230 protein-coding genes, 2 tRNA genes and 1 pseudogene (2 of these 233 only partly in view) are annotated in these 221,644 nt (G+C 71.5%); 111 read left to right on the top strand and 122 right to left on the bottom strand.

The genetic code is table 11. The annotated features are described in order from the left end of the window. The 15 genes from B5D60_RS12815 to B5D60_RS12755 form a co-directional block, all read right to left on the bottom strand. Positions 1 to 231 carry the 5' end (the start) of a cob(I)yrinic acid a,c-diamide adenosyltransferase gene (locus B5D60_RS12815; protein WP_078700527.1) on the bottom strand. Its footprint begins 351 nt before the window's first position, so only the first 231 of its 582 coding nucleotides appear in the window; the start codon lies at positions 229 to 231; its stop codon lies off the left edge, out of view. A 31-nt stretch (positions 232 to 262) separates the two neighbouring features. Continuing rightward, a complete protein-coding gene (locus B5D60_RS17300) occupies positions 263 to 388 on the bottom strand; it encodes a hypothetical protein (RefSeq protein WP_269456861.1) in 126 nt (41 codons plus the stop codon). Positions 389 to 456: 68 nt separating this feature from the next. Next, complete coding sequence (locus B5D60_RS12810) at positions 457 to 903, bottom strand: DUF2550 domain-containing protein (RefSeq protein WP_078700526.1); 447 nt, start codon at positions 901 to 903, stop codon at positions 457 to 459. Positions 904 to 926: 23 nt separating this feature from the next. Next, the gene (locus tag B5D60_RS12805) at positions 927 to 1,298 is read right to left on the bottom strand and encodes a F0F1 ATP synthase subunit epsilon (RefSeq protein ID WP_078700525.1); all 372 of its coding nucleotides are present in this window, start codon (positions 1,296 to 1,298) and stop codon (positions 927 to 929) included. Between the two features lie 10 nt (positions 1,299 to 1,308). Next, the gene (gene atpD / locus B5D60_RS12800) at positions 1,309 to 2,763 is read right to left on the bottom strand and encodes a F0F1 ATP synthase subunit beta (RefSeq protein ID WP_078700524.1); all 1,455 of its coding nucleotides are present in this window, start codon (positions 2,761 to 2,763) and stop codon (positions 1,309 to 1,311) included. A gap of 10 nt (positions 2,764 to 2,773) precedes the next feature. Then, positions 2,774 to 3,703, bottom strand: coding sequence for a F0F1 ATP synthase subunit gamma (locus tag B5D60_RS12795; RefSeq protein WP_078700523.1), 930 nt, complete (start codon positions 3,701 to 3,703; stop codon positions 2,774 to 2,776). A gap of 2 nt (positions 3,704 to 3,705) precedes the next feature. Continuing rightward, the gene (gene atpA / locus B5D60_RS12790; protein WP_078700522.1) at positions 3,706 to 5,349 is read right to left on the bottom strand and encodes a F0F1 ATP synthase subunit alpha; all 1,644 of its coding nucleotides are present in this window, start codon (positions 5,347 to 5,349) and stop codon (positions 3,706 to 3,708) included. Positions 5,350 to 5,388: 39 nt separating this feature from the next. After that, positions 5,389 to 6,192, bottom strand: a complete 804-nt coding sequence (locus B5D60_RS12785; protein WP_078700521.1) for a F0F1 ATP synthase subunit delta — start codon at positions 6,190 to 6,192, stop codon at positions 5,389 to 5,391. After that, on the bottom strand, positions 6,192 to 6,734 hold the full coding sequence (locus tag B5D60_RS12780) for a F0F1 ATP synthase subunit B (protein WP_078700520.1): 543 nt from the start codon (positions 6,732 to 6,734) through the stop codon (positions 6,192 to 6,194). Before B5D60_RS12780 ends, B5D60_RS12785 begins: the two co-directional genes overlap by 1 nt. Before the next feature lie 19 nt (positions 6,735 to 6,753). Further along, a complete protein-coding gene (atpE, locus tag B5D60_RS12775; protein ID WP_049798293.1) occupies positions 6,754 to 6,939 on the bottom strand; it encodes an ATP synthase F0 subunit C in 186 nt (61 codons plus the stop codon). A 108-nt stretch (positions 6,940 to 7,047) separates the two neighbouring features. Further along, a complete protein-coding gene (atpB, locus tag B5D60_RS12770; protein WP_078700519.1) occupies positions 7,048 to 7,854 on the bottom strand; it encodes a F0F1 ATP synthase subunit A in 807 nt (268 codons plus the stop codon). 72 nt (positions 7,855 to 7,926) lie between these two features. Beyond that, a complete protein-coding gene (locus B5D60_RS16805) occupies positions 7,927 to 8,118 on the bottom strand; it encodes a hypothetical protein (protein ID WP_153303013.1) in 192 nt (63 codons plus the stop codon). Positions 8,119 to 8,228: 110 nt separating this feature from the next. Then, positions 8,229 to 8,660 carry a hypothetical protein gene (locus tag B5D60_RS12765; RefSeq protein WP_153303012.1) on the bottom strand — a complete coding sequence of 144 codons (432 nt, stop codon included), beginning with the start codon at positions 8,658 to 8,660 and terminating at the stop codon, positions 8,229 to 8,231. Further along, entirely contained in the window at positions 8,657 to 9,781 is a 1,125-nt protein-coding gene (locus B5D60_RS12760; RefSeq protein WP_078701427.1) for an MraY family glycosyltransferase, read from the bottom strand. The genes B5D60_RS12765 and B5D60_RS12760 overlap by 4 nt, the downstream gene beginning before the upstream one ends. Beyond that, positions 9,774 to 10,427: an L-threonylcarbamoyladenylate synthase gene (locus B5D60_RS12755; RefSeq protein ID WP_078700517.1), complete on the bottom strand. Its 654-nt coding sequence runs from the start codon at positions 10,425 to 10,427 to the stop codon at positions 9,774 to 9,776. Before B5D60_RS12755 ends, B5D60_RS12760 begins: the two co-directional genes overlap by 8 nt. Before the next feature lie 112 nt (positions 10,428 to 10,539). Here B5D60_RS12755 and B5D60_RS12750 point away from each other — a divergent pair, with 112 nt between their 5' ends. Further along, positions 10,540 to 11,409 carry a DMT family transporter gene (locus B5D60_RS12750; RefSeq protein ID WP_078700516.1) on the top strand — a complete coding sequence of 290 codons (870 nt, stop codon included), beginning with the start codon at positions 10,540 to 10,542 and terminating at the stop codon, positions 11,407 to 11,409. Between the two features lie 36 nt (positions 11,410 to 11,445). Here the strand turns inward: B5D60_RS12750 and prmC are convergent, their stop codons facing one another. The 3 genes from prmC to rpmE form a co-directional block, all read right to left on the bottom strand. Then, the gene (gene prmC, locus B5D60_RS12745) at positions 11,446 to 12,288 is read right to left on the bottom strand and encodes a peptide chain release factor N(5)-glutamine methyltransferase (RefSeq protein WP_078700515.1); all 843 of its coding nucleotides are present in this window, start codon (positions 12,286 to 12,288) and stop codon (positions 11,446 to 11,448) included. Further along, on the bottom strand, positions 12,285 to 13,349 hold the full coding sequence (prfA, locus tag B5D60_RS12740; protein WP_078700514.1) for a peptide chain release factor 1: 1,065 nt from the start codon (positions 13,347 to 13,349) through the stop codon (positions 12,285 to 12,287). Before prfA ends, prmC begins: the two co-directional genes overlap by 4 nt. Positions 13,350 to 13,430: 81 nt before the next feature. Beyond that, on the bottom strand, positions 13,431 to 13,637 hold the full coding sequence (gene rpmE / locus B5D60_RS12735) for a 50S ribosomal protein L31 (protein ID WP_078700513.1): 207 nt from the start codon (positions 13,635 to 13,637) through the stop codon (positions 13,431 to 13,433). A 155-nt stretch (positions 13,638 to 13,792) separates the two neighbouring features. Between rpmE and B5D60_RS12730 the strand changes: the two genes are divergently transcribed. Continuing rightward, positions 13,793 to 14,110: a hypothetical protein gene (locus tag B5D60_RS12730; RefSeq protein ID WP_153303011.1), complete on the top strand. Its 318-nt coding sequence runs from the start codon at positions 13,793 to 13,795 to the stop codon at positions 14,108 to 14,110. Positions 14,111 to 14,120: 10 nt separating this feature from the next. Here the strand turns inward: B5D60_RS12730 and B5D60_RS12725 are convergent, their stop codons facing one another. From B5D60_RS12725 to B5D60_RS12690, 8 genes are all read right to left on the bottom strand, one after another. Next, complete coding sequence (locus tag B5D60_RS12725; protein WP_078700511.1) at positions 14,121 to 14,603, bottom strand: glutathione peroxidase; 483 nt, start codon at positions 14,601 to 14,603, stop codon at positions 14,121 to 14,123. Between the two features lie 87 nt (positions 14,604 to 14,690). Continuing rightward, a complete protein-coding gene (gene rho / locus B5D60_RS12720; protein WP_078700510.1) occupies positions 14,691 to 16,688 on the bottom strand; it encodes a transcription termination factor Rho in 1,998 nt (665 codons plus the stop codon). 158 nt (positions 16,689 to 16,846) lie between these two features. Further along, a complete protein-coding gene (gene thrB, locus B5D60_RS12715; RefSeq protein ID WP_078700509.1) occupies positions 16,847 to 17,725 on the bottom strand; it encodes a homoserine kinase in 879 nt (292 codons plus the stop codon). Further along, the gene (thrC, locus tag B5D60_RS12710) at positions 17,722 to 18,786 is read right to left on the bottom strand and encodes a threonine synthase (protein WP_078700508.1); all 1,065 of its coding nucleotides are present in this window, start codon (positions 18,784 to 18,786) and stop codon (positions 17,722 to 17,724) included. The genes thrB and thrC overlap by 4 nt, the downstream gene beginning before the upstream one ends. Beyond that, entirely contained in the window at positions 18,786 to 20,093 is a 1,308-nt protein-coding gene (locus B5D60_RS12705; protein WP_078700507.1) for a homoserine dehydrogenase, read from the bottom strand. Before B5D60_RS12705 ends, thrC begins: the two co-directional genes overlap by 1 nt. A 79-nt stretch (positions 20,094 to 20,172) precedes the next feature. Continuing rightward, complete coding sequence (lysA, locus tag B5D60_RS12700) at positions 20,173 to 21,567, bottom strand: diaminopimelate decarboxylase (protein ID WP_078700506.1); 1,395 nt, start codon at positions 21,565 to 21,567, stop codon at positions 20,173 to 20,175. Positions 21,568 to 21,569: 2 nt separating this feature from the next. Beyond that, on the bottom strand, positions 21,570 to 23,231 hold the full coding sequence (gene argS, locus B5D60_RS12695) for an arginine--tRNA ligase (protein WP_078701426.1): 1,662 nt from the start codon (positions 23,229 to 23,231) through the stop codon (positions 21,570 to 21,572). 22 nt (positions 23,232 to 23,253) lie between these two features. Then, a complete protein-coding gene (locus tag B5D60_RS12690; RefSeq protein WP_078700505.1) occupies positions 23,254 to 23,634 on the bottom strand; it encodes a response regulator in 381 nt (126 codons plus the stop codon). Positions 23,635 to 23,690: 56 nt separating this feature from the next. On the opposite strand from B5D60_RS12690, the gene B5D60_RS12685 reads away from it, so the two are divergent. The 6 genes from B5D60_RS12685 (at position 23,691) to B5D60_RS12660 (ending at position 27,878) form a co-directional block, all read left to right on the top strand. Then, positions 23,691 to 23,762: transfer RNA gene (locus tag B5D60_RS12685), tRNA-Arg, on the top strand. 108 nt (positions 23,763 to 23,870) lie between these two features. Beyond that, positions 23,871 to 24,314 (top strand): MarR family winged helix-turn-helix transcriptional regulator, encoded by a 444-nt coding sequence (locus B5D60_RS12680; protein WP_197684318.1) that lies wholly within the window; start codon positions 23,871 to 23,873, stop codon positions 24,312 to 24,314. Further along, the gene (locus tag B5D60_RS12675; RefSeq protein ID WP_078700504.1) at positions 24,311 to 24,940 is read left to right on the top strand and encodes a hypothetical protein; all 630 of its coding nucleotides are present in this window, start codon (positions 24,311 to 24,313) and stop codon (positions 24,938 to 24,940) included. Before B5D60_RS12680 ends, B5D60_RS12675 begins: the two co-directional genes overlap by 4 nt. A 111-nt stretch (positions 24,941 to 25,051) precedes the next feature. Then, on the top strand, positions 25,052 to 25,933 hold the full coding sequence (locus tag B5D60_RS12670) for an ABC transporter ATP-binding protein (protein WP_231948744.1): 882 nt from the start codon (positions 25,052 to 25,054) through the stop codon (positions 25,931 to 25,933). After that, the gene (locus B5D60_RS12665; protein ID WP_078700502.1) at positions 25,930 to 26,778 is read left to right on the top strand and encodes an ABC transporter permease; all 849 of its coding nucleotides are present in this window, start codon (positions 25,930 to 25,932) and stop codon (positions 26,776 to 26,778) included. The genes B5D60_RS12670 and B5D60_RS12665 overlap by 4 nt, the downstream gene beginning before the upstream one ends. Before the next feature lie 62 nt (positions 26,779 to 26,840). Next, positions 26,841 to 27,878 carry a GNAT family N-acetyltransferase gene (locus B5D60_RS12660; RefSeq protein WP_231948743.1) on the top strand — a complete coding sequence of 346 codons (1,038 nt, stop codon included), beginning with the start codon at positions 26,841 to 26,843 and terminating at the stop codon, positions 27,876 to 27,878. A gap of 54 nt (positions 27,879 to 27,932) precedes the next feature. On the opposite strand, the gene B5D60_RS12655 is transcribed toward B5D60_RS12660, so the two are convergent. From B5D60_RS12655 to B5D60_RS12645, 3 genes are all read right to left on the bottom strand, one after another. Beyond that, positions 27,933 to 28,196 carry a hypothetical protein gene (locus tag B5D60_RS12655; protein ID WP_078700500.1) on the bottom strand — a complete coding sequence of 88 codons (264 nt, stop codon included), beginning with the start codon at positions 28,194 to 28,196 and terminating at the stop codon, positions 27,933 to 27,935. Between the two features lie 176 nt (positions 28,197 to 28,372). Next, positions 28,373 to 30,487 carry a thiamine pyrophosphate-dependent enzyme gene (locus B5D60_RS12650; RefSeq protein ID WP_078700499.1) on the bottom strand — a complete coding sequence of 705 codons (2,115 nt, stop codon included), beginning with the start codon at positions 30,485 to 30,487 and terminating at the stop codon, positions 28,373 to 28,375. Beyond that, positions 30,487 to 31,218, bottom strand: coding sequence for an MBL fold metallo-hydrolase (locus B5D60_RS12645; protein WP_078700498.1), 732 nt, complete (start codon positions 31,216 to 31,218; stop codon positions 30,487 to 30,489). Before B5D60_RS12645 ends, B5D60_RS12650 begins: the two co-directional genes overlap by 1 nt. A 126-nt stretch (positions 31,219 to 31,344) precedes the next feature. Here B5D60_RS12645 and B5D60_RS12640 point away from each other — a divergent pair, with 126 nt between their 5' ends. The 4 genes from B5D60_RS12640 to B5D60_RS12630 all read left to right on the top strand — a co-directional run bounded on the left by B5D60_RS12640 (position 31,345) and on the right by B5D60_RS12630 (position 36,706). Further along, positions 31,345 to 31,791 (top strand): OsmC family peroxiredoxin, encoded by a 447-nt coding sequence (locus tag B5D60_RS12640; protein WP_078700497.1) that lies wholly within the window; start codon positions 31,345 to 31,347, stop codon positions 31,789 to 31,791. A 146-nt stretch (positions 31,792 to 31,937) separates the two neighbouring features. Beyond that, complete coding sequence (locus B5D60_RS12635; protein WP_078700496.1) at positions 31,938 to 35,747, top strand: multifunctional oxoglutarate decarboxylase/oxoglutarate dehydrogenase thiamine pyrophosphate-binding subunit/dihydrolipoyllysine-residue succinyltransferase subunit; 3,810 nt, start codon at positions 31,938 to 31,940, stop codon at positions 35,745 to 35,747. A gap of 7 nt (positions 35,748 to 35,754) precedes the next feature. Continuing rightward, positions 35,755 to 35,931: a DUF6104 family protein gene (locus B5D60_RS16800; protein WP_153303010.1), complete on the top strand. Its 177-nt coding sequence runs from the start codon at positions 35,755 to 35,757 to the stop codon at positions 35,929 to 35,931. A 61-nt stretch (positions 35,932 to 35,992) separates the two neighbouring features. Next, positions 35,993 to 36,706 (top strand): AAA family ATPase, encoded by a 714-nt coding sequence (locus B5D60_RS12630; protein WP_078700495.1) that lies wholly within the window; start codon positions 35,993 to 35,995, stop codon positions 36,704 to 36,706. 17 nt (positions 36,707 to 36,723) lie between these two features. On the opposite strand, the gene B5D60_RS12625 is transcribed toward B5D60_RS12630, so the two are convergent. The 3 genes from B5D60_RS12625 to B5D60_RS12615 all read right to left on the bottom strand — a co-directional run bounded on the left by B5D60_RS12625 (position 36,724) and on the right by B5D60_RS12615 (position 39,502). Next, a complete protein-coding gene (locus B5D60_RS12625) occupies positions 36,724 to 37,692 on the bottom strand; it encodes a zinc-binding dehydrogenase (protein ID WP_078700494.1) in 969 nt (322 codons plus the stop codon). An 83-nt stretch (positions 37,693 to 37,775) separates the two neighbouring features. Further along, positions 37,776 to 38,990 (bottom strand): NAD(P)-dependent malic enzyme, encoded by a 1,215-nt coding sequence (locus tag B5D60_RS12620; protein WP_153303009.1) that lies wholly within the window; start codon positions 38,988 to 38,990, stop codon positions 37,776 to 37,778. Between the two features lie 116 nt (positions 38,991 to 39,106). Beyond that, positions 39,107 to 39,502: a hypothetical protein gene (locus B5D60_RS12615; RefSeq protein ID WP_078700493.1), complete on the bottom strand. Its 396-nt coding sequence runs from the start codon at positions 39,500 to 39,502 to the stop codon at positions 39,107 to 39,109. Between the two features lie 178 nt (positions 39,503 to 39,680). On the opposite strand from B5D60_RS12615, the gene B5D60_RS12610 reads away from it, so the two are divergent. After that, entirely contained in the window at positions 39,681 to 39,932 is a 252-nt protein-coding gene (locus B5D60_RS12610) for a WhiB family transcriptional regulator (RefSeq protein WP_078700492.1), read from the top strand. Positions 39,933 to 39,938: 6 nt separating this feature from the next. Here the strand turns inward: B5D60_RS12610 and B5D60_RS12605 are convergent, their stop codons facing one another. After that, the gene (locus B5D60_RS12605) at positions 39,939 to 41,333 is read right to left on the bottom strand and encodes a sensor histidine kinase (protein ID WP_078700491.1); all 1,395 of its coding nucleotides are present in this window, start codon (positions 41,331 to 41,333) and stop codon (positions 39,939 to 39,941) included. A 51-nt stretch (positions 41,334 to 41,384) separates the two neighbouring features. On the opposite strand from B5D60_RS12605, the gene B5D60_RS12600 reads away from it, so the two are divergent. Genes B5D60_RS12600 through B5D60_RS17350 form a run of 3 tightly spaced genes read left to right on the top strand, consistent with a single transcriptional unit; the run spans position 41,385 to position 43,570 of the window. Further along, positions 41,385 to 43,073: an acetolactate synthase gene (locus B5D60_RS12600; RefSeq protein ID WP_078700490.1), complete on the top strand. Its 1,689-nt coding sequence runs from the start codon at positions 41,385 to 41,387 to the stop codon at positions 43,071 to 43,073. Next, on the top strand, positions 43,070 to 43,456 hold the full coding sequence (locus B5D60_RS12595) for a thioesterase family protein (RefSeq protein ID WP_231948742.1): 387 nt from the start codon (positions 43,070 to 43,072) through the stop codon (positions 43,454 to 43,456). The genes B5D60_RS12600 and B5D60_RS12595 overlap by 4 nt, the downstream gene beginning before the upstream one ends. Positions 43,457 to 43,495: 39 nt before the next feature. Continuing rightward, positions 43,496 to 43,570, top strand: coding sequence for a 50S ribosomal protein bL37 (locus tag B5D60_RS17350; RefSeq protein WP_369797015.1), 75 nt, complete (start codon positions 43,496 to 43,498; stop codon positions 43,568 to 43,570). Between the two features lie 59 nt (positions 43,571 to 43,629). On the opposite strand, the gene rsrA is transcribed toward B5D60_RS17350, so the two are convergent. The 4 genes from rsrA to B5D60_RS12575 form a co-directional block, all read right to left on the bottom strand. Then, a complete protein-coding gene (gene rsrA / locus B5D60_RS12590) occupies positions 43,630 to 43,893 on the bottom strand; it encodes a mycothiol system anti-sigma-R factor (protein WP_078700489.1) in 264 nt (87 codons plus the stop codon). Beyond that, entirely contained in the window at positions 43,890 to 44,504 is a 615-nt protein-coding gene (locus B5D60_RS12585; protein WP_078700488.1) for a sigma-70 family RNA polymerase sigma factor, read from the bottom strand. The genes rsrA and B5D60_RS12585 overlap by 4 nt, the downstream gene beginning before the upstream one ends. Before the next feature lie 84 nt (positions 44,505 to 44,588). Then, entirely contained in the window at positions 44,589 to 45,296 is a 708-nt protein-coding gene (locus B5D60_RS12580) for an SOS response-associated peptidase (protein WP_078700487.1), read from the bottom strand. Between the two features lie 83 nt (positions 45,297 to 45,379). Continuing rightward, on the bottom strand, positions 45,380 to 46,027 hold the full coding sequence (locus B5D60_RS12575; protein ID WP_078700486.1) for a hypothetical protein: 648 nt from the start codon (positions 46,025 to 46,027) through the stop codon (positions 45,380 to 45,382). Between the two features lie 268 nt (positions 46,028 to 46,295). On the opposite strand from B5D60_RS12575, the gene B5D60_RS12570 reads away from it, so the two are divergent. From B5D60_RS12570 to cls, 9 genes are all read left to right on the top strand, one after another. Then, positions 46,296 to 48,470 carry a sigma-70 family RNA polymerase sigma factor gene (locus tag B5D60_RS12570; protein ID WP_078700485.1) on the top strand — a complete coding sequence of 725 codons (2,175 nt, stop codon included), beginning with the start codon at positions 46,296 to 46,298 and terminating at the stop codon, positions 48,468 to 48,470. A 42-nt stretch (positions 48,471 to 48,512) separates the two neighbouring features. Next, positions 48,513 to 48,998, top strand: coding sequence for a DoxX family protein (locus B5D60_RS12565; RefSeq protein ID WP_078700484.1), 486 nt, complete (start codon positions 48,513 to 48,515; stop codon positions 48,996 to 48,998). Between the two features lie 2 nt (positions 48,999 to 49,000). Further along, positions 49,001 to 50,257 (top strand): 3-phosphoshikimate 1-carboxyvinyltransferase, encoded by a 1,257-nt coding sequence (gene aroA / locus B5D60_RS17230; protein ID WP_231948741.1) that lies wholly within the window; start codon positions 49,001 to 49,003, stop codon positions 50,255 to 50,257. After that, a complete protein-coding gene (gene rsgA, locus B5D60_RS17225; protein WP_153303006.1) occupies positions 50,254 to 51,231 on the top strand; it encodes a ribosome small subunit-dependent GTPase A in 978 nt (325 codons plus the stop codon). Before aroA ends, rsgA begins: the two co-directional genes overlap by 4 nt. A 34-nt stretch (positions 51,232 to 51,265) precedes the next feature. After that, entirely contained in the window at positions 51,266 to 52,162 is an 897-nt protein-coding gene (locus B5D60_RS12555) for an inositol monophosphatase family protein (protein WP_078700483.1), read from the top strand. A 70-nt stretch (positions 52,163 to 52,232) separates the two neighbouring features. Beyond that, positions 52,233 to 52,661 (top strand): CBS domain-containing protein, encoded by a 429-nt coding sequence (locus tag B5D60_RS12550; RefSeq protein WP_078700482.1) that lies wholly within the window; start codon positions 52,233 to 52,235, stop codon positions 52,659 to 52,661. 126 nt (positions 52,662 to 52,787) lie between these two features. Then, entirely contained in the window at positions 52,788 to 53,381 is a 594-nt protein-coding gene (locus B5D60_RS12545) for a PadR family transcriptional regulator (RefSeq protein WP_078700481.1), read from the top strand. Further along, a complete protein-coding gene (gene arfB / locus B5D60_RS12540; RefSeq protein WP_078700480.1) occupies positions 53,371 to 53,775 on the top strand; it encodes an alternative ribosome rescue aminoacyl-tRNA hydrolase ArfB in 405 nt (134 codons plus the stop codon). The genes B5D60_RS12545 and arfB overlap by 11 nt, the downstream gene beginning before the upstream one ends. Before the next feature lie 51 nt (positions 53,776 to 53,826). Beyond that, positions 53,827 to 55,290, top strand: a complete 1,464-nt coding sequence (gene cls, locus B5D60_RS12535) for a cardiolipin synthase (RefSeq protein WP_078700479.1) — start codon at positions 53,827 to 53,829, stop codon at positions 55,288 to 55,290. Positions 55,291 to 55,294: 4 nt separating this feature from the next. Here cls and B5D60_RS12530 read toward each other — a convergent pair whose 3' ends face one another. Continuing rightward, positions 55,295 to 55,741: a CAP domain-containing protein gene (locus B5D60_RS12530; RefSeq protein WP_078700478.1), complete on the bottom strand. Its 447-nt coding sequence runs from the start codon at positions 55,739 to 55,741 to the stop codon at positions 55,295 to 55,297. Between the two features lie 58 nt (positions 55,742 to 55,799). Continuing rightward, positions 55,800 to 56,117 carry a hypothetical protein gene (locus B5D60_RS12525; RefSeq protein WP_078700477.1) on the bottom strand — a complete coding sequence of 106 codons (318 nt, stop codon included), beginning with the start codon at positions 56,115 to 56,117 and terminating at the stop codon, positions 55,800 to 55,802. Between the two features lie 101 nt (positions 56,118 to 56,218). Between B5D60_RS12525 and B5D60_RS12520 the strand changes: the two genes are divergently transcribed. Continuing rightward, positions 56,219 to 56,419, top strand: coding sequence for a hypothetical protein (locus tag B5D60_RS12520; RefSeq protein ID WP_078700476.1), 201 nt, complete (start codon positions 56,219 to 56,221; stop codon positions 56,417 to 56,419). Positions 56,420 to 56,423: 4 nt separating this feature from the next. Here B5D60_RS12520 and B5D60_RS12515 read toward each other — a convergent pair whose 3' ends face one another. From B5D60_RS12515 to B5D60_RS12505, 3 genes are read right to left on the bottom strand one after another with little or no spacing between them, the layout of a single operon-like run. Next, entirely contained in the window at positions 56,424 to 57,128 is a 705-nt protein-coding gene (locus B5D60_RS12515; RefSeq protein WP_078700475.1) for a VIT1/CCC1 transporter family protein, read from the bottom strand. Between the two features lie 17 nt (positions 57,129 to 57,145). Next, positions 57,146 to 57,637, bottom strand: coding sequence for a DUF456 domain-containing protein (locus B5D60_RS12510; RefSeq protein ID WP_197684317.1), 492 nt, complete (start codon positions 57,635 to 57,637; stop codon positions 57,146 to 57,148). After that, positions 57,634 to 58,785, bottom strand: a complete 1,152-nt coding sequence (locus B5D60_RS12505; RefSeq protein ID WP_078700474.1) for an acyl-CoA dehydrogenase family protein — start codon at positions 58,783 to 58,785, stop codon at positions 57,634 to 57,636. The genes B5D60_RS12510 and B5D60_RS12505 overlap by 4 nt, the downstream gene beginning before the upstream one ends. A 34-nt stretch (positions 58,786 to 58,819) precedes the next feature. Here B5D60_RS12505 and B5D60_RS12500 point away from each other — a divergent pair, with 34 nt between their 5' ends. Both B5D60_RS12500 and B5D60_RS12495 read left to right on the top strand, forming a co-directional pair. Then, positions 58,820 to 59,848 carry a Gfo/Idh/MocA family protein gene (locus B5D60_RS12500; RefSeq protein WP_078701420.1) on the top strand — a complete coding sequence of 343 codons (1,029 nt, stop codon included), beginning with the start codon at positions 58,820 to 58,822 and terminating at the stop codon, positions 59,846 to 59,848. A gap of 40 nt (positions 59,849 to 59,888) precedes the next feature. Next, positions 59,889 to 61,535 carry a lipase family protein gene (locus B5D60_RS12495; RefSeq protein WP_078700473.1) on the top strand — a complete coding sequence of 549 codons (1,647 nt, stop codon included), beginning with the start codon at positions 59,889 to 59,891 and terminating at the stop codon, positions 61,533 to 61,535. Positions 61,536 to 61,544: 9 nt separating this feature from the next. Here the strand turns inward: B5D60_RS12495 and B5D60_RS12490 are convergent, their stop codons facing one another. Continuing rightward, complete coding sequence (locus B5D60_RS12490; RefSeq protein WP_269456860.1) at positions 61,545 to 63,323, bottom strand: ABC transporter ATP-binding protein; 1,779 nt, start codon at positions 63,321 to 63,323, stop codon at positions 61,545 to 61,547. Positions 63,324 to 63,357: 34 nt separating this feature from the next. Beyond that, complete coding sequence (locus B5D60_RS16785) at positions 63,358 to 63,990, bottom strand: trimeric intracellular cation channel family protein (RefSeq protein WP_172806361.1); 633 nt, start codon at positions 63,988 to 63,990, stop codon at positions 63,358 to 63,360. Positions 63,991 to 64,032: 42 nt separating this feature from the next. Here B5D60_RS16785 and B5D60_RS12475 point away from each other — a divergent pair, with 42 nt between their 5' ends. Beyond that, complete coding sequence (locus B5D60_RS12475) at positions 64,033 to 65,244, top strand: MFS transporter (protein WP_078700470.1); 1,212 nt, start codon at positions 64,033 to 64,035, stop codon at positions 65,242 to 65,244. A 110-nt stretch (positions 65,245 to 65,354) separates the two neighbouring features. On the opposite strand, the gene B5D60_RS12470 is transcribed toward B5D60_RS12475, so the two are convergent. The 3 genes from B5D60_RS12470 to B5D60_RS12460 all read right to left on the bottom strand — a co-directional run bounded on the left by B5D60_RS12470 (position 65,355) and on the right by B5D60_RS12460 (position 69,444). Then, complete coding sequence (locus B5D60_RS12470; RefSeq protein WP_078700469.1) at positions 65,355 to 67,655, bottom strand: FdhF/YdeP family oxidoreductase; 2,301 nt, start codon at positions 67,653 to 67,655, stop codon at positions 65,355 to 65,357. Then, positions 67,655 to 68,482 (bottom strand): formate dehydrogenase accessory sulfurtransferase FdhD, encoded by an 828-nt coding sequence (gene fdhD, locus B5D60_RS12465; RefSeq protein ID WP_078700468.1) that lies wholly within the window; start codon positions 68,480 to 68,482, stop codon positions 67,655 to 67,657. The genes B5D60_RS12470 and fdhD overlap by 1 nt, the downstream gene beginning before the upstream one ends. Positions 68,483 to 68,775: 293 nt before the next feature. Further along, the gene (locus B5D60_RS12460) at positions 68,776 to 69,444 is read right to left on the bottom strand and encodes a TetR/AcrR family transcriptional regulator (protein ID WP_078700467.1); all 669 of its coding nucleotides are present in this window, start codon (positions 69,442 to 69,444) and stop codon (positions 68,776 to 68,778) included. Positions 69,445 to 69,635: 191 nt separating this feature from the next. On the opposite strand from B5D60_RS12460, the gene B5D60_RS12455 reads away from it, so the two are divergent. From B5D60_RS12455 to B5D60_RS12445, 3 genes are all read left to right on the top strand, one after another. Beyond that, positions 69,636 to 70,679, top strand: a complete 1,044-nt coding sequence (locus B5D60_RS12455; protein WP_078700466.1) for an ornithine cyclodeaminase — start codon at positions 69,636 to 69,638, stop codon at positions 70,677 to 70,679. Between the two features lie 81 nt (positions 70,680 to 70,760). Next, complete coding sequence (locus B5D60_RS12450; RefSeq protein ID WP_078700465.1) at positions 70,761 to 71,114, top strand: ArsR/SmtB family transcription factor; 354 nt, start codon at positions 70,761 to 70,763, stop codon at positions 71,112 to 71,114. Between the two features lie 11 nt (positions 71,115 to 71,125). After that, positions 71,126 to 72,103, top strand: a complete 978-nt coding sequence (locus B5D60_RS12445; RefSeq protein WP_078700464.1) for an SRPBCC family protein — start codon at positions 71,126 to 71,128, stop codon at positions 72,101 to 72,103. A 10-nt stretch (positions 72,104 to 72,113) separates the two neighbouring features. Here B5D60_RS12445 and B5D60_RS12440 read toward each other — a convergent pair whose 3' ends face one another. Both B5D60_RS12440 and B5D60_RS16780 read right to left on the bottom strand, forming a co-directional pair. Further along, positions 72,114 to 73,454 (bottom strand): MFS transporter, encoded by a 1,341-nt coding sequence (locus B5D60_RS12440; protein WP_078700463.1) that lies wholly within the window; start codon positions 73,452 to 73,454, stop codon positions 72,114 to 72,116. Beyond that, complete coding sequence (locus B5D60_RS16780) at positions 73,451 to 73,591, bottom strand: hypothetical protein (protein WP_153303004.1); 141 nt, start codon at positions 73,589 to 73,591, stop codon at positions 73,451 to 73,453. Before B5D60_RS16780 ends, B5D60_RS12440 begins: the two co-directional genes overlap by 4 nt. A gap of 36 nt (positions 73,592 to 73,627) precedes the next feature. On the opposite strand from B5D60_RS16780, the gene soxR reads away from it, so the two are divergent. Beyond that, positions 73,628 to 74,065 (top strand): redox-sensitive transcriptional activator SoxR, encoded by a 438-nt coding sequence (gene soxR, locus B5D60_RS12435; protein ID WP_269456859.1) that lies wholly within the window; start codon positions 73,628 to 73,630, stop codon positions 74,063 to 74,065. Positions 74,066 to 74,233: 168 nt separating this feature from the next. On the opposite strand, the gene B5D60_RS12430 is transcribed toward soxR, so the two are convergent. Genes B5D60_RS12430 through B5D60_RS12420 form a run of 3 tightly spaced genes read right to left on the bottom strand, consistent with a single transcriptional unit; the run spans position 74,234 to position 79,004 of the window. Further along, entirely contained in the window at positions 74,234 to 74,905 is a 672-nt protein-coding gene (locus B5D60_RS12430) for a TetR/AcrR family transcriptional regulator (protein ID WP_078700461.1), read from the bottom strand. A gap of 56 nt (positions 74,906 to 74,961) precedes the next feature. Further along, positions 74,962 to 77,850, bottom strand: coding sequence for an AAA family ATPase (locus B5D60_RS12425; protein WP_078700460.1), 2,889 nt, complete (start codon positions 77,848 to 77,850; stop codon positions 74,962 to 74,964). Further along, on the bottom strand, positions 77,847 to 79,004 hold the full coding sequence (locus B5D60_RS12420) for an exonuclease SbcCD subunit D (protein ID WP_078700459.1): 1,158 nt from the start codon (positions 79,002 to 79,004) through the stop codon (positions 77,847 to 77,849). The genes B5D60_RS12425 and B5D60_RS12420 overlap by 4 nt, the downstream gene beginning before the upstream one ends. Before the next feature lie 117 nt (positions 79,005 to 79,121). On the opposite strand from B5D60_RS12420, the gene B5D60_RS12415 reads away from it, so the two are divergent. The 3 genes from B5D60_RS12415 to B5D60_RS12405 are packed head-to-tail and all read left to right on the top strand — an operon-like array spanning position 79,122 to position 81,153. Beyond that, positions 79,122 to 79,799, top strand: a complete 678-nt coding sequence (locus B5D60_RS12415) for a histidine phosphatase family protein (protein ID WP_078700458.1) — start codon at positions 79,122 to 79,124, stop codon at positions 79,797 to 79,799. A gap of 47 nt (positions 79,800 to 79,846) precedes the next feature. Next, positions 79,847 to 80,404, top strand: a complete 558-nt coding sequence (locus B5D60_RS12410) for a DUF3090 domain-containing protein (RefSeq protein WP_078700457.1) — start codon at positions 79,847 to 79,849, stop codon at positions 80,402 to 80,404. Then, entirely contained in the window at positions 80,404 to 81,153 is a 750-nt protein-coding gene (locus B5D60_RS12405) for an SCO1664 family protein (RefSeq protein ID WP_078701418.1), read from the top strand. The genes B5D60_RS12410 and B5D60_RS12405 overlap by 1 nt, the downstream gene beginning before the upstream one ends. A 69-nt stretch (positions 81,154 to 81,222) precedes the next feature. Here the strand turns inward: B5D60_RS12405 and B5D60_RS12400 are convergent, their stop codons facing one another. Beyond that, positions 81,223 to 81,795 carry a hypothetical protein gene (locus B5D60_RS12400; RefSeq protein ID WP_078700456.1) on the bottom strand — a complete coding sequence of 191 codons (573 nt, stop codon included), beginning with the start codon at positions 81,793 to 81,795 and terminating at the stop codon, positions 81,223 to 81,225. A gap of 189 nt (positions 81,796 to 81,984) precedes the next feature. Continuing rightward, the gene (locus tag B5D60_RS12395) at positions 81,985 to 83,586 is read right to left on the bottom strand and encodes an AMP-binding protein (protein WP_172806360.1); all 1,602 of its coding nucleotides are present in this window, start codon (positions 83,584 to 83,586) and stop codon (positions 81,985 to 81,987) included. Positions 83,587 to 83,837: 251 nt separating this feature from the next. On the opposite strand from B5D60_RS12395, the gene B5D60_RS12390 reads away from it, so the two are divergent. Then, the gene (locus tag B5D60_RS12390) at positions 83,838 to 84,551 is read left to right on the top strand and encodes an SDR family NAD(P)-dependent oxidoreductase (protein WP_172806359.1); all 714 of its coding nucleotides are present in this window, start codon (positions 83,838 to 83,840) and stop codon (positions 84,549 to 84,551) included. A gap of 14 nt (positions 84,552 to 84,565) precedes the next feature. Here B5D60_RS12390 and B5D60_RS12385 read toward each other — a convergent pair whose 3' ends face one another. After that, a complete protein-coding gene (locus tag B5D60_RS12385; protein WP_078700453.1) occupies positions 84,566 to 85,651 on the bottom strand; it encodes a class I SAM-dependent methyltransferase in 1,086 nt (361 codons plus the stop codon). A 96-nt stretch (positions 85,652 to 85,747) separates the two neighbouring features. Here B5D60_RS12385 and B5D60_RS12380 point away from each other — a divergent pair, with 96 nt between their 5' ends. After that, positions 85,748 to 86,671 carry a LysR family transcriptional regulator gene (locus B5D60_RS12380; protein WP_078700452.1) on the top strand — a complete coding sequence of 308 codons (924 nt, stop codon included), beginning with the start codon at positions 85,748 to 85,750 and terminating at the stop codon, positions 86,669 to 86,671. Here the strand turns inward: B5D60_RS12380 and B5D60_RS12375 are convergent. Beyond that, positions 86,660 to 87,535: an LLM class flavin-dependent oxidoreductase gene (locus B5D60_RS12375; RefSeq protein ID WP_172806358.1), complete on the bottom strand. Its 876-nt coding sequence runs from the start codon at positions 87,533 to 87,535 to the stop codon at positions 86,660 to 86,662. The genes B5D60_RS12380 and B5D60_RS12375 overlap by 12 nt on opposite strands. A 183-nt stretch (positions 87,536 to 87,718) precedes the next feature. Continuing rightward, positions 87,719 to 88,855, bottom strand: a complete 1,137-nt coding sequence (locus B5D60_RS12370; RefSeq protein ID WP_153303002.1) for an acyl-CoA dehydrogenase family protein — start codon at positions 88,853 to 88,855, stop codon at positions 87,719 to 87,721. A gap of 87 nt (positions 88,856 to 88,942) precedes the next feature. Between B5D60_RS12370 and B5D60_RS12365 the strand changes: the two genes are divergently transcribed. Then, a complete protein-coding gene (locus tag B5D60_RS12365) occupies positions 88,943 to 89,719 on the top strand; it encodes an SDR family NAD(P)-dependent oxidoreductase (RefSeq protein WP_078700450.1) in 777 nt (258 codons plus the stop codon). Positions 89,720 to 89,766: 47 nt separating this feature from the next. Then, the gene (locus B5D60_RS12360) at positions 89,767 to 90,306 is read left to right on the top strand and encodes a cysteine hydrolase family protein (RefSeq protein ID WP_078700449.1); all 540 of its coding nucleotides are present in this window, start codon (positions 89,767 to 89,769) and stop codon (positions 90,304 to 90,306) included. 27 nt (positions 90,307 to 90,333) lie between these two features. On the opposite strand, the gene B5D60_RS12355 is transcribed toward B5D60_RS12360, so the two are convergent. Genes B5D60_RS12355 through B5D60_RS12335 form a run of 5 tightly spaced genes read right to left on the bottom strand, consistent with a single transcriptional unit; the run spans position 90,334 to position 93,243 of the window. Next, the gene (locus B5D60_RS12355) at positions 90,334 to 90,555 is read right to left on the bottom strand and encodes a hypothetical protein (protein WP_078700448.1); all 222 of its coding nucleotides are present in this window, start codon (positions 90,553 to 90,555) and stop codon (positions 90,334 to 90,336) included. A 4-nt stretch (positions 90,556 to 90,559) separates the two neighbouring features. Further along, positions 90,560 to 91,195, bottom strand: coding sequence for a methyltransferase (locus tag B5D60_RS12350; RefSeq protein ID WP_078700447.1), 636 nt, complete (start codon positions 91,193 to 91,195; stop codon positions 90,560 to 90,562). Beyond that, positions 91,195 to 92,058, bottom strand: coding sequence for an SDR family oxidoreductase (locus B5D60_RS12345; protein WP_078700446.1), 864 nt, complete (start codon positions 92,056 to 92,058; stop codon positions 91,195 to 91,197). Before B5D60_RS12345 ends, B5D60_RS12350 begins: the two co-directional genes overlap by 1 nt. Next, positions 92,051 to 92,266, bottom strand: a complete 216-nt coding sequence (locus tag B5D60_RS12340; protein WP_078700445.1) for a CDGSH iron-sulfur domain-containing protein — start codon at positions 92,264 to 92,266, stop codon at positions 92,051 to 92,053. Before B5D60_RS12340 ends, B5D60_RS12345 begins: the two co-directional genes overlap by 8 nt. Continuing rightward, positions 92,266 to 93,243 carry an iron-containing redox enzyme family protein gene (locus tag B5D60_RS12335; RefSeq protein ID WP_078700444.1) on the bottom strand — a complete coding sequence of 326 codons (978 nt, stop codon included), beginning with the start codon at positions 93,241 to 93,243 and terminating at the stop codon, positions 92,266 to 92,268. The genes B5D60_RS12340 and B5D60_RS12335 overlap by 1 nt, the downstream gene beginning before the upstream one ends. Before the next feature lie 150 nt (positions 93,244 to 93,393). On the opposite strand from B5D60_RS12335, the gene B5D60_RS12330 reads away from it, so the two are divergent. The 6 genes from B5D60_RS12330 (at position 93,394) to gdhA (ending at position 99,161) form a co-directional block, all read left to right on the top strand. After that, complete coding sequence (locus B5D60_RS12330; protein ID WP_078700443.1) at positions 93,394 to 93,573, top strand: hypothetical protein; 180 nt, start codon at positions 93,394 to 93,396, stop codon at positions 93,571 to 93,573. 7 nt (positions 93,574 to 93,580) lie between these two features. Beyond that, positions 93,581 to 95,107, top strand: coding sequence for an FAD-dependent oxidoreductase (locus B5D60_RS12325; RefSeq protein WP_078700442.1), 1,527 nt, complete (start codon positions 93,581 to 93,583; stop codon positions 95,105 to 95,107). 116 nt (positions 95,108 to 95,223) lie between these two features. Next, positions 95,224 to 95,904, top strand: a complete 681-nt coding sequence (locus B5D60_RS12320) for a sigma-70 family RNA polymerase sigma factor (RefSeq protein ID WP_078700441.1) — start codon at positions 95,224 to 95,226, stop codon at positions 95,902 to 95,904. A gap of 45 nt (positions 95,905 to 95,949) precedes the next feature. Further along, the gene (locus B5D60_RS12315; RefSeq protein ID WP_078700440.1) at positions 95,950 to 96,660 is read left to right on the top strand and encodes a GAF and ANTAR domain-containing protein; all 711 of its coding nucleotides are present in this window, start codon (positions 95,950 to 95,952) and stop codon (positions 96,658 to 96,660) included. Between the two features lie 81 nt (positions 96,661 to 96,741). Beyond that, positions 96,742 to 97,695 (top strand): NAD(P)H-dependent flavin oxidoreductase, encoded by a 954-nt coding sequence (locus B5D60_RS12310; RefSeq protein WP_078700439.1) that lies wholly within the window; start codon positions 96,742 to 96,744, stop codon positions 97,693 to 97,695. Positions 97,696 to 97,826: 131 nt separating this feature from the next. Next, positions 97,827 to 99,161: an NADP-specific glutamate dehydrogenase gene (gene gdhA, locus B5D60_RS12305; protein ID WP_197684480.1), complete on the top strand. Its 1,335-nt coding sequence runs from the start codon at positions 97,827 to 97,829 to the stop codon at positions 99,159 to 99,161. A 113-nt stretch (positions 99,162 to 99,274) separates the two neighbouring features. On the opposite strand, the gene B5D60_RS16965 is transcribed toward gdhA, so the two are convergent. Genes B5D60_RS16965 through B5D60_RS12265 form a run of 9 tightly spaced genes read right to left on the bottom strand, consistent with a single transcriptional unit; the run spans position 99,275 to position 110,105 of the window. After that, a complete protein-coding gene (locus tag B5D60_RS16965) occupies positions 99,275 to 99,439 on the bottom strand; it encodes a DUF5302 domain-containing protein (RefSeq protein ID WP_197684315.1) in 165 nt (54 codons plus the stop codon). Positions 99,440 to 99,493: 54 nt separating this feature from the next. Next, positions 99,494 to 101,989 carry a DUF6351 family protein gene (locus B5D60_RS12300; RefSeq protein ID WP_078700437.1) on the bottom strand — a complete coding sequence of 832 codons (2,496 nt, stop codon included), beginning with the start codon at positions 101,987 to 101,989 and terminating at the stop codon, positions 99,494 to 99,496. Positions 101,990 to 102,041: 52 nt separating this feature from the next. Then, positions 102,042 to 102,731, bottom strand: a complete 690-nt coding sequence (locus B5D60_RS12295) for a hypothetical protein (protein WP_078700436.1) — start codon at positions 102,729 to 102,731, stop codon at positions 102,042 to 102,044. Between the two features lie 13 nt (positions 102,732 to 102,744). Next, positions 102,745 to 103,743, bottom strand: a complete 999-nt coding sequence (locus B5D60_RS12290) for an NAD-dependent epimerase/dehydratase family protein (protein ID WP_078700435.1) — start codon at positions 103,741 to 103,743, stop codon at positions 102,745 to 102,747. Positions 103,744 to 103,771: 28 nt separating this feature from the next. Continuing rightward, positions 103,772 to 104,620 carry a glycosyltransferase family 2 protein gene (locus B5D60_RS12285; RefSeq protein ID WP_078700434.1) on the bottom strand — a complete coding sequence of 283 codons (849 nt, stop codon included), beginning with the start codon at positions 104,618 to 104,620 and terminating at the stop codon, positions 103,772 to 103,774. Next, the gene (locus tag B5D60_RS12280; protein ID WP_078700433.1) at positions 104,617 to 105,606 is read right to left on the bottom strand and encodes a glycosyltransferase; all 990 of its coding nucleotides are present in this window, start codon (positions 105,604 to 105,606) and stop codon (positions 104,617 to 104,619) included. Before B5D60_RS12280 ends, B5D60_RS12285 begins: the two co-directional genes overlap by 4 nt. Further along, on the bottom strand, positions 105,603 to 106,673 hold the full coding sequence (locus tag B5D60_RS12275; RefSeq protein WP_078700432.1) for a glycosyltransferase family 4 protein: 1,071 nt from the start codon (positions 106,671 to 106,673) through the stop codon (positions 105,603 to 105,605). Before B5D60_RS12275 ends, B5D60_RS12280 begins: the two co-directional genes overlap by 4 nt. After that, complete coding sequence (locus tag B5D60_RS12270; RefSeq protein WP_231948739.1) at positions 106,670 to 107,815, bottom strand: glycosyltransferase family protein; 1,146 nt, start codon at positions 107,813 to 107,815, stop codon at positions 106,670 to 106,672. The genes B5D60_RS12275 and B5D60_RS12270 overlap by 4 nt, the downstream gene beginning before the upstream one ends. Before the next feature lie 13 nt (positions 107,816 to 107,828). Then, positions 107,829 to 110,105 (bottom strand): catalase, encoded by a 2,277-nt coding sequence (locus tag B5D60_RS12265; RefSeq protein WP_078700431.1) that lies wholly within the window; start codon positions 110,103 to 110,105, stop codon positions 107,829 to 107,831. 103 nt (positions 110,106 to 110,208) lie between these two features. Between B5D60_RS12265 and B5D60_RS16775 the strand changes: the two genes are divergently transcribed. After that, complete coding sequence (locus B5D60_RS16775; protein WP_153303001.1) at positions 110,209 to 110,397, top strand: hypothetical protein; 189 nt, start codon at positions 110,209 to 110,211, stop codon at positions 110,395 to 110,397. A 6-nt stretch (positions 110,398 to 110,403) separates the two neighbouring features. Here the strand turns inward: B5D60_RS16775 and B5D60_RS12255 are convergent, their stop codons facing one another. Continuing rightward, positions 110,404 to 111,042: an SAM-dependent methyltransferase gene (locus B5D60_RS12255; RefSeq protein WP_078700429.1), complete on the bottom strand. Its 639-nt coding sequence runs from the start codon at positions 111,040 to 111,042 to the stop codon at positions 110,404 to 110,406. A 97-nt stretch (positions 111,043 to 111,139) separates the two neighbouring features. On the opposite strand from B5D60_RS12255, the gene B5D60_RS12250 reads away from it, so the two are divergent. From B5D60_RS12250 to B5D60_RS12235, 4 genes are all read left to right on the top strand, one after another. After that, a complete protein-coding gene (locus B5D60_RS12250; protein ID WP_078700428.1) occupies positions 111,140 to 111,715 on the top strand; it encodes a helix-turn-helix domain-containing protein in 576 nt (191 codons plus the stop codon). Between the two features lie 41 nt (positions 111,716 to 111,756). Beyond that, positions 111,757 to 112,839: a carboxylate-amine ligase gene (locus B5D60_RS12245; RefSeq protein WP_172806357.1), complete on the top strand. Its 1,083-nt coding sequence runs from the start codon at positions 111,757 to 111,759 to the stop codon at positions 112,837 to 112,839. Positions 112,840 to 112,941: 102 nt separating this feature from the next. Beyond that, positions 112,942 to 113,358: a carboxymuconolactone decarboxylase family protein gene (locus B5D60_RS12240; protein WP_231948738.1), complete on the top strand. Its 417-nt coding sequence runs from the start codon at positions 112,942 to 112,944 to the stop codon at positions 113,356 to 113,358. Positions 113,359 to 113,401: 43 nt separating this feature from the next. Further along, the gene (locus B5D60_RS12235; protein WP_172806356.1) at positions 113,402 to 114,496 is read left to right on the top strand and encodes a carboxylate-amine ligase; all 1,095 of its coding nucleotides are present in this window, start codon (positions 113,402 to 113,404) and stop codon (positions 114,494 to 114,496) included. Between the two features lie 7 nt (positions 114,497 to 114,503). Here the strand turns inward: B5D60_RS12235 and B5D60_RS12230 are convergent, their stop codons facing one another. From B5D60_RS12230 to B5D60_RS12210, 5 genes are all read right to left on the bottom strand, one after another. Further along, on the bottom strand, positions 114,504 to 115,682 hold the full coding sequence (locus B5D60_RS12230; RefSeq protein ID WP_078700424.1) for an alcohol dehydrogenase catalytic domain-containing protein: 1,179 nt from the start codon (positions 115,680 to 115,682) through the stop codon (positions 114,504 to 114,506). A gap of 77 nt (positions 115,683 to 115,759) precedes the next feature. After that, entirely contained in the window at positions 115,760 to 116,209 is a 450-nt protein-coding gene (locus tag B5D60_RS12225) for a DUF421 domain-containing protein (RefSeq protein ID WP_078700423.1), read from the bottom strand. After that, positions 116,206 to 116,685: a hypothetical protein gene (locus B5D60_RS12220; RefSeq protein WP_153303000.1), complete on the bottom strand. Its 480-nt coding sequence runs from the start codon at positions 116,683 to 116,685 to the stop codon at positions 116,206 to 116,208. The genes B5D60_RS12225 and B5D60_RS12220 overlap by 4 nt, the downstream gene beginning before the upstream one ends. 185 nt (positions 116,686 to 116,870) lie before the next feature. Continuing rightward, positions 116,871 to 117,287, bottom strand: coding sequence for a VOC family protein (locus B5D60_RS12215; protein WP_078700421.1), 417 nt, complete (start codon positions 117,285 to 117,287; stop codon positions 116,871 to 116,873). 28 nt (positions 117,288 to 117,315) lie between these two features. Further along, positions 117,316 to 117,915: a hypothetical protein gene (locus tag B5D60_RS12210; RefSeq protein ID WP_078700420.1), complete on the bottom strand. Its 600-nt coding sequence runs from the start codon at positions 117,913 to 117,915 to the stop codon at positions 117,316 to 117,318. 77 nt (positions 117,916 to 117,992) lie between these two features. Here B5D60_RS12210 and B5D60_RS12205 point away from each other — a divergent pair, with 77 nt between their 5' ends. Genes B5D60_RS12205 through B5D60_RS12190 form a run of 4 tightly spaced genes read left to right on the top strand, consistent with a single transcriptional unit; the run spans position 117,993 to position 120,795 of the window. Further along, positions 117,993 to 118,517, top strand: coding sequence for a 2'-5' RNA ligase family protein (locus B5D60_RS12205; protein ID WP_172806355.1), 525 nt, complete (start codon positions 117,993 to 117,995; stop codon positions 118,515 to 118,517). Between the two features lie 38 nt (positions 118,518 to 118,555). Beyond that, positions 118,556 to 119,059 carry a VOC family protein gene (locus tag B5D60_RS12200; protein ID WP_078701415.1) on the top strand — a complete coding sequence of 168 codons (504 nt, stop codon included), beginning with the start codon at positions 118,556 to 118,558 and terminating at the stop codon, positions 119,057 to 119,059. 34 nt (positions 119,060 to 119,093) lie between these two features. After that, the gene (locus B5D60_RS12195; protein ID WP_078700418.1) at positions 119,094 to 119,609 is read left to right on the top strand and encodes a SigE family RNA polymerase sigma factor; all 516 of its coding nucleotides are present in this window, start codon (positions 119,094 to 119,096) and stop codon (positions 119,607 to 119,609) included. Next, the gene (locus B5D60_RS12190; RefSeq protein WP_153302999.1) at positions 119,602 to 120,795 is read left to right on the top strand and encodes a hypothetical protein; all 1,194 of its coding nucleotides are present in this window, start codon (positions 119,602 to 119,604) and stop codon (positions 120,793 to 120,795) included. The genes B5D60_RS12195 and B5D60_RS12190 overlap by 8 nt, the downstream gene beginning before the upstream one ends. Here the strand turns inward: B5D60_RS12190 and B5D60_RS12185 are convergent. Together B5D60_RS12185 and B5D60_RS12180 are read right to left on the bottom strand one after the other, a co-directional pair. Then, on the bottom strand, positions 120,780 to 121,526 hold the full coding sequence (locus B5D60_RS12185; RefSeq protein ID WP_078700416.1) for a dienelactone hydrolase family protein: 747 nt from the start codon (positions 121,524 to 121,526) through the stop codon (positions 120,780 to 120,782). The genes B5D60_RS12190 and B5D60_RS12185 overlap by 16 nt on opposite strands. Positions 121,527 to 121,697: 171 nt before the next feature. Further along, positions 121,698 to 122,120, bottom strand: a complete 423-nt coding sequence (locus B5D60_RS12180) for a GNAT family N-acetyltransferase (protein WP_078700415.1) — start codon at positions 122,118 to 122,120, stop codon at positions 121,698 to 121,700. Positions 122,121 to 122,189: 69 nt separating this feature from the next. Here B5D60_RS12180 and B5D60_RS12175 point away from each other — a divergent pair, with 69 nt between their 5' ends. Then, on the top strand, positions 122,190 to 122,633 hold the full coding sequence (locus B5D60_RS12175; protein ID WP_078700414.1) for a VOC family protein: 444 nt from the start codon (positions 122,190 to 122,192) through the stop codon (positions 122,631 to 122,633). A 15-nt stretch (positions 122,634 to 122,648) separates the two neighbouring features. Here the strand turns inward: B5D60_RS12175 and B5D60_RS12170 are convergent, their stop codons facing one another. The 4 genes from B5D60_RS12170 to B5D60_RS12155 all read right to left on the bottom strand — a co-directional run bounded on the left by B5D60_RS12170 (position 122,649) and on the right by B5D60_RS12155 (position 125,570). Then, the gene (locus B5D60_RS12170; protein WP_078700413.1) at positions 122,649 to 122,942 is read right to left on the bottom strand and encodes a TFIIB-type zinc ribbon-containing protein; all 294 of its coding nucleotides are present in this window, start codon (positions 122,940 to 122,942) and stop codon (positions 122,649 to 122,651) included. 65 nt (positions 122,943 to 123,007) lie between these two features. Next, complete coding sequence (locus tag B5D60_RS12165) at positions 123,008 to 123,559, bottom strand: dihydrofolate reductase family protein (protein ID WP_078700412.1); 552 nt, start codon at positions 123,557 to 123,559, stop codon at positions 123,008 to 123,010. Between the two features lie 54 nt (positions 123,560 to 123,613). Next, positions 123,614 to 124,357 carry a MerR family transcriptional regulator gene (locus tag B5D60_RS12160; RefSeq protein ID WP_078700411.1) on the bottom strand — a complete coding sequence of 248 codons (744 nt, stop codon included), beginning with the start codon at positions 124,355 to 124,357 and terminating at the stop codon, positions 123,614 to 123,616. Beyond that, positions 124,350 to 125,570 (bottom strand): MFS transporter, encoded by a 1,221-nt coding sequence (locus B5D60_RS12155; protein WP_078700410.1) that lies wholly within the window; start codon positions 125,568 to 125,570, stop codon positions 124,350 to 124,352. The genes B5D60_RS12160 and B5D60_RS12155 overlap by 8 nt, the downstream gene beginning before the upstream one ends. A gap of 105 nt (positions 125,571 to 125,675) precedes the next feature. Here B5D60_RS12155 and B5D60_RS12150 point away from each other — a divergent pair, with 105 nt between their 5' ends. The 11 genes from B5D60_RS12150 (at position 125,676) to B5D60_RS12105 (ending at position 136,731) form a co-directional block, all read left to right on the top strand. Further along, on the top strand, positions 125,676 to 126,833 hold the full coding sequence (locus B5D60_RS12150; RefSeq protein WP_078700409.1) for an HNH endonuclease signature motif containing protein: 1,158 nt from the start codon (positions 125,676 to 125,678) through the stop codon (positions 126,831 to 126,833). A gap of 85 nt (positions 126,834 to 126,918) precedes the next feature. Continuing rightward, positions 126,919 to 127,011, top strand: a complete 93-nt coding sequence (locus tag B5D60_RS16960; protein WP_172806354.1) for a potassium-transporting ATPase subunit F — start codon at positions 126,919 to 126,921, stop codon at positions 127,009 to 127,011. Then, a complete protein-coding gene (gene kdpA / locus B5D60_RS12145; RefSeq protein WP_078700408.1) occupies positions 127,008 to 128,639 on the top strand; it encodes a potassium-transporting ATPase subunit KdpA in 1,632 nt (543 codons plus the stop codon). The genes B5D60_RS16960 and kdpA overlap by 4 nt, the downstream gene beginning before the upstream one ends. Further along, entirely contained in the window at positions 128,636 to 130,657 is a 2,022-nt protein-coding gene (gene kdpB, locus B5D60_RS12140) for a potassium-transporting ATPase subunit KdpB (protein WP_078700407.1), read from the top strand. The genes kdpA and kdpB overlap by 4 nt, the downstream gene beginning before the upstream one ends. Before the next feature lie 5 nt (positions 130,658 to 130,662). After that, positions 130,663 to 131,250, top strand: a complete 588-nt coding sequence (gene kdpC / locus B5D60_RS12135) for a potassium-transporting ATPase subunit KdpC (protein ID WP_078700406.1) — start codon at positions 130,663 to 130,665, stop codon at positions 131,248 to 131,250. A 29-nt stretch (positions 131,251 to 131,279) separates the two neighbouring features. Further along, positions 131,280 to 133,793, top strand: a complete 2,514-nt coding sequence (locus B5D60_RS12130) for an ATP-binding protein (protein ID WP_231948736.1) — start codon at positions 131,280 to 131,282, stop codon at positions 133,791 to 133,793. After that, positions 133,790 to 134,464: a response regulator gene (locus B5D60_RS12125; RefSeq protein WP_078700405.1), complete on the top strand. Its 675-nt coding sequence runs from the start codon at positions 133,790 to 133,792 to the stop codon at positions 134,462 to 134,464. Before B5D60_RS12130 ends, B5D60_RS12125 begins: the two co-directional genes overlap by 4 nt. 78 nt (positions 134,465 to 134,542) lie before the next feature. After that, positions 134,543 to 134,872 carry a PadR family transcriptional regulator gene (locus tag B5D60_RS12120; RefSeq protein ID WP_078700404.1) on the top strand — a complete coding sequence of 110 codons (330 nt, stop codon included), beginning with the start codon at positions 134,543 to 134,545 and terminating at the stop codon, positions 134,870 to 134,872. Position 134,873: 1 nt separating this feature from the next. Continuing rightward, on the top strand, positions 134,874 to 135,224 hold the full coding sequence (locus B5D60_RS12115) for a DUF1048 domain-containing protein (RefSeq protein ID WP_078700403.1): 351 nt from the start codon (positions 134,874 to 134,876) through the stop codon (positions 135,222 to 135,224). After that, complete coding sequence (locus B5D60_RS12110) at positions 135,221 to 135,973, top strand: ABC transporter ATP-binding protein (protein ID WP_078700402.1); 753 nt, start codon at positions 135,221 to 135,223, stop codon at positions 135,971 to 135,973. Before B5D60_RS12115 ends, B5D60_RS12110 begins: the two co-directional genes overlap by 4 nt. Further along, positions 135,970 to 136,731, top strand: coding sequence for an ABC transporter permease (locus B5D60_RS12105; RefSeq protein ID WP_078700401.1), 762 nt, complete (start codon positions 135,970 to 135,972; stop codon positions 136,729 to 136,731). The genes B5D60_RS12110 and B5D60_RS12105 overlap by 4 nt, the downstream gene beginning before the upstream one ends. A gap of 2 nt (positions 136,732 to 136,733) precedes the next feature. Here the strand turns inward: B5D60_RS12105 and B5D60_RS12100 are convergent, their stop codons facing one another. Continuing rightward, entirely contained in the window at positions 136,734 to 137,600 is an 867-nt protein-coding gene (locus B5D60_RS12100) for an RNA polymerase sigma-70 factor (protein ID WP_197684314.1), read from the bottom strand. Beyond that, positions 137,597 to 138,181 carry a carboxymuconolactone decarboxylase family protein gene (locus B5D60_RS12095; protein ID WP_078700399.1) on the bottom strand — a complete coding sequence of 195 codons (585 nt, stop codon included), beginning with the start codon at positions 138,179 to 138,181 and terminating at the stop codon, positions 137,597 to 137,599. The genes B5D60_RS12100 and B5D60_RS12095 overlap by 4 nt, the downstream gene beginning before the upstream one ends. A gap of 92 nt (positions 138,182 to 138,273) precedes the next feature. Here B5D60_RS12095 and B5D60_RS12090 point away from each other — a divergent pair, with 92 nt between their 5' ends. After that, positions 138,274 to 138,912: a class I SAM-dependent methyltransferase gene (locus B5D60_RS12090; RefSeq protein WP_078700398.1), complete on the top strand. Its 639-nt coding sequence runs from the start codon at positions 138,274 to 138,276 to the stop codon at positions 138,910 to 138,912. 28 nt (positions 138,913 to 138,940) lie between these two features. Next, positions 138,941 to 139,369, top strand: a complete 429-nt coding sequence (locus B5D60_RS12085) for a hypothetical protein (protein ID WP_078700397.1) — start codon at positions 138,941 to 138,943, stop codon at positions 139,367 to 139,369. Here the strand turns inward: B5D60_RS12085 and B5D60_RS12080 are convergent, their stop codons facing one another. The 6 genes from B5D60_RS12080 to B5D60_RS12055 form a co-directional block, all read right to left on the bottom strand. Continuing rightward, positions 139,370 to 139,846 (bottom strand): MarR family winged helix-turn-helix transcriptional regulator, encoded by a 477-nt coding sequence (locus B5D60_RS12080; RefSeq protein ID WP_078700396.1) that lies wholly within the window; start codon positions 139,844 to 139,846, stop codon positions 139,370 to 139,372. It lies immediately after the preceding gene. Next, positions 139,839 to 140,714: an LLM class flavin-dependent oxidoreductase gene (locus B5D60_RS12075; RefSeq protein ID WP_078700395.1), complete on the bottom strand. Its 876-nt coding sequence runs from the start codon at positions 140,712 to 140,714 to the stop codon at positions 139,839 to 139,841. Before B5D60_RS12075 ends, B5D60_RS12080 begins: the two co-directional genes overlap by 8 nt. Beyond that, complete coding sequence (locus B5D60_RS12070; protein ID WP_078700394.1) at positions 140,711 to 142,732, bottom strand: LLM class flavin-dependent oxidoreductase; 2,022 nt, start codon at positions 142,730 to 142,732, stop codon at positions 140,711 to 140,713. The genes B5D60_RS12075 and B5D60_RS12070 overlap by 4 nt, the downstream gene beginning before the upstream one ends. A 51-nt stretch (positions 142,733 to 142,783) precedes the next feature. Next, positions 142,784 to 143,200 (bottom strand): hypothetical protein, encoded by a 417-nt coding sequence (locus B5D60_RS12065; protein WP_078700393.1) that lies wholly within the window; start codon positions 143,198 to 143,200, stop codon positions 142,784 to 142,786. Between the two features lie 112 nt (positions 143,201 to 143,312). After that, positions 143,313 to 143,873 (bottom strand): hypothetical protein, encoded by a 561-nt coding sequence (locus tag B5D60_RS12060; protein ID WP_078700392.1) that lies wholly within the window; start codon positions 143,871 to 143,873, stop codon positions 143,313 to 143,315. A gap of 106 nt (positions 143,874 to 143,979) precedes the next feature. Further along, positions 143,980 to 144,309 carry a hypothetical protein gene (locus B5D60_RS12055; protein WP_078700391.1) on the bottom strand — a complete coding sequence of 110 codons (330 nt, stop codon included), beginning with the start codon at positions 144,307 to 144,309 and terminating at the stop codon, positions 143,980 to 143,982. Between the two features lie 119 nt (positions 144,310 to 144,428). On the opposite strand from B5D60_RS12055, the gene B5D60_RS12050 reads away from it, so the two are divergent. Genes B5D60_RS12050 through B5D60_RS12035 form a run of 4 tightly spaced genes read left to right on the top strand, consistent with a single transcriptional unit; the run spans position 144,429 to position 149,324 of the window. Next, positions 144,429 to 146,408 (top strand): MFS transporter, encoded by a 1,980-nt coding sequence (locus B5D60_RS12050; RefSeq protein ID WP_078700390.1) that lies wholly within the window; start codon positions 144,429 to 144,431, stop codon positions 146,406 to 146,408. Then, positions 146,405 to 146,947, top strand: a complete 543-nt coding sequence (locus B5D60_RS12045; RefSeq protein ID WP_078700389.1) for a TetR/AcrR family transcriptional regulator — start codon at positions 146,405 to 146,407, stop codon at positions 146,945 to 146,947. The genes B5D60_RS12050 and B5D60_RS12045 overlap by 4 nt, the downstream gene beginning before the upstream one ends. 43 nt (positions 146,948 to 146,990) lie before the next feature. Next, positions 146,991 to 148,658 carry an ABC1 kinase family protein gene (locus B5D60_RS12040; protein ID WP_078700388.1) on the top strand — a complete coding sequence of 556 codons (1,668 nt, stop codon included), beginning with the start codon at positions 146,991 to 146,993 and terminating at the stop codon, positions 148,656 to 148,658. A 27-nt stretch (positions 148,659 to 148,685) separates the two neighbouring features. Beyond that, on the top strand, positions 148,686 to 149,324 hold the full coding sequence (locus tag B5D60_RS12035) for a DUF998 domain-containing protein (protein ID WP_078700387.1): 639 nt from the start codon (positions 148,686 to 148,688) through the stop codon (positions 149,322 to 149,324). Here the strand turns inward: B5D60_RS12035 and bluB are convergent. Both bluB and B5D60_RS12025 read right to left on the bottom strand, forming a co-directional pair. Then, positions 149,314 to 149,946 carry a 5,6-dimethylbenzimidazole synthase gene (gene bluB / locus B5D60_RS12030; RefSeq protein WP_231948734.1) on the bottom strand — a complete coding sequence of 211 codons (633 nt, stop codon included), beginning with the start codon at positions 149,944 to 149,946 and terminating at the stop codon, positions 149,314 to 149,316. The two genes, B5D60_RS12035 and bluB, sit on opposite strands and share 11 nt — an antisense overlap. 103 nt (positions 149,947 to 150,049) lie before the next feature. Further along, entirely contained in the window at positions 150,050 to 151,027 is a 978-nt protein-coding gene (locus tag B5D60_RS12025; RefSeq protein WP_172806353.1) for a YeiH family protein, read from the bottom strand. A 70-nt stretch (positions 151,028 to 151,097) separates the two neighbouring features. On the opposite strand from B5D60_RS12025, the gene B5D60_RS12020 reads away from it, so the two are divergent. Further along, positions 151,098 to 152,000: a LysR substrate-binding domain-containing protein gene (locus B5D60_RS12020; RefSeq protein WP_078700385.1), complete on the top strand. Its 903-nt coding sequence runs from the start codon at positions 151,098 to 151,100 to the stop codon at positions 151,998 to 152,000. Between the two features lie 3 nt (positions 152,001 to 152,003). On the opposite strand, the gene B5D60_RS12015 is transcribed toward B5D60_RS12020, so the two are convergent. Genes B5D60_RS12015 through B5D60_RS12000 form a run of 4 tightly spaced genes read right to left on the bottom strand, consistent with a single transcriptional unit; the run spans position 152,004 to position 155,420 of the window. After that, positions 152,004 to 153,014 carry a quinone oxidoreductase family protein gene (locus B5D60_RS12015; protein WP_153302997.1) on the bottom strand — a complete coding sequence of 337 codons (1,011 nt, stop codon included), beginning with the start codon at positions 153,012 to 153,014 and terminating at the stop codon, positions 152,004 to 152,006. 11 nt (positions 153,015 to 153,025) lie between these two features. After that, on the bottom strand, positions 153,026 to 153,730 hold the full coding sequence (locus B5D60_RS12010; protein WP_078700383.1) for an SDR family NAD(P)-dependent oxidoreductase: 705 nt from the start codon (positions 153,728 to 153,730) through the stop codon (positions 153,026 to 153,028). Continuing rightward, positions 153,727 to 154,584, bottom strand: a complete 858-nt coding sequence (locus B5D60_RS12005; protein ID WP_153302996.1) for an ABC transporter permease — start codon at positions 154,582 to 154,584, stop codon at positions 153,727 to 153,729. Before B5D60_RS12005 ends, B5D60_RS12010 begins: the two co-directional genes overlap by 4 nt. A gap of 5 nt (positions 154,585 to 154,589) precedes the next feature. After that, on the bottom strand, positions 154,590 to 155,420 hold the full coding sequence (locus B5D60_RS12000) for an SDR family NAD(P)-dependent oxidoreductase (RefSeq protein ID WP_078700381.1): 831 nt from the start codon (positions 155,418 to 155,420) through the stop codon (positions 154,590 to 154,592). Between the two features lie 230 nt (positions 155,421 to 155,650). On the opposite strand from B5D60_RS12000, the gene B5D60_RS11995 reads away from it, so the two are divergent. The 11 genes from B5D60_RS11995 (at position 155,651) to B5D60_RS11945 (ending at position 167,794) form a co-directional block, all read left to right on the top strand. Continuing rightward, entirely contained in the window at positions 155,651 to 156,478 is an 828-nt protein-coding gene (locus B5D60_RS11995) for an ABC transporter ATP-binding protein (RefSeq protein WP_078700380.1), read from the top strand. Then, positions 156,475 to 157,263, top strand: coding sequence for an alpha/beta fold hydrolase (locus tag B5D60_RS11990; protein ID WP_078700379.1), 789 nt, complete (start codon positions 156,475 to 156,477; stop codon positions 157,261 to 157,263). Before B5D60_RS11995 ends, B5D60_RS11990 begins: the two co-directional genes overlap by 4 nt. A gap of 30 nt (positions 157,264 to 157,293) precedes the next feature. Continuing rightward, complete coding sequence (locus tag B5D60_RS11985; RefSeq protein ID WP_078700378.1) at positions 157,294 to 159,216, top strand: flavin-containing monooxygenase; 1,923 nt, start codon at positions 157,294 to 157,296, stop codon at positions 159,214 to 159,216. Then, positions 159,213 to 160,061: an alpha/beta fold hydrolase gene (locus tag B5D60_RS11980; protein ID WP_078700377.1), complete on the top strand. Its 849-nt coding sequence runs from the start codon at positions 159,213 to 159,215 to the stop codon at positions 160,059 to 160,061. The genes B5D60_RS11985 and B5D60_RS11980 overlap by 4 nt, the downstream gene beginning before the upstream one ends. Next, positions 160,051 to 160,872, top strand: a complete 822-nt coding sequence (locus tag B5D60_RS11975) for an SDR family NAD(P)-dependent oxidoreductase (protein ID WP_172806352.1) — start codon at positions 160,051 to 160,053, stop codon at positions 160,870 to 160,872. Before B5D60_RS11980 ends, B5D60_RS11975 begins: the two co-directional genes overlap by 11 nt. 70 nt (positions 160,873 to 160,942) lie before the next feature. Continuing rightward, positions 160,943 to 161,869 (top strand): LysR family transcriptional regulator, encoded by a 927-nt coding sequence (locus B5D60_RS11970; protein WP_078700375.1) that lies wholly within the window; start codon positions 160,943 to 160,945, stop codon positions 161,867 to 161,869. Between the two features lie 135 nt (positions 161,870 to 162,004). Continuing rightward, positions 162,005 to 164,215 carry an acetate--CoA ligase family protein gene (locus B5D60_RS11965; protein WP_153302995.1) on the top strand — a complete coding sequence of 737 codons (2,211 nt, stop codon included), beginning with the start codon at positions 162,005 to 162,007 and terminating at the stop codon, positions 164,213 to 164,215. Continuing rightward, positions 164,215 to 165,747 (top strand): acyl-CoA carboxylase subunit beta, encoded by a 1,533-nt coding sequence (locus tag B5D60_RS11960; RefSeq protein ID WP_078700373.1) that lies wholly within the window; start codon positions 164,215 to 164,217, stop codon positions 165,745 to 165,747. Before B5D60_RS11965 ends, B5D60_RS11960 begins: the two co-directional genes overlap by 1 nt. Next, positions 165,729 to 167,114, top strand: coding sequence for an acetyl-CoA carboxylase biotin carboxylase subunit (locus tag B5D60_RS11955; protein WP_197684313.1), 1,386 nt, complete (start codon positions 165,729 to 165,731; stop codon positions 167,112 to 167,114). The genes B5D60_RS11960 and B5D60_RS11955 overlap by 19 nt, the downstream gene beginning before the upstream one ends. Positions 167,115 to 167,128: 14 nt before the next feature. After that, a complete protein-coding gene (locus B5D60_RS11950; RefSeq protein ID WP_078700372.1) occupies positions 167,129 to 167,350 on the top strand; it encodes a biotin/lipoyl-binding carrier protein in 222 nt (73 codons plus the stop codon). 6 nt (positions 167,351 to 167,356) lie between these two features. After that, on the top strand, positions 167,357 to 167,794 hold the full coding sequence (locus B5D60_RS11945; protein ID WP_078700371.1) for a GlcG/HbpS family heme-binding protein: 438 nt from the start codon (positions 167,357 to 167,359) through the stop codon (positions 167,792 to 167,794). 13 nt (positions 167,795 to 167,807) lie between these two features. Here the strand turns inward: B5D60_RS11945 and B5D60_RS11940 are convergent, their stop codons facing one another. The 3 genes from B5D60_RS11940 to B5D60_RS11930 are packed head-to-tail and all read right to left on the bottom strand — an operon-like array spanning position 167,808 to position 169,449. Continuing rightward, the gene (locus B5D60_RS11940; RefSeq protein ID WP_078700370.1) at positions 167,808 to 168,275 is read right to left on the bottom strand and encodes a nuclear transport factor 2 family protein; all 468 of its coding nucleotides are present in this window, start codon (positions 168,273 to 168,275) and stop codon (positions 167,808 to 167,810) included. Further along, a complete protein-coding gene (locus B5D60_RS11935; protein WP_078700369.1) occupies positions 168,272 to 168,919 on the bottom strand; it encodes a cysteine hydrolase family protein in 648 nt (215 codons plus the stop codon). The genes B5D60_RS11940 and B5D60_RS11935 overlap by 4 nt, the downstream gene beginning before the upstream one ends. After that, positions 168,916 to 169,449, bottom strand: coding sequence for a hypothetical protein (locus B5D60_RS11930; RefSeq protein ID WP_078700368.1), 534 nt, complete (start codon positions 169,447 to 169,449; stop codon positions 168,916 to 168,918). Before B5D60_RS11930 ends, B5D60_RS11935 begins: the two co-directional genes overlap by 4 nt. A 144-nt stretch (positions 169,450 to 169,593) precedes the next feature. Here B5D60_RS11930 and B5D60_RS11925 point away from each other — a divergent pair, with 144 nt between their 5' ends. The 5 genes from B5D60_RS11925 to B5D60_RS11905 all read left to right on the top strand — a co-directional run bounded on the left by B5D60_RS11925 (position 169,594) and on the right by B5D60_RS11905 (position 174,624). Then, positions 169,594 to 170,601 (top strand): PDR/VanB family oxidoreductase, encoded by a 1,008-nt coding sequence (locus tag B5D60_RS11925; RefSeq protein WP_078700367.1) that lies wholly within the window; start codon positions 169,594 to 169,596, stop codon positions 170,599 to 170,601. A gap of 9 nt (positions 170,602 to 170,610) precedes the next feature. Further along, positions 170,611 to 171,813, top strand: coding sequence for a cytochrome P450 (locus B5D60_RS11920; protein ID WP_078700366.1), 1,203 nt, complete (start codon positions 170,611 to 170,613; stop codon positions 171,811 to 171,813). 160 nt (positions 171,814 to 171,973) lie between these two features. Then, positions 171,974 to 173,080, top strand: coding sequence for an ABC transporter substrate-binding protein (locus B5D60_RS11915; RefSeq protein ID WP_078700365.1), 1,107 nt, complete (start codon positions 171,974 to 171,976; stop codon positions 173,078 to 173,080). 63 nt (positions 173,081 to 173,143) lie between these two features. Then, positions 173,144 to 173,383, top strand: coding sequence for a hypothetical protein (locus B5D60_RS11910; protein WP_153302994.1), 240 nt, complete (start codon positions 173,144 to 173,146; stop codon positions 173,381 to 173,383). Between the two features lie 23 nt (positions 173,384 to 173,406). Then, positions 173,407 to 174,624, top strand: a complete 1,218-nt coding sequence (locus B5D60_RS11905; RefSeq protein ID WP_078700363.1) for an acyl-CoA dehydrogenase family protein — start codon at positions 173,407 to 173,409, stop codon at positions 174,622 to 174,624. Positions 174,625 to 174,645: 21 nt separating this feature from the next. Here the strand turns inward: B5D60_RS11905 and B5D60_RS11900 are convergent, their stop codons facing one another. Continuing rightward, positions 174,646 to 175,026 carry a VOC family protein gene (locus tag B5D60_RS11900; protein WP_078700362.1) on the bottom strand — a complete coding sequence of 127 codons (381 nt, stop codon included), beginning with the start codon at positions 175,024 to 175,026 and terminating at the stop codon, positions 174,646 to 174,648. A gap of 66 nt (positions 175,027 to 175,092) precedes the next feature. Here B5D60_RS11900 and B5D60_RS11895 point away from each other — a divergent pair, with 66 nt between their 5' ends. Further along, the gene (locus B5D60_RS11895; protein ID WP_078700361.1) at positions 175,093 to 175,818 is read left to right on the top strand and encodes a TetR/AcrR family transcriptional regulator; all 726 of its coding nucleotides are present in this window, start codon (positions 175,093 to 175,095) and stop codon (positions 175,816 to 175,818) included. Between the two features lie 51 nt (positions 175,819 to 175,869). After that, positions 175,870 to 177,576 (top strand): CapA family protein, encoded by a 1,707-nt coding sequence (locus B5D60_RS11890; RefSeq protein WP_172806351.1) that lies wholly within the window; start codon positions 175,870 to 175,872, stop codon positions 177,574 to 177,576. A gap of 7 nt (positions 177,577 to 177,583) precedes the next feature. On the opposite strand, the gene B5D60_RS11885 is transcribed toward B5D60_RS11890, so the two are convergent. After that, on the bottom strand, positions 177,584 to 178,336 hold the full coding sequence (locus tag B5D60_RS11885) for a helix-turn-helix domain-containing protein (protein ID WP_231948731.1): 753 nt from the start codon (positions 178,334 to 178,336) through the stop codon (positions 177,584 to 177,586). A gap of 110 nt (positions 178,337 to 178,446) precedes the next feature. On the opposite strand from B5D60_RS11885, the gene B5D60_RS11880 reads away from it, so the two are divergent. The 3 genes from B5D60_RS11880 to B5D60_RS11870 all read left to right on the top strand — a co-directional run bounded on the left by B5D60_RS11880 (position 178,447) and on the right by B5D60_RS11870 (position 181,646). Then, a complete protein-coding gene (locus B5D60_RS11880) occupies positions 178,447 to 178,788 on the top strand; it encodes a DUF1330 domain-containing protein (protein ID WP_078700358.1) in 342 nt (113 codons plus the stop codon). Positions 178,789 to 178,888: 100 nt separating this feature from the next. After that, on the top strand, positions 178,889 to 180,016 hold the full coding sequence (ald, locus tag B5D60_RS11875) for an alanine dehydrogenase (RefSeq protein WP_078700357.1): 1,128 nt from the start codon (positions 178,889 to 178,891) through the stop codon (positions 180,014 to 180,016). Between the two features lie 31 nt (positions 180,017 to 180,047). Further along, a complete protein-coding gene (locus B5D60_RS11870) occupies positions 180,048 to 181,646 on the top strand; it encodes an MFS transporter (protein ID WP_078700356.1) in 1,599 nt (532 codons plus the stop codon). 30 nt (positions 181,647 to 181,676) lie between these two features. Here B5D60_RS11870 and B5D60_RS11865 read toward each other — a convergent pair whose 3' ends face one another. Then, complete coding sequence (locus tag B5D60_RS11865; protein ID WP_078700355.1) at positions 181,677 to 182,153, bottom strand: MarR family winged helix-turn-helix transcriptional regulator; 477 nt, start codon at positions 182,151 to 182,153, stop codon at positions 181,677 to 181,679. 134 nt (positions 182,154 to 182,287) lie between these two features. On the opposite strand from B5D60_RS11865, the gene B5D60_RS11860 reads away from it, so the two are divergent. Further along, positions 182,288 to 182,998, top strand: coding sequence for an alpha/beta fold hydrolase (locus tag B5D60_RS11860; protein WP_078700354.1), 711 nt, complete (start codon positions 182,288 to 182,290; stop codon positions 182,996 to 182,998). A 53-nt stretch (positions 182,999 to 183,051) separates the two neighbouring features. Here B5D60_RS11860 and B5D60_RS11855 read toward each other — a convergent pair whose 3' ends face one another. Then, on the bottom strand, positions 183,052 to 183,627 hold the full coding sequence (locus tag B5D60_RS11855; protein ID WP_172806350.1) for a TetR/AcrR family transcriptional regulator: 576 nt from the start codon (positions 183,625 to 183,627) through the stop codon (positions 183,052 to 183,054). Between the two features lie 40 nt (positions 183,628 to 183,667). On the opposite strand from B5D60_RS11855, the gene B5D60_RS11850 reads away from it, so the two are divergent. Beyond that, positions 183,668 to 184,096 (top strand): PaaI family thioesterase, encoded by a 429-nt coding sequence (locus tag B5D60_RS11850; protein WP_078700352.1) that lies wholly within the window; start codon positions 183,668 to 183,670, stop codon positions 184,094 to 184,096. On the opposite strand, the gene B5D60_RS11845 is transcribed toward B5D60_RS11850, so the two are convergent. After that, positions 184,074 to 184,970, bottom strand: coding sequence for an FUSC family protein (locus tag B5D60_RS11845; protein ID WP_172806349.1), 897 nt, complete (start codon positions 184,968 to 184,970; stop codon positions 184,074 to 184,076). The two genes, B5D60_RS11850 and B5D60_RS11845, sit on opposite strands and share 23 nt — an antisense overlap. A gap of 209 nt (positions 184,971 to 185,179) precedes the next feature. Here B5D60_RS11845 and icmF point away from each other — a divergent pair, with 209 nt between their 5' ends. Continuing rightward, positions 185,180 to 188,368: a fused isobutyryl-CoA mutase/GTPase IcmF gene (gene icmF / locus B5D60_RS11840; RefSeq protein WP_172806348.1), complete on the top strand. Its 3,189-nt coding sequence runs from the start codon at positions 185,180 to 185,182 to the stop codon at positions 188,366 to 188,368. 12 nt (positions 188,369 to 188,380) lie between these two features. Here icmF and B5D60_RS11835 read toward each other — a convergent pair whose 3' ends face one another. From B5D60_RS11835 to B5D60_RS11820, 4 genes and pseudogenes are all read right to left on the bottom strand, one after another. Beyond that, a complete protein-coding gene (locus B5D60_RS11835) occupies positions 188,381 to 189,040 on the bottom strand; it encodes a flavodoxin (protein WP_078701412.1) in 660 nt (219 codons plus the stop codon). Between the two features lie 18 nt (positions 189,041 to 189,058). Further along, positions 189,059 to 189,921: pseudogene (locus tag B5D60_RS11830) on the bottom strand (aldo/keto reductase). A gap of 6 nt (positions 189,922 to 189,927) precedes the next feature. Further along, positions 189,928 to 190,305, bottom strand: coding sequence for a DUF2255 family protein (locus B5D60_RS11825; protein ID WP_078700349.1), 378 nt, complete (start codon positions 190,303 to 190,305; stop codon positions 189,928 to 189,930). Beyond that, a complete protein-coding gene (locus tag B5D60_RS11820; RefSeq protein WP_078700348.1) occupies positions 190,302 to 190,667 on the bottom strand; it encodes an MFS transporter in 366 nt (121 codons plus the stop codon). Before B5D60_RS11820 ends, B5D60_RS11825 begins: the two co-directional genes overlap by 4 nt. Positions 190,668 to 190,766: 99 nt before the next feature. On the opposite strand from B5D60_RS11820, the gene B5D60_RS11815 reads away from it, so the two are divergent. Both B5D60_RS11815 and B5D60_RS11810 read left to right on the top strand, forming a co-directional pair. Beyond that, positions 190,767 to 191,642, top strand: coding sequence for a helix-turn-helix transcriptional regulator (locus tag B5D60_RS11815; protein WP_078700347.1), 876 nt, complete (start codon positions 190,767 to 190,769; stop codon positions 191,640 to 191,642). Further along, a complete protein-coding gene (locus B5D60_RS11810) occupies positions 191,639 to 192,631 on the top strand; it encodes an aldo/keto reductase (protein WP_078700346.1) in 993 nt (330 codons plus the stop codon). The genes B5D60_RS11815 and B5D60_RS11810 overlap by 4 nt, the downstream gene beginning before the upstream one ends. 14 nt (positions 192,632 to 192,645) lie before the next feature. Here the strand turns inward: B5D60_RS11810 and B5D60_RS11805 are convergent, their stop codons facing one another. The 3 genes from B5D60_RS11805 to B5D60_RS11795 all read right to left on the bottom strand — a co-directional run bounded on the left by B5D60_RS11805 (position 192,646) and on the right by B5D60_RS11795 (position 197,620). Next, positions 192,646 to 193,407 (bottom strand): SDR family NAD(P)-dependent oxidoreductase, encoded by a 762-nt coding sequence (locus B5D60_RS11805; protein ID WP_172806347.1) that lies wholly within the window; start codon positions 193,405 to 193,407, stop codon positions 192,646 to 192,648. A gap of 620 nt (positions 193,408 to 194,027) precedes the next feature. Beyond that, a tRNA-Met gene (locus B5D60_RS11800) sits at positions 194,028 to 194,104 on the bottom strand. A 72-nt stretch (positions 194,105 to 194,176) separates the two neighbouring features. After that, complete coding sequence (locus B5D60_RS11795) at positions 194,177 to 197,620, bottom strand: bifunctional proline dehydrogenase/L-glutamate gamma-semialdehyde dehydrogenase (protein WP_078700344.1); 3,444 nt, start codon at positions 197,618 to 197,620, stop codon at positions 194,177 to 194,179. 115 nt (positions 197,621 to 197,735) lie between these two features. Between B5D60_RS11795 and B5D60_RS11790 the strand changes: the two genes are divergently transcribed. Genes B5D60_RS11790 through B5D60_RS11780 form a run of 3 tightly spaced genes read left to right on the top strand, consistent with a single transcriptional unit; the run spans position 197,736 to position 200,874 of the window. Beyond that, complete coding sequence (locus tag B5D60_RS11790; protein ID WP_078700343.1) at positions 197,736 to 198,644, top strand: LysR substrate-binding domain-containing protein; 909 nt, start codon at positions 197,736 to 197,738, stop codon at positions 198,642 to 198,644. Between the two features lie 10 nt (positions 198,645 to 198,654). Continuing rightward, positions 198,655 to 200,373, top strand: a complete 1,719-nt coding sequence (gene poxB, locus B5D60_RS11785; RefSeq protein ID WP_078700342.1) for a ubiquinone-dependent pyruvate dehydrogenase — start codon at positions 198,655 to 198,657, stop codon at positions 200,371 to 200,373. A gap of 33 nt (positions 200,374 to 200,406) precedes the next feature. Then, positions 200,407 to 200,874 (top strand): aminoacyl-tRNA deacylase, encoded by a 468-nt coding sequence (locus B5D60_RS11780; RefSeq protein ID WP_078700341.1) that lies wholly within the window; start codon positions 200,407 to 200,409, stop codon positions 200,872 to 200,874. 21 nt (positions 200,875 to 200,895) lie between these two features. Here the strand turns inward: B5D60_RS11780 and B5D60_RS11775 are convergent, their stop codons facing one another. The 3 genes from B5D60_RS11775 to B5D60_RS11765 form a co-directional block, all read right to left on the bottom strand. Beyond that, positions 200,896 to 203,730, bottom strand: coding sequence for a UPF0182 family membrane protein (locus tag B5D60_RS11775; protein ID WP_231948729.1), 2,835 nt, complete (start codon positions 203,728 to 203,730; stop codon positions 200,896 to 200,898). A gap of 137 nt (positions 203,731 to 203,867) precedes the next feature. After that, the gene (locus B5D60_RS11770; RefSeq protein ID WP_197684312.1) at positions 203,868 to 204,413 is read right to left on the bottom strand and encodes a PPA1309 family protein; all 546 of its coding nucleotides are present in this window, start codon (positions 204,411 to 204,413) and stop codon (positions 203,868 to 203,870) included. Then, positions 204,406 to 205,476 carry a YlbL family protein gene (locus B5D60_RS11765; RefSeq protein ID WP_078700339.1) on the bottom strand — a complete coding sequence of 357 codons (1,071 nt, stop codon included), beginning with the start codon at positions 205,474 to 205,476 and terminating at the stop codon, positions 204,406 to 204,408. The genes B5D60_RS11770 and B5D60_RS11765 overlap by 8 nt, the downstream gene beginning before the upstream one ends. A 62-nt stretch (positions 205,477 to 205,538) precedes the next feature. Here B5D60_RS11765 and B5D60_RS11760 point away from each other — a divergent pair, with 62 nt between their 5' ends. After that, on the top strand, positions 205,539 to 206,843 hold the full coding sequence (locus tag B5D60_RS11760; protein ID WP_078700338.1) for a zinc-dependent metalloprotease: 1,305 nt from the start codon (positions 205,539 to 205,541) through the stop codon (positions 206,841 to 206,843). After that, positions 206,840 to 207,412 carry an NUDIX hydrolase gene (locus B5D60_RS11755; protein WP_078700337.1) on the top strand — a complete coding sequence of 191 codons (573 nt, stop codon included), beginning with the start codon at positions 206,840 to 206,842 and terminating at the stop codon, positions 207,410 to 207,412. Before B5D60_RS11760 ends, B5D60_RS11755 begins: the two co-directional genes overlap by 4 nt. Here B5D60_RS11755 and B5D60_RS11750 read toward each other — a convergent pair. Beyond that, the gene (locus B5D60_RS11750; protein WP_078700336.1) at positions 207,336 to 207,842 is read right to left on the bottom strand and encodes a M48 metallopeptidase family protein; all 507 of its coding nucleotides are present in this window, start codon (positions 207,840 to 207,842) and stop codon (positions 207,336 to 207,338) included. The genes B5D60_RS11755 and B5D60_RS11750 overlap by 77 nt on opposite strands. A 409-nt stretch (positions 207,843 to 208,251) precedes the next feature. Here B5D60_RS11750 and B5D60_RS16955 point away from each other — a divergent pair, with 409 nt between their 5' ends. The 3 genes from B5D60_RS16955 (at position 208,252) to B5D60_RS11740 (ending at position 210,708) form a co-directional block, all read left to right on the top strand. After that, positions 208,252 to 208,410, top strand: a complete 159-nt coding sequence (locus B5D60_RS16955; RefSeq protein ID WP_172806346.1) for a DUF5679 domain-containing protein — start codon at positions 208,252 to 208,254, stop codon at positions 208,408 to 208,410. Positions 208,411 to 208,515: 105 nt separating this feature from the next. Beyond that, positions 208,516 to 209,310, top strand: a complete 795-nt coding sequence (locus B5D60_RS11745) for a hypothetical protein (RefSeq protein WP_078700335.1) — start codon at positions 208,516 to 208,518, stop codon at positions 209,308 to 209,310. Positions 209,311 to 209,346: 36 nt separating this feature from the next. Next, positions 209,347 to 210,708, top strand: coding sequence for an ABC1 kinase family protein (locus tag B5D60_RS11740; RefSeq protein ID WP_231948725.1), 1,362 nt, complete (start codon positions 209,347 to 209,349; stop codon positions 210,706 to 210,708). A 19-nt stretch (positions 210,709 to 210,727) separates the two neighbouring features. Here B5D60_RS11740 and B5D60_RS11735 read toward each other — a convergent pair whose 3' ends face one another. Continuing rightward, positions 210,728 to 212,719 carry an ATP-dependent helicase gene (locus B5D60_RS11735; protein ID WP_078700334.1) on the bottom strand — a complete coding sequence of 664 codons (1,992 nt, stop codon included), beginning with the start codon at positions 212,717 to 212,719 and terminating at the stop codon, positions 210,728 to 210,730. 162 nt (positions 212,720 to 212,881) lie between these two features. Between B5D60_RS11735 and B5D60_RS11730 the strand changes: the two genes are divergently transcribed. Genes B5D60_RS11730 through B5D60_RS11720 form a run of 3 tightly spaced genes read left to right on the top strand, consistent with a single transcriptional unit; the run spans position 212,882 to position 213,811 of the window. After that, positions 212,882 to 213,127: a mycoredoxin gene (locus B5D60_RS11730; RefSeq protein WP_078700333.1), complete on the top strand. Its 246-nt coding sequence runs from the start codon at positions 212,882 to 212,884 to the stop codon at positions 213,125 to 213,127. A 49-nt stretch (positions 213,128 to 213,176) separates the two neighbouring features. Next, positions 213,177 to 213,413, top strand: a complete 237-nt coding sequence (locus tag B5D60_RS11725; RefSeq protein WP_078700332.1) for a type II toxin-antitoxin system VapB family antitoxin — start codon at positions 213,177 to 213,179, stop codon at positions 213,411 to 213,413. Then, on the top strand, positions 213,410 to 213,811 hold the full coding sequence (locus B5D60_RS11720; protein ID WP_078700331.1) for a type II toxin-antitoxin system VapC family toxin: 402 nt from the start codon (positions 213,410 to 213,412) through the stop codon (positions 213,809 to 213,811). The genes B5D60_RS11725 and B5D60_RS11720 overlap by 4 nt, the downstream gene beginning before the upstream one ends. 13 nt (positions 213,812 to 213,824) lie before the next feature. Here the strand turns inward: B5D60_RS11720 and nudC are convergent, their stop codons facing one another. The 5 genes from nudC to moeZ all read right to left on the bottom strand — a co-directional run. Further along, positions 213,825 to 214,691 carry an NAD(+) diphosphatase gene (nudC, locus tag B5D60_RS11715; RefSeq protein WP_078700330.1) on the bottom strand — a complete coding sequence of 289 codons (867 nt, stop codon included), beginning with the start codon at positions 214,689 to 214,691 and terminating at the stop codon, positions 213,825 to 213,827. A 3-nt stretch (positions 214,692 to 214,694) separates the two neighbouring features. Beyond that, the gene (locus tag B5D60_RS11710; RefSeq protein WP_078700329.1) at positions 214,695 to 217,823 is read right to left on the bottom strand and encodes an ATP-dependent DNA helicase; all 3,129 of its coding nucleotides are present in this window, start codon (positions 217,821 to 217,823) and stop codon (positions 214,695 to 214,697) included. Between the two features lie 31 nt (positions 217,824 to 217,854). Then, positions 217,855 to 221,034, bottom strand: coding sequence for an ATP-dependent helicase (locus B5D60_RS11705; RefSeq protein ID WP_078700328.1), 3,180 nt, complete (start codon positions 221,032 to 221,034; stop codon positions 217,855 to 217,857). A gap of 107 nt (positions 221,035 to 221,141) precedes the next feature. Then, entirely contained in the window at positions 221,142 to 221,432 is a 291-nt protein-coding gene (locus B5D60_RS11700; protein WP_078700327.1) for an MGMT family protein, read from the bottom strand. 39 nt (positions 221,433 to 221,471) lie between these two features. Continuing rightward, on the bottom strand, positions 221,472 to 221,644 hold the end of the coding sequence (gene moeZ, locus B5D60_RS11695) for an adenylyltransferase/sulfurtransferase MoeZ (RefSeq protein WP_078700326.1). It continues 1,000 nt past the right edge of the window; only the last 173 of its 1,173 coding nucleotides appear in the window; its start codon lies beyond the right edge, outside the window; its stop codon occupies positions 221,472 to 221,474.

Genomic DNA, 221,644 nt, shown 5'->3' with positions numbered 1-221,644 from the left:
GCCGACGTCGGAGCCCAGGTCGAACAGGTCGTTCTGGATGTGGGTCAGCACCGCCGTGACGTCGGCATCGAGCCCACCCGTGGCCAGCGCGACACCGATCTGGCTGTTCGCCTCGTCGACCTCGGCATAGACGATCAGCCGCACGTCGTTCTTCGACGTGCGGCTGAAGTCGACGAGGTTGGTGGTGCCGTCGTCACCTGTTCGGGTGTAGATCTTCGTGAGGTGAACCATGGGTTCACCCTAGAGGTGTGGCCTCAGAGGCTCACATCCAGTCGATCGCCTGAACCCGGATCTTGATGCTGGAGGTGTCGTCCGCCTGGGCGGGCGACGCGACCGTACCGGCGGCGACAGCGAGGGCGAGGAGGACTGCAGCAATGAGCTTCTTCATGTGATCAGTGTGAAGGGTGAACGGGCTCACGGCAACCGAAACGGAAAGGTCCGCCGCTGCAATTCAGGTCACAGGACGTTGTTCACGCCGTGACCGGGTGGTGACGACTCGAGCCACGAGAGCAGTCCGGTGAGCGAGTTGGGGCTCAGCGCGAACTGCTCGATCCCCTCGGCGTTCTCGGTGCGCACCACGATGTGCCCGTCATGGAGCGCGTAGGCCTCGGCGCCCTCGGGCTGCCGTCGGCCCTCGATGAGCACTCCCCCACGGACGAACCGGTGACGCGGGCGCGCCGAGAACGAGAAGGTGCGGTACCAGTCGATCGCGTCGTCGCGATAGACCGCGACGCCGAGCACCCAGCCGGAGGCTGTGTGCTCGGCGCCACGATTCACGCTCAGTTCGAAGGTCACGCCCTTGCGGGCGATCCACCGCCGTCGTGCGACGAGCCCGCCGAGGAACAGCAGGCCCAGCACGACGATGATCGCGAGGGAGTCGACCAGCCACAACCAGAGCGGCATCGATCACTGCCTCGCGATCACCATCAGGACGCCTTGCCGATGAGGCGGAGCTTCGCCTCGGCACGGCGGACGGCCAGGTCGTCCTCGGACGACCGGGCCTTCTCCAGCTCGGCAGTGGTGGCCGACTCGTCGACCTCGTCGGCGAGGAACGTGTCCTCGGACAGGATCGACACGCGGTCGGCGGCCACCGAGATGAACCCCTCGGCGACGGCGGCACGCACGGTGTCGCCCTCGACGGGGAAGATCTCGACGACGCCGGGCACCAGCAGCGAGAGCAGCGGCGCATGGCCGGTGAGCACGCCGATGTCGCCCTCGGCGGTGCGGGCGATGACCTCACGGGCCTCACCCGACCACACGACGCGGTCGGCGGCGACGAGCTCGATCTGCAGTGTCATGTCAGCGACCTCAGAGGTTCTTCTGGATGTCGGCCCACTTCTTGTCGACGTCGTCCAGACCGCCGCACATGAAGAACGCCTGCTCCGCCACGTGGTCGTAGTCACCGTCACAGATCTTCGTGAAGGCGTCGATCGTCTCGTCGAGCGGGACGGTCGAGCCCTCGATGCCGGTGAACTGCTTGGCCACGTAGGTGTTCTGCGAGAGGAAGCGCTGGATACGACGCGCGCGGGACACGATCGTCTTGTCCTCCTCGCTGAGCTCGTCGACACCGAGGATCGCGATGATGTCCTGGAGCTCCTGGTTGCGCTGCAGGATGCCCTTGACCCGGTTCGCCGTCGCGTAGTGATCGGCGGCGATGTAGCGGGGGTCCAGGATGCGCGACGTCGAGGTCAGCGGGTCCACGGCCGGGTAGATGCCCAGCGACGCGATCTCGCGGCTCAGCTCGGTCGTGGCGTCCAGGTGGGCGAACGTCGTGGCCGGAGCCGGGTCGGTGTAGTCGTCGGCGGGGACGTAGATCGCCTGCATCGAGGTGATCGAGTGACCACGCGTCGAGGTGATCCGCTCCTGCAGCACGCCCATCTCGTCGGCCAGCGTGGGCTGGTAGCCCACGGCCGAGGGGACGCGACCCAGCAGGGTCGAGACCTCCGAGCCGGCCTGGGTGAACCGGAAGATGTTGTCGATGAACAGCAGCACGTCCTGCTTCTGGACGTCGCGGAAGTACTCGGCCATGGTCAGGGCCGACAGGGCGACGCGCAGACGCGCTCCCGGCGGCTCGTCCATCTGGCCGAAGACCAGCGCCACCTTGTCGAGGACGCCCGACTCCTCCATCTCGACGATGAGGTCGTTGCCCTCACGGGTGCGCTCGCCGACACCGGCGAACACCGACACACCGTCGTGGTCCTTGGCGACGCGGGCGATCATCTCCTGGATCAGCACGGTCTTGCCGACCCCGGCACCGCCGAACAGGCCGATCTTGCCGCCGAGGACGTACGGCGTCAGCAGGTCGATGACCTTGATGCCGGTCTGGAACATCTCGGTCTTCGGCTCGAGCTGGTCGAACGCGGGCGCCTTGCGGTGGATGCCCCAACGCTCCTGGACGTCCCAGGTCTCGCCCTCGGCCAGGTTCATGACCTGACCGGTGGTGTTGAAGACCTTGCCGAGCGTCTGGTCGCCGACAGGCACCGAGATGGGCTCGCCGGTGTTGGTGACCGGGGTGCCGCGGACGACGCCGTCGGTGGGTCGCAGGCTGATCGCGCGGACCATGCCGTCGCCGATGTGCTGTGCGACCTCGAGGGTCAGCGTCTCCTTGGTGCCGGCGACCTCGGTGTCGACCAGCAGGGCGTTGTAGATCTCGGGCATCTGGTCGGCCGGGAACTCGATGTCGAGCACCGGGCCGATGACCCGAGCGACGCGGCCGGTCACAGCGGCCGAGCCGGTGGTGGTCTCTTCGACGGTTGCAGTCATGGTGTCTTCCTCAATCGGACTGGGAGGCCTCGGCGAGCGCGTTCGCGCCACCCACGATCTCGCTGATTTCTTGGGTGATGCCGGCCTGGCGAGCCTGGTTCGCCAGTCGGGTGTACTTCTCGATCAGGTCCTGCGCGTTGTCGGTCGCGGACTTCATGGCCTTCTGCCGGGCGGCGAGCTCGGAGGCCGCCGCCTGCAGCAGGCAGGAGTAGATGCGGCTGTAGAGGTACTTCGGCAGGACCGCCTCGAGCACCTCGGCCGCACTGGGCTCGAACTCGTAGAGCGGGAGCACCTCGGACTCCTCCGGGGACTCCTCACCCTCGACGATCTCGAGCGGGAACAGGCGGATCGCCGTCGGCTCCTGCACCAGCATCGACTTGAACCGCGTGTAGACCACGAAGAGCTCGTCGATCTCGGGCGCGTCGCTCGCCTCGTCCTCGTCGGACTCGTGCTGGGCACCGCGCGAGATCAGCGCATCGCCCATCGTGCGGGCGTCGTCGTAGGTCGGCTTGTCGGAGAAGCCGGTCCACGAGGTCTCGAACGGACGCTGGCGGAAGTTGAAGTACGACTCCGCCTTGCGGCCGGCCAGGAAGTACGTGACCTCCTTGCCCTCGGCACGCAGACGCTCGGCGAGCTGCTCGGTCTCCTTCAGCACGCTGGACGCGTACGCGCCCGCCAGACCACGGTCGCTGGCGATGACGAGAATCGCGGCGCGCTTGGCGTCGGGGTTCTCGGTCGTCAGCACGTGGTTGACGTTGGAGTACGTGGCCAGGGCCGACACCGCACGCGTGAGTTCACGCGCGTACGGTGCGGCCGCGGCCGCGGCCTGCTGGGCCTTGATGATCCGCGACGCGGCGATCAACTCCATCGCACGCGTGATCTTCTTGGTCGACTGGGTCGACCTGATCTTCGCGCGGTACTCGCGGAGTGAGACTGCCATCGTCAGCCTCGCTTCTGTCGGACGATCTGCTCCTGCTCGACGTCCTCGTCGGCGAGGGCGTCGAACTCTTCGTGCCCGGCCTTGATCGACTCACCGTCACCGGTCTCGAACTGGTCGAGGAACGAGTCGTAGGCCTCGTCGAGAGCCTGGGCGCTGGAGTCCTCGAACTTGCCGCTCTCGCGGATCGCGTCGAGCACACCGGGGTGCGAGCGCTTGACGAAGTCCTGGAACTCGGTCTCGAAGCGGTGGACGTCCGCGACCGGCACGGCGTCAAGCTTGCCCGTGGTGGCGGCCCAGAGGGAGACGACCTGCTTCTCCATCGAGAACGGGTCGTACTGCGCCTGCTTGAACAGCTCCATGAGGCGCTGGCCGCGGGCGAGCTGGGCCTTGGACGCGGCATCGAGGTCGGACGCGAACATCGCGAACGCCTCCATGGCGCGGTACTGGGCGAGCTCGACCTTGAGCGAGCCGGTGACGGCCTTCATCGCCTTGGTCATCGCCGAGCCACCGACGCGCGACACCGAGATGCCGACGTCGACCGCGGGACGCTGGTTGGCGTTGAACAGGTCCGACTGCAGGAAGATCTGGCCGTCGGTGATCGAGATGACGTTGGTCGGGATGTACGCCGACACGTCGTTGGCCTTGGTCTCGATGATCGGCAGGCCGGTCATCGAGCCCGCGCCCAGGTCGTCACTGAGCTTGGCGCAACGCTCGAGCAGCCGCGAGTGCAGGTAGAACACGTCGCCGGGGTAGGCCTCGCGGCCCGGCGGGCGACGCAGCAGCAGCGACACGGCGCGGTAGGCCTCGGCCTGCTTCGACAGGTCGTCGAAGATGATCAGGACGTGCTTGCTCTGGTACATCCAGTGCTGGCCGATGGCCGAGCCGGTGTACGGGGCGAGGTACTTGAAGCCCGCCGAGTCCGACGCGGGGGACGCGACGATCGTCGTGTACTCCAGCGCGCCGGCCGCCTCGAGGGCGCCGCGCACGCTGGCGATGGTCGAGCCCTTCTGGCCGATGCCGACGTAGATGCAGCGGACCTGCTTGCTCGGATCGCCCGACTCCCAGAATTCCTTCTGGTTGATGATCGTGTCGATCGCGATGGCGGTCTTGCCGGTCTGGCGGTCACCGATGATCAGCTGGCGCTGGCCACGGCCGACCGGGGTCAGCGAGTCGATCGCCTTCAGACCGGTCATCAGGGGCTCGTGCACGCTCTTGCGCTGCATCACGTTCGGCGCCTGCAGCTCCAGGGCGCGACGCTCCTCGATGCCGGTGATCTCGCCGAGGCCGTCGATCGGGTTGCCGAGCGGGTCGACGACGCGCCCGAGGTAGCCCTCGCCCACGGGGACCGAGAGAACCTCGCCCGTGCGCTTGACCTTCTGGCCCTCTTCGATGCCGGCGAAGTCACCGAGGATGACCACGCCGATCTGGCGGACGTCGAGGTTCAGCGCCAGACCGAGGGTGCCGTCCTCGAACTCGAGCAGTTCGTTGGCCATCGCTGAGGGAAGACCCTCGACCTGCGCGATGCCGTCGGCCGCCGACGCGACGATGCCGACCTCTTCGGCCTCGCCCTGCGTCGGGGTGTAGTCCGACACGAACTTCTGCAACGCGTCGCGGATCTCCTCCGGACGAATCGAGAGTTCAGTCATGCTGTGTGCCTGCCTTCTTGTGCGAACGGTGCGTTCTGGTCAGCCTGCGATGCGCCGGCGGGCGGCCTCGAGGCGGGTGGACATGGTGGCGTCGACGACCTCGTCGCCCACGGAGACGGAAATGCCGCCGATGACGGACGGGTCGACCACGGTGTTGAGCTGGATCGCCCGCCCGTAGCGCCGCGAGAGCGCGTCGGTGAGGCGCTCGCGCTCGGTGTCGTCCAGCTCGTACGCGACGCGAGCCACGGCGACGAGCCGGTCCTCACGTGCGGCGACCTGGCGGCTGAACGCCTCCAGGACACGCTCGAACGAGCCGGTGCGAGCCACCGCTGCCTGCGAGAGCAGCGCCAGGGTCGAGTCGGAGACCTTCCCGCGGAACACGTCCTGGAGCAACGTGGTGCGGGCCGAGGCCGGGACGGACCGGTCGGAGACGACCCGTCGGAGGTCGTCGGAGTCGTGGATGACCCGTCCGGCCTCGAACAGCTCGTTCTCCAGGATGTCGCCCTGGCCTGCCTCGTCGGCGGCGCGGGTGTAGGCCGCGACGCCGGCGATCTCGAGACCGTCGGTCAGGTCACGCCCCGCGGCCCAGCGACCGCTGACGGCGCTGCGGAGCACCGTGAGCGTGTCCGCGGCGACCTTGCCCTCGAAGATGCCGGCAGCGAGCTGACGCTTGCCCTCGGCCTCGGTCGAAGGGTCGGTCAGGACGCGTCGGGCGGCCACGGCGGTGTCGAGCGCCGAGACGATGCCGAAGAGCTCGGCGCCGACCTGGGCCGCCGCCGCACCCGGCACCGCGGTGACCGCGGTCAGGGTGTCGTCGAGCGACTTGGCAGACGATCCACGCATCAGTTGGCCGACCCCTCGAGTTCGTCGATGAAGCGCTGGACGGAACGACGCTGCGCATCGGTGTCGGCGAGGGACTCGCCGACGATCCGGCCCGCGAGCTCGGTGGCCATGCCGCCGACCTCGGACTTGAGCTGCGCGATCGCCTGCTGGCGCTCGGCAGCGATCTGCGCCTGTGCCGCCGAGACGATGCGCGCGGACTCGGCCTGAGCCTGCTCGCGCATCTCTACGACGATCTGGGCACCCTGCTCGCGCGCCTCCTCACGGATGGCGGCGGCCTCGTGCCGGGCGTCGGCCAGCTGCGCCGTGTACTGCTCGAGCGCGGCCTGGGCTTCCTTCTGCGCCGACTGCGCCTCCTCGATCCCGCCCTCGATCGCGGCCGTGCGCTCGGCATAGGCCTTCTCGAAGTTGGGAACGACGTACTTCCTCACGAGGAAGTACAGAATCGCGAAGACGACCAGCGACAGCACGACCTCGGAGAGGAGCGGGATGAGCGGGTTGTGCTCCTCGCCTTCGGCAGCCGTGGCGAGAATCGTGGAGTACATCAGTCAGTTCCTGACGTTGTCAGAGGACGAAGGCGAGCGCGATGCCGATGATGGCCAGGGCCTCAGCCAGGGCGAAGCCGAGGATCGCGATCGACTGGAGGCGGCTCTGGGCCTCGGGCTGGCGGGCCACGCCGTTGATGTACGCGGCGAAGATCAGACCGATGCCGATGCCGGGGCCCACGGCCGCCAGGCCGTAGCCGATCATGTTCAGGGAGCCGAGGGTTTCGAGATCCACGGGTTTTTCCTTTCGTTGACGACGCACGAGCGCCGTCGGTTAGCGAAAACTGAGGGTTATGGAGTTGTGGCCGACGAGTCAGTGCTCTTCGGCAAGCGCCCCGCCGATGTACATCGCGGTCAGCAGGGTGAAGACGTAGGCCTGCAGGAACAGGACCAGCAGCTCGAGGAAGCTCACGGCGATGCCCATCGCGAACGACAGCACGCCGACCGGCGCGTACCAGGGGTTGCCGGAGTCGAGGATGAGGTAGGCCGCGCCCGTGGCGAACAGGATCAGCAGCAGGTGGCCGGCGAACATGTTGGCGAAGAGACGAAGCGCCAGCGTGGCCGGGCGGACCAGGATCGTGGAGAGGAACTCCAGCGGGATGATCAGGACCAGGATCGGACCGGTGATGCCGCTGGGGATGCACACGTTGCGCAGGTAGCCGCCGACGCCGAACTTGGCGATGCCGACGCCGTTGTAGACGACCCACACCAGCAGGGCGATCGGGACGACGAAACCGAACCGGGAGAACGACGGGAACTGCAGGAACGGGATGAGGGCGAAGTAGTTGTTCACCAGGACGAACGTGAACAGGGTGAAGAGCAGGGGCACGAACTTGAGGAAGTCGTGCGAGCCGATCGAGTCGCGAGCGACGCCGTTGCGTACGAACCCGTAGACGTACTCGCCGACGAACTGCAGCTTGCCCGGCACGACGGCCGAGCGCTTCGACGCGGCCCAGAAGAACCCGACGATCAGCGGCACCGAGAGGATCAGCAGGAGCATCGGCTTCGTCACGCCGAACTCGCCGATCGAGAAGACCGGCGGAAGCTCGAAGCTGCCCGGTCCGGGAGCGTGGAAGCTGCCCTCGGAGTCGGAGGCGGCGTTCAACACGGTGGTCGTCACGGCGGACAATCGATCACCCTTCTGTGGCGTCGAGCCCTGTCGGCCCCGACGTCGGTCGGCAGTTCACGCGGATCAGCTCTCGCGTTGCGCCATCGCGACGGTGTAGATGCCCAGTGCGGCACCCACCACCACGCCGATGGCGACCATGAACGACGTGTCCCACCATCGGTCGAGCAGGAAGCCTGCTCCACCGTAGAAGATCACTCCCCCGGCCACTCGACCGAAGGCGACCCACGGATCCTGCGGTGGGGGTGCGTCGTTCATTGCACCCCGAATCTATCAGGGCCGTTTGCAGCCGCTGCAGGCAGGTCGTGAAACTTTTCACTTCTTCGCCGGGACCCCGTGCGGACGCAGCGGGAGAGCGGCCAGAACGCTCAGTCCCGCGGCGTTTCGCCCGGTTCGGCGGGCTTCTGCTCGGGCAGGTCGTAGATCGGCGTGCGCTCGCGCGTGGCGTCCAGGACCCGCGCGCCGAGCCACACCATCGTGGTGGCGATCACCGTGACCGAGACCGACTCGGCGTCGATCGAGCCGGAGTCGCCGGAGGACCGACGCAGGACCACGAAGAGCGCGAACAGGGCCACGACCTTGGTGAAGAAGAAGATCAGCGCGAACATCAGCGACAGCGCCGGGGTGGCCTTCGCGACCGGGCCCAGGACGGTCGGGGTGGCGCCGAAGAACGCCAGCACGATGACACCGCCGATGAGGGCGCCGACGACTCCCTCGGTGCCGACCACGACGCCCGCCACGACCGCGCACACCGCGATGGTGGCCAATCCGGCGCGCGGGGCCCACCGTCGCGGGCTCACGACCACACCTTCGACTCGAGTCGGGGCAGCAGGAAGATCGCTGCCGTCACCAGGGCCGTGAGCAGCGCGATGGCCACGAAGAGCTGCCAGCCGCTGAACAGGCCGATCGCCACGACGCCGAACGCGACCAGGGCGGCGGCGGCGTACATCAGCAGCACGGCACGGCGGTGGGAGTGCCCGATCTCGAGCAGCCGGTGGTGGATGTGCATCTTGTCGGGACTGAACGGCGAGCGGCCCGCGCGCGTACGGCGCAGCACGGCCAGGCCCATGTCCAGGAACGGCACGGTGAGCACCGCGAACGGCAGCACGAGCGGGAGGATCGCCGCGGGCAGCAGGCTCGAGTCGGCGCCTCCGATGCCCTCGGACAGGCTCGTGGCGGGGAACTGGCCGGTGAGGCTGATCGAGGAGCAGGCCAGGACGAAGCCCAGCAGCATCGAGCCCGAGTCGCCGATGAACATCCGGGCCGGGAAGAAGTTGTGCGGCAGGATTCCCAGGCACGCGCCGGCGAGGGCGATCGTCAGGATGGCGGCCGCGACCGCGCGGGTCTCGCCGTTCTCCACCGCCAGGACGAAGGCGTAGACGAAGAAGGCGATCGACCCGATGGCCGCCATGCCGGCAGCCAGGCCGTCGAGCCCGTCGACGAAGTTCATGGCGTTGGCCGTGGCCACGATCAGGAAGACCGTGAGGATCATCGCCTGGGCCTGGTCGAGCCCGAGGTAGGTGTTCGGCAGCGGCAGGTAGACGAAGTGCAGGCCCATCGCGACCGTGATGACGCCCGCCAGGACCTGCCCGGCGAACTTGCTGAGCGCGTCGAGCTCGAACAGGTCGTCGATGACGCCCACGAGGCAGATGACGCAGGCTCCCACCAGCACGGCGCGGACGTCGGCGAACAGCGACGGGTCGCCCCCGGACAGGAAGGGCAGGTGGGTGGCGGTCAGGTAGGCCGCGATGAGCCCGCCGAGCATCGCCGGTCCGCCGAAGTACGGCGTGGGGATCGCGTGCACGTCGCGGTCGCGCACCTGGGCGACGGCGCCGAGCTGCTGGGCGCTCTGCCGCGCGATCGACGACAGCAGGTACGCCACGCCGATCGCGACGCCGAAGATGACGAGGTACTCACGCACCGGCTCCACCGCCGGCGGGCTCGATCGTGTTGTTGAAGCCGTGGAGCGTGGCCAGGTCGATCGCGCCCTGGCGCAGCACGCGGGGCACGGGCCCCGTGACATCGAGGATCGTGGACGGCGTGGCGCCGGCCGACGGGCCGCCGTCGAGGTACACCCGCACGGAGTCCCCGAGCATCGCCTCGGCCTCGTCGGCCGTGGTGGCCGCCGGCTGCCCGCTCAGGTTGGCGCTGCTGACGGCACTCGGTCCGGACTGGCGCAGCACGGCGCGCGTGCGCTCGTCGTCGGGGACCCGCACCGCGACGGTTCCGTGGGTCTCCCCCAGGTCCCAGGTCAGCGACGGCTGCGCCCGGAAGACGACCGTGAGCGGGCCGGGCCACAGGTGCGCGAGCATCGACTCCAGCCAGGCGGCGGGGCGCTCGGCCACCAGCGCGTCGAGGGTGACCGGGTCGGCGATGAGGACCGGCGGCGGCATGTCGCGCCCTCGGCCCTTCGCCTCCAGCAGGCGGGCGACCGCCGACGCGTCGAACGCGTCGGCCGCGACCCCGTAGACGGTGTCGGTCGGCAGGACCACCAACGCGCCGTCGCGCAGTGCCGAGACGGCCGCCTCGACGCCGCGGTCGAGTTCGGTCGCGCAGTCGAACCTCATGCCCCCAAGGTTAGGGGTCGACACCGGCACCCACGGCGTCGGCCGCCACGAGACGGATCGTTAGAATCGTCAGGATGCGTTTCTCCAGGCCGGTCCCGACCGTCGTGACCCCATGACCCCGTCCCCGACGCTGGCCGCGCTGCTCGCCCTGGGCTCCGCGCTCGGATTCGCGTTCTCGACCTCCTTCCAGCACCTGGCCGCCGGACGTGTCCATCTCACCGTCACGCACCCGCTGCTCGTGCTGCTGCAGCTGCTGCGCAGCCCGCGCTGGCTCGCGGGGAGCACCATCGGCCTGATGGCGTGGCTGCTGCACGCCGTCGCGCTCAACCTCGGCACGCTCTCGCTGGTCCAGCCGATCATCCTGCTGGGCGTGGTCCTGGCGGTCGTCGTGCGATCGTCGCTGGACCGCCGGTGGCCGAGTAGGAACGAGCTCGTGGGCGTCACCGTCACGATCGTGTCGCTCATCGCGGTGGTCTCGGTCGCGGACACCAGCCACGAGGGCGCGACCGCCCCGACCTCCTGGATGCTCGCGGTCGCCGGCACCGGCGTGGTGATCGCGCTCGTGGTGACGCGGCTGGCCAACGAGCTGCCCCGGCGCGGCATGGCGGCGTTCGTGCTCGGAATGACGGCCGGCATGCTCTTCGGCATCACCGCCTGCCTCATGAAGGTCGTGGGCGAGTCGATCAGCGTGCACGGCGTGCCGGGGTTCCTCGGGACCTGGTCGCCGTGGGTCCTGCTGTCGTGCGCCTTCCTGGCGATGTCGCTCAACCAGCGGGCGTACCAGCTGTCGCGCCTCTCGCACTCGATGCCCGTGCTGAACGTGACGTCCGTGCTGCTGTCGATCGTGCTCGGGTCGGTGCTCTTCCAGGAGTCGCTGCCCACGTCGCCGGGGACGCTCGCGCTCCAGGCCGTCGGCCTCGTCGGCATCGCGTGGGGCCTCTACCGCATCGCCGACGCCGGCCACCGCGCTCCCGTCGCCTGACTCCCCGCTTCCCCGCATCGCGAGCGGGGTGGAGCGTCAGGGGCGACGGGCGGTGACGAAGCGGGGTCGGTCGGCGAGGTCGGCGTGGTCGCGGACCTCGGCCCAGCGTGAGGTGAAGACGGCCGGGGCGGTCTCCCCCTGCGCGTCGGCGTGCTCGGCCCCGACGACGCCGCCGGAGCGCAGCAGCCGCCAGGCCACCTGCTCCACGACGCGCATCGCGTCGAGGCCGTCGTCGCCCGACCACAGCGCGAGCTGCGGGTCGTGGTCGCGGGCCTCCGGCGCCACCGACTCCCACGCGTCGAGCGGGATGTACGGCGGGTTCACGACCACGACGTCGACCGTGCCGTCGAGGTCGGGGAACGCGTCGGCCATGTCGCCGCGGCGCAGGTCGACCCCCGTGCCGTCGAGGTTCCGCAGCGCCCAGCCGTGAGCCGACTCGTCGAGCTCCACGGCGTGCACCCGCGCGTCGGGCAGCTCGTGGACCACCGACAGCGAGATCGCGCCGGAGCCGGCGCACAGCTCGACGACGACGGGCGGACGGCCCTGCTGCAGGATCTCGCGCGCGGCGTCGATCGCCCACCCGGCGAGCAGCTCGGTCTCGGGGCGCGGGACGAACACGCCGGGGCCCACCTCGACGTCGACGTAGCGGAAGGCGGCCGTGCCGGTGATGTGCTGCAGCGGGACCCGGCGGGCCCGCGCCGCGATCATCTCGAGGTAGGTGCGGCGCTGGACGTCGTCGACCCGCGCGGTGAGGGTGAGCAGCGCCCGCGGCGTGCCGGTGACGTGGCTCAGCAGCACCTCGGCGTCGTGGCGCGGGGACGCGACCCCACCCTGCTCGAGCGTGGACGCGGCCTCCTCCAGCAGACGGCGGGTGCTCACGGGCGGTCCTCCAGGGCTGCGAGGCGATCGGCCAGGTCGGCCTCGACGAGCGAGCCGATCACGTCGTCGAGCGCGCCGTCGATGACCTGGTCGAGGTTGTAGGACTTGAACCCCGTGCGGTGGTCCGAGATCCGGTTCTCCGGGAAGTTGTAGGTCCGCACCCGCTCGGAGCGGTCGACGGTGCGCACCTGCGAGCGGCGCGCATCGGAGGCCGCGGCGTCGGCCTGGGCCTGCGCCGCGTCGAGCAGGCGCGAGCGCAGGATGCGCATCGCCTGCTCCTTGTTCTGCAGCTGCGACTTCTCGTTCTGGCAGCTCACGACGATGCCGGTGGGCAGGTGGGTGATCCGCACGGCCGAGTCGGTGGTGTTGACGCTCTGCCCGCCGGGTCCGGACGAGCGGAAGACGTCGATCCGCAGGTCGTTGTCGTTGACCTGGACGTCGACGTCCTCGGCCTCGGGCAGCACCAGGACGCCGGCCGCGGAGGTGTGGATCCGCCCCTGGGACTCGGTGACGGGCACGCGTTGGACGCGGTGCACGCCGCCCTCGAACTTGAGCTTCGCGTAGGGCGCCTCGCCCGGCTCGGGGGTGCCCTTGGCCTTCACCGCGGCCGTGACCGACTTGTACCCGCCGAGCGCGGTCTCGGTGGAGTCGAGCACCTCGACCTTCCACCCGTGCCGCTCGGCGAACCGCGAGTACATCCGCATCAGGTCGGCGGCGAACAGCGCCGACTCGTCGCCGCCCTCGCCACCCTTGATCTCGAGGATCGCGTCCTTGCCGTCGGCGGGATCGCGCGGGACGAGCATGTGCTCGAGGCGCTCGGCGAGCTCGGGGACGCGGCGCTCGAGGTCGGCGGCCTCCTCGGCCATGTGCAGCTCCTGGGCCGCGACGAGGTCCTCGGCCGCCTCCTGCCACTCGCGGTAGACGCGGATGATCGCGGTCAGCTCGGCGTAGCGGCGCCCGAGGTCGCGGGCGCGGCGCGCGTCGGAGTGCACGGCCGGGTCTGCCAGCTGCTGCTCGACCTCGGCGTGCTCGCCGATCAACGACTCGACTGCTTCGAACACGTCGTCACCTCCTGCCCTCGGGTGCCCGGACACGACAACGGCGCCGGTCGCTCCATCAGAGCGACCGGCGCCGGAGAAGTCCTACTTCTTGCCGTAGCGCTTCTCGAACCGGGCGACGCGGCCGCCGGTGTCGAGGATCTTCTGCTTGCCCGTGTAGAACGGGTGGCAGGCCGAGCAGACATCGGCGCGGAGGGAGCCCTCGGTGGCCGTGCTGCGGGTGGTGAACGAGTTGCCGCAGGTGCAGGTGACCTGGGTCTCCACGTACGCGGGGTGGATGTCCTTCTTCATGATGTCCTCTCGTGGGGTCGCCGGGTCGGGACGCGGGTGCGGACCGTGAACCGGAACCAAGGATTGATTCTGCCAGTGGCACCTTGCATAACCCAAATCGGCCCCGAGGTGTTCCCCTGTCCTCAAATCCCGAGGCACCGCCTACTATGACCCTCATGCGGACCGGGAGACTCAAGACCATTGCCATCACGCTGGCGATGCTCATCGTGATCGGCGGCGCCGGGGTCTACATCGCCACGGAGTACGGCCGCAGCCGTGCCATCACCGTGATCGCGGCCGTGGGACTCGTCGCCGCACTGGCCTGGGTCATCCTCACGGTCGTCTCGATCATCACGGCCACCAGCGCCCGTCGCGTCCACACCGAGGAGGACACGACGCTGCGCAACGAGCAGCGCCCCGTCGCCCGTCGCACGATCCTGCCGGGCGAGGACAAGCAGGTCGGGCGACGCCGCAAGGACACCAGCGGCTCCTGACCGGCAGCGATCAGGCCGCCAGCAGCGCCTCGATGTCCTTCGCGATGTCCTGGGGGCTCGTCGTCGAGCCGTAGCGCTTGACCACCGTGCCCTCGGTGTCGACCAGGAACTTGGTGAAGTTCCACTTGATCGCACCGCCGAGGACGCCCTTCTTCTCCGACTTCAGCCACTGGAAGAGCGGGTGCGCGTCCGAGCCGTTCACCTTCACCTTCGAGAACATCGGGAACTGCACCCCGAACTGCGACTCGCAGAACGTGGCGATCTCGTCCTCGGCGCCGGGCTCCTGACCGCCGAACTGGTCGCACGGGAAGCCCAGCACCACGAAGCCGCGATCGGCGTAGGTGTCGTAGAGGTCCTGCAGGGGTCCGTACTGCGGCGTGAAGCCGCACTGCGAGGCGGTGTTGACGACGAGCGCGACCTTGCCGCGGTAGTCGGCGAGCTGCTGCTCCACGCCGTCGATCGTGGTGGCGCTGAAGTCCCATGCGGTGGTCATGTGGCGAGCCTAGCGACGAAGGCCCGGCCCCCTCGCGGGAACCGGGCCTTCGAGGCTCAGCGGTGGCGGCACGACGGCCGCCGGCGATCAGTTCTCGCCGTTGCTCGCGCCGCCGGGCATCGTCTTGTTGATCTCCATGAGGAACTCGACGTTGTTCTGCGTCTTCTTGAGCTTGCCCAGGATGAGCTCGAGGCCCTGCTGGCCGTCGAGACCCGAGAGCAGGCGGCGCAGCTTCCACACGATGGCCAGCTCGTCGCGGGCCATGAGCAGCTCCTCGCGACGGGTGCTGGAGGCGTCGACGTCGATCGCCGGGAAGATCCGCTTGTCCGCGAACTCGCGGCGCAGGCGCAGCTCCCAGTTGCCGGTGCCCTTGAACTCCTCGAAGATGACCTCGTCCATGCGCGAGCCCGTCTCGATGAGCGCGGTGGCCAGGATCGTCAGCGAGCCGCCGTCCTCGATGTTGCGCGCCGCACCGAAGAACTTCTTCGGCGGGTACAGCGCCGAGGAGTCGACACCGCCGGACATGATGCGTCCGGAGGCGGGCGCGGCCAGGTTGTAGGCCCGGCCCAGGCGGGTGATGCCGTCCAGCAGCACGACCACGTCGTGGCCCAGCTCGACGAGGCGCTTGGCGCGCTCGATCGCCAGCTCGGCCACGGTGGTGTGGTCGGAGGCCGGACGGTCGAACGTGGAGGCGATGACCTCGCCCTTGACGGTGCGCTGGAAGTCGGTGACCTCCTCCGGACGCTCGTCCACCAGGACGATCATCAGGTGGCACTCGGGGTTGTTCTCGGTGATCGCGTTGGCGACCTGCTGCATCACCATCGTCTTGCCCGCCTTGGGCGGCGAGACGATGAGGCCGCGCTGGCCCTTGCCGATCGGCGAGACGAGGTCGATGACACGACCCGTCAGGCCGCCGGCCTGGCCCTCGAGGCGCAGGCGCTCCGACGGGTACAGCGGCGTCAGCTTGGAGAAGTCGACGCGGCGCTTGGCCTCGTCGGCGTCCGACCCGTTGACCGAGTCGACCTTGACCATCGGGTTGAACTTCTCCTTGCGCTCGCCCTCACGGGGCTGGCGCACCTGGCCGGTGATCGCGTCACCGCGACGCAGGCCCAGCTTGCGCACGAGCTGCATCGAGACGTAGACGTCGTTCTCGCTGGGCAGGTAGCCCGTGGTGCGCACGAACGCGTAGTTGTCGTGGATGTCGAGGATGCCCGCGGCGGGCACCAGGACGTCATCCTCGGTGAAGGTGGGGTTGTCCTCGAGGCCGCGGCCGGTGCTGCCGCCACGGTTGCGGCCGCGACGGTTGCGACGGCGTCCGCCGTCGTCGTCCTGGTCGCGGTTCTGATCGCGGTTCTGGTCGCGGTTCTGATCGCGACCCTGGCCGCCACCCTGGGTGCGCTGGCCGCCACCTTGGCGGTCCTGGCGGTCCTGGCGGTCCTGGCGGTTCTGGTTGCCGCCCTGGCGATCCTGGCGGTTCTGGCCGCGGTTGCCCTCGCGCTCGCCGGACTCGCGGTCACGACGATCGTCCTGGCCCTTGTCGGCCTGCTTCTCGCCGCGCGAGCGGTCGCTCTGGTCCTTCTCGGCCTGCTTGTCGCCCTGCGAGCGGTCACGCTGGCCCTGGTCGGACTGCTTCTCGCCCTGATTGCGCTCACGGCGGCTCTCGCCCTGGTCGGACGTGTCGGCCGGGGCGGCGGTCTCGGGGGCGTCGACCTCACGCGACTCGGCCTTCTCGACCGGGGTGGAGGACTTGGGGGCACCCGCGGCGCGGCTGGCGCGCGCCGGGCGCTTGGTCGTCTTGGTCTTGGTCTTGGTCTCGGCCGGCACGTCGATGAGCGTGTCCTGGCTGTCCTGGCTGGCACGGGGCGCCTCGACCGGCTTCGCGTCACCGCGGGCGGTCTTGATGGCGTCGATCAGCTGACCCTTGCGCATCTTGGCGGCACCCTCGATGCCGAGGCCGGCGGCGATCTCCTGGAGTTCGGCGATCACCTTGCCGCCGAGCGCTCCCCCAGCCTTGCGGGGGGCCTTCGCGGGGGCCTTGTCGGCACCGTCCGCGGGCGTGGGATCGACCGTGGTTGATTCCGTCACACGTTGTCCTTTTTCGGGAGGCCACGCTTCCTGGGTGGGCGCCTATCGGGTTGACCGACGTCGCGTCTCGTTCAGGTTCGCCCGTATCCGACGGGCTGAGAGGTGGCATGGTGTCGGGGAGAGAGACTCGACTCCGACGCCTTCACTGTAACACGCACTCAGGGCCGCAAGTGCGCACCTTCGGCCGACACGCGCAGCTCGCGTCGCAGCCATCCTCGAGGGCTCCAGTCGCCCAGACTGTGCGCGAATGCCAGCACCGTGGGCCCGGCACCGGAGATGACCGCCGGCACGCCCTCGACACGCAGCTGGCGGACCAGCTTGTAGGAGTCGGGCATCGCCTCGGCACGGTAGGGCTGGTGCAGCCGGTCCTCGGTGGCCGAGATCAGCCGCTCGGGCGCGGAGGTGAGCGCGGCCACCAGCAGCGCCGTGCGACCGGCGTTGAAGGAGGCGTCGCCATGAGGGACCTGCTCGGGCAGCAGGCCACGGGCCACGGACGTGGCGACCGGCTCGGGCGGGACGAAGACGGTGACGTCGGCCTCGACGTCGAGCCGCAGAGTCTCGGCCGCGGCACCCTCGATCCACGAAATGGCGAAGCCGCCGAACAGTGCCGGTGCGACGTTGTCGGGATGACCCTCGAGGTCGGTGGCGAGGCCGAACAGCGTCGTGTCGTCGACGCGCTCGTCGCCGCCGACGACCAGGGCGCGCGCGAGCACGACACCGGCCGCGATCGCCGCGGCCGAGGAACCCAGGCCGCGGCCGTGGGGAATCGTGTTGCGGCACGTCAGGTGCAAGCCCGCGGGCTTCTCGCCGAGGAGGTCGAACGCGGTGTCCATCGCGCGGTACAGCAGGTGGGTCTCGTCGCGCGGGACCTCGTCGGCGCCCTCGCCCTCGATGTCGAACGTCAGGCCCGAGGTGGTGACCTCGGCCGTGACGTCGTCATACCAGGACAGGGCCATCCCGAGGGAGTCGAAGCCCGGTCCGAGGTTGGCGGTGGTGGCCGGGACCCGGACGGTCACCGGCCCGTCGACGAAGGTCATGCGAGTCCGGCCGCCTCGGCGGCCGCGTGCACGTCGGCGTCGACGACCGTGTCGACGATGGAACCGATCTGGGACAGCGGCGTGTCGATGTCCTTGAGGCCGTGCCCGGTGACGGTGACGGTGATCGTGAGGCCCGTGGGCACCTCGCCGGCCTCGACGGCGGCCAGGAGGCCGGCCACGCCGGCGGCGGACGCGGGCTCGACGAAGATGCCCTCATGGCGCCCGAGCTCGCGCTGGGCGTGCAGGATCTGCTCGTCGCTGACGGCGTCGATCCGGCCACCCGACTCGTCGCGGGCGTTCTCGGCCAGGGTCCACGAGGCAGGGTTGCCGATCCGGATCGCGGTGGCCACGGTCTCGGGGTTCTTCACGACCTCGCCCCGCACGAGCGGCGCGGCGCCGGCCGCCTGGAAGCCCCACATGCGCGGACGCGAGGAGGCGTCGCCGGACTCGTGGTACTCGACGAAGCCCTTCCAGTACGCGCTGATGTTGCCGGCGTTGCCGACCGGGAGGACGTGGATGTCGGGGGCCCGGCCGAGCACGTCGACGATCTCGAACGAGGCGGTCTTCTGGCCCTCGAGACGCATCGGGTTGACCGAGTTGACCAGCGCGACCGGGTACTCCTTGGCGAGCCCACGCGACATGTCGAGGCAGTCGTCGAAGTTGCCGCGGACCTGGATGATGTCACCACCGTGCATGACGGCCTGGGCCATCTTGCCGGCCGCGATCTTGCCCTGGGGCACGAGCACGATCGGGGTGAGCCCGGCGCGGGCGGCATAGGCCGTCATCGACGCCGACGTGTTGCCGGTGGAGGCGCACACGACCGCCTTGGCGCCCTCGGCCACCGCGGCGGAGATCGCCGTGGTCATGCCGCGATCCTTGAAGGAGCCGGTGGGATTGTTCCCCTCCACCTTCACCCAGACGTCGCCGCGGACGAGGCCGGACAGCCACGCCGAGTGGATGAGCGGCGTGCCGCCCTCCCCCAGCGACACGACGGTCGCGCCCGGCTCGAGCGGGATCCGGTCCCGGTACTCCTCGATGACTCCGCGCCACGGGCTGGCCATCACGACACTCCTTCGACTCGCATGACCGACGAGACCCCGCGCACCATCTCCAGGTCGCGGAGCTGTCCCACTGTCGCCGCCAGTGCGGCGTCGTCGGCCTCATGGGTGACGACGACGAGTTGGGCGTCGCCGCCGCGGCCCTCCTGGCGGACCGTCTTGATCGAGACGTCGTGGACGGCGAACGCCTCCGCGACGGCGGCCAGCACACCCGGACGGTCCTCCACGTCGATCTGGACGTGGTACCGCGTGCGGGCCCGGCCGATGTCGAGCACCTCCACCTGGGCGTGCACGGTCTCGCCGGGGCCGAAGACGCCGTCGACACGATGGCGGGCCACGGTGACGACGTCGCCGAGGACCGCGCTCGCGGTGGGCGCGCCACCGGCGCCGGGGCCGTAGAACATGAGCTGGCCGGCGGCCTCGCTCTCGACGAAGACCGCGTTGTAGGCGCCGCGCACGCTGGCCAGCGGGTGCGTGGCCGGGATCATCGCGGGATGGACGCGCACCGACACCTGGCTGCCCTCGGGGTCGATCTCGCAGATCGCCAGCAGCTTGACGACCGAGCCGATCTCGGACGCCGACGCCACGTCGGCGGCGGTGACCTCGGTGATGCCCTCGCGGTGGACGTCGGCGATGGTGACGCGCGTGTGGAACGCGAGCCCGGCCAGGATCGCGGCCTTGGCGGCGGCGTCGAAGCCCTCCACGTCGGCGGTGGGATCGGCCTCGGCGAACCCGAGGCGCTGGGCCTCGTCGAGCGCGTCGTCGAAGCCCGCGCCGGTGGTGGTCATGGCGTCGAGGATGAAGTTGGTGGTGCCGTTGACGATGCCCAGGACCCGCTCGACCCGGTCGCCGGCGAGCGACTCGCGCAGCGGGCGGACGATCGGGATGGCCCCGGCGACGGCGGCCTCGTAGTAGAGGTCGCGCTCGGCCTTGACCGCCGCCTCGTAGAGGGTGTCGCCGTCCTCGGCCAGCAGGGCCTTGTTCGCGGTGACGACCGACGCACCGCTCTCGAGGGCGGCCAGGATGAGCTCGCGCGCCGGCTCGATGCCGCCGATGACCTCGATGACGACGTCGAGGTCGCCCCGCGTGACGAGCGCCTTGGCGTCGGTGGTGAACAGCTCGGAGGGGATGTCGAGGCTGCGCGTGCGCTCGAGGCGGCGGACGGCGATCCCGACCAGCTCGACCGGAGCGCCGACGCGGCGGCCGAGCTCCTCGGCGTCGCGCAGGAGGAACCGGGCGACCTCGGTGCCGACGACACCACAGCCGAGCATCGCGATGCGGATCGGGCGGGCGGGAGCGGACGTGGTCACCGGGCAAGACTAGCGGCGACGTGCTGCCGCTCGTGCCCCTGTCCGGGACCGCGCCGGTCGGCGCGGGGACGGCGTCAGATCACTCGACGTCGAGGGCGAGCAGGTCGTCCTCGGTCTCGCGGCGCAGGATGAGACGCGCCTCACCGTCGCGCACGGCCACGACCGCCGCGCGCGGCACGTGGTTGTAGTTGCTGGCCAGCGAGCGGCAGTACGCCCCGGTGCCGGGCACGGCCAGCAGGTCGCCCGCGGCGATGTCCGACGGCAGGAACTCGGACTTCACCACGATGTCACCGGACTCGCAGTGCTTGCCCACGACGCGGGCGAGCGCCGGGCGGGCCTCGGACTCGCGCGACGCGAGGGTGCACGAGTAGTCGGCGCCGTAGAGCGCGGGCCGGATGTTGTCGCTCATCCCGCCGTCGACCGAGACGTACATCCGCGAGCCGCCGCCGTCGAGGCCCACGGCCTTCGTGGTGCCGACCTCGTACAGCGTGAAGGTGGAGGGGCCGGCGATCGCGCGGCCGGGCTCGATCGAGAGCTGGGGGACGTCGATCCTCAGGGCGGCGCACTCGTCGGTGACGATCTTGACGATCTCGCGACCCAGGTCCTCGGCGGGCCGGGGGTCGTCCTGCGTCGTGTAGGCGATGCCGAAGCCACCGCCGAGGTCGAGCTCGGGCGCGGTGACGCCCAGCTCGCGGGCGATCTGGTCGTGCAGCCGCAGCACCCGGCGCGCGGCGACCTCGAAGCCGTCGGTGACGAAGATCTGCGAGCCGATGTGCGAGTGCAGCCCGAGGAAGTCGAGACCGTCGGCGGCCAGCACGCGGCGGACGGCCTCCAGCGCGGCGCCGTCGGAGATCGAGAAGCCGAACTTCTGGTCCTCGTGCGAGGTGGAGATGTACTCGTGGGTGTGCGCCTCGACGCCGGCGGTGACCCGCACCATCACGGGGGCGCGCACGCCGAGCTCGGCACTGAGGGCGGCGAGCCGGTCGATCTCCTCGAACGAGTCGATCACGATGCGGCCGACGCCGACCTTGAGGGCCCGGCGCAGCTCGGCGACCGACTTGTTGTTGCCGTGGTGCCCGATGCGGGCGGGCGGGAACCCGGCGCGCAGCGCGACCGCCAGCTCTCCCCCGGTGCACACGTCGAGGTTCAGGCCCTCCTCGGCGATCCAGCGGGCCGTGGCGACGCACAGGAACGCCTTGCCCGCGTAGTAGACGTCGGCGTCCGGGAACGCCTCGCGGAAGCCGCGGGCCCGCGCCCGGAAGTCGTCCTCGTCGACGACGTAGAGCGGGGTGCCGAACTCCTGCGCCAGGTCGGTGGCCGGCTCGCCCGCCACGGTGAGGACGCCGTCGATCTTGCTGACGTTGGCCGACCACAGGTGCGGCACGAGCTCGTTGGAGTCGTCGGGCTCGCGCAGCCACTCCGGTCCGCGGGTGCCGGCCTGGCCGTGCAGGGCGCCTGCCTCGTGCGATCGCATCGTCACATCCGTTCCGGCGCCGAGACGCCCAGCAGGTCGAGCCCGGTGGCGACCACCTGGCGCGTGGCCGCGACCAGCACGAGCCGGGCGCGGTGGGTGTCCGTGGGCTCCTCGTCGCCCTGCGGGAGGACCCGGCAGACGTCGTAGAACTTGTGGAACGTGGAGGCCGTGTCCTCGAGGTACCGGGCGACCCGGTGCGGCTCGCGCAGCTCGGCGGCACGCGCCACGACGCGCGGGAACTCGGCGAGGGCCCGCAACAGGTCACCGGCGCGGTCCTCGACGAGCAGCGACGGGTCGAACCGGTCGAGGTCGGCGGTCAGGCCGAGGTCGGCGCCGTTGCGGATGATCGACGAGAGCCGCGCGTGGGCGTACTGGACGTAGTACACCGGGTTGTCGTTGCTCTTGCGCGTCATCTCCGCGACGTCGAGCGTGAGCGGCGAGTCGGCCGGGTAGCGGATCAGCGTGTATCGCAGCGGGTCCACGCCGATCAGGTCGATCAGCTCACGCAGAGAGACGATCGTGCCCGCGCGCTTGCTGAGCTTGAGCTCCTTGCCCTCCTGCATGATCTTCACGAGCTGGCCGATGAGGACCTCGATCTGCTCGCCCGGGGTGTCACCGACGCAGGCGGCCATCGCGTTGAGGCGTCCGACGTAGCCGTGGTGGTCGGCGCCCAGCAGGTAGATGCAGGTGTCGAAGCCGCGATCGCGCTTGTCGACGTAGTAGGCCGTGTCGGACGCGAAGTACGTGAGCTCGCCGTTGCCGCGCAGCAGCACCCGGTCCTTGTCGTCGCCGAAGTCGGTGGTGCGCATCCAGGTGGCGCCCTCGGACTCGAACAGCCGGCCCTGCTCCCGCAGCTTGGCCATGCCGCGCTCGACGGCGTCGGACTCGTGCAGCGAGCGCTCGGAGAACCAGACGTCGAAGTGGGTGTTGAACTCGGCCAGCTCGGACTGGTGCTCGCCCAGCTGCAACGCGTAGCCGGCCTCGCGGAACGCGACCAGCTGCTCGTCCTCGGGCAGGCTCGTGATGCCCGGGTCGGCCGCGACGATCCGCGCGGCGAGGTCGGCGACGTAGGCACCGAGGTACCCGTCCTCGGGCGGCTCCTGGCCGTGGGCCCGCGCCATCAGCGAGGCGCCGAACTTGTCCATCTGGTTGCCGCGGTCGTTGATGTAGAACTCGCGCGTGACCTCGTCGCCGGCCGCGGCCATGACGCGACCGATCGCGTCGCCGACGGCCGCCCAGCGCGTGTGGCCGAGGTGCAACGGACCTGTGGGGTTGGCGCTGATGAACTCCATGTCGACCTTGCGGCCGGTGGCCGGGGCGTAGCCGTAGGACTCCCCCGCCTCGAGGACGTGGCGGGCGATCTCGCCCTGCGCGCCAGCGGCGACGCGGATGTTCAGGAAGCCCGGGCCGGCCACCTCGGCGCCGGCGATGCCGTCGGACGCGGTGAGCTCGGCGGCGAGCAGCTCGGCGAACGCGCGCGGGTTCATTCCGGCCTTCTTGCCCAGCTGCATCGCGATGTTCGTGGCGTAGTCGCCGTGCTCCTTGACCTTCGGTCGCTCGACGCGGACCTGGGCGGGAACCGGGTCGGGAAGGGTCACGCGGCCCGCGTCCACGAGGGACGTCAGGGCGGCGACGATGGCGTCGGAAAGCTGGTCGGGGGTCACCGGCACAGCCTATCGGCGTGCGCTACTGCCGGGATTCGAGGACCCGGTGCACGGTCGCGACGAGCGTGTCGGGATCGAACGGCTTCGTGACGTACTCGTCGACGCCCGCGGCGGCGGCCCGGTTGAGGTCGATCTGCTGGCTCTGGGTGGAGACCATCACCAGCCCGACGCCGGCGTACCGGGAGTCGGAGCGGATCCGCGTGATGGCGGTGACGCCGTCCATGCGCGGCATCATCATGTCCATCGTGATGAGGCCCGGCAGCTCGTCGAGGGCCGCGAGGACGTCGAGACAGTCCTGTCCGTCCTCGGCCTCGATCACGTCGAAGCCTGCCAGCTCGAGATTGGTGCGGATGAGGAAACGAATGGACGCCGTGTCGTCGACGACCAGCACGGTGGGGGGCACGGCTACAACCTACTCGTGCGCTACCGTTGGTCCTCGCGGCATCCACACCGCGAGCGGCCCCCGTAGCTCAGGGGATAGAGCACCGCCCTCCGGAGGCGGGAGCGCAGGTTCGAATCCTGCCGGGGGCACGCTGCAACACCTTGGTCCGTCCGTGGAGGGCGGACCTTCTGCGTTTCCCCCTCCTGGCCCCGCGACTAGATTCGTGTACGAAGCACATAGTGAAGTAGGCTCACCATGTGACCCGCGAACCGACCGCCGTGCTCGACAAGCTGCTCCACCTCTCGTCGCTGATGGCGTCCGACCTGGGCCGCTTCGAGCAGGAGTCCGGGCTCACCACGGCCCGCACCCACGTGCTCTGGACGCTGGGCCACGCCGGTCCCGTCACGCAGCAGGCGCTCGCGAGCGCACTGGAGGTGACGCCACGGAACGTCACCGGGCTCGTGGACGGCCTCGTCGCCTCAGGACACGTCACCCGCGAGCCGCATCCCACCGACCGGCGCGCCACCCTCGTGACCCCGACCGAGCTCGGCGAGCGCACGATCCGCGACCTCCGCGAGAGCCACACCGATCTCGCACGACAGCTCTTCGGGGACGTGCCCGACCGCAGGCTGGCCGCGTTCGAGTCCACGCTGGACGAGACCATCGCGACCTTCCTGCGCCTGATGGAGGAGACCACGTGAGTGGGCGAAGGCTGCTCGACCTGGCCCGGGAGGCGCTGCTGCTGGAGCTGGCGCTCTACCGCTCCCTCGCGCGCTGGATCGCACGCCGCCCCGACGTCCCGGCCGGCGCGACGCCGATCGGCTACGCGCAGCTCGTCGGCCCGATGCTGTGGCTGTGGATCTTCGGCTCGGCCACCGAGACGGTCGCGGTCGAGCTGGTGCTGCGCCACGTCGACGCCGCCTGGGCCGACGCCATACGGCTTCCGTTGCTCGTGCTCGGCATCTGGGGCGTCCTGTGGATGCTCGGGCTGCTGGCGTCCTACCGGGTCCGCCCGCACCTGCTGCACGACGACCGGCTTCGGCTGCGCTGCGGCGCCCGGACCTGGGTCGACGTCCCCCTCGCCGCGGTGGCGGCGTGCCGGCTCGTCGAGCACGACCTGCCGGGGACGATCCGCTCCGTGCACCACGAGGACGGCCTGCTGCTCCTCGGTGTGAGCGGCCGGACGAACCTCGAGCTCGAGCTCACCGGCGTCACCACGTTGCGGTCGTCCAAGGGAGAGCTCGTCGCGTCCCGGGTGGGGCTCTGGGTGGACGCACCGCGCGACGTCGCGCGCGAGATCGCCCCGTTGATCGCCGCCCGTCCGTGAGCGGCGCGGCCTTGTTGCCGGCGCCGCGACCGTATTAGGTTCGGACGAACCGCCCCCGTCGAGAGCGAGCCCGTGGACCCAGCCCCAGCACACCATCCCCCAGTCGTCGCCGTGTCCGGACTCCGCATGTCGTACGGCCCGCGAGAAGTCCTCAAGGGCCTGGACTTCGAGGTGCGCCGCGGCGAGGTGGTGGCCCTGCTGGGCCCCAACGGCGCCGGCAAGACCACCACGATCGAGATCCTCGAGGGCTTCCGCAAGCCGTCCGACGGCGAGGTGCGCGTCCTCGGCGAGTCGCCCCTCACGGCCGACGAGACCTGGCGCTCACGGGTCGGGGTCGTGCTCCAGTCGTGGCGCGACCACGGCCGGTGGCAGGTGCGCGAGCTGCTGGAGCAGTTCGGCTCGTACTACGCGCCGTACGCCACGTCCGACCACGCCCGCCCCTACGACACCGACGAGCTGCTCGAGCGGGTCGGCCTGACGCCCCAGGCCGGCTCGAAGGTCAAGTCGCTCTCGGGCGGCCAGCGCCGCCGGCTCGACGTCGCGATCGGCATCGTCGGCCGTCCGGAGATGCTGTTCCTCGACGAGCCGACGGTGGGCTTCGACCCCGTGGCCCGGCGAGACTTCCACGCGCTCGTGCACCGGCTCAGCGACCTGGAGGACACCACCATCCTGCTGACGACCCACGACCTGAACGAGGCGGAGAAGCTCGCCGACCGGATCCTGATCCTCAACCACGGCCGCATCGTGGCCGACGGCAGCGCAGCCTCCCTCGCCGAGCAGATCTCGGGCACCACCGAGGTGCGGTGGACCCACCACGGCGAGGCCCACGTGCACACCACCGCCGACGGCACCGCCTTCGTGCGCGACCTCCTGGCCCGGCACCCCGACGGGATCGCCGACCTCGAGGTCCGCCGGTCGACCCTCGAGGACACCTACCTGGCGATGGTGGCCCGGCACGAGGAGTCCGAGGAGCCGCGGGAGGTCGTCGCATGAGCGCGGTCGACGTCGCCGTCCGCTCCGGCATGCGCCGCGGCTGGATCGAGTTCCGCAACAGCCTCCGCGCGCCCGAGGACCTCATGTACTACGTGCTGCTCAACGGGATCCTCGCGGTCGTGCTGTACCTGAACCGCGACAACATGATCGAGGACGCCGACATCAGCGTGGCCCACTTCATCGTGCCCAACGCCCTGGCGATGATGGTGGTCTTCGGCGCGGCCTACGGGCTGGCCACGGTCGTGGTGACCGAGCGCGAGGACGGCACGCTGCTGCGAGCGAAGAGCGTTCCGCGCGGCATGCGCGGCTATGTCGTCGGCCAGTCCGCCCGGGTCACGTACGAGACGGTCTTCGGCTCCGCGATCATCCTGGTGGCGGCCACGGCACTCGTGGACGGGCTCTGGCACCGCGGCGTGCCGGGGCTCGTCGGCGTCGTGGGGCTGATCGTGCTGGGCCTGCTGGCCTGCGCTCCGATCGGGTTCGTCCTGGGCTCGATCTTCAAGAACCCTCGCTCCGTGGGTGGCTGGGGCATGGTCGTCATCGGCGCCCTGGTCTACGCCTCGGGGATCTTCAGCACCGGCGGCCTGCCCCGTTGGGTGGAGATCATCGGACAGCTCTTCCCGCTTCACTGGCTGGCAGCCGGCATGCGCGCGGCCCTGCTCCCCGACTGGGCCGCGAGCCTCGAACCCGGTGGCGAATGGCGGGTCTGGCAGGCGGTCGCGGTGCTGACGGTGTGGGCCGTGATCGGGCTGGTCCTGGCTCCGCGACTGCTGCAGCGCATGGCCCGGCGCGAGTCCGGATCGGCCGTGGCGGCGCGCCGCGACAAGGCCCTCACACGGGTCTGACCTGCGAGCGGCGCGTCGGGGCGGAGGCGACGCCTCACGGCGTTTCCACCACAATGGTCCCGATGCCAGACACCACGAGCGCGATCCACCAGGACCTTCCCACCCTCCCTGCGCCGTGGCGCGCACGGATTCCCGGGTACGCCGACATCGAGGCGCTCGTCGCGCTGCGACGGCTCGACGAGCTGCAGGGAACGGGCGAGGCCCACGTCGATCCGGCCGGGATCGAGTCCGAGGTCGCGGGCCAGGCGAGCTGGACCCGCCGGCAGCTCGTCGCGGTCGGCGACGACGACGTGCCGCGCGCCTGGATCACGGTGCACGACCGGGCCGCGGGGCGGGCCCTGATCTGGGGCTACTTCGACCGCGACGTGCCCCAGGTCGACGAGATCGCCGCGGCGTTCTACCGCTGGGCCGAGGAGGCGGCGGTCGCGATGGCCCGCTTCCGCGGCATCACCGCCACGCGGCTCGACGAGAGCCCGTTCGCCGACGACACGCGCCAGGCCGGTTGGCTGATGGACGCCGGCTACAGCAAGCGCCGGACCTGGCTGCACATGCAGCGACCGGTCACCCCGGAGGAGGCCTCGCTCGAGCCCCGCGCCGGCGTCAGCGTCCGGCCGGTCGAGCGGCACGAGAACGGGATGCCCGTCGCGGCAGACCTGCAGGTCGTGCACCAGATGCTCGAGACCTCCTTCCAGGACCACTTCAACTCGTACCGCGAGAGCTTCTCGGAGTTCGTGCAGCGGCTGCGCGAGGATCCCGGCCACAGCTGGGACCACTGGTGGCTGGCGTACGTCGACACCGACGGTGGCCACCCCGTGCCCGCGGGCACCGTCGTGTGCTCGTCCCTCACCGCCCCCGAGGGTGGCGCGCCGGGCACCTACGTGGAGTACATCGGCGTGAACCGGGCCGCACGCGGCCGGGGCGTCGCCAAGTCGTTGCTGGCCACCGCGATCGCCGACGCGGCCCGCAACGGGCGCGACCGCGTGGCGCTCGAGGTCGACGCGGACTCCCCCACCAAGGCCGACGAGCTCTACCGCTCGCTGGGCTGGGAGACGGACTACGTCACCGAGTCCTGGTTCAAGGACCTCGACCTCACCGACTGACGGGGACTGATCCTTCGACCTTCGGGTCGTCCCAGCGACGTCTGGGTACCACGGTCAGTCGCTCCCGGCCGGGCTCGTCCGCTCCCGCAGCCACGTCGTGGTCCCGGGCGCCATCCCGCGCGACTTCGGGGTGCGGTCGACGGGCGTGACGATGAGCGCCTCGTCGCCGGGCAGCGACCACTTCAGCGCGTGGTAGACCACCGAGAGCGTCTCGGCGCTCTCGATCAGCAGCAGGCCCGGCGCGATCGGACGCGCCTCCTGCCACGGGCCGTCGAGATCGTCGGGCTCCGCCGCGGTCCACGCCAGATACACGGTCACGCGCCCATCCTCGCGAAGCCGGCGAACTCCTGCACGGCTCAGGCCGCTGCGGTGTCCCCGCCTGCCCTCACGGGAGGTGCGCCCCGCGCAGTCCGCTCGCAGGATGCCGAGCAGCGGGATGTGGCCGCCGCGCCGACCGACCGCGAGTGGCGCAGACCGGGGTAGCGACCGCGGGCTCAGGCCAGCAGGGCGAGGGCGGCGCGCACGATCTCGTCCTCGCCGAGGAGCACCTGGTCGGAGGCCGGGCCGAGCGGGATGAAGCTGTCGGCGCTGGCGACGCGCGCGATGCGGCCCGGGTGGCGGCCGGCCACGAGGGCGCTCACGACACCCTCACCCACGCCGCCGGAGCGACGGGTCTCGTCGACCACGAGCACCGCACCGAAGCCGCGGCACGCGTCGACGATCCGCTCCTCGGGCAGCGGCGCCAGCCAGCGCAGGTCGACGACGGTCGCCTCGATGCCCTGGGCCCGCAGGGCCTCCGCGGCCCGCAGGCTCATGAACGTGCCGTTGCCGAACGTGACCAGCACGATGTCGCGGCCCTCGCCGTGCACCCCGAGCTCCCCGGGGGCGATCACCGCACCGTCCGACGCGGCCGCGGTCCACAGGCCGTCGCCCTCCGCGTGCAGGTCGCGGGAGTGGTAGCGCGCGATCGGCTCGAGGTACACGCACACCTGCCCCTGCCGGGCGAGCTCGTGGCAGGCCCGCAGCAGTCCCGGGGCGTCGGCGGGATGGCTCGGGACCGCCAGCACCAGCCCTGGGATGTCGCGCAGCACGGCCACCGAGTTGTCGTTGTGGAAGTGACCGCCGAAGCCCCGCTGGTAGGCCAGCCCGGCCACGCGGACCACCATGCCGTTGCGGTACTGGCCGGCCGAGAAGAATGCGAGCGAGGCCGCCTCGCCGCGCAGCTGGTCCTCCGCGTTGTGCAGATAGGCCAGGTACTGGATCTCGGGGATCGGCACGAACCCGGCCAGCGCCGTGCCGAGGGCCGTGCCGAGGATCGTCTGCTCGTCCAGCAGCGTGTCGAAGACGCGCTGGCCACCGAAGCGCTTGCGCAGGCCGCGCGTCACGCCGTAGACGCCGCCCTTGACCGCCACGTCCTCGCCGAAGACCAGCGTCTCGCCGTGTTCCTCCAGCAGCTCGGCGAGGGTCGCGTTGATCGCCTGGGCGAGGGTGCGCCGCGGGCCGGCGGCCACCTCCCCGGGCACCGATGCGACGGAGGGCAGCGCGAGGGGCGCCATGACGGCGGGACGCGACTCCAGGCGTGCCTCCCCGATGATCGCCTCGGCCCCCTGCATCACCGTCCGACGCATCTCCTCGTAGACGTCGAGTGCCTCGGCTCCCGTCATCGCCCCCGCGTCGACCAGCACCCGGGCGGTCGCGACGAGCGGGTCGTGGACGTGGTCGGCCTCGATCCTGCGCCGGGTGCGGTAGGCGATCTCGGTGTCGGAGCCCGCATGACCGAGGAACCGGACGGTGCTCAGGTGCAGGACCCCGGGCCGGCGGCTCGCGCGCACCTCGTCGAGCGCGTCCCGCGTCTGCGTCAGCAGGCCGACCGGATCGTCGCCGTCCGCGGCCCGGTAGCCGATCCCGGGGAGGCGCTCGAGCATCGCGCCCGGCCATCCCACGGGCGACGCGGTGCTGATCCCGATGCGGTTGTCCTCGCACACGAAGAGCACGGGGCACTCCAGCCCTCGGTGCGTGAGGTAGGCCGCGGCGTTGAGCGCACCGACCGCGGTCGAGTGGTTGACCGAGGCGTCTCCGAAGCTGCACAGCACGACCGCGTCCTCGGGCCATGCGGTGTGGCGGCCCAGCCTCCGGGCGAAGCCGAGCCCGAGCCCCAGCCCGACGGCCCGCGGCAGGTGCGAGCTGATGGTGGAGGTCTGCGGGATGATGCTGAGCGCCGGATGACCGAAGACCTTGTGCCGCCCGCCCGACATCGGGTCGCTGCGGGCGCTGGTGAGACTCTGCAGGATCGCTCGTACACCGTCGTCACGCCCGGCCTTGGCCGACCGCGCCGCGTACAGCCCGCCCGAGCGGTAGTGCAGCAGGGCCGGGTCGGTGACCTCCGACAGCAGGCCGAGGGCAGCGTTGCTCTCGTGCCCGGCCGAGCCGATCGTGTAGTGCCCCTGGCCCTGGGTCTGCAGCCAGCGCGCCGCGAAGTCGAGGTGCCGGCTCTGGACCTGGGCGGCGAACAGCCGGCGCAGCGCCTCGACGTCCGCCTCGCGGTCCGCGCCGGCGTCGGCCTGCAGCGTCGGCAGCACGCGGACGACGTACTCGTCGATCGTCTCCATCAGTGACTCAGCGCCTCGCCGACGGCCTGCGCGATCGGCACGTGCGCGACGGGGCCATGACCCGGCAGCACGAGGTCGGCGTCGAGCAGGGCCAGCTCCGGCAGCGTCGCGCGCAGCCGGGCGGTGTCGTGGTGGAAGAACGCGTCGATCGTCTGCGGACCCCCGACCCGGCTGAGGGAGTGCCCGGTCACGAGCGCGTCCCCGGTCGCGACGGCCCGCTGCTGCGGGAAGTACAGCGCCTGGTGTCCCGACGTGTGGCCCGGCAGGTGCACCGGGACGGGCGAGCGGGCGATGTCGAGCGGCTGCCCCGGCACGACGGCCTCGACCTCGTCGACCCGCGGATGCCCGGACGCGCCGAGGCGGGCGATGCCCAGGGCCCAGCGCAGCACCCGGGGCCGCCAGGCGCGCACGAGGACGTCGGCCGTCGTGGCGCTCTCGACCCGCTCGCCCCGGAGCATCGGCAGCTCCTCGGCCCCGGCCAGCACCCGCACGCCGCGGGCGGCCAGCGCGGGCATCGACCCGGTGTGGTCGACGTGGTTGTGCGTCACCACGAGCGCCTCGACCTGCTCCATCGTGGCGCCGGCGCGCCGGACGGACTCCTCCACGAGGGCCGCCTGGCCGGGGTAGCCGCAGTCCACGAGCGCCACGCGATCGCCCTCGACCAGCACGATCCAGTTGACGAACTCGGTGTGCGCGAACCAGATGCCGTCCGCGACCTCGGTGACCTCCACGGCTCGAACCTAGGAGCCCGTACGGGCGCTGTCCACGGACGCGCCGTGCAGACCTGTCCAATCGTGGCTAGCGTCGAGAAGGAACACCCACCTGAGCACCATCACCCCAGCCACAGGAGGCCCCTCATGCCCACTCGTACTGCACGCACCGCCTGGGACGGCGGCTTCGAGGACGGATCCGGCCAGGTCGAGCTGACGTCCTCGGGCCTGGGCACCTTCGAGATGTCGTTCCCGAAGCGCTCGTCCGACGACGGCGGCGGCGCCACCAACCCCGAGGAGCTGATCGCGGCGGCCCACAGCGCCTGCTTCACGATGCAGTTGACGGCGCTGCTCGGACGCGCCGGCGCCACCGTGAACGCGGTGGAGACCTCCGCCGACGTGACGCTCGGCCCCGACCCCGACGGCGGCTTCCGGATCACCCGGATCAGCCTCACCGTGAGGGCCGAGGCCGAGGGGATCGACGCCACCGAGTTCCAGCAGGTGGCCGACGAGGCCAAGGAGACGTGCCCCGTCAGCAAGGCACTCGACGGCGTCGACGACATCAGTCTCGACGCCACCCTCGAGACCGCCTGAGCCCGCCGGGCGTCGATTGACGTCCGTTCATCGACGGGTTGCCTGACCTGCCTGCGTTGTCGTAGGCCCGCGCGTTACCCTGTGATGAGTCCACCATCCGTGCGCGATCACGCGAGCGATTTTCCCCGGAAGAGGCGATTCAGGCCGTGGCCGAGTCCTCCCCCACCGCGTCGGCGACCGACGCTTCCCATCCCGACTTCGGCAGCAACGAGTGGCTGGTCGAAGAGATGTACGACCAGTTCACCGCCGATCCTTCGTCGGTCGGCGACGAATGGGCCGACTTCTTCCGCAAGGGAGGGTACGGCTCCAACGGTGACTCCAACGGCGTGACCGAGAGCCGGCAGTCGGCCGGGGACCAGCAGTCCCCGCCGAAGTCCGAGTCGTCCGAGACCCGGACCGACGAGCCGGCGCTCGAGCCCTCGAAGCAGCAGGCCGAGAAGCCGGCGACGCCCGCGAAGGCACCGTCCGCGCGCGCGGCCGAGGAGAAGGACCCGCCGGCTCCGGCCGCGGCTCCGCCCACCCCGAAGCCGGCAGCCAAGACGCAGCCCGCCGCGGCCAAGGAGCCCACGAAGGACAAGCCCGCCGAGCAGCCCACCGGCCCCGGCGAGGTCGAGAAGGTCATCCTGCGAGGCGCCGCCGCGCGCACCGCGACCAACATGGACGCCAGCCTCGCGGTCCCCACCGCCACCAGCGTGCGCTCGGTGCCGGTCAAGCTGCTGTTCGACCAGCGCGTCGTCATCAACAACCACCTCGCCCGCGCCCGTGGCGGCAAGGTCTCGTTCACGCACCTGATCGGCTACGCCGTCGTGCAGGCCGTGAAGTCGATGCCCGAGATGAACACCGGCTTCGAGTACAACGAGAAGGGCAAGCCGGTCCAGCTCAACCCGGAGCACATCAACTTCGGGCTCGCGGTCGACGTGCAGAAGTCCGACGGCACGCGTCAGCTGATGGTGCCGAACATCAAGGCCGCCGAGACGATGGACTTCGCGCAGTTCTGGCGCGGCTACGAGACCATCGTGCGCAAGGCCCGCGACAACAAGCTCGAGGTCAGCGACTTCCAGGGCACGACCCTGAGCCTGACGAACCCCGGTGGCATCGGCACCAACCACTCGGTGCCGCGCCTCATGGCGGGCCAGGGCCTCATCGTGGGCGTCGGCTCGATGGACTACCCGCCGGAGTTCCAGGGCGCCTCCGCCGACACGCTGTCGCAGATGGCCGTATCGAAGATGATGACCCTCACCTCGACCTACGACCACCGCGTCATCCAGGGCGCGCAGTCGGGCGAGTTCCTGCGTCGCGTGCACCAGCTGCTGCTGGGCGCCGAGGGCTTCTACGACGACATCTTCACGTCGCTGCGGATCCCCTACGAGCCCATCCGCTGGGCCCAGGACATCTCGGTCAACCACGACGACGACGTCGACCGCCAGGCCCGCGTGCTGGAGCTCATCCACTCGTTCCGCGTCCGTGGTCACCTGATGGCCGACTCGAACCCGCTGGAGTACCGCCAGCGCACCCACCCCGATCTCGACATCGCGTCGCACGGGCTGACCCTGTGGGACCTCGACCGCGAGTTCCCCGTCGGCTCGTTCGGCAAGGCCTCGGGCAAGCGCTTCATGAAGCTGCGCGAGATCCTGGGCATCCTGCGCGACTCCTACGTCCGCACGATGGCCGTGGAGTACATGCACATCCAGGAGCCCGAGGAGCGCAGCTGGTTCCAGGAGCGCCTCGAGCGCCCGCACGTCAAGGAGCCCCGCGAGGAGCAGTTGCGGATCCTGCAGAAGCTCAACCAGGCCGAGGCCTTCGAGACCTTCCTGCAGACGAAGTTCGTCGGCCAGAAGCGCTTCAGCCTCGAGGGCGGCGAGACGATGGTCCCGCTGCTCGACGAGATCTGCGAGGGCGCAGCCGCCGACGGCCTCGAGGAGGTCTGCATCGGCATGGCCCACCGCGGCCGCCTCAACGTGCTCGTGAACATCGCCGGCAAGGACCCGGCCAACGTGTTCCGCGAGTTCGAGGGCAACATCGACCCGCGCACCGTCCAGGGCTCCGGCGACGTGAAGTACCACCTGGGCGTCGACGGCGAGTTCACCTCGATCCGTGGCGACAAGGTCAAGGTCTCGGTCGCGGCCAACCCGTCGCACCTCGAGGTCGTCGACCCGGTGCTCGAGGGCATCGCCCGCGCCAAGCAGGACGTGCTGAACCGCGGCGAGGACTTCCCGGTGCTGCCGGTCCTCGTCCACGGAGACGCGGCGTTCGCCGGCCAGGGCGTCGTCGCCGAGACGCTCAACCTGTCGCAGCTCCGGGGCTACCGCACCGGCGGCACGATCCACGTGATCGTCAACAACCAGGTCGGCTTCACCACGAGCCCGTCGGCGTCGCGGTCCTCGACCTACTGCACCGATGTCGCCCGGATGATCCAGGCGCCGATCTTCCACGTGAACGGTGACGACCCGGAAGCCTGCATCCGCGCCGCGCAGCTGGCCTACGAGTACCGCCGCACGTTCCACAAGGACGTCGTCATCGATCTCATCTGCTACCGCCGTCGCGGCCACAACGAGGGCGACGACCCGAGCTTCACGCAGCCGCTGATGTACGACACGATCGAGAAGAAGAAGTCGGTGCGCAAGCTGTACACCGAGGCTCTTGTCGGTCGTGGCGACATCACGCTCGAGGAGGCCGAGGAGGCGCTGAAGGGCTACCAGAAGCTGCTCGAGCAGAACCTGGCGAAGGTCAAGCAGGCCCAGCACGCCACGGGCTACTCGCGCACCCCCGACTACCCCGAGAAGCCGTACGACGAGGAGCTCGTCACCGCGATCACCCCCGACACGCTCAAGGCCGTCTCCGACGCCTACACGAACGTGCCCGAGGGCTTCACGGTGCACCCGAAGGTGCTGCCCCAGCTGCAGCGCCGCGCGGCCTCGATCACCGCCGGCCCCATCGACTGGGGCACCGGCGAGATCATCGCCATGGGCTCGCTGCTGCTCGACGGGCGTCCCGTGCGCCTCGTCGGCCAGGACTCGCGCCGCGGCACGTTCACGACGCGCTTCGCCACGATCATCGACCGTCTGGACGGTGCCGAGTGGACCCCGCTGCAGCACGTGGGCGAGGACCAGGCGTCGTTCTACATCTACGACTCGCTGCTGAGCGAGTACGCCGCGCTCGGCTTCGAGTACGGCTACTCCGTGGCCCGTCCCGAGGCGCTGACGATGTGGGAGGCCCAGTTCGGCGACTTCGTCAACGGCGCCCAGTCGGTCATCGACGAGTACATCAGCTCGGGCGAGACCAAGTGGGGCCAGAAGTCCGGCGTCGTGCTGCTGCTGCCGCACGGCTACGAGGGCCAGGGCCCGGACCACTCCTCAGGCCGCATCGAGCGCTTCATGACGCTCGCTGCCAACGACGAGATGACGATCGCCCAGCCGTCGACGCCCGCGTCGTACTTCCACCTCCTGCGCCGGCAGAACCTGCAGTCGCAGCACCGTCCGCTCATCGTCTTCACGCCGAAGTCGATGCTGCGCAACAAGCTGGCCGCGAGCCAGCCGGAGGACTTCACCTCCGGCACGTTCCGTCCGGTCATCGGTGACGACACGGTGGATCCGAGCCGCGTCGAGCGCATCATCCTGTGCTCGGGCAAGGTCACGTGGGACCTGATGACCGACCGCAAGAGCCGCGAGGGCGACAGCCCGCGCACCGCGATCGTGCGTCTCGAGCAACTCTACCCGCGTCCGCTGGCCGAGCTCAAGGAGGAGATCGCGAAGTACCCGAACGCCCGCGAGATCCGCTGGGTCCAGGACGAGCCCGAGAACCAGGGTCCGTGGCCGCACGTCGCGCTGTACCTGCGCGATGCGCTCGGCCTGCCGATGAGTCAGGTCACCCGCCCGGAGTCCTCGGCTCCGTCGGTGGGCTCGCACGCGGTGCACGTCACCGAGTTCAAGGACCTGATGAACCGGGCCTTCGCCTGATCCGACGATGTACTTCACCGATCGGGGCATCGAGGAGCTGACGGCCCGCCGCGGGGAGGAGGAGGTCTCCTTCGCGTGGCTGGCCGAGCAGTTCTCGATCTTCGTCGACCTCAACCCCGAGTTCGAGGTGCCCGTCGAGCGGCTCGCCACCTGGCTGGCCCGCCTCGACGACGACGAGGACTGACCGCCGCTCGCCGAACGTCGTTGTGCCGCTCGGTGTCGGTCCCGGCCACTAGGTTGCTCCCGTGGACTTCGATCAGCCGCCCGTCGTGCGGGTCACCGGCACGGAGCCGGGCGACTGGTCCGCCTCGATCCCCGCGGTGAGCCAGCTGGTGCGCGACGGCCTCGACCTCGGCCCGGGGGTCACGTTCCTCGTCGGGCAGAACGGCTCGGGCAAGTCCACGCTCGTCGAGGCGATCGCCGTCGCGTACGGCCTGTCGCCCGAGGGTGGCTCCGCCTTCGGTCGCCACCAGACCCGCGAGACCGAGTCGTCACTGTGGCAGGACCTGACGATCCAGCGTGGGGTCGGCAGCGGCCGATGGGGCTTCTTCCTGCGCGCCGAGACGATGCACGGCTGGTACTCCTACCTCGCGGACCACCCGGGCGGCAATCCTCACGAGCCCGACTTCCACGCGATGAGCCACGGCGAGTCCTTCGTGGCCCTGTTGCAGCACCGCTTCGACGGGGCGGGGTTCTACTGCCTCGACGAGCCGGAGGCCGCCCTCTCGTTCTCCAACACGCTCGCCCTGATGGCGACGCTCGACCGGATCACCCGCGACCGGGGCCAGGTCCTGTGCGCGACGCACTCCCCCGTCCTGGCGTCGCTGCCGGGGGCGCGCATCCTCGAGGTCGGCGAGTGGGGCTGGCGCGAGACGGCCTGGGAGGATCTCGAGCTGCTGCACCACTGGCGCGCTTTCCTCGACCGCCCTGACAGGTACCTGCGGCACCTGCTCGACTGACGTCCGAGCGCGGCGGGTCAGCGGGTGAGGACGATCTTGCCGAACACGTCGCCGTCGATGACCCGCTGAAGGCCCTCGGCGGCGTTCTCCATGGGGATCTCGGCGTCGATCAGCGGCGTGGTGCCCGTGACGGCCATGAACTCGGCCAGCCGGCGCAGCTCTTCGCGGGTGCCCATCGTGGAGCCGTGGACGCGCATCTGCTGGAAGAAGATCCGGGTCAGCTCGGCGTGGGACGGGGCGTCCCCCGAGGTGGCGCCGGAGATGACGAGCGTGCCGCCGGGACGCATGGAGCGCACCGAGTGCGACCACGTGGCCGCACCGACGGTCTCCATCACGGCGTCCACCTTGACGGGCAGCCGGGCACCGGACTCGAACACCTCGTGCGCGCCGATCTCCAAGGCGCGCCGGCGCTTGTCCTCGTCGCGGCTGGTCGCGTACACGCGGAAGCCGGCCGCGCGGGCCAGCGTGATCGCGGCGGTGGCGACGCCTCCCCCGGCACCCTGCACCAGCACCGCGTCGCCGGGGCTCAGGTCGGCCTGGGTGAACAGCATCCGGTAGGCGGTCAGCCACGCCGTGGGCAGGCACGCGGCCTCGGCCATCGAGAGTCCGGCCGGCTTGGGCACCACGTTGCGGCGCGGCACGGCAACCTTCTCGGCGAAGGTGCCCTGGTGGCGCTCCGACAGCAGCGAGCGGCGGGGGTCGAGCGTCTCGTCGCCCACCCAGTCCGGATCGCTGATCACGGCGTGCACGATGACCTCGTTGCCGTCCTCGTCGAAGCCGGCGGCGTCACAGCCCAGGATCATCGGCAGCGACTCCTCGCGCAGACCGACGCCGCGCAGGCTCCACACGTCATGGTGGTTGATCGAGGCGGCCTTGACCGTGACCGTGGTCCAGCCGGCGGGCACCTCGGGATCGGGCCGCTCGCCCACCACCAGACCGTCCAGCGGGTTCTTGGGGTCCATCGAGGCGGCGTAGACGGCGAACACGAGCGATCTCCTGGGGTCGGGGCGACAACTACGGGTGCGACCCTAACCGGATCGCGCTCCGCCCGCCCGCGAGGGTGGGCCGATCAGTAGGGGCGACGCGCCAGGCCGTCGCGCCGGGCGGTGTCGGTGACCGCGCGGGCGACCGCCTGCGACACCCGGGGGTCGAACGGCGAGGGGATGATGTGGGTCTCGGTCAGCTCGTCGTCGTCCACGAGGTCGGCGATGGCACGGGCCGCGGCCAGCTTCATCGACTCGGAGATCGTCGTGGCGCGCACGTCGAGCGCGCCGCGGAAGATGCCCGGGAACACCAGCACGTTGTTGAGCTGGTTCGGGAAGTCCGAGCGGCCCGTGGCCACGATCCGCGCATGACGGTTCGCGACGTCGGGGTGGACCTCGGGGTTCGGGTTCGCCAGCGCGAAGATGATCGCGTCGGGGGCCATCCTCGCGACGGCCTCCTCGGGCACCGTGCCGCCCGAGACGCCGACGAAGACGTCGGCCCCGTCGAGGGCGTCCGCCACCGAGCCGGGGCGGGCCCAGTCGGCGGTCTCCTCGGCCAGGAACTGCTTGACCTCGTTCAGGTCGTCGCGCGCGGGCGTGATCACGCCGGTGCGGTCGACGACGCTGATCTTGCGCACGCCGGCCGAGCGGAGGATCTTCGTGATCGCCACGCCCGCCGCGCCCGCGCCGGAGATGACCACCTTGATCTCGTCGGGCTCGCGGTCGGTCAGGCGCAGCGCGTTGTAGAGGCCCGCGAGCACCACCACGGCGGTGCCGTGCTGGTCGTCGTGGAAGACCGGGATGTCGAGGCGCTCGATGAGGCGGCGCTCGATCTCGAAGCAGCGAGGGCTGGAGATGTCCTCCAGGTTGATGCCGCCGAAGGTGGGGGCGAGCCGCACGATCGTCTCGACGATCTCGTCGGTGTCGGTGGTGTCGAGCGCGATCGGGATGGCGTCGACGCCGCCGAACTGCTTGAACAGGATCGCCTTGCCCTCCATCACCGGCATCGCGGCGGCGGGACCGATGTCGCCCAGGCCCAGGACGGCCGTGCCGTCGGTGACGACGGCGACCGTGTTGCCGACCCACGTGTACTCGTGCGCGATCTCAGGATCGGCGGCGATGGCCTCGCACACCTTCGCGACGCCCGGCGTGTAGGCCAGCGACAGGTCGTCGGCGTCCGCCACGGGTACCGTCGAGGCGACTTCCATCTTTCCGCCGCGGTGCAGCGAGAAAACGGGGTCGTCGTGTTCGGTGAGCGTCATGAGCAGGTCAGCATCGATCGGGTCGAGTTGGGTGGACATGGTTCCTCGCGCAGCGTGGGACTACAGGTGCGGGCGGCGCCGGTCCGGCTGCCGGGTGCGGTGTCTTTCCGCGGGTGAGGACGGGGTGTGCCCCAGCGTCAAGTCTCGCACACGGGTCACGCCTCGTAGTCGTCGGCCAGCGCCCGGCGAGCCGGGCCCGTGGCCAGGGATCCGAGGACGACCAGGGCCGACACGGCGATCGCCACCGCGACCGCGCGGTTGTCCCCCGTGTTGGGGTCGGGCTGGCGCAGCGACCAGGCCAGTCCGAGACCGATCAGCTGGGCGACCACCGCGGGCCCCCGGGCGACGTGGGCGCCGCGGGCCAGACCCACGGCCGCCGCGACCAGGCCGGCGCCGACCAGCAGCAGCAGGATCCCGATCCCGACCCCGACGGCGATGCGTCCGGAGACCAGGCCGCTCAGGTCGAGCACCGCCAGCACGAGGAAGACCAGGCCCTGCAGGGCGACGACGACCGCGGCCGTGAGGAGAGGGATACGAGTGGAGACGGGCACCGTCTCAGGCTAACGCGGCGTGAACGCAAGCAATTTCCGTGTTACGAATATGTGACGTTTCCCTCAGAACCAGTCCGCCGACAGTGGTTGTGGACTGTGGAGAACCTTGCGAAACTGGACGAGCGTGCGCCCCGGTGCGCGGTTTCCCCCCACGTAAGCAGCCAAAGGAGTCATCCGTATGGATTGGCGTCATCGTTCGGCCTGTCTGGACGAAGATCCGGAACTGTTCTTCCCGATCGGCAACACCGGCCCGGCGATCCTGCAGGTCGAAGAGGCCAAGCTGGTGTGCCGTCGCTGCGACGTGCGTGAGCAGTGTCTCCAGTGGGCACTCGAGTCCGGCCAGGACCACGGCGTGTGGGGCGGCCTCAGCGAGGACGAGCGCCGCGCGCTGAAGCGTCGCAACGCCCGCGCTCGCATCCGCACCGCCTGATCGGGCTCACAGCCCGAACGCGATCGTCACGGTCGTGCCGCCCGACGGCATCGACTCGTAGTCGAGCTCGCCCTTCAGCTCCCCCCGCACCAGCGTCGACACGATCGACAGCCCCAGACTGAGCGTCGGATCGAAGTCGTCCGGCAGGCCCCGTCCGTCATCGCTCACGCGCAGCCGGATCCGTCCGCGGATCCGGTTCACCGCGAGCATCACCCGGCCGCCCTCCGGCCCGAACGCGTGCTCCGCCGCGTTCTGCACGAGCTCGGTGAGCGTCATCGCCAGCGGCGTGGCGATCTCGGCGGGCACGAGCCCGAACGAGCCGACGCGCTCGGCCTTGACCACGCCCCCGCCCACGTCCAGCACGGTGCGCAGCAGCGTGTCCGCGATCGCGTCGAACTCGACTGACTCGTCGAACGACTGGCTGAGGGTCTCGTGCACCAGCGCGATGGATCCCACCCGGCGCTCGGCCTCCTGCAGGGCCTCGCGCGCGGCGGGGATCTCCATCCGGCGGCTCTGAAGCCGCAGCAGCGCCGCCACGGTCTGCAGGTTGTTCTTCACCCGGTGGTGGATCTCGCGGATCGTCGCGTCCTTCGAGACCAGCTCCCGCTCGCGCAGCCGCAGCTCGGTGACGTCACGCAGCAGGATCAGCGAGCCGGTCGCCGCTCCCCCGCTGCGCAGCGGCATGATCCGCAGCAGCATCGATGCGCCACCGCTCTCGATCTCCGCCTCCGCCTCGCCGGCCCCGAACAGCGTGCTGAAGGGCCGGTCGGCATCGGCGCCGATGAGGTGCGTCGTCAGGTCGATCAGGTCGGCGCCGCGCAGGTCGCCGGTGTAGCCCAGCCGCCGGTAGGCCGACAGGGCGTTCGGGCTCGCGTAGGCGACCAGTCCGTCGGCGTCGGTGCGGACGAAGCCGTCGCCCACGCGCAGGGAGTCGGCCAGCTCGGACGGGACGCCCGGCAGCGGGAACTCGCCGCGCTGGATCATCTCGAACAGCTCCTCGCTCGTGCGCTGGTACGCCGACTCGAGGGCGCCCGCCGCGCGGCGGTCCGTGGCGGGGCGGCGCGTGACGATCAGCGCGATCCTGCGACCGGCCCACATGACCGGCACGGGCGTCTGGACGACCACGGCACCGTCGGCCAGGACCTCGTCGCCGATGTCGGACAGGTCGCGCGGGACGAACGTGCCCACGACGTCCTCCAGCAGCGTGGTGGGACCGGTGGTCGGACGGATCTGCGCGGCCGCCCACATCCCCTTCTCCTCGGCGTCCTCCACCCACAGGACGAGGTCGCTGAAGGACAGGTCGGCGACGATCTGCCAGTCGGTCACCAGCAGCTGCAGGCGATCGATCTGCGCGGTCGTGAGAGCCGTCTGCGCGTCGGCAATGTCTTCGAAGGAGGGCACGTTCCGAGCCTAGGGCTCCGCTGGAAGCGACTCGCGGGTAACCTGCGTCACATGACCGAAGACCAGCAGCAGGACGCCACGTTCCCCGAGCCCACCGGGCCGCACGGCGGCCACCACGCACTCGACGTCGCGCGCGCCCACGGCGCCGAGGCGATGTTCACCCTGTCCGGTGCCCACATCTTCCCGATGTACGACGCCGCGGTGAAGTCCGACTCGCCGATGCCGATCATCGACGTGCGCCACGAGCCCTCGGCCGTCTTCGCCGCCGAGGCCATCGGCAAGCTGACCCGCACGCCCGGCCTGGCCGTCCTGACCGCCGGACCCGGCGTCACCAACGGCGTCAGCCCCGTGGCCCAGGCGTACTTCTCGGGATCGCCGCTCGTCGTCGTGGGCGGCCGCGCCGCCGAGTCGACCTGGGGCACCGGCACGCTGCAGGAGCTGGACCACCCGCCGATCTTCCAGACCATCACGAAGTCGGCCACCACGGCGCGCAGCCTGGCCGACATCGCGCCGGTCGTCGACGAGGCGTTCACCCTCGCCGGCTCCTCGCACCGCGGCCCCACGTTCGTCGACATCCCGATGGACGAGTTCTTCAACTCCGGCCCGGTGAAGCACGTGTCGAGCGGTCCCACGACGAACCGCCTCGAGCCCGACCCCGACGCCGTGGCCGGCATCGTGCGGCTGCTGGCGCAGGCGCGACGCCCGGTCGTCATCCTGGGCAGCGACGTGTGGTCCGACCACGCGGAGGAGGCCGCCCTGCGCTTCGTCCAGGAGTCCGGCATCCCCGCGATCGCGAACGGCATGGGCCGCGGCATCGTCCCCGGAGGCCACCCGAACCTCGTCACCAAGGCGCGCTCGCGCGCGCTGGGCACCGCCGACCTCGTCGTGGTCGTGGGAACCCCGCTGGACTTCCGGCTCGGCTTCGGTCGCTTCGGCGGCAAGGAGGGCGGCGACCCCGCCGTCACGGTGCACGTCGCCGACTCCCCCGGCCAGGTCTCCACGCACGCATCGCTCGGCGGCTCGGTCGCCGGCGACCTCACCCTCGTCTTCGACGCCCTGCTCCAGGGCCTGCAGTCCGGCACGTCCCGGCCGGACTGGGCCTCCTGGCTCGGCGAGCTGCAGGACGTCGTCGCCTCCGCCGTGGAGCGCGACTCGGCCCTGCTCACCGCCGAGGCCGACCCGATCCACCCCGCGCGCATCTACGGCGAGCTGCTGCCGCGGCTGGCCGACGACGCGGTCGTGATCGGCGACGGCGGCGACTTCGTGTCGTTCGCCGGCAAGTTCGTCGAGCCCCAGCGCCCCGGCGGCTGGCTCGACCCCGGACCGTACGGCTGCCTCGGCGCCGGCCTCGGCGCGGCGATGGCCGCGCGCATCGCCCGGCCGTCCAGCCAGGTGGTGCTGCTGATGGGCGACGGCGCGGCGGGCATGTCCCTCATCGACGTCGACACCCTGGTGCGTCACAACCTTCCGGTCGTCATCGTCGTGGGCAACAACTCGGCGTGGGGCCTGGAGAAGCCCCCGATGCAGATGCTCTACGGCTACGACGTGGCGGCCGACCTGGCGCCCAACACCCGGTACGACCAGGTCGTCGAGGCGCTGGGGGGCGGCGGCGAGTTCGTCACCGACCCGCGCGGGATCGGCCCGGCCCTGGACCGCGCGTTCGCCTCGGGCGTGCCCTACCTCGTGAACGTCGCCACCGACGTCAACGCGCTGTACCCGCGCAACACGATGGGCGTGTGAGCGTGGCCGGCGACGCGAGTCACGCCACCGTGACCCACACCGTCGGGCCCGAGCACACCGCCCGCGCGGTGGGCAGCGGCGATCTCGAGGTGCTCGGGACGCCGGTCCTGCTGGCCTGGCTGGAGGAGGCCACGTGCGCCGCCCTCGACCTGGCGGAGGGCCAGACGAGCGTGGGCACCCGCGTGGAGGTGCAGCACCTGGCCGCCAGCGGGGTCGGTGCCACGATCACCACGACGGCCTCGCTCACCCAGCGCGACGGGCGGATGGTGATCTTCGAGGTCTCCGCGCGCGACCGGAACGAGGTCCTCGTGGCCAGTGGCCAGGTGCGCCGGGTCGTGGTCGACCGCGAGCGGTTCCTGTCCCGTGTGCCCACGGTGGACTGAGTGTGCGAGACTTGATGGTCAGCGTTTTGAGGAGGAACCATGGGCAAGACCGGTCGCAAGCGCCGGGCGCGTCGCAAGAAGGGCGCGAACCACGGTAAGCGCCCCAACGCGTGAAACCGCGCCGATAACGCACGAAACCCCATCCGGCGGATGGGGTTTCGTCGTCTCCGGGCTCAGGGGGACTCGGTGCGGATCTCCACCTGGATCGTGCGGATCTGGAACATGACCTTCTCCCGCAGGGGGGTGGGCGCCACCTCGGTGCACGACCGGCCCACGAGGGCCTTGACGATCTGCTCGAGGTGGTACTCGTTCAGGCAGTCCGAGCAGTCGTCGAGGTGGGACTGGATCTCGTCGCAGCTGGCGGTGTCGATCTCGTGGTCGAGGAAGACGTAGAGGTTCTCCAGGGCCTTCTCGCAATCGGGTCCTTCGCAGCTCACTTCGCGTCACCTCCAGCAGGAACCTTCATACCGCGGTCGCGGGCGTAGTCGGTGAGCAGCTCGCGCAGCTGACGCCGTCCGCGGTGGAGACGCGACATCACGGTGCCGATCGGCGTGTCCATGATCTCCGCGATCTCCTTGTAGGGGAAGCCCTCCACATCGGCCAGGTACACCGCGTAGCGGAAGTCCTCGGGCAGCTGCTGGAGCGCGTCCTTCACGTCGGAGTCGGGCAGGCGCTCGAGCGCCTCCATCTCCGCGGACTTCAGCCCCGAGGAGCTGTGGGCCGCCGCCGCCGCGATCTGCCAGTCCTCGACCTCGTCGGTCACCTGCTGGGGCTGGCGCTGCTTCTTGCGGTAGTGGTTGATGTAGGTGTTGGTGAGGATCCGGTACAGCCAGGCCTTCAGGTTCGTGCCGGGCTTGAACTGGTGGAAGGCGCTGAACGCCTTGGCATAGGTCTCCTGCACCAGGTCTTCGGCATCCTGGGGATTGCGGGTCATGCGCAGAGCGGCCGAGTACAGCTGGTCGAGGAAGGGAAGGGCGTCGGCCTCGAATCGGGCCTGGCGCTCCTCCGTGGTCTCGGTCGACGGGTCCACGACGGTGTCGTCAGTCATCGTCGCCCAGCCTACTGCGGCAGGACGTACGGGGCATGCGAGCATTCAAACCTCCTGCTTGGTCAAACGGCTCGCGGGCCCCGGCTATTCCCCCTCGATCGGGAGCGGCTCGACCAGTTCGGGGCCGTTGTTGCGCACGTTGTTGACCTCGGTGGACACCGGCCACGTGCGCAGCGTGCCCGGCGTGGCGGGCACCAGGTGCTCGAGCGCCTCGGGCCACGGCTCGGCCGCGAGCCAGTGCTCGGCGACCTCGGGACCGACGATCAGTGGCGCACGGTCGTGGATGCGCCCGTCCTCGCCCTCGGCCGACGTGGTGAGGATCGTGTAGGTCAGCAGCCACTCCCCCTCGGGGTCCTTCCAGAACTCGTAGAGCCCGGCGAGGCCGAGGCCGCCCTCGGCGCTCATGTAGAAGGGCTGCTTCGGCGGCGGCTTCGCGCCGGGCTGCCCCTCGGGCTGGTACCACTCGTAGAACCCGTCGGCCGGGACGATCGCGCGCCGCTTGGCGAAGGCCGACCGGAAGGACGGCTTCTCGGCGACGGTCTCGCTGCGGGCGTTGATGAGGCGGTTGCCGATCGAGGGGTCCTTGGCCCAGGACGGGACCAGGCCCCACTTGGCGGTGACGAGCTCGCGTCGCGGGCCCGCGTCGCCGGAGCGCGCCACCACGAGGGGCGCCGGCTTGGTGGGCGCGAGGTTGAAGTCGGGGCCGGTGTCGGCGAACAGGTCGCCGAGATCGGCCTCGAAGTCGTCGACGAGGGTGGTCGGGGTCCGGGACGTCGCGTAACGGCCGCACATGCGACCCAGCCTAGGCGCGACGACCGACGCTCCGGCCGCCCGGCGGGTTCCGCCACACCCGAGATGGGGGCGGACCCCGCCGGTCAACCGGTGAGTGCGTCGAGCACCCAGGTCACGTCCTGTGCAACCGGCGGCAGCAGCTCGAGCCACACCCGCGGTGGGGGCGACTCGAACGTCCGGCGCAGCAGGACGGTGACCAGGCTCAGCGTCGGCTGGTCCAGCCGACGACGTTCGGCCAGGACGCAGAAGCGTCGTGGGCTCAGCTGCGCGATGACCTCGTCGCCCGGGAACGCCGTCCGCAGGGCGACACTCACGTCGACCGCGTGCAGCGCCTGCTCGAGCACCTGGCCGGCCTGCCGGGGCAGCTCGACCACGACGAGACCATGACGATCCGTGACCGTGGAGTCGTCCCTGATCGCCCCGCGGTACAGCCCGTCCAGGCTGTGCCGCAGGTGCGCCAGGGTCGACAACTGGGTCAGCGGGTCCTCGCACGACGTCTCGAGCTGCAGCGCCCGGGACGTCTCGGCCCACGCCACGGCGACCCCACGGACCATCGCGAACGACGGTTCGAGGCCGTCGAAGGCCCTCTCCACGCGGTCGAGGACCTCGTGGAGCGGGACTCCGAGAGACGCTGCACTCGCTCCCACCTCGTGTGCAACGTCCACTGCGTCCACCCGGCCGGCACGGACAGCCGAGTCCAGGTCGACGTAACTGACGTCGAAGGGGTTCATCCGTGCCTCCTCTCGCAAGGGCCGGGCGTGGTCGCCGTGTGACACCTAGGGGACGGGCCACCGGTTGCCCCATGACGCGACTTTCCGCACCGATCGTGGGTAACGGTGAGTTCACGCTGTCGGCACCGGCAAAAACAGGTCCGATCGGCTAGTCACAAAGGGCCACCGGAACCACGGACAGCAGCGCGGCGGGCACCTAGACTGAGGACCGTGGCCGACCGAGGTCACGCGTGGGCACCCACGCGACCACTCGGGAAAGGGGCAGGCAGTGACACTCGACGCCTCCTCCCCTGCCCTGGGTCACGAGCGCAGCGACGCCGACCTGCTGACCGCGGTCCGCGAGGGCGACTCGGCTGCCTACGGCGACCTCTACACCCGCCACCAGGGCGCGGCGCTGCGCCTGGCACGCCAGCTGATGCGCGGTGCCGACGCCGACGACCTCGTCGCCGAGGCGTTCACCAAGGTGCTGGTCACGGTCCAGAAGGGCGGCGGACCGCAGGAGTCCTTCCGCGCCTACCTGCTCACCGCGGTCCGCCGGCTGCACGTCGACCGCATCCGCGCGGTCACCCGCGAGCGCCCCACCGACGACCAGTTCGAGCTGGACGGCCGGGTCGACTTCGTCGACACCGCCGAGCTGGGGTTCGAGCGCACCACCACCGCCGAGGCGTTCGCCTCGCTCCCGGAGCGCTGGCAGATGGTGCTGTGGCACCTCGACGTGGAGGGACAGAAGCCGGCCGAGATCGCGCCGATGCTGGGGATGAGCGCGAACAGCGTCTCGGCCCTGGCGTACCGGGCGCGTGAGGGCCTGCGCCAGGCCTATCTCCAGAAGCACCTCGTCCCCACGACGACGCCCGAGTGCCAGTTCGCGATCGGCAACCTGGGCGCGTTCGTGCGTGGCGGGCTGTCGCGCCGCGACGCGGGCAAGGTGCAGCGTCACCTCGACGACTGCCGCGCGTGCATGGGCCTGTACCTCGAGCTCCAGGACTTCAACCACGGCCTGGCCGGCATCCTGGCCCCGGCCATCCTCGGCACCGCCGCTGCGGGATACCTGCAGGGCACCGGTGCCGCGGGCGGCCTGGCCGCTGCCGGTGCCGGCGGGAACGGCAACGGCGGGGGCGGTGGTGGTGCCGGCGGAGGAGCGGGTGCCGCTGGTGGTTCGACGTCGGGCTTCATGGGGGTCCTGGGCACGATCGGCCCGGCGGGCATCGCCGCCGGCGCCGCGGCCAGCTTCGTCGTGATCGCCGGTGCGACCGCCCTCATCACCGTGGACCGCCCGCCGGCCGTGGAGAACACCACCCGCGCCGCGGCCCCCGGTGCCGCGACCCTGCCGGGCGGTGCCGCCGCGGATGCCACGGCCCCCGACGTGGGCGCCCTTCCCGATCCGATGGTGTGGCAGGACCCCGTCGAGGACGAGGCCGTCGACGACGGCGACGAGGAGCCGCCGGTCGACGATCCGGTGACCGACGAGCCGCTCCCCGACGAGCCCCAGCCCCTTCCGCCCGTGCCGACGACAGAGCCCACGGAACCGACCACGGAACCCACCACCGAGCCGACCACCGAGCCCACCACCGAGCCCACCACCGAGCCCACCACCGAGCCCACCACCGAGCCGACCACGGAACCGACCACGGAACCGACCACCGAGCCCACCACTCAACCGACCACGGAACCCACGCCGGAGCCGACCACCATCCCGACTCCGGAGCCGACCGAGCCCACCACGGTGCCGACCTCGGAACCCACGACCGAGCCGACCACGGAACCGACCACCGAGCCCACGACGGAACCGACATCGGAACCCACGACCGAGCCCACTGACGAGCAGCCGACCACGGAGCCGACGTCGGAACCCACGACCGAGCCCACGACCGAGCCCACGACCGAGCCGACCACGGAACCGACCACCGAGCCCACGACCGAGCCGACCACGGAACCGACCACCGAGCCGACCACGGAACCCACGACGGAACCGACCACCGAGCCCACCACCGAGCCGACCACGGAACCCACCACCGAGCCCACCACCGAGCCGACCACGGAACCCACCACCGAGCCCACCACGGAACCGACCACGGAACCCACCACCGAGCCCACCACTCAGCCGACTGATCCCGCCCCGACCGACACCACGGTGCGCGCCACGGCGACGACGAGCTGGCTCTCGACGACGTTCGCGTTCACGGTCGGCCCCGACGTCCGGCCCGGCCAGACGGTGCAGATGCGCGTCACGTTCACCGGCGGCTTCCCGGGCGTCGAGGTCATCACCGGGTGGTCCGGCTGGACGTGCACGCGCGCCGGCCAGTTCAGTCCCACCCTCAACTGCGCCCAGCCGGTCGCGGCGAACCGCACCCTCCCGGCGCTGCGGATCAACACCTTGTGGTTCCCGCAGGGCAACTACTCGGTCACCAGCGCCGGGACCTCGCTCTCGGGCACCTTCGGCTGAGCGCACCTCGGCAGCAGGCTCGCTCTGCGGCATGATGAACCCATGACTCTCCTGCGCGCGGTGGCCCGTCCGATGCTCGCCTCGATGTTCATCTCCGGCGGGGTGATGGCGCTGCGCAAGCCCGGCGCGCTCGCCCACAAGGCCCAGCCCGTGGCCGACGTGCTGCGCAAGGTCGCGCCCCAGGCGAACCTCTCGCCCACCAACCTCATCCGGCTGAACTCCGCGGTGCACGTGGCCGCGGGTGCCGCGCTGGCCACCGGCCACCTCCCCCGCACCTCCGCGCTCGTGCTGGCCGCCACGATGCCCGCCACCACGGTGGCCGGGCACCCGTTCTGGAACGAGTCCGACCCCGTCGCCCGCAAGAACCAGTTCACGCACTTCATGAAGAACGTGTCGCTCACCGGCGGCCTGCTGCTGTCGACCCTCGACCCGGATCCGCACAAGCCGTGGCTCGGCCGGCGTGCGAGGAACACCGCCGTCGCCGCCAAGGACACGATCGTCGACCAGCTCGACGACCTGCGGGGATGAGGATGGACTGGAACGCTCCCCATCCCTCGGCGGCCGTCGACGCCGACGTCCTGCTGCCGGGGTCCAAGTCCCAGACCAACCGAGCCCTCGTGCTGGCGGCCCTCGCCGACGGGCCCTCCACCGTTCACCTGCCGCTCGCCGCCCGTGACACCGAGCTGATGGCCGACGCGCTCGTGTCGCTCGGAGCGCGGGTCGAACGTGGACCGCAGTCCTGGTCGGTCACCCCGATCGAGCCGGTCGGATCGGCCGAGGTCGACTGCGGCCTGGCGGGCACGGTCATGCGCTTCGTGCCTCCCGTCGCGGCTCTCGGCACGGGGCCGGCACGGTTCGACGGCGACCCGCGCGCCCGTGAACGGCCGATGGCCACCACCATCTCGAGCCTGCGCGACCTCGGCGTGCGCGTGGACGACGACGGGAGGGGCAGCCTGCCGTTCACGGTCCACGGGTCCTCCAGCGTCCGCGGCGGCGACCTCACGGTCGACGCCTCCGCGTCCAGCCAGTTCGTCTCGGCGCTGCTGCTCGTCGCTCCCCGCTTCACCGAGGGACTCGACCTGCGCCACGAGGGCGGCTCGCTGCCGTCGCTGCCGCACGTCGCGATGACCGTCACCGAGCTGCGCCGCCGCGGCGTGGTCGTCGACGAGGCACCGGGACGATGGCACGTCAGGCCCGGACCCGTGAAGGCGCTCGACGTCACGATCGAGCCGGACCTGTCGAACGCCGGCCCGTTCGTCGCGGCCGCGCTCGCCACGGGCGGCCGGGTGCGCGTGCGGAACTGGCCCGAGCACACCGACCAGGCCGGCGACGCCTGGCGCGATCTCGCCGCGGCCTTCGGAGGGCGCACCGATCGCGACGGCAGCGACCTCGTCGTCACCGGCCCCGAGCGCCTCGCCGGGGTCGACCTCGACCTGCACGACGTCGGCGAGCTGACCCCCGTGGTGGCGGCGCTGGCCGCGCTCGCCGAGGGCCCCAGCCGGCTCGCGGGGATCGGCCACCTGCGCGGTCACGAGACCGATCGCCTCGCCGCGCTGGCCACCGAGATCAACCGCCTCGGCGGCTCCGTGCAGGAGCAGCCCGACGGCCTCACCATCGCGCCCGCTCCCCTGCACGGTGGGCGCTTCGAGACCTACGACGACCACCGCATGGCCCACGCCGCCGCCGTGATCGGCCTGCGGGTGCCCGGGGTCGTCGTGGAGAACATCGGCACCACCGCCAAGACCTACCCCGGGTTCGCCGACGACTGGGGACGGTTGGTGCCGTGAGGGACGAGGACGCCCAGTACGAGCGCCCGCGTCGGCGCACCCGTCCACGCACGAAGGACCGGCCCGACTACTCCGACGCGGTCGTGGCCGTCGTCACCACGGTCGATCGCGGCCGCTACACCCTGCTCTTCGACGAGGGCACGGTCGTCACGGCGATGAAGTCGCGGCCGCTCGGACGCCAGGGTGTCGTGGTGGGCGACGAGGTGCGCGTGGTGGGCGACGTCTCGGGCCAGCCGGGCAGCCTCGCCCGGATCGTGGAGGTGCGCGACCGCCGCACGGTGCTGCGCCGCAGCGCCGACGACGACGACCCGATCGAGCGTGTCGTCGTCGCCAACGCCGACCAGCTGGTGATCGTCACCGCGCTGGCCGACCCGCCGCCGCGACCGGGCCTGATCGATCGTTGCCTCGTCGCGGCCTACGACGCCGGAATGGACCCGGCCGTGTGCCTCACGAAGGTCGACCTCGCGCCGGCCGACGAGATCGTCGCCCAGCTCGAGCCCTTGGAAGTGCGCACCGTGACGACCCGCCAGGACGGCGACCTGGAGCCGCTGCGCGACCTGCTGCGCGACCGCACCAGCGTGCTGATCGGCCACAGCGGGGTGGGCAAGTCCACCCTCGTCAATGCCCTCGTGCCCGACGCGCACCGCACCACCAGCCACGTCAACGAGGTCACGGGCCGCGGCCGCCACACGTCGACCTCGGCGATGATCCTCCCGCTGCCCTTCGGCGGCCGGATCGTCGACACCCCCGGGTTCCGCTCGTTCGGCCTGGCCCACGTGGACATCGAGCGGATCCTGCGCGCCTTCGCCGACCTCAACACCGCGGCACGCGACTGCCCCCGGGGCTGCACGCACCTGGCCGGCGAGCCCGAGTGCGCCCTCGACGTGGCCGCCGCGAACGGCGAGATCGACCCGGCGCGGCTCCAGTCGTTCCGGCGCATCATGGCCAGCCGCTCACTCGCTGACGAGTACTGACCTGCGCTCCGCGGCCAGACCGTAGGGTGGGCCCATGGCCAACCCGTACCTGGACGACCTGCGCCTGGCCCACGTCCTGGCCGACTCCGCCGACAACCTGAGCATGGACCGCTTCGGCGCCCTCGACCTCGAGGTCTCCACGAAGCCCGACATGACCTACGTGACGGAGTCGGACCGCGCGGTCGAGGACGCGATCCGCCGCACGCTCAAGACCTCGCGCGGACGCGACATCGTCCTCGGCGAGGAGTCCGGCGAGGTCGAGGGCACGGCGGAGAACGCCGACCGGCGCTGGATCATCGACCCGATCGACGGCACCTCGAACTTCGTCCGCGGCGTCCCCGTGTGGGCCACGCTCATCGCCCTCGAGGAGGCCGGCGAGGTCGTCGTCGGCTGCGTGTCGGCACCCGCGATCGGCCGCCGCTGGTGGGCCATGAAGGGCGACGGCGCCCACACCGGCAAGTCCTTCCGCCAGACCCGGCCCATCCACGTGTCCGGGGTCCGCGAGCTGACCGCCGCGTCGCTGTCGTACTCGTCGGCCCCCAGCTGGGGCCAGATCGGGCGCCAGGGCGAGTTCGACGCCCTGCTGCGCCAGTGCTGGCGCACGCGCGCCTACGGCGACTTCTGGTCGTACATGATGGTCGCCGAGGGCGCCGTCGACATTGCCGCCGAGCCCGAGCTGAACGTCTGGGACATGGCGGCGCTCGACATCATCGTGCGCGAGGCCGGCGGCCAGTTCACGAGCCTCGCCGGCGAGCCGGGGCCGTGGGGCGCCAACGCGGTGGCCACGAACGGACGCCTGCACGATGCGGTGATGGCCTACCTCGGACACTTCCCCGACGACGAGCCCTCGTGGCCCGACGAGCCCGAGGACGGCGACGGCGAGCAGCTCGCCGACAACGTCACGCGACTGCGCTTCACCCGCGACGACTGACCCTCGAGATCGGCACCTGCGCCCGGGTGTGATGCGGGCTACACTGCCGATCACATCGAGGAGGCAGCATATGCGTGTTCGTGACGTACTCAGCGCCAAGGGCAGTTCGGCGGTGTTCACCATCTCGCCCGATGCCACGGTCGACGAGCTGCTGGACCTGCTCGCCGAGCACAACATCGGCGCCCTGGTGGTCAGCCCCGACGGGAAGTCGATGGCGGGCATCGTGTCCGAGCGCGACATCGTCCGCAAGCTGCGAGCGCTGCCCGATCCCCGCGAGGCGACCGTCGAGCAGATCATGACCACGGACGTCCAGGTGTGCACGCCCGAGGACTCGTTCGGATCGCTCATGAGCTCGATGACCGAGCACCGAGTCCGGCACATCCCCGTCCTCGAGGACGACGAGATCGTCGGCGTGCTGAGCATCGGCGACGCCGTGAAGTTCCGGATGGACCAGCTGGAGTTCGAGCGCGACCAGCTCACCCACTACGTCCAGAGCTGAGCCGCGACCGCGTCGTCGCGGCGCACCCGTGTGCCCACGCTCACGTTGCATCTCGATATAGATTCGATATATCGTTAATGCATCGGCGCCAGAGTGGTGCCGAGGTAACACCGAAAGGGGACGAGCATGCACAGCACTCCTCCCAACCCCGCCGGCCAGCACCGGCACCCCCGCCGCGGGCGTCGCCCCGGTGGACCCCGCGACTTCGACTGGGACCTCGGTCCCGGCCGGACGGGCCGCCCCGGACCTCGTGGTCCGCGCCGCGGCCGCAAGGGTGGCGACGTCCGCGCCGCCGCTCTCCTGCTCCTGGACGAGGCGCCCGCTCACGGGTACCACCTGATCCAGCAGATCGCCGCGCGCAGCGAAGGCGCCTGGACACCGAGCCCCGGCTCGATCTACCCGGTCCTGCAGCAGCTCGAGGACGAGGGCTTCGTCGAGTTCGAGCGCGTCGACGGTCGCAAGACCGCCACGCTCACCGACGAGGGGAAGTCCTACGTCGAGGAGCACCGTGAGGCGCTCGGCGAGCCGTGGAACCCCGAGCAGCTCCGACGCGGCGGCGACGCCGAGTCGACTGCCCTGATCACGTCGCTCAAGACGCTCTCGGCGGCCACCCGCCAGGTCATGACGGTCGGCACGCCGGCCCAGCAGGCCAAGGCGGTCGACGTCGTCAACGAGGCCCGGCGCCAGCTGTACGGCCTCCTCGCGGACGATGACGCCTGACGGTCGCATCCGGCTGCCCGAGTCGGAGCTGAGCTGGCGCTTCAGCCGCTCCTCCGGCCCGGGCGGCCAGCACGTCAACACCACCGAGACCCGCGTCGAGGTCCTGTGGTCGCCCACGGACAGCACCGTGCTGACCCCCGACCAGAGGGACCGAGTCGCCGCCCGCCTGCGCGGCCGGCTCGTCGACGGCAAGGTCTCGGTGGTCTCCTCCACCCACCGCTCGCAGCTGCGCAACCGTGAGGACGCCGTGCTGCGGCTCGAGCAGCTCGTGACCGAGGCCCTGCGCCCGGCGAAGCGACGCCGGCCCACCCGGCCCACGCGCGGATCGGTCGAGCGTCGCCTGGACGCCAAGAAGCGGCGCAGCCAGGTCAAGCGCGACCGCCGCGACTGGTGAGCCCGGCTCGGCACCCTTGCCAGGAGCCCGCGTACCGATAGCCTGCGCTCCATGGAATGGGGCACGCTGATCTCGCTGGCCGCCGTCGTCGCCATCATCACGATCAACATCGCGGCGATCGGCATCATCCCGGAGGGTCGCCGTCCGCAGACGGCGATGGCCTGGCTGATCCTGATCGTCTTCGCGCCTTTCCTGGGCCTGGTGGCGTTCTTCTTCTTCGGCAGCGCGCGCATCGGCCACCAGCGCCATCGCCAGCTCACCGCCGGCAACGCCGTCATCGCCCGCCAGACCGAAGGGCTGACCAGCAAGGTTCCGGACGACGCGCCCGACTACCTGGGGCCCATCGTCCGGCTCAACCACCGGCTGGCGTGGATGCCGCTCACCGCGGGCAACCACGTCACCCTGCTTCCCGACTACCAGGAGTCGATCGACGAGATGGTCGCGGCGATCGACACCGCGGAACGCCACGTGCACGTGGAGTTCTACATCATGGCGCTCGACGAGATGACCATCCCGTTCTTCGACGCGCTCGACCGCGCCACGGCCCGCGGGGTCACGGTGCGCCTGCTCTTCGACCACCTCGGCACCCGCGGCATCCCGGGGTACAAGGAACTGAAGAAGCGCCTCGCCGCCTCGGACATCCAGTGGCACCTGATGATGCCGCTGCTCCCGCTGAAGCGACGCTTCCGCCGGCCCGACCTGCGCAACCACCGCAAGCTGCTCGTGGTGGACGACGTGGTGGGCTTCACCGGGTCGCTCAACCTGACGCACCCCTCGTACAACAAGCCCAAGAACCTCGCGGTGGGCCGCGCCTGGGTGGAGCTGTGGATGCGTCTCGAGGGGCCCGTCGTGGCCACCATCGACGCCCTGTTCGCGGCGGACTGGGCGCTGGAGACGTCCGAGATGCTCGACGTGCAGACGCAGGAGGTCGACCAGGTCCCGCACTCCGAGCGCGACGTGGTCGGCGTCCACGCCCAGCTGGTGCCGAGTGGGCCTGGCTTCGAGGCGGAGAACAACCTGCGCCTGTTCACGTCGCTGATCTACAGCGCCCGGCACCGGATCAGCCTGACGAGCCCCTACTTCGTGCCGGACGAGACCTTGCTCTACGCGGTCACCACGGCCGCCCAGCGCGGCGTCGACGTGGAGCTGTTCGTCAGCGAGCAGGCCGACCAGTTCATGGTCGGTCACGCCCAGGCGTCCTACTACCGCGAGCTGCTGGAGGCGGGCGTGCGCATCTGGCTCTACCCCAAGCCGTTCGTCCTGCACGCGAAGCACTTCAGCATCGACGAGGACATCGCCGTGGTCGGCACGAGCAACATGGACATGCGATCGTTCGCGCTCAACTACGAGATGAGCCTGATGGTGCCCGACCGCGGCGTCGTCGAGCGGATCCGCGTCGTCGAGGACGCCTACCGCGACCTCTCGCGCGAGCTGCTGCTCGACGAGTGGTTGCAGCGGCCCGCCGGCACGCGCTTCGTCGACAACGCGATGCGGCTGACCGCGACCCTGCAGTGAGGGATCAGGCAGGGCGCCCGAAGACCTGCACCGTGTAGGTGCGTCCCCCGGCCTTGGCCACGCCGATCCCCAGGCGCGTGAACTTGCGGTTCAGCAGGTTGCGCCGGTGGCCCGGCGACTTCAGCCAGGCCTTCACGTTGGCCTTCGGCGAGGTGAAGCCCGTGGCGACGTTCTCCCCCACCGAGCTGAGCTTGCACCTGCGCAGGATCGGGCCGAGCTCCTGGTGGTAGATCTTGCGCTTCTTCGCCATGCGGTTCGCCTGGCGCTGCGCGTAGCGATCCACGCACTTCTGGTACTTCAGCTTCTTGATGTCGCGGAACGCGCGGGACGCGTTCGTCTGCTGGTGCAGCTTCTTGCCGAACGCGGCGTTGGACATCGCCGTCGCCTGCGGGGCCGCGGGAACGGTCACCAGCGCGAGGGCTACCAGAAATGCCGCGAGAATGTGGCGCATGCGCTCAGTGTGACCAGAAGCACGGCTCTCGACAACCCTCAGGCTGAGATGACGGGGTTCAGGCCCCCGAGTACCCGTTCAGCAGCGCGAAGAACACGGCGATCGCGATGCCCGCGGCGACCAGCCCCACGAGGGCGCCGATGCCCACGAGGCGAGCCCGGCTGTGGGGTCGGCTGGACACCCCGGGGACGAGCGCCCACATCAGCATGCCCGCCACCACCATCACCGCGATGAACAGCGGCAGGATGAGGTTCTCGGCCGTGTCGTCCAGCACCGCCGCGGTGGCCGGGAACAGGCCGAGTGCGAGCAGGAAGAGGATGCCGGCGACGGCGAAGCGCCGATAGCCCCGGCGCTCGGTGGGCGAGTACTGCTCCATGCCCCGAACCTACTGCGCCCCGCGGTCGCTCCGCACCCGCTGCGCAGGGCTGCGATCCGGCCGCGGCTGGGGCAGGATCGAATCAGACCGAAGGAGGCACCATGACCACGAGCCCCGACGAGCCGCTGCACGGCAGCCCCCTGCCCGACAGCCCGCTGCACGACGGCGATCCCGACCTCGAGCCGGCGGCGGAGCCCGCCGACGCGGTCGACCAGCGACGCGAGGTCTGGGAGAACGACGACGACCTGCTCGTCCCCGACGCCGATCGTCCGGTCCCGGTGGACGAGGACGAGGTCGACTGACGGGCTAGACCATGCCGGAGGTGTCCAGCGCCTGGCCGATGGCGTGGGTCAGCACGAGCGCGAGCGCTCCGCCGACCACGAGTCGCAGCGCGGCGCGGCCCTTCGGCCCACCGCCGATGTGCGCCGCGACGGATCCGGTGAGTGCGAGCGCCATCAGGACCGCCACGAAGGTCACGCCGACGCGCCACTCGAGCCCGGTGAGCAGCATCGCCGCCAGCGGCAGCAGACCGCCCAGCGTGAACGCCACGGCCGACGAGAACGCCGCGTGCCACGGACTGACGAGGTCGTCCTGGTCGAGACCCAACTCGACCTCGAGGTGGGCGGCCAGGGCATCGTGCTCGGTCATCTCGCGGGCCGCCACCCGCGCGGTGGCAGCGCTGATCCCGCGGTCCTGCAGCATCTCGGCGAGCTCGTCGAGCTCGCCCTCCGGATCGTCGCGCAGCTCGTGCCTCTCGATCGCGATGAGGTTGCGCTCGGAGTCGCGCTGGCTGCTGACCGAGACGTACTCCCCCAGCGCCATCGAGATCGCTCCGCCCACGAGCGCCGCGGTGCCCGCCGTGGCGATCGCGCTCGTGTCGTTCGTGGCGCCGGCGACGCCCACCACGAGCGACGCCACGGACACGATGCCGTCGTTGGCCCCCAGGACACCGGCCCGGAGCCAGTTCAGCTTCTGCGACGTGACGCCGGCGTGTGGCTCCTCGACGGACATGACCGCAGGCTAGCCGCTCACAGGCGCACCGACAGCACCGCTCCCAGCCACACCATCGCGGTCACCAGGGCCATCGCCAGCTCGACGAGGATCGAGATCCCGGTGGCCCTCATGGCGTGCGCCGTGGCCTGTCGCGCGGCACGGGGATCGCGCAGCCGCTGCAGCTCGGCGAGGTACGTGCCACCGATGAAGCCGATGAACAGTCCGACGAACGGGATGACGAAGAAGCCGATGATGCCCAGCACGGCACCGACGAGCAGGCTGCGGTTGGGCACGCCGCGCCGCTTCAGGTAGCGACCGGCGAGCAGGTACTTCAGCACGAGCGCCGCCGCGGTCAGGATCACCGCGACCGCGGCGACGGACCAGCCCAGCGTGCCGCCGGTGACCGCCCCCCACACGAAGACGGCGGTGCCCACGACGAGCCCGCCGGGGATGACCTGCACCACGGCGCCGACCAGCCCGGCGAGGATGGCCAGCGCGACCAGCAGGTCGAGCACGGTGCCGCTCACGAGAACGCGCTGATGCCGGTCTCGGCGCGACCGATGATGAGCTTCTGGATCTGGCTGGTGCCCTCGTAGAGCGTCATCACGCGGGCGTCGCGCATGTACTTCTGCACGGGGTACTCGTCGACGTAGCCGTAGCCGCCGAAGGCCTGGATGGCCAGGTTGGCGGCCTTCACGGCGGCCTCCGAAGCGAACAGCTTGGCCTTCGAGGCCTCGACGCTGAAGCGCTCGCCGCGCTCGATCAGGTCGGCGGCGCGCCACGTGAGCAGCCGCGCGGCGTCGGCGTCCACCGACATCTCGGCGATCATGTCCTGCACCATCTGGTAGCTCGCGATCGGCTTGCCGAACTGCTCGCGCGCGGTGGTGTACTCGACCGTGGCCTCCAGGCAGCCCTGCACGATCCCGACGCAGCTGGCGGCGATGCCGACCCGGCCCTTGTCCAGCGCCGTCATCGCGATGCGGAAGCCCTGGCCCTCCTCCCCCAGCAGCGCGTCGGCCGGCACGCGGACGTCGTCGAACGACAGGGCCGCCGTGGCCTGGCCGCGCAGGCCGAGCTTGCCCTTCACCTCGGTGGCCTCGAAGCCGGGGGTGTCGGTCGGGACGAGGAACGCCGAGACCCCCTTCGCGCCCGGTCCTCCCGTCCGTGCGAAGACCAGCGCGACGTCGGCCCACGTGCCGTTCGTGATGAAGATCTTGGAGCCGTTGATGACCCAGTCGTCGCCCTCGCGCACGGCGCGCGTCTTCAGGTTGCCGGCGTCGGAGCCGTGGTCGGGCTCGGTCAGACCGAAGCAGCCGAGCTCGCGACCCGAGGCGATGCCGGGCAGCCAGCGCTGCTTCTGCTCCTCGGTGCCGAACTGCAGCACCGACTTGCCGCACAGGCCCATCGAGACCGAGACGATGCCGCGGATGGCCGAGTCGGCGCGGCCGAGCTCCTCCATCGCGAGGACGTACGTGACGTAGTCGCCCCCGATGCCGCCGTACTCCTCGGGGATCGTCAGGCCGAGGAAGCCGATGTCGCCCAGCTTGGGGATGATCGCGGTGTCGACCGACTCCACGCGGTCCCACTCGGCGCGATACGGCACCACCTCCTTGTCCAGGAAGTCACGCGCGAGCGCACGGAAGCTGCGTTGGTCCTCGTTCAGGCTCAGGTCCATGCCCTGATCCTGCCATCGACCTACGATGCAGAGCATGATGCTGCCCGCGCCCCGCACGCCCGATCCTCGCGACGCGCCGTCCCTGCGGTGGGGCATCCTCGGCGCCGGGGGCATCGCCGCGGTGATGACCGCCGCCCTGCTGGAGGGCACGACGCAGCAGGTCGTGGCGGTCGGCTCACGCGATCTGGCGAAGGCGCGCGCGTTCGCCGAGCGGTTCGGGATCGCACGGGCGCACGGCTCGTACGAGGATCTCGTCGACGATCCGGAGGTCGACGCGGTCTACGTCGCGACGCCGCACTCGGCGCACCTCGAGCACGCCCTGCTCGCGATCGGCGCCGGCAGGCACCTGCTCGTCGAGAAGGCCTTCACCCGTAACGCCGCCGAGGCCGACGCGGTGCTCGAGGCCGCCGAGGACGCGGGCGTGACGTGCGTCGAGGCGATGTGGTCGCGCTTCCTGCCGGGGTTCGACGTCGTCCGGCGGGCGGTCGCGGACGGTCTCCTCGGCGACGTCCGGCTCGTCCAGGCCGACCACGGGCAGCTGCTGTACCCCGATGGTCCCGTGCGGCTGGCCGAGCCCTCGCTCGCCGGCGGCGCCCTGCTGGACCTCGGCGTGTACCCGCTGCATCTCGCGGCGATGCTCATGCCGCAGGTCGTCGAGCTCCGCGCCACGGGCACCCTCACGCCGCTGGGGGTCGACGAGCAGGAGACCATCGGCCTGCGCGACGCGTCCGGCGCGATCGCGGCGATCAGTGCCTCCATGTCGGCGACCTCGCCCACCGAGGCGAGCGTGACCGGCACCGAGGCCCGGCTCGAGCTCGACGGGCCGTTCTACCAGCCCTCGTTGATCCGCCTCGTCGATCCCGCCGATCGCGTGCTCGACACGTGGGAGTCCGCCTCGCCCGACGCGCACCTGGGCCTGAGGTTCGAGGCCGTGGAGCTCGCCCGGCGCGTGGCCGAGGGGCAGCCGGAGTCACCGCTGCTGCCATGGTCGGAGACCCGGCGGGTCATGGGCCTGATGGACGAGGTGCGCGCCCAGCTGGGCGTGGTGCTGCCCGGGGAGTAGTCCCTCGCGGCGCCGGGCCCTCGGTCTACGGTGGAGCCCCATGCGTCCCGATCGATCCCGCCGCCGCGCCGCGCCCGCGCTCGTCGCCGTGGCGATCGTCGTGGGGGTCGTGCTGATCGCGCGGCCGCTGAGCGCCATGGACGTCCTGCTGGTCGTCTCGGTCGCTTCCCTCGCCGTGATCGGCGCGCACGAGGCGCTGACCGGATCCCGCCTGCGCGACCGCGTCGTGGGCGGCGTCCTGCTCGTCACCTCGGTGGTCCTGGCGCTCCAGCCGCACTGGAACGTGCGCGTCCTCGTCACGGTGTTCGCCGTGGTGCTGCTCGGCGAGGGTCTCGCCCGGGTCAGGCGCCGCCGCTTCCGGTCCGAGCTGGCCCTCGGCATCGGTCTGGCGATCCTCGGCGTCCTCGCGCTGGCCTGGCCCGACGTGACGGTCTTCGTGATCGGCGTCGTCCTGGGGCTGCGTCTCGTGCTGTTCGGCTTCCCCCGGCTGGGGGCGCGGATCCCCCGGCCCCTCGTCGCGACCGTCGTGCTGGCGACCGCGGTCGCGCTCGCGGGCTACACGGTCGCCGTCACCGTGATCGCGCCGCAGCCCGACAGCTTCTACACCGCACCCGACGAGACGCCCCGCTCCCCCGGCCTGCTGCTACGGGCGGAGCCGTTCACGACCGACGTGCCCGAGGGCGCCCGGGCGTGGCGCATCCTCTACAGCACCACGCAGGCGGGCGACGAGCCCACGGTGGCCAGCGCCCTGGTCGCGGTCCCCCGGGAGCGGTTGCGTGCCCGCCCGTCGGTCGTGGCGTGGGCGCACGGCACGACCGGGTTCGACCGCCGGTGCGCGCCCAGCCTGCGCCGCACTCGCACGATCGGCGCGGGCGGGATCGAGGCCGTCCACGCGGCGCTCGACGAGGGCTGGGCGGTCGTCGCTCCGGACTATCCGGGCCTGGGCACGCGGGGCGTCCAGCCCTACCTGATCGGCTCGGGCGAGGCCCGCTCGGTGCTCGACGCCGTGCGCGCCGCACGCCGCATCCCCCAGCTGTCGCTCTCGAGCGAGACCGTCGTGTGGGGCCACTCGCAGGGCGGCCACGCCGCCCTGTGGACCGCGATGACGCAGCCGGGCTACGCGCCCGACGTGCCCCTGGCCGGTGTCGCGGCGATGTCCCCGGTGAGCAGTCCGGCCACCTTCCTGCGCGACCTCCAGCGCCGTCCCGTCGGCACGATCTTCGTCGCGTACGCCCTGGCCGCGTACGCGGGGACGTACCCCGACGTCGAGCCGGGCGACCACGTCCGCGCCAGCGCGCGGCTGCCGATGGAGCGCATCGCCGACCGGTGCCTGCGGTCCCCCACCTCGAAGGTCTCCTTGACCGAGGCGCGGATCATGGCCGACCGGTTCGTGGCGAACTCGCTCTACGAGGGCGGCCTGGGCCGGCGGCTCAGCGAGAACGACGCGACCGGGACGATGGAGGCGCCCGTGCTGATCGCGCAGGGCGAGAGCGACCGGGTCGTCACCCTCGGCCTGCAGGACGCCTACGTGCGCGAGCGCTGCGCGGCCGGCCAGTCACTGGACTACCGCACCTACGCGGGCCGCGGCCACGGCGACCTCCTGCGCGAGGACTCGCCGTTCGTCGACGAGCTGCTCGCCTGGACGGCCGACCGCTTCGCCGGCGAGCCCACGACGACCACCTGCTGACCTCGCGCCTCAGGCGACGGAGCCGGTCTGCACGCTCCAGAGGGCGGCGTAGGCGCCGCGGGCGGCGACGAGCTCGTCGTGGGTCCCGGCCTCGATGATGTGGCCGGCGTCCAGCACCCAGATGCGGTCGGCGTGGCGCACCGTGGAGAGGCGGTGGGCCACCATGATCGCGGTGCGGTTGCGGGTGGCGGTCTGCAGCGACACCTGGATGGCGGCCTCGGTCTCGTTGTCGACCGCGCTGGTCGCCTCGTCGAGGATCAGCACGGCGGGGTCGCGCAGGAGCGCACGGGCCAGGGCGAGCCGCTGGCGCTGGCCGCCCGAGAGCGTGACGCCCCGCTCCCCCACCCACGTGTCGTACCCGAGCGGCAGCGCCTCGATGAAGCCGTCGGCGGCGGCCTGGCGGGCCGCCTCGGCGACGGCCTCGCGGTCGGCTCCCGGGCGCCCGTACGCGATGTTCTCCGCGATCGTCCCGGCGAACAGGAACACGTCCTGCGAGACGTAGCCGATCGAGCCGCGCAGCGACTCCCACTCGAGCTCGCGCAGGTCGCGGCCGTCGAGGCTGACCTCACCGGAGCGCGGGTCGTCGAAGCGCAGCATGAGCCGCAGCAGCGAGGACTTGCCCGCACCGGTGGGGCCGACGATCGCGTGCGTCTCCCCCGCCGGGACCACCAGATCGATGCCGTGCAGCACGTCGGGTCCGTCGGCGTAGCCCGCGCGGACGCCCGACAGTTCGAGGCGCCCCGCCACCGGCGACGGCAGCGCGACCGTGCCCGCGGGGACGTCGATGGGCTCGTCGAGCAGAGCCAGGATGCGCGCGGTCGACGCCCGGCCGCGCTGGTAGAGGTCGAGCATCTCGGCGATCTCGGTCAGCGGCCACAGCAGGCGCTGGGTCATGAACACCAGGACCGAGTAGAGGCCGACCTCCAGCTCGCCGTTCAGGGTCGCCCAGCCGCCGAAGAGCAGCGTGCACGTGAACCCGACGAGGATCGCCATCCGCACCAGCGGGACGAACGCCGCCGATGACCGGATCGCGTCGACGTTCGCCTGGCGGTACGCGGCCGACGCCTGCTCCACCCGGTCGCGCTCGCGATCCTCGGCCGTGAACGCCTTGATCGTGGTGATGCCGCCGAGGTTCGCCGCGATCAGCCCCGAGAGGTCGGCGACCCGCTCGCGCACCGACGCGTAGAGCGGCTCGAGCCGACCCTGGAACCACAAGGACCCGAACACGATGAGCGGGATCGGCAGGAACGCCAGCAGCAGCAGCTCCCACGACGCGACCGCGAACACGGCGCCGACCAGCAGGATGTTGAGCGCGGTCTGCAGCAGCGCCGGGGCGCCGATGTCGAGGAAGCGCTCGAGCTGGTTCACGTCGTCGTTGATGGTGGCCAGCGTCGACCCCTGCGGGCGGCCCTCGTGCCAGTGCACGTCCAGCCGCTGCGCGTGGTCGTACGCCTCGACCCGTAGGTCGTGCTCCACGGACTGCGCGAGGCCCCGCCACGTGACGGCGGCGAAGTACTGCGACGCGGACTCGACGATCCACACGACCGCGTTGATCGCGGCGAGCCAGCCCAGCTGGGCGAAGCGCGACTCGACGCCGAGCACCTCGGCCACGAAGGACCCCTCGCCGCGGACCACCACGTCGACCGCGGCGCCGATCAGCAGCTCGGGCACGACGTCGGCGACCTTGTTGACCGTGGACAGCACGACGGCGAGGACGAGCCGCTTGCGGTACCGGTCGTACCGGCGCCACAGCTCCTCGAGTGGCGCGCGTTCGGCGCGGTCGGACATCGGGTTCTCCTCGGGTCGGTGGCTCGGGTGGGTCTCAGGCATGGGGCTCGGGGAATCGGGGCAGGTGCCAGTGCCAGCGCATCGCCCCGGCGCGGATCACCAGCACGAGCGCCCCGGCGGACAGGCCGGCGGCTCCGTCGGGCACCGTGGTCTCGCGCAGGATCACGTAGAGCGCCGCACCGGCGATGGACGCGAGCGCGTAGATCTCACCCACGAGGACCTGCGGCTTGCGGCGCACCAGCACGTCGCGGATCACGCCGCCGCCGGTGCCGGTGATGACGCCGAAGACGACCGCCACCCACGGGCGGACGCCCTCCGCGAGCGCGATGGACGCCCCGGTGACGGTGAACGCGGCGAGCCCCACCGCGTCGGCGTAGAGGACGATCCGCCACGAGTCGACCTTGGACTGTGGATGCCGGGCCGCCACGGCAATCACCACGAGCGAGGTCGCCGCCGCGACGACGAGCATCCCGGGCGCGCTGACCCACCACACCGGCTCGATCCCCAGCATCAGGTCGCGCAGCGTGCCGCCGCCGACCGCCACCACGACGGCCAGCACGACGACGCCGAGCCAGTCCATCCCGGCGCGAACGGCCGCGTACCCGCCCGACACCGCGAAGGCGACGATCCCGATGACCTCGGCGGCCGCGAAGAGATCGTCGTTCACGCATCCACCGTAGGGGGCGCTCCAGCCAGTAGCGTGCGCAGCATGGCCCGGACTCCCCCGCCGACCGACCACGCCGCTCGCGTCCTCGCGACCCGCTGGCTGGCCCTCGCCGCGTTCGCGCTGCTCGTCATGACCACGCAGGTCCTGTGGCTCACCTTCGCCGCCGTGACCCCTCAGACCGCCGAGCACCTGGGCGTCTCGGAGGGCGCCGTCGGCGACCTGGCCGTGGTCAACGCCGCGGCCTTCGTCCTGCTGGCGATCCCGGCCGGGCGCTGGATGGACCGCTCGTACGAGCGCGCCCTCGCGGCCGGTGCGTTGTTCACCGCGGCGGGAGCGATCGTGCGCGCGTTGGATCCGTCGTCGTACGGCACGATCCTGGCGGGCCAGCTGATCATGTCGATCGGGCAGCCACTCGTGCTCAACGCGCTGACGAAGGTGGCGGCGCGTCACTTCCCGCCGCGCGAGCAGACCACCGCCATCTCGGTCGCGGCGGGCGCGCAGTACGCCGGAATCCTCGTGGCGGTGCTGACCTCGAGCCTGCTCGTCGACGCGGGCGGCTTCCGCCTGCTGCTGGTGTCCCACGCCGTCCTCGCGACCGTGGCCGCGGCAGCGGTGCTGGCGAGCCTGAGGCTGCCGGCCCACTCCGTCGACGCCCTCGGCCGGGCCGGACTGGGGGCGCTGCGCTCGGACCGGCTGGTCTGGAAGATGGCGGGACTGCTGTTCCTCGGCTTCGGGATCTACAACGGGATCGCGACGTGGCTCGACTCGATCCTGGTGGACTTCGGGCACCCCGGGCTGGCCGGACCCGTCATCGCCACGATGACGCTCGCGGGCATCGCCGGCGCGGCGGTGCTGCCGAGCCTCGCGGCCGCGCGGGACGCCCGGCGGACGGTCGCGATCGGCGCGACGGCCACGCTCGCGGTGGTGATGCTGACGCTCGCGGCGACCCAGCCGGTGTGGCTGGTCTACGTGGGGCTGGCGCTCGTCGGCTTCATGCTGATGGGCACGCTGCCGGTGGTGCTCGACTGGTCGGAGGTGCACGTCGGCCCCACGCGCGCCGGCACCGTCACGGGCCTGCTGCTCCTGGCGGGCAACCTCGGCGCGGTGCTCGTGGTGCTGACCGTGCAGCTGGCGATCGGCGACCCCGCCACCGCCTTGCTGGTGATGGCGCTGTGGGCGGTGCCCGGACTGGCGGTGGCGCTGCTGCTCCCGCGCTCGGCGGAGTCCCACACGGAGGCCGCCGACGCGGTCTAGCCGCCGCCCGACCCGCTCATCCCAACTTTTGTGACGCGATTCGGGTCCTCGGGCGCGCTGGGGCCGAACTCCGTCACAAAAGTTGCTCCTGGGCGGCCCGCGTGCGGGCGTCAGCGCAGGGTCGCGGCGGGCTCGATGCGGACGACGACCGCCTTGGAGACCGGGGTGTTCGAGTCGCGCGCCGTGGAGTCCAGCGGCACCAGCACGTTGGCCTCGGGGAAGTAGGCGGCCGCGCAGCCGCGGGCGGTCGGGAACGCCACCGCCCGGAATCCTCTGAGCACCCGGTCGGGCTGGTCGGGCCACTCGCTGGACACGTCGACGAGGTCACCGTCGGCGAGGCCGCGCTCGGCCAGGTCCTCGGGATGGACGAACACCACGTCGCGGCCCGACTTGATGCCGCGGTAGCGGTCGTTGCGGCTGTAGATCGTGGTGTTGAACTGGTCGTGCGAGCGCACGGTCTGCAGGAGCAGGCGTCCCGGCGCCAGCGTGATCGGCTCGAACCGGTTGGCGGTGAACATGGCACGCCCGGTGGCGGTGTCGAAGGTGCGCGAGTCGCGGGCGCCGTGCGGCAGCACGAACCCGTCCGGATCGGTGACCTTGCGCTCGTAGTCCTCGCAGCCCGGGACGACGCGGCTGATGTGGTGCCGGATCGTCCGGTAGTCCGCCTCGAACCCCGCCCAGTCGATCGGCTGCCGCTCCCCCAGCGTGGCCCGCGCGAGGCGGCTCACGATCGCCACCTCGGACAGCAGCGTGTCGGCGACCGGCTCCACCCGGCCGCGCGACGCGTGCACGGCGCACACGGTGTCCTCGACCGTGACGAACTGCTCGCCCGAGGCCTGACGGTCGATCTCGGTGCGGCCGATCGTCGGCAGGATCAGCGCGGCCTCGCCGGTGACGCCGTGCGAGCGGTTGAGCTTCGTGGAGACCTGGACCGTCATCGCGGTCCCGCGCAGGGCCGCCTCGGCCGCGGCGGTGTCCGAGATCGCGGAGACGAAGTTGCCGCCCAGGGCCATCCAGAAGCGCACGTCGCCGCGCTGCATCGCCCGCACCGCGTTGACGGAGTCGAAGCCGTGCCGGCGCGGCGGCTCGAAGCCGAACTCGGCGGCGAGCCCGTCCATGAAGCTCTCGGGCATCTTCTCCCAGATGCCCATCGTGCGGTCGCCCTGCACGTTGCTGTGGCCGCGGATCGGCGAGGCCCCCGCGCCCGGGCGCCCGATGTGACCGCGCAGCAGCAGCAGGTTGATGATCTCCTTGATCGTGGCGACGGCCTGCGTGTGCTGGGTCAGCCCCATCGCCCACGTGACGATGACCCGGTCGGCGGCGAGGTAGCGGCGGGCGAACTCGTCGATCTCCGCGGTGGTCAGCCCCGTGGCCGTGTGCACCGCGGCGTCGTCGAGGTCGGCCACGCTCGCGCGCAGCTCCTCCAGTCCCGAGGTGTGCTGCTCGATGAACGCGTGGTCCAGCACCGTGCCGGGGGCCGCGTCCTCGGCCGCCAGGACGCGTTGGATCACGGCCTGCAGCAGCGGTCCGTCGCCGCCGAGGCGGATCTGGCAGAACTGGTCGGCCATCGTCGTGCCCTTGCCGATCACGCCCCGCACGTTCTGCGGGTTCTTGAACCGGATGAGCCCCGCCTCGGGCAGCGGGTTGACCGCGATGATCGACGCGCCGGCGCGCTTGGCCCGCTCCAGCGCCGACAGCATGCGCGGATGGTTGGTGCCCGGGTTCTGGCCCATGATGATGATCAGGTCGGCCTGCGGGACGTCCTCGTACGTGATCGTGGACTTCCCCACGCCGATCGTCTCGATCATCGCCGTGCCGGTCGACTCGTGGCACATGTTCGAGCAGTCGGGCAGGTTGTTCGTGCCGAAGGCGCGCACGAAGAGCTGGTAGACGAAGGCGGCCTCGTTGGAGGCACGACCCGACGTGTAGAACGCCGCCTGGTCGGGGTGATCGAGGCCGTTGAGCGCCTCGGCCGCGAGCGCGAACGCCTCGTCCCACGACACGGGCCGGTAGTGGTCCTGCCCCGGCGCCTTGTAGACGGGCTCGGTGAGCCGGCCCTGCTGGCCCAGCCAGTACTCGCTCCGGTCCGCCAGGTCGTGCACCGAGTGCTGGGCCCAGAACTCCCGCGGGACGGTGAGGGGCGTCGCCTCCCACGTGACCGCCTTGGCGCCGTTCTCGCAGAACTCGGCGGAGTGACGCCGGCCCGGGTCGGGCCACGCGCAGCTCATGCAGTCGAAGCCGTCCTTCTGGTTGATCGACGTGAGCAGCTTGGCCGTGCGCGCCACGCCCATCGCGCTCAGCGCCGGACGCATCGCGTGCAGCACCCCAGGGAGGCCGGCGGCCCAGCTCTTCAGGCCGGTGACCTCGATGGCGTCGTCGTTCGGGTCGTCGACCGGCGGCTGGCGCACCATCACGCCACCACCCGGTCGGGTCGGGAGTAGACCACCATCGACGGTCCGCGCAGGAAGCCGATCACCGTGAGCCCCGCCTCCTCGCCCAGCTCCACCGCCAGCGACGAGGGTGCGGAGATCGCCGCGATCATCGGGACGCCCGCCATGGACGCCTTCTGCACCAGCTCGAAGCCGGCGCGACCGGACACGAGCAGCACGCAGCCCGCGAGCGGCAGCTTCTCGTGCTCGAGGGCCCACCCGACGACCTTGTCCACGGCGTTGTGCCGGCCGACGTCCTCGCGCACGACCAGCGGCTCACCGGTGCGCCCGTCGAAGAGGCCTGCCGCGTGCAGTCCGCCCGTCTGGTCGAACACCTGCTGGACGCCGCGCATCCGGTCGGGCAGGCCCGACAGCAGCTCGGCCGGAACGCGCAACGAATCGCCGCCGACGTCGAACGCCGAGCTCGTGGTGACCGCCTCGATGCTGGTCTTGCCGCAGACCCCGCAGGACGACGACGTGTAGCCGTGACGCTCGAGGGCGAGATGGTCGACGTGGGCGTCGGCCTCGACCTGGACGTCGAGCACGTTGTAGGTGTTCAGCCCCTCCTCGGTCGCGCCGGCGCAGTACCGCGCCGAGCGCACCTGCTCGCGCCGGGTGATCACCCCTTCGGACACGAGGTAGCCCAGCGCCAGCTCGACGTCGTGGCCCGGGGTGCGCATGGTGACGGCCAGCGAACGGCCGTTCAGACGGATCTCGAGCGGCTCCTCGCCGGTCAATCGGTCCTCACGGACGCGGGAGCGGCCCTGCTCGACCACGGTGACGCGGCGGCGGACGGCTGGCTTGGTCATGGAGCCACGGTATGCCAGAACCCGGCGGCGGGCCGGGTGATCGTGGGGCGGCGGCGGGGGTTCGGCCGGAGTCGGTGCCCCCGCCATCGGGGGGTTGTGCGGAGGCACCGACTCACTGACAGACACGACTCGGCTGGGGGACCGAGTACTCCCTCCGGCTGACTCGAGTGGTGTGGGCTCGAAGCCTGCCGCACGCCAAAAGTACCGGACCGGTACACAAGTCCGCCCGAAAATGGAACAAATACTTACTAACCAATTTCCTGACTGGAATCGCAATCAGAATCGGCGAAGGGTCACACCGGGCGAAGCAGGGCTGAGTGGATCGCGACCACCGGGGGGACGACGCTGGCGAGCCGGAGGCGGCGGCGCGGATCCGTGGCGCGGATCTGGCGTGCGACCAGCTCCTCGGTCGCCCCGATCGCGCCGATGACCTCGAGCTCGGAAGGGACGCGGACCTCGGCCCCGGCCGCCGCGGCCAAGGTGGCGACGCGTGCGAGGCTGCGGGCGTGGCGCTCCACCACGAGGTCGCGCTGGCGCCGCACGCGATCGCCCGCGCTGTGGACCTCCACCATGAAGCTGCGGGCGAACGTGGGCCTGGCCTCCAGGCAGGCCATCAGGCCCTGGACGCCGAGCTCGATCCGCTCCTCCCACGCCGCGTCCGACGTCCGCATCGCCTGGTCGCGGAGGAACTGGACCAGCTGCTCGCTGATGGCCTCGTGCGCTGAGGCGAAGGCCTCCTCCTTGTCGGAGAAGCACTGGTAGAAGGTGGTGCGCGAGACCCGGGCCCGCCGGGTGATGCCGGAGACGGTCGTTCGCGCGTACCCCGCGGCGGCGACCTCGTCACAGACGGCCTGCAGGATCCGGCCCCGCTGGGAGGCCTCGACCTCGCGCTCCGGCAGCGCCGCCCGGCCGCGCGGCAGGTCCAGCCGCTCGGGCAGCAGACTCAGGGCGTCGTCGGGCACCGGGTCAGGCTAGCCCTGCAATTCCCGGGTGTCTCCTGTTCCTCGCGCACTTTTTCGCTGGTCCTGCCGGCCCGCGACGACGCGTGCGTGGGGAATCGTTGCTCGGACCCCGCTCAGACGCAACGTTTCGCATCCGAGATCGCAAGAAAACGCGATTGTTTGCACCACAGGCGCTGCGTAGCGTTGGCTTCATGAGCTCTGTGCCCTTCCTCGACGTCTCGAACACCGTCCGCTGGGTCCGCACCCGCGGCGCCGAGGCGGTCATCGCCGGCATGACCGACGCCGTCGAGGCCGACTTCCGCCGCTGGACCGCCTTCGACAAGACGGCGCGCGTCGCCGCGCACTCCCCTGAGGGCGTCATCGAGCTGATGCCCACGAGCGACGGCGTGGCCTACGGCTTCAAGTACGTGAACGGCCACCCCGCCAACCCGGCGCGTGGCCTGCAGACCGTCACGGCCTTCGGCGTCCTGGCCGACGTCGCCTCGGGCTATCCCACGTTCGTCGCCGAGATGACGGTGCTGACGGCGCTGCGCACGGCGGCCACCTCGGCGATGGCGGCTCGCCACCTGGCCCGGCCGGACGCGCAGGTCATGGCGATGATCGGCACCGGATCGCAGGCCGAGTTCCAGGCGCTCGGCTTCCGCGCCGCCCTGGGCATCAGGTCGCTGCGCGTGTGGGACGTCGACCCGGCCGCGATGGCGAAGTTCGTGCGCAACGTCGAGCCCCTCGGCTTCGAGGTGCACGTCGCCAGCAGCGCCGCGGACGCGGTGCTCGGGGCCGACGTGATCACCACCTGCACGGCCGACAAGCAGCGCGCCGTCGTCCTCACCGACGACATGGTGGCTCCCGGGGTGCACGTGAACGCGATCGGCGGCGACTGCCCCGGCAAGACCGAGCTCGACCCGGCGATCCTGCACCGCGCCGGGGTCTTCGTGGAGTTCGAGCCCCAGACCCGCATCGAGGGCGAGATCCAGGCGGTCGCGGCCGACCACCCCGTGACCGAGCTCTGGCGCGTGATCGCGGGGACCGCCCCCGGGCGTCGCGACGCGGCGGACGTGACCGTCTTCGACTCGGTCGGCTTCGCCGTGGAGGACTTCGCGGCCCTGCGGTACGCGCACGAGTCCGTGGCGGGCACCGACCTGGTGGGCTGGCTCGACCTCATCGCCGACCCGGCCGATCCCAAGGACCTCTTCGGCCTGGTGGCCGGCGCGGACCACCTGGTCGCGGCCTCCTGAGACCACACGTCGACCCCTTGCACGGCACATGCCGCGCAGGGGGTTGACGTCTGTCCGGGCCCGGGTCTAACCTGCAACCAAATGGTTGTAGATACTCAGAACGAGCTGACCGACGCCGAGGTCGACCGCATCTTCCACGCCCTCGCCGACGCCACCCGACGCGACATCGTCCGACGCACCCTCGTCGGCGAGGCGTCCGTGTCCCGACTGGCCGACTCGTACGACATGTCGTTCGCCGCGGTGCAGAAGCACGTGGCCGTCCTGGAAGGGGCCGGACTGGTGACCAAGCACCGACAAGGCCGCGAGCGACTGGTCCGTGGCAATCCCGACACGATCGCCCGGGCCCAGCACCTGCTCGACGAGTTCGAGCTCCTGTGGCGCTCGCGCGTCGAGCGCCTCGACGCCCTGCTGGCCGAAGACCCCGACCCCTCCTGAAAGGCACCACCATGCCCATCACCTCCGTGTCCAAGGACACCGACGACCTGACCATGACCGTCGTCGCCGACTTCCCCGTGCCGGTCCGCCGGCTGTGGGACGCCTACGCCGACCCCCGTCAGCTCGAGCGCTTCTGGGGGCCCGTTGAGTGGCCCGCCACGTTCAGCCGCCACGACATGACCCCCGCCGGCGAGTCGCACTACGTGATGACCGGCCCCGAGGGCGAGTCGAGCGCCGGGTACTGGAAGTTCCTGTCCGTCGACGAGGGCAAGGGCTTCGAGGTCGAGGACGGCTTCTGCGTCGAGCCCGGCGTGCCCAACCCGGACATGCCCTCGATGCGGATGACCTTCGCCTTCGAGGAGACCGGCAAGGGCTCGCGGGTCACCACCACCACGTGGTTCGCCTCGCTACAGGACCTCGAGCAGCTGATCGCCGGCGGCATGGAGGAGGGCATGAGCTCGGCGATGAGCCAGATGGACGACGTGCTGGCCGACCTCGGCTCCTTCGCCGCCGGGTCGGGCACGCAGACCCAGCTGCTCGACGACACGCACGTGCGCGTCACCCGCATCATCCGCGGCACCGTCGAGCAGGTGTGGCGCGCCCACACCGAGCCCGAGCTCATGAAGCGCTGGCTGCTGGGACCCGACGGCTGGACGATGCCGGTCTGTGAGGTGGCCACCGAGGTCGGCGGCACCTACCGCTACGAGTGGGAGCAGGAGGGCGGCGGGAACCGGTTCGGGTTCACCGGCGAGCTCCTCGAGGTCCACGCGCCGATCCGCACGGTGACCACGGAGCGGATGATCGGCATGGAGGGCGAGGGGACGCTCAACGAGCAGACCCTCACTCCCGTCGAGGGCGGCACCCTGCTGACCGTGGTGATCACCTACCCCAGCCGCGAGCTGCGCGACCAGATCCTGGCCACGGGCATGACCGACGGCATGGAGACGAGCTACGCACGACTCGAGCGCGAGGTGCTCACCCCCGCCTGACGCAGGAGCCTCATCGCAGCCGCAGCGGCACCGCTGCGGCTGCGACGGCGCCCGAGGCGAGCACGAGCAGAGTGGCTCCCGTCGCCGGCGACGATCCGACGAACGCGGCGAAGACGACCGCGCCCAAGGCCATCGCGAAGGCCTGGACGAGGGCGTCGTTGAGCTGCAGCGACGAGGAGACCCGCCCCGCCTCGCCGTCGTCCGCGGTCGCGAGCGCCAGCACCGCGAGCGTCGAGAACGCCATGCCGATGCCGAACCCGGCGACGGCCCACGCCGCGACGGGAAGCACCAGCGGGACACCCGCGACCCCCACGGTTGCGGTGGTCGCGACGGCCACCGCGACCAGCGAGGTGCCGAGCCGGACCCGGAGCAGCTCGTCGCTGAGCGACGGCACCCGTGCGGCGGCCTGCGCCCCGAGGCACCACGCCACGGCGGCAGCGGTCAGCACGAGGCCGGCCTGCGAGAGCGAGAGCCCGCGCTCGGTCGTGAGCAGCAGCGGCAGGTACGCCTCCGCGCCGGCGAACGACGCCCCGACGAGGCCCCGTGCGACGAGCACCGCCGGCAGTCCCGGCCGGGCCCGCCAGGTGCCGGGAGGCAGCAGGCGTCCCGCGGCGAGGAGGGCGGCCCCTGCGCCGGCCACCACCAGGAGGAGCCATCCGTCGAGCTGGCGCTGGCCGCCGACGGCCAGCGCGGAGACGCCGGTCGCCGCGAGTACGGCCCAGCCCAGTCGCCGTCGGTCGACCGCGACCGAGGACTCCCCCGGCGCCGCGGCGGCCGACCGCACGAGCCACCACGACGCGAGCGCCACGGCGGGAACCGCGAGGAAGACCCACCGCCATCCCGCCAGGTCCGCGATGACTCCCGCGAGCAGTGGTCCCACGAGGGCCGGGAGCACCCAGGCGGCGGTCATCACCGCGAACACCCGAGGTCGCAGGCCGGCCGGGTACGACTCCGCCACGACGACGTAGAGCGCGACCCCCATCACGCCACCACCCAGGCCGTGGACGAGCCGGCCGGCGAGGAAGACCTCCATCGACGGCGCGAGCCCGGCGAGCACGACCCCGACGCAGAACACCAGCACGCCGACGACCAGCGCCCGGGCGGTGCCGTGCCGGTCGACCCACTCCCCGGCCACCGACAGCGCCACCACGGAGGCGGCCATGGGCGCGGCGAAGGCCAGCGCATAGAGCGGGAGGCCGTCGAGGTCCCGGGCCACCTCGGGCATCACGGTGGCGACGGCGAGGGCCTCGAAGGCGAACAGGAACGCGAGCGAGAAGACGCCGACCGTCGTCCGCAGGTGCGGCCTCGCCCACGGGGAGCCGGGCGGCGCCGTCCTGAGCGCGCTGCTCATCGCAGCCGCAGGCTGACCACGGCGGCGGCCATGAAGCGGTCGTGCTCATCGGGCCGGACGTGACCGTCGACGAGGCGTGCGCGGGCGCAAGGGAACGGGCGGACCCGGCGGCGCCGGGAGGGCTTCGGCTGGAGCATGGCTTCATGGAACAACCTCAACTACGGTTGAGGTCAATGACCGTCCTCCTCACTCCGTCACAGGTCGCCGAGCGCGCCGGCGTCGCCGTCTCGGCGCTGCACTTCTACGAGCGCGAGGGACTCATCACGTCCACACGCAGCGCGGGCAACCAGCGGCGGTACACCCGCGACGTGCTGCGCCGGGTCGCCTTCATCCGCACGTCGCAGCGCGTGGGCATCTCCCTCGCCGAGATCCGGGAGGCACTCTCGACGCTCCCGGTGGACCGGGCGCCGACGAAGGCCGACTGGTCGCGGCTGTCCCGACGCTGGCGCACCTCACTCGACGAGCGCATCGCCCGCCTGCAGCGGCTGCGCGACGACCTCGACGGCTGCATCGGATGTGGGTGCCTGTCGCTGAAGACGTGCCGCCTGCAGAACCCCGACGACGCCCTCGGCGCACAGGGACCAGGCGCCCGCCTGCTCGACCCCTCCTGAGGCCCGCCAGCCGCACTCGGGAGAAGGACAAGCCGGTGCCCCCGCTTTCGGGGGGTCAACGAGGGCACCGGCCTGTCGACGGGGCTCGAGGGGGGAGACGAGCCGCACCGTCAGACGCAAAAGTACACGTTCAGTACATCTGTGTGCACCGGACGCGCGGAGCGATTCTCACGTGTCGTGCATCACGGCCCGGACGATCCGGGTGACCGGTGGCACCACCGACTGCAGGTCGAGGCTCTCGCCGTGGCGCCGGCAGCGCACCCGGCGTGCCGCGAGCTGGTCGAAGGCGCCGATCAGGCCGCGCAGGACGTCAGGGTCATGGAGCCGGATCGTGGGGTCGCTCTCCTGGGAGACCTTCGCGAGCTCGTGCAGGATCTGCACGTGGCGTTCCAGCATCTGCTCACGCTGCGACGCCAGCCGCTCCCCGGCGGCGAGGATCTCGACGAAGAAGCAGATCGTGAAGGATGGAGCGGACTCGAGCACCTCGACGTACGCCGAGAGCACGCTCGCGATCCGATCGTCGAAGTCCAGGTCGGGGCGCGAGAGCGTGGGCTCCCACACGCGAGCCACGGCCAGGTCGCTCGCGCTCCAGTGGGCGCTGGCGAACGCGTCCTCCTTGTCGGTGAACGCGTCGTAGAACGAGGTGCGCGAGACCCGCGCCCGCTTGGTGATGGCGGCGACGGTGGTGGCGTGGTAACCCGACTCGGCGACCTCGTCGAGCGTGGCCTGCATGATCCGGCCGCGACGGGACGCCTCCACCGCAGACTTCGAGAGGGCCGAGCGTCCCCGGGGCAGGTCGAGGCGATCGGGCAGCAGGCTCAGCAGACCGTCATCCTCCACTCTCGCAGGATAAACGCGTGATGCCGCCGTGTCCGGTGGTTCAGCAGTGACGTGCGTCAGACCCGCGTCTCCACGCGACTCCACCCGTCGGCGGTGCGCTCGACGGCGAGCTGCGCCGGGATCCGCTCCCTCATCGTCTCGACGTGGCTGATCAGTCCGATCGTGCGGCCGTTCTGGCGCAGGGCGTCGAGCGTGTGCATCGCGACCTCGAGCGTCTCGGCGTCCAGCGACCCGAAGCCCTCGTCGATGAACAGCGTGTCCAGGGTGATGCCGCCGGCCCGGTTGGTGACCACCTCGGCCAGCCCGAGCGCCAACGCGAGCGAGGCCAGGAACTTCTCGCCGCCGGAGAGCGACTCGGGACTGCGGGTGATCCCCGTGTAGTCGTCGCGGACCCGGACCTCGAGCCCCGAGTTGGACCCGCGGGTGGCGGCGACGTCGCTGCGCTCGAGGGCATAGCGGCCGCTCGACATCGCGTGCAGGCGCAGGTTCGCCGCGGCGACGATCTGCTCGAGCTCGGCCGCGAGCACGTAGCTCTCGACCCGCATGCGGCGCGTGTTGGGCGACTCGCCGTGCAGCGACCGCGCGAGCCGGTCGAGCACCTCGTAGGAGGCGCGGGCGCGGGCGTGGGTGGCCCACTCGCGCCGGATGACCGCCGCCACCCGGTGGGCGCTGGCGGCGCTCTCCTTCGCGGCACCGTGGCGCTCGGTGGCGGCCTGGCACACCTGACGGGCCTGCGCGTGGAGCTGCTGCGGGCCCGCGACGTCGGCCGGCTCGGCGGGGAGGTCCTGCAGCTCGGGAGCGGCGAGGGCGGTCTGGCTGGCGACCCGCAGCGCCTCGTGCTTCTCGATGCGGCGGGTGAGCTCGGCGATCGCGGAGGCGTCGAGGCGCGTCTGCAGGAACTCGTCCTCGTCGGCGAAGCCGTGGTGGTCCAGCGTGGTGGCGAGGGTCTCGTCGCACTCGCGGAGCCGCTCGCGTGCCGTCTGCTCGGTGGCGCGTGCCTCGATGAGCTGGGCGGTGGCGTCGACGTGGCGCGTGACGACGGCGATGCGCTCGACGACCGACCCGGACTCGCCGCGGATCCGCGCGACGGTGGCCGCCAGCGCGGCGATCTGCTGCTCGGTGGCGACGGCACGCTGCTCGACCGTGGCGCGCTGGACGCTGAGGTCGGTGAGCGCGGCGTCGATCCGCTCCTTGGCGGCCCGCGAGTTCACGCGCTCCTGCTCGGACTGCTTCGCGCGCGTGAGCACGGCCTCCGCGTCGGCCACCGCGGTGGTGAGCTCCTCGAGGGGCCGGACCTCGGCCCAGCCCTGCACCGTGGCGCGCAGGGCCGCGGCCCGCTCGCCCGCGCGGCGGGCCAGACGGTCGGCCCGGTCGAAGGCCTGCCTGGCGCGATCGAGCGCCTCCTCGGTGACGTGGTCGTCGGCCAGGACCGCGGGCACCGGGTGCTCGGCCGAGCCGCAGACCGCGCAGGCCTCTCCGACGACGAGCTGCTGGGCGAGGGTGCCGGCGTACTCGGCGAGGCGACGCTCGTTGAGCGAGTCCAGGGCCGTGGACGCGGCCGTGCGGGCCTTGCCGCTCCGCAGCTCCTCGAGCTGGGCCTCGGCGAGGTCGCGCTCGGCGGCGGCGCGCTTGCGCGCGAGGTCGAGCTCGTCGCGGAGCCGCTCGAGGGCCGATCCGGCCTGCTCGGGCGTGATGTCGATCTCGCGCTCGAGGATCGCGTCGTGGTGGCGGCACTGCACCGTGAGGTCGTCGGCCCGCAGCGCGAGGTCGTCGAGCTGCTCGGTCAGGGTGCCCGCGAGCGCGCGCAGCCGCTCCAGCTCCTGCTCGTCGGCGAGCCGCGCCGTGAGCACCGCGAGGTCGGCGGTGAGGGCATCACGGTGGGCGGGCAGGTCGGTCGGCGAAGGGCCGTCGACGGCGTCGGCGAAGAGCGCCTCGGCCGCGGCCAGCCCGGCCGTGGCCTTCTCGGCCCGACCAGCGGCGGCGACGCGGGCGCGATGGGCGACCTCGACCGACTGCGCCGCCACGGCGAGGTCGCGCCGAAGGCGGTCGGCCGCGATCCGCGGCTTCTGCTCGACGACGAGGGCCATCGCCTCGGTGGCGCGGGCGAGGCGACGCTGGCGCTCGGCCAGCTCGGTCGCCTGCTGGAACAGCTCGGCGGCCGCCTCGACCTCCTTCGTGGCCTGGTCGAGGTCGGTCCTGGCCAGCTCGACGTCGGCGTCGAAGGCGACGAGAACCTGGGCGACCCACGCCTCGTCGGCCTCGGCAGGGGCCTGCTGTCCGGCGTGCTGCGCGAGCGTGGAGATCGTGGAGGCGATGCCGGACTCGGCCGCGCGCAGCTCCTGGCGCAGCTCCCCGGCGCGGCGTTGCAGCTCGGTGTCGTAGTCGGAGAACCGCTCGCTGCGGAACAGCGTGCGCAGCAGCCGCTGGCGCTCCTCGCTGGAGGCCACCAGGAAGCGCTGGAACTGGCCCTGCGCGAGCAGGACGACCTGGAGGAACTGGTCGCAGCTGAGCGGCAGGATCTCGTGCAGCTCCTCGCCGACCGTGCGGGGCTGGGCTGCGATGCCGACCCACTGGTCGCCCTCGCGCACGGACAGCTCGGCAGTGGCCTTCTCGGGCGTCATGCCGGTACCGCGCACCTTGGGCCGCAGATACTCGGGGGTGCGCACGACGCGGTAGGTGCGGCCGGCCGCGCTGAAGACCAGCTCGACGCGCGTGGGCTCGTTCGGTCCGCAGTGCGTGCTGCGGACCTGCTTTCCACCCGCCCCGGCGTAGCGCGGCGCCGCGTCGTAGAGGGCGTAGACGATCGCGTCGAGGATGCTGGACTTGCCCGCCCCGGTGCGGCCGGTGATGAGGAAGATCCCGTGGTCGGAGAACGCGTCGAGGTCGACCGTCTGGGCCTCGCGGTACGGGCCGAAGCCGGTCATCGACACCTGGTGGATCCTCATCGCGCCGCCTCCGTCCCCGCGACGTGGCCGACGAGATCGTCGAGGATCCGGGCCTCGGCCTCGGTGGGACCCTCGCCGCCGCGCACGAACGTGAGGAACTCGGCCATCACCTGCTGGTCGGTGAGGGAGGCCAGGTGCTGCGGGTCGGTGGGCGCCGCCGACGCGTCGACGTGGCTGGGCCGGAATTCCAGCAGCGCGCAGTGCGGGAAGCGCCGCTGCAGTCGGCGCATCGGGTCGTCGGGGCGTGCGACGTCGGTGAGGATCGCGCGGACCCAGTGCGACTCGCGGTCGGTGAGCGCAGGGTCGGACAGGAGCTCGTCGAGCGTGCCGGTGAGGGTGGCCAGCGCCCGGGGCACCGGGAGGTCGAGCCACTCGACCGGGCCGAGCCCGTCGGCGTCGAGCGTGACGAGCCACGCCCCGCGCGGCTTGTCCTGCTCGGAGAAGGACAGGTGCAGCGGCGCCCCGCTGTAGCGGACGTGGGGCGCGAGGGTGTTGCGGCCGTGGATGTGGCCCAGGGCGGCATAGGTGACCCCGTCGAACACCGGCACGGGGACGCGGTCGAGGCCGCCGGCGGTGATGCCGCGCTCGGACTCGCACGACTCGCCCTCGGCACCCGAGACGAAGGTGTGCGCGAGCACGACCGAGCGACCGCCGCGCGTGGCGAGGTCGGCGCGGATGTTGTCGAGCGCGAAGCCGATCGCGTCGGCCTGGTGCGCGAGGCGCTGATCGGGCCACACGTGCCGGATGAGCGCGGGCTCGAGGTAGGCGATGCCGTAGAAGTGCACCGGACCGTGCTGGTCCTCGATCGTGATCGGCGTGGCGTGGTCCTGCGGGCGCGTGACGATGTGGACGCCGGCCTCGTGCAGGAACGCCGCCTTGGCCCCCAGCCGCGCCGGCGAGTCGTGGTTGCCGCTGGTGACGATCACCCGGGCGCCGGTGGCGTGCAGGGCGACCAGGACGCGGTCGAGCTCCTCCACCGCGGCGGCCGACGGGGTGGACGAGTCGAAGACGTCGCCCGCCACCACCACGACGTCGACCGCGTGCTCGCGGACGGCCTCCACGAGCGCGTCGAGCACCGAGGCGAGCGCCTCGGCGGTCGAGTGCTGGTGGAACGTGCGACCGATGTGCCAGTCGGACGTGTGGAGGATCTTCACGTCTTCGACGCTAACCAGCGGCTCCGACAATTCCGCGGAGCCGGGCCGGGCGGGTCGTCGCCGATCGCCCAGCGGTGTGCGGCGTGCGCCACAGCGGGTCCCGCTAGGGTCGGAGGCATGTCGATCGTCCTGCTCGTCCGGCACGGACGGTCCACCGCGAACACCTCGGGCACGCTGGCCGGCCGGCTCCCCGACATCCACCTCGACGAGCTCGGTCTCACGCAGGTCGAGGCCACCGGCGCACGGCTGGCCGACCTCACCCTGGCCGACGTCGTCACCAGCCCTCTCGAGCGCTGCCGCGAGACCGCCGCCGCGATCGCCGGTCGCCACGGCATCGAGCCCACGGTCGACGAGGCCATCACCGAGTGCGGGTACGGCGACTGGCAGGGCCGGACGCTGAAGGACCTCGCCGCCGAGGATCTGTGGAAGACGGTCCAGCACCATCCCGCCGCGGCCGCCTTCCCCGGCGGGGAGTCGCTGGCCGCGATGCAGGCACGCGGCGTGGCGGCGATCCGCGGGCACGACGCCCGGATCGAGGCCGAGCACGGCGCCCACGCCGTGTGGGTCGCCGTCTCCCACGGTGACGTGATCAAGGCCGTCCTGGCAGACGCCCTCGGCATGCACCTCGACCTGTTCCAGCGGCTGCACGTCGATCCCGCCTCGGTGTCGATCGTGCGCTACGGCGCCCGCCGGCCCGACGTCGTGGCCGTCAACACCTCCGCCGGCGACCTGTCGTGGCTGCGTGCGCCGGCCCCTGCGGAGGACGCCGCCGTCGGTGGTGGCGCGGGCCGCTGAGACCCCGCGGCCCAGCGCTCTCGCGACCGGGCTCCTAGCATGGGCACATGGCTCAACGGGTGCACGAGTTCGACTGGCCCGACCGTCTCGTGATCGGCACGGTCGGCCGTCCCGGTGAGCGGTCCTTCTACCTCCAGGCGCGGGCGGGCGAGCACGTCGTCAGCGCACTGATGGAGAAGGAGCAGTCGGCCACGCTGGCCGAGAAGCTCGACGAGGTGCTCGACGAGCTGATGGCGCAGGACGGCAACCCGTTCAGCGTGCCGGCCGCGGCGCCCGAGGGTCTCGACGACCACGCACCGCTGGACGCCCCCGTGGTGGAGCAGTTCCGCGTGGGCATCCTCTCCCTGGGCTTCGACCCCACCACGGCCCAGGTCGTCATCGAGGCGTTCCCCCTGGTGGAGGACTCCCCCGAGTCGCTCCTCGAGCCCGAGCAGGACGGCCCCGCCGAGGTGCTGCACGTGAGGATCCCCGTCGGCGCGGCACGCTCGTTCTGCAAGCGCACGCGCGAGGTGGTGGGCGCCGGCCGCCCCGTCTGCCCGCTGTGCCTCGACCCGATCGACGACGACGGCCACGTCTGCCGTCCGGCCGACGACGACGCCTGGTGATGCTCGAGGGTGACCTCGAGCTGGAGGGCCGCGTCCTCCCGGCGTCGAACGCGACCTTCGTGGGCCGCATCGGGGGCGTGCGCGTGGTCTACAAGCCCGTCGCGGGCGAGCGCCCGTTGTGGGACTTCCCGGGCGTCGTCCTCGCGCGGCGCGAGATCGCCTCGCGGCTGGTCTCGGAGGCGACGGGATGGAACGTCGTGCCGCCCACGTGGTGGGCCGACGGCCCGCACGGACCCGGCATGCTGCAGCTCTGGCAGGACGCCGACCCCGACGCCGAGGCCGTCACGCTGGTCCCGGCCGACGACCGGCCAGGTGGCTGGTGCCACGTCCTCGACGGGCTGGACGCCGAGGACCGCCCCGTCTCCCTCGTGCACGAGGACTCCCTCGGCCTGCGGCGGATGGCCGTCTTCGACGCGCTGGTCAACAACGCCGACCGCAAGGGTGGTCACGTGCTCGCGATGCCGGACGGCCACCGGTACGGGGTCGACCACGGACTGACCTTCCACGAGGAGCCCAAGCTGCGCACGGTCCTGTGGGGCTGGCTCGGGGCGGCGCTGACCGAGGACGAGATCTCCGGGGTCAGCCGGGTGCGCGAGGGCCTCGCCGCCGAGCTCGGCGAGGAGCTCGAGGAGTGGCTCGGCGAGCGTGAGCTGGCGGCGCTGGTCCGTCGGTGCGACCGGCTGCTGGCCCAGCGCGTCTTCCCCTCTCCCGAGGGCGAGATGCCCGCCGTGCCCTGGCCGCCCTTCTGAGGCCACTGCCCTGACCCGGCATGGCAACGGCCGCCCGGTGGTACCGGGCGGCCGTTCCTCTCCTGCGGGTCAGATGGTGGCCAGCTCCGCCTCGCGGGTCTTCGCGTGCCGCAGGCCCAGCACCGAGAGCACGGCCAGCAGCGCGGCTCCGAGGAAGGAGGCGATGGCGGCGAGCCCGGCGATGAGGCCCATGGTGCCGAACGCGTAGGCGTTCAGGAGCAGCCCGCGCAGGGTGTTGCCCATGAAGAGCGACTGGCGCAGGGCGGCGACCTCCTGGCCGGCCTCGGACGCCTTCTCCTGGTCGGTCAGCTGCATGAACTCACCGCTGACCTCCTCGTACGTGCGGTTCCCGCTCGAGGCGTTCATGTGGGCGAGGATGTAGTGGTCGGCGAAGGCCCGGGCCTCGGCGCCGGTGTCCAGCGGGCTGCCGGCGTAGGGCTCGAGGGCCTTCCGGTCCGCGTCGGAGAGGCTCTTGATCGCCTCGCCCTCGGGCATCGTGATGCGCTGCGACACCAGTTGCGACTGCACCTGGTCCTCGATGAAGAAGTGGGCCCAGGAGGCCAGTCCACCGGCGACCACCAGCAGGGCTGCCAGGACCAGTCCGGTCCACGAGATGAGCTTGTCGAATGCCGAGCGGCGCATGATCTGTTCCTCCTGTGCGGTGACACCGCGTCGTTGCGGCGTCACCACCGACGCTACGGAGCCGCGCGCGTCGGCGGATGGGGCGAACGGACCCACCTGGCCGGGACCTTCGTCCCGGGTGCGTAGTGACCGCGCACGACGACGCCCGGCCCCCGCGAGGGGACCGGGCGTCGCTGTGCGCTGCGGGGCTCAGGCCTGGGTCTGGAACTCCGGCAGGTTGCGCTTCATGACCTTGCCCGTGGGGTTGCGGGGCAGCTCGTCGAGGAACATCACCGCGCGCGGCACGGCGAAGCGGGCGACGTGCTCCTTGGAGTACTCCACGACCTCCTCCTGCGTGAGGGTCTCGCCCTCGCGCGGCACCACGTACGCGGCGAGGCACTGGCCCCACTGCGGGTCCGCGATGCCCGTGACGACGACGTCCTGGACCTTCGGGTGCTCGATCAGCGCGTCCTCCAGCTCGCGGGGGAACACGTTCTCGCCGCCGGAGATCACCATGTCGTCGTCGCGACCGGCGACGAACAGGCGGCCCGCCTCGTCGAAGTAGCCGAGGTCGCCCGAGTGCATGAGGCCGTCGCGGAAGTCCTTCGTGCGGCCGTCGGTGTACCCGGCGAACATCATCGAGTTGCCGACGTAGATGACACCCGTCTCGCCCTGCGGCACCTCGTGGCCGTTCTCGTCGAGCACCTTGACCACGGTGTGCCACGGCACGCGGCCCGCGGTGCCGGGCGCGTCACGCAGGTCCTTCGGGTCGGCGATCGAGACCCAGCCGGTCTCGGTGGCGCCGTAGAAGTTGTAGACCGAGTCGGTGAACGTGTCCATGAAGTGCGTCGCGAGCTCGCCGGCCAGCGCCGAGCCGCTGGAGGCGGTGATCTGCAGGCTGGAGACGTCGCTGCTCTTGATCACCTCGGGATCGGCGTCGACGAGACGCTGCATCATGAGCGGCACCACGACCAGGACCTTGGCCCGGTGGGTGTCGATGTCGCGGATGACCTGCTCGGGCACGAAGCGGCGTCGCAGCACGTAGGTGGGCACCGTCGAGAGGCCGAACCCGAAGTTCAGCAGGCCCCACGAGTGGAAGAGCGGCGCCGCGATCACGACGGTGGAGTTGCCCTCGTACGGGATGGACCCGAAGAAGGTCAGCAGCGGCTCGAGGTTCTCGGGCTCCTTGCGCTTGGCACCCTTGGGCAGGCCGGTCGTGCCCGAGGTGAAGATCACGATGCCGCCGGGCTTCTCGGGCTTCGGGTGGTCCGCGGCCGACTTGCCGGCGGCGAGACCGCTCAGCGTGGGCAGGCCGTGGGTGTCGTCGTCCTCCCACGCCACGACCAGCAGGTCGCGGTCGATCTCGCCGGCGACGGGCAGGAACTCCTGGTCGAGGATGACCATCTTGGCGCTCTCGCGCTTGGTGAGCTCGCTGAGCTGGCCGGCGCTGGCCATCGTGTTGAGCAGCAGCATGCGGCCGCCCATCTGGCTGATCGCGACCATGGCGATCACCATGTGACGGTGGTTGCGGCACAGCACGGCGATCGGGTCGCCGGGCACGAAGCCGCGGTCCTTGAGTGCCTGCGTGACGCGGTTGACCGCGTCGCTGGTCTCACGCCAGGTCAGCTGACCCGCGTCGTCGATGATGGCGACCTGCTGAGGCTTGCGCGCCGCGGCGGCACCGACGGCCGACGGGAAGCCCGGGCCCCAGGCCGCGAGCTTCTTGCCTGCCTTCACCAGCCGGACGGGGTTCTGGGCCTTCAGCAGGCCGATCCTGCGCAGCACCTTCAACTTGTAACCGAGGTCGCCCATCATCTCTCCAGATTCCTGTGTGTACCGGCGGGTAGTGTGACGTAGGTTACCAGCGGGTCACTTGATCGCGTGAGCGCGTTGTCCAAGATGCGGCGTGGATCACACTTCGCCCGTCCAGGCAGCGCGGCGAGACTGTAACCGAGAGTGACGTTTCTCCCCCGAAACTCGCTCGAATGCCAACGGTTTTCAGATACCCGAGGAATGTCGCCGAAACCCTCGTGCCGACGGCCTCCTGCGCGCAGGATGGGCGGGTGGACGCAGAGACGTCCGGGACGGGAGTGCTCCGAGTGACTGGCACGGTGGCGGTGGTGACGGGTGGCGCGGGGGCCGTGGGACTGGCCTCGGCGAAGCTGCTCGCCCGCGACCACCACGTGGTCCTGAGCGACAGCCGGGGAGAGCGACTCAGCCGCGCGCTCGACGAGCTGGACTCCCTCGGCGTCTCGGCCGAGTCGATCGTCGCCGACGTCACCGACCGCGCGTCGGTGGAGGCGCTCATGCTCGCGGCCCGTCAGGCCGGGCCCATCGCCTCGGTGGTGCACGCCGGCGGCGGCGCCACGGCCGACGCCTCGCCCGAGGACATCGTGCGGGCTCGCGTCCTGGGCACCATGAACGTCACCGCCGCCACCCTGGCCGTCGCCGGACTCGGCACGACGCTGGTCCACGCGTCGGCCCACTCCCCCGCCCTCGTGCTCCCGGCCCTGCCGCGGTGGGTCTTCCGCCTCGCACCGACCGATCCCGAGGGACTCGTCACCGCCCTGACCCGTCTCGCGACCCTCGGTCCCGCACGGCGCGCACCGGCGGCGGCGCACGCCCTGAGCACCTCGTTCCTGCAGTGGTACGCCGGCCGGATGTCCGAGACGTTCGACGCCTGCGGCGCGCGACTGAGGTCGACCGCCGCCGAGTCGGTGATCGACCTCTGCCGCGCCGACCTGGCAGCGACGCCCACCCGCAGCGCCGTGGCCTGATCGGCAGGCCTGCGTCAGCCGCTCCTGCGCGCCAGCATCACGCGGTGGAACGGCGTCGTGGCCACCGTCTCGCACGAGGTGAAGCCGGCGCCGGTGACGATCTCCCGCACCCGGGCGGGACCGGCCTGCGTGCCGATCGCGGCCGCACCCTCCTGCGAGAGCGAGGCCGGCGTGCACAGCAGGGTGGAGAACCCGTAGTACGCGCGGCCGACCGGGTTGAAGTTGTCCTGCGGCGCGTCGCCGGCCATCGGCTCGACGATGAGCCAGCGGCCGCCGTCGGCCAGCAGGCGGTTCACGTGTCGCGCGGCACCGTCGGGATCGCCCATGTCGTGCAGCGCGTCGAACGTCGTGACGAGGTCGAAGCCCTCGCCGCCGGCCTCCGCCGCGAGCGAGGTCTCGAAGGTCGTGTTCGCGCCGACGCCGGCGTCCTCGGCCCGGCGACGCGCCACCTCGATCGACGGCTCGTGGTAGTCCGACCCGACGAAGCGGGACTGCGGGAACGCCTGCGCCATCAGCACCGTCGACGCGCCGTGACCGCATCCGATGTCGGCCACGCGGATGCCACGCCTCAGGTCCTCGTCGAGCTCGGCCGCCGGCAGCCACGCATCGACCAGGTACGCCTGGTAGGACGGCGCGAAGAAGCGCTCGCACCCGTCGATCACGTCGTCGCCGTGCTCGTGCCAGCCGACCCCCGTGCCGCGGCGCGCCGCCTCGGCCAGCCGGCCGGCGTCGGCCACGGTCCCGAGCGCGATCTGGAACAGCCCCGGCAGGTAGGCCGGGCTCGAGGGATCGGTCAGCGCCACGGCGTGCTCCGCGGGCAGGGTGAAGCGCCCCGACGCCTCGTCGAGCTCGATGAAGCCGCCGGCGGCCTGGGCATGGCACCACTCGCGGGCGTAGGGCTCGGCGGTGGAGGTGCGCTCGGCCAGCTCGGCGGCGGTGAGCGGCCCGTGCTCGGCCAGCGTGCGGTAGTAGCCGAGCTCGTCGCCGAGGACGACGAGTGCGGTGTTGAGGGTGGCGCCGACCTCCTCGACGGCGCGGAAGACGAACGCCATGAGGCGGTCCTGGTCGATCGTCGGGGCGGGGGTCTGCTGCGTGGTCATGGTGACTCCTGAGGGGCTCGTCCGGGGGCTCCCCCAGCATGCGTTCGCCCCGGATCCGCAGGCTGTTCCGGTGCTACAGTCCGATAAGTGGAACTGATGCGATCGGTTTCCTCGCTGCGCGTGCTCGCAGCCCTCGACGGTGCCGACTCCTTCTCCGCCGCCGCGGACCGGCTCGGCATGTCGCAGTCGGCCGTCAGCCAGCACGTCGCCGCTCTCGAGCAGCAGGTCGGCCTTCCCCTCGTCCAACGCGGCACCCGGCCCGTCGACGTCACGGTGGCCGGCCGGGTCCTCGCCGGCCACGCCACCGCCGTGCTGGCTCGGCTGGAGGCCGCCGGACTCGACCTGGAGGAGCTGGCGGGCCACCACCACCGCCGCCTGCGCGTGGGCGGCTTCCCCACCGCGCTGGCCACGTTCGTCCCCCGGGCGCTGGCGCTGCTGGCCATCCAGTCGCCGGACGTCACGTTCACGGTCGTCGACGACCACCTGCAGGGTCTCGTGCCACGACTGCTCAACCGCGAGCTGGACGTGGCCCTGGTGTTCGACGACAGCGTCGAGCGCCGGCTCCCGGGCCTCGACGACGGGGTGGAGCTGACATCGCTCTTCCTGGACCCCTACCGGCTGCTCGTGCCGCGGTCGCACCGGCTGGCCGCGCGAAAGGGCGCGCTGTCGCTGGCCGACCTCGACCAGGAGACGTGGGTCGGGGGCGGCTCGGCGAGCACCTGGTTCCAGATCGTCCGAGGTCGCTGTCGCGCCGTCGGGTTCGAGCCGCGCGTGGGCATCGCGTCGGACGACTACCTCGCCGTGCAGGCGTTCGTCGCGGCCGGCCTGGGCATCGCCGTGGTCCCGGGGCTCGTGGCGTCGCGCCGGATCGCGGGGGTCGAGGTGCGGATGCTGCAGGATCCGGCCCCGACCCGCGAGGTCATGGTCGCGTGCCCGGTGGACCCGTTCCGACCGGCCGCGGCCACCACGATGGTGGCGCTGCTCCGGCGCGTCACCGCCGGCCGTTCCTCACCCGGTTGAGACCGGGGGCGCCGCCACCACGTGCGGCAGGACGTCCTCGGCGAGCCGTCGGAGCTGGCGCGACTCGTCGCCCACGGGCCAGAAGTGCACGCGTCGGCAGCCCTGCGCGGCGTACTCGGACAGCAGCTCCGCGCACGTCTCGGCCGGGCCGACGCACACCCGACCGCGCAGCGTCTCGGGGTCGCGGGCGAGGGCGGGCGCCAGCAGGCTCGCCAGCACCCGCTCGGCGACCCGGGTGTCCTGCGTGACCCAGGTCCACATCGTGACGAGCGCGTGAGGCGGCTCGGCGCGGCCGAGCCGGTGGCACGCCTGCGCCAGGCTCTCGCGGGTGCGCCCGAACTCCGACGGGGTGGTGTGGAACGCCGAGGCCAGCCAGCCGTCGCCGCACCGGGCCACCCGGTCGATGCCGGCCGGCGAGCCCCAGCTGGCCACCCAGAGGGGCACCTGCGCCCGGGACCCGTGCCGGGCGAGCTGGGCCCTCAGCACCCCGAGGGCCGCGTCGAACCGTGTCCACCGCTCCTCCCACGGGACGTCGGCGAGGGCGTAGTCCGACCGCGACGATCCTGGCCCGACGCCCGCCACGACGCGTCCCGGAGCGAGCCGCTCGAGGGTCAGCATCGCCGCCCCGAAGGAGCGCGCGCCGCGCAGCACGGGCAGCGCCGCGCTGGTGACGAGCTCCATCTCGCCCGAGCGTGCGGCCGCGGCGGCCAGCAGCACGAGCCCGTCGGCCCACGGGCTCGGGAAGGTCAGGTGGTCGTTGGCCGACAGCGCGGCGAACCCCAGGTCGCGGGCGGCGTCGACCACCTCCGCGAGGTGGGAGCCGTCCAACGGCGTCGCGGTGAAGTCGATCTGCGGGAGGTGCACACCGGCATCCACCCGCCCACCGTCGCACGGGCCGGGGTCAGCTCCCGTCCTGATCGCTCCCCGGGCCCCCGCGCCCCCTGGCCACTTTTGGAACGGGATCAACGTCGATGTGTCCGGAGAACGTGCATCCTGATCCAAAAGTGGGCAGCGACGGGCGGCGAGGGGGTGGGCTGGTGCCGCGGGTCAGCCGCGCTTCTTGAGGTCGCGCCCGATGACGAGGCGCTGGATCTGGTTGGTGCCCTCGAAGATCTGCATCACCTTCGTCTCGCGCATGTACCGCTCGACGGGGAAGTCCTTCGTGTAGCCGGCGCCGCCGAGGACCTGCACGGCGTCGGTGGTCACCCTCATCGCGTTGTCGGTGGCGACGAGCTTCGCGATCGCGGCCTGCCGCGAGAAGGGGCGGCCGAGGTCGCGCAGCCGCGCGGCCGCCAGGTAGGTGGCCCGCGCGGACTCGACAGCCGCCGCCATGTCGGCCAGCAGGAACGTCAGGCCCTGGTGGTCGATGATCGGCACGCCGAAGGCCTCGCGCTCCTTGGCGTAGGCGACCGCGGCGTCGAGGGCGCCCTGCGCGACGCCGGTGGCGACCGCGGCGATCCCGAGCCGTCCCGAGTCGAGCCCGGCCAGCGCGATCGCCAGCCCCTGACCCTCGTCGCCGAGGCGTCGCTCCACCGGCACCCGGACGTCGTCGAACAGCATCGTCGCGGTGGTCGAGCCCATCAGGCCCATCTTGTCCTCGGGCACGTCGGCCGTAAGGCCCTCGGTGTCGGCGGGAACCAGGAAGCAGGTGATGCCGGCTTCGGCGCGCGCCATCACCTTGTAGTAGTCGGCCTGTCCACCGTGGGTGGTCCAGGCCTTCGCGCCGCGGATGACGTAGTCGTCGCCGTCGCGGCGGGCGGTGGTGCGCATCGCGCCAGGATCGGAGCCGGCGTGCGCCTCGGACAGGCAGTACGCCCCCAGCAGCTCGCCACCGAGCATGTCCGGCAGCCAGCGCTGCTTCTGCTCGGGCGTGCCCGCGTGGTCGAGGCCGAAGCAGCTCAGCGCGTGCACACTCGTGCCCACGCCGACACTGGCCCAGGCGATCGCGATCTCCTCGACGACCTGCAGGTAGACCTCGTACGGCTGACCGCCTCCACCGAGCTCCTCGCCGTACGGCAGGCCCAGCAGGCCGGCGCGGCCCAGCGTGCGGAAGATGTCGCGCGGGAAGGTGCCCGACCGCTCGTCAGCATCGACACGCGGTCGCAGCTGGTCGTCCACGATCTGGCGCGTCAGGGCGATCAAATCGTTCGCCTCGTCGCTGGACATCAGACGATCCACGGCCACGGCTGTCCTCCTGGGGTGCGTCGGTCTGGGTGAGTCGGTCGGCGGCTCCTCCAGCATGGACCACCGCGCGGATGATTGGATCAGGGCATGGACATCAGTGGAGCATCAGCCATCGTCACCGGCGGAGCCTCGGGCATCGGCGCGGCCGTCGTCCGCCAGCTCGCCGCGAAGGGCGCCCGCGTGGTCGTCGCCGACCTCAACGACGAGGCCGGCCGGGCCCTCGCGAACGAGGTCGGGGGCGTCTTCATCCACGTCGACGTGACCGACACCGACCAGATCCAGACGGCGGTCGCCGCGGCCGAGGAGCTCGCGCCGCTGCGCGTCCTGGTGAACTCGGCCGGCATCGGCTGGGCCCAGCGCACGGTCGGTCGCGACGGGCAGTTCGAGTCGGCGCACGACCTCGACGCCTACAAGAAGGTCATCGCGATCAACCTGATCGGCACCTTCGACGCGATCCGTCTCGCCGCCACCGCGATCGGCCGCACCGAGCCGCTGGAGTCCGGCGAGCGCGGCGCGATCTGCAACTTGGCCTCCGTCGCGGCGTTCGACGGCCAGATCGGCCAGGCGGCGTACTCGTCGTCGAAGGGCGGCGTGGTGGGCATGACCCTTCCCGTGGCGCGCGACCTCGCGGCCATCGGCGTGCGCGTCAACACCGTGGCCCCGGGCCTCATCGACACCCCGATCTACGGCGAGGGCGAGGCGGCCGAGCAGTTCAAGGCCAAGCTCGGCGAGTCGGTAAACTTCCCCAAGCGCCTGGGACAGCCCGACGAGCTGGCCAGCATGGTCGTCGAGTGCGTCACGAACTCGTACATGAACGGGGAGACGGTCCGCGTCGACGGCGCGATCCGGATGCCCCCGCGCTGACCGGCACTCGCCGGGCAGCGGCCGCGGGCCGACGGCACAATGGCCCCATGCGTGCTCTCGTGATCATCGACCTGCAGGAGGACTTCCTCGACCCCCCGGGCCTGCGCGAGCAGCGGTCCCAGATCGTCCGCGCCGTGCAGAGCTGGACGGACTGGGCGCGTGACCATGACGTGCCCATCGTGGAGGTCCGCACCGTGCTGCCCGAGGACAAGATGACCTGGGCACTCAACATGCGCGACGACGACCAGCCGGTCGCGCTCGAGGGCACGAAGGGCGCCGAGACGCTCACCGAGCTGGACCTGCGCCCGGACCTCGAGCTCACGAAGCGGCGCGACGACGCGTTCCACGGCACCGACCTGCTGGAGCGCCTGCGCGAGCTCGGCGTGGACGAGCTCGTCCTCGCCGGTGTGGTCACCGAGGCGTGCATCGCGATGACCGCCGCGACCGCCTACGCGCACGACTTCCGGGTGCAGATCGCCGACGGCGCGGTCACCTCGGCCGACGAGCAGGCCCACGTGGCCGCGTTGAAGTGGCTGCGCGAGCAGTACCGCCAGGACGTGGTCTCCCCCGAGGACCTCGCCGACTGACGAGGTCCCGCACCGGGGCGACGAGACTCAGTCGTCGTCGCCGGGCCCGCCGGTGCCCGGGTCGTCGGTGACAGGCAGGTCGGGGACGCCTTCGGGGCCCTCGACGCCGGGCACCGTCTCGGTGCCGGCCTCCTGCTCGTCGCCGCCCGGCTCGCTCACGTTCTGGTGCTGCGGGTCCACCGTGAGGTCGTCGGCCAGCTTGTCGGCCTTGCCCTCGGCCTGGTCACCGTTCGCGGGAGTGCTGTTCATCGGTTCATCCTTCCGTCGTGCGACGCAGCAGCAGGACCGCTCCGCCGTCGAACTGTCGGCTCTCGTCGATCGACAGGCCACACGCCGCGGCGTCGACCGCGAGCTCGCGACCCTGGGCCTCGTCGCGCAGCTGGAGCAGGGCCGCACCTCCACGGACGAGGTGCCGCCCGATGACCGTCAGGCACTCGCGAGCGAGGTCGAGCCCGTCGGAGCCCCCGTCGATCGCGGTGAGTGGATCCTCGGGGAACTCGCTCACGCCGTCCGAGGGGAGGTACGGCGGGTCGGCGATGACCAGCGCGAACCGCTCGTCGGGCATGAGGGCCTCGGCCATCGCGCCGTGGCGGATGTCGGAGTCGACGCCCCACACGCGGGCGTTGCGCGAGGCCCACACGCAGGCGTGCAGGTCGGCGTCCACCTGCACGAGGTGACGACCGGTGCCGGCCACGGCGAGCAGGCCGATGTGGCCGGCGCCCGCGCACACCTCGAGCACCGGGCCCGCGGGCACCGTGTCGAGCAGCTCCCGCGCCCACAGCGACTGGGCCTCGGTCCACGGGCGAGGCGTCAGGACGCGCTCGTCGTGGCCGATCGGCCGGCCGCCGAAGGTCGTCGTCCGCGCCTGCGGCTCGGAGGCCTGGAGCATCAGAAGACCGGCTTTCCGCCGGTGACGCCCAGGACGGTGGCCGAGACGTAGCTGGCCTCCCGCTCACTCGCCAGGAACACGAACGCACCCGCGAGCTCGGCCGGCTGGCCGGCCCGGCCCAGCGGCGTGTCGGAGCCGAACTGCTCGATCTTCTCCTCGGGCTGCGTCGCGGGCTGCAGCGGAGTCCAGATCGGGCCCGGCGCCACCGCGTTGACCCGGATGCCCCGCGGACCGAGCTCGGCCGCCAGGTTCACCGTCAGGTTGTTGATCGCGGCCTTCGTGGACGCGTAGTCCAGCAGGCTCGTCGACGGCTCGTACGCCTGGATCGACGAGTTGTTGATGATGCTCGACCCGCGGCCGAGGTGCGGCAGGGCGGCGCGGACGAGCCACAGCAGCGCGAACACGTTCGTCGTGTACGTGCGCTCGATCCGCTCGTCGTCCATCTGCTCGAGGCCCTCGTCGCGGGCCATCTGGAAGCCGGCGTTGTTGACCAGGACGTCGAGTCCGCCCAGGCCGTCGTGGGCCTGCGCCACCACGCGGTCGCACGTCGCGCTGTCGCGCAGGTCGGCCTCGATCGGCAGGCTCGTGCGTCCCGCCTCCTCGATCAGCCGCGACGTCTCGCGGGCGTCCTCGACCTCCTCGGGCATGTAGGTGAACGCCACGTCGGCACCCTCGCGGGCGTAGGCGATGGCGACCGCCCGGCCGATGCCGGAGTCACCGCCGGTGATGAGCGCCTTGCGCCCCTCGAGCCGGTTCGACCCGACGTAGCTCTCCTCGCCGTGGTCCGGCCGGGGCTCCATCGGCTCGGTCAGTCCCGGGGGCTCCTGCTGCTGTGCCGGGAATCCGTCCTGTTCCTCACTCATCGCGATCTCCTTCCTCGTCGAACCTGGTCCTGATCAGCTGGTGCGTCGCATCGCACCACGGCAGCGACGCCGACTTGCCGCACCGGCACACGGCACTGACGGGCCGCTCGGTGCGGTGCACCTCGCCGTCCGGGGCGTGGACCCCGATGTCCCCACGGATCAGCAGTGGCCCGTTCGGGACCACGCTGACGTCGACCTTGCGCGCCATCAGACACCCCACCTCTCGAACATCGCCTCGGCGAAGCGGCTCTCCTGGTCCAGGCACGTGAACACGCCGAAGGCGACGTCCTCGGCCAGGTGCGGCTCCGCCTCGACGAGCGCACCGGCGATGAAGCGCGCCGCGGTCTGCTCGTGGACGGCGTCGGCCTCGACGTGCTCGTCGTAGTAGGCCGCCATCTCCTCGGGGAGGCCGAGGCGGCGCAGGCCGCGCGACATCCGCCGCGACGGTCCCGAGCTGGAGGCCTCGAACGCCACGAGGTGACCGACGGCGGCGCCCCGCAGGCGGCGCTGGAGGCCGAACATCGTGAGGGTCACGTTCATCTCCAGCACCTCGACCGGCACGTCGTCGATCGCCGCGTTCTCCCGCGTGTCGAGCCCGAGCGCCTTCATGCCGTCGGCGAACAGCTGCGCGTGGAGGCGCTCGGGTCGCCCGCCGCCGTACTCGTCGTACTGCAGCTCGGCCAGCGCGGCGCGCGAGGGACCCGGCAGCCGGGGCACCGTCCACGCCGTCGGGTCGGCCTCCTTGAGGTGGTAGATCGAGCGCAACCACAACAGCTCACGGACCTGATCGGCCGTCGCGGCGCGCTGGACGAACTCCGCGAGCGACCGGCCCTCGTCGGCCCGCACGTAGTCGAGCAGCACGTCCGGATCGGCGGACTCGGGGAGCCTGCCCTCCGCGCGCTCGCGCAGTCGCGCCTCGAGGTCGCGCTCGACGTCATTGCGGACCGCGATCAGCTCGGGCGTCCACTCGGCGTCCTCCACCTCGGCGAAGCCACGATGGTGCAGCTCGTGCGCGATCCACACGGTGAGGAGTCCGTCCTCGATGCTCGAGGGCCTGACCTTCGGCACGCGGTCCCACGGCATTCCCCCGGTCAGGGCAGCGACGGTCGCGGCACTCAGGTCGCCACGGGGCTGGGGCAGGGTCGAGGTCGTCGCCCGGCTGCCGGCGAGGACGGCTGATGGCATCCGCGGTCCTTTCGATCGAGACGGAGGTCACGGAGTACGTACCCCCAGACGGGCGGCTCATGCGCCGGCCCGCGCAGCCATCGTGCCCCGACGCATGGATCATCGCGAGTCGGGTACGTGAACCATGTCCGACCGCATGAGGAGGATCACATGACCACCCCGCATCCCGACGCGCCCGCCGAGGGCCCCGACCCGGCCGACCCCGCCACCGAGCCGAGCAACCCGATCGAGCCCGACGAGCCCGCATCGCCCGAGAAGAGCGACGACGGTGACGGCGGCGCCGAGAACCTCGTCGTCACCGACCCCACGGCGCCGGCGTCGCGGGTCTGAGCCGCCGATGACCGAAGACAACCGACCCCTGTGGCTGGTGCCCGCCGACGTGTCCGGCCACGACGCGCTTCCCGACGACTGTGACGACCTCGTGGTCGGCGCGGGCGTCGTCGGGCTGACCACCGCCCTCCTGCTGGCGCGCGCCGGCCGGAGGGTGTGCGTGGTCGAGGCCCGCTACGTCGGCGCCGGGTCCACCGGACACAGCTCGGCCAAGGTGTCGCTGCTGCAGGGCACGCGCCTGTCGACCCTGCTCGAGGACCACTCACGCGACGTCGTGCAGGCGTACGTCGACATGAACCGCGCCGGGTTCGAGTGGCTGGTCGACTTCGCCGAGCAGCACGACGTCCGGATCCACCGGCGGACGGCCGCGACCTTCGCCGCCAGCCCCACCGAGACGTCGCGCGCGCGAGCCGAGCTCGTCGCCGCGACGTCGGTGGGCCTGCCCGTCGAGTGGACCGAGGATCCGGGCCTCCGCGTGACCACGCACGGGGCCGTCACCCTCGCCGACCAGGCGCAGGTCGACCCCGGGTCGCTCCTCGCGGCCCTCGCCGCCGAGCTTCGGGCGAACGGCGGCTCGCTGGTGGAGCACGCCCGCGTCCTGCACGTCGACTGGCTCGGCTCGCCCACCGCCCACGTCAGCGGCGGCCGCAAGGTCCGTGCCGAGTCCCTCGTCGTCGCGACCGGCTCGCCGATCCTGGACCGCAGCCTGGCCTTCAGCGACCTCGAGCCGCAGCGCTCGTACGTGGTCGGCTACGAGCTGCCCGATCCGCCGCAGGTGATGGGGCTGTCGACGGGCTCGCCCTCGGTCTCGCTGCGCGACGCGCTGACCGAGGACGGACGCCCCGCGCTGCTCGTCGGCGGCTTCGGGCACGGCGTCGGGCGGACCGAGTCCGAGCGCGACCACGTCGAGATGATCCGCGCGTGGACGGCCGAGCACTTCCCCGACGCCCGCGAGGTCGCGGCGTGGTCGGCGCAGGACTACACGACGGCCGACGGGCTGCCGCGCTTCGGCAGGATGCCGCGCGGCGGCGACCGGATCCGCTTCGCGACCGGCTTCGCCAAATGGGGCTTCACCAACGGCACCGCCGCCGCGATCGCCATCGCCCTCGACATCCTCGGCGACCGGCTGCCGTGGGTGGAGGAGGTGGTCGACCACTCCTCTCCCCTGCTCTCGGCGCGCGGGCGGGCCGTGATGAACGCCAAGGTCGCCAAGGAGGTCGCGACCGGAGCCGCCCGGGTGATCGCCGCGTCCCCGAGGACCCTGCAGCCGGGTGAGGGCGACGTGCACCGCGACGGCGTCCGCGTCGTCGCGGAGTCGCGCTCGGAGGCCGGCACCTGTCGGGTGCAGGGACTCTGCACGCACCTCGGCGGGGTGCTGCGGTGGAACGACCACGAGCGCTCGTGGGACTGCCCGCTGCACGGGTCGCGGTTCTCCCCCGAGGGCGAGGTCCTCAACGGCCCCGCGACGAAGCCCCTCAAGCGTCTGGACGTCCAGGAGGAGGTCGAGGGGAAGGACGACCGGCTCGGTGGCTGAGGTCGCGCGGGCGCCCGCCTCGACGATCGCTCGTGTTGCCGAGTCACCCCAGGCGTGTGACGCTGAACTCGGTTGAACGCCCAGCCTCGAGGAGTCGCTCCAGCATCGGAGAATCCATGGCTGTGCTGTCCGAACACCCCGCCGGAACGAGTTCCGAGGACCTCGTCCTCGACCATCTCTCCCTCGCCAGCGCGTTGGCCCATCGCTTCACCGGCCGCGGTGTGGACACCGAGGACCTCGTGCAGGTCGCGCGCCTCGCTCTCGTGAAGGCCGCAGGCCGCTACGACCCTGCTCAGGGGCCGTTCCCGCCGTACGCCACCGCCACGATCCAGGGTGAGCTGAAGCGCCACTTCCGCGACCGGGCGTGGATGGTGCGCCCGCCCCGCCGCATCCAGGAGATCCAGGCCCTGATCGTCAGTGAACAGCTGCCCGAGCTCACGAGCGCGAACCTCGAGGAGATGGCCGCACGCATCGGGGTCGCTCCCTCGGACCTGCGCGACGCCACCGTCGCCCGCGGGTGCTTCCAGCCCGAGTCGATGGACGACGTCACGCATGGTCGTCGCGAGCTCGCGACGACCGATGACGGCCTCGAGCTCGTGGACGAATGGCTCAGCGTGGCGCGCTGCCTGCGCGAGCTGAACCGTGACGAGCGCGAGCTGTTGCACTGGCGCTTCGTGGAGGGACTGACGCAGCAGGCGATCGCCGATCGCCTCGGCATCAGCCAGATGCAGGTGTCACGTCGGCTCGCGAAGGTGCTGTCGGCAGTCCGCCGGCACCCGGATGTCGCCGCGGCATGACCTGAGGAACCCACCAGCAGAGGACCTGCCAGAGGAGGGACATTCGTGACCGGCCGATCGCAGCAGCCTGAGCCCGTCCCGGGAATCATCGACCTCCCGGAGAAGGTCTCCGACCTGTCACGGGCCGGGGCCGCGGAGGCCACGATCGCCTCGGTCCTGTGCCACCTCCAGGCCGCGGTGGGTGCCGAGCACGGCGGTGCCCTGCTCCTGGGTCCGGGGAACGCGATCGAGACGGCCACCGGCTCGGACGACATCGTCGAGCGAGCCGACGCGATCCAGGCGGACCTGGGAGAAGGTCCCGATCTCACGCTCCTCGACGGGCGCGAGTCGCTCCTGGTGCCCGACACCCTCAGTGAGGCACGGTGGCCGCGGTGGGCCGAGGCCGTCGCGGCGCTCGGGCTGCGCAGCCTCATCAGCGTGAGGCTTTCCACCCGCGACCGCGTGCTCGGCAGCGTCAACCTCTACTCCCGGCGCCCGCGCGCCTTCGCCGACGGCGACCGGGAGCTCGCGGAGAGCCTGGCACGCCGCGCGGCGGTCACGGTGTCCGCCTCGCTGACGGCGCGCGACCTGCCCGCCGCCATGGACTCGCACGTCCTGATGGGGCAGGCGCAGGGCATCGTGATGGAGCGCTTCGACCTCACGAGCGACGAGGCGTTCGCCGTGCTGCTGCAGCACTCGCAGCGCACGGACACGAAGCTGCGCTCGGTCGCCCAGCAGGTCGTGGACGGCTACCCGATCCCCGTCGAGCCTGCCTGACGCCCCACGCGAGGTGTTGTGGACCGTCTCCGCTGCCGGTACTATGCAACTTGTTGCAATAGTCCCGGCCCGGAGGTCTCCATGTCCCTGCCCACCGTCCTGCAGAACCGGCTCTCGCTGCCCGTCGTGGCGTCCCCGATGTTCATCGCCTCGGGCCCCGAGCTCGTCATCGCCCAGTGCAAGGCCGGCGTGGTGGGCTCGTTCCCCGCGCTGAACGCGCGCCCCGCGTCGCTGCTGGGCGACTGGCTCGACCGCATCGAGTCCGAGCTCGCGGGCACCGACGCCGCGCCGTTCGCCGTGAACCAGATCGTGCACCGCTCGAACAACCGCCTCGACGAGGACATGGCCACGATCGTCGAGCACCAGGTGCCCATCGTGATCACGTCGCTCGGCGCTCGGCCCGAGATCAACGAGGCCGTCCACTCCTACGGCGGCATCGTGCTGCACGACATCATCAACAACCGCTTCGCGCACAAGGCCATCGAGAAGGGCGCCGACGGCCTCATCGCCGTGGCCGCCGGAGCCGGCGGTCACGCCGGCACCCTCTCCCCCTTCGCGCTCGTGCAGGAGATCCGCCAGTGGTTCGACGGCCCGCTGCTGCTCTCGGGCTCGATCGCGCACGGCCGCTCCGTGCTGGCCGCGCAGGCCGCCGGCGCCGACCTGGCCTACGTCGGCTCGGCCTTCCTGGCCACCGACGAGGCCAACGTCGTGGACGGCTACAAGCAGATGATCGTGGAGAGCTCGGCCGACGACATCGTCTACTCCGACCTGTTCACCGGCGTGCACGGGAACTACCTCCGGGGCAGCATCGAGGCCGCCGGCCTCGACCCGCGGAACCTGCCTGCGGGCGATCCCTCCACCATGGACTTCGGCTCCGGCGGCACCACGGACGCCAAGGCGTGGAAGGACATCTGGGGCGCCGGCCAGGGCCTGGGCGCCGTCGACGCGACCGTGCCCGCCGCCGAGCTCGTCGCCCGGCTCACGCGCGAGTACGACGCCGCCAAGCGCGAGCTGCTGGCCGCCGTCCCGGCCTGAATCGGACGGCCCGCGCCGCGCTCCCGTCACCGGGGGCGCGGCGCGGTGCGTTCGTCGCATGAGGCAGGCTGGTTCCCGCACGCCACGAAATGTGAACGTAACAAAGCAGACGGGAATGAAGCCTGGTGACCCTGCACGAGAGCCTCGGAACGATCTACGACGAAGTGCTCCACCGGAACCCCGGGGAGACCGAGTTCCACCAAGCCGTGCGCGAGGTGCTGGACAGTCTCGGACCCGTCGTCACGAAGCTCCCGGCCTACACCGACGCGGCGGTCATCCGGCGCCTGTGTGAGCCGGAGCGCCAGATCATCTTCCGCGTCCCGTGGGTCGACGACCAGAACAACGTGCAGATCAACCGCGGCTTCCGGGTGGAGTTCAACTCGGCCCTCGGCCCGTTCAAGGGCGGCCTGCGCTTCCACCCCAGCGTCTACCTGGGCATCGTGAAGTTCCTCGGCTTCGAGCAGATCTTCAAGAACTCCCTCACCGGCATGCCGATCGGCGGCGGCAAGGGCGGCTCGGACTTCGATCCCAAGGGTCGCTCCGAGGGCGAGATCATGCGCTTCTGCCAGGCCTTCATGACCGAGCTGTACCGCCACATCGGCGAGTACACCGACGTCCCTGCCGGTGACATCGGCGTGGGCGGCCGCGAGATCGGCTACCTCTTCGGCCAGTACAAGCGGATCACCAACCGCTACGAGTCCGGCGTCCTGACGGGCAAGGGCATCACGTGGGGCGGCTCGCTCGTGCGCACCGAGGCCACCGGCTACGGCACCGTGTTCTTCGCCCAGGAGATCCTGCGCTCGCGCGGCGAGTCGTTCGACGGCAAGCGCGTCGTCGTCTCCGGCTCGGGCAACGTGGCGACGTACGCGATCGAGAAGCTGCAGCAGCTCGGCGCGATCGTCGTGGCCTGCTCGGACTCCAGCGGCTTCGTCGTGGACGAGCAGGGCATCGACCTCGAGCTGCTCAAGGAGGTCAAGGAGGTCCAGCGCGGCCGCATCTGCGACTACGCCGATCAGCGCGAGTCCGCGAAGCTCGGCGAGGGCTCGATCTGGAGCGTGCCGTGCGACATCGCGCTGCCGTGCGCCACGCAGAACGAGCTGGACGACAAGGACGCCGCCGTGCTCGCGCAGAACGGCTGCGCGATCGTGGCCGAGGGCGCCAACATGCCGTGCACGCCCGACGCCGTGCGCCTGTTCTCCGAGGCCGGCATCACCTTCGCCCCGGGCAAGGCCGCGAACGCCGGCGGCGTCGCGACCAGTGCCCTGGAGATGCAGCAGAACGCCTCGCGCGACCGCTGGTCGTTCGAGTACACCGAGGAGCGCCTCGCCGAGACGATGCGCGGCATCCACGACCGCTGCCTCGAGACCGCCGACGAGTACGACGCCCCCGGCAACTACGCCGCGGGCGCCAACATCGCCGGCTTCACGCAGGTGGCCGACGCGATGCTGGCCCTCGGCGTCATCTGACGCCAGTCCCTGACGCCCGATGTGCAGCGTTGCCCACCTGTTCTCGGGCGGATCCGCCTGAGAACGGTGGGCAACGCTTCACAGCTCGCGCGGCGGAGCCGCGGCAGTCGGGGTCAGGTCGCCTTGCGGCGGAACTCCGGCTGCTCGATCGGCTTCGTGGCGCCGTGCGACTTCTCGCTGCCGTCGTGCTCAGCACCTTCGGCGGTGGCGTGATGACGGTGCTTCTTCTTGTCGAGCGCCTCGCGGAACTTGGCCTTCATCTCTTCCGGATCGGTCACTGCGGCCTCCTCAGGTTGATTCCAACGTAGCCCGCCTCGCGGACCAATGCGCCGTCAGCCTCGCCCCTTGCCCCAGCCCCCGTGATGCCTCGGCTTGCCGACATCGGGCTTGCGGTAGTCGCACACGCCGTCGGGGAACACCTGCTCGAGGCGGGCCAACTCCGCGCGGCTGGGACGCCACGACCCGTAGAGCCCGGACCTCGCCGCCTTCGAGACCGGCTGCAGGGCGCACTTCCAGATCCCGCCCTCGTACGGGCCGCCGGCGACCCGGCGCGAGCTCGAGTAGATCGGGAATCGCTGGGTGCACTCCCCCGCGGCCCTGGAGTCGATGATCCCGCTCCAGACCCTCGGCCCCGCGGCGATCACGTCGCCGGAGGTCGTGAAGCACGTGTCCACCGCACGGGCCGGCTTGTTGCCCGAGACGCCGCGGCGCGGGTTCTTCGCGATGTTCGCCATCCACTCGTCGACCACCTCGAACGCGCGCAACGTCGGGTCGTAGTCCTGGGCCGGCCGGGCGTCGGCGAACCAGACGACCTGGTTCGAGGCGTCTCCGTCGACGTTGAGCATGCGCTGGCGGGAAGCGAAGGACTGCTGGGTGTTGTGCATGTCCAGCTCGTCCTCCAGGTACGGGCGCAGGTCGATGATCGGGATGTCGATGTCGCCCTGGAACTGCATGCCCGACGAGTAGGCGGCGCGGATCGCCTTCAGGTCGCCCTCGCGCCGGGGCGCGGGAGTCGTGCCGTCGGGGCTGAGGTTCATGTTCCGCGAGCTCCACGGGTCGAAGTTCTGCGGCGTCGTGGGGCCGTCGAACGGGGCACCCTCGGGCACCATGTCGCGCGACTCCTTCCAGCTGCCGACCTTGGCGTTCAGGTCGAGGAACTCCGCCGGGGTGATGACGCCGTCCTTCATCGCCTCCAGGCCGTACTGGACGCCCACGTTGTCCCAGGGCACCCGCGCGTAGCCGTCGGGCCCGGTGCCGTAGATGTTCACGAGGTCGGCGAAGTGGGTCCACTGCACGCCCTCGGTGCCCTGGGCGAGCTGGTCGAGGTCGTCCACGTCGGTGAACGTGGGGTTCAGGGCCAGCGGCGTGAGGCCGAACCAGCCGGGCTTGCACTCCATCAGCGGCGGCGCCGCCGAGCCGGGCGCCCGGTCCATGACCTGGTAGCCCAGCGCCTGCATCGCGCCGTACAGCTGGTTCCACTGCGCGATCTCGCCTGCCGAGAGGTTCTTCGGCTCCTTGGTGCCGTTCAGGCCGATGATCGCCTGCCGGACCTCGGGATCCCTCCACTTCGCGTTGGTGCGGTCGGTGGCGTCGAAGTAGTACTCCAGCAGCTCGCAGTCGCCCACGTGGATGACCTGCGTGACCATGTCGGGGTAGGAGTACTGCGGGATCGCCGCGTCGATGATCCCCGGGTGGTTCTGTGCGTAGACGTACTGCTGGATCGCGCCGCCCGAGCCACCGACGGCCACGGTGTAGTCGGGCACGCCGTAGGTCTCGATCGCGCGCTCCTTCAGCATCAGCGCGGTCTCGCCGCCGAGCTGCAGGTTGTAGTGCGTGCTGGTGCGGGTGCCGCTGGACCACATCACGCCGTAGCCCTGGCCGAGCAGGTCCGCGGGCAGCATCGCGCTGTCGCTCGTGGTGCCCTGCGTGTGGCCGATCGCCACACCGCCCTGGAAGCTGAACACGAGGCGGCGGTTCCACAGCGAGGCGTCGGGGCGCTCGGGGTCCGCCTCGCCCACGGGGGCCAGCGCCGCGATGCTGTAGACGAAGCGGTTCACGGTGCCGCGCTCCCAGCGCACGACGTACGGCACCGTCCGGCCCGCCTTCGTGGTGGTGGTGGCGATGTCCGACGGCGGGTTCGCGGGATCGTCGAGCCAGTGGAAGCGATCGTCGGTGGTGGACCGGTAGACGTAGCCGATGCGACGCTCGGCCGCGCAGTTCGCGCTCCAGCCCACCGTCTCGGCCGCGGCGGTCGGGTAGCCACGCCCGTCCTGCGGGTAGTCGCCGTTCGCGTCCTCGCGGGCCACCGCGATGCCCTGGCGGTCCTGGTTGTCCACGATCGGCTGGCCGAGGATCTTGCGTCCGTCGAAGCGACCCCGCGCCGTGGTGCACACGAACGGCTGCTGCTGCGGGCCCGAGAACATCGGGCCGGAGGCGGGATGGTTGGTGACCGTGAGCGAAGCCGCTCGAGCGCCCGACCGGGCGCCTCGGCGCACCTCGGCGCGCAGCGTGGTCCTGCCGGTGCGCAGGTCGCCGACGAGGCCGACCAGCGTGCGATCGGTGGTGACGGCGAAGGCATCGGTGACGTTCGTCGCGCCGGCGCGGATCACGACGTCGGCGGGCCTGACCTGCCGCGGCACGGTGACCTCGACCAGCGCGTCGCCCGCGGACACCTGGTGCGGAGCGCTGGAGAGCACCTCGATCCGCAGGGAGCTGCCGTGGCGCGGAGATCCGGCCTCGGCGGCCACCGTGGCGCCGGCGACGAGCGCCAGCCCGGCGGTGCCGACGAGGAGGACGAGACGAAGGGGACGACGCTGGTGGTGACGCATGCCTGGCTCCCAAAGGACTGCCCGAGATCCAATTCGAGCACCCTACTGTGACCTACGTCACATTGTCACGCACGGTGGACGCCGGCCCCTCGCCCCGATCCTCGCGGGCTCGTCGGTACGCCGGAGCGCGAAGCCGGCTCACCCAGTCGTAGTTGGCCAGGCCGGGGAGCAGCCGGCGCACGGGGTCGAAGGACGGCCTCACGTCCGTCTCGTGCAGCAGTCGCAGCACCGCGAAGGCCACCCAGGCACCCTGTCCCTCGGCCCGCAGCAGGACGTACCGACCCTCCCCCGTGGGAGCGGCGGCGAGCAGCAGCGGCCCCTCGGGGCCCTTGTACGGCAGCAGCGTCGTGGACAGGTGCCAGCCCGACGACTTCACCGGCCGGAGCAGGAAGCGGGTGAGTGGGCCGATCCCCGTGCTGGCGAGCAGGACGTCGGCGTCGTCCTGCTCCGGCAGCCGGATGGCGAGCCCTTGGAGGTCGGGCCAGCCGTGCGGCAGCCCAACGGCGGCGGACACGCGGACGATCGCCCGCTCGGTGCCCGGCTCGTCCAGCCAGGGCACGCCCGTGGGCAGCAAGGTGCCAGCGCGCGTCAGCTCCGCCTCCCAGACCGAGCCGCGCGGATGCAGTGGCTTGCGCGCCCTCCGCACGAGGGCGAGCGCGTGGGTGGCTCCCTCCAGCACCGCGCCGCCGGCCCGGGCGGCGATGCCGGGGACGGCGCCCAGGGCGCTCGGCAGTCGGCTCATGCGTGATCCTCGCTCACGGATGCAGCGGCGGCATCGTGCTGCCGGCGCGCTCGGGGAGGCCCGAGAGGAGCGCGTCGACGGCGTCGAAGCCCGAGTGCTCGGGCGTCCAGCCGAGCTCGGTCCGGGCCCGGTCCGTGGACATCAGCGGCACGTGCATCAGGGCGCCCAGCAGGCTGCCGGGCACGGGGAGGGCATGGAGCCGCCACGCCGCCCCGAGCGCCGCCTGCGCGACCCGCGCCGGCACCTCGACGGTGCGCGCCCCGAAGAGGTCGCCCAGCTCCGCCCGGCGGAGCACGCCCTCGCCGGCGAGGTTGAACGCGCCGCTGACCGATCGCTCCGCCGCCGCCCGGATCGCGCGGCCGACGTCGCCGGCGTGGATCGCCTGGAGCCGCAGCCCGGCGGGGAGCGGAAGGATCGGGATGCGCTTGCGGTCCAGCAGCGCGGGACGGGCGAGCGCCCCGCCGAAGATGCGGCGCTGCTCGCTGGCGGCCGAGCGCTGGAAGACGAACGCGGGCCGAAGCCGGACGACGCTCACGTCGGGATGGCGGCCCTCGAAGCCGTCGAGGGTGCGCTCGACGTAGGCCTTCTCGCGGCAGTAGGTCGCCTCGGAGGCTCCGTCGGTCGACCACGTCTCGTCCACGGGGGTGTCGTGCTCGACCGGCGAGTACGCCGCCACCGACGACGCGCAGATCACCTGGGGCACGCCGACAGCGGCCACTGCGTCGAGAACCCGGCGGGTGCCCACCGCGTTCGTCGCCCACGTGACGTCCTGGCGATGGGTGGGCTGGAACTTCCACGCGAGGTGGACCACGGCGTCGGCGCCGGTGAAGACCGTCGTGAGGTCGTCGTGCGACACGTCCGCGGCGTGCCAGCGCACGGACGCCGCACCGGCATCGCCCACGTCGGGGAGGCGTCGGGCCACGGCCGTGAGCTCGTGGTCGCCTCCGGCGGACAGTTCGCGCAGGGCCGCGGAGCCGAGGTTGCCGCTGGCACCGGTGATGACGATCCTCATGTGCTGCAGGTACCCCGGCGGTCCCGTCTCACACCCGGTCGGGATGCCGCTGCGGCGAGTCCGCCCGCACCCAGTCGTCGCCGACGCGCTCGACCAGGCCCCGCTCCTCGAACTGCTCGAGCCAGCCGGTCATCGGCCAGCGTCCCCACCGGCGCCGGAAGAGCCTGCCGTTGCGCAGGATGTCGTCGAGGTGGCCCACCGGAGGCTGCTGCACGCGATGGTGCTGGTGGAAGGCGCGCGCTCCCCCGGTCCACCCGAGACCGACGCCGGCCGCGGCGGCGCACTGGGCGAAGTCGGTGTCCTCGCCCCCGTACCCGGCGTACTCCTCGTGGAAGCCGCCGACCAGCCGCCAGGTCTCGCGGTGCACCGCGAAGGACAGCGACCAGAACAGGTCGGGGTCTCCCCCGGCGAGGCGCTCGCCCGGCGCCGGGGCGGGTCGCGCCGGGTGCGGGCTGTCCCACGGCCCGAGGTCGCCGACGGGATACCCACCCGCAGGGGCCGGAGGCAGGTACGTGACCGGGCCGCACCACAGCGTTCCCGGCTCGGCCGCCACCGCGTCCGCGTAGTCCTCCACGAGCCCCGGCGACACGAGGCAGTCGACGTCGAGGAACACGAGCACCTCCGCGCCTGCGTCGATCGCCGCGGCGGCACCGGCGTTGCGCGCCGCGGCGAGCGGCAGCCCGTCCGGGCGCCGCGGGACGGAGACGGTGCGTGGCGACGGAGGTGCGGAGGACGTCCACGCCAGGACCTCGGGGTCGTCCATCGCGACGAGCACCCGCTCGTCGGGCCGTCGCGTGCTCAGCGCGAGCGAGTCGTCCTGCGCGCACAGGTGGGCGTGCCGGCCGTGGGCGACCGTGATGACCGCCACCGACGTCATCGCGCCACCTCGGCGCCGACGATCTCGCCGACGAGCGCCGCGAAGCGCTCGGGCGCGCGACCGTCGCACCAGCGCGACCACACGGAGCCGTCGAGGCCGGCGGCGCGCTCCAGCCGGTCGGCCCAGCCGGTCGCCGGGAACTCGGGCTCCACCACGACGGGCCACGGCCCGGCCGCCAGGGCCCGCGCAGTGGTGCGCTGCTCGTCGTGGGGCCGGTCGGCCGGGACCACGATCGCCGGGCGCCGCGCGGCGGCCACCTCGGCGATCGCGTTCTGCCCCGCGTGCGTCACCACGACGTCGGCGTCGCAGATGGACGGGAACGGGTCGGCGAGCCACGGGCCCTCCCCGCCCAGGACCTCCCAGTCCCACCCGGGCGTCTGCGCCCGCGCCAGGGCGAGGTCCGCGTCGGTGAGGCCCTCGCCCCCGCGGCCGCCGAGCACCACGACTCGCCGCACGGGACCACGTCGCACCACCGGCGCCTCGCGGACCGGGAACCGGGACACGGCGCCGATCCGGTGCAGCCGCGCCTCGACACCTCGCACCATGCCCTCGGCCTCCTCCGGCCAGAAGGCGACGAGGGCACTGGACGCGGCCTGCCCGAGGCGGTGCGCGCGGTCGCCGCGGTCGCCCGGGAGGACCACCGAGATCAAGGGCACGCCGTGCAGCCGCGCCAGCAGCGCCACCTCCACGGAGACGTCGCTGACGAGTGCCCGCGGCTGCGCATCGGCGATCCACGACGAGATCGCCGCCATGCGGGAACGGAGCCCCGGCTCGCCGAGCGGCGCCCAGTGCAGGTGGCCACCGGCGGTGTCGACCGGCTCGTCGGCCCACCGGTCGTCGCGCTCGAGCTCGATCCACTCCCCCGCCCAGGCCGCCGGTCGCGGCAGCGAGGACAGACCCGTCACCGGGACGTCGAGCGCCGCAGCCAGCGCGGTCGCCCGGTGCAGGTGACCGCTGCCCTGGTGGTGGACGTAGTAGCCGATCATGCGGCCATCGGACCCGCGAGCCGGCGGTAGAGGTCCTCGTACCGGTCGACCATCGCCGAGATCGAGCAGCGCTCCACCGCGACCCTGCGCACCGCCTCGCGGTCGCGTCCGGCCGCCTCGCCGATCGCGGCGGCCAGCGACGCGACGTCGTCCGGCACCGCCAGGGCCCCGACGGACTCGTCGACGAACTCGGGCAGCGCCCCTCGCGCGAACGCGGCCACCGGAGTGCCGCACGCCATCGCCTCGGCGGCGACGAGTCCGTACGGCTCGTCCCACCTCGGCGTCACGACCGCGACGCGCGCGCTCCCCACGGCCGCCCGCAGCTGCTCGTGGGTCAGGTGCCCGAGGTACCGGATCTCACCGCCCAGCCGTGGGGCGATCTCGGCGCCGAAGTACTCGGCGTCCAGGGCCGGACCGGCGAGGTCGAGCGGCATCCCGGCCGCACGGGCCGCGTCGATCGCCAGGTGCGCGCCCTTCTCGGGCACCAGGCGGCCGAACCAGATCGCGGCGCCGCCGCCGGCACCGGGGCGCCACCGCTCGATGTCGACCCCGTTCGCGATGGTGACGGTCCCGACGGCGTGAGCCCACGCTCGCGCCGTGAAGCGGCTCACCGCGACGAACGTGCTGTCGGCGGCGGCGTACTTCATCGCCGACTCGAGCCACGGCACCGGCGGGGTGTGCAGGGTCGTGACCATCGGGACGGCCAGCATCGAGGACATCGCCACGGGCAGGTGGTGCAGGCTGTTGTTGTGCACGACGTCGAAGTGGTGCGGGTTCCGGGCGAGCTCGAGCATCAACCCGAGGTAGGCGTGGTGCTCGTCCATCCAGGCACCCGGCGTGACGTCCAGGTCCGGTCGGTTGACGACGTCGTGGCGGAGCGAGTCGACGGGAAGCTCGCGGGTCCGCAGGTCCGGGTCCGATCCGGGGGCCGCGAAGAGCGACACATGGTGTCCCCGATCGGTCAGCTGCCGGGCGAGCGCGTGGGTATGAGCCTCCAGCCCGCCCGCGAACGGCTCCCGGATCGGGAACCGGCTCGAGCCGATGAGGCAGATCCGCAGGCCACTCATGACAGCAGCTCCCGGTAGAGCCGTGCGTGGGCCTGTGCCACCGCGACACGCTGGGCGCGGCGCTCCTGCACGCTGACCCCGTGATCGGGCCGGGCGGCGTGCGCGAACCGGATCGCCGCCCGGAGCGACTCCGCGTCGAAGTGCGACTCGTCGAAGCCGTAGCTGAGCACGGGGCCCTGGTCGGCGTAGTGCCCGCAGGTCGGCGCGACCACCGTGGTCCCGAGGTCGCGGCACGCCTCGAGCCACCCGGAGTGCGTGCCGAACCGGTACGGAAGCACCGCGACGTCGAGGCTCGCGAGGTACTCCCACAGCTGCGCGTCGGGCAGGAAGTCGTGGACGCGCAGGTCGACGCGACCGTGGGCGGCCCTCTCCTCCAGCCAGGCCGCCAGCACCGGCTCGCGGCGGGCACCCTCGGCGTCGAGCACGTCGTGGTGCCCGTTGACCTGGAGCACCCCGCCCGGCAGCTCGGCGAGCGTCTCGTCGAGGACTCGCAGCACCGGGAACGGATCCATGCTCTCGCGCAGGCTCTTGATGTGGACGCCCACGCGGAACTCGTCCGTCGGCCGGCCTGCCCGCTCGCGTCGCAGTCGCGCCATCGTGTCGAGCTCGACGACGTGCGGATGCGGCACCACGAGCGCCTCGCGGCCCCACCGCCGCCGGATCTCGGCGGCGGCGCCCTCGGTGAGGGTCACCACCGCGTCGGCCGCCCGCACGAGGACACCCAGCTGCTCGTCGTGCAGCTCGCGCGTCGGGTGATGGGGATTGCGCAGGTCGTGGGCCGTCAGGACGAGCGGCTTGCCCCGCTCACGCAGCACCTCGACCAGCCGCTCCAGGTCCTGCGGGGAGCAGGCGTCGAAGCCGAACTGGACGTGGAACACGTCGAAGTCGGCCGTCGCGGCCCACTCGGGACGCAGCATGACCGGGGGCCACCACTTGCTCGTGGCCGGGCGCGACGGGTGGTCGGGATCGGGGTCGGGCAGGTGAACGAACGGGCTCGGCCCCTCCGGCGGGCGCAGGTGCCGGACGTAGACGTGGGTGGACGGCACGGAGGCGATGCGCAGTGGTTCTGTGCCGCCTCGCGCCACCCCGGCCCCCGGACGGTCGTCCGTGGGCCGGGGAGTCACGCCGAACTGGGTGGTCAATCCGATCCCCCGTTCACGCGACGGTCACGGGGAAGCGCTCCCACACGCGGTGGGAGGCCATGAGGTCCTGGACCTCGGCGAACACCGGTCCGGCGTCGTCACCGGTCACCACGCCGGGAAGCCCGCCGCCGTAGCCGGCCGCCTCGAGCGCGGCCACGCCGTCGCCCCACGCGCCGATCACCTTCGCGTGGCGCCACATCTCGTCGAGCATCAGCTGCACCCGGGGGTCGAGCGTGAGCCCGGCCGGGGCGCCCGCCTTGTCGTCGCGCGACGGCACGGCGTCCGGTGCCGGCTTCGGGTGACCCGCGAGCAGCAGCGCGTCGAACTCGACCGAGCGGCCCGTCGCGAACGTGCGCTGCACGGTGAGCGGGCCGATCTTGCCACCGTGCGGGCCCACGACCAGCGGAACGGCGCCGGCGGAGAAGATGGCCGCCCGCAGCGCCTCGACCCCGCCGAGATCACCGTCGGGATCGACCACGATGCCGATCATCCGGCCGTCGGCCGGCCACGTGCCGCCGACCTGCGAGAGGGCGGGGCTGGGCGTCTCGGGCGTCAGCTCGACCGTCGGCTCGGGGGCCGGCATGCCGAGCGCCGTGGCGACCTCCTGGCACAGCACCGGGTCGATGTTGGCCAGGTGCTGCAGCTGGCGGGCCTTGATCGCGTCCTCGTAGCACTTGCCCAGCTCGAACGCGTAGGCGCGGATGATGTGCTCCTTCTCGACCGGGCTCATGCTCGCCCAGAACAGCCGTACCTGGCTGAAGTGGTCGTCGAAGGTGGCCGGGTTCGCGCGCAGCTTCGTCGACTCGGTCACCTTCACCGGCGTGTCCTCGAACGCTCGGTCGTCGGCACCGGCGAAGAACGGGCAGCCGCCGTCGAGCGAGTTCGGCTTGTACGGGGCGACCCCGGCGTGCACCGCGTGCTGGTGGAAGCCGTCGCGGAACATGTCGTTCACCGGCGCGTGCGGTCGGTTGACCGGGATCTGCGAGAAGTTCGGACCGCCGAGGCGCGTGATCTGCGTGTCGATGTACGAGAACAGGCGCGCCTGCAGCAGCGGGTCGTCGGTGACGTCGATGCCCGGCGGCAGGTGGCCGGGGTGGAACGCGACCTGCTCGGTCTCGGCGAAGAAGTTCGTGGGGTTGGCGTTCAGGGTCAGCCGGCCGATCGGCTGCACGGGCGCGAGCTCCTCGGGGACGATCTTCGTCGGGTCGAGCAGGTCGATCCCGGCGAACTCCTGCTCGGGGTTGTCCTCGAACACCTGGATGCCCAGCTCCCACTCGGGGAAGGCGCCGGCCTCGATCGCGTCGGCCAGGTCGCGGCGGTGGAAGTCCGGGTCGATGCCGTTGATGAACTGCGCCTCCTCCCACGTGAGGGAGTGCACGCCCAGCGTCGGCTTCCAGTGGAACTTCACCAGCGAGGTGCCGCCCTCGGCGTTGACCATCCGGAAGGTGTGGACGCCGAAGCCCTCCATCATCCGGTAGGACCGCGGGATGCCGCGGTCGGACATGTTCCAGATCGTGTGGTGCTGCGCCTCGGTGTGCAGCGAGACGAAGTCCCAGAAGGTGTCGTGGGCACTCTGCGCCTGCGGGATCTCGCGATCCGGGTGCGGCTTGCCGGCGTGGATGACATCGGGGAACTTGATGCCGTCCTGGATGAAGAAGACCGGGATGTTGTTCGCGACGAGGTCGAACGTGCCCTCGGCGGTGTAGAACTTCGTGGCGAACCCACGAGTGTCGCGGACGGTGTCGGCCGAGCCGCGCGAGCCGAGCACCGTGGAGAAGCGCGTGAACACGGGCGTCGTGACGCCCTCCTGGAGGAACGCCGCGTGCGTGACGTCGGCCGCCGTGCCGTAGCCCTCGAAGATGCCGTGGGCGCCGGAGCCGCGTGCGTGGACGACGCGTTCGGGGATGCGCTCGTGGTCGAAGTGCGTGATCTTCTCGCGGAAGTGGTGGTCCTGCATCAGGATCGGACCGCGTGGGCCGGCCTTGAGCGAGTGGTCGCTGTCGCGCAGTCGCGCGCCCTGCGACGTCGTCAGGAAGGCACCCTGCTGCGTGCGCACGTCCTCGGGAGCGCCTGACGGCGCACCGGTGGCCGACCGGGTGTCCGGCGCGCTCTGGTCGCCCTTCGGCGGCAGCGGCTCACGCGGCTCGGTGGGCTCGTCGAAGGGGACGGGATGAGGGCCGGGACGGCCGGGGATGTCGGGCGTGGCGAGCTCGGCGGCCTTGTCCAACGCCTTCTCCGCCGTGCTCTCCACGGCGTCCTTGATGTTCTTCGCGGCCTTGCTCGGGTCCATGCAGGTCTCCTTGGAGTCGGCGGTCCTCCGAGAGGTACCCGCCCTGCGTCGGGCCAATCACCGAGCGGCGAGTCGGGAGCCGCCGACGGGGTACCTCAGGACCATGACGACCGATCCGCGGAAAGCGCAGCAGCACTCCGAGCACGACGACGAGAGCCAGGGGACGGTGAGCGACTCGGCTGCCAACCCGACACCCCCGGACACCGACACCACCACGTCCGAGGACGTGCACGACATGCCCCAGTCCCCCACCAGACCCGACGTGGCCGAGCAGGACGGGGCGCCCGACTGACGCGACTCAGCCGCGACGGGTGGCTCTGACGACGACGTCGTGCACGGCCATCTCGTGGTCGCCGGGGCCGGACACCGTCCGGTGCGACTCCTCGGCGGTCACGACGTCCCAGTCCGTCGGGTCGAGGCGCGCGGTGATCGTGGCCGCGGTCGCGGAGGCGGCGGGCGGCGGGCCGTCGGGGTCGTGCCCGGTCCCGTGGACGCCGTCGTCGTGGTGGAGGTGGCCGACGATGAGGAGGGTGCCTCCGGGGGCCACCCAGGAGGCGGCCCGGTCGTAGAAGTCCAGCTGTGGCATCGCGGGATGGGCGTAGTGGGTGGTGACGAGGTCGAAGCGCGTGTCCGGCTCCCACGTGGACAGGTCCGCCTCGACCCACCGCACCCGATCGGCGACGCCTGCCTCGGCGGCACGCTCTCCGGCGCGGTCGAGGGCCGCGACGGCGATGTCCGCGCCAGTGACCTGCCAGCCACGGGACGCGAGCCAGATGACCTCGGACCCGGCCCCGCAGCCGGCGTCGAGCGCCGTCCCGGGCATCAGGTCGCCGATCTCCTGCACGAGGTGTGGATGGGGTCGGCTCGTTCCCATCGCGTGCGCTCGGTCCCCCTGCCAGATCTCGTCCCAGTACGTGCGGTCGAACGTGTGCTCCATCGTCCTTCTCTCCCGTCGTCGGCGTGCCGTTGAACCTCCACCATGCCGGGGCGGACGCCTCCGGGCAAAGATTGTTGCCAAATGGCAAACTGGGTGGATGGACGAAGCCCTGGATCGCACCCTCGACGCTGTCGGACCACGCCTGAAGCACCTGCGGCAGCGGCGCGACATCACGCTGAACGATCTCTCCGAGGAGACGGGGATCTCGATCAGCACGCTGTCGAGGCTCGAGGCCGGGCTGCGCAGGCCGACGCTGGAGCAGCTGCTCCCCCTGGCGCGTGCTCACGGGGTCACGCTCGACGAGCTCGTCGATGCGCCACCGACGGGCGACCCCCGCGTGAACCTGCGCCCCATCCCCACGAGCGACGGCCGGACCATCCTGCCCCTGAGCCGCAGGCCCGGAGGCATCCAGGCCTACAAGTTCATCCTCCCCGCCGGGCACGACGACGCCCTGCCGAACCTGCGCACGCACGAGGGCTACGACTGGGCCTTCGTCCTCAACGGCAGGCTCCGGCTCGTCCTCGGGGAGCACGACCTGGTGCTCGGACCCGGCGAGGCCGTCGAGTTCGACACGCGGACCCCGCACTGGTTCGGCGCGACCAGCTCGGGCCCGGTCGAGTTCCTCAGCCTCGTCGGCAAGCAGGGAGAGCGCGCGCACGTCCGGTCCATGTGACCGACCGTTTGGGCTCGGGGCACCGCGGGTACACGGGTCACGTGCATCGCGTCGGCGTCGAGGAGGAGCTCTTCGTCGTCGACCACCGGGGCCGGCTCGTGCCCGAGGCGGAGGCGGTACTGGCTGCCCACCGTGACCACGATCCCGAGCACCCGCTGGAGCACGAGCTCTTCCTGCAGCAGGTCGAGCTGAAGACCTCGGCCCACGCCGCTCCCGACGCTCTCCGGGACGACCTCGTCGCTCGACGCGTTGCCGCTGTCGATGCCGCGCGGTCGATCGGCCTCGATCTCGTCGCCGTGCCCGTCGACGTGCTGGGCGGGGACGACCCCGTCGTGACGCCGCACCCTCGCTACACCCGCATCGTCGAGCGCTTCGGCGAGCTCGCGCGGACGACCATGGTCTGCGGGATGCACGTCCACGTGGAGGTCGGCGAGGACGATGCCATCCGCGTGATCGACACGTTGCGCCCGTGGCTGCCCCTGCTGGCCGCCCTGGCCTCGAACTCGCCGTTCACGCACGGCCGCGACACACGAATGGCCAGCTGGCGCGGCCACCTGCGCGACACCTGGCCCTCGGCGGGCGTGGTCGAGCCGTTCGGCGACCGTCGGTCCTACCGACTCCTCGTCGAGCAGGCGATCGCCTCCGGCGCGGCGATCGACGAGCACATGGTCTACCTCGACGCCCGCATCGCCACGCGCTACCCCACGGTGGAGGTGAGGGTCGCCGACGTGTGCACCGAGGTGGACGACGCGCTGCTGGTCGCCGAGCTGACCCGCGCGCTCGTGGCGACGATCGTGACCGAGCGGACCGATCCGGGCTCGTGGCGGATCGACGTGCTGCGCGACGCCGGCTGGCGGGCCCGGCGCGACGCGCTGGACGGGACCTTGTTCGATCCGCTGTCGGGGACCTTCGTCCCGGCGACGCGCGCGCTGGACTCACTCGTGACGACCGTGCGCGCCGCCCTGCGCTCGGCGGGGACGATCGACCGGGTCGAGGCCGGCGTGCACCGGCTGCTCACCTACGGCACGGGCGCGGTACGCCAGCGCGCCGTGGCCGGTGACCCACCCGACCTCCGAGCGGTGATGGCCGACCTCGCTCGCCGGACCGACCCGCGGAGCCGCTGAGTCCTGCCGCACGTGGACGTGAGGTGACTCACCGTGGCGCTGCTCTCGTATCCCCCACGGGCTTGGGTTACCGTCACGACCACACTCCCCGAGGGGGGTGGCGTGCCGCCCACCGGAGAGGACATCATGAGCCACGATCACCCCACGGAGTCCGCCCACGGCGAGGCCGTCCTGCGCCAGCTCACTCCCCAGCACCGTCGGCTGCACCGCGCGATCCCCGACGTCTACCGGGGCTACGGCGAGCTCTCGAAGGCCGCCTTCTCCGACGGTGAGCTCGACCGCGGGACCAAGGAGCTCATCGCGCTGGCGATCGGCGTGGTCGAGGGCTGCGACGGGTGCATCGCCACCCACGGCCAGGCCGCGGTGCGCGCGGGGGCCACCCGCCAGCAGGCCGCCGAGTCCATCGGCGTGGCGATCGCCATGCACGGAGGTCCGGCGACCATCCACGGGGCCCGCGCCTACGAGGCGTTCTGCGAGTTCGCGGACGCGGCCGAGGCGCACGAGGGTGCCGTCCGATGACCCTCGCGGTTTCGCGCCGGGCGCCGCAGGGTACGTGCCCCGCGTGAATCGCGTGGGCATCGAGGAGGAGCTGTTCGTCGTCGACGACCGGGGGCACATCGTTCCCGAGTCCGAGGCGGTGGTCCGGGCGCACCGCCGCCTCGGTCCGGACGAGCAGCTCGACCATGAGCTGTTCCTCCAGCAGATCGAGCTGCAGACCGGTCCGCACGAGGACCCCGACGGGCTCCGGGAGGACCTCGTCGCTCAGCGCTCCTCGGCGGTCGCGGCCGCGAGGGCCGTGGGCCTGAACGCCGTCGCGGTGCCGGTGGACGTGCTGGGCGGCAGCGAGCCGCGCCCCACCCCCGACTCGCGCTACGACCGGATGATCGCGCGCTACGGGGAGATCGGGCGCAACGGCATGACGTGCGGCATGCACGTCCACGTGGAGGTCGCGGACGAGGACGCGATCCACGTCGTCGACGGGCTGCGGCCCTGGACTCCCCTGCTGACCGCGCTCTCGGCGAACGCCCCGTTCTTCCACGGCCGCGACACGCACCATGCCAGCTGGCGCGGACACCTGTGGGACATGTGGCCCACGGCCGGACCGGTCGAGACCTTCGGCGACCTCGAGACCTACCGCGCGGTGGTGGAGGAGCTGATCGCGTCGGGCGCGGCCCTCGACGAGCACATGCTCTACCTCGACGCGCGCATCGCCGAGCAGTTCCCGACCGTGGAGGTGCGCGTCGCCGACGCGTGCACCGACGTGGAGGACGCGCTGCTCGTCGCGGAGGTGACCCGGGGCCTGGTCGCGACCCTCGCCACGGCGCCGACGGAAGCAGGGCCGTGGCGCCTCGAGACCCTGAAGGCGGCCCGCTGGCGCGCTCGCCACGACGGCCTCGGCGGCACGCTCCTCGACCCCGTGACGCGCACGTTCGTCCCGGCCGAGCAGGCGCTCGACTCCCTCGTGAAGACGATCGGCGCCTCGCTCGACGAGGCCGGCACCCACGACCGCGTCACGGAGGGGATCCATCGGGTCCTCACCCGGGGCAACGGTGCCGCCCGCCAGCGCGCCGCGGCCGGCGACTCCCTCGACCTCGCGGCCGTGATGGCCGACCTGATCCGCCGTACCGACCCCCACCACGAGGAGGACGCGTCATGACCACGACTCAGGGCTTGAAGAGCACCTTGATCGTGGAGTCGGTCTTGTCCTGGAAGCTCTTGTAAGCCGCCGGCGCCTCGTCGAGCGGGACGCGGTGGGTGGCGAAGTCGGCCAGGCCGAGCGAGTCCGAGGAGTCCTCGGCCAGCGGCTTCACCTGGCTCACCCAGCGACGCACGTTCGCCTGGCCCATGTGCAGCTGGATCTGCTTGTCGAACAGCGTCTGCATCGGGATCGGGTCGATCGTGCCGGCGTAGACGCCGCTCAGCGAGATGATCCCGCCCCGGCGCACGGCATCGATCGCGAGGTGCAGGGCCCCGAGGCGGTCGACCGCCACGGTGGTCATCGCCTTGCGCGCGAGGAAGTCGGGCAGGAGGCCGACGGCGGTCTGGCCGGCGTGCGCGACGGGCGAGCCGTGCGCCTCCATGCCGACGGCGTCGATCACGCCGTCCGCGCCACGTCCCCCGGTGGCCTCACGCACGACCTCGGCCACGTCGACCTTCGTCACGTCGTACGTCTCGGCTCCACGGGCGGCCGTACGGGCGAGCCGCTCGGGCACGAGGTCGGCACCGATCACCCGAGCGCCGCGGTGCAGCGCGAGGCGGGCGGCCATGTCGCCGATGGGACCGAGGCCGATCACGAGCAGCGTGTCGCCCTCCCCGACCCCCGAGTACTCGAGCGCCTGGAAGGCGGTCGGCAGCACGTCCGAGAGGTACACGAAGTGCTCGTCGTCGAGGTCCGACTCGATCTTGATCGGCCCGTAGTCGGCGTGCGGCACGCGCAGCAGCTCGGCCTGGCCGCCCGGCACCGCGCCGTAGAGGCTGGAGTAGCCGAACAGCGACGCCCCCATCCCCGTGTCGCGGTTCTGGGTGACCTCGCACTGGGTCTGCAGGTCGCGGGTGCACATCCAGCACGAGCCGCACGCGATCTGGAACGGCACGACGACGCGGTCGCCCACCTCGAGGTTCGTGATGCCGGCGCCCACCGCGACGACCCGGCCCATCGGCTCGTGCCCGAGGATGTCGCCGGGCGTCATGAAGGGCCCGAGGACCTCGTACAGGTGCAGGTCGGAGCCGCACAGTCCGGTGGTGGTCACCTCGATGATGGCGTCGGTGTCGTCCTGGATGGTCGGATCCGGCACCGTCTCGACTCGCACGTCGCGCTTGCCCTGCCAGGTCACAGCCTTCATGTCCACACCTCACATGTCGATGTCGTGGTCTGCTCAGGACGTACCCGCCTGCGGCGGCGCTACACGTGCCGCGCGGATCAGCGGTCGGTCGTCTCGACGAAGAACGAGAACTTGCCGTCCTGCTCCAGCACGGCCCACCTCACGTCCTCGAGGCGCTCGATGCCCTCCTGGCGAGCGGCGGCCAGCACGTCGGCGGTGTTGAGCCGCTCGATCCGCAGGGTCTCCTCGATGAGCTCTCCATCGCGGATCAGCAGCACCGGAACGCCCTCGAAGAGCTTCCGCCGGGAGGGCAGCCGCCACGAGATCCACGAGACGACGACGGTCAGCAGCGCGAACGTCGAGACCGCCACGATGGCACCCGTGATGGAGGTGTCCTCGGCGATCACGGCCTCGGCCACGAGGTCGCCCATGACGACGAGGATCACGAAGTCGAACGCGGAGAGCTCGCTCAGCTCGCGCTTGCCGACGACCCGCATCACGATCCAGATCAGCAGGAAGACGACCGCGGCACTCAGGACGATGTTCACGGCAGCACCCACGTCCGCATGTCGACCGTCAGCTCGTCGGCGCCGCTGGTGACGCGCACGTCGAACGAGAAGGGGCCGAGGTCGGCCCGGGTGGGCAGGCGGCCGGCGAACTGGACCGAGAAGTTGCCGTCCCGCGGCGCGGCGAACCGCAGGCGCACGGAGTCGCCGGCCGAGGTCTGGACGACGGGCTCGGGCGTCATGCCCTCCAGCCCGAGCCGGTCGATGGCCGCCGTCGGGACCTCGATCACCACGGGCGTAGCACGCTCCGCGTCCTCGACCTCCACCATGAGCCCCGACTCCGCGCCGGACCGGGCGAGCTGGGGGTAGGTCACGGTCAGCCGGCCGGTCTCGTCGGTGACGGTGCCCTCACGCGGGCCGAGCCACCCGAGGCAGCTCGCCGCGACGACGAGCGACAGCAGGCCGAGGCCGAGTCGCCGCCACCGCCGGGCGCCGCGCGCCTCGCGTGGTCCGGCCACCCCCTCCAGCGTCGGAGCCTGCCTCTCGGGCGCATCGGCCACGATCCACCTCCAGGTTCGATTCGCCCGTCACGCTAGCCCCGAGCGGGGTCCTCCGCCTCCGGAGCCGGCGGACAGGCGCTCCGTCTGGGCTCGTCTCCGACGGCCTGCTGCACGCCGCCTCCGTCGTGGCGATGCGCCTCTGATCAGTCGCCGACGAAGATGCAGAACGGGTGCCCCTCGGGGTCCGCGAAGACGTAGAGCGGCTCCTCCGGGTCGTCGGTGCGATCGAGGACGATCGTGGCGCCGAGCGCCTCCGCGCGGGCGCGCTGCCGCTCGAGCTCCTCCGCGTCGGGAACCGACGTGTCGAGGTGCAGCTGCATCGGCACCTCGGGGTCGGGCCAGGTGGTCCGCTCGAGCTCCTCGGCCTGCTGGAACGCCAGCCCGTGCCCGCCGTCGGTGCCGCGCAGCACGAGCCAGTCGACGTCGTCCTCGTCGCCCTCGGCCGGCGGCTCGTCGCCGGGCCGGTACTCCAGCCCGAAGAGCTCGCGGTAGAACTCGGCCGTCCGCCGCACGTCCGTGGCGTCGATGACCGTCTGGAGGATCCGCGGATACGTGTCCATGCCGACAGGTACCCACAGAGTGAGTGCTTCAGGCAAGCCCCACGGCCTCGTCCGGTGTCGTCGAAGCCGACCCCAGCGCCTCGGCGATGTGGCTGACGTCGACCATGTCGGCACGGGCTGCGATGGCGACCTCGAACGCACGCTCCAGCACACGCCGGGCGCCTTCGTCGTACGGCACCAGCTTCTGCGTCTCCGCGGTGGGTTCAGGCAGGCGGGCCTCAGCCGACGGGATCCCGATCGCGACAGCAAGGCGCGCCGACGTCACGAACGGCTCCTGCCGCACTCGCGCCGCCTCGTGGGCCGCCATCAGGAGGTTCCGCGCCTCGACGGTGAAGCGCGAGAAGCCCTGCTCCGGGCTGAGCGGTTCGAGGTCGACCTGCGCCGCCTTGGCGAGCCGCTGCTGCGCCGCCTGCTTGGACACGCCCATGCGACTGCCGATCTCCGACCAGCTGATTCCCTGGGCCCGCGCCGTCGAGACGACGTGCTCGATCAGGTCGTCGCCCACCTGGTCGAGATGCTCCGCCACGAGCATCGCGTCGCCGATCCGGTCCCGGACGTCGGGATGTGCCGCCTCCAGGGCTGCGAGGAGTCGGTCGAGGGTCACGCCGGTGAGCTTCTGGGGTTCCATGCGTCAATTGTGGGTTGACGTTGGGCGACCTGTCAACCCTGGGTTGACGCGCGGTGGACCTGGCCTATCCTCCACGTGTGCCGGACCAAGCCCTCGAGCTCAGCTTCGAGACCTCCTCCGCGGATGCCGTCGTGGCGCAGTGGGAGGCACTCAGGACCGCCGGGCTCCCGTCGCAGGCGGACCACCGGTCGATGACCAACGCGCCGCACGTGACGCTCGTCGCGGCTGTCGCCATCGACGCCGCCGCCGTGTCCACGGCACGCGAGGCGATCGCACCGCTGCTGCCCGCGCGGATCGAGGTGCGGGGGCTGGTGCTGTTCGGCCAGGGACCGCGCGTGACCATCGCCCACCTCGTCGAGCCCGACCCGTCCGTGGCGGCCGCCGCCGAGCGGATCCGCGCGCTGGTGCCGGCCCTGCGCCACCCTGTCTGGACTCCGCACGTGACGCTGGCGCGACGCGTCCCACGGCGCCTGCTGGCCCAGGCGCTCGAAGTCCTGGACGCCACCGAGGCCCCGCGCGACCTGATCTGCGACCGCCTCCGCTGGTGGGATCCCGAACAGGACCTCATCGAGGACGTCGCCGTCGCCCGGCCGCCTGCATGACGGGCGAACGTGAGCCCACCGCGACCTACGCTGACGACGTGCTCACGAACCGGTCGGCACCGCACGCGCGCGTGACCCCAGTCCTCATCGTGGCCGACGTCCGAGCGGCCGTGACCTGGTACGGGGAGGTCCTCGGCTTCGTCGAGCACGTCCGCATCGGCGAGGGCCACCGGGCGCAGCTCGGCCTGCCCGACGGGCCCGCCGCGGAGCTCGTCGTCGCCGAGGTCCGACCCGGGCGCCGGACTCCGCTGCCGCAGACCTCGCACCAGGTGATGCTGAAGGTCGCCGACGTCGTCGACGTGGTCGATGCGGCACTGGCTCGGGGCGCGCACCTGGTCGACGAGGTGCACGACTGGGAGTACGGCGAGCGCCAGGCGGCCATCGAGGACCCCTTCGGGCACCAGTGGGTCCTCAACCAGACCTTGCGCGACGTCGACCCCGAGGAATGGGGCGGGACGACCGTCACCCCGCGGCCGCCGGCCTCCCAGCGCGGAGATCGGGTTCGCCGCGAGCCAACCGATCCGCAGGCCCGTCCCGTCTAGGTTGTGACAGCGTCTTTCACGACAGGGAGCAAGCGTGCGGCAGACCACCGAGGCGGAGTACGGCGAGTTCGCCCGATCCGTCTGGCCCCAGCTCTACCGCACGGCGGTGGTGATCGTGGGCGACCGCCAGCTCGCGGAGGACCTCGTCCAGTCCGCACTGGTGAAGACCTACGTCGCGTGGCCCCGGCTCCGCGAGCCCGAGAAGGCCCACGCCTACACGCGCCGCGTCATGGTGAACGTGGCCCGCGACTGGTTCCGCAAGCGGTCGTGGACGCATGAGAGCGCGACGGACCTCACCGACGAGGGAGCACCCAGCGGCGACCATGCGGCCGCGCTCGTCGACCGGATCTCCCTCGCCGACATCCTGCGGACCCTGCCGCTCGGCCAGCGGTCGGTCGTCGCACTGAGGTTCCTCGACGACCTGTCCGTGCAGGAGACGGCCGACCTGCTGAACGTCAGCACCGGCACCGTCAAGAGCCAGACCTCGGCCGCGCTCGCGGCCCTGCGTTCGCACTCCCACCTCCTCCCCGAAGGCAGCCACCATGACTGATGTGATCGAGCAGCTCCGCCACCACGCCCAGGCCGAGCCGGTCCCCGAGCTGGACCTCGATGCCGTGATGCGCCGAGGCCGACGCGTGCGCCGGCGCCGTGCCGCCGGCCGGAGCATCGCGACCCTGGCCGTCGCCGCGGTCGTCGGCACCGCCGTCGTCCTCGGATCCGACCGCGGCGCGGCGCCCCGACTCGAGGTCAGCACCAGCATCACCGCGAGCGACGTCGATCTCGTCTCGGCCGCCTACCGCACGGGTGGGGCGTTCTCGCGCGGCGACATGCTGTGGTTCAGCGACCCCGACTACGCCGTCGAGCTCGGCGCCACGATCCAGCTCATGTACTACACGGCCGAGGGCGTCGTCGCAGGCGTGAGCGACGACGACGCAGGCGATGCGCGGCGCGAGTACGTCTACGTCGGCACCGACGGGTCGGTGCGTGAGCTGGACCTTCCGGGCAAGGTCGTGCCCGGCACCGATGCGCAGGCGGACCGGCTCGCCTACCTGACGAAGGAGGGCGGCGGCTACCGGATCCACGTGGTGGAGGCGTCCACCGGCCGCGAGCTGGCGACCCACGAGTTCGACGCGCCCTACTCCTGGGCCGGCTGGGACGTGCCCCCGATCGGCCTCACCGGCGACTTCGTGGTCCTGGGCGTCGACGACGCCCAGCGCGTCATCGACTGGCGCACCGGCGAGCGCGTGGCCGACGTGCCGCAGGGTCAGCTCCCGTCCACCGGTGGAGGGCGGGCCCTCGGCGGCGAGAGGGCCGGCGTGACCTACGAGCTCGGCGACTCGACGGCGCTCCGCACGACGTCCGACCTCGCCGTGACCGACGAGTCCGGGGAGCACCCGTGGGCCAGCAACGACCTCTCCCCCGACGGGCGCTTCGTGCAGACCACCAACACCACGGTCGGCGTCGACGGCCAGGGCCGCGTCACCGAGGTCTACCGCGGGATCGGGGGCGACGTGGTCACGGACCCCGTCGTCCACGTCACCGACGTGGCCACCGGACGCCGCATCACCCTGCCGGGGCACTCGCACACGTACGGCTGGACCCCGGACGGGCGACTGATGCGCGTCGACGGCACGAAGGTCACGACGTGCGACGCCGCGTCCGGAGCCTGCACCTCGCGCACGGTTCCCGACGGCGACGGCGCGATCCACATGGCCGGCCGCTACTTCGGCTCCTGATCGCGGCGCGCCAGGTGGCGGAGGAAGAACCCGATGGAGGCATCCGCCTCGAACGCGGGCACCCCGGTGTGCCCGCCCAGGTTGGCGTGCAGCGTCTTCTCGGCCGAGCCGAACGCGTCGAAGAGGTCCAGCGCCAGCTGGCGGTCGTTGCCCGAGTCGTCCCACTGCAGCAGGACGTGCAGCGGGATGGTGACCCGCCGGGCCTCCTCGAACATCGAGCGGGGCACGTAGCTGCCGGCGAACAGCAGGGCGGCCGCGATGCGAGGCTCGACCACCGCGAGGCGGATGCCGATGGCGATCACTCCCCCGGAGAGGCCGACCGGCCCGCCGTCGATCTCGGGCAGGGACAGGGTGGCGTCCAGCGCCGCCTGCCACTCCGGGACCGCCAACTCCACGAGCGGCAGGACGAGGGCATCGACGATGTCGTCGACGGGCTCCCCGGCGGCGAGCGCCGCACGCAGGTCGACGCGGGCTCGCTCGAGCTCCGGCACCCGGGGCCGGACACCGCCGCCGGGCAGCTCGATGGACAGGGAGGCGAACCCGTGCTGCGCCGCGTGGGCGGCCCGGCCGAGCAGCCGTGGGTACATGCCGTCCAGCCCGCCGGGATGGCCGGCGAGGATCAACGGTGCCGGCGTGGATCCGGGCGTCCAGAGGATGCCGGGGATCTCGCCGAGGGTGAAGTGGCGTTCGAGGACATCGCCGTCGAGGCGGCGTTCGGAGTGGAAGTGCATGGTCGTGCCTTTCGGGAGTGCACCTGACGGCGCTCCCGGGACGACCTATCGCCCGACCGTGACTCCGGAGGAGAGCACCCACGTCGCTTCGTTCACGGGGACCACCTCCTCCTGCTGCTGCACGGTCGCCAGCAGCCTAGCCACGGATCGACGACGGGAACAGGGCTTGGGTCAGGCGTCGGACGGCAGGACCATCCCCACGGAGTGCGGCGCGCTGTCGACGAAGCCGTGCCGCTCGTAGAGTCGCCGTCCCGGCGGATCGGCCATCAGCGACACGTAGGCACCGGGCGGGGCGTCGCGGCGGATCACGTCCAGCAGGTGGGTGAGGACGCGATCGCCCAGGCCGCGTCGCTGGTGCTCGGGCAGCACCGCCATGTCGACGACGTGGAAGTACCAGCCGCCGTCGCCGATGACCCGGCCCATCGCCACGGTCCGGCCGCTCGGGACGTGCCGCACGTGGCAGGCGGCCCAGCCGCCGGCGAGCGCCGCCCGTGCCTGCTCCGGCGACTTGGGCGACAGGCCGGAGGCCCGGCGGAGGTGCAGGTAGGCGGACTCGTCCGGCACGCCGGCCAGCAGCTCGTACTCGTCGCTCACCGTCCCAGCCTGCCACCGGCCGCGCGAGCACCGTCGCCACCGTCGGCCCGGACGGCTAGCGTGCGGAGCATGCCCATCAAACTCGAGAACGTCGCCATCGCGGTCCGCGACCTCGACGCCACGATCGCCTTCTTCACCGATCTGGGGCTCACCGTCCTGGGGCGCGACACGGTCAGCGGGGAATGGACCGACACCGCCGTCGGGCTCGACGGCAACCACGCGAAGATCGCCATGCTCCAGACGCCTGACGGCCACGGCCACCTGGAGCTCTTCGAGTACATCCACCCCGACGCGATCGAGACCGAGCCGACCCGCCCGAACGAGATCGGCATGCACCGGGTGGCCTTCTCGGTCGACGACCCCGACGAGTCCCTCGAGATCGCCGCGCGCCACGGCTGTCATCCGCTGCGCGGCGTGGCGACCTACGAGGACATCTACCGGCTCACGTACGTCCGCGGGCCCAGCGGCATCATCGTGATGCTCGCGCAGGAGCTGAAGCCCTCAGGCTCCTGACCGCGAGCGCCGACCTCAGTCGAACAGCTCGCCCAGCCAGTGGCTCTTCTTCTTGCCGCTGTAGCGACGGTCGTCGTAACGACGGTCGCGGTCGTCGTAGCTGGGGCGCGACGCGTAGCGATCGTCCCGCGGCGGGGCGGCCGCGGGCGCGGGCGGGACCGAGCGAGACGCCTCGGACTCGGCGCGATCGATGATCTTGTCGAGCTCGCCGCGGTCGAGCCACACGCCCCGGCACTCGGGGCAGTAGTCGATCTCCACGCCGGAGCGCTCGCTCATCACCAGGGTCGTCGAGTCATTGGGGCACTTCATCGGGATCCTCCTCGGCACGGACAACTGTGTGCTCAGCGTAGGTTCGACCGCCCAACGCGGCTCCGTCAACGCGGCGAGGTGGCGTACCGGACGTGGGTCGCACCGCCGAGATCCGCGACGGCGAGCTGCCTGAGGCGGGTGGCTGCGGGCAGCAGTGGAGTCCCGCTGCCGAGGGCGACCGGCGCGACGAAGAGGTCGAGCTCGTCGAGCTGACCGGCCCCGAGCAGCTGGTGCACGATCGACAGCGACCCCCAGATCAGGACGACGTCGTCCGATGCGTCGCGGAGCGACCGCACGTGGGCCGCGGCGTCCGGCACGACGCGGGCGGGGGCGAAACCTCCCCACGGCGCCGCTCCGAGCGACCGCGAGCACACGACCTTCGCGATCGCGTTCACCCGCGCGGCGATCGGGCCGTCGGCACCGGGCCAGTACTGGACGAACAGCTCGTAGGTCCGGCGTCCCAGCAGGACGTGGTCCACCCGGTCCAGCAGCTCGAGGTTCCAGCGCTGGCTCGCGGCATCGGCCTCCTCCGGGACGGCGGCGAAGATCTCCTCCTCGCCCGACCGCCCGGCCGCGTACCCGTCGAGCGAGGTCCACTGCTGTGCGATGACGCGCATCCGAGCACTCCTTCCCCGGTCCGGGCCTGGGTTCGCACCAGCCTCCCACGCGCCTCAGCCGAGGCGCTGCGCCAGTTGCTCACCGATCTCGTTCAGGACCCGCACCTGCGTGGGATTGAGGTGGGTGGCGCCATGCTCGTCGATCAGGCTCTCCGCCGAGCCGAGATCGAGCGGCGCGGTGAGGTCGATGTCGCCCACGGCGGCGACGAGAGCCTCGACCGACTCGCTCACCAGGCGGTCGAGCTCGGCGGCGGGCGTCGACTCGTCGATGAGGTCGAAGCGCTCGTAGATCTCGCCGAACGCGCCCATCACCGCGGGCTCGGCGAAGCGCTCGTAGAGGTCCTCGAGCAGCCGGGACGCGTCGTCGCCGCCGAGGTGTGCGAGGAGCAGCAGCTGCTCCCGCTCCAGCCTGGCGATGCGCGGGGGCAGGCCGATCGCCGATGCGAGCGCGACATGAGCGCCGAGCTCGGGAGGCAGATCGGGCGCGGCGCCGCCCGCGCGCAGGGCCGCGACGACGGCTCGCTGTCGTGTCAGGCGGTCGACCTGCGCCGCGAGCTCCGCGTCGAGCGCCTCCAGCCGCGCGTCGTGGTCGGTGTCGTCGTCGAGCGGCAGGTCCTGCAGCGCGAACCCGAGGTCGGCCAGCCGCTTGATGCGCAGCAATCGAACGAGATGGCCGACGTCGTACTCACGGTAGCCGTTGAGGCTGCGCGGCGGCTCCTCGAGGATCCCGATCTGGTGGTAGTGCCGGATCGTCCGCACCGTGACGCCCGCGAGCTCGGCGAGCTCCCCGCTACGCATCGATGGTCTCCGGTTCGATCGGCTCGAGGTCGCGCAGCGCGGGGCCCGCGACCGCGGCGACCGATGTCAGGACCCACAGTGCCACGAAGCCGAGTGCGGCCGCGGTGAGGCTGACGTGCTCGATCACGACCGCGGCGAGCAGGATCGCGGCGGGAGCCGCTGCCGTGACGAGGGCGTTCTGGGTGCCCATCACGCGTCCGAGTGCGGTCTCCGGGACGCCGCTGACCGTCAGCAGCCCGAGCAGCGCACCGCACAGACCACTGCCGAGACCCAGCACGAACCCCGCGGCGAAGAGCAGCCAGGTCGCCGGGAGCAGGCCGATCACCACGAAGCCGAGCGACGAAAGGAGCAGGCCGGTGACGAGCCAGGTGCGCCGCGCGAACCGCCGGGCCAGCACGACGTAGATCGCGCTGCCGACGAGCAGGCCCGCCGCGATCGAGGTGAGCACGAAGCCCAGCAGTCCGGGTCGGTCGATGAGGGTGAAGTGCACCGGCAGGATCAGCGCCTGGAAGGCCGACAGCACCATGACCGAGAACAGCATCAGCCCGGTGACCATCGCGATGAGGCGGGTCCGGGTCAGCAGTCGCCAGCCCTCGACGAACTCGGCCCACGCCCCGAGGGGCGCCGTGGCAGGCACGGCCTCGATGCGCCCGACGCCCCGGGGAATGCCCAGGGTCAGCAGCGCGGCGAGCAGCGACGTGCCGGCGGTGATCCAGAGCACCGTCGACCCCTCGAACAGCGTCATCAGCAGGCCGGCGACGGCGGGGCCGATCAGCAGCGAGATGCTCCCGAGCGACTCACGCAGACCGATGAGCCGCTCCAGCGAGAGACGGGATCCCCGGGCGATGCCCGGCAGCAGGGCCTCGCGCGCGGTCATCCCCGGGACGTCGCCGAGCGAGCCGATGATCCCGAACAGGACGAACCAGCCGACCTCGAGTCCCACCAGCCCGTCGACGATCGGCAGCGCCGCGACCGAGGCGGCGGAGACGAGGTCCGTGACCACCGACGACGTCACGCGGTTGATCCGGTCGATGACCACGCCCATGAACAGGCCCGCCAGCACCGCGGGCACCGCGGTGGCCGCGGCCACCCAGCCCGCCGACATCGCGCTTCCCGTCGCCTGGAGCACGATGAGCGGCAGCGCGATGGCCGCGATCGAGTTGCCGAGGACCGAGACGAAGTACGAGCCGAGGTAGAGCACTGGTGTCCGCATGGCACCAGTCCAGACCGTGACGTCGCGTCAGGGTCAAGCCCGACGCACGTGACCTTGCTGGCAAAGCCGCCGGGTTCTGTCGGTGGGGCCCACTACGTTGGGTTCATGAGTTGGAACCGAGCGGTCGTCACGGGTGACGCGGTGCGTCGCGCGCGGGCGATCGCCGAGTTCGAGGAGTGGGAGTTCGTCGACTCCTTCCACGCGCAGCGAGTGGCGGAGATCGATCGGACGGACGAGATCCCGCTGTCCAAGGACCTGGCCCGCCGCGAGGTCACCCTCGACCTGGCGCGGGCCCTCCACGTCTCGGAGCACCAGGTCTGGGCGATGGTCAGCGAGTCCGCCACGATCGCCGACCGGGTGCCCGGCGTGTGGCAGTCGTTCCGCGACGGCGACATCGACGCGGCGCGGGTCACCGCGATCGCCGACACCGCAGAGCGCCTCGAGACCCCCGAGGCATGGGCAGCGCTCGAGGCCTCCGCACCCGCGTACGCGGCCACGCACACGATCGCCGAGCTGCGCTCCTGGCTGCGTCGGCTGCGCGCGCGACTCGAGCCCGACGAGACCGAGGCGGAGAGGGCGCGCGCCCTCGAGCAGCGCCGCGTCTCCATCACCCACAACGACGACGGCACGTCGTGGCTCAACGCACTCCTGCCCACCGGACTGGCCGTCTCGGTCGGCGAGCGGCTGCGGCGCGCGGCGAAGGCCCTCGCGGCGGTCGACCCAGAGACGGGCGAGCAGGACCGCCGCACCCGTGACCAGAAGCAGGCCGACCTCGTCGCCGACTGGCTGACCTCCTGCACCGGCACCAGCACCGACATCCGGGCCGAGATCGCGATCAGCATCCATGCCACCGACCTCATCGGCCTCACGAACGGCCCCGGCCTGACCCTCGAAGGCGAGCCCGTCGGGCCCGACTGGGTCCGCGAGCTCGCCCAGTCCGAGCACACCGTGTTCCGCAGGCTCGTGCTCGACCCGATCGGCGAGGTGCTCGACACCACGGTCTTGGGCTACCGACCACCGGAGTCACTTCGCCAAGCACTGAGATGGCGAGACGGCACCTGCAGAGTCGCCGGCTGCCGTGCACCCGTCCACGAGACCGACCTCGACCACGCGAAGGCCTACGACAGCGGGGGCGCGACCACCGGATCCAACCTCCGCTGCCTGTGCCGCAAGCACCACAACATGAAGTCCCACGGTCACCTCGACGACCGCTTCCTCGATGCGCCCGCGCGGCACCTCGAGCGATACGCCGTGGCCCGATAGGCGCGACCGACAAGCCTGCGTCAAGCGGCGTCAAGAACGCGTCAAGACGCCCGGAGCGCCGCTCGTTCGGCACTTTGCTGGCTCCATGAGCATCGAAAGCGGCCTCATGACGGCAGTGGTGATCGTGCTGGCGATCTACCTGCTGGCGGCCCTCATCCTCCCGGAGCGTTTCCAGTGACCGACACCTTCGCCGGGCTCCTGTCGATCGCCGTGCTCGTGTCGCTGCTGGCCGCGGCGTACGTGCCGCTCGGCGACCACATGGCACGCGTCTTCACGAGCCCTCGCCACCTGCGCATCGAGCGCCTCGTCTACCGCGCCACCGGAGTTAGCCCCGACGCCGAACAGAGCCCGAAGGCGTACGTCCTGAGCGTCGTCGGGTTCACCCTGGTCAGCGTCGTGGCGCTGATGGGCATCCTGCTCGGCCAGGCGTACCTGCCGATGAGCCGCGACATGGACGGCATGCCCTTCTGGATGTCCTTCAACACCGCGATTTCGTTCGTCACCAACACGAACTGGCAGTCCTACGCGGGCGAGTCCACACTCGGCTTCACGGCCCAGACGGCCGGCCTGGCGGTGCAGAACTTCCTTTCCGCCGCCGTCGGCCTCGCCGTCGCGGTGGCACTCATCCGCAGCTTCACCCGGTCGCGCAGCGGCTCGCTCGGCAACTTCTGGGTCGACCTGACGCGCGGCACCCTGCGCGTGCTGCTGCCGGTCGCCTTCGTCGGCGCCGTGCTCCTGATGGCGGGCGGCGTCGTGCAGACCTTCACCGACACCACCGCGACGACGCTCATGGGCGACTCGCAGGTGCTGACCGGTGGTCCCGTCGCCAGCCAGGAAGCGATCAAGCTGCTGGGCAACAACGGCGGCGGCTTCTTCAACGCCAACTCGGCGCACCCTTTCGAGAACCCCACGGCGTTCACGAACCTGCTCGAGGTCTTCATGATCCTGTTGCTGCCGGTGTGCCTGACACGGACGCTCGGCACGATGGTCGGTCACCGCCGGCAGGGCCTCGCGGTGCTGGGCGCCATGACGTTCCTCGCGGGAGTCTCCCTCTCGCTCACCACGTGGGCCGAGGTGACCGGCGCCTCGATGGAGGGCAAGGAGACCCGCCTCGGCACGTGGGCCTCGTCGCTGTTCGCCGTCGCCACGACCGGCACGTCCACCGGAGCCGTCAACACGGCCCACGACTCGATGACGCCCGCCGGTGGCGGCACCGTGATGGTCAACATGATGCTCGGCGAGATCGCCCCCGGAGGGGTCGGCGCCGGGATCTACGGCATCCTCGTCATGGCGATCCTGACGGTGTTCGTGTGCGGCCTCATGGTGGGCCGGACGCCCGAGCTGCTCGGCAAGAAGATCAGCACGCGGGAGATGAGGTTCGTCGCGCTCTACGTGCTCACCACGCCGACCCTCGTGCTCCTCGGCACCGGCGTGGCGATCGCCCGCGGGTCCACCGCCGGGGCGATGGGCAACCCGGGCGGGCACGGCTTCAGTGAGGTGCTCTACGCCTACACGTCGGCCGCCAACAACAACGGCAGCGCCTTCGGTGGCCTCACGGTGACCTCCGACTTCTTCCAGATCACCCTCGGCCTGGCGATGCTGGTCGGCCGCCTGCTGCCGATCGTGCTCGTCCTGCTGCTGGCCGGCTCGCTGGCCCAGCAGGCCAAGGTCCCGGTCACCGCCGGAACCCTGCCCACCCACCGTCCCCTCTTCGTCGGGATGCTCGTAGGCGTCATCGTCATCATGACGGCGCTCACGTACTTCCCGGCTCTCGCCCTCGGACCGATCGCAGAGGCCCTCGCATGAGCACCACCACCCGGAGCACCCTCGGGCGCCAAGCACTCCAGCAGCTGCCCGAGGCACTGCGCAAGCTCGACCCGCGTCACCTGTGGCGCTCCCCCGTCATGTTCATCGTGTGGCTCGGATCGGTCGCCGCCACGATCACCGCGATCGGCGACCCGAGTACCTTCAGCGTGCTGATCGCCGTGTGGCTGTGGCTGACGGTGATCTTCGGCAACCTCGCCGAGGCCGTCGCCGAGGGGCGCGGCAAGGCGCAGGCCGCGTCGCTGCGGGCCACGCGCACCGACACGATGGCGCGCAGGCTAGGCCCCGACGGCACCGAGACGCAGGTGGCCGGCACCGAGCTGGCGGTGAGCGACCTGGTCGTGGTGGAGGCCGGCGAGATCATCCCGGGCGACGGCGACGTCGTCGAGGGCATCGCCTCGGTGGACGAGTCGGCCATCACGGGCGAGTCCGCGCCCGTCATCCGCGAGGCGGGCGGTGACCGCAGCGCGGTCACCGGCGGCACGCGCGTGCTGTCGGACCGCATCGTCGTGCGGATCACCGCGGCCGCCGGCGAGACCTTCCTCGACCGGATGATCGGGCTCGTCGAGGGCACCTCACGACGCAAGACCCCGAACGAGATCGCGCTGTCGATCCTGCTCACGAGCCTGACGTTCGTGTTCCTGGTGGCGGTGGCGACCCTCGCCCCGATGGCGAAGTACGCGGGAGCACCGCAGGACCTCGTCGTCCTGGTCGCACTCGTGGTCTGCCTCATCCCGACCACGATCGGTGCGCTGCTGTCCGCCATCGGCATCGCCGGCATGGACCGGCTGGTCCGGGTGAACGTGCTGGCCGTGTCCGGCCGCGCGGTCGAGGCCGCCGGTGACGTGAGCACCCTGCTGCTGGACAAGACCGGCACGATCACGCACGGCAACCGGCGTGCCACGCTGCTCATCGCCGCACCCGAGATCGACGAAGCGCGCCTGCGCGAGGCGGCCCGGCTCTCGAGCCTGGCCGACCTGACTCCCGAGGGTCGCTCGATCGTCGAGCTGGCGGTCGCTCAGGGCGCCGGTGGTGGCGAGCTGCCTGCCGGAACGGAGTTCATCGAGTTCACCGCGCAGACCCGCATGTCCGGTGTGGACCTGCCGGACGGCACCCGGATCCGCAAGGGCGCGGGATCCGCGATCGAGACGTGGACCGGGCGGGCACCCTCCGACGACGTCACCGACACGATCAACGCGATCGCCCGCGGGGGCGGCACGCCGTTGGTGATCGCCGAGCAGGACGCCGACGGCAAGGACACCGTGCTGGGCGTCGTCCAGCTCAAGGACGTCGTCAAGGACGGCATGACCGAGCGGTTCGCGGAGCTGCGCGCCATGGGCATCCGCACGGTCATGGTCACCGGCGACAACGCGCTCACGGCGCGCGCGATCGCGAAGGAGGCCGGCGTCGACGACTTCCTCGCCGAGGCCACGCCCGAGGACAAGCTCGCCTTCATTCGGCGTGAGCAGGAGGGTGGCCACCTCGTCGCGATGACGGGCGACGGCACGAACGACGCGCCGGCGCTGGCCGCCGCCGACGTCGGCGTCGCGATGAACAGCGGCACTGCCGCCGCGAAGGAGGCCGGCAACATGGTCGACCTCGACTCCGACCCGACGAAGCTCATCGACATCGTCGAGATCGGCAAGCAGCTGCTCATCACCCGCGGCGCGCTGACCACGTTCTCGATCGCCAACGACGTGGCGAAGTACTTCGCGATCATCCCCGCGATGTTCGTGGCGGCGTACCCGTCGCTGGACGCCCTCAACGTGATGGGGCTGGCGACGCCTCAGTCGGCCATCCTCTCCGCCGTCATCTTCAACGCGCTGATCATCGTGGCGCTGATCCCGCTGGCCCTGCGCGGCGTGCGGTTCCGCGCCGCCTCGGCGATGTCGGTCCTGCGGCGCAACGTCCTCGTCTTCGGGCTGGGCGGCGTCCTGATCCCCTTCGCCGGCATCAAGCTCATCGACCTGCTCGTCTCGACCATCCCCGGAATCGGCTGATCACCATGCTCATCACGTCACTGTCGGATCTCGCTCGCCAGTCGCTCGCGGCCCTGCGTGTGCTCGTCGTCCTCACCGTCATCCTCGGCATCGCCTATCCCGTGGCCGTCTGGGGCGTCGCCCGACCGCTGGGCGACCGGGCCGCCGGCCAGCCCGTGCGGGTCGACGGGCAGGTGGTCGGCTCGCGCCTCCTCGGGCAGTCGTTCGAGGGCGTGCAGTGGTTCCACTCCCGACCGTCGGTCAACGACCACGACACTCTCGCCTCCGCACCGAGCAACCTCGGACCGCTCAACGAGGACCTGCTCGCCACGATCGCCGAACGCCGCAGCACGGTGGCCGCGACGGAGGCCGTGCCCGAAGCGGACGTGCCGGCCGACGCCGTCACCGCCTCCGGCTCGGGACTGGACCCGCACATCTCCCCCGCGTACGCCGACCTGCAGGTCGCCCGCGTCGCCCGGGCGAGAGGCCTGGACGTCGCTCGGGTGAGGGAGCTCGTCGCGACGCACACCGAGCGCCGGTTCCTGGGCATCCACGGTGAGCCGGTCGTCAACGTGCTGGAGCTCAACGTCGCGGTCGACCGTGCCTCCCGCTAGGCGCACCGGCGCGGGTGGAGACTGAGCACGTGGGAACGGCCAACGAGCGCGGCACCCTGCGCGTGTACCTGGGAGCCGCCCCCGGGGTCGGGAAGACCTACGCGATGCTCGACGAGGGCAACCGCCGACTGGCGCGGGGCACCGACGTGGTCGTCGGGTTCGTCGAGACCCACGGGCGCCCGCACACGATCGACGCGCTGGGTGACCTCGAGGTGGTCCCCCGCGCCCGCGTCGAGTACCGCGACACGGTGCAGGAGGAGCTGGACCTCGAGGCGATCCTGACCCGCCGGCCGGCGGCCGTGCTCGTCGACGAGCTCGCCCACACGAACCTGCCGGGTGGGCGGCACGCGAAGCGGTGGCAGGACGTGGAGGAGCTGCGCGACGCCGGGATCGACGTCGTCACCACGGTCAACATCCAGCACCTCGAGTCCCTCAACGACGTCACGGAGTCGATCACCGGCGTCCGCCAACGCGAGACCGTGCCCGACGAGGTGGTGCGCGCGGCCGACCAGATCGAGCTGGTCGACATGAGCCCGCAGGCGCTGCGCCGGCGCATGGCGCACGGCAACGTCTACACCGCGGAGAAGGTCGACGCGGCCCTGCACCACTACTTCCGCGAGGGGAACCTGACCGCGCTGCGCGAGCTGGCCCTGCTCTGGCTGGCCGACCGGGTCGACGAGGGCATGGGTCGCTATCGGGAGAAGCACGACATCACCGGCACGTGGGCCACCCGTGAGCGGATCGTGGCCGCGGTCACCGGTGGCCCGGAGTCCCTCACGCTGATGCGACGGGCGGCCCGGATCGCGTCGCGTCGCGCGGGCGGCGAGTGGCTCGCGCTCTACGTCACGCGGCACGACGGGCTCAGCACCATCTCCCCCGACAGCCTGTCCCGCCTGCAGGCGAAGACCGAGGAGCTCGGCGGCACCTTCCACACCGTCCTCGGCGACGACACGGCCGAGGCGATCCTGGCGTTCGCCCGCGCCGAGAACGCCGACCAGGTGATCATCGGCGCCAGCCGGCGCGGGCGGCTGCCCACCCTGCTGCGCCCCGGCATCGGCGAGCGGGTCATCAGCGCGTCGGGCGACATCGACGTGCACATCGTCACCCACGACCACGCCCGGCGGCGCGGCTTCCGGCCGGAGCAGGGCGTGCACCACCTCGGTCCCCGGCGCCGCGCCGCCGGCTTCGCGTTCGCGGTGCTCGCCCCTTCCCTGGTGAGCCTGCTGATGTGGTGGACCGACTCGCTGCACGCGCTGCCCTCGGAGGCCATGCTGCTGATGACGGTCGTCGTGGCGACAGCGCTGATCGGCGGCCTGCTGCCCGCCGTGGTGTCGGCCGTGCTGAGCGGCGTGCTGCTCAACGTGCTCTTCACGCCGCCGCGGTACACGCTCACGGTCGCTGAGCCCGAGAACGCGGCGGCCATCGTGCTGTTCGTCCTCGTCGGCATCGCCGTGGCGAGCGTCGTGGACCACTCGGCCCGGCGGGCGACCGAGGCACGGCGCGCGCGGGCCGAGGCCGACAGCCTCACCGTGCTGGCGCACAGCCTGCTGACATCCGGTGACGACCTCGAGGGGCTGCTCTCCTCGGCCTCGGAGCTGTTCGGTGCTCGCGGCGCGGCGATCCTGCGCCGGAACGGCCCCGGCGACTGGGAGGCGGTCGCGGCGGTCGGCGCTGCGCCCTCGACCGTGGAGGACGGCTCCATCTCCACCTCGATCGATGACCGCACCGTGCTGGCGCTGCGCGGCGGATCGCAGAGTGCGTCCGAGCGGGGACTGCTCAACGCCTACGCGGCCTACGCGCAGGTGATGGCCGACCGCTCGCGAGCCCGCGTGGCCGAGATCGAGCGTCACCGGCTGGCCGAGGCCGACCGCACGCGCACGGCGCTGCTGGCTGCGGTCTCACACGACCTGCGGTCGCCGCTGGCCGCCGTGAAGGCCTCGGTCGCGAGCCTGCGCAGCACCACCGTCACGTTCTCGCCGGACGACCGGGCCGCCCTGCTCGAGACGATCGAGGAGTCCACCGACCGGCTCACGGCGCTGGTGACCAATCTCCTCGACATGAGCCGCATCCACACCGGTGCGGTCACCGCGCACCCCACGGAGGTCGCCCTGGCCCGAGCGGTCCGCGCGGCCGTGGTGCCCTTGGAGCATGACGAGCGGATCACGATCGAGGTCCCCGACGACGTCAGCGTGCTCGCCGACCCCGGCCTCCTGGAGCGGGTGCTGGCGAACATCTGCGAGAACGCGTTGAAGTACACCGCCCCCGACGCCGGCATCCGCATTGACGCCGCCACCGTCGGGGACCGGGTCACGCTGCGGATCGCCGACACCGGCCCGGGCATCGGCGACGGCGACCTGGAGCGGATCTTCGCGCCGTTCCAGCGCCTCGGCGACGTGCCCGGCAAGGACGGGGTCGGCCTCGGCCTGGCGGTGGCCCGCGGCCTGACCGAGGCGATGGGCGGCACGATCACCACCGAGCCCACACCCGGCGGCGGCCTGACCTTCTCCATCGACCTGCCCCGACCGACCGAGGAGCGACCATGACCTTCGTGCTGGCCGTCGACGACGACCCGGCGATCCTGCGCACGCTGGGCATCAACCTGCGGGCCCGTGACTACGAGGTGGAGACCGCGGGTGACGGACGCTCGGCCCTACAGATCGTGGACGAGCGCATGCCCGACGTGGTGCTGCTCGACCTCGGACTGCCCGACCTCGACGGCATCACCGTGCTCAGGCGCCTGCGCGAGTTCACGCAGGTGCCGGTGATCGTGGTGTCGGCGCGCACCGAGCCCGACGACAAGGTGGAGGCGCTCGATCTCGGCGCCGACGACTTCATCACGAAGCCGTTCTCGATCGAGGAGCTGCTCGCGCGCGTGCGGGTGATGACGCGACGCGCCACGACGAGCGAGCCCCCGCTGGTCGTCGAGACCGGTGGTCTGGTCCTCGACGTCACCGAGTCGCGCGCCAGTCGTGACGGCACCGAGATCCACCTGACGCCGATCGAGTGGAAGATCGTTGACGCCCTCGTACGCAAGCGCGGCCGCCTCGTCCGCCAGACCGAGCTGCTGCGCACCGTCTGGGGCCCGGGCCACGAACGCCAGTCGAACTACCTGCGCGTCCACCTCGCCGGAATCCGGCGCAAGCTCGAGCCGGACCCGTCCCAGCCGGCCCTCTTCGTCACCGAGCCGGGCATCGGACACCGTTTCTCCGGGTGACTGCTTGACAGGTACTCAGTGTTGCTATCTACTGGTAGTCACTGACACTGAGTAGTAGCACCGAGCCGTAGGAGCGACGTGGGCAAGCACATGACCGAGATGCTCAAGGGCACGCTCGAGGGGATCGTCCTGGCGATCCTGTCGGCGCGTCCGGCATACGGGTACGAGATCACGTCGGGACTCCGCGACCAGGGGTTCACCGACATCGCGGAGGGCACCGTCTACGCGCTGCTCATCCGCATCGAGAAGCGCGGGCTCGTCGACGTGGAGAAGGTCACGTCGGAGAAGGGCCCGCCACGCAAGGTGTACTCGCTCAACGCTCAGGGACGGCAGTACCTCAACGAGTTCTGGGAGACGTGGGGCTTCCTGGTCGAACGGCTCGAGCAGCTCCACGAAGGAGGAAAGTGACATGACGAACCCGATCACGCGGATGTTCGGCGAGAAGAAGCAGTGGCGCCAGTACAAGGCGCGCCTGGCGGCACTCCCCCAGCCGCACCGCGCGGCGGCGGAGGCCGTCGAGCACTACCTCCTGCGGGTGGGAGCGGTGTTCGTGAGCGACGCCGACGGCCTGCTGCAGATGTTCGACGACCTCGTCGAGCTGTTCGAGCAGAGTGCCGCCGACGGCACCGCCGTGCGCGACATCGTGGGCGACGACCCGGTGGCGTTCGTGGAGGACTTCATCACGAACTACCCGTCCGGCCGCTGGCTCACGAAGGAGCGCGAGCGGCTGAACGAGGCGATCGCACGGGCGGAGTCATGAGCGCCATCGCCGTGCACGGGCTCCGGAAGTCGTTCGGCGAGGTGGAGGTGCTGCGCGGGGTCGACCTCGAGGTCGCTCCGGGCACCGTCTTCGCCCTGCTCGGGTCGAACGGGGCGGGCAAGACCACGCTCGTGCGAATCCTGGCCACCCTGCTGCGCGCCGACGCCGGCGAGGTCACGGTGACCGGGTACGACGTGCGCACGCAGGGTGCCGAGGTGCGCGGCGCGATCAGTCTCACGGGCCAGTTCGCGGCCGTGGACGACATGCTGACCGGTCGCGAGAACCTCGTCCTGGTCGCCCGGCTGCGGCACCTGCCCGATCCGGGCGCGGTGGCCGACGAGCTGCTCCGGCGGTTCGACCTCACCGAGGCCGGCGGGCGCCGTGCCTCCACCTACTCCGGTGGCATGCGTCGTCGACTCGACATCGCGATGAGCCTCATCGGCAGCCCGCCGGTGATCTTCCTCGACGAGCCGACCACCGGCCTCGATCCGCAGGCACGAATCGAGGTCTGGCAGACGGTCAAGGAGCTCGCCGACGGCGGCACCACGGTGCTGCTGACGACGCAGTACCTGGACGAGGCGGAGCACCTGGCCGACCGCATCGCGATCCTGCACGAGGGCCGGATCATCGCGAACGGCACGCTGGCCGAGCTCAAGCGGCTGCTGCCGCCGGCGAAGGTCGAGTACGTCGAGAAGCAGCCGAGTCTCGAGGACGTGTTCCTCGCGATCCTCGAGAGGGAGGCAGCATGACCACGCACTTCAGTGGCGACACCGCGGCACTCACCGGCCGCTCGCTGCGGCACATCCTGCGCAGCCCCGACACGATCATCACCACGACGATCATGCCGATCATGTTCATGCTGCTGTTCGTCTACGTGTTCGGTGGCGCGATCGAGGTCGGCACGGAGGCGTACGTCGACTACCTGCTGCCGGGAATCCTGCTGATCACCGTGGCGTCCGGCATCGCGTACACCGCGTTCCGGCTGTTCATGGACCTGCAGGGCGGGATCTTCGAGCGGTTCCAGTCGATGCCGGTGGCCCGGTCGTCGGTGCTGTGGGCGCACGTGCTGACGTCGCTCGTGGCGAACCTCGTGTCGCTCGCGGTCGTGGTCGGCGTGGCGCTGCTGATGGGCTTCCGCTCCGGCGCCGGACCGCTCGCGTGGCTCGGCGTGCTCACCCTGCTGGTGCTGTTCACGCTGGCACTGACGTGGCTGGCCGTCATCCCCGGCCTCACCGCGAAGACCGTCGACGGGGCCAGCGCGTTCGCCTACCCGCTGATCTTCCTGCCGTTCCTCAGCTCGGCGTTCGTGCCGACCGAGACGATGCCGGGCCCGGTGCGCGCGTTCGCGGAGAACCAGCCGGTCACCTCGATCGTCGACGCGATCCGCGGCCTGCTCGACCAGCAGCCCGTCGGCAGCGACTTCGCGGTGGCGGTCGCGTGGTGCGTCGCGCTCCTCGTCGCCGCCTACGTGCTCGCGATGACGGTCTACCGCCGCAGGCTCTCCTGAGCTCAGCGCGAGAGGCGGACGGGCCCGGGCAGCGAGAGCTTGTCCGGGTTCCGTACGACGTGCATGGTCGTGACCACGCCGCCCTCCACCACGGCGGTCGCGATCGCGGTCACGGCTCCGGCCTCGCGGATCACGAGGCCGTTCTCGCCGTTGATCCACACCGCCTCCACCCGCATGTCGGCCGGCATGACGGCGGCCAGGAAGCGCAGCACCCTGTCGCGACCCAGGATCGGCCGGCGCGCCGCGCTGGCCTTGCCTCCCCCGTCGCTGATCAGCACGACATCGGGCGAGATCACGTCGAGCAGCTGCTGCAGGTCGCCCTCGGCGATGGCTCGCTGGAACCGCACGAGGACCTCGGTGCGCTCCTGGGCCGTGACCTCCGACCGAGGGCGACGCGCGGCCACGTGCGCCCGGGCCCGCCGCGCGATCTGGCGCACGTTGTCCGGCGTGCGGTCCACCGCCGCGGCGATCTCGTCGTAGGGCAGGTCGAAGACCTCGCGCAGCACGAAGACGGCGCGCTCCGTGCTGCCGAGCGTCTCCAGGACGAGCATCATCGCCGTCGATACCGACTCGGCGAGCGCCACGTCGTCGGCGACGTCGGGCACCGTCTCGAGCGGCTCGGGCAGCCACGGGCCGACGTACGACTCACGCTGCCGGGCGAGTGAGCGCAGGCGGTTGAGCGCCAGGCGGGTGACGATCCGCACGAGGTACGCGCGTGGGTCCTGCACGTCCTCGCGGTCGTCCGCGCTCCAGCGCAGCCAGACCTCCTGCACCACGTCCTCGGCGTCCGCCGCGGAGCCGAGCATCTCGTAGGCCACGGTGAACAGCAGTGGACGGTGCGCCGTGAACTCGGCCAGGACGTCGGTCACTGCGACTCCATCGTCGGGGCAGCCGCCAACGGCAGCTCGCACACGTCGCTGAAGCCCTGGCTGGCCAGGCCGGCCGCGGAGTTGAAGCGCGATCGTTGGTTCTCCACGGCCACCATCATGGTCAACTCGACCAGCGCCGCGTCGCCCAACGCCTCACGCAGGCTCGCGACCTGCTCGTCCGTGACGGTCGGCGGGGTCGCCGTCATCGCCTCCGCGTAGGCCATCACCTCGCGCTCGAGCGGCGTGAAGACGTCGGAGTCGCGCCAGCGCGGCACCTCGCGCACCTTGCGCTCATCGAGACCCTCGTCGTGCGCCAGGTAGTAGCCGAAGTCCAGGCACCAGCTGCACCCGATGCTCGCGGCCGACGCCATCACCGCGAACGACTTGAGGTGCGGGTCGAGCGTGTCCCACGTGCCGACGCGCCGCTCCCACGCCAGTACCGAGCGCAGCACCTTCGGGTGGTGCCACATCACCGGCACCAGGTCCGGGACGCGGCCGTACATGCGGCGAGCGGCCGCCGAGACGGCGCGTGCCACCGGCGAGGTCATCGGCGCGGCGGGGATGCGGAACGAGCTGGTCATGACGTCTCCTTCGTCGGACCTCGGTCGAGGTCGCTCAGCATGGAGACACCGGCCGTGCCCGTTCCGTGACACCTCTGGAGGAGGATGGCCGCATGACCTCCTCCTCCCGGCAGCCACGGTGGTTCACCGACACCCAGCCCGGCCACTCGCAGTGGTTCGTCGAGCGCTTCCGCGCCCTGGAGGCCGAGGGGAAGGACCTGCTCGGCGAGGCGAGGTTCGCCGACATGCTGGCCGACCGAGGGTCGCGGATCCTCGACGCGGGCTGCGGCACGGGTCGGATGGCCGCGGCGCTGCAGGCCGCCGGCCACGTGGCGTTCGGGGTGGACGTCGATCCCGAGCTGATCGCCGCCGCGGAGTCCGATCACCCGGGCCCGTCCTACGCCGTGGCGGACCTCAGCGAGCTGACGACGGCCGACGTCGGCGGCGAGACGATGGACCTCGTGATCTGCGCCGGGAACGTGCTGGTCTTCGTGGCGCCCGGAACCGAGCTGCGGGTCCTCGAGCGGCTGTGCGAGGTGACCCGTCCCGGCGGGCGCGTCGTGATCGGCTGCCGGCCGGAGGCGACGTACCCGTTCGAGCAGTACGACGCCGACCTGGCCACGCTGGCCAGCCGCGGCATCGCTCACGTCGAGCACCGGTTCTCGACCTGGCACCTCGATCCGTTCGAGGCCGGCGCCGACTTCGCGGTCACCGTCCTGAGGCGCGGCGAGGCGAGTTCCGACGTAGCGTGAAGGGGAACCCACCTCGAAGGAGATCCCCATGAAGCTGAGCCATGTCCCGCTGCGACTCGCCACCGGAGCCTTCATCCTCAACAGCGGCCTGAACAAGCGGAACCTCCCGCCCGAGGCAGCGGCGGGACTCCAGGGCATGGCCGCCAACGCCGTCCCTCAGGCGGCAGACATGGATCCGGAGTCGTTCGGCAAGGCACTGAGCAAAGGCGAGATCGCCCTCGGTGCCGCGCTGCTGGCGCCCTTCGTGCCGTCGGCGATCGCCGGCGCCGCCCTGACCGCGTTCGGCGGCGGCATGATCAAGATGTACCTGAAGACGCCGGGCATGACCGCCGAGGGATCGAGCTTCCGGCCGAGCCAGGACGGCACGGCCATCGCGAAGGACATCTGGCTGGTGGGTGCCGGCCTCAGCCTGCTGATCAGCGGGCTGACCCCGAAGAAGCCGATCATCGGGAAGTGATCAGCAGCCGGCGTCCGCATCGTCCTCGCTGAGGGCGATGCGGGCGACCACCGCCTCCGCCGCCTCCCTCAACGTGGTGAGCTGGGCGGGAGTGAGCACGTCGAAGAACAGCTCGCGCACCTGCGCGACGTGCGTCGGCGCGGCCGCGTCGATCGCGGTCCGGCCATCGGCCGTGATGCTCACCAGCGGGGCTCGACCGTCGTCCAGGCACGCGTCGCGGCGCACGAGGCCACGCTGCTCCATCCTCCGGATGTGATGGGCCAGCCGGCTCTTCTCCCAGCGCAGCAGGCAGCGGAGCTCACGCGCGCGCAGCACGCCGTCGGGCGCCTCCGAGAGGTTCGCCAGCACGGCGTAGTCCGCCGCCGAGAGGTCGGACTGCGCCTTGAGTCCCTGCGCGAGGGCGGTCATCAGGTCGTCGTGCATCGCCAGGACGCCGCGCCACGTGCGCTGCTCCTCGGCGTCGAGCCACTCAGTCATGGCTCGTTCCGCGGGCCGTCGCGACGAGCTCGCGGACCGCGGGCACGACCTCGGCGGCGAATCGCTCAGTCGTGGAGGCGTCGTCCGAGGGCAGGATGAACCCGCTCGTGCCGTACGTCAGCGCGATGTCCGCCAGCTGCTCGGCCGAGAGGTCGCCGGCGAGGTTGAGGAAGCGGCGGATGTCGCGAGGGTCGCGGCCCGCGCCGACCGCGGCGTCGTCGATCCGTCGGTTCATGTCGGCCAGCTCCGCGGGCCCCTTCTCCAGGTAGGACAGCGACGGGAGCCAGCCGTCGGCCACGCGACCGGTCATCCGCAGGATGCGCGGCTTGTAGGCGCCGACCCAGATCTCGACCGGGTGCGCCGGAGCGGGGCCGCGCTTGGCGCCGTGCACGTCGTAGTGCTTCCCCCGCACCGACAGGACGCTCGAGTCCTCGGTGTCCCAGATCCCGCGGATGATCGCGATGGCCTCCTCGAGCGCCTCGATCGACTCGCCGGGCGTGCGACGAGGGCCGCCCATGGCCTCGACGCCGTCCCAGAACGCGCCGGCACCAAGGCCGAGCTCGACCCGGCCGCCGCTGAGCTGGTCCAGCGTCGCGATCGAGCGGGCGAGCACGGCCGGCGGCCGCAGCGGGAGGTTGGTGACGTTCGCCGCCAACCGGATCCGCTCGGTCCTGGCCGCCGCGTACGCGAGCAGGGTCGAGGTGTCGTGGAACTTCGCGACGTAGGGGTGGTCCTGGAAGGTCACCAGGTCCAGGCCCGCGCGGTCCGCCACGACCGCCTGCTCGACCGCCCGGTGGACGGGTCGGCTCACCGGCGTCACGAAGGTGCCGAACAGCAGGTCGTGTCCGTAGTCGGTGGTGTCGGTCATGAGGCACTCCTCGTGTCGGCGGGGACGATGTTGAAGTTGTCGCGGAACAGGTTGTCGGGGTCGAGCTCGGCCTTGAGCCGGCGCAGGCGCTCGAGCGTGGCGGGAGGGAACGCGTCGGCGATCCGCGCGGGACCCCGGCCGCTCTCGAAGCTGAGGTAGAGGCCGTCGGACTGGCGGCGCACGGGCTCGAACCAGCGGTCGAGGCGCTGGGCGTTCGAGCCCATGACGGTCAGCGAGAAGCTGGCGTCGCGGTGCGCGTAGGCGGTGGCGTCCGCGGGGACGTCGGCGATGGCGCCGCCCACCGTGCGGATCTGGAAGAAGTGCGAGGCGCCGCTGTTGATCAAGTCGGCCGACGCGGACGCGAAGCCCGGCGTGATCTCGCGGGTCAGGACCGACCGGGAGACGGGCTCTCCGCGGCCCTGGTGCGGGGACTCGGGGAACATGTTCATCACCGCGGCGTAGGGGGCGATGACCACCTGCTGCTGCGTCAGCGGAGCGGCGTCGGCGAACGGCTGGAGCTGGCCGATGATGACCTCGGGGTCGGAGGAGTCCACCATCGCCATGATCTGCGCCATGCCCTGGTCGAGGATGAGGAACGGCGTGGTCTCGCGCGGCAGGTCGGCGACCACCCGGCCGAAGGCCTCGAGGTAGGCCGCGGGGTCCGGGGCGCGGAACGTCAGCTGGGCCCAGCCGACGTCGCCCACCTCGTCCACGACGAACTCGAACGCGACGGCGACGCCGAAGTTCGCGCCGGCGCCGCGGGCCGCCCAGAACAGCTCGGGATTCTCGTCCGCCGAGGCGCGAACGAGGGTGCCATCGGCCAGCACCATCTCGACGGCCGTGAGGTGGTCGATCGTCAGGCCGTGCTTGCGGCCGAGGAATCCGATGCCGCCCGCGGTGGCCAGGCCTCCGACGCCCACTCCCCCGTAGTCGCCGGAGCTCAGCGCCCAGCCGTGCGGCTGCAGCGCGGTGGCCACGTCGCGCCAACGGGCGCCGGGACCGATGCGGACGAGCCGGCGCTCCTCGTCGAGCACGGTGATCTCGTCGAGCCGGCCGAGGTCGATGACCAGGCCACCGTCGTTCGTGGAGCGGCCGCTGATCCCGTGGCCGCCGCTGCGGATGCCGAGCGGGAGGTGCCGGTGGGTGCGCGCGAACTCGATCGCACTGACGACCTCATCGACGGTGGACGGACGCAGCACGAGGCCTGGGTCGCCGCCGCGCAGGTACGTGGAGCGGACCGAGGCGAACGCGGGATCGCCGGGCTCGACGGCGGTCTCGGCGAGGCCTTCGGGGACGAGGTCGTAGCCGATGCCCGGGCGCCTCAGGGCGCGGACGTCGGCGCGGCGGACCGGGCGCGCGGACAGCGCACCGGGAGGCAGGGCGCGCTCGGCGCCCGCGCGGACGGCGCGGGCCAACGCCTCGTCCACGGCGCCCGATCGGAGCACGAAGGAGCTGATGCCGTGCTCGACGACCAGCGTGATGAGGTCGTCGACCGCGGGTTCGCTGAGCGTGACCGCGCGGCGGACCTCCCGCACGTCGCGTCCCGCCTCGATCGCGGCGCGGTCGAGGGCCGCGTTGAGTTCGGCAAGTCCCTCGGTGCCGAGCGCGTCGAGATCGATGACCAGCCCGTCGGCGATCCCCCCGGCGAGTGCGACGGTCTCCGCGGCGGTTCCCTGCAGCCACACCGGGACAGGCCGGTCGACCTCGAGGGCCCGGACAGCCTCGACGGCGTCCACCACCGCGTCCGCGTCATCGGACTCGAGCACCACCTCGGCCCGGCCGTCCGACAGAGACTGGAGACTGCCCGCCGCGCGCGCGATCATCGCCGCCGAACGGTCACCCACCGCGATCCGCGGCGCGAGCACCACGTTCTCGGTGCGTGCGGCCGACCACGCTGCGAGCGTCAGCGCATCGACGTCCTCGCCGACGAGGAGCGCGACGTCATGGCCCTGCTCGGCGGGCGTCGAGGTCTCGACGCCGAACCGCAGAGGATGCCCGTAGTTCCGATTGGTTGACACATCAACATCATACCCATCAAAGTTGACGCATCAACCTCCCATCGGACCGGGTCAGCAGCTCAGGCCGGAAGCCGCCCGCTCGCGGGCGGACTTGACCGCTTCGAAGTCCGAAGCGAGCGAGGCGGTCGCCTCAGGAACGGTCGCGCTGCCGTCCACGTTCTGAACCCCGTCCTCGAACCGCTCCCAGGCGTCGTCGACCTCGTCCCACGCGGCCTCGTCGGCCTCGTCCACCTTGTCCTCGGCCTTGTCGATCGCCTTGCGGACCTCGAAGCGCGCGTCGCGCCACTCCTCCACCGTGGAGTCGGCAGTCAGGGTGGAGCCCACCTCGGTGAGCGTGGTGCCGAGCTCGTCGAGCGCGTCGCACGCGGCCGCTTCCTTCTCCTCCTGCGACTGCCCGCACGCGCCCAGCCCGAGGGCGAGCACGCCGGCGGTGAGCGCGGTGGCGAGAGTCTTCTGCGGTCCGTTCATGGGTTCCTCCGATGGTTCGTGGGTGGAGCGGATCACTGGAGGGGACGAGTACGGGACAACTCTCGCACGAGAAAGGCGGCCCCAGGTGGGATGGGGCCGCCTTCCTGCTCTCTCAGAACCGCGAGAAGGGCTTCGGCGTGGCGTAGCCGAAGGTGGCGTTCTCGGCGAATGCGTTCACGCCGAACGTGGCGTTGAGCGCCCCGGCGGCGGTGTCGGTGAGCGTGAGCCTCACGGCGCCGAGGTCACGGCGATCCGACCTGCGGATCTTGAACAGGTCGACGCGACCGACGTTGCCGACCGTGCCCGAGACGTTGCCGCTGACGCGCTGCCGCGCGAGGTCGATGTTGAAGTCCGACACCGTGATCGTCGAGGCGCCGGCGCTCAGGTTCAGGCCACCGCTGTGCTTGATCTGCAGGCCCTTCAGGCGGTACCCGGTGATCGGGAACGACGCGGCCAGCGTGCCCTTGTAGGCACCGGCCTTGGCGCCCTGGACCGGCGCGGGAGTGATGCCGGCGCTGCCGATGAGCTCGTACACGGCCGGAGCGACCGCGACGCGCGTGTAGCCGACCTTCTTGGCCGTGCTCTTCGACGCGGCGTGTGCGGGTGTACCCATGGCGGTCGCCATCCCCAGACTCAGGACGACCGTCAGCAACGCGAGGATTGCCTTCTTCATGATGTTCCCCTTTTCAGCGGCCGGAGCTTCCGACCTCCTGAGGGGGCTTCGGAGACCTCGCCGATCCGGATGGGAACGCGTCCGAGGGCTGGGATCTCGGGGCAAATCAGGCGCGATGCGCCTTCCAGATTCCCATCATGAACAGGCTGATCGCCGACGCGATGGCGAGGGCCGTCCAGGCGGCCACCGGACCCGAGACGTATCCCGCGCGGGCGGGTCCCATGCTGAGGAGCGCCACGAGCGCGGCCCCCCACGCCACGAGAGCGACGACGAAGCCGACGCCGAGGATGATCCCGCCGAGCCGGGGTGGCTTCGTGCCCTCGAGATGCGACTGGTCCTGCGGCTGCCCGACGTGCGGGACGTGAACGTGCGGTAGGTGGAGGTGCGCGGTGGCCATGATGCTCTCCGTTCGCTCGAGGTCGGCATCGACCTTCATTCGACTGTACGCCTGCAACTCCGGGACGACAACGGCCTCGGCGCGGCCTCGCGGCGAGCGCGAGAACCTGATTGACTAGGGCGTGAACAAGCGTTCACGCCCTTCCGAACGGACCCTGAGTGACTTCCTCCCCGCCCTCCGCGGCCGCGGCGCAGCGCCCCGCGCCGCCGGCGCGCAGTGCCGCGCTGATCGTGACGACGCTGTCGCTGTGCGGCATCGTCGTGTCGCTGCAGCAGACGCTCCTGCTGCCGCTGCTGCCGATGCTGCCCGACCTCGTGGGCGCGTCGGCCGACGACACCTCGTGGCTGGTGACCGCGACGCTGCTCACCGGCGCCATCGCCACCCCGACCGTGACGCGACTGGCCGACATGTACGGCAAGCGCCGGATGATCGTGCTCGCGCTCGGGATCTCGGTCCTGGGCTCCATGGTCGGCGCGCTCAGCGATGATCTCGCCCTGCTGATCTTCGCCCGCGCCCTCCAGGGCGTCGGCACCGCCGTCGTCCCCGTCGGCATCGCGATCATGCGCGACGAGCTGCCGCGCGAGCGGATCCCCCTCGGCGTCGCGCTGATGAGCGCCACGCTGGCGATCGGCGCCGGGGTCGGCCTGCCGGTGGCCGGCCTGATCTCCGAGCACCTCGACTGGCACGCGATCTTCTGGGTGACCGGCGCCGTCGGCCTGGTCCTGCTCGTCGCGGCCATGGTGGTGCTTCCCGAGTCCCCCGTCCGCACCCGCGGCACGTTCGACATCCGCGGGGCCGTGCTGCTCTCCGGCGCCCTGACCGCCCTCATGCTCGCCATCTCCAAGGGCTCGATCTGGGGCTGGGGCTCGCCGACGACGCTCGGTCTCGTCGCCGGCGGTGGCATCCTGTTCGCGATCTGGGTCCCGCTCGAGCTGCGCACGCCGAGCCCGCTGGTCGACCTGCGCGTCTCGTCGCGGCGCGCGGTCGTCCTGGTGAACTCCGCGTCCGTGCTCATCGGCTTCGCGATGTTCGCCAACATGCTGCTCACCACCCAGCTCCTCCAGCTCCCGGAGGAGTCGGGGTACGGGCTCGGGCTCGGCGTCCTCGAGACCGGATGGTGGATGGTCCCCAACGCAGCGGCCTTCGGCCTCATGGCGCCCGTCTCGGCCTGGCTCACACGGCACTTCGGTCCGCAGGTCACGGCCCTGTCCGGCTGCCTCATCATGAGCGTCACGTACGTCGCGCGCGTGTTCCTCAGCGACAACCTGACGCAGGTCGTGATCGGCTCGGTCGTGGTCGGTGCGGGCACGGCGATGGTCTACGGCGCGCTGCCCACGATGATCATGCGCGCCGTCCCCGTGACGGAGACGGCCTCCGCGAACGGCCTCAACGTCCTGCTGCGCTCGATCGGCACCACGACCGCCAGCGCCATCGTCGCGGCCGTCACGTCCGCCTCGATCGTGACGATCGGTGGCGAGGAGGCGACGAGCGAAGGCGCGCTCAAGCTGCTGTTCTGGATCGCGGCGGCCGCTGCGGTGCTGAGCGCCGCGGTCACGTTCCCGACCCTGCGGATGCCGGACTTCGCACCCGAGGCCGACCGGTCCGGGACCGCGACGACGAGCCGGCCCACGCGTGTGGTGCGCGGCCGCGTCGTCGACGAGCACGCCCGGCCCGTGCGCAACGCCGTCGTCACCGTGCTCACCACCGAGGGCGCCGCTGTCGACTGGGGCCAGGCCGACTCCGAGGGGCAGGTCAGCGTCGCCGTCCCGGGGCGTGGCGACTACTTCGTCGTGACCTCCGCCGACGGCTGGCAGCCGCGGTCGCGCATCGTGACGCTCGACGACGACTCGCGGTTCCCGCCCCTCGTCCTGCGCCACCGGCTGACCCTCGAGGGCACCATCAGCGACACCGACGGCGCCCCGATCGCCGACGCCCTGGTCATCCTCACCCACCACGCCGGCGAGGCCGTGCACTCCACACGCACCGACGAGCACGGTCGCTACGCGGTGCCGCGTCCTGCGAACGGCCGCTACGTGCTGAGCGCCATCGCGGACAACGGCGCCACGGGGGCCCGCCCCGTCACCATGTGGGAGGCCAACCGCACCGCGGACCTCACGCTGGGAACCCCGCTCGCATGACGGCTCCGGATCCCGCGGACCTGCGGGCCGCCGTGTGGCGAGCCGCCGCCGAGCTGTTCGCGCGCAACGGCTACCCCGAGGTCACGATCCGCGCGATCGCGGCCCGCGCCGGCACCTCCCCTGCGCTGGTCATGAAGGTGGCCGGCAGCAAGGAGGAGCTCTTCCACCGCACCGCCACGATCAGCGCACCGGTCCTGCCCGACGTCCCCCTCTCGCGGCTGGGACCGGCTCTCGTCACCGAGCTCGTCGACCGCCAGCGGCGCGGAGACCTCGAGCACCTGGGGCGCGCGATGATCCTGCGGGTCAACGCTCCCGACCCCGAGTGTGTGCGGGCGAAGTTCCTCAGTGGCTACGTCGAGCCGCTGACCAGGCTCCTCGAGGGCCCGCGCCCGGAACTGCGGGCCGAGCTGGCCGTCGCGGCCCTCCTGGGGCTGGCGACCACGCTGCGCTTCTTCGAGTCCCCCACCCTCCTCGCCGACCTCGATGCGGCGGAGGCGGCGTACGGACCGATCGTCCAGAGGCTCCTCGACGGCGCGTAGGGGAACCGGCGCGCGCGCCGGCCAGTACCGGCATGCTTGCGCCATGACGATTCTGGACGACAACCGGTACGTCGCGCTGGCTCGACTCGTGCGACGCCACGGCAGGTCCGACCTCCTCGCCGGCGCCCAGCTCGACGAGTTCGACATCGACGACGAGACTCCCCTCGGGGACGCCGAGCGCGCGGAGGCCTTCGCCGACGACCTCGAGCGGATGGGTCCGACGTTCATCAAGCTCGGCCAGCTGCTGTCCACGCGCTTCGACCTCCTGCCCGCGTCGTACACGACGGCGCTGGAGCGGCTGCAGGACGAGGTCGACCCGATCGACTTCGAGACCGTCCGCGAGGTCGTCGAGACCGAGCTGGGCGCCACGCTGAGGGAGCGCTTCAGCGAGTTCGACCCCGAGCCGCTGGCCGCGGCCTCCCTCGGCCAGGTCCACCGGGCGATCCTGCGCAACGGCCGCGAGGTCGTGGTGAAGGTGCAGCGGCCGGGGGTGCGCGAGGTCGTGCGCGAGGACATGAAGGTGCTCGGCCGGCTGGCCCGGCTGGCCGACAAGCGCACCGAGGTCGGCCACCGGTTCGGCTTCGGGCGCCTGCTCGACCAGTTCCGCCGCTCCCTGGCCGGCGAGCTCGACTACCGCCGCGAGGCGCGCAATCTGGTGACGTTCGGCGAGCTCACCGCCGCGTACGACCTGCTGCTCGTCCCGCAGCCCGTGCCGGCGTACACCACCTCGAAGGTCCTGACGATGGACTTCGTGCAGGGCCGCAAGGTCACCGACATCGGCCAGCTCGGCCTGGTCGACCTCGACGCCCGGCCCATCGTCGAGCAGCTGTTCAGCGCCTACCTGCGCATGATCCTCGACGCCGGCATCCTGCACGCCGACCCCCACCCCGGGAACCTGCTGCTCACCGACGACGGCAGGCTGGCCCTGCTCGACCTCGGCATGACCGCGTCGGTCCCGCCGCGCGTCCAGCACGACATCATCAAGCTGCTGCTGGCCATCAGCGACGGCGACGGCGAGGAGACCGCCTCCATCCTCGCGAGCATGGGACACCCGCTGGACGGGTTCGACGCGGGCGCCTTCCGCGACGACGTCTCGCACCTGGTGTCCGAGGCGATCGCCAGCGGCGCCGACGTCGCCGTCGGCGCGGTGCTGGTCGACCTGAGCCGGCTCTCCGGAGCCCACGGGCTGCGCCCTCCGGCCGAGATGTCGATGGTCGGCAAGGCACTGCTCAACCTCGACCGCTCGACGTCGCACCTGGATCCCGGCTTCTCCCCCGCCGAGGCCATCCGCGAGAACGTGAGCGACATCTTCACCGCCGGACTCACCATGACGCCGGGCGGGATCGTCGCGGCCGCGATCGAGTCGAAGACCTTCGTGGCCGAGCTGCCGAAGCGGGCCAACCGGATCATGGACGCCCTCGCCGAGGGCGAGTTCCGGGTCAAGGTAGACGCGATGGACGAGGAGCGCCTGCACATGGTCCTGCAGCGGATCGCCAACCGCCTGACCCTCGGCATCATCATCGCGGCCACGATCCTCGGCGCGGCCCTGACGATGCGCGTCCCGTCGGCGTGGACGCTGCTGGGCTACCCCGGTCTGGCGATGCTGCTGTTCCTCTTCGCCGTCTGCTCCGGCGTCGCCCTGGCCGTCTGGATCCTCATGACCGACCGCAAGGTCGCCCGCACGCAGCACCCGACGGGGCCGCCCTCCTGAGGCGCGTGGCCCGACTACGGTGGGCGAATGCCGACCGCCTCCCGCCCACGCCGGTTCGCCGCGGACCGCGCTGCTCGCTGGGGCGCCTTGGCGCTGGTCGTGCGGCCGCTCTACATCGGCACCGAGATCCTCGTCGCGGCGGCGACGATCGGGGGCTACGACTTTCTCGCGGACACGGTCAGCCGGCTCGGCGAGATCGGCTGCTCACCTGACTTCTGCTCCCCCCGGCACGCGTGGATGAACGGATCCTTCGTGGTCTTCGGCGTCCTCCTGACCGGGAGCGCGGTGTGGCTCGCGCGACGCCTGGGGCCGTGGGCGGCGGGACTGCTGGTGATCGCGGGACTGAGCTCGATCGCGACCGGCCTGACGCCCCAGGACCAGGCCGGCGTCGCCCACGCGATCGCCGCGACTCCCCTCTTCATCGCCCAACCGGCGGCGCTGCTGGTGCTGGCCGCCCGGGTCCGAGGAGACCACCCGCACCTGTCGCGCCTGCTGTTCGCGACCGGCGCGATCACTGCTGCGGCCGCCGTGGGATTCGTCCTCGCCGGGGAAGGTGACGCGGGCCTGCTCGAGCGCCTCGCGTTGTGGCCCGTGGTGATCGCCCTGTCCGCGTTCGGCGTCGCCGAACTTCGTTCCGGACCATGGACGCGCTGGCCTACGCCCTGAGCCGGTACGTCTCCTCGTGCACCACCTCCTCGAGTGGCGACCGGTGCCGCCACCCGAAGCGTTCGAGGTCGGGCACGTCCGGGAGGTCGTCGACCGCCCCGACGCACAGCCAGGCCACGGGTCGGACGGGAGCCGGGAAGCCGACCAGGTCGGCCAGGAACTCCTCGCGGTAGAAGCTCACCCACCCGACGCCGAGGCCCTCGGCGGTCGCCGCGAGCCAGAGGTTCTCGATCGCGCAGACCACGGAGTAGAGTCCCGCATCTGCGATGGCATGGCGCCCCAGCACGTGGGAGCCGCCGCGGTCGGGGTCGTAGCCGACGACCACGCCCAGCCCTGATTCGACGATCCCGTCGATCTTGATCCGGGCGAACGTCTCCGCTCGCTCGCCGTCGAGCGAGCCGGCGAAGACCTCGCGCTCCTGTGCCACATGGTCGCGGAACGTCTCGAGCGTCCGCCGGGACCGGACGAGCACGAAGTCCCACGGCTGGCTCATCCCCACGCTTGGCGCGCAGTGGGCCGCCGCCAGGACCCGATGGAGCGCTTCCGGATCCACCGGCTCGCCGGTGAACTCGCGGCGGGTGTCGCGGCGCCGATTGATCACGTCGTAGAGGTCCCTCACCACGTGCCGCTCCTCTCATGGCCTGGCCCACCCCGCCCCAGGGCCCCAGGACGCTCGGAGCACGGCCGGCCCGACGAGGGTAGCGGTGCAGCCCGCGGAGCGTCCGTCAGACCAGGACCGCGAGCAGGGCCAGCGAGGAGCCCGCCGCGATGGCCGTGGAGAGCGTGGCGAGCAGCAGGGCGCGACCGGGGACGGGCCACAGCTCCCGCATCCGGATCCCGAGCCCGAGCCCGAACATCCCGGCTGCCAGGAGCACGTTGGTCACCACGCCCGCGACGGTGAGCGCGGACTCCGGCAGCACACCGGTGCTCCGCAGGGCGACGGCGGCGATGAAGCCCACGACGAACCACGGCAGCAGGGGCGCCTTCGGTGCGCCCTCGACCGCGCAGCGGCGGGCCACGAGGATCGACATGGGCGCGAGCATGGCGACCCGCCCGAGCTTCACGGTCGTGGCCAGCGCCACGGCTCCGCCGCCGAGGACGGATCCGGCGGCGACGACCTGGGCGACCTCGTGGATGCTGGCGCCGGCCCACACGGCCGCCTGGGCGTCGTCGAGTCCGATCAGGTGCGCGGCCCACGGGACGAGGGCGATCATGATCGAGCCGAAGACGGTCACCAGGGCCACCGCCAGGGCGACGTCGCGCTGGCGGGCTCGGACGGTGTCGGCGACCGCAGCGATCGCGGCCGCGCCGCAGATCGAGAAACCGGCCGCGAGGAGGGTCACGAATCGCGGTTCGAGGCCGAGCCGCGTGCCGATGGCCAGGGTGCCGTAGTAGGTGATCAGGACGGTGCCGATCACCACGACGACGCCGCCCACCCCGATCCCGAACACGGCGTCGATCGGCAGCTTGATGCCGAGCATGACGACGCCCCAGCGCAGCAGCAGCTTCGTGAGCCGCTCCTGGTCGTGGAGGATCCGGTGCCGGGCGAGAGGCGTGTTCGTGACGACGACGCCGAGCACCAGCGCGACCAGGAGCGGGCTCGCGAGGGGGAACATCAGGTTCACCCCGGCCGCGATCGCGGCCGCGACGAGCGCGGGCGCGAGCCGGTATCCCGAGGTCCGGGCGTCGAGGGTGAGGGCCATGCTTCGACCATCGCCGAGTGCGGTCCGCTGCAGTAGACCCCGCGATCGACGTGGGATATAAACAAAGGTGATGACTCCCGACGTCGACATGGAGACCCTGCGCCTGCTGGTGGATCTCGCCGAGCTGAACAGCCTCAGCGCGGCGGCCCAGGCCCGGGGCATCAGCCAACCCGCCGCGAGTGCCCGGCTCCGCTCGTTCGAGGCCCGCTGGCGGGTGACCGTCGCCGACCGGTCGCCCCGCGGGACGGCCCTGACGACCGACGGGCTCGCGATCGTCTCGTGGGCCCGCACCGTGCTGCACGAGGTCGACCTCATGCGCGCCGCGCTCACGGCGCTGAGCGACGAGCGGCACGCCGAGCTCGAGGTGGCCGCGAGCCTGACCATCGCCGAGTTCATCCTGCCCCGCTGGCTCGGCGAGCTCCGCAGCCGATCGGTGGTCGTCCGGCCCCGGCTCCACGTCGTCAACAGCGAGAAGGTGGCCGAGCTCGTCCGGTCGCGCACGGTGGACGTCGGGTTCATCGAGAGCGCCGCCGTCCCCCGCGACCTGGCCCACCGGCTCGTCGGATCGGACCAGTTGGCCGTGGTCGTCGACCCACGCCACCCGTGGGCCCGGCGCAGCACCCCCGTCCCGCACGAAGCACTGCGGAACGAGGCGTGGGTGCTGCGCGAGACCGGCAGCGGGACCCGCAGCACGTTCGAGCGCGCGCTGAGGTTCGAGCCCCACCTCGCGATGGAGGCCGACTCCACCACGGCGCTGATCGGTGCCGCGCGAGCCGGGGTCGGCCCGGCCGTCGTCTCCCGGCGCGCCGTCGCCTCCGAGCTCGAGACCGGACGGCTCGTCGAGGTCACCACCGACCTCGACCTCTGGCGGCCGCTGACCGCGATCTGGCTGATGGAGCGGCGCCTGCCGGACTCCGTCGACGCACTGCTGCGCATCGCCCGCGCCGGGACGACCCGGCGACCCTCGACGTAGGACTCAGTCGGGTACGAGCGTCAGCTTGCCCGTGTGCGAGCGGTCCGACATCGCCGCGTGAGCCTCGGCTGCCTCAGCGAGCGGCAGCCGGTGGACGACCGGGTCCGCCAGCGCGCCCCGGGCCCAGAGATCGAGCACGTGGGCGACGGCGTCGGCGACGAGCCCACGGTCCCGGGGATCACGCGAGTCGACGAGGGCGCCCCTCGCCAGCCCGCGCAGGTCGAGCTGCCGGGGAATCACCGCGCGGTAGAGGTCCAGGTCGATCGGCTCGCCGGCGGACTGCCCGAAGCACACGGCGCGACCGCCGGGGCGCAGCAGCGACAGCCCCTCGGCCAGCACCGGCCCGCCGACCCCGTCGATCAGGAGGTCCGCCCCGCGGTCGAGCCAGAGGTGCAGGTCGTCCGTCGGGTAGTGCGGCTGGTAGCCCAGGGCGACCGACGCTCCCGCGGCCCTGGCGAGGTCGAGCTTCTCCTGCGTGCTGGCCAGGGCGATCACCTCGGCGCCGGCAGCGGCCGCCAGCTGGACGGCGGCCAGCCCGACGCCGCTGCCCGCGGCGTGCACCAGGACCGTCTCGTGCGGCCGGAGGCCTCCCCGGTCGTGCAGCGCCATCCAGGCCACCGAGTAGGCGACCGGCACGGCGGCGGCAGCCACCACGTCGATGCCCTCCGGCAACGGCAGCAGCATGTCCGCCGGGACGAGCGCGTACTCGGCGTAGGCCGCGTGGGCATGGACCGCCACCACCGGGGTGCCGGGAGCCAGCACGCGAGGATCGCGCGCCAGGGAGGCCGCACCCGGTCCCACGGAGTCGACGTGACCGCTGAGCTCGAAGCCGGGGACGAACGGCAGGCGCAGCGGGACGGGGTAGTGCCCCGAGCGCATCCTGGTGTCGGCGAGATTGACGCCCGCGGCCGCGACACGGACCAGGACCTCGCCCGGCCCCGGCCGCGGCACGGGGAGCTCGGTCACCCGCATCACCTCGGGTCCGCCGAACTCGGTGATCTGCACTGCCTTCACGACACCGGCCCCTAGTGCTTGAAGGAGCCGCCGTCGACGACCAGGGTCTGGCCGCTCACGAAGCTCGCGCCCTCGGAGAGGAAGAAGTCGACGGGTCCGACGAAGTCCTCGACCGTGGCCGAGCGCTGGATGGCCCGCGTCTGCAGGTTCGCCGGCTCGGCGAAGGACAGGTGGGCCGACAGCGGCGTCAGCACGAAGCCGGGCGCGACCACGTTCACGGTGATCCCCCGTCCGCCGAGCTCGGCGGCGAGGCTCTTGGTCAGGCCGATGACCCCCGCCTTCGACGCGACGTAGGCCGCCATCCCGCCCGGACCCTTCAGCGCGGTGCCGGACGAGAAGTACACCCAGCGGCCGTCGTCGTGGACGAGCGGCCCGAAGTACTGGCCCATCGCGATCGCACCCACGAGGTTCACGTCGATGGCGCGCTGCCACTCGGCCACGTCCATGTCGGCCAGCGGGCCCACCGACGTGGCGACCCCGGCGCAGTGGACGACGCCGCTGATGCTGCCGCCGGTCAGCTCGCGCACGGCGTCCGCGGCCTTCCGCACGCCCTCGGCGGAGGCGAGGTCACCGATGACCTCGGTGACGTTCTCCGGCAGCTCGTCCATCGGCGCGCGGTCGATGCTGACGAGGGGCCGGAGCGGCGCCAGGTGGCGGACGATCGCCGCGCCGATCCCGGAGCTCCCGCCCGAGACGACCAGCGGAGCCGCGCTCACTTGGACCGGTTCCGGACGACGCGCTCCAGGTGGGAGATCGCGTAGTCGAGCGACATCGCCATGAAGCCCATGGCCAGCAGGACCGCGAACGACTCGGCCACCTGGAAGTTGTTCGTCATGACGACGAGGCGCTGGCCCAGGCCGGAGTACGCGCCGACCATCTCGGCCAGGACCGCACCCAGGACGGAGTAGACCGCACCGAGGCGCAGCGCGCCGATGATCGTGGGCAGGGCGCTGGGCAGCTCGATCTTGCGGAACCGCTGCCACGGCGTCAGCGACAGCGACCGGCCCAGCATGTTGACGTCGTGGTCGATCCCGCGCAGGGCGCCGCTCGTCGCGGTGAGGAGCAGGAAGAACACGACGCTGGCGGCCACCAGCGCCTTGGGCGTGAAGCCCAGGCCGAACCACAGGATGAAGATCGGCGCGAGCGCCGGGCGGGGCAGGCTGTTGAACAGCGTGAGGAACGGGCCGGACGCCCGCTCCAGCACGGGAACGTGCGTGAAGACGACGCCGACGAAGATGCCGAGCACGGATCCGACGGCCAGGCCGACCATGGCTCCGCTGAACGTGCTGAGGGCGTCGGTCCAGAAGGTGGGGTCCTGCACCTCGTTGAACGCCGCGATGACGACGTCCTTCGGGTGCGAGATCATCAACGGATCGATCCACGCGTTGTTGCTGGCCATCGCCCACAGGCCGATGAACACGACCAGGGCCACGATCCGCAGGGTCCACGTCAGGATGAGGGCACGCCGCTCCCGCCTGCGCCGCTCGGCGAACATCTCCTGGCCCACGGCGGCCGCGATCGTCGTGGACTCGACCTCGTTCGTCGGCGGATTCTCCATCGTGGTGGACATGGTGGTCACTCTCCCTGCTCGGGTCGGATGAGGGCGAGCTCGGCCGGGCTCGAGATGGGAGGCCCACCTGCCACCTTGATCGTCTCGCCCGTGATGTAGTCGGCGTCGTCGGACGCGAGGAACAGGCACATGCTGGCGATGTCCTCGGGCCGGCCCACGCGGGGACGCGCGCTGAAGGACGCGATCCGGCGCTCGAGGTCCGGGTCGACGAACCGCGAGGCCTGCGTCTGCACGGCACCGGGCTCGATGCAGTTGACGCGCACGTTCGCCTCGGACCACTCCCACGCCATGGTGCGCGTGAGGGACGACAGACCCGCCTTCGCCGCGGCGTAGGCGCCGCGGAGGGGATGGGCGTAGTTCGCGGAGACGGAGCCGATGTTCACGATGGCACCGCCGCCGTGCTCCTTGAAGACCTCGTAGGCGGCGCTGGCGAGGTGGAACGGCCCCGAGAGGTTCGTCTCGATCGTGGCGTTCCAGGCGTTGACCGACAGGTCCTCGAGCCGCGCCGCGAAGTTGCCGCCGGCGTTGTTGACCAGGATGTCGAACGATCCGAACTCCTCGACGGCGGCGTCCACGATCGCGCGGGACGTGCCGGGATCGCGCATGTTCCCGCTGACGATCACGCTGCGCCGGCCGAGCTCGGTGACGCGCCCGGCCACCTGCTCCAGGGCCTCGACGTTCCGGCCGTGCAGCACGACGTCGGCGCCGGCGCGGGCGAAGGCTTCGGCGATCGCCGACCCGATTCCCCCGGAGGCTCCCGTGACGACCGCGCAGCTCCCGGTGAAGTCGAAGGTGGCGGTCCCGGTGGCGGTCCGGTCCATGGTGCGTTGCGACATGCGTCTTGCCTCTCGAAAGGTCGATGTGTGAGTAGCGTCACCCTGCCGAACGCCGAAGAGCAAGCGAACCGGTCCTATCGGGGCGATAGACCAAACGGGCCGTTCCAGCCTTGACTCATGTGATGCGGATCACCGAGCGTTCAGGGTGCAGGGACACGGACGAGATCGACGCCACCGACGTCGCGTCCCAGCCCCGCTCGACACCATCTGCTCAGGAATAGGCACGCACCATGACGAAGACGGAAACGGCAGCTCGAGGGCAGCGGATCACCTTCAGCCAGGTCCACCACAGCTTCATCCACGGGGACCGCGCGGTCCCCGTCCTGGAGGACTTCACGCTGGACATCCCTCCCTCGCAGTTCGTGAGCATCGTCGGGCCCTCCGGCTGCGGCAAGACCACCGCGCTGTCGATGACCGGCGGCCTCGTGCACCCGCGACGCGGCACGGTCAAGATCGGCGAGAGCACCGTGTCGCACACCTCGCGCGACGTGGCGTTCCTCTTCGCGCGTGACGCCCTGCTGCCGTGGCGCAGCGTGCGGTCCAACGTCGAGATCGCCATGGAGGTCCACGGCGTCGACAAGAAGGAGCGACGCGAGCGGGCCGACGCCTGGCTGCGCCGGGTGCGGCTCGACGAGTTCGCCGAATCCGACGTCCTGCACCTGTCGCAGGGCATGCGCCAGCGCGTGGCCATCGCCCGGACGCTCGTCCAGAGCCCCAGCGTCGTGCTGATGGACGAGCCGTTCGCGGCCCTCGACGCGCAGACCCGCGCGCTCCAGCAGGAGGAGTTCATCTCCCTGTGGGAGGCCGAGCGCCCGACCGTCATCTTCGTGACGCACGACCTCGAGGAGGCGATCCTGCTCAGCGACCGCGTCATCCTCATGGCCAGCCGCCCCGGACGCATCGTGGCCGACATGGCCATCGAGCTGGAGCGGCCCCGCTCGCAGGAGATGCGCGGCGGCGCCGAGTTCCGCTCCTACTTCATGGACCTGTCGGACCGCCTGCGCCACGAGGTCGACAAGGTCGACGCCGCCGTGATGAACATGAGGAAGAAGTCATGACCACCGTGCCGGCCGAGCAGGTCGCGCTGGAGGGCGTGAAGGTGGCGTACCGCGTGTACGGCACCGGGGAGCACCTCGTCACGTGCCTGCACTCGCTCGCGCTCGACGGATCGTGGTGGGAGCCGCTGGCCGACGCGCTCGGACCCGACTATCGCGTGCTCGCCCCGGACCTGCGCGGTCACGGCGACACGGCCGCGAGCGACCTCGACCTGCGCGCGATGGCCGCCGACGTCGTGGCCCTGTGGGACCACCTCGGCATCGAGACCTCGCCCGTCGTCGGCCTGTCCATGGGCGGGATGGTGGCCCAGGCGCTCGCGGCCGACGCGCCGTCGCGCGTCTCGCACCTGGTGCTCATCGCGACCGCGCACCGCTTCGACGACGCGGCGCTCGAAGGCGCCCAGCACCGCATCGACGCGGTCCTCTCCGCCGGGAGCCTCGCCCTGATGGCGGACGCGCTCATCGACCGATGGTTCGGTGCCGGCGCGAGCGACCTCACCGACGCCCGCGCCCAGCGCGCCCACGCCCGCCTGCTCCGCACCGACGCGAAGACCCACGCCGGGGTCCTGCGCGCGATGACGCAGGTCAACGACGTCCATCCCCACTCCACGCCCCCGACACTGCTGATCTCGCCCGAGGACGACCTCAGCACGCCGCGCTCGACGATGCAGGCCCTTGCCGCCGCCTACGGCGACGCCCGGCTGGAGAGCGTCCCGGGAAGCCACCTCGCACCGCTGTCCCATCCCGAGCCGGTCGCCGCCCTCCTGCGCGACTTCCTCGCCTCCTGATCCCCTCCCGTCTGCCAGTTCGGAGTCTCCGTGAGCACCACCACCCCCGTCTCGACCACCGTCCTCGCCGGCCTGGAGGAGCACGTCCACGCGGCTGCCGTGCCCACGCTGGTCCTGCTCGCCGCCCACGTCACGGGCGACCTGTCGCTCCTGCGACCCGAGTGGAAGCCGTCCGCGGCCGTGCTGCCGCAGTCCGGGCTGGATCCCGCGACGGACGAGGAGGCCCGCGCGGTGTGCGCCGCCCGTCTCGCCGAGGCGATCTCGTCGGGCGAGCCCTGGCCCAACCAGCCGACGGAGGAGTTCCTCCGTGCCGTCGCCGACTGGGCCCTGGACTCCGACGACGATGACATCGCCGCGCTGCTCTCGGTGGCGTTCGTCGCCGAGGGGACCGATCCCCGGGCCCCGCGTTGGACGATCGACGAGGTGGCGCCGGACCGTCCCTTCCGCGCCATCGTGATCGGCTCGGGGATCGCCGGCCTCATGGTCGGCCTGCGCCTGAAGCAGGCCGGCATCGACTTCACGATCTACGAGAAGGCGCCGCACATCGGCGGCACGTGGTGGGAGAACACCTACCCCGACTGCCGCACGGACGTGCACAGCCACATCTACACGTACTCGTTCCAGGCGCACGACTGGCCGTCGTACTTCGGCCGGCAGGAGGTCATCCTCGACTACCTCACCGACTTCGCGAAGAACAACGGCCTGCTGGAGCACATCCGCTTCAACACCGAGGTCAGCGACGCGACGTGGGACGAGCAGTCGTCGCGCTGGAACGTCGGCATCATCGACCCCGACCGGAAGGCCGCGGTCGAATCCGCCGACATCCTGGTGAGCGCCGTGGGCCAGCTCAACCGTCCGATGATCCCCGACCTCCCGGGCCTGGACGGCTTCTCCGGTCCGGCGTTCCACTCCGCCGAGTGGGACCACTCGATCGACTTCACGGGCAAGAACGTGGCGGTGATCGGCACCGGCGCCAGCGCCCTGCAGTTCGCCCCGACGCTGGCGAGGCAGGCGGCGAAGGTCACGATCTACCAGCGCAGCGCCCCGTGGCTCATGCCCACGCCGGAGCTGCGCCAGGAAATCGGTGAGAGCGAGCGGTGGCTGCTGAACAACCTGCCGCTCTACCGCTCGTTCTACCGCTTCACGATCTTCGTGCCCCGGGCCATCGGCCAGCTGGACGCCGCAACCGTGGACCCGAACTACCCGCCGACGGAGGTCGCGGTCTCCGAGGCCAACGAGCGGCTGCGGGTGCTCCTGACGGGGTACCTCACCGAGCAGGCCGGCGACCGCACCGACCTGCTGCCGAAGATCATCCCCGACTACCCCGCCGGCGCGAAGCGCATCATCCGCGACGACGGCACGTGGGTCGCGACGCTGAAGCGCGACAACGTCGAGCTGGTCACGTCGGCCGTCTCCGGCATCACCGCCGACGGTGTCGTCGCCGACGGGACCGAGCGCCCGGCCGACGTCATCGTCTTCGGGACGGGCTTCCGCGCCTCGGACTTCCTGACGCCCATGACCGTCACGGGAGCCGGCGGCAAGGACCTGCACGACGCCTGGGGCCTGGACGCCTGCGCCTACATGGGCCTGACGATCCCGGACTTCCCCAACCTCTTCTGCATGTACGGGCCGAACACCGGCCTGGTGCTGCACGGCAACGTCGTGTTCTTCATGGAGTGCCAGGCGAACTACGTCGCGAAGTCCGTCGAGCTCCTGCTGCGTGAGGACGTGCACTCCATGTCCCTCACGCAGGAGAAGTTCGAGTCCTACCGGGACGAGATCTTCGCGGCCAGTGCCCACCGCGTCTGGGAGTGGTCCGGCACGCACAGCTGGTACCAGAACGCCGCCGGCCGCTCGACGATCATGTGGCCGCTGCCCACGTGGGACTACGTCGAGGGCACCTCCGAGGTCGACCCGTCCCACTACACGCTCAACGAACGGAACCACCGATGATCAGCACCGAGACCGTCCTCGTCAACGACCTGGAGACCCGCTTCCTCGAGGGAGGGTCCCCGGACAACCCCACCGTCGTGTTCCTCCACGACGGCGCGTGGGGCGCCAGCTCCGACGTGACGTGGGGCGACGTCCTGCCGCTCGCCGCCGAGAGCTTCCACGTCGTCGCGGTGGACATGCTCGGCTTCGGCGGCAGCGCCAAGGCCGTCCGGCTCGACCAGGCGCCGTTCGGCTTCCGCCTGCGCCACGTGCTCGCGCTGCTGGACCGGCTCGGCGTGACCGAGCCCGTCCACCTCGTCGGCAACTCGTTCGGTGGCTCCGTGGCCCTGCGCGCCCTCACGGTGCCGGAGCTGCGCGATCGCATCGCGTCGGTGACGACGATCAGTGGGACGGGCGGCCCCTGGCGGACCGCGGCCGGTGCCGCGCTCGGCCGGTTCGACGGCACCCGCGAGGACACCGCTCGCATCGTCGGCCTGCTGTGCGACGACTTCGAGGGACTCGAGGACCAGGTCGACCGACGCCACGCGTGGGCCAAGGCCCCGGGCCACTTCGCGGCGACGATGGCGATCCACACCCCCGTGCCCGAGCCGCTGAAGTTCCAGCCGCCCGCCGACTCCTTCCCCGCGAGCCTGTCGGGCGTGGACACGCCGGTGCTCCTGTTCGAGTGCGTCCGCGACGCCCTCGTCGAGCGCGGCTGGACCAAGCACCTGGTCGACGTCCTGGAGCACTGCGACGTCGTCGAGATCGACCACATGCACTCGCCCAACATCAGCCATCCGCAGGAGACGTGGGCCCACATCGAGGGCTTCCTCGCCCGGCAGGCGGACCCGGTTCGTGCACGCTGACCCGCACGCCCCGCGGCCGGTCGAGGACGTCGACCACACGTCTCTCTTCCGGCTGGACGGGCAGCACATCGTCGTCATCGGCGCGGGCGCGGGGATCGGCGAGCACGTCGCCACCACGATCACCGCGCTGGGCGGCCATGTCCTGTGCGTCGACATCGACGGCGACGGCGCCCGGGCCGTGGGCGAGCGGCTCGGCGCACCCTGGCTGGTGGCCGATGCGACCACGCCCGACGGCGTGGCGCAGATCGGAGCGGCCGTCGACCGCGAGTGGGACCGGTGCGACGGCTACGTCGACGTGATCGGCCAGCAGACGCGGCGACGGCTGCCGGAGTTCACCCTCGAGGAGTGGGATCGCGACTTCCGCGTCAACGTCCTGCACGCGTTCCTGCTCGCCCAGGAGCTGATGCCCCGCCTGGTCGCGGGCGGAGGCGGGGCCGTGGTCCACCTGAGCAGCACCAACGCCACCCTCTCGGGGCACCACTCCCCCGGCTACGGTCCGGCCAAGGCGGCACTGGAGATGTGGGTGCGCGAGCTGGCGACGCAGTACGGGCCCTCCGGCGTGCGGGTCAACGCGGTGGCGCCGGGCCTGTTCCTCTCGCCGCGCTTCGTCGCGTCCGGTGGTCACCTGGCCGAGCAGCTGGGCGCCAACACCCCGCTGCGGCGGCTGGGCCAGCCTCACGAGGTGGCGGCCACGGTCGCCTTCCTGCTCACCCCCGGGGCGGGGTACGTCACCGGGGCGGTGCTCCCGGTCGAGGGAGGCCTGTTCGTCACCGATCCCTCCGGGCTCAACGATCTGACGCCCGAGGACTGACCCGGCTCGAGGGCCTCGCGCCGGCGCTCCCCTCGTTCCCATTCACCCCACCGACTGGCAGGATCATGACGTGAGATTCGAGCAGTTGCGGTACCTCGAGGCGGCCGTTCGGACGGGGTCGTTCCGCCAGGCCGCCCGCGAGCTCGGGGTCTCCCAGCCCACGATCACGAACCAGATCCAGCGACTGGAGGAGGATCTCGGGGTCGTCCTGATGTTCCGCGGATCGCGCGGGGCCACCCCGACCGAGGCCGCCGAGCGGATGCTGCCCCACGTGACGGCGGCGATCCGGGCCGAGGACATGCTGCGCCAGGAGGCCAGCGCCATGGAGACGCTGAAGGTCGGCAACGTCAGGCTCGTCACGGTCGCCACGGGCAGCAGCGTGCTCCTGCCCCCGGTGATCCGCCAGATGCACGACCAGCACCCCAACATCCGCTTCGACGTGAACGAGGGCGGGTCGGAGTCCGTCCTGCAGGGCGTGGCCCGCGGGACGTACGACATCGGCCTGGCCGTCCGGATCGAGGCGCTCGAGCAGCCCGACGAGTACGACCAGCTCCAGGTCATCGAGCTGCTCACCGGACGACTCGTGCTGTGCGTGCCCGACGCCCACCCGCTCAGCCAGTCCGAGGACTTCCAGTTCTCCGACCTCGACGACGAGCCCCTCGTGTTCATGGGCCAGGGCAGCATCCTGCGCACGGCGATGGAGAAGCTCATGGAGGGCTTCGAGGCCCGCGTCGTCTACACCGCCCACAACGCCGAGACCGCCCAGCACATGGTGCGGGCCGGTGTCGGCATCTCGATCGCCAACTCCCTCGCGCTCTCCACCCGGTCGGGGGACGGCGTCACGCTCATCCCGATCAACGAGCCGTGGGCGCGCACCAAGCTGGTCGCGGTGCTGCGCAAGGACGAGCACCGTTCGCCGGTCGTGCAGACCCTCCTGAGGCTCATCAAGAAGAACGCCGAGGCCCACTCGGGCGCGCGTCCTTCGCCCATGCTCTGAGCCTTCGCCGATAGGTGTTGCGCATCACACCGACAGGCCGCGCGACCTTCCTCTGCCCGGGGTTCCGCACGAGAATCGAGGCGGAGCTGACCAAGGCTGTCAGCCCCACCATCTCGCAGCGAACGAAGGTGTGTCGTGCCATCAGAAACTCTCGATTCCCAGGTCGGTGACCTCCTGCGCCAGGCGGTCGAACGCGTGGGGTCGCAGGCCGACGGTCCGCGGATGATCGACGAGGCCACGGCCAAGTCGATCCTGGCCGCCGCCGGCATCGATGTGCCCGCCGGCCGGACCGGGGACGACCCGGAGCTCCTGCTCGCCGACCTCACCGGACCGTTCGTGCTCAAGGCGGTCTCCCCCACCCTGATCCACAAGTCCGACGCCGGTGGCGTCGCGGTCGGCCTCGCGGCCGACGAGGTGCGCGCCGCCGCCAAGACGATGCGCGAGACGGTCTCCGCTGCCGGGCACGAGGTGTCCGCCTTCCTGCTCGAGGAGATGGCCGCCGGTCCGCACGAGGTCGTCGTGGGCGCGGTGCGCAACCCCGGTGTCGGCTGGGTGGTGATGGTCGGCCTCGGCGGCGTCTTCGTCGAGGTGCTGCAGGACGTGGCCTTCGGCGTCGCTCCCCTCGTGCGTCCGCAGATCGTCGAGATGATCGACGAGCTCCGAGGCCTGCCGCTGCTGCAGGGCGCTCGCGGCAGCGAGCCGGCCGACCTCGACGCCCTCGTCGGGCTGATCGAGGCGCTCGCCGGACCCGGTGGCCTGCTGGACCTCATGCCGCCGCAGGTCACCGAGATCGACCTCAACCCCATCAAGCTCGGTGCCCGCGGCGCTGTCGCCGTGGACGCGCGCTTCGTCGTCGACCCGACCGCGACCGTGACCACGGACCGGGCCCTGACCCCCGTCCCGCCCACCGACTTCAGCGCCCTCTTCCAGCCGAAGGCCGTGGCCGTCCTGGGTGCCAGCACCCGCGCGGTCAACGCCGCGAACCTGTTCGTGCGTCACCTGCAGACGTCCGGCTTCTCCGGCCGGATCGTGCCGGTCCACCCGAAGGCCGACGAGGTCGAGGGCATCGCCACCGTCCCGTCGCTGGCCGACGCCGGTGCGATCGACTACGCCTTCGTGGCCCTGCCCGGCGCGAAGGTCGCCGAGGCCCTGTCCCAGTCCGTCGACGGCGTCGCGTTCGCCCAGGTGGTCTCGAGCGGGTTCGCCGAGGTCGCGGGGGGCGAGCAGCTCGAGCGTGAGCTGGTGGAGTCGGCACGCCGGCAGGGGACGCGCATCATCGGCCCGAACTCCCTGGGCACCCACACGTCACGCGGCGGCGTCGGCTTCATCCCCAACGCGCCGTACGAGCCCGGCGGCGTCGCGGTGGTCTCCCAGAGCGGCGGTCTGAGCGTCGACATCCTGCGCCTCGGCTCCGCGTCCGGCGTGCACTTCCACTCCGTCACGAGCATCGGCAACAGCGCCGACGTGACTCCCGCCGAGATGGTGGGTCACCTCCTCGACCTGCCGGAGGTGCGCGTCATCGGCCTCTACCTGGAGTCCCTGGAGCGGGCGCGCGAGGTGCTCGAGCTCGTCACGAGCGACCGCCTCGTCACCAAGCCCGTCGTGCTGCTGGTCGGAGGCCGCAGCGCGGAGGGCTCGCGGGCCGCCGCCAGCCACACCGGCGCGTTGTCCGGCAACCATCGCCTCTGGCCCGCGCTGGCGCGCCAGGCCGGCCTGCGACTGGTCGACTCGCTCGACGACTTCCTCTCGGTGCTGCTGGGATTCGACGTCGCCAAGCCGTCGGTCCGCGTCTCGTCCCGCGACGTGGTGCTGTTCGGCAACGGCGGTGGCGCCAGCGTCCTGGCGACCGACGCACTCGCCCGGCACGGCCTGGTCACCCCCACGCTCGCCCCCGAGGTCGTCGCGGCGCTCGAGGCGTTCGACCTGCCTCCGGGCAACGGCCTGACCAACCCGGTCGACGTGCCGGCGGGGACCCTCGCCGTCCGCAGTGGTGCGGTCGCCGACGACATCCTGCGCACGATCCTGGCCTCGACCGAGCCTGCCGTCGTCGTGACCCACCTCAACGTGGGGATCATCCAGCGCAACCTGGAGGAGACCCACGGCGACGTCACCGGACGGATCATCGAGACGGTGGCCCGGCTTCAGGCGGAGACCGAGACCACGCACCACCTCCTCGTCCTCAAGGGCGACGGCAAGAGCGACATGGAGGAGCGCATCGGCGAGTACGCCCGCCGCGCCCGCAGCCTCGGCGTCGCGGCCCACCGCCAGTTCGAGGCGGCCGCGGTCTCCGCCGCCGCACTCCTCGCCGAACCAGCACCGACGACCAGCCCTCAGGAGAACCTCTGATGCCCCACTCCGAATTCGCCTCCGCCCACGAGGAGCGTCGTGATGCCGCCCTCGCGATGGGTGGCCCCAAGAAGCTGCAGGCCCGCGCTGACAAGGGCGAGCTGAACGCCCGCGAGCGCGTGGACGTGCTGTTCGACAAGGAGTCGTTCCGCGAGAGCGGTCTGTTCGCGACCTCCCAGTTCGACTCCGACCGCCACGCGACGCCGGCGGACGGCAAGGTCACCGGAACGGGCGAGATCGACGGCCGCACGGCGGGCGTCATCGCCTACGACTTCACGGTGAAGGGCGCCTCCAGCGGCAACGTCAGCAACAAGAAGATGGCCTACATGAAGGCCATGGCGGCCCAGCGCGGCCTGCCGCTGGTCTACCTGGCGGAGTCCACCGGCGTCCGCATGCCCGACATCATGGGCGGCACCGGCATGGGTGGCGGGAACGAGAAAACGCGCTTCCTGCGCCGCCGCGAGAGCCCGTGGGTCTCCGCTGTCTTCGGCTACGCCTTCGGGTCGGCCGCCTGGCACACGGTCTCGTCCGACTTCGCGGTGTTCCGCAAGGGCGCGGTCATGGCCGTCTCGAGCCCCGGGCTGGTCAGCCGCGCGACGGGTCAGACCGTGGACCGCGAGGAGCTCGGCGGCTGGAAGGTGCACTCGCGCATCACCGGCTTCGCCGACGCCGTGGCCGACTCCGATGAGGAGGCGATCGAGCTGGTGAAGACCTTCCTGTCGTACCTGCCCTCCCACAACGGCGAGGCGCCCCCGGTCGCAGCCGTGTCGCCGGGCTCGGGCCAGAAGGCCCAGGAGCTGACCGAGATCGTCCCGGTGTCGCGAGCGCAGGTCTACGACATGCGCAAGGTCGTCGACATCATCGCCGACACCGACTCCGTCTTCCCCATCAAGGCCGCGTTCGCGAAGAACATGATCACGAGCCTCGTGCGCATCGACGGTCGCAGCGTGGGCGTCGTGGCGAACAACCCGATGTTCAAGGGCGGCGCGATCGACACCGACGCGATCGACAAGGTCATCAGCTTCCTCGTGCTGTGCGACTCGTACAACATCCCGCTGGTGTTCCTCGTCGACCAGCCGGGCTTCCTGATCGGCCTGGAGGCCGAGCACGGCCGGGCCGCCGGCAAGATCATCAACTGGATGAACGCCCTGGCGCTGGTGACGGTGCCCACCGCGACGGTCATGCTGCGCAAGAACTACGGTCAGGCCTACGCCAACATGGGCGGCGGCCTCACCACGGACGCCGCCGCGGCCTGGTGGACCGCCGAGATCAGCTTCATGGACCCCCGGTCCGCCGTCGGCGTCGTCCACGGGATCGACCCGGACAAGGATCCCGAGGCGTTCGAGCGCCGCTTCGACGAGATGGCGCGGGAGTCCACCGGCTACGACGCCGCGCGCGTCTTCGGCGTCCAGGAGGTCATCGACCCGGCCGACACCCGCCGCTTCCTCATCGACTCGCTGCGTGACCACCAGCTGCGACGGACCCACGGCGTGGGCGAGCACCTGCTCAGCTCGTGGCCGACGAGCTGGTGAGCGCGATGTCCCAGCTCCCCCAGCGCGTCCTCGTCGCCAACCGCGGCGAGATCGCCCGACGGATCATCACGACGGTCAACCGTCTGGGCCTCGACTCGATCGCGGTGTACGCCCCGATCGACGCCGGCCTGCCGTTCGTGGCCGAGGCGTCCGAGGCGTTCGAGCTCACCAGCGACCACCCGGTCCGGGGCTACCTCGACGGCGCGCAGATCATCGCGCTCGCCCTCGAGTGCCGCGCGGACGCGATCCATCCGGGCTACGGATTCCTCGCCGAGAACGCCGACTTCGCGCAGGCCGTGGAGGACGCGGGCCTGACCTGGATCGGCCCTTCGCCCGAGGTGATGACCGCGATGGGCGACAAGATCCGCGCCCGCAGCTTCGCCGCCTCCGTCGGCGTGCCGATCAGTGGTGGCGGCGACAGCCTCGAGACCATCGACGACGCGCTGGCCGCGGCGGCCGGGCTCGGGTACCCGGTCATGGTGAAGGCGTCCGGCGGTGGCGGCGGGATCGGCATGGCCGTCGCGCACGACGCGGAAGCGCTGGAGAAGGTCTTCGCCTCGACGAAGGCCATGTCCGAGCGCAGCTTCGGATCGGATCGCGTCTTCGTGGAGAAGTACCTCGCTCGTGCGCGTCACGTGGAGGTGCAGATCGTCGCCGACGCGTTCGGTCGCGTCGAGGCGCTCGGCGAGCGCGACTGCTCGCCGCAGCGACGGCACCAGAAGGTCGCCGAGGAGTCCCCCGCACCCCACCTGAGTGACGACGTGCGTTCGCGAATGCACGCCAGCGCCGTCGACCTGGCCAAGGGCATCGGCTACCGCAGCGCGGGCACCGTCGAGTTCCTCCTCGACGCCGAGACCGAGGAGTTCGTCTTCCTGGAGATGAACACCCGCATCCAGGTCGAGCACCCCGTGACCGAGCTCGTGTGGGGCACCGACCTCGTCGAGCAGCAGCTCGCCATCGCCGGGTCGGGCCACTTCACGGCCGACTTCGACCCCCGCCCGCAGGGGCACGCGTTCGAGCTGCGGATCTGCGCCGAGGACCCGGTGCGCCTGTTCCCCAGCCCCGGCTCGATCGACGTGTGGTCGCTGCCGTCCGGCGAGGGAGTCCGCGTGGACTCCGGCTTCGCCGCCGGCACCGAGGTCACCCCGTACTTCGACTCGCTCGTCGCGAAGCTCTGCGTCGTCGCGGCCGACCGGCCGAGCGCGCTCGCCCGGCTGCGGGAGGCGCTCGACGCCACCGAGATCTCCGGTGGGCTGCAGACCAACCTCGAGTTCCTGCGTCGACTCGTGGACTCGCCCGCGTACGACACGGGCCGGTACGACACCCAGCTGGTCACCCAACTATTGAGCGCGCGTCCCGCGCGATGAACAGGAGCACCACCATGCCCGAGACCATCCACGCCGACCTGGCCGCCAACGTCTGGAAGATCCTCGTCCAGGCCGGCGACACGGTCGAGGAGGACGCCACGATCGCGATCCTCGAGTCCATGAAGATGGAGATCCCCGTGCTGACGGAGTCCAGCGGCACCATCGTGGCCGTCCACGTCGCCGAGGGCGAGATGGTCTCGCCCGGCCAGGCCATCGCCGACATCGAGACGAGCTGACCCGCCATGACCACACTCACGCTCGAGCACGCGAACCTCGTCACCGAGGGCGCGATGCGCCACGCCGCCGACCAGGGCCTGCGGATCAGCGTCTCCATCTGCGATCCCGGCGGCCGGCTGCTCGCCTTCCAGCGCATGGACGGCGGCCACTGGGCCGCCGGCTACGGATCGCAGGGCAAGGCGGTCGCGTCAGCGGCCTTCGCCCGCCCGAGCGGCGTCGTCGCCGAACTGGCCCACGTGCCGATCATGCCGGCGATCGCCGAAGCCGAGGGCGGCCACATCATCTACTGCCAGGGAGCCGTGCCGATCTTCGTCGACGGCGTCCACGTCGGTGCCGTGGGCGTCGGCGGCGGCAGCGCCCAGCAGGACGAGGACTGCGCCGTCGCCGGCGTGAGCCACCTCGCGCTGAAGGGGCCGGCCACGGCCTCCATCCGCCGCGACTGACGTCGGCCGAGGTCTAGCGCGCGGGCTGCGTGGTGTCCCACAGCGCCCGGAGCTCGCGCTGCTGGACCATCCACGCACCCTCGTGCCGCACGAGGACGTCGTCGTAGACGAGCCCCCGGGTCTCCAGCACCTGTCCCGCGTCCGTCGTCCGCCCGACGTACCGGACCCCATAAGTCCAGGCGTGGGCGCTCGCGCGGTGGAAATCGACCTCCACGTTCGCCACCAGGTGGATCGCGAAGTCGGGCGTGCCCGCCTCGGCCATCAGGGCGGCACGCGACCGGAGGTACTGGGTGACGCCGGCCCGACCCGGGGAGAGCCGGTCCCCGTTGTAGGTGCACTGAGCCGTCGGGGTGAAGCAGCCCTCGATCGCGGCCAGGTCGGCGCGGTCGCAGGCTCCCGCGTACCGCACCTGGAGCGCCCAGATCTCGGAGCGGTCGCGTGCCTCTCGCCGACGCCGCCAGGCGGTGCCGCGGCCGATCATGAGGAGCTCCCGGCGGACCAGTGCTCGCACACCGTGCCGGCGTCGGAGATCTCGGCGAAGGCATGGTCGGCGATCGTGAGCGCGGCGCTCTGCTGCTGAGGTGTTCCGGACGTGCAGGCATCGGAGGGCAGGACCACATAGTGGCCGCGGTAGAACGCGCTCTTGGCCGTGGCCGCCACGCAGTTGTCGGTGGCCAGGCCGGTCACGACGACCGTCGCGATGCCGGACTCGGCCAGCAGCGCGTCGAGCCCCGTGCCGTAGAACCCGTCGTACGCCGTCTTGACCAGCGTCCGCTCGGCCGGGGTGGGGGCCAGCGCGTCGATGATCTGGGCACCCCACGTGCCGGGCACGCAGTACGGCTCCATCCCCTTGCGCACGAGACGCTCGCGCGCCGGGGCGTTGAGGCTGGGCTCGTCGAAGCGGGACGTGATGTGGACCGTCAGCACACCCCGGGCCGCAGCGGCCTCGCGCAGGCGTTGGATGCTCCCCACGATGCCATCGGTGGAGGAGGCGTCGAAGGCGGTCGACCGGTCGATGAATCCGCCGGGGCTGCAGAAGTCGTTCTGCATGTCCACGATCAGCAGGGCGGTGTGCTCGGGGCGGAGCTTGTTCTCCAGGCCCAGCAGCAGCTGGTCGGTGTTCACGAGGTCGCTCCCGCCGGGGCCTCGCGCTCGAACAGCTCCATCACGTTCGCGGCGAACCACGGGCGCGCCGCCATGTCCGCGCGGGCCGGGGTCGCGCGGGCCGCCTCCATGTGGGGCGAGGACAGCGCGGTCCGGTCGGCCAGCTCGTGGACCACCAGGTGGGTCACGTCCGAGCCCGCGGTGTCCTGCGCGACACGGACGCGCCGGCAGCGCAGCCACGCCGGCTCGCGCAGCAGGATCGGCGCGTGCTCCTGGGCGAACCAGTCCTCGAACGCGCTCGCCTCGTCGGTGGGGACGTCGTACCAGATCAGCGACACCAGGCCCGCGACGGCGGCACCGGGCTGCCGGTCGTCGCCGACGACCGAGCCGACGACCATCCGGTCCGCGACCGGACCGACGGGATCGGCGCCATCGTCGGAGAGGCGCAGCCACGTGGGATCGTCCGCGGGCATGACGCGACGGAACAGCACGTCCTCCTGCTCGTCGGTCGGCTCGCCGTAGACGTCGAGCCGGAAGTTCAGGTGATTCATCGGGCGTCGCTTCCTGCAGGGGGCGGTGGGGAAATCGGTCGTAGTCAAGCAGCGGCGGACGGCACCGGTAACCGCTGCGCACCTATCACGGCGATACGCCTTGAGACCTAGGTCACATCGCTTCGCGTGGGTAGCGTCGCTCACGTGACCACCTCCACCGAGGCGTCCCGTGAGGATGCTTCGCACTCGAATCCCGACCTGCTCGGCAAGGACTCCGTCCGGGTCGCCCGCGCGGACTTCCCCGCCGAGGGCGTCGTCCGGCTCACCCTGGTCGATCCCGCGCGCGGCCGGCTGCCCGACTGGACCCCCGGGTCCCACATCGATGTGGTCGTCCCTCAGCCCGACGGGTCCAACGCGATCCGCCAGTACTCCCTGTGCGGCGACCGCTGGGACGCGTACTCCTACCAGATCGCGGTCCTGCGTGAGCCCGTCTCACGCGGCGGTTCGATCTACCTGCACGACGAGCTCGCCGAGGGCGACCTGATCCGCATCGGCACGCCGCGCAATCACTTCTCGCTCGCCTCGGCCCAGCGCTACGAGTTCATCGCCGGAGGCATCGGCATCACGCCGATCATGACGATGATCGACGCCGCCGAGCGGATGGGCGTCGACTGGCGGCTGCTCTACGGCGGCCGGACCCGCGCCTCGATGGCCTTCCTGGATGAGCTCGCCCCGTACGGCGACCGCGTCATGGCCCGGCCCCAGGACGAGTTCGGACACCTGGACCTGTCGGAGTACGCCGAGCCCGTGGAGGGCACGAAGATCTACTCCTGCGGACCCGAGCCGCTGCTCGCCGCGATCGAGTCGGCCACCTCGGCGTGGCCCACGGGAACCGTCCGCTTCGAGCGGTTCGCCGCAGTCGAGCAGGCTCCCCCGGTGCGCTCGGGGCCCTTCACCGTGGAGCTGGCCCGGTCGGGCAAGACCATCACGGTCACTCCGAGCGAATCGGTGCTTCAGGCCGTGGCCGAGGCCGGCAGCCCGGTGCTGGCCTCGTGCTCCATGGGCGTCTGCGGGACCTGCGAGGTCGGCGTGCTCGCCGGCGTCCCCGACCACCGCGACTCCCTGCTCTCCGATGCCGAACGCGCCGAGAACGACCGCATGTTCGTGTGCGTCTCGCGCGCCGTGACCGAACGACTCGTGCTGGACCTCTAGGAGCGACCGATGACCACTGGCGCCATGCCCACCTCTCCCCTTCCCGTCTTCGACGAGGATCCGTTCTCCCCCGAGATCCTGGAGGACCCCGTCCCCTTCCACCGGCGACTCCTCGCGGCCGGTCCCATCGCCTACCTGTCGCACTACGACGTGCACGTCGTGTCCCGCTACGACGAGGTGCGCACCGTGCTCGCCAACTGGCAGGAGCTGGTCTCGGGCAACGGCGTCGGACTCAACGAGCCGTGGCGCACGACCGGACTGCTGGAGACCGACCCGCCCCGGCACGACGCACCGCGTGAGGTCCTCGCCGACGTCATGTCGGCCCGCGCCATGCGCCCGATGGCCGATGAGTGCTCGCGGCAGGCCGCGGCGCTGATCGACGGCCTCGTCGCCGAGCGCGCCGAGGACGGTCACGTCGCGATCGACGGCTACCAGGACGTCGGCAAGGTCTTCCCCGTCAACTTCTTCGCCGACGCGGCCGGGGTCTGCGGCCGGGAGAACCTCACCGCCTACGCCGATCACGTCTTCAACTCCGGCGGACCGCGCAACGACCTGGTCAAGAAGGGCGAGGCCCGGGCCCCCCAGCTCGCCGAGTGGGCCAATGGCGCCTGCCAGCGCGACGCCCTGGAGCCGCAGGGCTTCGGCGCGGACATCTGGGCCGCGGCGGACCGCGGCGACATCCTGCACGAGCAGGCCCCGCTGCTCACCCGGTCGCTGTTGTCTGCCGGCGTGGACACCACCGTCTACGGACTCTCCGCGGTCCTCTACGCCTTCGCCACGCACCCGGACCAGTGGGAGCTGCTGAAGTCGGATCCGCACCTGGCCCGCGTCGCGTTCGACGAGGCCCTTCGCTGGGAGTCGCCCGTGCAGATGCTGTTCCGCAAGAGCGCGGCCACCGTCACCCTGGGCGGCGAGACGCTGCCCGAGGGCCGTCGCGTGCTGATCTGCTACGGCGCCGCCAACCGCGATCCGCGCCGGTGGGAGGACCCCGACCGCTTCGACCTGCGACGCGATCCGTCGGGCCACCTGGCCTTCGGGATGGGCATCCACCAGTGCGTCGGGCAGCACGTCGCCCGGCTCCAGGCCGAGTCGCTGCTGAACGTCCTCCTCGAGCGGGTCGACCGCATCGAACTGGCCGCGCCCCCGACGCGTCAGCACAACAACACGCTGCGCGGATGGGGCTCGATCCCCCTGCGCCTGCATCTGTCGTGAACCCGCTTGCCTATCAGGGTGATAGGCCCGATTTTCATTGACTTGACAGAGAAAATCGCACCACACTCGCGGTATCGAAAAGAGTGATCCACGTCACTTGCTTCGCCCCAGCACCACCCCACGACCTGGTCCCCCCGGGGTCAGAAGCCAAGGAGAGCACATGTTCCGCATCACCGCCGGAAGAGTCACCCGCAGCCGGTCCCGCCACCCCCGTCGCACGGTCGTCCAGGCCACGTCGGCAGTCGTCGCGATGGGCCTGCTGCTCGCCGCCTGCGGCTCGTCCGGCGAGGCCGCGGACGGAGGCAACGGCGAGCCCGTCGCGATGAAGATCGCCTCCTCGCCCAGCGACGTCTACCTCATGGACGAGTTCGCGCTCAACGAGAAGCTCTTCGCCAAGCACGACCTCAAGGTCGACAAGTTCATCTACCCGCAGAACGGCGTCCAGGGATCGCAGCTGCTGGCCTCCGGCGCGATCGACGCGATGCAGCAGGACACCCTGCTGACGATGGCCTCCTTCGCCAACGGCCAGAAGGGCAAGCGGCCGATCATCGTCGGCATGCGGATGCCCACCGTGACCTACGCGATCATCACGCGCGAGGGCTTCGACGGCCCGGGTGCCGACGCTCCGTTCGAGGAGAAGATGAAGGCCCTCGAGGGCAAGACGATCGGCGTCACCGCCATCGGAGCGGGAGCCGACACGGAGCTCACCCTCGCGCTCGAGGAGGCCGGCGTCGACAAGGACTCCGTCACCCGCCTCGCCGTCGGCCAGATGCCGCCGATGATCGCCCAGCTGAAGGCGAAGCGAGTCGACGCCGTCGTCAGCCAGACGTGGGCCTCGAGCCGCATGCTGGAAGCGGCGGCCGGCGGCTCGATCTACGTCGAGTACTCCGACACGGCCTCGCCCGAGATCCTCAGCGGCCAGGAGGTGGGACCGCTGGTCGTGCGTGAGGACTTCCTCAAGAAGAACCCGAAGGCCGTGGAGAACTACCTCGCCCTGCAGACGACGATCAAGGACGAGATGCTCGCGCGTCCCGACGACGCCGCCGCGTTCCTCAACAAGAACACGTTCGACGGGAAGGCCGCCGACCTGAGCGCCGCCTACGTGGACGACTGGTCGAAGAACGTCATCACCAAGGCCGACCCGGAGTGGCGCATGAGCCGCGACGCGTTCGACCGCATGGCGGCGATCGCGGTGCGCATCGGCCTGCTGAAGGAAGGCCAGGTCAAGTACGAGGACATCGTCGCGGACTTCGCGCAGGAGAACTGACGACGTGAGGGGTCGGCGGCCCGGTGGCCGCCGACCCTTCTTCACGCCCCGCAGCACCCCGTCATGAGAGGCCGGCCCCACATGGACTACTTCGCCAGCGCACCGCGCGGGACGTGGGGCACCTGGGACGGCAGGACGGCCCGCGTGCCGTACGGAACGCATCACGCGCGACGACTCGGCTCCGCCGAGAGCGCCTGCGGAGCCCCGGCGATGGACTGGGAGCTCTTCTGGGACGTGGGCTTCGCACCCGCGCTCGAGGCCTCCTGCCGCCCGTGCGCGCGGGCGATCCTCCCCACGCGCTGACCACCACTTCAAGGAACGAGACCATGGACTTCACCCCCGACAGCACCACGCGCGAGTACGTCGCGCGACTCACCGCCTTCATGGACGAGCACGTCTACCCGGCCGAGCCGGTCTACCGCCGCGAGATGGACGAGTCCGGCGACCCGAACTTCCACCCGCCGATCCTCGAGTCCCTGAAGAAGGTCGCGAAGGACCAGGGTCTGTGGAACCTCTTCCTCCCGCACGGGGACCGAGGCGCCGGCCTGACCAACGTGCAGTACGCACACCTGGCCGAGATCACCGGTCGCAGTCCCGAGATCGCGCCCGAGGCGATCAACTGCAACGCCCCGGACACCGGGAACATGGAGATCCTGACCCTCTTCGGCACCGAGGAGCACCAGGAGAAGTACCTCGAGCCGCTGCTGGCCGGGGAGATGGCGTCGGCCTTCTGCATGACCGAGCCGGCCGTCGCCAGCTCCGACGCCACGAACGTCGAGCTCGCGATGGTGGCCGACGGCGACGAGTACGTCCTCAACGGCCGCAAGTGGTTCGCCTCGAACGCGCTGCACGCCAACTGCGAGGTGTTCATCGTCATGGGCAAGACCAACGTCGACGCGGCCACCCACCGCCAGCAGTCGATGATGGTCGTCCCGAAGGACACGCCGGGCATCACGATCGTGCGTGGCCTGCCGGTCTTCGGCTACCTCGACCGCGAGGGCCACGCCGAGGTCCTGTTCGAGGACGTTCGCGTCCCCAAGACCGCCCTGCTGGCCGGCGAGGGCGACGGCTTCATGATCGCCCAGTCCCGCCTCGGCCCGGGCCGGATCCACCACTGCATGCGCTCGATCGGCATGGCCGAGCGGGCGCTGGACCTGATGATCGACCGGGCACAGTCCCGCGTGACCTTCGGCCAGCCCCTCGCCGAGCGCGCGAACATCCAGGACTGGATCGCCGAGGCCCGCATCGAGATCGAGGCCACCCGGCTGCTCGTGCTGAAGACGGCGTGGCTGATGGACACCGTCGGCAACAAGCAGGCCCGCACCGAGATCGCCGCAATCAAGGTCAAGGCACCCGAGATGGCGCTCAAGATCATCGACCGGGCGATCCAGGTCCACGGTGGTGCCGGCGTGACGAACGACTTCCCGCTGGCGACCTACTACGCCCACCAGCGCGCCCTGCGTCTCGCCGACGGCCCCGACGAGGTCCACAAGCGCAGCATCGCGCGTCTGGAGCTGCGCCGCCGCTCCTCCGCCAGGGCCTGAACCGGGCGTGGGCGAGCGCCGTCAGGCGACCCACTCGACGAGCTGCCAGATGATCCCGTTCGGGTCGGCGAACTGGCAGTAGCGCTCGCCCCACGGCTCGGTCTCCGGCGCCGTCACCACGCGCGCGCCGGCGTCCGCGATGCGCCGGAACTCGTCGTCGAGGCCCTCGACGACGAAGGCCAGGAGCAGCCCGTCACCCGCGGAGCCAGCCGCCTCCGCGGGCTTGAACGTGGGCAGGCCCGTGGCGAGGAAGATCAGGTTCGACCCGGCGTCGGGGTGCTGGAGGGAGACGAAGCCCTCGGCGGACATCGCCTCGGTGTAGCCGAAGTGGGCGCGGGCGAAGTCCGCGGACGCCGGGACGTCCGGGACGTTGAGCGACACGGCGGTCTGGGTGATCTTCATGGGTGCCTCCTGGGATAAACTGTGTACGACGTACAAGGTAACGCGTCCGACCACGAATCGATTCCCATGCCGAGACCCCTCATCGACCTGCTGTGGCGGGAGAGCCCGCACGCTCCCCCGCCGCGCCGGCGCGGGCCCCGTGCGACCCACTCGACGAACGACGTCGTCGCCCACGCGCTGGCCCTGGCCGACCAGCGCGGACTGACGGCGGTGACGATCCGGGCGGTCGCGGAGTCGCTCGGGCTGACGACGATGTCGATCTACACACACGTCAACAGCCGGGACGACCTCCTCGTGCTGATGGCCGACCGAGCCCACGCCGAGATGGAGCTCTCGCCGTTCGGGCGCGCGCGGTGGCGCACTCGCGTGCGACGCGTCGCCGAGGCGAACCTCGAGCTGCTGCGGGCTCGACCCTGGCTGCTGGACGTCGACGATCCGCGCACGGCACTGGGTCCCGGCACCGTCGCGAAGTACGACCACGAGCTGCATGCGTTCGACGACACCGGCCTCGGCGACCTCGACCGCGACGCGGCCCTCGCGTTCGTGCTGGACTTCGCCCGGGCGACGGCGTCCCGCATGGCGCAGGCGTCCGCCGCCGTGGACATGGCAGAGGAGTGGGAGCGGGCGGCCGGGCCGCTCGCCACCTACCTCGGTCCTGATCTCGCGCTGGCCCAGCGGGTCGGTCGTGCCGCCGGCGAGAGCATGCAGGGTCCCTTCGACGCACAGCGCGCGTGGGACTGGGGCCTGACCCGCGTGATCGGCGGCCTCGCGGAGATCACCGAAGGCTCCTGATTCGCTGCGGTGCCATGCTGGTCGGAGAGGTCTTTCCCTGGGAGGTGCCCCGTGCGCCGTGAGCCGCTGCCCGCCATCGCGCTGGCGCTGCTCGTCGCGGCCTCGCTGGCGGCGTGGCTGACCTCCACGTCCGACGAGGGCGCGGCGGTGCGCGACACGCTCTTCGCGGAGGAGGCGGACACCCTCCCCCGGCCCGAGGTGACGCTGGCGTTCGCCGGCGACGTCCACTTCGAGGGTCGCCTCGCCCGGCTCGTCACCCAGCCCGGCAGCACGCTCGGTCCCCTGTCGGCCGCGCTCCGCGAGGCGGACCTGGCGATCGTCAACCTCGAGAGCGCGCTGACCGCCCGGGGCTCCCGCGCTCGCAAGGAGCTGGAGACCCCGTCGGCCCGCTACTGGTTCCGCACCCCTCCGGCGGCTCTCGACGTGCTCGCCCGGTCCGGCGTCGACGTCGTGTCGCTGGCGAACAACCACGCCGGCGACTACGGAGGGGTGGGCGTCCGCGATGCCCTGCGCGCCGGCCGACGCGGTCCCGTCCGGGTGGTCGGCGTCGGCCGGGACGCCGACGAGGCCTTCCGCGCGCAGGAGTTCGAGGTGAAGGGGATCGCCGTCGCCGTGCTCGCGGCGGACGCGTCCACCCGCGAGAGCCGCGACCCGATCTGGGCGGCCGGGCCGACGTGGGGCGGCATCGCCGCGGCGCGCGTGCCGCGCACCGACCGGCTGCTGGCCGAGGTCCGCGCCGCGGCCGAGCGTGCTGACCTGGTGGTGGTCCAGCTGCACTGGGGCGCCGAGGGCGCGACGTGCGCAACCGAGGACCAGGTGACGCTGGCGAAGTCACTGGCCGACGCCGGAGCCGACGTCGTCGCGGGCTCCCACTCGCACACGCTCCTCGGCAGCGGCCTCCTCGGCGACACCTACGTGAGCTACGGGCTCGGGAACTTCCACTGGTACCACGGCAGGAACGCCGACACGGGCGTCCTGAGACTGCGGTTCCGGGGCGACGAGCTGGTCGGCGAGGAGTGGGTGCCCGGGCTCATGCCGGAGCGGGGAGCGCCGGCCCGCGCGCTGCGGGGAGCGGCCGCGACCGCCGCGCAGGAGCGCTGGCAGGCACACCGCGCCTGCACGAGCCTCAGGCCCGTGGGCGCCGAGGACACCGTCGAGGCGGGCACGGAGCTGCCACCGTTCGAGGGCTCCGTCGAGCCGATCGGGGCCGCGCTCGCCAGCCGGATGGCGAGCAGCCACGACCCGGCCATGTGCCCGGTCCCGCTGGCCTCCCTGCGCTACCTGCGGGTCACGCACGTGGGCTTCGACGGCCGGGCACGCGAGGGCGAGCTGGCCGTGCACGTCGACCACGCGAACGACCTCCTCACGGTCTTCCGCGAGCTCTACGAAGCGCGGTGGCCCATCGAGCGGATGCGCCTCGTGAGCGACTACGGCGGTGACGACGACGCTTCGATGGCCGCCAACAACACGTCGGGCTTCAACTGCCGGCGCGTGCTGGGGCAGCCGAACTGGTCGCGTCATGCGTTCGGCGACGCCGTGGACCTCAACCCCGTGCAGAACCCGTACGTCACGGACGGCCAGATCCTGCCGCGCGCCGGGGCACCGTTCGCCGGCGTCGACCGCTCCCCCGGTGCCGAGACCGCGCCCGGCGTCATCCACGACGGCGACGTGGTCGTGAACGCGTTCGAGCGGATCGGCTGGACGTGGGGCGGGCGCTGGCCCGAGCCCGACTTCCAGCACTTCGCTGCACCCGAGTGACGCGGCCTCAGCCCAGCAGGCGCCGCGTCTGCTCGTCGGCGGGGTAGAACGCCTCGATCGCGAGCTCGGAGAGGGTCACCTCGCGCGGGGTCCCGAAGACCGTGGTCGTCGAGATGAAGGTGAGCACCTCGCCATCCTCGGTGCGCAGCTGCAGCGGGACGACGAGGGCGGCCGAGTCCACCGGAGCGATGCCGCCCGCGGTCACCTCGTCGTACAGCTCCGCGAGGAACGGGTCGGCCGTCGCCGCGTGCTCACGGTGCAGCCGCTCGGCGAGATGGGCCCGCCACTCGTCGAGGTTGGCGATCCGCCCGCCGAGCCCACGGGGATGCAGGGACAGCCGGATGACGTTCACCGGCGGCTCGAGCAGGTCGGCGTCGACCCCGGCTAGCAGCGCGTACAGCGCGTCGTTCGCGGCGACCAGGTCCCACCGGCGGTCGACCACGAGCGCCGGGTAGGGATGGTGTGCGGCGAGGATCGCCTCGAGGGCACGGTTCACCTCGGCCATCGACGGGTCGCCCAGCGCACGCTCGGGATGGGACGGTGCGTGACCCGCGGCCAGCAGCACCTGGTTCTGCTCGCGCAGCGGCACCTCGAGCTGGTCGCACAGGCGCACCACCATCGTGCTGGTGGGCCGGCTGCGCCCGGTCTCGATCCAGCTGAGGTGCCGGGTCGACACCTCGGCGCGGTTCGCGAGCTCGAGCTGCGAGAGCCGGCGGCGCTGCCGCCACTCGCGGATCAGGGTGCCGGCGGAGGTGCTCACGAGCGCCAATCTAGCCAAGGCGAGGGCATCGCGGCCATGACCTGCGAAGTCATCGACGTTCGCCGCCGAGTCAGGTGTGATCGACCCATCACCGACGAACGGAGCACACCATGAGCACCACCAAGGCCTACGCCATCGCCTACCTCCGCGAGCTGGACTTCGGTCCGGAGATCATCGAGTACCTCGAGCGGATCGACGACACCCTCGCCCCCTACGACGGCCGATTCATCGTGCACGGGGGCCAGCTGACCGCGGCCGAGGGCACGTGGGACGGCGACCTGGTCGTCATCGAGTTCCCGAGCGCCCGGGCGGCACAGGACTGGTACGACTCGGACGGCTACCAGGCGATCCTGCCGCTGCGCACCGAGCACTCCTCGTCCATCGCCTGCATCGTCGAGGGGACGAAGCCGGGCCACCGGGCGAAGGACAAGCTCGCCGCGCTGCTGGCCTGAGCCCGCCCCGGTGCGACGGCGGCCCTCGAGGTCAACGGGACATGGACCACCCGAACTCGGCGTAGCGTGAGGCGTGTCACGACGACGAGAGGCTGATGCCGTGAAGATCGGTGTTCCCCAGGAGATCAAGAACCACGAGTACCGGGTGGCGATCACGCCCCTGGGCGTGCGCGAGCTGACCAGCCGCGGTCACGCGGTCGTCATCCAGACCGGGGCCGGCGTCGGCTCGTCGATCAGCGACGAGGACTACGTCGCGGCCGGCGGAACCATCGTCGACGACGCGGAGTCCGCCTGGGGCACCGACGGTGGCGTGGACCTCGTGCTGAAGGTCAAGGAGCCCGTGGCCGAGGAGTACCACCGCATGCGCGAGGGCCAGCTGCTCTTCACCTACCTGCACCTGGCCGCCGACCGGCCGCTGACCGAGGAGCTGCTCGCGCGGAAGGTCACCGGCGTCGCCTACGAGACGGTCACCGGGGCGAACGGCGGGCTCCCGCTGCTGTACCCGATGAGCGAGGTCGCCGGCTGCCTCGCGCCCCAGGTCGGCGCGCACGCGCTGATGAGGGCCGAGGGCGGTCGAGGGGTGCTGCTCGGCGGCGTCGGTGGTGTCGCGAACGCGAAGGTGGTCATCATCGGCGCCGGGGTGTCCGGGCAGAACGCGGCGAACATCGCCCTCGGCATGGGCGCCGACGTGACCCTCCTGGACACCGACCTCGACAAGCTCAGGATGAGCTTCTGGAGGTACGACAACCGCGTGCACGGCCTCGCCTCGTCGAGGCTCGCGATCGAGCAGCAGGTCCTCGAGGCGGACCTGGTCATCGGCGCCGTGCTGCTGCCGGGCGCGGCGGCACCGAAGCTGGTCAGCAACGAGCTGGTGTCACGAATGAAGCCGGGGTCGGTCCTCGTCGACATCGCGATCGACCAGGGGGGCTGCTTCGAGGACTCGCGCCCGACGACGCACGCCGATCCGACCTTCGGCGTCCACGGCTCGATCTTCTACTGCGTGGCCAACATGCCCGGGGCGGTTCCCCACACGTCGACGTACGCCCTGACCAACGCGACGCTGCCCTACACGATCGCCCTGGCCGAGCACGGCTGGACCGAGGCGATGCGAGCCGACACCGGTCTGGCGCAGGGCCTCAACACCCACGACGGGAAGCTGACGAACGCCGCGGTCGCCGCGGCCGTGGGCCACTCCGCGATCACGGTCGAGGAGGTCCTGTCGCCCTGACGGTGGACCACCCGCGTGCCAGCATGCCGAGATGAGCACGAGTCCAGACGAGGGCGTCGAAGCCGAGCACGCCGGAAGCACCCGCCTGATGCTGCTGCTGGCGGCGGCGATGTTCGTCCTGGTCGTCGACACGTCCCTGATGAACGTGTCGATCTCCGCCGTGATCGACGACCTGGACACCACCGCCAGCGGGGTGCAGTCCGCCATCGCGCTCGAAGCACTGGTCTCGGCCGCGTTCATCCTGATCAACAGCAAGGTCGGCGACCTGATCGGACGGAAGCGCGCCTACGTCCTGGGACTGGTGGCGTACGCCGTCGGGGCGCTGGCGATGACCCTCTCCCAGAGCCTCACGGCGATCGTCGTCTTCTGGGCGATCATCGGAGGGCTGGGGGCCTCGCTGCTGCTGCCGGCCATGCAGTCGCTGATCCACGGCAACTTCACGGGCGCGGCGCAGAAGAAGGCGTACGCGCTCGTCGGCGCCGCGGCCGCCATCGCGGCCGCGATCGGCCCTCTCCTCGGCGGGTTCGTCACGACCTACCTCTCGTGGCGGGTCGGCTTCGCACTGGAGGTCGTCATCATCGGCATCGTCCTGAGTCAGATCCGGTTGGTCCGCGACGTTCCCTACACGGGCTCACGACAGGTGGACCCGGTCGGCGCCGTCCTGTCCGTCGTCGGCATGGGCGGGGTCGTGCTCGGGATCCTCGTGTGGCAGGAGGGCGGCGAGTACGTCGGCCTGCTGATGGTGGTCGGCGCCGCCGCGCTCGTGCTGCTCACGCGGTGGCTCATCAAGCGCAAGCGCGAGCAGAAGGTCCCCCTGCTCGACCCGGACCTGTTCCGGCACCCGAACTTCACTGCCGGCGTCTCGGGTCAGCTCCTCCAGCAGGTCACGCTCGGCGGCGCGATGATCGCTCTGCCCCTGTTCTTCCAGATGACGCTCGAGTACAACGCCCTCGAAGCCGGACTCTCCTTGGCCCCGCTGTCACTGACCATGTTCGTCGCGGCCGTCCTCGCCGGCCGGAAGGCCGGCGGCCGGCGTCCCGCCTCGATCATCCGCGACGGCTTCGTGCTGACCAGCCTCGGGATCGCGATCATCATCGCGTTCGTCCCACGAGTGGACAGCGGCTGGTACCTCGTCATCCCCCTCGCCCTCGCGGGCTGTGGCCTGGGGCTGCTCGTGTCCCAGCTCAACAACTACACGCTCGCGCCCGTCGAGGAGGAGCGGGTCAGCGAGGCCGCCGGCGTCAACTCGGCGGCCGGGTCGTTCGGACTCTCCTTCGGCCTCGCCATGGCCGGCGGCATCATGCTCGCGGCCCTGTCGGTCAGCTTCACCCAGATGACCGAGAACAGCGACGTCATCCCGTCGGCGCAGCAGCAGCAGATCGCCGCCGCTCTCGAGAACGACGCCGAGGTGATGAGCAACACCCAGCTCGCCGAGCAGATCACCGGCGAGCCCCCCGCCGTGGAGGCCGAGGTCCTCGCCATCAACGACGGCGCCCGCAACCTCTCGCTCCAGCTCGCCCTCCTGGTGCCGCTGATCGCCGGCCTGCTCGGCCTGCTCAACTCCCTGCGGATGCTGCGGCTGCCCGATCGGAGGCCCGCGAAGGACCTCGGGGGAATGGACTTCGGCTGACTCTCGCCGTGGTCGGCCCTCGGCGGCCGGTCAGATCGGCGCGTCCCAGGTGCAGGCGGAGGCGGTCGCGTAGATCGTGTCGCGCAGGGACCGGATCTGCTCGTTGATCTGAGCCAGCTCCTCCGGGGTGCGTCCCGAGGACTCGAGCAGCGCCGAGCCGAGGCATCCGGCCCGCTCGCGAAGCGCGTCGCCCTGCGGGGTGAGGGCGACGATGACCTGTCGCTCGTTGCTGGGGTTGCGCCGGCGCGTGAGGAGTCCCCCGGCCTCGAGGCGCTTCAGCAACGGAGTCAGGGTGCTGGACTCCAGCGCGAGACTCGAGGCGAGTGCGCTGACGGTCTGCTCGTCCTCGCGCCACAGGACGCTGAGCACGAGGTACTGCGGATAGGTCAGCCCCAGCTCGTCGAGCAACGGCTTGTACATCCGCTGGATCGCCATCCCCGCCGAGTAGATCGAGTAGCAGAGCTGATCCTCCAGCGGAGTCGCGGGCGTGCTGGTCGCTGCAGTCATGTGAACCCTTCCTATCGCGATAATCATAACCGCGAGAACTTTCTTTCGTCGACCTCTTGACACCTCGACCGCGACACCGCAGTCTTTACTTATCGCGATAAACGTTATCACGATGTGACGGAAGAGGCACTCCCATGAACGCACAGCTCTCGCAGATCAAGAACGTGGTCCTCGTGCACGGCGCCTTCGCCGACGGCTCCGGGTGGCGCGGCGTGTACGACAACCTGACCGAGCGCGGCTACCGCGTCTCGATCGTCCAGAACCCGCTGACGTCGTTCGCCGACGACGTCGCGGCCGCCACCCGCGTCCTCGACCAGCAGGACGGCCCCGCGATCCTGGTGGGTCACTCCTGGGGCGGCACCGTCATCACCGAGGCGGGCACGCACCCGAACGTCGCCGGCCTCGTCTACGTCTCCGCCCTGGTCCCCGACACCGGCGAGACCAGCGCGCAGCAGTACGAGGGCTTCGCCGCGACCCCCGAGTTCGTCATCGAGGTCAGCGACGACGGCTTCGGCCGCCTCGACCGCGCCGCGTTCAAGGCCGGCTTCGCCCACGACACGAGCGACGCCGACGCCGCCTTCCTGGCCGACTCGCAGGTCCCGATCAACATGGCCTCCTTCGAGGAGCCCGTCACGAAGGCCGCGTGGCACGACGTCCCGAGCTGGGCCGTCATCGCGACCGAGGACAAGGCCTTCGACCAGGCCATGCTCCAGCACATGGCGACGCGGATCGGGGCCCGCATCACCAACGTCTCCGCGAGCCACGCGCTCTTCCTCACCCAGGCCGGAGTCGTCGCCGACACGATCGACGAGGCCGCTCGCACCGCCGTGGCCGAGCTCGTCTGACCCTTCCCTGCGTCACGCATCAGGCCCGGAGTCCGCGGACTCCGGGCCTGGTCTCATCGCCCCGAGAGCACGCCCGCGGCGAACACCTCGACGGCCGCTCGCCACACCTCGTCCCGTCGTTCCTCCGTCCGGCCGAGCAGTCCGTGGCGCTCCTGGACGGTGAGGCCCGCGAGCAGCGCGGCGAACGCCATCGCGTCGGTCTCGACGGCGTCGGCGTCGGCCTCGTTCGAGGCCTGCAGGGTGTCGATGACCACCTGCCGGCACTTCAAGGCGCCATGCCCGGATGGAATCGGTCCCGCAAGAGGCCGCATGAACATCAGCTCGGCGAGCGCCGGCTCGGCACGGGAGAAGCGCCGGCAGGCGTCGGCGTACTCCATCAGCCCGTGGCGCACGTCGTCCGTGGCCGAAGGCAGGACAGCCGCGAGCAGCTCGAATCCTTCGAGCGCCACGGCGTTGACCAGACCCTCACGACCGCCGAAGAGCTGGTTGAGGGCGGCGATGTTCGTGCCGGCGCCACGGGCCACGTGGCGGGTGGTGAGGGCGCCCGCCCCCTCGCTCCTCACGATCTCGAGCGCGGCGTCACGGATCTCGTGCGCCAGTGCATCGGTGCGGGTACGAGGTCGGGCCATGGGTCTATCGTAGGTTCTGTATCGTTGATATGTTACGGACATGACTCAGCTGCTCCCCCGTGTCGCGGAAGCCATCGAGGCGATGCCGATCGCGCGCCTGCTCGGCCTGGTCGTCGAGTCCACCGCGCCGGAACGCACGATCGTCAGCATGCCCGTGAGGCCCGAGCTCACCTTCGAAGGCATCCACTGCCAGGGCGGGGTCGTCGCGATGCTGGCCGACTTCGCCGCCGTCGGAGCCACCTTCGCCTCGGTCGTCGCGTCCGGCCAGATCGTCGCGACCACCGCGATCGAGGCCCACCACCTCCGGCCCGCCCACGGCGACCGGCTCGTCGCCGTCGGACGCCTCGTCGGACCAGTGGGACGCACGATGGTCGCCGCGGCCGACGTCTACCGCGACTCGTTGGAGGGAGAGCACTGCCTGACCGGGCTCTTCACCGCCACGGCGATCAACCCGCACGCCTCGAGCTAGGGCGTCGCACCCGCGGGAGGGTCCAGTAGCCGACCAGCGCCGCCACGGCGATGCCGAATCCCGTCTCCAGCACGCGTTCCCAGAATCTCTCCTGCGCCTGGTCCGGCGCGTGGGAGAGCAGCAGCACGAACACGATGAAGGTGGTGAAGGCCGGCACCACGTACCACCGGCTGCCAGCCGTCGCCGTCGCGCAGATGACCGCGATCCCCAGAGCGGCGGCAACCACTCCCGCCGGCGCACCACTCGTGACGAGCCCGATGGACAGGGCCGCGCCCAGCACCACGTCGACGATCCGCCCCACCGAACGCGCCTGCTGGACGGCCGGGGCCGGCCGCATGACCAGCAGCGCCGCTCCCGTCGCCCAGCCCACGTGCTCCAGGCCGAGGGCGAAGCCCGTCCCGGCGCAGATGGCTCCAGCGAGCCCGGCCCGGTACCCGAAGCTCCGGAGGCTGGCCGCGCCGGGCGAGGCGAGGGAAGCCGGTGTCCCACTGCTCGGACGCGAAGGCCACAGCTGGGAGACGAGGAACGCGTAGACGCTCCCGCCGAGGACCACGGCCGCCAGGGTCGCGCCGACCGCGATGCTGGACAGGCTCAGGCCGACCCCCACCAGCGGCAGGCACAGGCTCAGGGCCACCGCACCCAGCGGACGCCCGACCGCTGCCCGGGACGCGACCACGGCGAACACGAAGATCCCGACGACCGCCAGCGGCGGCGACTCCGCCAGGACCGATCCCACGAACAGCGAGGCTGCCGCCAGGGCTCCCAGCACGGCGGGCCGCAGACGGGCCCGTCGAGTCGCGGGCAACGGGACGCACGCGGCCGGGATCACCCCGATGGCCAGCACCGCGGCCAGCTGGACATCGCGGGTTGCCACGAGAACCGCCGGGACCGCGAGGATCGCGCCGCGCAGCGCCGCCGACCAGCCCCACACGAGCGCGGGAGACGGGGATGCAACACCTCGGGCCACACACTCACGGTCCCAGCACGGCCGCTGCACCTCTCATCTGGGTCCGCACGAGGCCTTCCCAAATTACTAGGATGTCCTACTATTGATACTAGGACATCCTACTAATCGAGGACTTCATGCACGCCCCCACGCATCCCGTTCGCTTCGTCACCGCGTCGAGCCTGTTCGACGGCCACGACGCGAGCATCAACATCATGCGGCGCATCCTGCAGAGCCAGGGCGCCGAGGTGATCCATCTCGGGCACAACCGCTCGGTGGCCGAGATCGTCGACGCGGCGGTCGAGGAGGACGTGCAGGGCGTGGCGGTCAGCTCGTACCAGGGCGGCCACGTGGAGTACTTCGAGTACCTCGTCCAGCTGCTGGCCGAGCGCGGCGCGGGCCACATCAAGGTCTACGGGGGCGGTGGCGGGGTGATCGTGCCCGAGGAGATCGCGCGACTGCGTGAAGCGGGCGTGCGGATCTTCAGCCCGCAGGACGGTCAGCGCCTCGGGCTGGTGGGGATGATCAACCAGCTGATCGAGGAGTGCGACGTCGACCTGACGGAGCTCGGCGTTCCTGCAGCCGACGCGGTGCTGGCCGGTGACAGCGCCGCGGTGTCGCGGGCCGTGACGGCGGCCGAGTCGGGCCGGCTGCCGGCTCCGCTGGCGCAGGCGATCGCGGAGGCGGCCGCCCGCTCCACGACCCCCGTTCTGGGCATCACGGGCACCGGCGGGTCGGGCAAGAGCTCGTTGACCGACGAGCTGGTGCGGCGGCTGCGGATCGACCATGCCGACAAGCTGCGCGTGGCGGTCGTGGCGATCGACCCGACGCGGCGCAAGGGCGGCGGAGCGCTGCTGGGCGATCGCATCCGGATGAACGCCCTCGGTGGCCCGGTGTCGTTCCGGTCGCTGGCGACCCGGGGCAGCCATGAGGTCCCCGAGCACCTCGGCGACGTGATCGACGTCCTCAAGGCGGCCGGTCACGACCTGGTCATCGTCGAGACGCCGGGCATCGGCCAGGGCGACGCGGGGATCCTGCCGTTCGTCGACCGGTCGCTCTACGTCATGACGCCGGAGTTCGGAGCGGCGAGCCAGCTGGAGAAGATCGACATGCTCGACTTCGCCGACGTGGTGGCGATCAACAAGTTCGAGCGCCGCGGCGCCAAGGACGCCCTGCGCGACGTGGGCCGCCAGCTGGTGCGCAACCGCGAGGCGTTCGGCAAGCAGCCGGCGGACATGCCGGTCTTCGGCACCTCGGCGGCGCACTTCAACGACGACGGGGTGACCGCGCTCTACCAGGAGCTGCGCGACGTGCTGGGGCTGGAGCCCGGTGTCCTGCCCGCGGTCAACGTGCGGCACTCGACCGACGAACACCACTTGGTGCCGCCGCAGCGCATCCGGTACCTCGCGGAGATCGCCGAGACGGTGCGCGGCTTCCATGCCGAGACCGAGCAGCTCGCCGACCAGGCCGATCGCGCTCAGCACCTGGCCACGGCGGCGGCGATGCTGCCCGATGACGAGGCGGTCCAGCAGGCTGCCCGCCGGGCGCTCGACGAGCTGCCCGCGCACGTGCGTGACACCTTCGACGCCTGGCCCGCGGTGGTGGAGTCGTACTCCGGCGACGAGCAGGTCGTGAAGGTGCGCGACCGCGAGCTCCGGTTCGCGCTGGCGCGCGAGACCCTCTCGGGCAACCAGGTCCGCCGCGTCAGCCTTCCGCGCTACCGCGCGCACGGAGACCTGGTGCGGTTCTGGCGGCGGGAGAACCTGCCCGGGTTCTTCCCGTACACGGCAGGCGTGTTCACGTTCAAGCGCGACAACGAGGACCCAGCCCGCATGTTCGCCGGCGAGGGCGACCCGTTCCGAACCAACAGGCGCTTCAAGCTGCTCAGCGAGGGCCAGCCGGCCACCCGGCTGTCGACGGCATTCGACTCGGTCACCCTCTACGGACGCGACCCCGACGAGCGCCCCGACATCTACGGCAAGGTCGGCACCTCGGGCGTCTCGGTCGCGTCGCTGACCGACATGAAGACCCTCTACGACGGCTTCGACCTGGTCTCGCCGTCCACCAGCGTCTCGATGACCATCAACGGCCCGGCGCCGACCGTGCTCGCCTTCTTCCTCAACACCGCGATCGACCAGCAGGTCGACGCCTTCCGCGAACGGGAGGGACGCGACCCGTCGCAGGCCGAGGCGGCCGAGCTGCGCACCTTCGCGCTGCAGAACGTCCGCGGAACCGTGCAGGCCGACATCCTCAAGGAGGACCAGGGCCAGAACACGTGCCTGTTCTCCACCGAGTTCTCCTTGCGGATGATGGGCGACATCCAGCAGTGGTTCATCGACCAGGGCGTCCGGAACTTCTACTCCGTCTCGATCTCGGGCTATCACATCGCCGAGGCCGGGGCGAACCCCATCAGCCAGCTCGCGTTCACGTTGAGCAACGGATTCACCTACGTCGAGTCCTACCTCGCGCGCGGCATGGACATCGACGACTTCGCCCCGAACCTGTCGTTCTTCTTCAGCAACGGCATGGACCCCGAGTACTCGGTCATGGGCCGCGTCGCGCGCCGGATCTGGGCGATCGCGATGAAGGAGAAGTACGGCGCGAACGAGCGCAGCCAGAAGCTGAAGTACCACGTCCAGACGTCGGGCCGCTCCCTGCACGCGCAGGAGATGAACTTCAACGACATCCGCACGACCCTGCAGGCGCTCATCGCGATCTACGACAACGCGAACAGCCTCCACACGAACGCGTTCGACGAGGCCGTCACGACCCCCTCGGAGGAGTCGGTGCGCCGCGCGCTCGCGATCCAGCTGATCATCAACCGCGAGTGGGGCCTGGCCATGAACGAGAACCCGCTGCAGGGCTCGTTCGTCATCGACGAGCTCACCGATCTCGTGGAGGAGGCCGTGCTGCGCGAGTTCGAGGCGATCAGCGAGCGCGGCGGCGTGCTCGGTGCGATGGAGACCGGGTACCAGCGCGGCCGGATCCAGGACGAGTCGATGCTCTACGAACACCGCAAGCACGACGGCTCGCTGCCGATCGTCGGCGTCAACACCTTCAAGAACCCCCACGGTGACGACGTCCCGCAGAAGCTCGAGCTGGCCCGCGCGACCGAGGACGAGAAGCAGTCCCAGCTGCGTCGCCTGCGCGAGTTCCAGCAGCAGCACCGCGACGAGGCCGAGGCCGCGCTGACCCGCCTCAAGGAGGCCGCCGCGACCCGCGAGAACGTGTTCGCCGTCCTCATGGACGCCGCGCGCGTCTGCTCACTCCAGCAGGTCACCGAAGCCTTCTTCGAGGTGGGGGGCCAGTACCGTCGCAACGTCTGACGCGGAGAAGACTCAGCTCATCAGGCCGGCCTGCTTCAACCAGTCCTCGATCTCGGGCCGGGCGTCGCGGACGGTCTCGCCCTGGACTGCCAGTCCTTCACCGAACTCCGCGCCACGGCAGGTCTCCGCGTAGTCGCGCTCCGTCGAGCCCAGCCCGCTCATCGCGTGCGTCGTGAACGGATGAACGGTCTTCCCCGTGAAGTCCAGCGCCTCGGTGAAGGTCGACATGATCATCGGTGCCCGGCTCCCCCAGATCGGGCTGGCGAGGATCACGACGTCGTAGCCGGTGAGGTCGGGCGAGGCGCCCGCCATCTCGGGTCGGGCGTCGTCATCCTGCTCGCGGCTGTTGCGCGCGACGGTCGGGTCGTACTCGCGTGGGTACGGGTCCGCCGCCTCGATGCGATGGACGTCGCAGTCGATCGTGTCGGCGATCATCCGCACCGCCACCTCGGTGTTGCCGGTCTCGAGCCAGACGCGGTCACCGTAGCTGTAGTTCTCCCCGGCACGCGAGAAGTAGGCCACGAGCACGGACGCCTTCGCCGAGGCGGACGATCTCGATGACGGGGAGACCGACGGCGAACCGGTGCTCCGACCGGTGCCTCCCCTGCAGCCGCCGAGCGCCACACCCGCCGCCGCGGTGGCCGACAGCGTCAGCAGACGCCGTCGGTCCATCGAGTCACCCGCCACGCGTCAGCCGATCGAGCGCGAGCCGAACCAGGCCACGCGCTCGGGGTCCCGGTGGTCGAAGAAGCTGCTCTCGCCCCGGTCGAGCTCGGCGATCCGGCTCATGTCCTCCTCGCTCAGCGCGAAGTCGAAGAAGTCGATATTCTCGGCCATCCGCTCGGGTCGAACGGACTTGGGATGACGACGACGTCGCGCTGGATGAGCCAGCGCAGGACGACCTGCGCGGGCGACTTGCCGTACGACTCGCCGATGGAGCTGAGGACCGGGTCGGTGAAGATCCCGTGCTGACCCTCCGCGAACGGTCCCCAGGACTCGATCTGCACGCCACGGTCGCGCATCCACTGCTGATCGACGTGCCGCTGGTGGAACGGGTGGGTCTCGATCTGGTTGACCGCGGGCGTGATCTCGTTGTGGTCGATGAGGTCGATCAGTCGATCGGGGTGGAAGTTCGAGACGCCGATCGCGCGAGCCACTCCCTGCGAGTTCAGCTCCTGCATCGCCCGCCACTCGGCGTAGTAGTCACCGAACGGCTGGTGGATGAGGTAGAGGTCGACCCGATCGAGCCCGAGCTTCTGCAGGGACGTCGCGAAGGCACGCTTCGTGTCGTCCTCCACCCTCCCCGTCGGGTTGTGCTGGATCCACAGCTTCGTCGTCAGGAACAGCTCGTCACGAGCGATGCCGCTGGCGGTTATCGCCGCTCCGACCCCTTCCTCGTTGCCGTAGGCGGCGGCGGTGTCGATGTGGCGGTAGCCAGCGGCCAGTGCAGCCTCCACGGCGGCCTGGGTCTCCTCGGGCGGGACCTGGTAGACGCCGAAGCCGAGGATCGGCATCTCGACGTCGTTGTTGAGGGTGACGGTGTGCATGCGCACGTCCTTTCAGTGGGTGGGGTCGAGTCGGAAGGTGGCTGCGGCCGCGCCCGGCCCGGTGACCGAGCCGACGATTGCGGGGCCGTACCGGTCGTACTTGGCGTGATAGGCCGAGTCGATGGCCTGGTGCAGACTCCCGTCGGGAGTGGCGAACGTGACGTCTCGCTCGAGCCCGCCGGCCCGGATGCGCCCCGTCCCGCTGGCGACTGCACGGCGGTACCACGGGTTGTCCGTGCCGTAGGCCGAGCGGACGTAGACGTCCTCGTCGACGCGCACCACCCAGATGATGATGAAGGGACGCAGCGTGCCGTCCTTGCGGCGGGAGGCGATGTGCAGCTCCTCCGCCTCGCCGATGCGTTCCAGCTCGTCCGGTGTCCATGACGTCATGCGTTCTCCTCGGTCGGTACGAGAGGTGAGGCAGCCCTCAGGCTGCGTGTGGGCAGCACGAGCACGATGGCCGCGAGCAGCGAGAGTCCCATCAACACACTGCTACCGATCAGGGCGGCTCGCACCTGCTCGGACAGCGCCGCTCCGGCGCCGGCGGAGACGGCGACGAGGATCGCCAGGACCACCGCACTGCCGAGCTGGTGAGCGGTGTTGACGAGGCCGGAGGCGGCCCCGGCATCCTCGGTGGCGACGCGGGCGATTCCGGCAGGCGTCAAGGGGGCGAACGCCAGCCCCTGACCCGCGCGCGTCGCGATGCCGACGGCGCGGACGTGGCCCGCGAGGATCGGGTGAAGGGTTCGCATGACCTCAGTCAACGAGGTTCCCCGTGTGCGCGGGAGTCCCTGATGAGACGGGTACTCGCAGGGACTGGCTGGCGCGCTCCGGACTCGTACCGTGGTGGCATGACGCCGAAGGAAGAGATGCGCGACTTCCTCACCACTCGCCGCGCCAGGATCACCCCCGAGCAGGCGGGTCTCCCCGTCTACGGCGCGAACCGCCGCGTCACCGGGTTACGCCGCGAGGAGGTCGCCCTTCTGGCGGGCATCAGCGTGGAGTACTACACGCGACTCGAGCGCGGCAATGTCGGCGCCGTGTCCGAGGGTGTTCTCGACGGACTGACCCACGCCCTCCAGCTCGACGAGGCCGAACGCGACCACCTGTTCCGACTCGTGCAGACCAGCGCGACCCGCAAGCCCAGCCGCCGCCAGCCGACGCGCCGGCGGGTCCGGCCGACGATCCAGCGGATGCTCGAGCTGATGCCCTTCCCGGCCTACGTGCGCAACGGCCGCTTCGACGTGCTCGCCGCGAACGAACTCGGCAGAGCGCTGTACAGCCCGCTGTACGACGCGCTCGGCGACGACCCGAACAGCGCCCGGTACGTCTTCCTGGTTCCGGACGCGCACGAGTTCTTCACCGACTTCTCCCGCATCCAGCGCGATTCGGTCGCCTACCTGCGCGCCGAGGCGGGTCGCGATCCCTTCAGCAAGGAGCTGACCGAGCTCATCGGCGAGCTGTCGACACGCAGCGAGACCTTCCGCCAGCTGTGGGCCGCCCACGACGTCCGCCACCACCGCGCCGGGACGAAGCGACTCCATCACCCGCTCGTCGGCGACCTTGAGCTGGACTTCGAGGCGTTCGACCTACCAGCCGACGAAGGCCAGCGCCTCAACGTCTACACCGCGCCGCCGGACAGCGAAGCCGAGCAGGCCCTCGCCCTGCTCGCGAGCTGGACCGCACGACCTCCCACCGACTCGACCCAGGAGAACCGCCTCTCATGACGACCCGCACCCTCGGAGCATCCGGCCTCGAAGTCTCCGCCATCGGCCTCGGCTGCATGGGCATCAGCCAGGGCTTCGGCCCCTCCCCCGCCCGCCCACAGATGATCGCGTTCCTGCGCGAAGCCCTCGAGCGGGGCGTCACCCTCTTCGACACGGCCGAGGTCTACGGCCCGTACGAGAACGAGGACATCGTCGGCGAGGCGCTGGAGCCCGTTCGCGACGACGTCGTCATCGCTACGAAGTTCGGGTTCGCGTTCGACGACGACGGCAAGCAGACCGGCGTCTCCAGCCGGCCCGAGCACATCCGGGCGGCTGTCGACGGCTCGCTGCGGCGTCTACGCACTGGCGTGATCGACCTGCTCTACCAGCACCGGGTCGATCCGACCGTGCCGATCGAGGACGTCGCCGGCACCGTCAAGGAACTGATCGAGGCCGGCAAGGTCCGCCACTTCGGGCTCTCCGAGGCCGGACCCACCACGATCCGCCGTGCGCACGCCGTGCAGCCGGTCACGGCCCTGCAGAGCGAGTACTCGCTATTCTGGCGCGAGCCCGAGGATTCCGTCCTCACGACGGTGGAGGAGCTGGGCATCGGCTTCGTCCCGTTCAGTCCCCTGGGCCGCGGCCTGCTGACGGGACAGATCACCCGCGAGACCACGTTCGGGACGGGCGACATCCGCGCCGGGCTCCCGCGCTTCTCCCCGGAGGCGCTCGCGAAGAACCTGGACCTCGTCGACGTCGTCACCGTGATCGCCGAACGCCGCAGCGCCACTCCGGGCCAGGTCGCCCTCGCCTGGCTGCTGGCCCAGAGGCCGTGGATCGTCCCGATCCCGGGTACCCGGCGGATCGAGCGCCTCGACGAGAACCTCGGTGCCGCGTCCCTGGTGCTCGAGGACGAGGACCTCGCCGAGCTCTCGAGCGCCTCGGGCAGCATCGCGGTCCAGGGCAACCGCTACCCCGACGCCATGCAGCAGCTGATCGATCGCTCGTGACGCGGGGTTGGAATCTAGAGCGACCGGCGCGCCAGACTGAAGATCTGACCCGTGGGGCCGCCGACGCGTTGTCGCAGCAGCCAGCCGATCAGATCTCCGACTTCCTCTGGCGTCTTCACGCGTTCGCTGGGCAACCCGTCCGGCGCTTCGCCGACCGCGACGAGACCCTCGGTGAGCTTGGTGATGACGGGACCCGGGACGACCTCGTTCACATCGATCCCGTGAGCCCAGACCTCATCGGCGAGGATCTTGGTCAAGTGGCTCAAGCCGGCCTTTGAAGCGCCATAGGCCGAGAGGCCCGCCACCGCGTTGTGCCCGAGTCCCGAGCCGATCATGACGATCCGGCCGCTGCCGGCCTTGATCATGTGCGGCAACACGGCGTGGGTCATGTTGAAGGGGCCGATCAGATTCAGCGAGATGATGCCGGCCCAGACCGAGGGATCGGAGTCGGCGACCGTGCAGGGGCCGCCAGCGCCGGCATTGTTGATCAGGATGTCGATCTGACCGAAGGCGTCGAACGCGGTCTGGGCCATGCGGCTGCACGATTCGTAGTCGGCAACGTCCCCGGGGATGACCAGCGCAGAGCTGCCAAGGGCCTCGATCTCGGCGGCGACCTCGTCGAGCTCGGCCACCGTTCGCGACGTCAGAACGATGTTCGCACCCGAGCGCGCCAGGTCCAGGGCGCACGCGCGGCCGATTCCGCGGCCACTGCCGGTGATCACGGCTACCCGGCCGGCGACATCGTAGGCGTCGGCGTGCTGCGTCATGTTCGTCATCGGATGCCTCTTCGGGGATGGCCAGTGCACGGCGGACTGGCGTGGCCCCCAGTCTCGTGAGCCATCGGGCGTCGAGGAAGGCTCATCGGCCTGATGCGGTGATAGAGCGCCGCTATCGTCACCGCGATCGAGATCCGCTGACCCAGTCGCTCGCCGACCACTGACTCCACGTGGGGCCTCCGACAAGCAGCGCACCATCACCACCGGTGATCTCAAGGTCGTTGCCGTGGATCCCGTCAAGCCGGACGGTGACCGCGATCTCCGGTGGTTCGCAGGCGCGTTGGAACACCACGCCAACCACCCGGTCGGCCGCGCGATCTCTCGGCTCTCCACCAACGGCAACGTGCACGACGTGACTGAGGTCGCCGGTCGCGGGATCATGGGCTCGGTTGACCGACACCCCGTGCGTGTCGGGCGACCCGAGCGCCTGGGGCTGGAGCGGACCACCGTCGTGGGCGATCTGTGGCCAGCTCCTTCGCTGCCACGCGGTCGCTGCTCTCACGGCCGCAATGCTCCTCGCCGTCGCCCTGCGCTGCCATCAGCTTCTGACGGCAGCGGCCCACCACAGCCTCACCACGCATCAGGCCCGGAAATCCGTTGGATTTCCGGGCCTGATCTTCTGGTAGCGGGGGCAGGATTTGAACCTGCGACCTCTGGGTTATGAGCCCAGCGAGCTACCGAACTGCTCCACCCCGCGTTGCTCGGACAACATTACCGGAGGGTTACCGCGAGCCCAAATCGGGGTGGGTGTGTTCACGACCACGGCTCGTCAGGCGAGGTCGTCGGTCAGGTGGTTCGGCGTGCCGAAGCGGTGCGCCGTGATGCTGACGGCCTGCTCGTGCACGAACGGGAGCAGCTCCACGTGGCCAGCCTCGGTGGGGCGACTCGCGTAGATCGCGAGGTCCGGCTTGCCGCCGGTCGCCTCGGCCACCGCGGAGCGGCTTCCGCCGACCAGGCGGACCCGGCCGTTCGTGAGACGCGACGCCATCGCGATCCAGGTGGCGTCGTCCTCGATCATCACCGAGACCCCGAACGCGCGCAGCGTAGTGCGGACCGCCTCGGGCACGTCGATCGCCGACGACACCTGCAGCGGCGCGCCGGACGTCAGGCCGGCACCGAACACGCGCAGCGCGTCGACGAGCCGGGCGTCGTCAGCCAGGCGCACGTGCACCCGCGTCGGGACGTAGCGCAGGATGTTCCGCTCGACGGAGAGGTCCGAGACGTCGCGGGCGACGCCGAACTCCTCGCGCCACGCCTCCGCGTCGCTGCGGAAGCCGCGCTCCAGGAAATCCAGGTCGTCCGCCGGGAGGTGTGCCTCGCGCGCGGCCCGCAGCAGCCGCTCGGCCCGCGGCTCCGGACTCGCGACGGCCGACGACCGCGCGGACGTCCACTCACCGAGCCCGAAGAGGTAGTGCGGTCCGCCCGCCTTCGTGCCCGCGCCGATCGCCGACCTCTTCCAGCCGCCGAACGGCTGGCGGCGCACGATCGCGCCGGTGGTGCCGCGGTTCACGTAGAGGTTGCCCGACTGCACCCCGTCCAGCCAGACCGCGATCTCCTCGGGATCCAGCGCGTGGAGCCCGGCGGTGAGGCCGTAGTCGACCTGGTTCTGGATCTCGAGGGCCTCCTCCAGCGTCTCGGCGGTCATGAGGCCCATCACCGGGCCGAAATACTCGGTGAGGTGCGTGGTGGAGCCGCGCTTCACGCCCGCGCGGATGCCGGGCGACCACAGCTGGCCGGCGTCGTCGAGCCTCCGCGGCTCGACGAGCCACGACTCCCCCGCGTCGAGGGTGGTCAGCCCGCGCAGCAGCTTGCCACTCGCGGGCTCGATCAGCGGGCCCATCTGCGTCTCCGGGTCCGACGGCCAGCCCACGGTCAGCGACGACACGGCGTCGACCAGCTGCTCACGGAAGCGCTTCGAGGACGCGACCGAGCCGACGAGGATCACCAGCGATGCGGCCGAGCACTTCTGCCCCGCGTGGCCGAAGCCTGACGCCGCGATGTCCTTGGCGGCGAGGTCGAAGTCGGCCGACGGGGTGACGACGATGGCGTTCTTGCCGCTCGTCTCGGCGAGCAGTGGCAGGTCGGGACGGAAGCTGCGGAGCAGCTCGGCCGTCTCGTAGGCGCCCGTCAGGATCAGCCGGTCCACGCGCGGGTCGGACACGAGCCGCTGCCCGAGGTCCGACTCCTCCACGTGCACCAGCCGCAGCACCTCACGCGGCACGCCGGCCTCCCACAGCGCCTCGACCATGACCGAGCCACAGCGCGCGGCCTGCGGCGCCGGCTTGATCACCACGGCGGAGCCGGCGGCCAGCGCCGCGAGCGTGGAGCCTGCCGGGATCGCCACCGGGAAGTTCCACGGCGGCGTCACCACGGTCAGCCGCGACGGCACGAACGTGGCGCCGTCGACCGAGCCCAGCCCACGTGCCAGGTGCGCGTAGTAGCGCGCGAAGTCGATCGCCTCGGACACCTCGGGATCGCCCTGGTCGAGCGTCTTGCCCGCCTCCGAGGCCATGACCTCCAGCAGGTCCGCGCGGCGCTGCTCCAGGCGGAGTGCGGCGCGCTCGAGGATCTCGGCGCGCTCGGCGGCGGGACGGCGGCCCCAGGCCTCCCCCTCGGTGACGGCCGACGCGAGCACCGACTCCAGCGTGTCGGCGTCGGTCAGCGTGTGCTCCGCGACGAGGTCCTCGCCGAGCGTCGAGCCCGGGACCTTCGCCAGGATCTGCCGGCCCCAGGCCCGGTTGGCCGGGAGCGACGGGTCGGTGTCTGGGGTGTTCTCGAACGGCGCGCCGGGCTCGGTCTCGGCCACGGGAGCGGAGCGATCCTGCGTGCGGTTCGGCGCGGGCACCGAGTCGTCCAGCGCTGCCAGCGAGGCCAGGAAGCGATTCCTCTCACGCTCGAAGAGCTCGCTGTCGTCGTTGAGCTCGAACACGGCCGACATGAAGTTGTCGTGGCTCGCGCCCTCCTCGAGGCGGCGGATCAGGTAGGCGATCGCGACGTCGAAGTCCTTCGGGTGCACGACGGGCGTGTAGAGCAGCAGCCCGCCCACGTCGCGACGCACCACCTCGGCCTGGCTCTGCGCCATGCCCAGCAGCATCTCGATCTCGACCCCGTCGCGCACGCCCCGGTGACCCGCCAGCAGCCAGGCGTGGGCGAGGTCGAACAGGTTGTGCCCGGCCACGCCGATGCGCACGTTGGCGATCCGCTCGGGCTGCATCGCGTAGTCGAGCACGCGCTTGTAGTTCGTGTCGGACTCCTGCTTCGTCGACCAGGTCGCGAGCGGCCAGCCGTGGATCGCCGCGTCCACGCGCTCCATCGGCAGGTTGGCGCCCTTGACGACGCGCACCTTGATGCCCGCGCCTCCGCGCGCCCGGCGCGCGGCCGACCACTCCTGCAGGTGGATCATCGCGCCCACCGAGTCGGGCAGGTAGGCCTGCAGCACGATGCCCGCCTCGAGATCCTCGAGGCCCGGGGTGTCGAGGATTCTGGTGAAGACCGCGATCGTCAGGTCGAGGTCGTGGTACTCCTCCATGTCCAGGTTGATGAACTTCGGCGTCGCGGCCGCGGCGGCCTCGCGGTAGAGCGGAAGCAGGTTCTCCGCGACGTGGTCCACGGCCTCGTCGAACGCCCACGGCGAGTGCGGCGGCACGGTGGAGGACACCTTGATCGACACGTAGTCCACGTCCGGACGGGCCAGCAGCTCGTGCGTGCCCTCCAGACGGCGGGCGGCCTCACGCTCCCCCAGCACGGCCTCGCCCAGCAGATTGATGTTCAGCCGCACGCCGTCGCGGCGGATCTTCGCGATGCTGCGGCCCAGCCTCGCCTCGGTCGCGTCGACGATGAGGTGGCCGACGAGCGACCGCAGCGCGCGTCGCACGACCGGGATGACGAGTCGCGGCACCACGCGTCCGGCCAGCGCGCCGACGCGCACGGCGTTCCGCAGGTGCCACGGCAGGAACGCCGGGACGTCGGAGGCCAGGGCGGCGAAGTTCCGCGCCGCGATCCTCGGGTCCTCCGGGCGGATCACGCCATCGATGAAGCCCACCGTGAAGTCCAGTCCCTGGGGGTCCTTGAGCAGCCCGGCGAGCTGGGCACCGGCCTTGTCGGCGGGCACCTGGGCCGACTCGGCCAGCCAGCGGCGCACGAGCGCGACCGACTCGTCGGCCAGCGGGTCGGCGGTCGGCGGGGCGGGGACGGGGGTCACCTGGTCGATCACGGGGAGGCCTTCCGAGCGGGGAGATCAGGGCGTGATCCCAGTGTGAGCCGCACCACGAGTTAAGGTAAAGCGATCTTTTGTGACCGGTATCGATCAGATTAACTGAAGGATTTCCATGCTCGACGTCCGCCGCCTCCGCCTCCTGCGCGAACTGCAGATCCGCGGCACCCTGGCCAGCGTCGCGGCCGCCCTGCACCAGTCGCCCTCGTCCGTCTCGCAGCAGCTCTCGCTGCTCGAGCAGGAGGTCGGGGTCGAGCTGCTGCGCAAGGTCGGTCGCCGCGTCCAGCTCACCCCGCAGGCCGAGATCCTCGTCGAGCACACGTCGGCGGTCCTCGAGCGGTTGGAGCGGGCCGAGTCGGACCTGGCGGGCTCCCTCGACGAGGCCACGGGCACGTTCCGGCTCGCGGTGTTCCAGTCCGTCGCGCTGGCGCTGATGCCGGCGACGCTGTCGATCCTGGAGACCGAGCACCCCCGCCTGCGCGTGACGATGACGCAGCGCGAGCCCGAGTCGGCCCTCCACGAGACCTGGGCACGGGAGTTCGACCTCGTGATCGCCGAGAAGTACCCGGGCCACAACACGCCGTGGCACCCGGAGCTGGACGCGGTCGACCTGACCACCGACGAGGTCCGCCTGGCCGTCCCGCCCGCCGGCCGTCGGTTCGGCGACATCACCTCGATCGCCGGGGCCGCGGACGCGCCTTGGGTCATGGAGCCGCCCGGCGTCGCCTCACGGCACTTCGCCGAGCAGGCCTGCCGGGTGGCCGGCTTCGAGCCCGACGTCCGCTACGAGACCGCGGACCTGCAGGCGCAGATCAGCCTCATCGAGTCGGGTCACGCCGTGGCCCTGCTGCCCGACCTGCTGTGGCTCAACCGCGAGCCGCCGGTGGCGCTGCACCGGCTGGAGGGCCGCCCGCACCGCACGATCTTCACGTCCGCGCGGCGCGCCTCGGCCCACTCCCCCGGCGTCACGGCGACCCGGGAGGCGCTGTCGCGCGCGGTGGCGGAGGGTCGCACCCGGGCCTAGCGTCGAGACCATGGCCACCATCGCGAAGAACATCGTCGACACGCTCGAGGCCAACGGGGTCGAGCGCGTCTACGGCATCCCCGGCGACTCCCTCAACGGGTTCACCGACGCGTTGCGGACGTCGGAGGTGGAGTGGGTCCAGGTCCGCCACGAGGAGGCCGCTGCCTTCGCCGCCGCGGGCGAGGCCGCGACGACGGGACGGCTGGCCGTGTGCGCCGGCAGCTGCGGCCCGGGCAACCTCCACCTGATCAACGGCCTCTACGACGCGAACCGGTCGCGCGTTCCGGTGCTCGCCATCGCCGCGCACATCCCCACGTCGGAGATCGGCACCGGCTACTTCCAGGAGACCCACCCGCAGGAGCTGTTCCGCGAGTGCAGCGTCTACGTGGAGCACGTCTCGAGCCCCTCCCAGATGCCGCGGATGATGCGGATCGCGATGCAGGCGGCCATCGAGAAGCAGGGCGTCGCGGTGCTGGTGGTGCCCGGCGACGTCGCGCTGATGGAGGCGAACGACGAGACCATCACGGTGGTGCGCGAGTCCGAGCCCCGCGTCACCCCCTCGCCCGCCGAGCTGCAGCGCGCCGCCGGCCTGCTGAACGGCGCCGGCAAGGTGACGATCCTCGCGGGTGCAGGCTGCGCGGGGGCGCACGACGAGCTGCTCACGCTGGCCGACCACCTCGGCGCGCCCGTCGTGCACGCCCTGCGCGGCAAGGAGCACGTCGAGTGGGAGAACCCGTTCGACGTGGGCATGACCGGCCTGCTGGGCTTCGCCTCGGGCTACCGGGCCATCGAGGCGTGCGACGCCCTCCTGATGCTCGGCACCGACTTCCCCTACCCCGACTTCTACCCGGACGCGACGATCATCCAGGTCGACGTGCGGGGCGAGCAGCTCGGCCGCCGCGTCCCGCTCGACCTCGGCCTGGTCGGCACGGTGCGCGACACCACCAGGGCGCTGCTCCCGCTGCTCGACCGCAAGGAGAGGCGCAAGCACCTCGACGACTCCCTGTCCCACTACGCGAAGACGCGCGAGAGGCTCGACGACCTGGCCGAGCCGGTCAAGGAGGGGCGCGCCCAGCACCCGCAGTTCGTGGCGCGGACGATCGACCGCCTCGCCGCCGACGACGCGGTCTTCCTGCCCGACGTCGGATCGCCCGTCATGTGGGCGGCCCGCTACCTGCACATGAACGGCCGCCGCCGCCTGGTCGGCTCGTTCAGCCACGGCTCGATGGCCAACGCCGTGTCGCAGGCGATCGGTGTGCAGTCGGCCCACCCCGACCGCCAGGTGGTCGCGCTCGCGGGCGACGGCGGGCTCACCATGATGCTCGGCGAGCTGATCACCCTCGTCCAGGAGGAGCTGCCGGTGAAGGTCGTGGTGTTCGAGAACAGCTCGCTGAACTTCGTCGAGCTGGAGATGAAGGCCGCCGGCTTCGTGAACTGGGGCACGGGCCTGCACAACCCCGACTTCGCGCAGGTGGCCGAGTCCATCGGCCTGCGTGGCATCCGGGTGGACCGGTCGGCCGACCTCGAGCCCGCCCTCGCCGAGGCGTTCGCCCACGACGGGCCGGCGCTCGTCAACGTCATCACCGAGCGCCAGGAGGTGACGGTGCCACCGTCGGTCACCGCCGCGCAGCTCAAGGGCTTCTCGCTGTACGCCCTGCGCACCGTCATGTCGGGTCGCGGCGACGAGCTCGTCGACCTGGCCCGCGCCAACCTGCGCCAGGTGCTCTGAGCGGACCCCGGCGAGCGGACCTAGGCTCGGCACATGAGCGAGGAACGCGCCATCGCCGCCCTGGACGCCGCGGGCGTCCGCCACACGGTCACCCGTCACGGGCAGGTCGGTTCGCTGGCCGAGGCCGCCGCCGCACGCGGCGTCGATCCCGATCGCATCGTCAAGACCCTGGTGGTGCGGCGGTCGGGTGAGGAGTACCTGTTCGTCCTCGTGCCGGGCGATCGCCAGATCAGCTGGCCCAAGCTCCGGGCGGTACTGGGTGTCTCGCGGCTGTCGATGCCGCCGGCCGAGGACGCCTTCGCGGCCACCGGCTACGAGCGCGGCACGATCACCCCGTTCGGCTCGACCCACGCCTGGCCGGTGATCGCCGACGCCGCGGTGGAGGGCACGATCTCACTCGGCGCGGGCGCCCACGGCGTGGCCGTGACGGTGGAGTCCGCCGACGTGATCGCCGCGCTGGACGCCACCGTGGCCGACGTCACCGACTCCCCCACCGACTGACGGCGGGGGCGCCGGCGGCGACTACTCGCCGAGGAGCCGCTGGGCGGCCTCGAGCGCGTTGGCCATCGAGTCGATCCGGGCCTGGTAGGTGGCGAGGTCGCCGTCCTCCAGGGCCGCCTGCGCCTGGTCGTAGTACTCCGACGCGTCGGCGAGGTACTGCTCGGCCGTCTTGACCTCGCCCCCGCCCCCGCCGCCGGCGTCGCCGTCGGGCGCCGGCTCGTCGGGCTCGGGCGGGCGGGTCTCCGTCAGGCCCAGCGCCACGCGCAGCGCCTCGTCGAGGGTCTGGCCCACGCCGACGCCCTCACCGAAGGTCGCGGTGATCAGCTGGAGCACCGGGTAGGAGCCCTCGCCCACGCGCTGGATGTAGATCGGCTGCACGTAGAGCATCGCGCCGCCGACCGGCAGGGTCAGCAGGTTGCCGCGCAGGATCCTGGTGTTCTGCGACTGCTCGTACTGCAGCAGCGCCGCACGCACCCCGGCATCGGACTCGAACTGCGCCGCGATCTGGTTCGGGCCACCGACCCGGGTGTCGCTCGGCAGCTCCAGGATCTGCACCTTGCCGTAGTTCTCGGTGTCGGACGCCTCGGAGTTGACGCTCATGAACGACGCCAGGTTCTGACGGTTGTTCGGCAGGTAGACGCTGGTCAGGCTGAACCGCGAGGCCTCGTCGCCGGGACGGCTCATCGAGAGGTAGTACGGCGGCTGCTTCGTGTTGCCGGAGGCCGAGGGGTCCTCGGGGATCTTCCAGCGCTCGCCGTCCTCGTAGAACGTCTGGGCGTTGGTCACGTGGTAGCGGCTGAGCACGTCGCGCTGCACCTTGAACAGGTCCACCGGGTAGCGCAGGTGCTGCAGCAGCGACTCGCTGATCTCCGACTTCGGCTGCACCACGTCGGGGAAGACCTTCGACCACGTCTTCAGGATCGGGTCCTCGGTGTCCCACTCGTAGAGCTTCACCGTGCCGTCGTAGGCGTCGACCACGGCCTTGACCGAGTTGCGCATGTAGTTGACCTGATCGGTCGGCAGCGCGATCTGGCTGGCGCCGTCGGTCAGCGTGTCGCTCGTGGCCTCGGCCAGGGAGCGCGACTCGGAGTACGGGTAGGAGTTGCTGGTCGTGTAGCCGTCGACGATCCAGACGACCTTGCCGTCGACGACCGCGGGGTACGTGTCGCCGTCGAGCGTCAGCCACGGCGCGACCTTGCGGACGCGGTCGCGCGGGTGACGGTCGTAGATGATCTTGGAGTTGCTGTTGACGCGGTCCGACAGCACGATCTTGGGCTCGGCGAACTTGAACGCGTAGAGCACCTGGTTGAACAGCGAGCCCATCTCGACGCCGCCCTTGCCGTCGTACGTGTTGGCCGTGGAGTCGCCGTCGCCGGCCTCCTCCTCAGCCGTGCCGCCGCCACGGGGCGTGTCGACCTCGATGGGGTTGGCGCCGTCGGGACGACCCACGATCGAGTAGGCCGGGGACTTCTCGCCGAAGTAGATCCGCGGCGCGTCCTCGAACTCCAGCTCGCCGGTGGGCGGGATGTCCTTCGCGACCCACACCGGCTCGCCCTGCGAGCCGCGCTTGTTGCCGTAGGCCGCGATGACGCCGTAGCCGTGGGTGTAGACCGTGTGGTCGTTCGACCACGTGCGCTGCGTCGACTGCAGGCCGTCGAGGTCGACCTCGCGCGCCGCGATGATGACGTCCTGCGGCTGCGGGTCGTCGCCGATCGCGTAGCGGTCGACGTCGAGCGTGCTCTGCACCGTGTAGTAGCCGCGCACCTGCTGCAGCTGCTGGAAGGCCGGGGAGATCAGGGTGGGGTCGAGCAGACGCGTGCTGACGCGCGCCTCGGCCGAGGCGTTCAGCTCCTGCGGGGTCAGCTCGGTCTTGGCCGAGTAGTCCTGCGTCTGGACGTCGGCGACGTCGAAGGCCTCGCGCGTCCCCTCGATGTTCTTCTCCAGGTACGGACCCTCGCGGTCGGGCTCGGAGGGGTTGACCTGGAACTGCTGCATGATCGCGGGCCACGCGGCGCCGATCAGCAGCGACGTGAGGAACCACAGGCCCAGGCCCAGCGCCGGCAGGGTCCAGGAGCGCAGGAAGATCGTGGAGAAGAACATCAGCGCGCACAGGATCGCGACGATCATGAGGATGTTCTTGGCCGGGATCTCGGCGTTCGCCCCGGTGTACTTGATGCCGTCGAACAGGCCCGAGCTGTCGTAGGCCATCGCGTAGCGGTCGAGCCAGTACTTCGCGGCCCGCACGAGCATCGCCAGGCCGATGAGCACGGCCACCTGGACCTGGGCGGCGCGACTGAAGCTGGGGCCCTTGTTGCCCAGCCGGACCCCGCCGAAGACGTAGTGCACGAACACGACCGCGATGGCGGTGATGAGCAGCAGGGCGAACAGGAACGACACGATGAACTGCAGCCACGGCATGTCGAAGACGTAGAAGCCCACGTCCTTGCCGAAGTGGGGGTCCTTGGTGCCGAAGGGCTCGCCGTTGCGCCACAGCTGGAACGTCTCCCAGCGGCTGCTGCCGATGATGCCGGAGAAGAAGCCGACGAAGCCGGCGACGGCCAGCAGCGCCCACTTGGCGATCGGGGCGATCGCCAGGCGGTACCGGGCGGCGGGATCGTCGCGACGCAGCCCCAGCGGGTTCGGGCGGTTGCGGTGCGCCAGCCAGATATTCGCGCCGACCAAGAGCGCACCGAAGAGGGCGAAGGCCACGAAGAGCACACCGCGCGAGATCAGGACGGTGGTGAAGACGCCCTGGAAGTCGACCGAGCCGTACCAGAGGCGCTCGGTCCAGAGGCTGACGAACAGCGATCCGAGGACCAGCAGGGCGGCCAACGTGACGATCGTGGGGATCAGCACTCTCCGCCCTCGGTCGGAACGCGGTTCAGGCTCGCGTCGAGGGGGTGTCGATCCGAAGATGTCGCTCACGGTGCTCCTGGCTCACAACGGTGTGGGTCTGGTGCCGTCAGCCTACGGGGTGCGGAATAACCACCGTGTCAGGAGTCCTCGGCGAGGGTCTGCGCCAGCAGGTCGACGAGTCCGGGCACGAGATCGGGCCCCTCGATCAGCGGCGCGTCCTCGGGGGAGCGCGGGCGCACCGCCACGTGCGCCGACCCGTCGCGCAGGACCGCCGCGACGATCCGCATCTCCTGCCGATCGGGGTGCTGGGCGGCGAAGTCGGCCACCGCCGCGGGGTCGCTCGGGAGGTGGTCCTCGGCCTCGGCCGGGAGGGTGATCCGCTCCATCACCACGGCGCACCCGGCGACCTCGGCGGGCCAGCCGATCTCGGGCAGCAGGTCCTCGACCTCGCGGTCGTGCGGCAGCTCCTGCTCGATCGGCGTGTACGAGTCGGGGTCACCCAGCTCGTCGGCCAGCTCGGGCTGGGCGGCCAGCAGGTCGCCGGTCAGGACGAGGGCGAACAGCCGGGGCGCCTGGTCCCAGCCGCCGTCGTTCACGTGGCCCTCCACCTCGAGGGCGGCGCGTCGCACGGGCGAGTCGGCCCCCAGGCCGCCGCCACTCACGGTCAGCTCCGGATCACTCACAGCTCGACACCTCCGCCTTCGGGTCCTTCGCGAGCGTGCCCAGCGCATCGATCGCGTCCTGCAGCTTCCCCACCTTCACCAGCGTCATGCCGAAGTCATCTCCCTGGGTCGCCTCGTCGCAGTTGTCCGCGGGCACGAGGAAGATGTCAGCACCCGACTCAGCGGCGCCGGCCATCTTCTGGCGCACGCCACCGATGGAGCCGACCGTGCCCTCAGGATCGATCGTGCCGGTTCCGGCCACGTTCTGCCCGCCGGTGAGCGCGCCGGGCGTCAGCGCGTCGTAGATCGCCAGGGCGAACATCGTCCCCGCGCTCGGGCCGCCGACGCGGTCGCCGATGTGGTTCTGGATCTCGATCGGGAACTGGAAGGTCGAGCCGACGGCGATGCCGATGCGCGCCTTGTCGGGGTCGTCGTCCATCGCGGTCGTCGTGAGCTTGACGGTCCCGTCGCGGCCGTCCCTGCGGTAGCCGATCGTGACCTCGTCGCCGGGCTTGCGTGCCCCGATCGCCTGGCCCACGGCCTCCTGCGAGGCGACCTTGCGACCGTCGACGGTGAGCAGGATGTCGTCCACCTGCAGCTTGCCCTCGGCGGGACCGTCCTCGACCACGCCGGCCACCTTCGGGACCTCGGCGACCTCGCGGCCGGCCGCCCGCAGCGCCGCGGCACGTGACGCGTCCTGGGAGCTGGCGAGCTCGGCGGCACCCGCGGCCTTGGACTGCTCGTCCGTCTGGCGGTCGGGGTACAGGAAGTCGTGGGGCACGACCGCGACGTCGGGATCGAGCCAGCCCTCGATCGCGCCGGCGAGCGACATCCTCGACTCGGCGCGGGTGACCGAGACCGTGGTGAAGTCCAGGCGGCCGTCGGTGGGATACGTGCGCACGTCGTCGCCGAACGTCAGCATCGGGGTGCCGTCGAGCTCGCCGAGGGTGTTGAACACCGGGCCCGGCCGCATCGTCACGAACGGGACGGGCAGGAAGGCCACGAGGCACGTCAGCACCGTCACGACGGCCAGGCCGACGGACAGGGTGAGGGTGCGGCGACTCAGGCGCAGCGGCGATGACACATCGATCACCCTAGAGGCACGGTGGAAATCCCGCGTTGGGCCGGAGCGCCTAGGCTGGCCCCATGGCCGAGGAACCCCGCGAGGACCCCCAGAATCCCTTCAAGGGCACGCCCTTGGAGGGCCTGTTCGGACAGATGGGCGCAGGTCAGTTCGACCTCGGCCAGATGATGTCCCAGATGCAGCGGATGTTCGAGCCGCACGAGGGCACCGTGAACTACACGCTCGCCGCCGACGTGGCCCGCCACGCCGTGGCCGCCGCGGGCGAGGACCCGAGCCCCCACAGCGGTCAGGCCGGCGCCGTCGCCGACGCCGCGCGTCTGGCCGAGATGTGGCTCGACAAGGCCACCGACGTGCCCGCGACGGCCACCTCCGCGCTGGCGTGGAGCCGCGCCGACTGGGTCGAGCAGACGATGGCCAGCTGGCAGGTCATGGTCGAGCCGGTGGCCGAGCACGTCGTGGCCTCGATGGGCGACGCCATGCCGCCCGAGGCCAAGGCGATGGCCGGCCCTCTCCTCGGCATGCTCAACCAGGCCGGCGGCGCCATGTTCGGCCAGCAGATCGGGTCGGCCATCGGCGCGTTGGCCACCGAGGTCCTCTCCTCCACCGAGGTGGGCCTGCCGCTCGGGCCCGAGCACGTGGCTGCCGTACTGCCGCACAACATCAGCGCCTTCGCCACCGACCTCGAGGCCAGCCAGGCCGACGTGCTGCTCTACGTGATGCTGCGCGAGGCCGCCCACCACCGCCTCTACGCGCACGCCACCTGGCTGCGTGCCGCGGTGCTCGGCGCGATCGAGGACTTCGCCCGCGGCATCCGCATCGACACCGGCGCCATCGAGGAGCAGATGCGCTCGATCGACCCGACGAACCCCGAGGCCATGCAGGAGGCCCTGTCGGGAGGACTGTTCGACCCGGCGCCCACACCCGAGCAGGAGCGCGCCAAGGAGCGCCTCGAGCTGCTCCTCGCGCTCATCGAGGGCTGGGTCGACGAGGTCGTGGCCCGCGCCACCGCCGACGTGATGCCGGCCGCGCCCGCGCTGGCCGAGGCGATGCGTCGCCGCCGGGCCACCGGCGGCCCGGCCGAGGACACGTTCGCCTCGCTGGTCGGCCTCGAGCTGCGCCCGCGCCGCCTGCGCGACGCCGCCAACCTGTGGTCGGCGCTGCGCGACCGCCGCGGCCCCGAGGCGCGCGACGCCGTCTGGAGCCACCCCGATCTGCTGCCGACGTCGGCCGATCTCGACGATCCGCTCGGCTTCTGCGAGAACCAGACCGCCGAGCTGAGCGACGCCGACTTCGACGCCGCGCTGCAGGAGCTGCTCTCCTCGGACGACCCGGGCGAGACCGGCGACTCCCCCGACGACCGCGCGTGAGCCTGACCTCCGACATCCGCGCCGTGCTGGCGCGGTGGTCGTCGCCGGACGCCGAGCAGGAGCACCTGCGCGCGCTGTTCGCCGACCACGCCGGGGCCCACGACGATCCGGGCGCCCGCGCCTGCGCGCCCGACCACGTCACCGCCAGCGCCCTCGTGGTCTCGGCCGACCACGAGCACGCGGCCCTCGTGCTGCACCCGAAGTTCGGCCGCTGGCTGCAGACCGGGGGCCACTGCGAGGACGTCGACCCGTCTCTCGCCGAGGCGGCGCGGCGCGAGGCACAGGAGGAGACGGGCATCGCCGGCCTGGCGATCGATCCCGAGCCCGTCCTGCTGTCGCGCCACCCGGTGTACTGCCACGAGGGCGGTCATCACCTCGACGTGCAGTTCGTGGCGGTGGCCCCGCCGGGCGCCGAGCCCCAGTGCTCGGAGGAGTCCGACGACGTGCGGTGGTTCGCGCTGGACGACCTGCCCCGGCCCACCGACGACTCGGTCAGGGCTCTCGTCGCTGCTGCCAGGTCACGCCTTCGAGGAACCCCATCGCCTCGTCCGTCCGCGGGTAGCGACTGACGATCGCGTCGAACCGTGGCCCGTGGCCCGAGACCACCAGATGGGTCAGCTCGTGCACCAGCACCGCGTCGACGACGTGGTCGGGCATCGACTGCAACCGGTGGGACAGCCGGATCGTCCGGTCGATCGGCGTGCAGGAGCCCCAGCGCGAGTTCTGGTTGGTGACCCAGCGGACCGACGCGGGCTCGGGAGCCTCGGGGACATACAGCCTCGCGAGCTCGGACGCGCGACGGGCGAGGCCGGCGTCGGAGCGCGGCGCGGCGCGCTTCTGCTCGCGGGCGTCGAGCTTGGCGACCATCTCGGCCACGGCGCGGCGCTCCTCCCGCCGTGACATCGACGCCGGGATCATCACGATCGTGCGGTCGCCCTCACGGCGCGCACTGACGGTGCGGGTGCGGCGCGCGCTGCGGCGCACCTCGATCTCGGCCATGTCCCCACCGTAGAGCGCGGTCCCGACGGTCCGGAGGAGGCCGCGCGTGGCCGCGGATCACCTCGTGCGTTCGTCCACAGGCCGACGGGACGTCTGCGCAGGTCAGAGGCCACTTCGACCGTCCTCATCTGGCGTCGAGGAGGCACTGTCCACACCGATCCCCACACCGGCGCACGGCGATCCCCACACGATGTGCACAACATTGTCCACAGGCGGTGGACAGAGCCTCGGACGAGCCATTGACCGTGCACGCCGGGAGGGCCTACCTTGAGCGCAGTCGAAGCCCCGGTCCGACGCGCAAGGGGAAGGCGCGCCGGTCGGGGCTTCGGCCTTGCCTGCCACGTTTTTGCGCTTAGGCTGAGCGTGACCTGTGCCACATTCGGCGGCACACATCGGCAAGGAGGCCGCTATGGCGGAGACATGGACCGGCGAGTTCTACTGCGTGAAGTGCAAGGACAAGCGCGAGACCAGCGGTGAAGTCCAGGTCAGCGAGAAGGGCACCCGCATGGCCAAGGGCATCTGCCCCGAGTGCGGGACCAAGCTCAACCGCATCCTCGGCAAGGCCTGAGCGTCGCGGCGGGGGCGACAGGCTCGCCCCCGCCGCCTCCCCCTGCGGACGTCGTCCCTGTGGATCGACGTCCCAAGGGGGTGCCGAACCGGCCACGATGGCCCGATGGCGCACCCCTCCCTTGCTCGCGGCCCGCGACTCCTGCCCGGTGCGCTGCTGCTGCGCCGCGACGCCCGGAACCTCCAGCTGGGCACCAGCCCCGGCATCGTGCTCCGTGACCGGCCGGGCCTCGCCCGAGTCCTGCGCCTCCTCGACGGCTCCCTGCCGCTCCCCCTGCTGACCGAGCTCGTGGCGCGCGACGTCCCCGAGTTCGCCGACGATCTCGCGAGCACCCTGCACCGCCTCGTCGCGGCCGGCGCCGTGCTGCGTCCCGTGTCTCCCGCCGACGGCCTGCGCGTGGCCGTGCGTCATGATCGCTCCACCTCCGCCTTCGCCGCCCTGCTCACCGACGCGGTGGGGCAGCCGGCGATCGAGCCCGAGATCGAGGTCCTGGTCAGCGCTGGCGAGCCCGCACGATCGACCTTCGAGCACCTCGTCAGTGGTGGGGTGGTGCACCTGCCCGTCGTGCTCGACGAGCGGCGGGTGCGGATCGGGCCGCTCGTCGCGCCGGGGTTCTCGCCGTGCCTGGGCTGTCTCGACGCCCACGTGGCCGCGGCCGATCCCACTTGGTCCGTGCTCGTGCCGCAGTTCGAGCAGGCGCGCCTCCTCGACCCGGCCCTGCCGCCCGGCGTGCTCCACCGCGCGGCCGCGGAGGTGCTGCACCACCTCGACTGCCTCGGCGAGGGACGGCGCCCGCCCAGCCTCGGGCGCGTCGTGTCGGTGGGTCCGGCGCACGGGCTGAACGACGTGGACGACGTGCCCTTCGCGCCCGACTGCCCGTGCCGGCTGCTCGCCGCATGACCGGTCCGATGCGGCCCTCGCCACTATCCTGACCACGTGGCCGACACCGACCCGGACGACACGACCGACACCCCGCTGACGGGCAGCGCCCTGCGTCGCGGCGCCCGCCTGGCCAGCCTGCCGGCGGGATTCGCCGCCCGCACCACGTGGGGCATCGGCCGGCGGCTCGTCGGCGCTCCCGCCGCCGCGGTGATGACCGACGTGCAGCGCCGCACCGCCGACCAGGTCTTCAGCGTGCTCGGCCAGCTCAAGGGCGGCGCCATGAAGTTCGGCCAGGCGCTGAGCATCTTCGAGGCGGCCCTGCCCGAGGAGGTCATCGCGCCCTACCGCGAGGCCCTGACGAAGCTGCAGGACGCCGCACCGCCGATGGGCTCGCCCACCGTGAGACGCGTGATGGTCCGGGAGTTCGGCGAGGACTGGCCCGAGCGGTTCCCCGACTTCGAGATGATCCCGGCCGCCGCCGCGTCCATCGGCCAGGTGCACCGCAGCGGCTTCGTCGCCGAGCCGGGCGCAGAACCCGTCGAGGTCGCGGTGAAGCTGCAGTACCCCGGTGCCGCGGAGGCGCTCAACTCCGACCTGCGCCAGATCGGCCGGCTCGCCCGCCTGATGGGCACGATGATGCCCGGGGTGGACGTCAAGGCGCTCGTGCGCGAGCTGCAGGAGCGCGTGGCCGAGGAGCTCGACTACTCCCTCGAGGCCGATGCGCAGGCGCGCTTCGCCGAGGCCTTCGCCGACGACCCCGACGTCCTGGTCCCGACGCCACTGGCCCACACGGAGCGAGCCCTGGTCACGACGTGGCTCCCGGGTGATCGCTCCCTCGCCGACGTGATCGCCGACGGCACGCCCGAGGAGCGGAACCGCCTCGGCGAGACCTACGTGCGGTTCCTGTTCCAGGGCCCGGCCCGGGCCGGGCTGCTGCACGCCGATCCCCACCCCGGCAACTTCCGGGTGCTGCCCGACGGGCGCCTGGGCGTGGTGGACTACGGCGCCGTGGCGCGACTGCCCGACGGCCTGCCCGCACCCATGGGGCCCCTGCTGCGCGCGGCGGCCGACGGCGACTACGAGACCGTGGCCGAGGGGTTGCGCGAGGAGGGATTCGTCCGCCAGGGCACCCGGGTCGACCCCGACGTGCTGGCGCGGTACCTCGCTCCGATCGTCGAGCCCGTGGCCGTGGAGGCCTTCGCGTTCGACCGTGACTGGCTGCGCCGCCAGGGACAGCGGCTGGCCTCCCCCGGCGCCGAGGGCATGGGCACCGCCCTGAAGCTCACCGTGCCACCGGGATACCTGCTGATCCACCGCGTGTGGGCCGGAGGCGTGGGCGTGCTGTGCCAGCTGGGCGCGACCGCCCGCTTCCGCGCGATCGTGGCCGAGTCGCTGCCCGGCTTCGAGCCCGCCTGACCCGAGATCGGGGCGGCGGTCAGGAGTCGGCGACGATGGCCAGGACGCCGTCGCCGTACTTCTCCAGCTTGGACTGGCCCACGCCCGACACCTGGAGCAGCTGGTCGCCGCTGCTGGGACGGATCGCGGCGATCGCCTTGAGGGTGGCGTCGTTGAACACCGTGAACGCCGGCTTGCTCTCCTCCTGCGAGATCTCCTTGCGCCACGCTCGCAGGCGCTCGAACAGCGCCTCGTCGTAGTCGAGGTCGGGCTGGGGCAGCCGCACCTTGCGCTTCGGCGCCCGCGAGACCTGCACGTCCTCGGGCAGCAGGCGGTCGAGGAAGCGGCTGGGCTTGCGGCGGGCCTGGCCGCCGGCCTTGCGCGCAGCCGACCACGACACCATCAGGTGGCGCCGGGCGCGCGTGATGCCGACGTAGAAGAGCCGGCGCTCCTCCTCGATCGCGGCGGGCTCGTCCATCGTGGCGACGTAGGGCAGCGTGCCCTCCTGCGCGCCGGCGACGAAGACCGCGTCCCACTCCAGACCCTTGGCCGCGTGGAACGTGGACAGCGTGACGCCGTCGGTGGAGGGCGCGTGGGCCTGGTCGGCACGGCGGTCGAGGTCGGCCACGAGGGCAGCGAGGTCGGCCTGCGGCTGCTCCTGAGCGAGGTCGACCGCCATCGTGTGGATCGCCTGCAGGGACTCCCAGCGGTCGCGCACCGCGCCGCGGCCCTCGGGCGGGGTCTCGGAGTAGTCCATCGCCGCGAGCACGGCGCGGACGTCGTCGGCCAGCGAGCCGGATCCCTCGCCCGCGTGGGCCGAGCCGCGCAGCAGGGTGACGGCCTGGCGCACCTCGGGCCGCTGGAAGAAGCCGGTGCCGCCGCGCAGGGAGTACGGGACCTGCAGGCGGCCCAGGGCCTCCTCGTAGACCTCGGACTGGGCGTTGATCCGGTAGAGCACCGCCATCTCGCGGTAGGGCACGCCCTGGCGGTGCAGTGCGACGATCCGGTCGGCGATCGCGTCCGCCTCGGCGGGCTCGTCGGCGAAGGGGCGGTAGTCCACGGCCGGGCCCGGGGAGTTCTGCGACTGCAGCCGCACGCCGAGGGTGACCGAGGGGCCGCGGCCGGCGAAGACCTCGTTCGCCGCGGCGACGATCTGCGGCGTGGAGCGGTAGTTGCGCACCAGCTCGATGCGCGGCGCGTCGGGGAACCGCCGCGTGGTGAAGTCGCCCAGGATCGTGGCCGAGGCGCCGGCGAACGTGTAGATCGTCTGGCGGGGGTCGCCGACCACGCACACCTCGTCGCGGCCGCCCAGCCACAGGTCGAGCAGCGTGGACTGCAGCGGGTTGACGTCCTGGAACTCGTCGACGACGAACCACCGGTACTGGCGGCGCACCTCGGCCGCGATCGCCTGCTCGTCGGCCAGGATCGCGGCGGTGATCAGGAGGATGTCCTCCATGTCGATGCGCCCGCGATCGCGCTTGACCTGCTCGTAGGCGCGCAGCACGGCGCCCACCTCGCCCGGGTCGATGTCGCCGACGGTGCGCTGGCGGCGCACGGCCTCGGCGCCGTAGTCGTCGGGCCGGACGTTGGAGACCTTGGCCCACTCCACCTCGGCCGAGAGGTCGCGCAGCAGGGCCTGGTCGGCCCGCACGCCCACCTGGCGGGCGGCCTCGGCGACGAAGGCGAACTTCGACTCGAGGATCTGGGGGAACTCCGTGCCGTACACCCGCGGCCAGAAGTAGCGGGCCTGCCGCAGCGCCGCCGAGTGGAACGTGCGGGCCTGGACGCCTCCCGCCCCGAGCGTGCGCAGGCGCTCGCGCATCTCGCCGGCCGCCTTGACCGTGAACGTGACCGCCAGGACCTCGGTGGGCTTGTAGACGCCCGTCGCGGTGCCGTAGGCGATGCGGTGCGTGAGCGCGCGGGTCTTGCCCGTTCCGGCGCCGGCGATGACGCACACCGGGCCCCGCAGGGTGGTGGCGACCTCGCGCTGCTCGGGGTCGAGTCCGTTCAGCAGGTCGTCGGCGTCAGACATGGTCTCCAGATCGCGTCGAGGGTGGGCAGCGACCAGCGTAGCCCCGCCCGGCGACACGATCCGGCGCCGCACACAGGCGTCGTATGCGGCCCCCGGGAATGAGCGTGGCCTGCGGCACGTTGACCTCGGGAGAGGCTTCTGTTCCGAACCGAGAGGGTCCCGATGTCCGACGCATCCTTCGTCCTGTACTCCACGCCGTGGTGCGGCTACTGCCACCGACTCAAGTCGCAGCTGCAGCGCGAGGGCATCGAGTTCACCGAGGTCGACATCGAGCAGGATCCCGACTCGGCGCTGGTCGTCGAGCAGGCCAACGGCGGCAACCAGACCGTGCCGACGCTCGTCTTCGCCGACGGCTCCGCGCTCACGAACCCCTCGGTGGCCCAGGTCAAGGCCCAACTCGGGCTCTGACCGCGGCTGGGCATGGTGTAATGGCACCTTCTCGAGGTAGAATTCCACCGTGGCCCTCAACATCAAGAACGAGCACGTTCACGCGATGGCGCGCGAGGTCGCGCTCCGCACGGGACGCAGTCAGACGAGTGCCATCGAGCTGGCGCTCGAGAAGCTGTTGGCCGAGCTCGAGCGAGAGTCCTCCGACGCCGCTCGACTCGACCGCATCCACGCGATGCAGCAGCTGGCCGCCGACGCGCCGCTGGATTCCGGCGACCTCTACGACGAGGCCGGTCTGCCCCGGTGATCGTCGACACCTCGGCGGTCGTGGCCGTCATCAAGCGTGAGCCCGGCTGGGAGGCGATCGACCGATCGCTCGCCTCTGCGGCTGCTCCGCGCATGTCCGCCGGCACCTACCTCGAACTGGGCTTCGTGGTCGACCAGGCCGGCGACCCCGCACTGTCGCGCCAGCTCGATGCACTGCTGCGCGACTGGGGCGTTGCCATCGAGCCCGTCACGGCCGGCCACGCCAAGGCCGCGCGCGAGGCCTACCGCGACTTCGGCCGCGGCTCAGGGCATCGAGCCCGCCTCAACTTCGGCGACTGCTTCGCGTACGCGCTGGCGAGCGGAACCGGCGAGCCCCTCCTGTTCGTCGGTGACGACTTCGCCGCGACGGACCTCCCGTCGGCCCTGAACCGCGGCTGAGCAGGGACGACCCTCAGGACCAGGCGCCGGGCAGGTCGCCGCCGTACCACTGCTCGATCAGCCAGCGTGAGATCGAGACCTTCGGCGGCGGCAGGGCGATGCCGTCGTTCTCGATGGCGTCCACGAGCTCTTCGCGGGTGAACCAGCGCGCCTCGGCGATCTCCTTGTCGTCCAGGACGAAGTCGGTGGACTCGGCCACCGCACGGAAGCCCAGCATGAGGCTCTGCGGGAACGGCCACGGCTGGCTGCCCAGGTAGGTGGCGTCGCCGACGGCGATCCCGACCTCCTCGGCCACCTCGCGACGCACCGCGTCCTCGAGGGTCTCCCCCGGCTCGACGAACCCGGCGAGCGTGGAGAACCGGCCCTCCGGCCAGTTCGGGTTGCGCGCCAGGAGGCAGCGGTCGTCCTCGTCGGTGACGAGCATGATCACGGCGGGGTCGGTGCGGGGGTAGTGCTCGGTGCCGCACGACGGGCAGACCCGCAGGTGACCCGCCTGGGCGCTGTAGAGGTACTCGCCGCAGCGCGAGCAGTAGGTGTGCGACTGCAGCCACCGCGCCAGGCCCACCGCGTGGATCGCCAGCGAGAGCTCGTCGGGGTCGAGCAGCGGTGCCAGCATCCGGATGCTGACGGGACTCAGCTCGCGCGGGACCCGCTGCACCGCCACGGCCGCGTGACGCGTGCCGTTCTGGTCGCCCAGCAGGATCCACTCGCCGTCGGGTGCCTCGTCGACCGACGTCCACCGCAGCGCAGGGCCGTCGATCGTCGCGACGTGCTCGCCGCCGAGGACGAGCACCCGGGTGTCGGGCGTCTTCCACAGGTCATCGCGCGGCCTCAGGTTCCCCGCTCGGTCGTGCCGGGCCCGTTCGAACGCGAAATCCACGCCTCACCGTAACCCGAGCCGGGCCTCGAGTGCCGCCCGGTCGGGCAGGTCGTCGAACGTGTGCGACGAACCCAGCCGGACGTAGTGGAAGGTGCCGACCACGCGCTCGGGCTCGATGTCCTGCATCTCGGCCCAGGCGATCCGGTAGAGCGCGAGCTGCAGCGGATCGGCGTCGGGGGTGCGGTTGGTCTTCCAGTCGACGACCTCGAACCCGGCCAGCCCGTCGGCCAACTCAGTACCGAACACCGCGTCGATCCGGCCGATCACCTGCTGCCCGCCGAGACGCAGGGAGAACGGCGCCTCGACGACCAGCGGCTCGCGTCCCGCGAACGGCCCGGACTCGAAGGCCTCCTTGAGCGCCTCGAGATCGGACTCGTCGGCGACCTCGGCATCGCCACGCCCCGGAAGCTCGTCGGGGTCCAGCAGGGTCTGCTGGCCGTAACGGGCCTCGATCCAGGCGTGGAACCTCGTGCCGAAGCGCGCGGCCGCCGACGGGCGTCGCGGCATCGGCCGGGCCAGCGACCGGACGAAGGCCTCCTCGTCGGCGTCGAGCGCGAGCACCTCGGTGGCCGAGAGGGACGCCGGCAGGGTGACCTCGATCCGGCGCTCGGCACGCGCGCGCGCCTCCTCCAGGAGCAGGTCGAGGTCGATGCGCAGCTCGGCGAGGCGCTCATCGCCCTCGACGGGAGGAGCCTCCGGCTCGTTCAGGTGGCGACGCACGGCCTCGGCGAGCTCGCGGCGGCGGTCGAACGAGGTGAGCGCCACCGGCCACGGCACGGTCTGGTCGACGAGGTGCGGGTTCTGGTCGTCGTCGACGGGCGCCTCGGCCCACACGACGGGCTCGATGCCGCGCTCGGCCAGCCAGTCGCGCACGTCGGCCAGGAACGCCGACTCGGCGCGCGGACGCAGCTGGGTGCGGCCCCAGCGGTGGCCGCTGACGTGCAGGCGCCGCTTGGCCCGCGTGAACGCCACGTAGGCCAGCCGGATCTCCTCCATCAGCGCGTCGCGACGGGTGTCCTCCTCGAACGCCTTCTTCGCCGGGCCGGTGAACTCGGCGACCTGCGGCACGAAGTCGACATCGCCGCGCAGCGGAGCCGGGAGGGCCTTGGCGACCGTGGGCCAGCGGGACCGGCCGCGCCCGGACGGGAAGACCGTGCCGGACACGAACGGCACGAAGACCTCCTCGAACTCCAGGCCCTTGGCCCGGTGGATGGTCAGCAGCTTGATCGAGTCGGCGTCGGACGGAGCGCTCAGCTCCATGCCCTCGTTGTACTCGCGCTCGGCGTCGAGGTGCGCCAGCAGGCCCGGCAGGGAGGCGTAGCGGTCGTGCTGGGCGTAGTCGCCGATCGCGTCGATCAGCAGCGCGAGGTTGTCGGTGGGGACTCCGGCGACCGGCAGCTCGACGTCGAGGTCGAGCTCGGTGACGACGCGGCGGGCCAGGTCGAGCAGCGGCTCGTGCGCATGGCGTCGGAGCCGCCGCAGCATCGCGGCCAGGTCGGCGAAGCGGGTGCGCGCCGCCTCGGAGTAGGACGCGGGGCCCGGATCCTCCACCGCCTCGGCCAGCGAGACGATCTCGGTGGGATCGACTCCGGCGGTGGCCTCGTCGAGTGCCGCCTGCAGGACCGCGTCGGGATCGGAGCCGTCCGTCTCTGCCCCTGTGCGCCACTGCCGCCCGAGCTCGGCCGCGCGCTGGCCCAGCAGCGCGAGGTCGCGCTCGCCGATCCGCCAGCGCACCCCGGTGAGCAGACGGAGCATCGCGGGGTTGGCGGTGACGTCGTCCAGCACGGCCAGCACGGAGAGGACGTCGACGACCTCGGGCTGCTGGAGCAGGCCCGTGAGGCCGACGATCTCGACGGGGAGCCCCCGCGAGCGCAGGGCCCGGACGATCTCGGGATTCTCGTTGGTGGTGCGGACGAGGATCGCGATCTCGCGTCGCGCGACCCCGCTCTCGACCGACTGCACGACGAGATCGACCAGCGCCTCGATCTCCTGGGCCACGCCTTCGTGCAGGGCGACCGAGACCTCGCCCGAGGGGTTCTCGGGGGCCGCCCTCAGCGGCGTGACGATCTCGGCGATGCCGGGCGAGCCGTAGTAGTCGCGGGCGACGTAGCCGGCGAGGTCGATGATCTCCGGCGCGCACCGGCGGGTGACGTCGAGGCTGAACAGCCGCCCCTTCTCACCGCCGGCGCCCGGGAAGTCGTCGAGGAACGCGGTGAGGTTGCCCGAGGCGGCGCCGCGCCAGCCGTAGATGCCCTGCGCCGGGTCGCCCACCGCGCTGATCGGGCGTCCGGCGAACAGGGCCTGCAGCAGGTCGCGCTGGGCCACCGACGTGTCCTGGTACTCGTCGAGCAGCACCACGTCGTAGCGCTCCCGCAGCACCTGCTGGACCTCGGGCAGGGTGGCGAGCTGGGCTCCCCAGGCCATCTGGTCGGAGAAGTCCATGACGCCGGCGTCGGCCTTGGCCGCGCGGTACTCGTCCACCAGGTCGGCCAGCTCGTCGCGCTTCATCGACGCGGCGACGATCTCCTCGTGCCACTTGAGCGGCTTCTCGGCCCGCTCGGCCGCCTCGATCGTGGCGCGGTCGAACGCGCGGAGCTCGTCGGTGGTGACGAGGTGCTCGGACAGCTGGCCGTCGAGCTCGAGCAGGTCGCCGATCACGGTGGGCAGCCAGGCCGAGACGTGCCGGAGCGGGCCGTCGTGCCCGCGGGCGGTGCGCGCCGCGATCTGGAACCGCGTCGCATCGGCCAGCACGCGCAGGTCGGGCTCGATCCCCATCCGCAGGCCGTGCTCGGCGATCAGCGTGCCGGCGAAGGCGTGATAGGTGGAGACGGTGGGCTCGCCGAACTCGGAGAAGTCGCCGACGAGGTCGAGCGACTCGCGCACCCGCCCGGCCAGCTCGGCGGCGGCCTTCGAGGTGAACGTGAGCCCGAGCAGCCGGTCGGGTGCGTAGCCGAGGTGGCCCACGAGCCACACGACGCGCGCCGCCATCACCGCGGTCTTGCCCGCGCCGGCACCGGCGATGATTGCCTGGGGCTGCGCCGGGTCGGCCGTGATCGCGGCCAGCTGCGGACCGCTGAAGGGGATCCCCAGCACCTCGCGCAGGTGGTCGGTGTCGCGGACGAGCGGGGTCACGGCGCTGCTCCGAACACTGCGCTGGTTCTTGTCATGGGGGCCCTCCGACCGTGGGGCCGGTGATCACGGGGCACAGGGTCTGGAAGTCGCAGAAGCCGCAGTGCTCGTTCGGGCGCGCCACGAGCCGCTCGTCACGCACGGTGCGCGCCGACTCGGCCAGCAGCTCGAGCGCGAAGAACGCCTCCTCCGGTGCGGGCGCGGCCTGCGGCTGGACCTTCGGCGAGTCGGGGTCCTTCGCGCCGGCGGGCGTACGGAGCTGGACGAGCTCGGCACCACCCGAGCGGGCCTGGTCGACTCCGAGCGACGCGACGGCCCCGTGCTCGACGGCGATCTGGTAGATGCCGAGCTGGGCGTGCTCGGCGATCTTGCGCGGGCCGGGCGCGTTGCGACTGGTCTTGAAGTCGACGACGTGGACCCGTCCGTCGGCGTCGATCTCGACGCGGTCCATCGAGCCGCGGAGCAGGACCTCCTCGCCACCGACCACGAGCGTGGAGGTGAACGCGTGCTCGGCCGCCAGCGGCGTGCGCGGGTTGGCCCGGTGCCACCGGGCGAACCGGACGAGCGTCTCGTGAGCGGCCTGCCGCTCGCGCTCGCCCAGCCAAGCGGCCTGGTGGTCGAGCCGGTGCCAGACCTCGTCGAGCCGGGCGGCCATGGCCACCTCGTCGGGCTCGACCCCGCGCTGCACCACGTCGGCCGCGAGGGCGTGCACGATCGAGCCGAAGCCCTGCGCCGACGTGGAGGCGGACTCGCCGTGCGCCTCGCGCCCGAGGAACCAGCGCAGCGAGCACGCCGTGATCCCCTCGACCGCCGACCCGGACAGGGCCAGCGGCTGGTCCTGCGGCCGCCACGGGGCGTCGGACCGCGTGGGCTCGGACAGCCCCCACCAGCGGTCGGGATCGGCCGCTCGGGTGAGCGGCAGGTCGGCGCGGACGACCTCGGCCAGCATCGCGGCGGCCTCGTCGCGCACCGCGGGATCCTCGGACTGCTCGCCGACGCGCCGCAGCTCGGCGACCACCCCTCGCAGCGACACCGGCCGCGCCGGGCGACCCAGCGGGAGGTCGGCCTCGGTGCCGAAGCCGGCGCCGAGCAGCTCGGCGACGAAGCGCGACGGCTGGTCGCCGTCGTCGGTGGGTGTCTGGACCGCCGTGACCACCAGGCGGCTCGTGGCCCGGGTGCAGGCCACGTAGAACAGCCGGCGCTCCTCGCGCAGCTGCTCGCCGCGGGCGCCGGGCTCGGCCGGCCCGTCGAGGTGCTCCGAGCGCAGCAGGCTCCCGCGCGTGCGCAGGTCGGGCCACCGTTGGGCCTGCACGCCGGCGACCACGACGAGCGGCCACTCCAGGCCCTTGGACCGGTGGGCCGTCATCAGCCGGACGGCGTCGGGGCGGGTGGCGCTGGTCTCGAGCTGGTCGGCGGGGATCTGCTGGGCCCGCAGCTCGGCCACGAAGTTCACGGCGTCGCGGCGGCGGCCGCCCTCCTCGGCCCGGGCGGCATGCCGGAACAGCGCGCACACCGCGTCGAGGTCGCGATCGGCGTGCACCCGCCCCTCGACGCCGGTCCACTGCTCGCGCAGGCGGGCGGGCCAGCCGGTGCCGTCCCACAGCAGCCAGAGGGCCTGCTCGGGCGGTTCGCCGCGCCGCAGCACGGCCGCTGCCCGGCCGAGGAGCGCCGCGAGGTCGCGGGCCGCGCCGACGGCGTCGGCGGTGGAGCGGTCGGTGGTGGTGACGCCCAGCGCCGCCGGATCCAGGAGGGCCGCGGCCACCAGGTCGCTCGACGGCGTCTCGGGGTCGCGCTGGCGCAGGGCCCGCCCGAGCCGGCGCATCGCCGGCCCGTCTAGTCCGGCCAGCGGACCGGTGAGCAGCGCCTCGGCCGTCTCGGTATCGAGGGGCTCGTCGCGCGCGATCCGGTCGGCGGCCTCGAGCGCCAGCAGCAGCGTGCGGACCGCCGGCTGCGCCACGAGCGGCACCTCGTCGCCCGCGACCTCCACGGGCACCCCGGCGGGGCCGAGAACCCGCTGGAGCCGCGTGAGGTCGGCGCCGGTGCGCACCAGGACCGCCATGTCGGACCAGGCCAGGCCGTCGTCGAGGTGGGCCCGGCGCAGGATGCCGGCGATGTGCTCGGCCTCGGCCGTCGCGGAGGCGTAGGTGGCGACCTCGACCCGACCCTCCTGCGACGCGGCCGACCTCAGGTTGCGGTGCTGGTCGGCCGCTCGCGCGTCGAGTCCGGGGGGCACGGGCGGGTTCCCCAGCGCCACGCGCGCGGCGGCCAGGATCCGCGGCCCGAAGCGACGGGTGGTGGTGAGGGCCACGGTGGGCGCGGGCCGGCCGGACGCGGCGAACTGCTGGGGGAAGCGCGTGATCGCCGCCGGGTCGGCGCCGCGGAAGCCGTAGATCGCCTGGTCGTGGTCGCCCACCACGACCAGGTCGCGACCGTCGCCGGCGAGGTCGTGCAGCAGCCGCACCTGCAGTGGGTCGGTGTCCTGGTACTCGTCGACCACGACGAGCCGGTAGCGGTCGCGCAGCGCCCGGCGGTGGTCGCGATCGCCCGCGATCGCCGCCGCCCGCGTGACGAGGTCGGTGTAGTCCGTGCGGTTCTGGAAGTCGATGACCTGGTGGTACTCCTCGATCGCGTCGGCGACGCGGGCCCACTCGGGCCGCTCGCGCGTGATCGCCAGCGCGCGCAGGTCGTCGGGACCGAGGCCGCGGGTGACCGCCGCCGCCATGAACGACTGCAGCTCGGCCGCCAGACCGCGGGTGCCGAGCGCCTCGCGCAGCGACGCCGGCCAGGTGGCGGCGTCGTGCCCGCCGAGCAGGTCGGCGACCACGGCGTCGCGGGTCGGGGCGGTCATCAGCTCGGGCGGTGCGGCGAACGCCTCGGGGTCGCTGAACTCGCGCACGAGGGCGTAGCAGAAGGCGTGGAAGGTCATCGCCGGCACGGTGGCGGCGGTGCCCGACAGACGCCGTCCGATGCGGTCGCGCAGCTCGCCGGCGGCCTTGCGGCTGAAGGTGAGGACGAGGATCTGCTCGGGGGTGAGCTCGCCGGACTCGATGCGGTCGACGACGACCTCGACGAGCGTGGTGGTCTTGCCCGTTCCGGGTCCGGCCAGGACGAGCAGGGGCCCGCCCCGGTGGTCGACGACCGAGCGCTGGGCCTCGTCGAGCCGGGGTGCTGCGGCACGCACGGCATCGGGCCGCTGCAGGACGAGTTCGGGCACATGACCATGCAACCAGACGGCCCCGACAGATCCGCGGGAAGCGCTGGGAGTGACGTCTGCGGGGTGGTCCACGGCGTGTCGACCCCCGGAACGTCACTGCCAGCGGTTCAGAAGTCTGGCGCCAGGGCTTCCTTCACGATCACGCGGCCGCTGCGGACGGGCGTGCCCTCGTCGCGCCAGTGCTGCTGGGCGTCGACGACCAGGTGCGCGGGCAGGGAGCCGTCGGCGCGGACGACCCGCCACCACGGAACGCCGTGGCCCTCGAGCGACATCACGCGCCCGACCTGGCGGGCGCCGCCGCGGCCGAGCCGCTCGGCGATCAGGCCGTACGTCGCGACGCACCCTGCGGGGATCTGCTCGACGACCTCGAGCACGGCCTCGGTGAACTCCTCGTCCATGGCCCCGATCCTGTCAGCAGGACCGGGGCCGGACGAGCATCAGTAGTTGGGCTGGCTCGGGTCGATCTGGTTGACCCACGCCACCACGCCGCCGCCGACGTGCACGGCATCGGAGTAGCCGGCGCCCTTGAGCACCGCTAGCGCCTCGGCCGAGCGGACGCCCGACTTGCAGTGCAGGACGACCTGCTTGTCCTGCGGCAGGCGGTCGAACG

It is taken from the genome of Aeromicrobium choanae (genome assembly GCF_900167475.1).
Taxonomy (GTDB): Bacteria; Actinomycetota; Actinomycetes; order Propionibacteriales; family Nocardioidaceae; genus Aeromicrobium; species Aeromicrobium choanae.
The sequence above is the reverse complement of the archived record's forward strand: the minus strand, read 5'-3'. Positions and strand labels throughout refer to the sequence as shown.

What these genes read in the sequence shown, in the direction of transcription:
- B5D60_RS17300 (WP_269456861.1), bottom strand. Translation starts at nt 388, where the DNA reads ATGAAGAAGCTCATTGCTGCAGTCCTCCTCGCCCTCGCTGTCGCCGCC.
- B5D60_RS12810 (WP_078700526.1), bottom strand. Translation starts at nt 903, where the DNA reads ATGCCGCTCTGGTTGTGGCTGGTCGACTCCCTCGCGATCATCGTCGTG.
- B5D60_RS12805 (WP_078700525.1), bottom strand. Translation starts at nt 1,298, where the DNA reads ATGACACTGCAGATCGAGCTCGTCGCCGCCGACCGCGTCGTGTGGTCG.
- atpD (WP_078700524.1), bottom strand. Translation starts at nt 2,763, where the DNA reads ATGACTGCAACCGTCGAAGAGACCACCACCGGCTCGGCCGCTGTGACC.
- B5D60_RS12795 (WP_078700523.1), bottom strand. Translation starts at nt 3,703, where the DNA reads ATGGCAGTCTCACTCCGCGAGTACCGCGCGAAGATCAGGTCGACCCAG.
- atpA (WP_078700522.1), bottom strand. Translation starts at nt 5,349, where the DNA reads ATGACTGAACTCTCGATTCGTCCGGAGGAGATCCGCGACGCGTTGCAG.
- B5D60_RS12785 (WP_078700521.1), bottom strand. Translation starts at nt 6,192, where the DNA reads ATGCGTGGATCGTCTGCCAAGTCGCTCGACGACACCCTGACCGCGGTC.
- B5D60_RS12780 (WP_078700520.1), bottom strand. Translation starts at nt 6,734, where the DNA reads ATGTACTCCACGATTCTCGCCACGGCTGCCGAAGGCGAGGAGCACAAC.
- atpE (WP_049798293.1), bottom strand. Translation starts at nt 6,939, where the DNA reads ATGATCGGCTACGGCCTGGCGGCCGTGGGCCCCGGCATCGGCATCGGT.
- B5D60_RS16805 (WP_153303013.1), bottom strand. Translation starts at nt 8,118, where the DNA reads ATGAACGACGCACCCCCACCGCAGGATCCGTGGGTCGCCTTCGGTCGA.
- B5D60_RS12755 (WP_078700517.1), bottom strand. Translation starts at nt 10,427, where the DNA reads ATGAGGTTCGACTGCGCGACCGAACTCGACCGCGGCGTCGAGGCGGCC.
- B5D60_RS12750 (WP_078700516.1), top strand. Translation starts at nt 10,540, where the DNA reads ATGACCCCGTCCCCGACGCTGGCCGCGCTGCTCGCCCTGGGCTCCGCG.
- rpmE (WP_078700513.1), bottom strand. Translation starts at nt 13,637, where the DNA reads ATGAAGAAGGACATCCACCCCGCGTACGTGGAGACCCAGGTCACCTGC.
- B5D60_RS12730 (WP_153303011.1), top strand. Translation starts at nt 13,793, where the DNA reads ATGCGGACCGGGAGACTCAAGACCATTGCCATCACGCTGGCGATGCTC.
- B5D60_RS12725 (WP_078700511.1), bottom strand. Translation starts at nt 14,603, where the DNA reads ATGACCACCGCATGGGACTTCAGCGCCACCACGATCGACGGCGTGGAG.
- thrB (WP_078700509.1), bottom strand. Translation starts at nt 17,725, where the DNA reads ATGACCTTCGTCGACGGGCCGGTGACCGTCCGGGTCCCGGCCACCACC.
- thrC (WP_078700508.1), bottom strand. Translation starts at nt 18,786, where the DNA reads ATGGCCAGCCCGTGGCGCGGAGTCATCGAGGAGTACCGGGACCGGATC.
- lysA (WP_078700506.1), bottom strand. Translation starts at nt 21,567, where the DNA reads ATGCGATCGCACGAGGCAGGCGCCCTGCACGGCCAGGCCGGCACCCGC.
- B5D60_RS12665 (WP_078700502.1), top strand. Translation starts at nt 25,930, where the DNA reads ATGAGCGCGGTCGACGTCGCCGTCCGCTCCGGCATGCGCCGCGGCTGG.
- B5D60_RS12660 (WP_231948743.1), top strand. Translation starts at nt 26,841, where the DNA reads ATGCCAGACACCACGAGCGCGATCCACCAGGACCTTCCCACCCTCCCT.
- B5D60_RS12650 (WP_078700499.1), bottom strand. Translation starts at nt 30,487, where the DNA reads ATGGAGACGATCGACGAGTACGTCGTCCGCGTGCTGCCGACGCTGCAG.
- B5D60_RS12640 (WP_078700497.1), top strand. Translation starts at nt 31,345, where the DNA reads ATGCCCACTCGTACTGCACGCACCGCCTGGGACGGCGGCTTCGAGGAC.
- B5D60_RS16800 (WP_153303010.1), top strand. Translation starts at nt 35,755, where the DNA reads ATGTACTTCACCGATCGGGGCATCGAGGAGCTGACGGCCCGCCGCGGG.
- B5D60_RS12620 (WP_153303009.1), bottom strand. Translation starts at nt 38,990, where the DNA reads ATGTCCACCCAACTCGACCCGATCGATGCTGACCTGCTCATGACGCTC.
- B5D60_RS12610 (WP_078700492.1), top strand. Translation starts at nt 39,681, where the DNA reads ATGGATTGGCGTCATCGTTCGGCCTGTCTGGACGAAGATCCGGAACTG.
- B5D60_RS12600 (WP_078700490.1), top strand. Translation starts at nt 41,385, where the DNA reads ATGACCGAAGACCAGCAGCAGGACGCCACGTTCCCCGAGCCCACCGGG.
- B5D60_RS12585 (WP_078700488.1), bottom strand. Translation starts at nt 44,504, where the DNA reads ATGACTGACGACACCGTCGTGGACCCGTCGACCGAGACCACGGAGGAG.
- B5D60_RS12580 (WP_078700487.1), bottom strand. Translation starts at nt 45,296, where the DNA reads ATGTGCGGCCGTTACGCGACGTCCCGGACCCCGACCACCCTCGTCGAC.
- B5D60_RS12575 (WP_078700486.1), bottom strand. Translation starts at nt 46,027, where the DNA reads ATGAACCCCTTCGACGTCAGTTACGTCGACCTGGACTCGGCTGTCCGT.
- B5D60_RS12565 (WP_078700484.1), top strand. Translation starts at nt 48,513, where the DNA reads ATGACTCTCCTGCGCGCGGTGGCCCGTCCGATGCTCGCCTCGATGTTC.
- aroA (WP_231948741.1), top strand. Translation starts at nt 49,001, where the DNA reads ATGGACTGGAACGCTCCCCATCCCTCGGCGGCCGTCGACGCCGACGTC.
- B5D60_RS12555 (WP_078700483.1), top strand. Translation starts at nt 51,266, where the DNA reads ATGGCCAACCCGTACCTGGACGACCTGCGCCTGGCCCACGTCCTGGCC.
- B5D60_RS12550 (WP_078700482.1), top strand. Translation starts at nt 52,233, where the DNA reads ATGCGTGTTCGTGACGTACTCAGCGCCAAGGGCAGTTCGGCGGTGTTC.
- B5D60_RS12545 (WP_078700481.1), top strand. Translation starts at nt 52,788, where the DNA reads ATGCACAGCACTCCTCCCAACCCCGCCGGCCAGCACCGGCACCCCCGC.
- arfB (WP_078700480.1), top strand. Translation starts at nt 53,371, where the DNA reads ATGACGCCTGACGGTCGCATCCGGCTGCCCGAGTCGGAGCTGAGCTGG.
- cls (WP_078700479.1), top strand. Translation starts at nt 53,827, where the DNA reads ATGGAATGGGGCACGCTGATCTCGCTGGCCGCCGTCGTCGCCATCATC.
- B5D60_RS12530 (WP_078700478.1), bottom strand. Translation starts at nt 55,741, where the DNA reads ATGCGCCACATTCTCGCGGCATTTCTGGTAGCCCTCGCGCTGGTGACC.
- B5D60_RS12525 (WP_078700477.1), bottom strand. Translation starts at nt 56,117, where the DNA reads ATGGAGCAGTACTCGCCCACCGAGCGCCGGGGCTATCGGCGCTTCGCC.
- B5D60_RS12520 (WP_078700476.1), top strand. Translation starts at nt 56,219, where the DNA reads ATGACCACGAGCCCCGACGAGCCGCTGCACGGCAGCCCCCTGCCCGAC.
- B5D60_RS12515 (WP_078700475.1), bottom strand. Translation starts at nt 57,128, where the DNA reads ATGTCCGTCGAGGAGCCACACGCCGGCGTCACGTCGCAGAAGCTGAAC.
- B5D60_RS12505 (WP_078700474.1), bottom strand. Translation starts at nt 58,785, where the DNA reads ATGGACCTGAGCCTGAACGAGGACCAACGCAGCTTCCGTGCGCTCGCG.
- B5D60_RS12500 (WP_078701420.1), top strand. Translation starts at nt 58,820, where the DNA reads ATGATGCTGCCCGCGCCCCGCACGCCCGATCCTCGCGACGCGCCGTCC.
- B5D60_RS12495 (WP_078700473.1), top strand. Translation starts at nt 59,889, where the DNA reads ATGCGTCCCGATCGATCCCGCCGCCGCGCCGCGCCCGCGCTCGTCGCC.
- B5D60_RS12490 (WP_269456860.1), bottom strand. Translation starts at nt 63,323, where the DNA reads ATGTCCGACCGCGCCGAACGCGCGCCACTCGAGGAGCTGTGGCGCCGG.
- B5D60_RS12475 (WP_078700470.1), top strand. Translation starts at nt 64,033, where the DNA reads ATGGCCCGGACTCCCCCGCCGACCGACCACGCCGCTCGCGTCCTCGCG.
- B5D60_RS12470 (WP_078700469.1), bottom strand. Translation starts at nt 67,655, where the DNA reads ATGGTGCGCCAGCCGCCGGTCGACGACCCGAACGACGACGCCATCGAG.
- fdhD (WP_078700468.1), bottom strand. Translation starts at nt 68,482, where the DNA reads ATGACCAAGCCAGCCGTCCGCCGCCGCGTCACCGTGGTCGAGCAGGGC.
- B5D60_RS12455 (WP_078700466.1), top strand. Translation starts at nt 69,636, where the DNA reads ATGAGCTCTGTGCCCTTCCTCGACGTCTCGAACACCGTCCGCTGGGTC.
- B5D60_RS12450 (WP_078700465.1), top strand. Translation starts at nt 70,761, where the DNA reads ATGGTTGTAGATACTCAGAACGAGCTGACCGACGCCGAGGTCGACCGC.
- B5D60_RS12445 (WP_078700464.1), top strand. Translation starts at nt 71,126, where the DNA reads ATGCCCATCACCTCCGTGTCCAAGGACACCGACGACCTGACCATGACC.
- B5D60_RS12440 (WP_078700463.1), bottom strand. Translation starts at nt 73,454, where the DNA reads ATGAGCAGCGCGCTCAGGACGGCGCCGCCCGGCTCCCCGTGGGCGAGG.
- B5D60_RS16780 (WP_153303004.1), bottom strand. Translation starts at nt 73,591, where the DNA reads ATGCTCCAGCCGAAGCCCTCCCGGCGCCGCCGGGTCCGCCCGTTCCCT.
- soxR (WP_269456859.1), top strand. Translation starts at nt 73,628, where the DNA reads ATGACCGTCCTCCTCACTCCGTCACAGGTCGCCGAGCGCGCCGGCGTC.
- B5D60_RS12425 (WP_078700460.1), bottom strand. Translation starts at nt 77,850, where the DNA reads ATGAGGATCCACCAGGTGTCGATGACCGGCTTCGGCCCGTACCGCGAG.
- B5D60_RS12415 (WP_078700458.1), top strand. Translation starts at nt 79,122, where the DNA reads ATGTCGATCGTCCTGCTCGTCCGGCACGGACGGTCCACCGCGAACACC.
- B5D60_RS12410 (WP_078700457.1), top strand. Translation starts at nt 79,847, where the DNA reads ATGGCTCAACGGGTGCACGAGTTCGACTGGCCCGACCGTCTCGTGATC.
- B5D60_RS12405 (WP_078701418.1), top strand. Translation starts at nt 80,404, where the DNA reads ATGCTCGAGGGTGACCTCGAGCTGGAGGGCCGCGTCCTCCCGGCGTCG.
- B5D60_RS12400 (WP_078700456.1), bottom strand. Translation starts at nt 81,795, where the DNA reads ATGCGCCGCTCGGCATTCGACAAGCTCATCTCGTGGACCGGACTGGTC.
- B5D60_RS12395 (WP_172806360.1), bottom strand. Translation starts at nt 83,586, where the DNA reads ATGGGCGACCTCGGTTACAAGTTGAAGGTGCTGCGCAGGATCGGCCTG.
- B5D60_RS12385 (WP_078700453.1), bottom strand. Translation starts at nt 85,651, where the DNA reads ATGACCACGCAGCAGACCCCCGCCCCGACGATCGACCAGGACCGCCTC.
- B5D60_RS12380 (WP_078700452.1), top strand. Translation starts at nt 85,748, where the DNA reads ATGCGATCGGTTTCCTCGCTGCGCGTGCTCGCAGCCCTCGACGGTGCC.
- B5D60_RS12365 (WP_078700450.1), top strand. Translation starts at nt 88,943, where the DNA reads ATGGACATCAGTGGAGCATCAGCCATCGTCACCGGCGGAGCCTCGGGC.
- B5D60_RS12360 (WP_078700449.1), top strand. Translation starts at nt 89,767, where the DNA reads ATGCGTGCTCTCGTGATCATCGACCTGCAGGAGGACTTCCTCGACCCC.
- B5D60_RS12355 (WP_078700448.1), bottom strand. Translation starts at nt 90,555, where the DNA reads ATGAACAGCACTCCCGCGAACGGTGACCAGGCCGAGGGCAAGGCCGAC.
- B5D60_RS12350 (WP_078700447.1), bottom strand. Translation starts at nt 91,195, where the DNA reads ATGCTCCAGGCCTCCGAGCCGCAGGCGCGGACGACGACCTTCGGCGGC.
- B5D60_RS12345 (WP_078700446.1), bottom strand. Translation starts at nt 92,058, where the DNA reads ATGAGTGAGGAACAGGACGGATTCCCGGCACAGCAGCAGGAGCCCCCG.
- B5D60_RS12340 (WP_078700445.1), bottom strand. Translation starts at nt 92,266, where the DNA reads ATGGCGCGCAAGGTCGACGTCAGCGTGGTCCCGAACGGGCCACTGCTG.
- B5D60_RS12335 (WP_078700444.1), bottom strand. Translation starts at nt 93,243, where the DNA reads ATGCCATCAGCCGTCCTCGCCGGCAGCCGGGCGACGACCTCGACCCTG.
- B5D60_RS12330 (WP_078700443.1), top strand. Translation starts at nt 93,394, where the DNA reads ATGACCACCCCGCATCCCGACGCGCCCGCCGAGGGCCCCGACCCGGCC.
- B5D60_RS12325 (WP_078700442.1), top strand. Translation starts at nt 93,581, where the DNA reads ATGACCGAAGACAACCGACCCCTGTGGCTGGTGCCCGCCGACGTGTCC.
- B5D60_RS12320 (WP_078700441.1), top strand. Translation starts at nt 95,224, where the DNA reads ATGGCTGTGCTGTCCGAACACCCCGCCGGAACGAGTTCCGAGGACCTC.
- B5D60_RS12310 (WP_078700439.1), top strand. Translation starts at nt 96,742, where the DNA reads ATGTCCCTGCCCACCGTCCTGCAGAACCGGCTCTCGCTGCCCGTCGTG.
- B5D60_RS12300 (WP_078700437.1), bottom strand. Translation starts at nt 101,989, where the DNA reads ATGCGTCACCACCAGCGTCGTCCCCTTCGTCTCGTCCTCCTCGTCGGC.
- B5D60_RS12295 (WP_078700436.1), bottom strand. Translation starts at nt 102,731, where the DNA reads ATGAGCCGACTGCCGAGCGCCCTGGGCGCCGTCCCCGGCATCGCCGCC.
- B5D60_RS12290 (WP_078700435.1), bottom strand. Translation starts at nt 103,743, where the DNA reads ATGAGGATCGTCATCACCGGTGCCAGCGGCAACCTCGGCTCCGCGGCC.
- B5D60_RS12285 (WP_078700434.1), bottom strand. Translation starts at nt 104,620, where the DNA reads ATGACGTCGGTGGCGGTCATCACGGTCGCCCACGGCCGGCACGCCCAC.
- B5D60_RS12280 (WP_078700433.1), bottom strand. Translation starts at nt 105,606, where the DNA reads ATGATCGGCTACTACGTCCACCACCAGGGCAGCGGTCACCTGCACCGG.
- B5D60_RS12275 (WP_078700432.1), bottom strand. Translation starts at nt 106,673, where the DNA reads ATGAGTGGCCTGCGGATCTGCCTCATCGGCTCGAGCCGGTTCCCGATC.
- B5D60_RS12265 (WP_078700431.1), bottom strand. Translation starts at nt 110,105, where the DNA reads ATGGACCCGAGCAAGGCCGCGAAGAACATCAAGGACGCCGTGGAGAGC.
- B5D60_RS16775 (WP_153303001.1), top strand. Translation starts at nt 110,209, where the DNA reads ATGACGACCGATCCGCGGAAAGCGCAGCAGCACTCCGAGCACGACGAC.
- B5D60_RS12255 (WP_078700429.1), bottom strand. Translation starts at nt 111,042, where the DNA reads ATGGAGCACACGTTCGACCGCACGTACTGGGACGAGATCTGGCAGGGG.
- B5D60_RS12250 (WP_078700428.1), top strand. Translation starts at nt 111,140, where the DNA reads ATGGACGAAGCCCTGGATCGCACCCTCGACGCTGTCGGACCACGCCTG.
- B5D60_RS12230 (WP_078700424.1), bottom strand. Translation starts at nt 115,682, where the DNA reads ATGAAGGCTGTGACCTGGCAGGGCAAGCGCGACGTGCGAGTCGAGACG.
- B5D60_RS12215 (WP_078700421.1), bottom strand. Translation starts at nt 117,287, where the DNA reads ATGGACACGTATCCGCGGATCCTCCAGACGGTCATCGACGCCACGGAC.
- B5D60_RS12210 (WP_078700420.1), bottom strand. Translation starts at nt 117,915, where the DNA reads ATGGAACCCCAGAAGCTCACCGGCGTGACCCTCGACCGACTCCTCGCA.
- B5D60_RS12190 (WP_153302999.1), top strand. Translation starts at nt 119,602, where the DNA reads ATGACTGATGTGATCGAGCAGCTCCGCCACCACGCCCAGGCCGAGCCG.
- B5D60_RS12185 (WP_078700416.1), bottom strand. Translation starts at nt 121,526, where the DNA reads ATGCACTTCCACTCCGAACGCCGCCTCGACGGCGATGTCCTCGAACGC.
- B5D60_RS12175 (WP_078700414.1), top strand. Translation starts at nt 122,190, where the DNA reads ATGCCCATCAAACTCGAGAACGTCGCCATCGCGGTCCGCGACCTCGAC.
- B5D60_RS12170 (WP_078700413.1), bottom strand. Translation starts at nt 122,942, where the DNA reads ATGAAGTGCCCCAATGACTCGACGACCCTGGTGATGAGCGAGCGCTCC.
- B5D60_RS12165 (WP_078700412.1), bottom strand. Translation starts at nt 123,559, where the DNA reads ATGCGCGTCATCGCACAGCAGTGGACCTCGCTCGACGGGTACGCGGCC.
- B5D60_RS12160 (WP_078700411.1), bottom strand. Translation starts at nt 124,357, where the DNA reads ATGCGTAGCGGGGAGCTCGCCGAGCTCGCGGGCGTCACGGTGCGGACG.
- B5D60_RS12155 (WP_078700410.1), bottom strand. Translation starts at nt 125,570, where the DNA reads ATGCGGACACCAGTGCTCTACCTCGGCTCGTACTTCGTCTCGGTCCTC.
- B5D60_RS12150 (WP_078700409.1), top strand. Translation starts at nt 125,676, where the DNA reads ATGAGTTGGAACCGAGCGGTCGTCACGGGTGACGCGGTGCGTCGCGCG.
- B5D60_RS16960 (WP_172806354.1), top strand. Translation starts at nt 126,919, where the DNA reads ATGAGCATCGAAAGCGGCCTCATGACGGCAGTGGTGATCGTGCTGGCG.
- kdpB (WP_078700407.1), top strand. Translation starts at nt 128,636, where the DNA reads ATGAGCACCACCACCCGGAGCACCCTCGGGCGCCAAGCACTCCAGCAG.
- kdpC (WP_078700406.1), top strand. Translation starts at nt 130,663, where the DNA reads ATGCTCATCACGTCACTGTCGGATCTCGCTCGCCAGTCGCTCGCGGCC.
- B5D60_RS12125 (WP_078700405.1), top strand. Translation starts at nt 133,790, where the DNA reads ATGACCTTCGTGCTGGCCGTCGACGACGACCCGGCGATCCTGCGCACG.
- B5D60_RS12115 (WP_078700403.1), top strand. Translation starts at nt 134,874, where the DNA reads ATGACGAACCCGATCACGCGGATGTTCGGCGAGAAGAAGCAGTGGCGC.
- B5D60_RS12110 (WP_078700402.1), top strand. Translation starts at nt 135,221, where the DNA reads ATGAGCGCCATCGCCGTGCACGGGCTCCGGAAGTCGTTCGGCGAGGTG.
- B5D60_RS12105 (WP_078700401.1), top strand. Translation starts at nt 135,970, where the DNA reads ATGACCACGCACTTCAGTGGCGACACCGCGGCACTCACCGGCCGCTCG.
- B5D60_RS12095 (WP_078700399.1), bottom strand. Translation starts at nt 138,181, where the DNA reads ATGACCAGCTCGTTCCGCATCCCCGCCGCGCCGATGACCTCGCCGGTG.
- B5D60_RS12090 (WP_078700398.1), top strand. Translation starts at nt 138,274, where the DNA reads ATGACCTCCTCCTCCCGGCAGCCACGGTGGTTCACCGACACCCAGCCC.
- B5D60_RS12085 (WP_078700397.1), top strand. Translation starts at nt 138,941, where the DNA reads ATGAAGCTGAGCCATGTCCCGCTGCGACTCGCCACCGGAGCCTTCATC.
- B5D60_RS12080 (WP_078700396.1), bottom strand. Translation starts at nt 139,846, where the DNA reads ATGACTGAGTGGCTCGACGCCGAGGAGCAGCGCACGTGGCGCGGCGTC.
- B5D60_RS12075 (WP_078700395.1), bottom strand. Translation starts at nt 140,714, where the DNA reads ATGACCGACACCACCGACTACGGACACGACCTGCTGTTCGGCACCTTC.
- B5D60_RS12065 (WP_078700393.1), bottom strand. Translation starts at nt 143,200, where the DNA reads ATGAACGGACCGCAGAAGACTCTCGCCACCGCGCTCACCGCCGGCGTG.
- B5D60_RS12060 (WP_078700392.1), bottom strand. Translation starts at nt 143,873, where the DNA reads ATGAAGAAGGCAATCCTCGCGTTGCTGACGGTCGTCCTGAGTCTGGGG.
- B5D60_RS12055 (WP_078700391.1), bottom strand. Translation starts at nt 144,309, where the DNA reads ATGAAGGTCGATGCCGACCTCGAGCGAACGGAGAGCATCATGGCCACC.
- B5D60_RS12045 (WP_078700389.1), top strand. Translation starts at nt 146,405, where the DNA reads ATGACGGCTCCGGATCCCGCGGACCTGCGGGCCGCCGTGTGGCGAGCC.
- B5D60_RS12040 (WP_078700388.1), top strand. Translation starts at nt 146,991, where the DNA reads ATGACGATTCTGGACGACAACCGGTACGTCGCGCTGGCTCGACTCGTG.
- B5D60_RS12035 (WP_078700387.1), top strand. Translation starts at nt 148,686, where the DNA reads ATGCCGACCGCCTCCCGCCCACGCCGGTTCGCCGCGGACCGCGCTGCT.
- B5D60_RS12025 (WP_172806353.1), bottom strand. Translation starts at nt 151,027, where the DNA reads ATGGCCCTCACCCTCGACGCCCGGACCTCGGGATACCGGCTCGCGCCC.
- B5D60_RS12020 (WP_078700385.1), top strand. Translation starts at nt 151,098, where the DNA reads ATGACTCCCGACGTCGACATGGAGACCCTGCGCCTGCTGGTGGATCTC.
- B5D60_RS12005 (WP_153302996.1), bottom strand. Translation starts at nt 154,584, where the DNA reads ATGTCCACCACGATGGAGAATCCGCCGACGAACGAGGTCGAGTCCACG.
- B5D60_RS12000 (WP_078700381.1), bottom strand. Translation starts at nt 155,420, where the DNA reads ATGTCGCAACGCACCATGGACCGGACCGCCACCGGGACCGCCACCTTC.
- B5D60_RS11995 (WP_078700380.1), top strand. Translation starts at nt 155,651, where the DNA reads ATGACGAAGACGGAAACGGCAGCTCGAGGGCAGCGGATCACCTTCAGC.
- B5D60_RS11990 (WP_078700379.1), top strand. Translation starts at nt 156,475, where the DNA reads ATGACCACCGTGCCGGCCGAGCAGGTCGCGCTGGAGGGCGTGAAGGTG.
- B5D60_RS11980 (WP_078700377.1), top strand. Translation starts at nt 159,213, where the DNA reads ATGATCAGCACCGAGACCGTCCTCGTCAACGACCTGGAGACCCGCTTC.
- B5D60_RS11960 (WP_078700373.1), top strand. Translation starts at nt 164,215, where the DNA reads ATGCCCCACTCCGAATTCGCCTCCGCCCACGAGGAGCGTCGTGATGCC.
- B5D60_RS11950 (WP_078700372.1), top strand. Translation starts at nt 167,129, where the DNA reads ATGCCCGAGACCATCCACGCCGACCTGGCCGCCAACGTCTGGAAGATC.
- B5D60_RS11945 (WP_078700371.1), top strand. Translation starts at nt 167,357, where the DNA reads ATGACCACACTCACGCTCGAGCACGCGAACCTCGTCACCGAGGGCGCG.
- B5D60_RS11940 (WP_078700370.1), bottom strand. Translation starts at nt 168,275, where the DNA reads ATGATCGGCCGCGGCACCGCCTGGCGGCGTCGGCGAGAGGCACGCGAC.
- B5D60_RS11930 (WP_078700368.1), bottom strand. Translation starts at nt 169,449, where the DNA reads ATGAATCACCTGAACTTCCGGCTCGACGTCTACGGCGAGCCGACCGAC.
- B5D60_RS11920 (WP_078700366.1), top strand. Translation starts at nt 170,611, where the DNA reads ATGACCACTGGCGCCATGCCCACCTCTCCCCTTCCCGTCTTCGACGAG.
- B5D60_RS11915 (WP_078700365.1), top strand. Translation starts at nt 171,974, where the DNA reads ATGTTCCGCATCACCGCCGGAAGAGTCACCCGCAGCCGGTCCCGCCAC.
- B5D60_RS11910 (WP_153302994.1), top strand. Translation starts at nt 173,144, where the DNA reads ATGAGAGGCCGGCCCCACATGGACTACTTCGCCAGCGCACCGCGCGGG.
- B5D60_RS11905 (WP_078700363.1), top strand. Translation starts at nt 173,407, where the DNA reads ATGGACTTCACCCCCGACAGCACCACGCGCGAGTACGTCGCGCGACTC.
- B5D60_RS11900 (WP_078700362.1), bottom strand. Translation starts at nt 175,026, where the DNA reads ATGAAGATCACCCAGACCGCCGTGTCGCTCAACGTCCCGGACGTCCCG.
- B5D60_RS11895 (WP_078700361.1), top strand. Translation starts at nt 175,093, where the DNA reads ATGCCGAGACCCCTCATCGACCTGCTGTGGCGGGAGAGCCCGCACGCT.
- B5D60_RS11880 (WP_078700358.1), top strand. Translation starts at nt 178,447, where the DNA reads ATGAGCACCACCAAGGCCTACGCCATCGCCTACCTCCGCGAGCTGGAC.
- B5D60_RS11870 (WP_078700356.1), top strand. Translation starts at nt 180,048, where the DNA reads ATGAGCACGAGTCCAGACGAGGGCGTCGAAGCCGAGCACGCCGGAAGC.
- B5D60_RS11865 (WP_078700355.1), bottom strand. Translation starts at nt 182,153, where the DNA reads ATGACTGCAGCGACCAGCACGCCCGCGACTCCGCTGGAGGATCAGCTC.
- B5D60_RS11860 (WP_078700354.1), top strand. Translation starts at nt 182,288, where the DNA reads ATGAACGCACAGCTCTCGCAGATCAAGAACGTGGTCCTCGTGCACGGC.
- B5D60_RS11855 (WP_172806350.1), bottom strand. Translation starts at nt 183,627, where the DNA reads ATGGCCCGACCTCGTACCCGCACCGATGCACTGGCGCACGAGATCCGT.
- B5D60_RS11850 (WP_078700352.1), top strand. Translation starts at nt 183,668, where the DNA reads ATGACTCAGCTGCTCCCCCGTGTCGCGGAAGCCATCGAGGCGATGCCG.
- icmF (WP_172806348.1), top strand. Translation starts at nt 185,180, where the DNA reads ATGCACGCCCCCACGCATCCCGTTCGCTTCGTCACCGCGTCGAGCCTG.
- B5D60_RS11835 (WP_078701412.1), bottom strand. Translation starts at nt 189,040, where the DNA reads ATGGACCGACGGCGTCTGCTGACGCTGTCGGCCACCGCGGCGGCGGGT.
- B5D60_RS11825 (WP_078700349.1), bottom strand. Translation starts at nt 190,305, where the DNA reads ATGACGTCATGGACACCGGACGAGCTGGAACGCATCGGCGAGGCGGAG.
- B5D60_RS11820 (WP_078700348.1), bottom strand. Translation starts at nt 190,667, where the DNA reads ATGCGAACCCTTCACCCGATCCTCGCGGGCCACGTCCGCGCCGTCGGC.
- B5D60_RS11815 (WP_078700347.1), top strand. Translation starts at nt 190,767, where the DNA reads ATGACGCCGAAGGAAGAGATGCGCGACTTCCTCACCACTCGCCGCGCC.
- B5D60_RS11810 (WP_078700346.1), top strand. Translation starts at nt 191,639, where the DNA reads ATGACGACCCGCACCCTCGGAGCATCCGGCCTCGAAGTCTCCGCCATC.
- B5D60_RS11805 (WP_172806347.1), bottom strand. Translation starts at nt 193,407, where the DNA reads ATGACGAACATGACGCAGCACGCCGACGCCTACGATGTCGCCGGCCGG.
- B5D60_RS11790 (WP_078700343.1), top strand. Translation starts at nt 197,736, where the DNA reads ATGCTCGACGTCCGCCGCCTCCGCCTCCTGCGCGAACTGCAGATCCGC.
- poxB (WP_078700342.1), top strand. Translation starts at nt 198,655, where the DNA reads ATGGCCACCATCGCGAAGAACATCGTCGACACGCTCGAGGCCAACGGG.
- B5D60_RS11780 (WP_078700341.1), top strand. Translation starts at nt 200,407, where the DNA reads ATGAGCGAGGAACGCGCCATCGCCGCCCTGGACGCCGCGGGCGTCCGC.
- B5D60_RS11760 (WP_078700338.1), top strand. Translation starts at nt 205,539, where the DNA reads ATGGCCGAGGAACCCCGCGAGGACCCCCAGAATCCCTTCAAGGGCACG.
- B5D60_RS11750 (WP_078700336.1), bottom strand. Translation starts at nt 207,842, where the DNA reads ATGGCCGAGATCGAGGTGCGCCGCAGCGCGCGCCGCACCCGCACCGTC.
- B5D60_RS16955 (WP_172806346.1), top strand. Translation starts at nt 208,252, where the DNA reads ATGGCGGAGACATGGACCGGCGAGTTCTACTGCGTGAAGTGCAAGGAC.
- B5D60_RS11745 (WP_078700335.1), top strand. Translation starts at nt 208,516, where the DNA reads ATGGCGCACCCCTCCCTTGCTCGCGGCCCGCGACTCCTGCCCGGTGCG.
- B5D60_RS11735 (WP_078700334.1), bottom strand. Translation starts at nt 212,719, where the DNA reads ATGTCTGACGCCGACGACCTGCTGAACGGACTCGACCCCGAGCAGCGC.
- B5D60_RS11730 (WP_078700333.1), top strand. Translation starts at nt 212,882, where the DNA reads ATGTCCGACGCATCCTTCGTCCTGTACTCCACGCCGTGGTGCGGCTAC.
- B5D60_RS11700 (WP_078700327.1), bottom strand. Translation starts at nt 221,432, where the DNA reads ATGGACGAGGAGTTCACCGAGGCCGTGCTCGAGGTCGTCGAGCAGATC.